Raw genomic sequence first — 228144 nt, 5'->3', positions numbered from 1 at the left:
ACGAAGATCCAGGACAGTCGCTCGCCTACAAGAAAGTCACGCAGCCAAGGCCAGCGCTGCTGGATAGTGAGATCAGTAGGTACGGCCGACACGCTTCAGCCTCGTTCCAGCTGTGCCAGGAATCGTTTGAGCAGGCGCTCTAACTGCAGCATCTCACGCGGCTGCATGTCGCCCGCCTGGCGCGCGAGCAAGGCGCAGACGTCTGGCAGGAAACTCTCGATTAGGTCGAGGCCCTCCTTGGTGAGCGTGAGGGCAACCCTGCGACGATCTTCGTCGCTGGCATGGCGCGCAATCAGGCCCTTGTCGCACAGCTCATTGGTGAGGCGGGTGATGTTGGCCGACTTCTCGCCCGCCGCATCGGCCAGCTCCGTGGGATACAAGGTGTAGCCCTCAGTGCCGTACAACATCATCAGAAGGTTGTATTCCGGGTGATTGATGCCGTAGGGCCGCAACATCGCGTTGGCATCGTCATGCACGCGCTTGTAGATGTGCCGGATCAACCGCACCAGCACGGCAGGCTCCCGCGGAAACGCAGGATGCCGCTGACGAGTGATCGTCAGTCGCTGCTCGGTAGGGAGAAAGCTGCTCATGGCGCGCGGCCCAGATAGTACATATATGTAATATATACATGTAAATTTTATGCTCGGGGCGGCATACATGCAACAGCGTCGACCTGTCGATGTGAAAAGAGCGCCACGGAAACGCCCTCGCACCGGCAATTGCATGGCTGACGCTCACTCGGCCGGCGCCACTCCCACATAAAAAAAGGCGCCACGAGGGCGCCTTTTCTCTGGAACCATCCGCGGGTCAGTTGCTCTTGACCGGATACGTCTCGAATCCGCCAGGCGTGGCCTGCGGGTTGGGCTGATTGGCCGGGTTGGTCGGTGTGGTGGCCGGGCGGTTGGCCGGCGCCAACTGCGCGTTGCCGCACTGGAAGGCACCCCACGGCTGTGAGCCGTCCTTGGGGTCGGCCAGCGGCTTGATGGTGTCGGCATGCATCTTGGCGGCCTCATTGCGCGCCATGACTTCGAGTTCGTCACGCACCTTGATGTCGTTGCGGTTCACGGGGCCGACATGGTCCATCACCGATACCGTGACCTTGCCGAGGTCGCGACAGGACGACACGTCGCCACTCCAGGCCGTGCGGACGTTCTTGCCGGCATCGTCCAGCGTGATGCCGTAGGTGCAGGCGCCGAGCAACGCGATGGGAACGAGCAACAGCAGGGACTTGCGCATGAGTAGCTCCACGACATGGATATGAAAAGGCCGGGCGGCTGTCCACCCGGCCTCCATCGTAGCGCGGGGACGTGAACAGGTCCCCACATAAGTTGTTGTTTATTTCGAGGGCTTCGGCTTGCCGTCGCCGTCGATCACCTCGACCTCGCCCAGCTTGAGTGCGCGCACAGGCTGCTCAATCTTCTTGAGATCACCCACGATCACCCAGGTCAGCGCCTTGGGTTTGATGATTTCCTCGATCGCGCTCTGCGCATCCGGCTGAGTCACTGCTTCGGTGCGGGCCTTGAGGGTCTGCACATAGTCGTCGGGACGGCTGTACTGCACGATCTCGGTCATCGCACCCAGCACTTCCGCAGCGGTTTCAAAGCTGCCCGGCAGACCGCGGATGTTGGAGTCCTTGATCTTGTCCACTTCCTGCTCGGTCAGCGGACGCGGGCCGACCACTTCAGTGGCTTCCTTGAGCACTTCGTTTGCGGACTCGGCGGTCTTATCGGTTTGCACGGGCGCGTACATCAGGAACGGACGCTGGCCGATCGCATCGCGCATGAAGCTGAAAGCACCATAGGCCCAACGCTTGTCTTCGCGCAGGTTCATGTTGAGACGCGAAGTGAAGCTGCCACCGAAGGCGCCGTTGGCCACGTCGATGGCCAGCTCGTTCGGCGCCTTGCTGGACGGCGCCAGCAGGCCAGCAAGGATCAGCGACTGCGGTGCATCCGGCTTGTCGATCAGGAATACACGCGGCTTGCTCTGCGCCGCCACGGTGGCGATGTTCTTCTTCGGCCGCGCGCTAGCGGGTGCCTTCCAGTCGCCGAAGGCGGCATCGAGCTGCGGAATGATCTTTTGCAGCGTGGTGTCGCCGGCCACCAGGATCTTCACGTTGTCCGGGCGCAGCCAATTACTCTGGAACGTAGCGAGGTCGGACGCCTTCATCGCCTTGATGGCTTCTTCGGTACCGGTACCGGTAAACGGAATGCCATAGGCGTGATGCGCACCGTACAACAATGGCGGCAGCGTGCGCAGCGCCAGCGCGCTGGGCTGGGTCTTTTCCTGCGCAATACTGGCCAGCCACTGGCCACGCACGCGCTCGATGTCATCGGCCTTGAAGGCTGGGTTGCGCACGATGTCGGCAAACAACGCCAGCGACGGCTGCAGCTGATCGTTCAACGCATTGAGCGATGCCGAGCACGAGTCCAGGCCGCAACCGACGCGAGTAATCGCCCCCAGACGCTGCTTGCGCTTGGCCACTTCCACCGAGTCGAGATCCTTGGTGCTCTCGTTCATCAGCGTGGTGGTGAAGCTGGCGGTGCCGAGCTTGTGACCCTGATCGGCGGCATAGCCCGCGTCAAACATCAGCTGCACATGTGTTACCGGAACCGTGTGGCGCTGCGCGAGGATCACTTCGATGCCGTTTTTGAGCTTGCCGCGCTCCAGCGGAGGGAAGCTCAGATCGGGGAAGTTATCGACCTTGGGCACACCGGTGCTTCGATCCACCGAGCTTTTGGCCGCCGCGTACTCGTGCTTGGTTGGCAGCTTGGCTACCGGCTTGCCTTCGGCAGCAGGAAGCGCCGCGACCTTGGCGTCTTCCGCCTCAGGATTGAAGTTGTCGCTCGCCGGCAGCACGGTCAGCAGATAGTCGCCATGGCTGAGCCACTTGTTGGCAGCTGCCTTGACGCCCGCCAGGGTGGCGGCATCGGCACGCTCCATATCCTTCTTGTAGGCACCCGGGTCGCCGCGATAGACCTGACCCTCGGCGAGGATCACCGCCTTGCCGCCCATGCCGCCGACCTTTTCCAGTCCGCGCACAAAGCCAGCGCGATTACCGATCTTCGCGCGATCAAGCTCATCTTGCGTCGGACCCTCGGCGAGGAATTTCTTCAGTTCCTCCTGAATCACGGCCTCGACCTTGGCCGGGTCCACACCGTCCTTCACATCGGCCTGAATCTGGAACTGGGTGGCCAACGCAAACGGCGAAATGCTGGCCGACACATCGTCAACCAGCTTGTCCTGATAAACGAGGCGTTGGTACAGGCGCGAGGTCTTGCCGCCGCCGAGCACGGTGGAGGCCAGGTCGAGCATGATCGAGTCATCGGTACCCAGCTGCGGCACCACCCATGTGCGATAGATACGCGGCTGCGCCACGTGATCGTGCTGCACGCCGCGCGTGGATTTGCTCAGCGGCGTGATCCACGGCTGCTGACGCGGCACCGGCGGGCCGGCCGGAATATCACCAAAGTACTTCTCGGCCTTGGCCTTGGCCTCGGCCACCGTGATGTCGCCCGCCAGCACCAGCACCGTGTTGGCAGCGCCGTAGTAGTCGTGGAACCACTGCTTCACGTCGGCCAGCGAGGCCGCATTGAGATCGGTCATCGAGCCGATGGTGTCGTGCTGGTACGGGTGGTTGCCCGGATAGGTGTTGGACAGGATGTTTTGGTCCACGCGGCCATACGGGCGGTTCTCACCCTGGCGCTTTTCGTTCTGCACTACGCCGCGCTGCGTATCCAGTTCCTTCTGGCCGATGGCGCCCAGCAGGTGGCCCATGCGGTCCGACTCCATCCACAACGCCATGTCGAGCGCGGTAGTCGGCACCGTTTCGAAGTAGTTGGTGCGATCAAACCAGGTGGTGCCATTCATGTCGGTGGCACCGGCCAGTTCGAACGGCTGGAAATACGTGCCCTTGTGGTTCTCCGAACCGGAGAACATCAGATGCTCGAACAGGTGCGCAAAGCCCGTTTTGCCCTTGGGCTCGTCAGCGGAGCCGACGTGATACCAGATGCTCACCGCCACCACTGGGGCCTTGTGGTCCTCATGCACCACCACCGTGAGGCCATTGGGCAGCGTGAAGCGGGTGTACGCGATGTCAGGCACAGCCTGCGTGGTCTCGGCAGGGGCCATATCGGGTGCGGCAACGGCGGGGATACCGGCTGACACGCTGAGCAAACCTGCGACGAGCAGGGCGAGGGGCTTTCTTGCCATCACGACACTCCTGATTGTTTCGACTAAAGAGAGCCACCCGAGGCTATCGGCGCCTTGGGACCTTGGCAAATGACCAACGGCATGGGTTTTAGTGCCCGCTGGCGTGTCCGGCGGACTGTCCGGCCACGCCCGGCCGCTGTCCGCGGACAACCTAGCCGGCATCCGGCCTCTAGAGAATTTTCAACAATCACAGTCACTTGGAAGTGAACGGATGGTTGGCACGGGCCTTGCCATATCTACCGTGCAGGACCTACCCCACTTCATCGGAGACATGATCATGAAATTCGAAACCTTGATGCTACGCGGCCTCTTTGTCGCTTGCCTGCTGGTTTGCGGACTCGTGCTGGGTGCCATGGTGAATGCTTCACCGGACGCCATTCGCCTCGCCGCTGCCGGTAGCGCCGGCCAGCTGATGGCCACCCCGATCGCTTGCGCGCTGCCGCCCGACGGCGTGGTGTGCCCGCGCGCTTCCAACGGCTGAGCAAGGACGCTCACCGTCTTGCAGGTCACAGGAGAGACCTGATAATGCTCGGATGCTGCATGTCATTCTTTACCGACCGGAAATACCCCCCAACACTGGCAATGTGATCAGGTTGTGCGCCAACACGGGCGCCACGTTGCACCTGATCAGGCCCCTGGGGTTCGAGCTGGACGATGCCCGCCTGCGCCGCGCAGGCCTGGACTATCACGAATTTGCACAGCTGGCCGTGCACGACGACCTCGCCAGCTGCCTGCAGGGCATCGGCCAGCCACGCGTCTTCGCGTTTTCCACCCGCGGTCGCGTCGCCCACGTGGATGCCCGCTTCGCCCACGGTGATGCCTTGCTGTTCGGCTGCGAAACCGCCGGCCTGCCTGGCGACGTGCTGGACGCCATTCCCGAAGCGCAGCGCCTGCGCCTGCCGATGCGGCCAAATAGCCGCAGCCTCAATCTTTCCAACACCGTTGCAGTGGCGGTGTATGAGGCGTGGCGGCAGCTGGGCTTCGACGGGGCGACTGGTTAGCTCCCCTCGTTCGGATATCGGAACATGTCCGATGGTTGGCGCCAGGATGCCCTCACCGGATGCCGCCGCTGGATGACTCGCTCACCATCAGGGATGCTCGGCCTGTCTTTGCGTCACTATGGCGCTGAATCCCTCCACTGAACACGCAGCACATGGCGCCTCAGCCTTCCGACCGCCTCGACCATGCCGCCTCGCTCCTCTCCCGGGGACAACCGGGGGAGGCGTTGACGATGGTGACCGAGGTGCTTCAACAGCAACCCGGGAATGCCGACGCGCTGAATATTGCAGGGGCCTGCTCTCGTCGGCTGGGGCAACTGGACGCCGCGGAAGATTATTGGCGCCGCGCATTGAAGGAAGAGCCCGACTTTGCCGATGTCCACAGCAACCTGAGCAACCTGCTCCGGGTGGCCGGGCGCTTTCCCGAGGCCGAGGCGGGCTATCGGCGTGCGCTCGCCATCCAGCCCAACCATGCCGAAGCCCGCAACAATCTGGGCGTTCTGCTTCAGGAGGTCGGCCGCCTCCCCGAAGCCGAGGCGACCTACCGGCAAGCCGTCGCAACGCGGCCCGACCACGCCAATGCCCACAACAACCTCGGCAACCTGCTGCGGGTCATGAAGCGTTTTACCGAGGCGGAAACGGCCTACCGGCAAGCGGTGGCGATCCGGCCCGACCACGCCGAGGCCCACAACAACCTTGGCGTCCTGCTGCAGGAGATGGAACGTCTGCCCGAGGCCGAAGCGGCGTACCGGCAAGCCCTGGCGATCCGGCCCGGCTATGTCGAGGCACATAACAACCTCGGCTACCTGTTGCAGGCGGCAAACCGCTTCCAGGAGGCCGAGGCGGCCTATCAGCGCGCGCTGGCGATCCAACCCGACCATGCCGAGGCCCACTTCAATCTGGGCTATCTGCTGCGGAAGGTGAATCGCTTCGACGAGGCAGAGGCCGCCTACCGGCGCGCGCTGGCGATCAAGCCTGACTACGCCGAGGCGCGTTGGAGCCTCGGGCTACTGTTGCTTTACACCGGACGCTGGTCCGAAGGCTGGCCCCTTTACGAAGCCCGCTACGACGGGGCAAACACATCCAAGGGTCACGTGATCAAGCCCTCACTTGCCTATCCGCAATGGCAAGGCGAGTCCCTGCAAGGTCGATCCATCCTGATCCATTGGGAACAGGGGTTGGGCGACCAGATTCAGTTCGTGCGCTACCTGCCCCTGCTGAAGTCGTTGGGCGCCAGCCGGGTTACCCTGATCTGCAGCCCTCGCCTTCGGTCTCTTTTCGAGGACATCGATGGCGCGGACGCCGTGCTCGCCACCGACGACCTCTCGACGGCGCCCGTCCATGATTACTGGGCCTTTCTGCTCAGTCTTCCCTTGCATCTGGCCACCACCGTGGAGACCACCCCGGCCAGCATCCCCTATCTGCGGCCAACCGCGGATCGTTTGCGCGCCTGGGCGCCGCGGCTACCCACCGAAGGGCTGCGTGTTGGCCTGGTGTGGAAGGGCGGTACCGCCTATGCCAACGACAGGAACCGCTCTCTGACAAGTCTGACGTCACTGGCGCCGCTCTGGGACATTCCCGGCGTTCGCTTTGTCAGCCTGCAAAAGGGCCAGGGAGAAGATGAAGGGGCTAGCCCACCGCCGGGACAGCCACTAACGCATCTGGGAAGCGACGTTGGGGGCTTTGCCGACGATGCGGCCATCATTGCCCAGCTCGATCTCGTGATCGCTGTCGACACCGCCATCGCCCACCTTGCCGGCGCACTGGGAAAGCCTTGCTGGATCTTGCTGCCATCCATCGACACCGACTGGCGTTGGCTCGATGAGGGCTCGGATTCGCCGTGGTATCCCGGAGCAGTGCGTCTCTTTCGTCAATCCCACCCCGGCGACTGGGGCCCCACTATTCGCGAGGTAGCAGAGGCATTGCGCGACGTTTGCCAGAACCGCGCGCGACCTGGCTAGCGGTCAACGAGGCAAGCGCGCGTCAACCGCTACAATCACCGGCATGACCGCCGCCTCGCCACTCTCCCTGCTGCCCCGCCCTCTGCGCGCCCTCGCTGGCCGCGCACTGGAAACCGCTCTCAACCACACCCTTTCGCTTGACCCGGAAACGATGACGCGCCTATCCGCCCTCGACGGCCGCAGTGTGCAGCTGCACCTGCGCGGCCCGGAGCTGGCGTTGTCGGTCACCGTGGAAGGCGAACGGCTGAAGGTGGGTCCGGCCCAGGAAGACAACCACCTGCGCGTGGCCGCCACGCCGGGTAGCCTGCTGGCCATGTTGATGAAACGCGATGACGAAGGCGTGGCGCCGGGCAAGGTGGAGATTGCCGGCGACGCCGATCTCGCACGTCGCCTCGAAAAACTCGCCAGCAAGTTCGCTCCTGATTTCGAGGAAGCCTTTGCGCGCACGTTCGGCGATGTGGTGGGCGTGCCATTGGCCAAAGCTGTTCGCAACGGGCTGGCCCATGCGAAGGAAACCGCCAGCCACCTCACTACCGATGCCGCCGATTGGTTGCGCGACGAAGCACGCGTGGCGGCGGCGCCCGGCGAAGTAGAGGGTTTCCTTGACGGCGTCGATGAATTGCGCGAACGCAGCGAGCGCCTGGAAGCACGCCTCGCCCGTCTGGAGCAGCGCATGAAGAAAGGACCCGCCGCGTGAGGACCCCACTGAAGGTCGTACCGCGCGTGATGCGCGTTGCCTCCGTGCTGCTTGCCTACCGACTGGACGAATTGGTCGACGCCGCGCATCTGTTCCGCCCGCTCAAGCTGATTCGCCCCTTTGTAGCGCGGCCGCGCGAAGACGTCCGCGGTTTATCGCGTGGCGCACGCCTGCGTCTGGCGCTCACGGCGCTGGGTCCCATCTTTGTCAAAGCGGGTCAGGTGCTGTCCACGCGCCGCGATCTGGTGCCGGCAGATATCGCCGACGAACTGGCGTTGCTGCAGGATCAGGTACCGCCCTTCCCCGGCAGCCAGGCGCGCGCCATCGTCGAGCAGGAACTGAAAGCCCCCATCGCAACGCACTACGCGAGCTTCGATGAAACGCCACTCGCCTCCGCATCCATTGCGCAGGTGCACGCCGCCACGCTGCATGACGGCAGCGCGGTGGTGGTGAAGGTGTTGCGCCCAGGCATCGACAAGCAGATCGAGCGCGACATTAAGCTGCTGCGTTCGCTGGGAGAGCTGGCCCAGCGCTGGCACCCCAACGCCGACAAGATCCGCCCGCTCGACGTCGTTGCCGAAGTCGAGAAGATGCTGGAAAACGAGCTGGACCTGCAGCGCGAAGGCGCCAGCGCCAGCTTGCTCCGCCGCAACTTCGAAAGCGGCGTGGATATGTATGTGCCTGCCGTGCACTGGGATTTGACCGCCGCCCGCGTGCTCACGCTGGAGCGGGTCTACGGCGTGAGCTGCGATGACATTGCCGCGCTCGATGCGGCAGGCGTGGATCGCAAGGCACTCGCCATCAAGGGCGTGCGCCTGTTCTACGAACAGGTGTTCCGCGACAACTTCTTCCACGCCGATGCGCACCCCGGCAACATCTGGGTGGACACCGCACGTGCTGGCGAGCCGCGCTTCATCGCGCTGGATTTCGGCATCATGGGTTCGCTGCCGGAAGAGGACCAGTACTGGCTGGCGCAGAATTTCATCGCCTTGTTTGAGCGCGACTACGCACGCATTGCGCAGCTGCATGTCGACGCGGGCTGGATGCCTTCGACCGTACGCATCGACGAGCTCACCGCCGCCGTGCGCACGGTCTGCGAGCCCTACTTCACCCGCCCGCTGTCACAGATCTCGCTGGCCGAGCTGGTGGTGAAATTGTTCCAGACGGCGCGCCGCTACGAATTGACCCTGCAGCCGCAACTCATCCTGTTGCAGAAGACGCTGCTGAACATCGAAGGCGTCGGCCGCATGCTTGATCCGCAGATCGACATCTGGGCCGTGGCGCACCCGGTGCTCAAGCGCATTCTGCGCGAGCGTTACAGTCCGCTGCGTACGCTGCGCACGGTGCGTCGCCGCCTGCCCGAATGGCTGCACGCCGCACCGGAGTTTCCGGAGTTGATTCGCGATGCCTTGCGACAAGTGGCGCGCGGTGAGCGGCGCGAAGTGAGTGATCCGCAAGCGCTGGCCCAGCAGCATGAGGAGGCGCAGCGCTCGCGGCGATCACTGGCATTTGGATTGCTGGGCGGCAGCTTGTTGATTGGCAGCGCAGTGCTTTGGACGCAAGCGGCAGAGCAAGGCATGTGGCCTGCGACCGTCGCTGGCGCAGCTGGTCTGCTCGCGTTCTTCGCTGGCTGGCCTCGCCGTTAAAAGTCTGACCAGCGTTTGATTTACCCTCACGGTCATCCCCGCGAAAGCGGGGATCCAGCGACTTTCGTACTTGCCAGACGCCTCAAAGGCACTGGATCCCCGCTTTCGCGGGGATGACGGCTTCGATCGGAAACATCGACAAGTTTGCAGCTCGTAGAACCTCCCATGCTCGACATCCTCTACCAAGACGACGCCCTCATCGCGGTAAACAAGCCCGCCGGCCTCGCCGTGCATCGCTCCAAGATGGTCGGCAACGCCGAAGAATTCCTGATCGACCTGCTGCGCGAACAGGTCGGCGGTATCACCTATCTGGCACACCGCCTCGACCGCGCCACCAGTGGTGTGTTGCTGGTGGCCCGCTCCTCCGAGATCGCCGCCGCGCTCGGCGAGCAGTTCATGGGTCGCGACGTACACAAGCAATATCTCGCCGTGGTGCGCGGCTGGCCCGACCCCGAGCAGGCGGTGATCGACTATCCCTTGCCCGGCTCGCGCGAAACCGGGCCACGCCGCGAAGCGAGCACCAGCTACCAGCGCCTGGCCACGGTGGAGGTACCGATTGCCCTCGGCCGCTACCCGCAGCAGCGCTACGCCCTTGTGCTGGCGGAACCGCATACCGGCCGGTTCCGCCAGATCCGCAAGCACATGGCGCACATTCATCACCCCATCATCGGCGACTGCCAGCACGGCCGCGGCGATCACAATCGCCTGTACAAGCAGTACTTCAGTTGCCATCGCATGCTGCTGCACGCCTGGCGGCTGAGTTTTGCGCATCCGGTCACTGGCGAGCCCATGCGGCTTGAGGCGCCGCTGGATGCCGCCTATCAGGCCCTGCTCGACCGCTTCGGCTGGACGCTACCGACGGGCTGATGCGGCGCCGCGGCGTGGAGCGTGTCACGCGCGCCAGCTAAACTTCGCACCATGCTCACTGTCAGCCGATCCATCACCCTGCCCGAGGCCGAGCTGACCGAGCGCTTCCTGCGTGCCGACGGTCCCGGCGGCCAGCACGTCAACCGCACCGAAAGTGCGGTGGAACTGCGTTTCGATGTGGCGAACTCACCTTCGCTACCCGAGCCGCTGCGTGCACGCCTGTTGGCCCGGCGCGACCGGCGACTCACCGATGACGGCGTGCTGGTGATCCAGGCCCGACGTTTTCGCGACCAGAGTCGCAACCGCGAGGATGCGCGCGAGCGACTGGTCGACATCATCCGCGGCGCCTTGGTGATTCCCAAGGCGCGCGTTGCCACCAAACCCACCCGTGCTTCCAAAGAACGCCGCCTCGCCGGCAAGCAGCAGCGGGGCAAGATCAAACAAACGCGTTCGCGTGACTGGAGTCGTGAATGAGCACGCAGTTGCTCCCCCCTACCCCGCCCGAAGCCCCCAAGCTCAACAGCCGATTCTGGCCGTGGGCGGCGCGCTGCATACTGCGGCTATCCGGCTGGCGCCTGCTCGGTGAATTGCCGAACGTACCCAAGCTGATCCTGATCGGCGCGCCGCATTCCTCCTACTGGGACGGCGTCTGGGGTCTGCTGATGAAGATTGGCCTGGGGGCCGACATCAAGGTCATGATCAAGCGCGAAGTGCTGGATGGCCCTTTGGGCATCATCCTCCGCCCCATCGGCATGATCGGCATCAACCGCAGCGCCGCGCTCAACGTGGTCGGCCAGATGGTGAAGCGCTTCAACGAGAATGACCGCATGTGGCTGGGCATTACGCCCGAAGGCACGCGCAAGAAGGTCAAGCACTGGAAGTCCGGGTTCCTGCGCATCGCGCTGGAAGCCAACGTGCCGATCCTGACCATCTTTATCGACTACCCCACCAAGACCTTCACGTTCGGGCCCGTCGTGTGTGCCACCGAAGATCACGATGCGGACATGGTGAAGATTCGCGAGCTCTTTACGCCGTACCGCGGCAAACACCGTAATGCGTAGTTGGTGCGATCATCCATGATCGCGAAGATCAAAATGCAGCCATCCATGGCTGCACTCTTCACAAAGAGCACGCCATGATCGTGCTTCTCAGGGGGCTTCTGTGATTTCGCTCGGTATCCAGCATTTCGGCGCTTTCCTGCTCGCCTGCATTGCGCTGAACCTGACGCCGGGGCTGGATACGTTCTACATCCTCACGCGCAGCGGCCGCGAAGGTCGCGCGGTGGGCGTCATGGCGGCGCTAGGCATCAATGCCGGTTGCATCGTGCACACACTGGCGGCGGTGCTCGGCATTTCCGCGATCCTGATGACTTCAGCCATCGCATTCAGCGTGCTCAAGTATCTCGGTGCGGCTTATCTGGTGTGGATTGGCCTGCGCATGCTGCTGACTCGCAGTGGTGCGCGCCAGCCCACCGTGACGCAGGGTCGCGGACTCGCAGCCGCTTTTCGCCAGGGCATGTTGACCAATGTGCTCAATCCGAAAGTGGCGTTGTTCTTCCTTGCCTTTCTTCCTCAGTTCGTCTCGATGCAGGCCGAGCATCCGCAACTGGGCCTGATGGTGCTGGGGCTGAGCTTCATCGGCACCGGCACCACGTGGTCGATGGTGCTGGCCTTGTTGGGTGGGCATATTCATCACCAGCTCAACACGCGCCCGCGCTTTGGCCAGTGGATGGATCGCGTGTGCGGCGCGGTGTTGCTTGGCTTTGGCGTGAAGCTCGCACTTCAGCACCAGAACTGACGCTCGTTCTCTTTTGTAGGAGCGCACTTGTGCGCGACCGCGGCGCATCGACGTGCCGCGGTCGCGCACAAGTGCGCTCCTACAACAGACTATTCAACGTTCTGAGTGACCTGAGTCGTCGTAGTCGCGATGCGTCAGCAACCCCGGCTTCACCAGATCCACGAACGCTCTCGCCTCGGCAGTAAGAAACTTCCCCTTGCGCATCACCACGCCATAGCTTCGCTGCGGAAAATACTGCTTCATGTTTCGGACGGCCAAACGCGTGCGGTCGGCCTCGGTGATGCAGATGCCGGTGACGATGGAGATACCCAAGCCCATCGCCACGTATTCCTTGATCACATCCCAGCCACCCACTTCGATGGCCACGCGGTAAGGCACCTGACGCTGCTGGAACACCATATCCACCAGTCGATAAGTGGACAGCCGCTGCGGGGGCAATATCAGCCCATAAGGTGAGAGGTCCTGCAACGTCAGCGTAGCCTCGGCGGCCAGCGGATGATCCAGCGGCATGATCAGCATCGGGTCATAGTGGTACACCGGCGCCCAGGCGATATCGTTGGGCACATCGAGCATCGAACCCACCGCAAAGTCCGCCTCATCGGCACGCAGCAGCGCAAGGCCGTCCTTTCCGGTGACGTTGGCCAGCTGCAGCTGCACGTCGGGAAAGTGGTCGCGGTACTGGCGTACCAGCTCAGGCAACAGGTACTGGATGGTGGAGCTACCCGCGGCGATGGTCAGGCGTCCGCCCTGTAGCCCCTTCACCTTGGCCTGAAAATCCCGGTCCAGGTTCTCCCAGCCCTCGACCAGAGGACGGGCCAGCTCATAAAGCGCCTCGCCTGCATCAGTGAGGTTGATGCGGCGGCGACGGCGCTCGAGCAGGTTGACCCCGAGCTCCCGCTCCAGCGCCTGCAACTGCAGGCTCACCGTTGGCTGAGACAGAAACAGCGCCTCGGCCGCCCGGGTCAGGGTGCCCAACTTTACCGTGTAGACGAACGCCCGCATCTGCTTCTGGCGGTTGCCTTTGTAGTAGAACCGGCCGGTATCGCTTGCGGCCAACCGGTCCCCCTTTCGCCGCTTTGGCGCTTTCGAACGCGCCTTTTTCCGCACCTGCAGCATTTTTTCAGGATCTTTCATGGCTTTCTGCTCAATGAGTTGCCATAACCATTGAGAAAGACAATATCAAAAATTGAAACATTTGCTTTGTCAAAGCAAATCTCGGTGACCTAGTGTCATCCCATCGTCATCACCGAGGTTTGTGCCATGGCTGTCCCCAAGGAACGTGTTGTTCTCACCCCAGCCCAGGTTCACGGTGCGACCACGCCGGAGCATGACGCCATCCTCACTCCCGAGGCTCTGGCCTTTCTGGCCAGCCTGCACCGCCTGTTCGATGCGCGCCGTTGCGAACTGCTGACCGAACGCCACGCCCGCCAGGCCCGCTATGACGCGGGCGTGCTGCCCGACTTCCGCCCGGATACGGCGGCCATCCGCGAGGGTGACTGGACCGTCGCGCCCATTCCCGCCGCCCTGCGCGACCGTCGTGTGGAGATCACTGGCCCGGTCGAGCGCAAGATGATCATCAACGCGCTCAACTCCGGCGCGAAGGTGTTCATGGCGGACTTCGAGGATTCCTCCGCCCCAACGTTCGCCAACCAGATCGATGGCCAGATCAACCTGCGCGACGCGGTGAACGGCTCGATCGAATACACCTCGCCGGAAGGCAAGCACTATCGCGTGAGCGCCAACCCAGCGGTGCTGGTGGTGCGCCCGCGCGGCTGGCATCTGCCGGAACGGCACATCACCGTCGATGGCGAGCCGATGGCCGGTGCGTTAGTGGACTTTGGCCTGTTCGCTTTCCACAACGCACGCACATTGCAGGCACGTGACCGCGGCCCGTACTTCTACCTGCCCAAGCTGCAGGCGATGGAAGAAGCCGCGTTGTGGGACGATGTGATGGCCGCCAGCGAAGCGGCGCTGGATCTGCCGGTGAACTGCATGAAAGCCACCGTGCTGATCGAGACGCTGCCCGCGGTGTTCCAGATGCACGAGATCCTGCATGCACTGCGTGGCCGCGTGGTCGGCCTCAATTGCGGTCGCTGGGATTACATTTTTTCCTACCTCAAAACCTTCCGTGCGCATCGCGACCGCCTGTTGCCGGATCGCGGCCAGGTGCAGATGACGGTGCCGTTCCTCAAGGCTTATTCGGAACTGCTGATCCAGACCTGTCATCGCCGCGGCGCGTTCGCGATGGGTGGCATGGCCGCACAGATTCCCATCAAGGGCGACGAGGCCGCCAACGACGCTGCGCTGGCCAAAGTGCGTGCCGACAAGCTGCGCGAAGTGCAGGCTGGCCATGACGGCACCTGGGTGGCGCATCCCGCGCTGGTTCCGGTGGCACAGGAAGTGTTTGACCAGTACATGCCGTCGGCGAACCAACTCAACGTGGTGCGCGCCGATGTGAACGTCACGCGCAACCAGCTCATCTCGCCGTGCAGCGGCACGATTACCCGCGACGGCTTCAACAACAACGTGGAAGTCGCGTTGCGTTACACCGCATCGTGGCTGGACGGGCAGGGCTGCGTGCCGATCCATCACCTGATGGAAGACGCAGCCACGGCGGAAATTGCACGCGCACAGCTGTGGCAGTGGCTGCATCTGGGGCCGCTTGAATTCACCGATCACGCGCCGATCGACTTTGCGCTATTCGATCACTCGCTGGTCATCCACACGCATCGGCTGCGCGAAAGCAACAGCCCTTACGCCAAGCGCGCCGACGATGCCGCTGCATTGCTCAGGCAACTCACCCATGCCGATGAACTCGGCGATTTCCTCACCCTGGCCGCTTACGCCCAGATCGATTGATAACCCGCTCTTCCCTGTAGGAGCGCACTTGTGCGCGACCCGCCACGCCAGACGGAACAACAACACCGCAACACTGCGGTCGCGCACAAGTGCGCTCCTACACAAAAGCACGCTCGCTACGGAGTCTTGTCATGAAGAACACGCTGCCCACCGCCGAACAGATTGCGCTCGACTGGACCAATAACCCGCGCTGGACTGGTGTCCAGCGTAACTACAGCGCTGAAGACGTTGCCCGCCTGCGCGGCACCGTAGCGGTGGAACACTCGCTTGCGCGCCGCGGTGCAGAGCGCTTGTGGAAGTCACTGCACAAGGACGAGTTCGTCAATGCGCTGGGTGCGCTCACCGGTAATCAGGCGATGCAGCAGGTGAAAGCCGGCCTGCAGGCCATCTATCTCAGTGGTTGGCAGGTAGCGGCGGACGCGAACCTCGCCGGTGAGATGTATCCCGACCAGTCGCTGTACCCGGCCAACTCGGTGCCGCAGGTGGTCAAGCGCATCAACAACACGCTGCTGCGTGCCGACCAGCTGCACCACGCCGAAGGTGCCGACGACATCGACTGGATGGTGCCGATCGTGGCCGACGCCGAGGCGGGATTCGGCGGCGTGCTCAATGCGTTTGAGCTGATGAAGGCGATGATCGAGGCGGGCGCTTCGGCCGTGCATTTTGAAGACCAGCTGGCCTCGGTGAAGAAGTGCGGCCACATGGGCGGCAAGGTGTTGGTGCCGACGCGTGAAGCGGTCGACAAGCTCAATGCCGCGCGCCTCGCCGCCGACGTGCTGGGTGTGCCGACGCTGATCGTGGCGCGCACCGATGCGGATGCGGCGGATCTGCTCACCTCCGACATCGATGAGAACGACAAGCCGTTCGTCACCGGCGAGCGCACGGTGGAAGGATTCTTCCGGGTCCGCCCTGGCCTGGATCAGGCCATCAGCCGCGGCCTCGCTTATGCGCCTTATGCCGATCTCGTGTGGTGCGAGACCAGCAAGCCGAATCTGGAAGAGGCGCGCAAGTTCGCCGAGGCCATCCACGCGAAATACCCGGGCAAGCTGCTGGCCTACAACTGCTCGCCCAGCTTCAACTGGAAGAAGAACCTGGACGACGCCACCATCGCCAAGTTCCAGAAAGAGCTGGGTGCGATGGGCTACAAGTTCCAGTTCATCACACTGGCCGGCTTCCATAGCCTCAATTACGGCATGTTCGACCTCGCTTACGGGTATGCTCGACGCCAGATGAGCGCCTTCGTGGAGTTGCAGGAGAGGGAGTTCGCTGCCGCCGAGCGTGGCTTCACCGCGGTGAAGCACCAGCGCGAAGTGGGTACGGGCTACTTCGATGCCGTGACGCAGGCCATTCAACAAGGCCAGTCATCCACCACCGCGCTCAAGGGTTCCACTGAAGAGGCTCAGTTTCACGCCTCACGCCAGGCCAGCGCCGCCTGACGAAGTGCATCCTGTTGCGTGAGCCGGCACGGACGCCGGCGCGTGCGCGGGGAGCGCGGCCCTGTCCTGCGCTCCCCGCGTGCGCCACGCAGGGAGGTCAATGCGTAGGCTGCATGCTTACGGGCGGCACCAGCGTGATGATCAGCCAGCCCGGCCTCGGCTCCAGTTCGCGCTTCACCGATGCCACGCGCAGCGCGCCTTTTTCTTCCACGCCGAACAGCAACACCGTCATCGAACCATGTTGCTCGATGAAGTTGGGCCAGTCATAGGTGGCCGTCAATCGCGTCGACTTGATGCGCCAGCCTTCAGCCAGACGCTCGGCAAAGCGCTCATGCGTCATCTCGGCATCGAACAGATGCGGCGCCTGCAGCGGCTCACCCAGCTTCGCGCGATCACTGGCCTCGTGGGGTGCCTCGCTAGGCAAGCGATACACCTTGGTGCGACCAAACTCCTGCATGTAGTACACACACGCGAGGGCATTTCGCTCACGACTGAGTGACATGGCCAGCAAGCGACCTATACCGGTGAGGTCGAGATGTCGCTCCGCATAGGCCGTAGCGGGAAACCCGAAGAACGTCGCAAGCCCTTCCATGCGCGCCTGCTGGATGCCATTCCATTGGTCGTCCGCCACAATCACGCGAAAACCCGCATCAGTAAGCGCACGCGCGACCGCGCGCGCCACGCCATCGGAACCGTAGACCAGCACGCCCGTAGCATCGGGTTCCGCCACTTTGAGCCATAGCGCCAGCGGGCGCGCGGTGGCGCTCTGCACCACTACCGTGCTGATGATCAGAATGAACACCAGCGACACCATGTGTTGCGCACCGGGCATACCCAACGCTTCCAGCTTCAACGCAAACAACGCGGAAACGGCTGCCGCCACGATACCGCGCGGCGCTATCCAGGCAATCAACGCACGCTCACGCCAGCTCAAGGTACTGCCCATGCTGGCGATGGCCACGGTCACCGGCCGCACCACCAGCTGCGCGACGATGAAGATGGCAATGCCCGACCACAGCACACCATCGGGCAGCGGCAACTTCAGGCGAGCTGCAAGCAGCATGAACAGCACGGACACCAGCAGCGTCGTGAGGTTTTCCTTGAAGTCGAGAATGTCGTCGATATGCACGCCACGCGTATTGCCCAGCGCAATGCCCATGATCGTCACAGCCAACAGGCCCGACTCATGCGCCATCGTGTTCGATAACGTGAAAGCCGCCAGCACCGCAACCAGCGTGCCGTAGTTCTGCAGATATTCCGGAATCATCTGCCGCCGCAGCAGAAACGCTAGCAGCCAAGCGGCAAGCAGGCCGATGACCACGCCGAAAGCAACAACAGTAAGGAACACGCTGATGGTGCGACCCTGTTGATGCGACACCACCGCCTCGAACACCAGCACGCCAAACAGCGCGCCAAGTGGGTCGATCACGATGCCTTCCCAGCGCAATATATTGGCGATGCGCGCATTCGGTCGTACGGTGCGCAACATCGGTGCGACGACGGTCGGCCCGGTGACACAGGTGAGCGCACCAAACAACCAGGCAACCTCCCAGCTCAAACCCGCCAGGTAGTGCGCCGCCACGCCCAGCATCAGCACGGCAATGACCGCACCGTAGGTCACCAACCCGCGTACCACGTGGCCGATTTCGCGCAATTCGCTGAAGCGCAAGGTGAGACTGCCCTCGAACAGGATCAGCGCCACCGACAGCGACACCACCGGTATCTCGAGCCGCCCGAGCAGTTGGTCGGGCACTAGCCAGCGAGCGACCGGCCCTAAGAGGATGCCCGCCAGCAGCAGGAATAGGATTGCGGGCAACTTCACCCGCCAGGCCAGCCACTGCGCAAGAAAACCGATGCCCAGCATGAGCACCAGCAGCAATCCGATGTCTAGCGTCATGCACGGTCCTTCGGGCGTGGTCGACCGAAGTATCCGAACACGCTCGTGACAATGCCGTCCAGCCGTGGGCGGTCAGCGGGAAGCAAGGGCGAAGCTAGGAGAAAGGCCAAGCCCCGGTATCGGACGGGGGAGGGGGAGGGAGTACCGATACCGGGGTGGCGGGCAGAGTTCATTAGAGAACTCGCGGGTTCAGATAATACGCCTGCGCCAGAGTAAGTCAATACCCGTCAGTTCAAAAATTATTCTGAGGCGATCTTGCGCACCTCATGGATGAGGTCCGGGTCCGTTGGCTTGGCCTGCTTCGGGTCAGAAGCGGATCTTGGGTTGAACGCGGCACGACCCGTTATAAGCCCGTCATCACGACTGATGACGCGACTAGCTAAAAGAGCACCTTCAACCCGAGTGCCTGGGCTTTTCCACGGTCGGTGGCGCTAAACCATTTAAGCGTAGCCGCGTGCGTCCCTGGCAAGGCGTGCCGTGCTTCGAGCGACCTCCTCCGCCTCATGCCTTGTCGCATAAGCGTGAGTCGTCCGATCCTGGGCGATCTGTATGCCTTGATGCAGTATTCGATAACAGCCAACGAACCGACCATCCGGCGCCTCTTCGGACCAGATCGCAACGGAGTCCCGTGACATGCTCAATTCCCCTTACCCCGATGCCGCATCGTGGCTTGATTGAAATGGACGCGCAATCATGCCGATCCGCTTCGCGTCGGAAACGGACGTTGCGGATGTTTGCTAAGGCTCAGAAATCTCGAATTGAATGACAATTCCGGAGCCATCGTCGGCACCGTGATAGCCAACGCGAAACCCTTCATATATCGATGCCCGGAGCCATTGCAGCCCCACGGCCAAATCCACGGGCTCCCATCCCGGGATAACGAAAATGACTTGCTCTCGCCCGCCGATGAGCGCAAGCAGATTCGCCTTCGATTCTTGCCAACGATCCTCTACGCCGCGATCCATGCTCCTCCCCATGCGGTGCGTCGGTGAGCACTCTGAAACTGACATCTTCAGCCTGCACGCGGGCACGCAAGCGATGCTTCTGGCATGGCTACGGACCCGCCTTGTATTGACGGGGTCATCTTTGGCGCTGCGTAACACCGTTGACCCTCCCCGGAAAGAGGGGGCTTCCATGTTGTCCACTCCGGGTCGGAAGCAGACATCGCACACGAAACTGTTTCAATAACGCCTGTACGTAAGCGCTTCGGCGAGATGTGAGCGCTCCAGCAACGCCGCGCCGCCCTCGAGGTCGGCAATGGTGCGCGCCACGCGCAAGGTGCGGTGATAAGCGCGGGCGGACAGGCCAAGACGCTCCAGCGCGGCGTCGAACCAGCGGCGCTCAGCTGGGCCAAGAGCGCAGTCGCGCTCCAGTTCGCGCGTGCTGATTTCCGCGTTGGGCCGCCCTGCACGCATCAGTGCGTGATGACGCGCCTTGACCACGCGGTTGCGCACGGTAGTGGAGTCTTCGTCCTGAGCGTTGCGCGGGGTGCCGAGTTCGCTGAGCGGTACCCGGGGCACTTCAACGCTGAGGTCGATGCGATCCAGCAGCGGGCCTGAGATGCGCGCCCGGTAACGCTGTACCTGATCCGGCGTGCATTGGCAGCGCTGACGAGGATCACCCGCGTAACCGCAGGGGCAGGGATTCATCGCCGCAATCAGCTGGAACTGGGCGGGGAAGGTCGACTGCCGGGCGGCGCGCGAGATCACGATATGCCCGGACTCCATGGGCTCGCGCAGCACATCGAGCACGTGCCGACCGTATTCGGGCAGTTCGTCGAGGAACAACACGCCGTTATGGGCCAAGGAGATTTCACCGGGGCGAGGCACCGCACCGCCGCCCACCAATGCCACCGCGGAACTGGTGTGGTGCGGTGCGCGGAACGGACGTCGCCGCCAATGCGTGGGGTCCACGGCCTGGCCGGCCACCGATAGCACGGCGCAGGTTTCCAGCGCCTCGGATTCGGTCATGGACGGCAAGATGCCGGGCAGGCGTTCGGCCAGCATGGTCTTGCCGGTGCCGGGGGGCCCGACCAGCAACAGGTGATGACCGCCGGTGGCAGCGATTTCCAGCGCGCGCCGCGCCTGGAGTTGCCCGCGCACGTCGGCAAGGTCGGGCCCGGTGTCGTCAAAGGACACACCCGGCGCCTCCGTCGGCAGCCCCAGCTCCTGCGCACCACGCAGCCAACCGCACACCTCGGCCAGGGTATCGGCCACCAGCACATCGGCATCCGATACCAGGGCGGCTTCTGCTGCGTTGGCTCGAGGCACCACCACCCGACGCCCGCGGGCACGGGCGCGCAGCAGCGCCGGCAAAACGCCGGATACGCCGCGCAAGTCACCGGACAGCGCCAGCTCGCCGAGAAATTCGCAGTCGTCCAGTTTCTCGCGCGGCACCTGACCACCGGCAGCGAGGATGCCCAACGCAATGGCCAGATCGAAGCGGCCGCCATCCTTGGGCAGTTCCGCGGGCGCCAGGTTCACCGTGACTTTGCGGTTGGGATATTCAAACGCGGTGTTCTGGATAGCCACGCGCACGCGGTCGCGCGCCTCGCGCACGGCCGCTTCGGGCAAACCGACGATATTGGTGCCGGGCAGGCCACCGGAAAGGTGGACTTCCACCATGACCTGCGGCGCCGCCACGCCTTCCTGGGCACGGCTGAGCGTTACGGCAAGGCTCATGGAGTCGGCGCGGGACGCAATGCCAGGGAGTGGCTGCCAGGTTGGAACACGGAGCGACTCCCACACGCGGCTTACTGAGAAAATAGCCGCCCCCGATCGTTCTCGGGGTGAGGGTGACGGATCGGGGGCGGCTCCCGGGGCATGGGCCCGCGCCCCAATACTTACTTGGCGGCGCCGGCCTCGAGATCTGCGATTCGCTTCTCCAGAGCCTCGACCTTGGCGCGCGTACGCGCCAGCAGCTGACTCTGGACTTCAAACTCTTCGCGGGTGACTAGATCAAGGTGGCGCAGTCCTTGCGCCAAGACATCGCCGAAGTTGGTGCGCAAATCCTGGTGCGCCTGAGCCAATCCTGATGGAACCAACGAAACTAGACGCTGGGCAAGTTGATCGATATCTCGCCTATCCATCATGGACAGCACCTCGAACTCGTCGAAAGAAAGTGTAAATTCATGTCTGCAAGCGCCACTATCAGTTTGCTCCGCTACATTTTGTAGGAATTTTCCTACAGAGTGATCGACCAGGCGACAGCCCCGGTGTACACGGGCAAAATGCCGCCCGGTGGCGCCCCTGCCCACGCTGTGATTTTCGAGGATTACCCATGAAGCTGGTGGTTGCGGTCATCAAGCCGTTCAAGCTGGACGATGTACGCGAGGCGCTTGCCGAGGTGGGCGTGCAGGGCATCACCGTTACCGAGGTCAAGGGCTTTGGCCGCCAGAAGGGCCATACCGAACTGTACCGCGGCGCGGAGTACGTGGTCGATTTCCTGCCCAAGATCAAGCTGGAAGTGGCGGTGGGTGACGACCAGCTGGACCGCGTGGTGGAGGCGATCCAGCAGTCGGCCCGTACCGGCAAGATCGGCGACGGCAAGATCTTCGTCACGCCGCTGGAGCAGGTGATCCGCATCCGCACCGGCGAGCTGGATACCGACGCCCTCTGAGCGGCGTCAGGCTGCAGCCTGCGCCCGCTCGAAACGCCGGTGATGCACCAGCAGGCCGGCGTAATAGCAGATGTAGTAGCCGATCATGAGCCCGAGGATGGCCATGGTCAGCAGGCTGTTGCCAAAGGCCGGCGCCGAGTGCGCCATGGCCGGGTCTTGCATCTGCGGCATCAGCACCAGGAATCGCCACGCCAGTCGGCCGATGAGTACGGCGGTCAACACACCACCGATCCAGGCATTGGGGATGTAGAGATCCGCGCCGCTGGCGTCCCGTTCGAATCGAGTCAGCCGCAGCCCAACGGTGCCCAGTGCCGCGCCAGCCAAGGCGCCGCCCAGCACGCCTTCCACCAGTCGAAGGTTGTGCGTGCCGCCCGCGATGATCAGGGCACCAAGCACGGTGAAGATGGCAATGCGCGCCATCATTTTTTTCCGCTGTATCGGCTGCCGCCCGAAGCTGCGGCGCACGCGTCGCCACACCGCAAAAACCATCACGGGAATCATGATGGCGTACATCATGTTGGGGTTCATGGCGGTCCTTCGCTTGGAGAGGTGGCGGCAGCTTAGCGTCTCCGCGTAACCAAGCGCGATTGACGCCAGCCAGCCATGGCAGGTGACGGCTGTCACCCGCCATGGTCAAACGGCCTTACTTGGCCTTGCCCTGATTGGCCACGGCGGCCATCTTGGCGGCGATGGCGTCGGCGTCGCCCAGGTAGTAGTGGCGGATCGGCTTGAGGTCCGCGTCGAACTCGTACACCAGCGGCACGCCGTTGGGGATGTTGAGCTCGGTAATCTCCTCATCGGAGATGTTGTCCAGGTACTTCACCAGCGCGCGCAGCGAATTGCCGTGCGCGGCCACCACCACACGCTGGCCGGAGCGGATGGCCGGGGCAAGCACGTCGTGCCAGTACGGCAGCACGCGGTCCACGGTGTCCTTCAAGCACTCGGTGTCGGGGATCATCGACGGGTCGAGGTTGGCGTAGCGCGGATCGTTCACCGACTCGTTGCTGGCGCGGTCAAGCGGCGGCGGCGGGATGTCGTAGCTGCGACGCCACACCTTGACCTGGTCTTCGCCGTACTTGGCCGCCGTTTCGGCCTTGTTGAGGCCGGTCAGGCCGCCGTAGTGGCGCTCGTTGAGGCGCCAGTCGGTAACCACGGGCAACCACATCTGATCCACACCATCCAGCACGCCCCACAGGGTGCGCACGGCGCGCTTGAGCACGGAGGTGTGCGCGACATCGAAGCTATAACCCTCGGCCTTGAGCAGGCGACCAGCCTCGGCGGCTTCGGCCTTGCCCTGTTCGGTGAGGTCCACATCGGCCCAGCCGCTGAAGCGGTTGTCGAGGTTCCACTGGGACTGGCCGTGACGGATAAGAACGAGCTTGTACATGGCTGGTATTCGCGGCGGGAAACCTGAAATGGTGAGGCCCGGGCCCGGGCACGTCAAATCGAGCGCCTCCCGTGTCGAAGGTCACGCTAAACCTTCTGGCCTGGCGGTGCATCCTATAGACAATCATCAGCCTCAATCGGAGCACCTTATGCGTTTACATAGCCTCGCCTTCGCCCTGACTCTGGTGCTGCCTTTGGCAGTGCAGGCTGACGACCTCAGCAAGGTCAACGGCACCGTGCGCCTCGAAGCCGGTCAACATGCCGGCAAAGTGAGCACCGTCAACGGCTCGGTGCATATCGGCGACAACGCCGTGGCGGACAAAGCCAGCACGGTCAACGGCTCGGTCGACGTGGGTGATCATGCACAGGTCGGCGCCATCGATAGCACCAACGGTGCCATCACGGTGGGACAGGGCGGCCGCATCTCCGGTGGTGTCGACACCACCAATGGCGCCATTCGCCTGGGCAAGGGCACCGACGTGGCTGGCAAGGCCGGCAACGTCAACGGCAGCATTACGCTTGACGCCGCCCATGTTGGTGGCGGCCTGCGCACCACCAACGGCGATGTCATCGTGGGCGCCAACTCCCGCGTGGAAGGCGGCATCCTGGTCGACAAGCCCGGCGGATTCAGCTGGAACAGTAATAGCCGCCTGCCGCACGTGGTGATCGGGCCGCATGCCGTGGTGCAAGGCCCGCTGGAGTTCCGCCGCGAGGTGGTGCTGCAGGTGAGCGACTCGGCGCAGATCGGCCCAGTGAAGGGCGCGACGCCGGTGAAGTTCAGCGGTGACGCGCCGACGGAATGAGAAGTGAGTGAAGAGGAGTGAGAAGTGAGAGAAAAGCCGGTGTGCTTGTTCTAACTTCTCACTTCTAGTTCTTCACTCCTCGCCTCAAATCCAATCGCGCGGCTTGAGGTAATCCACAAGCCGCGCTTCGGCCGAGTCAGGTTCCGGCTGATAGGCGTATTCGAAACGCACGCGTGGCGGCAGGCTCATCAGGATGGATTCGGTGCGCCCGCCCGACTGCAGGCCGAACAGGGTGCCTCGGTCGTACACGAGGTTGAACTCCACGTAACGACCACGACGGTAGAGCTGGAATTCGCGCTCGCGCTCGCCATAAGGCGTGTCTTTGCGACGCTCGACGATGGGCAGGTAGGCATCGAGGAAGCCCTTGCCGACATCGCGCGTGAACGCGAAACAGCGCTCGAAGCCACCTTCGTTCAGATCGTCGTAGAACAGGCCACCCACGCCGCGTGTTTCGCTGCGGTGCTTGAGGTAGAAGTACTCGTCACACCACTTCTTGTAGCGTGCATAGACGTCGGCGCCGTAGGGTTCGCAAAGGTTGCGTGCCACGGTGTGCCAGTGCACGACATCCTCGTCGTGGGGATAGAACGGCGTCAGGTCGAAGCCGCCACCAAACCACCACACCGGCTCCGCGCCCTCTTTGCTCGCTTCGAAGTAGCGCACGTTGGCATGCGTGGTGGGGATATGCGGGTTGCGCGGATGCAGCACCAGCGACACGCCAGTGGCGACAAAGCTGCCGCCAGCCAGATCGGGGCGATGCGCCGTGGCGCTGGGCGGGAGCTGGTGGCCATAGACACGCGAGAAATTCACGCCGGCCTGCTCGAAGATGGCGCCGTCGCGCAGCACGCGCGTGCGTCCGCCACCACCGGCGGGGCGCGTCCATGCATCCTCTTCGAAACGCGCCTTGCCATCGAGCTGCTCGATGGCATCGCAGATGCGGTCCTGCAGCTCGCGCAGAAAGGATTCGGCTTGATCGGCTTGCTGGCTCATCGCGTCGCTCGTGCTCGTTCGAAATGCCGCAAGCTTACCAAGCGCCGATGCTTGCACCGCTGTGGCGGCACGTCGCGTGCCTGTTTCAATCAGCGCAAACGCACTCAGCTGACGCGGGCGGTGATGCGTCGATGGCCAATCAGCGCGGCCCAGCGCAAACCCACGTCGATCCACATGAGATAACCCGACTCGGCCAGCAGGCGCACCACGTAGCGTCGACTGAGCACCAGCGTGGGCTCGGCGGCTACCGGCACGCTATCAAAACCCAGATGACGCGCCAGCAACTGGCAGCGCGCAAGGTGATAGCGACTCGTCACCAAGGCCACCGGCGGCAACGCGCGCGCCATCGGGCCGTCTTTCTGCAACAAGCTGCGCGCGTGGCGGAGGTTCTCCAGCGAGTCGACCGACGCCTGCTCCAGTTGCAGTATCACGCCCGGCGGTAGCTCGTGGGTCAGGAGCCAGCTCCGCCCGGCCGCCGCCTCGCTGAGTGCACCACCGCTACGACCGCCCAACAGCAGCACATGCTCCGTATGGTTGGTGCGCATCAGGGCGAGGGCGCGTTGCAGGCGCTGCTGGTAATCGGCCTCGGGTTGGTCGTGCACCAAGCGCCGGCCGAACACCAGCACCGTCATGGGGCGCGCCGGCACCAGGGGGCTGCGCGCTGCCATGCGCCATACATGGATCAGGTAGGCCACCCACAGCAGCCCCAGGCTCAACGCCAGTGCGACGATGGTCACCAGTGCCGCGTGCAACACGTCGCGATCGCTCAGATAACGCCAGGGACCGCGTTTTAACGGGGCAGTGATCGGAGGCAAGGCGCGGGCGGGCAGGTGAGGTTGGCTGATATGCCAGTGTGCGCAGGCACCCATGCGGGCGCAATCGGCACTTTGGCGGGCTTTGCCGAAGATGAACGCCACCTCCCGCCCGCGCTGTCCAGACTAGGCAAGGTCACAGGGGGTGGTTACGCTGGCGTGATGCCCCAATCGATTCAACCTCTTGCCGTCAGCGCGTACACGGCTACGTCGGCGCTCGGCCAAGGTCTGGAAAGCCACCTTGCTGCCCTGTCCAGCCACCGCGGCGGCCTACGCGAAAACGACTTCAGCAGCGCCCCGCTGGCGTGCTGGATAGGTCGTGTTGCGGGCGTGGAAGACGCCGCGCTGCCGGCTGCCCATGCCGTTTGGGAATGCCGCAACAATCGCCTGGCCTGGCTGGGCCTGCACCAGGACCAGTTTCTGGACCGGGCACTGGATGCACGCCAACGCTACGGTGCCGCGCGCGTCGCATTGGTGCTGGGTACGTCGACCTCGAGCATCGGCGCCACCGAAGAGGCCTACCGCCATCTCGACAGCGAAGGCCAGATGCCGGCCGAGTTGCGGCGCCCGCTGATTCACACTCCTCATTCGCTGGCCGGCTTTGTCGCCGAGGCGCTGGGTTTGGAAGGCCCCTGCCTCACGGTTTCCACGGCCTGCTCGTCCAGCGCCAAGGTGTTTGCGAACGCCGAGCGCCTGATCCGCCTGGGGCTGGCCGACGCCGCCGTGGTGGGTGGCGTGGATACCTTGTGCGACAGCGTGCTGTTTGGTTTCAACGCGCTGGAACTGGTGTCGCCTGAGCCGTGTCGCCCATTCGACCAGGCGCGCAAGGGCATCTCGATTGGCGAGGCTGCCGGCTTTGCCCTGTTGGAGCGCGCCGACGCGGTGCCGTATGCGCCACGGCTGCTGGGCTATGGCGAGTCGAGCGACGCGCACCACATGTCCTCACCCCATCCCGAAGGCTTGGGTGCCGAACTGGCGCTGCGCGACGCCCTGGCGAGGGCAGGCCTTCGTGCCGAGCAGGTTGACTACATCAACCTGCATGGCACCGCGAGCCTGAAGAACGATGAAGTGGAAGCGACGCTGATCGCCCGCGCCTTCCCTGCCACCACTCGCGCCAGTTCGACCAAGGGGCTCACCGGCCACACGCTGGGTGCTGCCGGCATTCTGGAAGCTGTATTCGCCCTGGAAGCGATCCGCCACGACCTGGTGCCCGGCAATCTCGGCTGCACGACCCCCGATGCCGCGTGCGGCCCCCAATTGGCCCTGCGGAGCGAACAGCAGCGCGTCGACATCGCGCTCAGCAACTCCTTCGGCTTTGGCGGCAACAACGCGTGTCTCGCCTTCGGGAGGGCAGCGGCATGAGCACGCTGCAGGTCCACCTGGAAGGTGTCGGCCTCTGGTCGGCCACGCTTGGCGATTTCGCCGCGTTTCAGGCTCGGGAGCGACGCGAATCTGTTTCGCCACCACCCGCACGGCCATCCGCAACGACGCTGCCTGCCAACGAACGCCGCCGCGCCCCGGAAAGCGTGCTGCTGGCGGTAGAGGTGGCCGCCCAGGCGGTGGCGATGAGTGGCCGCGCCGCGAACGAGCTGCTGTGCGTTTTCAGTTCCGCCTATGGCGACCAGCTGATCTCCGACTACATGTGCTCGACGCTGGCTCTGGCGCCCACCGAGCTCTCGCCCACGCGCTTCCACAATTCCGTGCATAACGCGCCCGCCGGTTACTGGACCATGGCCACCGGTTGCCACGCGGCATCCAGCGCCATCACCGCCGGCGACGCGAGCTTCGGCGCCGGCCTGCTGGAAGCAGCTACACTTTGCGTCGCGGAACAACGCCCGGTTCTGCTGGTCTGCAGTGATATCGCCGGCAGCGGCCCGCTGGGCGAGATGAGCGGCACCCGCGCCTCGTTTGGTTGCGCCCTGGTCCTGTCGCCCCAGCTCGAGGCACGCAGCCTTGGCCGTCTCGAACTTACCGTGATGCCCCATGCGGACAAGTCGCTGCGCCCCGCGCTGACCGGCGACGCCTGGGTCGAAACCAATCCCATTGCCGCATCCGCCTGGCCGCTGATGCAAAATCTTGTACGAGGCCAGGGAACGTGCGTCCTTGCCGCCGCTGAAACCCTGGCTCTGAGTGTTGTCCTGGAGAGGCCTGTTTGAATACGTCCGATGTCCGCTGGTGTGTCTTGATCCCCTGCCTCAATGAGGAAGCGGCGATCGGCGCGATTGTGCAATCCGTGCTTGCGCTGGGCGTGCCCGTGATTGTGGTGGATGACGGCTCGGACGACGGCACGCCCGACATCGTCGGCGCGCTGCCGGTGACCCTGCTTCGTCACCCGACGCGCCGCGGCAAGGGCGAAGGCCTGCGCACCGGCTTCCGTGAAGCGCTGCGACAGGGCTTCGACGCTGTGCTCACCATGGACGGCGACGGCCAGCACCTGGCCAGCGATATCCCGCGCATTGTTGCCGCGGCACAGCGCTATCCCAACCACATCGTGATTGGTGCGCGCCTGCTCGACCGTGAGCAGCAGCCCAAGGGTCGCCGCCGCGCCAACGCGGTGGCGGACTGGGGCATTTCATGGGCTTGTGCCCAACCCGTGGTCGACACGCAGAGCGGACAACGCTGGTATCCGCGCGCGGCGCTGGATCTGGTCGACCTGCCCGCTGAAAATTTTGTGTTCGAGGCCGCCATCCTCATTGCGGCTTCGCGCGAGAAGGGCCTTGGCGTGGTGTCGGTGCCGATTGCTTCGCGTTACCACGGTGAGTTCCGCATCAGCCACTTCAGCCCGGTACGCGATGTCACGCGCATCACGACGTACACCATCGGCCAGGTGTTCCATCACGGGGACGTCTTTGCCAGTTACCGACGGTCGCGCGCTACGCGTCCCGTCGTGTTTGAAGTCGCCATCTGAATCTGTCGCACCATGAAACCCACGTGGTGCCGCAAATGCGGCACCACGTGCCAGCGATTACTCAAGATCGCCGAGCATCGCATCCATCTTCGGCTGCGCCAACCAAGCGGCAATGTCCTTGCCCAATTCTTCGTTGGCGCGATCGAGCACTCCGCAGTTGCCATTGAACGACGCGAATGCACCGCCCATCGTATTGCGGCGAGCTTTGAAGCTGGCGGTCAGTTGACCGTCTTCATAGAGCTTGCCTTTGACCGACATCGATTTGTGATGTCCCATAAAGGCATTGCCGTCGGATACCGCACCGGTAATCTCCATCACCAGTACGCGCTTGGCGCTATCGGGGGAGACTTCAGCGGCGGTCTCGACCTTTCCCGCGCCAGGGTTGGTGAACCGAACCACGTATTCGGAAAGATGCTCTTGCAGCTGGCATTCACGCTTGACCGAAGTCGCGATCTCGGCGTCTTCGTTGAACGGAATCTTCTGCTGAATGGCCACGGCATCTGCCGCATGGGCAGCCTGAAAAAAGCCGAGAGCAGCCACGGCTATGAACAACGCTTTGCGCATCTCTAGTTCCCTGTGTTGAAAATTGCAGTGCTTCCTGCGAACGCATCGAAGAACGCGTCCCCTGCTTCAAGTATGCAGCAAGCTTATTGCGGCGAGTAGATCACCGCCGCGCGCCCGCTCACTAAGAGGTGACCCGCTTGCAGTACCCGAAACGCGTACTGCGCACCACCACCATCGGCGTAAAGACGCTCGGCATAAACATCCAGATGCGCCGACCCTTCGACCACATACTCAACTTCTAATCGCACATCGCGAAGACTGACAAGCTTGCCGTCACGCGCGGTTTCTTCGCCCTTCTGCTGCGCCAACAGCGCGCCATGTACCGCCATAGCCTGCGCACCGTGCTCAGCCAGATGCACCGCATGCAACCTATGCTCATGGCGCAGGGGATTTTCGTCGCGCATGTGACTTTCGCTCACCGCATGAATCATGGTGTCGTCCCACGCCACCACGGTGTCCAGCAGGCACATGGTGCCCTGGTGTGGAATCAGGTGCGCCCAGTCAGTCTTCGCGAGCATGAGGAGCCATCAGTATCGAAAGGCAGAAATGGAAGGCGACGCCCAAGCTCACCGTAAGGCCGATGGCGCGCAGCACTGGAATGGAGCTCCAGGCCAGCATGCCAAAGACCAGCAGGGCGGAGAGCACGCACACCAGGGTGGCGTGCAGCGTGCGTCGCTGCTCAGCGGGGTCACCGGTGTCGCGCTCAAAGAACAACGCATAGTGCAGCCCAAGGCCGGCCGCCAGAATCAAGGCCACCAGATGAAACAGCGACACTTCCACCCCGGCAAAGCGTTGCACCGCCAGCACCAGAAAGGTCGCCAGCGTCATAGGCGCCAGCACGTGCCAGGCGCGGCGCACGCTACGCAGCGCCACGGTGATGGCCACCACCAGCAATAGGGTGGCGACAAGCAAGGCACGCAGGATGCGTGCCCGGTAATCGACCACCAGGGATTCGGCCGCGCCTTTGAGATCAAGCAGGCGTACAGCGCCTCCACTCTGTTGCGCCAGAGACTGCAAGGCCGCCACGTCATGCACGCCACTCAGCGTACCGAGACCGAGCCAATGGCCGTCGCGCTGCACCAGCATCGCAGACAAGCGTTGCCCCAAGGGTGAGGCTGCGAAGCGCTCCGGCGTCAGCAAAGGCAGCGAACGCGCGGTCTGTACATCATCCAGAAAGGGCACAAACACATCGTGCTGAAACGGGAGGTCATGCAGTGCTTCCGCCAAAGCCTTGTTGAGCGCAACAGGTTCCGGCAAGCGCTGTTGTCGCGCGCGCTGAACGGATTCGCTCGGTAGGTAGCGCGAAGGCAGCTCAATGGCATCCACCGCGTGCCTGGCGATCAGCGCAGCTGCGGCAGGCTCCACACGCTCCGACAGTTCCAGCACGCCTTGTTCGCTGGGCGCGTCCAGCACCAGCAGGTAACGCACGTCGGGCGCGCCCAGCGCCTCACGCAGACGCGCGTCGCGCAGCAGCAGATCCGTCGGTATCGGTGTCAATGCAGACAGGTCGTTCTGCCAGAACGAGCCTTGCGCGAAAGCGAGCATCGCCACCGTCGCCACCGCCACCACCAGAGGGATCCAGCGAGGGCGAGGCAGCGCATCCACCCACTGGCGGGTGCGCATCAGCCAAGGCATGTCGGCCACATCGCGTACGCGGGTCGGCAACAGGCAGGGCAAGAGATAGCGTGTGCTGAAACCTGCAACGAGCAAACCCGTTACGGTAAAGACGGCCAATTGCTTCAAGCCATTCACGCCCGAGGCATAAAACGCGAGATAAGCAATGCACGCCGACGCGATGGCAGTGAGCAGCAATGGCCAGAGGTCGCGAACGCTTTGCACGGCATCTTCGCCAGCGCGCCGATGGCTGAGCACGCGAATGGGGTATTCCTGCACGACACCCAGCAAGGTGAAACCGAAGGCGAGCGTGATGCCGTGCACCTGTGGAAACAAGATCACCAACGCAGCCATGCCCGCGAGTGCTGCGCTGGCGATGGGCAGGGCAGAAAGCAGAAAAGACCCGATGCTGCGATAGGCCAACAACATCAACAGCACGAAGCCGACAGTGGAAATGCGGCCGATCCATTCCGCCTGCCCGCGCGTTTGCGCATTCGCCACCACGCTGAAGTAACCCGGCCCACTGAAGGTGAGTGTGGCGCCTTCATGTCCAGGGAGCGCTTCGAATGCCTGCCGAATACCGTTGATCGCCGCGTTTTGTGCATCCGGGTCAAACCCAGGCGCACGCGTCATCACCAGCAGCAACGCCTCATGTTGTGCGGAGAACCACACGCCATCGACCAGCTCTGGCGACCGTGCCGGGGTCCAACGTTCGGCCAGCTTCAGCACCTCCAGCGTGGGGTCGCGCGGCAGCAAGCCTTTCAGCAAACTGGCCGCTGGCGAAGAGAGATCCTCCAGCCGTTGCTGCAATTCATCGCGCAGAAACGGTGCATCCAGGGCTTGGTGATCCAGCGTTGGCGAAAGAAGATAACGGTAAGGCAGCAGCCTGGTATCCAATGCCGTGATGTCGAAGCTGCCGTTGAACACCTGCGTGTAACTGTCGTTCTTGCGTAGCGACACCGCCAGTTGCTGGCTGAGCGACGCCAGCTGTTCGTTCGAGGTGCCGGCGATGGCGAGCAAGAGCAACCGCGAACCGGGGCCTTCACCCACTTGCTCCATCAACAGCCGCTGATCCGGCGTGGTCGGCGCCGGCATGAAGCTGCGCAGATCGGTGCTGACGCGAAGATGCTGGATCACGAAGGCACCGAGCAGTGCCAGCATCACCAACCACAGCACCAGCAGCGTCAGGCGACCGCGGCGTTGCACGTTCAACTGCCCTGGCAGAGCGCCACGAGCGCCTCTCGCGTGGGCGCCGCCGGCATCTTTGCGGCGAGCTCGCCCAAGAGGTCGATGGACAGGTCGCCATCCACCTCCTGCATGCGCATGCATCGAGGCTCATTGCCGCTGCCATCAATCTCGATGCGACTCACCGCATGGGCCAGCTTTGCGTCGCGCGGCGTGAGCGTCAGGGTCCAACGCTTGGTGTCGTTGGTGCTGTGCTGCACAGTGAAGGCTTGCTCAAGTCGCGCGGCGTCGCCGCCCAACAAGGCAACGAAACTGTCCAGCAGTATCTGCAATTGCGGCGCGCGCTTGAGCGAGAAGGTTCGCGGCTCGCGGCCTTCGCGCTGCAGCGTCACTTCGCCATTGGCGATGGTCGACACTTCGCGGTTCGGGTGCTCGACCTGGCGCTGCAAGCGGTCGTCACCGAGCCATGCCAGTTGGCCGGAAACCACCAGCGGTTTGTCCAGCATCTTCATGAAACGCGCTTCGGCAAACGGTGTGCGTGCAGGTGCCGGGCGCCCCAGCGAACTGACCAGAGCGCGTGCGGTGACGGCGTCTTCAGGCGCCGACGCGTTCGCGCACAGCGACAGCATCAGTCCGCCCACGAGCATCCACGTCTTGCTGCCAGAAATCATAGAAATTGAACCAGTTGTAGGGGGCCACGTGAACGTAGTGTTCCATGCGGCGGGCAAAGCGGGCGAGCACGATGTCCAGTGCCTGCGCGCGCTCGTGGCGTGGAATCTCCACGCGATCGGCGAACGACTCGAAAATCAGGCGGTAGCGATTGCCACCCTCGTACAGTCCAAAGCAAAGCATCACCGGCACGCGCAACGAATGCGCCAGCAGCCATGGGCCCACCGGAAAGGGTGCGGGCTCACCCAGGAAGGGCGTGCGGCGAAGCACTTCGTGCTCGCGACCGCGATCGGCCAGCAAGGCAACCATGGCACCTTGTTCGCAAGCCTCGGCCATGGCCAGCGTAATGGACGCACCGCCAAGCGACGAATCGATGACGTTGGCACCAATTTCGGGTGCAAGCGCCTCAAGTAGCTCGGTCATGTCGGGCGTTTTCTGCTTGTCCAGCACGACCCGCAGGGAAATGTCCGGTCGGCGCGAGCTAAGCGCCCGCAAAGCTTCGAAGCTGCCCTGGTGGGAGCCCACCAAGAGCAGACCGCGCCCCTGCGCCAGAGTGGCCTCTAGTTCATCGAGACCCTCGACAGTGAGGTCGAAACCTTTCTCACCATGCGCCAACAGAAAGATGCGGTCGAGCGTGATCGCAGCAAAGGCGTGAAGGTGTTTCATCACCTGCCACGTGGTGACCGGCTTGCCGAGCACGCGTTCCAGAAAATGGCGCGAGGCCGCACGCTCCGGGCCGCGACGCAAGTAGAAGTAGAGCGTGACGGGATAGAGCACCAAGCGGCCCAATGGGCGACCGCCCGCCAGTGCGACGGTGCGAATCAGCCACAACGCAAAACGCCCGCCACCTTCGGGCCGACTTTGCCAATGGCCGCTCATGCCATGCCCTCGACTGTGCCACGCGCGAGCAAGGTGTCGCCGCGGCGGATCTCGAAGCGCACGCGCACACCTGTGTCGGCCAACACCACCTCTGCTTGCTCGTCCGGCAACAGGGGCGCCACGAATTTTGCATCCACGACGCGTACCAGGCGCTCTCCTCGCCACTGGTGAAGGGCAGTTGCCACATGCTCCAGCAACAGAACACCCGGCACCAGAGGCTTACCGGGGAAATGACCGGGCAGGCAGGGGTGATCATTAGCCACCAGAAACGTGTGGTGAAATTCGGTGTGGCTCATGACGATGCGGGATCCTCGCCGCGCACCAGTTGCGGCCAGCGTGCGGCAATGTCCAGCGCCAATGCGTGCAGACGCGGATGCTCGATATGCCGCAGATGCCAGCGGCGAAACACGTGTTCCAGCAGGAACGCCGCGCCGATCAACAGGTAGCCGCCCACGTGCATGTATGACTGCGCCAGCGCCGCTGACACCGGCCAGGGTGAGGAAACACCCAGCGAATGCAGCAAGCCGCCGGGCTCAGCGCAGAGCAGCAGCACCGTGAGCACCAGCGCCTGCGCCGCGGTAAGCATCGTCCAGAACCAGGTGAGCTGGCGGGCATAGCGAGCTACGCCGGGCGTATGCAATCGTTCTGCGCCTTCGACTGCTTCGATGAAACGGGCGATCAACGGTGTCGAACCCGCACGCAGGCTTCGCCCAAACAGCACAGCCAGCAGCACGTTGATAGCGATGGGCACGATTTCGAGCAGCAGACCTACCATGCCATGCAGCCACAGCTCAGCCATCGCTGCCAGGGTGACCGTCCACACCATCCAAGGCAGCGGCCTGCGTGCGGCAAGGCCCGGCGCCATCAGCAGGGTGAACAGCAGCGCGCACGCCGCGAGGGAGAAGCCCTGGCGATGGGTGATCACGCCGGCCATCGCCAGCACCGGATAGGCGAGCATCAGCGGCAACCAGCGCCGCGGCGTCGATCTCGGTGGGGAGACGAATGAAGACGACATGGGTGGTTCAGCCTGCCTGGATTCGAACGGGACGCAACGGAAGTCTGCCGTGTTGGCGCCCCATCATGCCCGATGCCAGTTAAACAGCTCTGTGCCGTTCAACGTGCTCGGACAGCGTGCGCAGGCTGGTGAAGATCTGGCGGTTCTCGGGGTTGTCCGAGCGCAGCTGGAAGCCATAGCGCTTGGAGACGGCCAGCGCGATTTCGAGCGCATCAATGGAATCCAGGCCGAGATCGCCGCCAAACAGCGGGGCATCCGGGTCGATCTGGTCGGCCGTCACTGTTTCCAGATTGAGGCATTCCACGATCAAAGTGGCCAGTTCGTGTTGTGCGGCGCTCTGCTCGACCATGCTGGTCCATACCTGTTGCGTGCGCCTCTCCCCCGGAGGTCGCGGCCGACAAGTGTAACATAGCGCCCCCTACCCCCTCTTTTGATGCCATGGTTCAGGGTTGTGAAAACGTCAGGCTGGCGCCGCGGCGTGCGCCCCAGGTGTCCTACCGACACACTGACCTGGCAACGCTTTGGCATGAACCCGGCACCTTGGCCGTGTTCGGTTTTGGCGCCGGGGCCGCCTCCAGTGACGATCCACGCTGGCTCCGGGTGGACCTGGAAAGCTTCGACGCTCCCGCGACGATGGAGCTGTGGCAGGTCGACGGTCCGGTGACGCATGGAAGGGTCGGCGATCTGCAATGGTCGGCTGGCGATGGCTGGCTGTTTGCTGCCATCACCCTGAATGAACCGGCGTGTGGCGGTCCAAGCAGCACCGCCGCCACGATCTATGCGCAACTGCGTGAATTCCTGGCGACCCGACGCGAGCGCCACGTCCTGCGCATCTGGAATTATCTGGGTGAGATCAATCAGGGCGAAGGCGACGTCGAGCGTTACAAACAGTTCTGCGATGGCCGAGCCATCGGTATGGGCAGCTTCTTTGCCGAAGGCTTCCCGGCGGCCACCGCCATCGGACACCACGCCCCGGAGCCGCGCCTGCAGGTGTATCTGCTGGCCTGCGATGAACCTGGTGTACGCGTCGAGAACCCCCGACAGGTAAGCGCATGGCGCTACCCGCGCCAGTACGGCCGCACGCCGCCCAGCTTCGCACGCGCGATGGCCTTGCCCGGTCTGGATGCCCTGGCTATCTCCGGCACCGCTGCGGTGGTCGGCCACACCTCGGCGCACGATGACGACCTGCTGGCACAGTTGGACGAAACGCTGGTGAACCTCGAAGCGTTGTTGGCCAATGCTGGGATGGCCGCCGGCTTCGACACGCAGTCGCCGCTGAAAGCCTACGTACGGCATCCCACCGACGCCCCCATCGTGCGCGACTTCCTGCAGCGGCGCCTGCCTGGCGTGCCCGTGCTCCTGTTGCACGGCGACATCTGCCGTAAGGAGTTGCTGGTGGAGATCGATGGCTGGCGCTACGCCTGACTATCAGCTCGGCCAACCGTTAGGGGCATGGCAGGCATGAAAAGCCTGCTGGAAGTGGCTGATCAGAAATGACGTCACCGGCGACTGTCGATCCGGCAGCGCTGCATATATCTCAGCGAGCGAAAGGTCGCCTTTGCCTGTATCCAAGGTGGCGATCGGCACACTACTGAGTACGGCGGCGTGCACGGTCATGCCGCCCGTGCGATAGCGAAACAACGCGGTGCAATCATCCGGTCGCGACTGCCAGCTCATCACGGGGTTGGTTTGGCCGAGATCCGCACCAGCGCCGAAAGCATTCGCCGTCATACGCTCACCGGCGCCCGGCAGCAAACCGTTCGCTGCATCCAGAATGCAACCCACACAACCGGGCTCGACGGTGTAGCTGACCCAACCAGCCGAAACACCCTCAGGCGCGGCAAAGGTATAAACGGTGCTGCCATCCCAGCCGATGGCCGCCCGCTGCACATGCCATTCGGTGGGCACAGGCATCCAGCCGACGACATCACCGTAAAACCACTGCACGTGATCATTCACCGCTGCAGGTGGCATAGCGGGTAGCGGTGGAAGCTTGGTGGCATCCGTCTTGGTCCGCTCACCGGGCCACGATGAAACGTCGATGAGTGTCACCGCCACACCAGCGACGGACGCTGTACGTAGCTGATAGTCCGTTCCGGGAGACGACTGCGTCTGCGGTGCGCTCCTGAGTTCCCGCACGACCGTCTCAGCATGCGATGGGGGCGCACAAGCGCCCCACAAGCACGTCACGACAAACACCACCCATAGGTAGTTACTGACCCTGTTTCGCATAACGCCCTCTTCGCCCTGATGACAGGGCGACTGGATGGTCCGTGTCACCCGTTCTTCGAGCTGCCAACTCCAGTGGCATGAATTCAACCTTTGGCATACCCCGGATCCAGACGCCCGAGAAAAGCCTGCACCTGCGCCTTGAGGTAAGGGTTTGCCGTTCCGCCACCATCGGCCGTTTTCTCGTCGTGAAACGACATGGTCTTGAGCAAGCTGCCGGTTGCTGCATCGAAAACCTGGACGGTCGCTTTGTAGCTAACTACCGGCAGACCTGTACCCGTGCCCGTCATGGAATTGCTAAACGTACCCATTTCAGGCGCATAACGCACAGCAAGCCGATAAGGCTGGGACTGATCCTGCGTTCGAGATGGCTGGCCTTGCGAGAATGCAGCATCGTCATGCGACACCGTATGCAAGGTCAGATGACGTCCGTCTGCCCACGAATCGAACGCTCTCTCGACCATGTCGCAATTGACCGTTCTGCTGGCGCAGGAGAGATAGATGTTGAAGCGAGGTTTTGCATCGGCATCAAACAACTGAACCGCACCAGACTTCGTCGCACCCGGATCAGGGGCCGACGCCGTGTTCGCACAACCTTGCAAGAGCAAGATCAACATCACCCATGCACTGAACGTCCATACACGCATAACCAATTCCTTCACGACTAGGTGGGGGATAGGTACGTACGAAACGTCTTGCGTGATCACATGCATCCATGGTCACCGCGCCATGCCTTCACATAGCGCGCGAACCCGAACTACGATTTCTTGATCGGTCGCTGCCATCCATTGAGCGTCATCTGCCGAGCGCGGGCGATGGTGAGCTCGCCTGGAGGTGCATCCTTGCCGATCACCGAGCCTGCAGCAATGGTGGCCTGCGCGCCGATGGTGACGGGCGCGACGAGCGCACTGTTGGAACCAATGAATGCGCCATCGCCAATGGTGGTCAGGTGCTTGTTGGCGCCATCGTAGTTGCAGGTAATGGTGCCGGCGCCGATGTTTACGCCGCTACCGATGACGGTGTCGCCGAGATAGCTCAGATGATTGGCCTTGCTGCCCTTGCCAAGCTGTGCTTTTTTGGTCTCGACGAAATTACCGATGTGCACACCCTCGGCCAGCTCCGTACCAGGACGGAGGCGCGCGAACGGGCCAATGATGCACGGCCCGTGAGTCACCACGCCTTCCAGATCGCAGTGCGGGTGCACGATGGTGCCGGCCGCGAGATGCACATCCTTCAAGCGCGTGAAGGCGCCGATCCGTACGTCATCACCCAGCGTCACCTTGCCGTCAAGGATGACATTGACGTCGATCTCCACATCCATGCCCGCATGGACAGTACCGCGCACATCAATGCGTGAAGGATCGACGATACGCACACCCTCCAGAGCGAGCGCCTTGGCCGCGCGCAGACGGTACTGCGCCTCCAGCTCGGCGAGCTGCCAGGGATTGTTGGCGCCAGCGGCCTCGTATTCGTCCTCGCATTCCACACACGTCGCGGCGCGATTTTCACCTGCGGCCATGGCGAAGATATCGGTGAGGTAATACTCACCCTGCACATTGTTGCGGTCGAGTTTGGACGTCCAACGCTTCAGCGCCTCGGCTTCGGCCGCGACGATGCCGGTGTTGATGAGGTTGATCGCGCGTTGTGCGTCATCCGCGTCCTTCTCCTCCACCACTGCGCGCACGAGACCGTTGCCATCGCGCAGCACGCGCCCATAGCCGAACGGGTTGGGGACGCGCGTCGCCAGCAGACTGACCGTGCCCTCGGCAGACACCAGCCGCTGCAGTGTCTGCGCACGCGTCAACGGTACATCGCCGTAAAGCACCAGCACGGCGGCTTCGTCAGGCACATCGAGCAATGCCTCACGCACCGCATGCCCGGTGCCCAGACGCTGGGATTGCAGCACCCAGTTCAGGTCGGGCTGCCCCTCGAACGCCGCAAGCACCTGGTCGCCACCATGGCCGTAAACCAGATGGATCTTCTGCGGCTGCAGCGTTCGCGCCGCATCCAGCACGTGTGCCAGCAGAGAACGGCCAGCCAAAGGCATCAGCACCTTGGCCTTTTTCGACTTCATGCGCTTACCCTCGCCAGCGGCAAGGACGATCACATGCAAAGGGGCGTTCTTAGTCATAAGCAGACCTATTCAGACTCGCGGCCGAGGATAGCAGCGCCGGGGGTGCGTCGCGGGGAACATCGGACCGAGGGGTTAAGGCTTGGGAACGGGGGACGCGCTGGCTTCGGTCACCGGCTTGCCATCCTCCCACGCAAACCGGAACACATAGTCCCGATGGAAGGGGCGGGCCTGACTACCTGTGTCGTGCGTGTTGCCAATGGCATCGGCAGCCCACTGAGTGACACGCAACGGCTCGAAGCGCCAATGCATCACGGCGGTGCGCACCACGTCGTCGAACTGCCTCCGCTGCGGGCTCGCCTGGTCCTCGCCTTCGATACGCACCTCACTGACCTTGCCTGCCGTATCAACCGCCAGCGTGGCCTTCACCTCTTGCGGAGGCAGACGCGCATCCAGCAGACCCGGCGGATACGGCGGTGCCGTGTGATCGCGAGGCATACCACCCGTGGTGATCTCGCCCAGTGCCAGCGGGTAGTGCTGCATCGCTGGCGAGGGGTGTCCTGCGACGCCGGTGGGCGCGCTGGCGCAGGCCGCCAGCAACACACTGACGACCGCGATGGGAAGGACTCCGTAGAGACTCAGGCGGCGTTGGCGCATCGCGTCCGGGGCTTCGATGACCGGCTTCAGATCAGCATAAACAAAAACGCCGACCCAAAGGCCGGCGTTTCGTGGGGCACCATCGGACGCTGCGCTTAGTGCTTGAGCGTCTTGCGCAGGCGCTCCAGCGCCTGCAGCTGGGTGATGGCCTGGGCCAGCTTGGCCTGTGCCTCGGCGATTTCGACGGCGTCGGTGCGGTTGGCCAAGGCGTCCTCGGCTTCCTGCTTGGCGCGCTGGGCGGCAGCTTCATCCAGGTCGGAAGCGCGCGCGGCGGTGTCCGCCAGCACAGTGACGACCTGCGGCTGCACTTCCAGGATGCCGCCGGACACCCAGAACTGCTGACGCTCGCCACCGACCAGCACCACGTCAACGTGGCCCGGCTTCAGGCGGGTGATCAGCGGGGCATGGCGGGGCGCAATGCCCAGTTCGCCCATCTCGCCGGTGGCGACCACCAGCTGTGCTTCGCCGGAGAAGATCTCGGCTTCGGCGCTGACGATGTCGACACGGAGGGTATGACTCATGACGGTATTCCGGTGCGTTCGGTGAAAAGCAGACGATGCTGTGTGGAGCCAGTGAAGCGCGGCAAGCGCACTTCACCGTAAAGCCTCACACCGATCAGGCCGCCTTTTTGGCGCCCATTTCCTCGGCCTTCTTGATGGCCTCGTCGATGCCGCCGACCATGTAGAACGCCTGCTCCGGCAGGTGGTCCACGTCGCCGTCCACGATCATCTTGAAGCCACGGATGGTGTCCTTCAGCGGCACGTACTTGCCCGGCGAGCCCGTGAACACTTCAGCCACGTGGAACGGCTGAGAACAGAAGCGCTCGATCTTGCGTGCGCGGGCCACGGTCAGCTTGTCTTCTTCCGACAGCTCGTCCATGCCCAGGATCGCGATGATGTCCTTGAGCTCCTTGTACTGCTGCAGCGTGCCCTGCACGCGGCGGGCAATGTCGTAGTGCTCGTTGCCGATCACGTTGGGATCCAGCTGGCGGCTGGTGGAGTCCAGCGGGTCGATGGCCGGGTAGATACCGAGCGAAGCGATGTTACGCGAGAGCACCACGGTCGCGTCCAAATGGGCGAAGGTGGTGGCCGGCGACGGGTCGGTCAGGTCGTCCGCGGGCACGTACACGGCCTGGATCGAGGTGATCGAACCGGTCTTGGTCGAAGTGATGCGCTCCTGCAGCACGCCCATTTCCTCGGCCAGCGTCGGCTGGTAACCCACCGCCGACGGCATGCGGCCGAGCAGTGCGGACACTTCGGTACCGGCCAGCGTGTAGCGGTAGATGTTGTCTACGAACAGCAGCACGTCCTTACCCTTGCCGTGCTCGTCCTTCTCGTCGCGGAAGTACTCGGCCATGGTCAGGCCGGTCAACGCCACGCGCAAACGGTTGCCCGGCGGCTCGTTCATCTGGCCGTACACCATGGCCACCTTGTCGAGCACGTTGGAGTCCTTCATCTCGTGGTAGAAGTCGTTGCCCTCGCGGGTACGCTCGCCCACGCCAGCGAACACGGACAGACCCGCGTGCGCCTTAGCGATGTTGTTGATGAGCTCCATCATGTTCACGGTCTTGCCCACGCCGGCGCCGCCGAACAGGCCGACCTTGCCGCCCTTGGCGAACGGGCAGATCAGATCGATCACCTTGATGCCGGTTTCCAGCAAGCCGCTGGCCGGGGCCTGGTCTTCGTAACTCGGGGCTTCGCGGTGGATTTCCCAGTGGTCCTGGGTGCCGACCGGGCCGGCTTCGTCGATGGGATTGCCCAGCACGTCCATGATGCGGCCCAGAGTGGCCTTGCCGACCGGCACCTTGATGGCTTCGCCGGTGTTGCGCGCCATCAGGCCGCGCTTCAGGCCGTCGGTGGAACCGAGGGCGATGGTGCGGACGACGCCGTCACCGAGCACCTGCTGGACTTCCAGCGTGATGTTGGTGCCGTCGATCTTCAGCGCGTCGTAAACCTGCGGCACCTGATCGCGTGCGAATTCCACGTCGATAACCGCGCCGATGATCTGTACAACTTTGCCCTGGCTCATGGATGTGCTCCGGATGGATCTTTTAGGTTCGTTACAGCGCCGCCTTGGCGTCGCTCTTGTTGAGTAGTGCAACCACGGATGGTTGCCTTTTGAATCTGGCGATCATGGATGATCGCTTTAACCGTTCGCAGCCATGAATGGCCGCTCTTTGATCTTCTCTTGCAGGCAGGGATACCTGCACTTATACAGCCGCGGCGCCGCCCACGATTTCCGAAATTTCCTGGGTAATCGCGGCCTGACGCGCCTTGTTGTAGATCAGCCTCAGTTCGCTGATCACCTTGTTGGCGTTGTCCGACGCGCTCTTCATGGCCACCATGCGCGCTGCATGCTCGCTGGCCAGGTTTTCCAGCACACCCTGATACACCACGGACTCGATGTAGCGACCCAGCACGTACTCCAGCACGGCGGCGGCATCGGGTTCGTAGATGTAGTCCCAGTCGTGCTTCTGCTCGAGCTTGAGGCCCGCCACCGGGTAATCCGGCGAGGCCGGCTGGCCCTCGATCATTTCCCCGGCCACCACGGGCAGCGGAAGCAGCGCATGCACCGCCGGCTTCTGCGTCATCGTGTTGATGAACTCGTTGTGCGCAAGGAACACGCGGTCGAGCTTGCCACCCATGTAGGCGTCGAGCGCGACCTTCATCACGCCGATCAGCGCTTCCAGCTTCGGACGCTCACCGAGGTGGCTGGCCGTGGCGATCAGGTTGACGCCCTTGATGCGGCGGAAGAACTGGATCGCCTTCTGGCCGACCGCGACCACGTCGACTTCCACGCCCTTGTCCTGCCACTCGCGGATGGCCGGGAGCAGGTTGCGGAAGAGGTTGGCATTGAGACCACCGCACAGACCGCGATCAGTGGTGATGACGAGGTAGCCCACGCGTTTGACGGACTCGCGCTCCTGCAGGAACGGATGCTGGAAGTCGGTGTTGGCCTGGGCGATGTGCGCGATCACCTTGCGCATGGAGCGCGCATAGGGCCGCGAGGCCTTCATCAGATCCTGCGCCTTGCGGATCTTCGAGGCCGAGACCATTTCGAGCGCGCGCGTCACCTTGCGCATGTTCTGCGTGCTCTTGATCTTGGTTTTGATTTCGCGTCCGCTTGCCACGTTTGCCTCAACCTTCTGGGTTATTGCGATCCCGGCTGCATTGACCGGAGTGCGGTACGGCCGTATGGACGGCCGTACACCCTGCTACTGCTTACCAGCTGCCGGTCTTCTTGTACTCGTCGAGCGAGGACTTGAAGACGGCTTCGATGTCGTTGTTCCAGTCACCGGTGGCGACGATCTTCTTCATCAGGTCGCCATGGTTCTGGTGCATGAAGGCATGCAGGCCCTTCTCGAACGGCAGCACCTTGTTCTGCGGCAGATCGTCGAGGTAGCCCTTCTCGGCGGCGTACACCGACAGCGCGAGCTCGGCGACCGACAGCGGGGCGTACTGCGACTGCTTCATCAGCTCGGTCACACGGATGCCGCGGTCCAGCTGGGCACGGGTGGCCGGGTCCAGGTCCGAGGCAAACTGCGCGAACGCAGCCAGCTCACGGTACTGAGCCAGGGCCAGCTTCACGCCGCCGGACAGCTTCTTGACGATCTTGACCTGGGCAGCACCGCCCACGCGCGACACCGAGATACCGGCGTTCACGGCCGGGCGGATGCCGGCGTTGAACAGGTCGGTTTCCAGGAAGATCTGGCCGTCGGTGATCGAAATCACGTTGGTCGGCACGAACGCAGACACGTCGCCGGCCTGGGTCTCAATGATCGGCAGCGCGGTCAGCGAACCGGTCTTGCCCTTCACTTCGCCGTTGGTGAACTTCTCGACGTACTCTTCGGACACGCGGGCTGCGCGCTCGAGCAGACGCGAGTGGAGATAGAACACGTCACCCGGATAGGCTTCGCGACCCGGCGGACGCTTCAACAGCAACGAGATCTGGCGGTAAGCCACGGCGTGCTTGGACAGATCGTCATAGATGATCAGCGCGTCTTCGCCGCGGTCGAGGAAGTACTCGCCCATGGCGCAACCGGAGTACGGCGCGATGTACTGCAGCGCGGCCGACTCGGACGCCGAGGCGACCACCACGATGGTGTTGGCCAGCGCACCGTTCTCTTCGAGCTTGCGCACGACGTTGGCAATCGACGAACGCTTCTGGCCGATAGCGACGTAGATGCACTTAATGCCGGAGTCTTTCTGATTGATGATCGCGTCGATGGCCAGCGCGGTCTTGCCGGTCTGACGGTCGCCGATGATCAGCTCGCGCTGGCCACGGCCGATCGGGATCATCGAGTCCACCGACTTGTAGCCGGTCTGCACCGGCTGGTCGACCGACTTACGCCAGATCACGCCCGGCGCGACCTTTTCGATCGGCGAGGTGAGCGGCGCATTGAGCGGGCCCTTGCCATCGATCGGGTTGCCGAGCGAGTCGACCACGCGACCGAGCAGCTGCGGACCGACCGGCACTTCGAGAATGCGGCCGGTGGTCTTGGCGGTGTCGCCTTCGCGCAGGTGCTGGTATTCACCCAGCACCACGGCGCCGACCGAGTCACGCTCGAGGTTCAGCGCGAGCGCGTAGGCGTTGCCCGGCAGTTCAATCATTTCGCCCTGCATCACGTCGGCCAGACCGTGGATGCGCACGATGCCGTCGGACACGCTGATGATCGTGCCTTCGTTGCGGGCTTCTGCGCCGAGCTTGAACTGCTCGATGCGGCTCTTGATCAGTTCACTGATCTCAGACGGGTTCAGGGTGGTGCTGGACATGGGTCGATATCCTGAAATTTAAGCCTTTGGTGAAGAGTCCAGCCATGGATGGTTGGTTTTTGCTCTTCGCGAAATGGACTTCGCTTGAAACTTGTGTTGTCCGGCCACAGATGGCCGGCTTTGCTCTTCGCGAAACGGACTTCGCGTAAAACTTAGACGGTCAGCGCGCGGGTCATGCGCGCCAGACGTCCACGGGCGGAGCCGTCGATCACTTCGTTACCAGTGTCAATCACCACACCGCCAAGCAGCGACGCATCGACCTGGGTCTCCAGTTCGATTTCGCGCTTGAAGCGGCGCTTCAGCGACGCCTTGAGTTGTTCGGCCTGCGCGGCATCCAGCGCGAACGCGCTGGTCACCTTCACCAACAGCTGCGACTCGGATTCGCGCTTGTACTGTTCGTACAGCGCCGCGATTTCCGGCAGCAGCGCCAGGCGACGGTGCTCGGCCAGTTCGCCAAGAAACATTGCGAACGGCGCGTCCGCGGCCATGCCTTGCGGCAAGTGGAGCCCCACCAGCTGCTCCGGCTGCACGCGCGGATCGTTGCCGAAGCCAACCACGCGCGGGTCCTTCGCCACCTCGGCAGCGAAAGCCAGCGCCTGCGACCATGCACCGAGCGAGCCGGCCTCATGGGCCAGCTCGAAAGCTGCACGTGCGTAGGGGCGGGCGAGAGTGATTGCCTGCGCCATGACTTAGATCTCGGCCACAAGCTGGTCGAGCATCGCCTTGTGGGCGTTGGCGTCGACTTCGCGCTGCACGATCTTCTCGGCGCCCTGGACGGCCAGACGGCCCACCCAGCTACGCAGCTCTTCGCGCGCACGCTGCTGCATGCTGACGATTTCTTCGGCGGCGGCAGCCTTCAGGCGGTTTGCCTCGGTCGTGGCTTCGGCGCGGGCCTTGTCCACAATCTGGTTGGCCTGCTGCTGAGCACGCTCGATGATCTCGTTGGCCTGCTGACGGGCCTGCTTGATCTCATTGGCAACCTTGGCGTCGGCATCCTTCAGTTCGGCGCGCGCCTTCTCGGCGGCGGCCAGACCTTCGGCAACCTTCTTCTGACGCTCTTCAATCGCGTGATTGAGCTGCGGCCAGATGAACTTGGTGGTGAACCAGACCAGGATGGCGAAAGAAACCATCTGGCCCAGGAAAGTCAGATTGATATCCATGAGCTTTCCAATTAACTCCGGTAACGCGTTAAACCGCAGATCGCCGCAGCGCGATCACGCTGCGGCGACACTTTTCCGCCAATTAACCGCCGACGGCGGTCTTGAGAGCGGCGATCAGCGGGTTCGAGAACGCGAACAGCAGCGCCACGGCCAGGCCGATAATGAACGCGGCGTCGATCAGGCCGGCGAGCAGGAACATACGGCCCTGCAGCAGCGGGACCAGCTCCGGCTGGCGAGCGGCGGACTCAAGGAACTTGGAACCCATGATGGCGATACCCAAGCAAGCGCCCAGAGCGCCGAGACCGATGATGACGCCGATCGCGATGGCGGTGAGGCCCTGGACGTGAGCGACGAGTTCGACGAGGTTCATGGAATTCTCCTGTGAATCTTTCTAAAAGAGTGATTAAAGCGAAGCGGATTAAAGCGAAACCGGAACGAACAAAACCTCAGTGATGCTCACGTGCCGTGGCGATATACACGATCGTAAGCATCATGAAGATGAAGGCCTGCAGCAGGATGATCAGAATGTGGAAGATCGCCCATGCGGTGTTGAACAGCACACCCGGCAGGAAGCTGATCCAGCCTGCGAACAGGCCAGCAATCAGCATGAACACCAGCTCGCCGCCGTACATGTTGCCGAACAGTCGCATAGCGAGCGACACCGGCTTGGACAGGTATTCGACGACATTGAGCAGGAAATTGAACGGCACCAGGATGGCTACCACGACCGGGTTATGGGCGTGGAACGGGGAGGTCATGAGCTCCTTGCCGAAGCCCAGCGCGCCCTTGGCCTTCATGCCATGGCCCAGCACGATGAAGAACACGGCGAGGGCCAGGCCCACGGTGGTGTTGATATCGGCGGTCGGCACCCAGCGGAAGAAGGTTTCGTGCATCGCATGGACGCCGCCAGCGGTCTTGACCGCAAAGCTCGGGGCGTCCAGGGGCAGCAGGTCCATCGCGTTGAGGAAGGTCACCCACATGAAAATGGACAGCGCCAGCGGGGTCACCGTGCGGCGATCACCGTGGAAGGTGTCCTTTACCTGGGTGTCGACGAACTCGACGATGATCTCTACAAAAGCCTGACCCTTGGACGGCACGCCCGAGGTGGCCTTGCGGGCCTTGAGCCAGAACCACAGACAGAACAGAGCGCCCAGTAGAAAGGCCACCACGATCGAATCGAGATGGATCTGCATGAACGGGCTGTCACCCAGGCTCACCGTGTTGTGGTGCAGGTGATGCTGGATGTATTCAGTTAGTCCGCCCTGCGGCTCGCTTGCCATGTGTTAGCCCTTGAATCTGAATGCCAGCAAATTTATTGCGTAAGCAGCCACCAGCCCCGTGATGGCAGCTAGTGGCGGTAATTTCCATTGACCCAGGATCGCGACCAACCCTCCGAAGATCACGATCCACTTCAAAACCATGCCCGACATCACGCGCCACATGGTCATGCCGCCACCACCTAACCCAGCAAAGGAACGCCACGCCAGAAGCGCCGTACCCAGCGCCACGATCATGGCACCCGCAGCGGCCGCCAATGCATCGCGGAGCCCCAGCGTAAGGAAGGTGAGACCTACGATCACCGCCACGGCCAGCTGCAGCAAGATAATGCGCAGCGCCAGACGACGACCGGAAGCAAGACTGTTAAGCACGTGACGTTCCCGCGCGGTTTCGCTCTTAAGCGGCACCGAACCAGCTACGGGCCACGGTCCAATCCTTAAAAGTATATCAGCGAGGCATTTACAGCGACAAGCCGCACTTGCTGCGACATCTTGTCAAAATGCCGACTCATCCACTCTTCGGGCGTGAGATTTCACGCATAGAAAAAGGGCCGGACAGAGATCCGGCCCTTTGACGCAACAGGGGGAAGAGAGGCGCTGCGTCGGTAAGCGGTATTACTTGGCGCCGGTGGCAGCCTTTTTGACGGCGGCCACCGGAGCGGCGACGGCGTCATTGGCGGCCTGCTGCTGCTCCTGCACCAGGGCGCTCAGCGACTCGGCGGTCTTCTGGCTCACGGCGATGATTTCCTGGGTCACGGCCACGGCGCGCTCAGCGTTTTCGCGGCTGGCGGCGGCACCCTTTTCCCACAGGTTACGCAGACCATCCATGTCGCGGGTTTCGAGGGCGCCGCTGATGAATTCAGCGGTGGATTCCGCCTGCTTCTCAAGCGCCTTGATCTGCAGCTCGGCAATCTTTTCCAGACCCTTCAGGGCCACCGACTGAGCCTTGAAGGCGCTGTCAGCAAGCTGCTTGGCGTAGGCGAAAACCTGGGTATTCAGTTGCTGCGTCATGGCTTGATCCCTCGACGGGAGTAGGGGTAGTGGCGAGCACTCTACCAAGCCATTTTGTGCGCTGCAATATATTTTTCCTGAACAAAGCAGAATGTAACAAAAAATTCAAGATTCTCCGGACATTACGGCAGAACCATGAATTTTTGCGACGCATCAAAAACTGTCACGACTACAACTGGCGCCCGACGTGCAGGTTTCGTGCACGACCACCTTGTCCAGCCCAGGAAGGGCCGACTCGAGGCGACGGAAGATCCAGCGAGCCAGCATTTCGCTGGTTGGGTTCTCCAGACCTTCGATGTCATTGAGGTAGTGGTGATCCAGCTGGTCGAACAGCGGGGCGAAGGCGGCCTTCACGTCGGCGAAATCCATGACCCAGCCCATGGCGGAATCGGGCTCGCCGGCCACGTGGATCTCGATCTTGAAGGAATGCCCGTGCAGGCGCGCGCACTTGTGGCCCGGTGGTACGTTGGGCAGGCGGTGCGCCGCCTCGATATGGAAGACTTTGAAGATATGCATGGCGATATTCTACCGCCTGGATCGGACCGCTTCCCGAAGGCGGCGAATCCCATGGCCCGCACGGCGTGTCGACGAGAGTGCCACCGGCATCGCCCAACACAGCTTTCCTGCCACCATGTCGGCGTCAGGGCATGTACTGCCCGATGATCATGGCGTTGAGCTCGCGCCCCTTCCAGAACATGTGATGTATCCGCTGGCTGAGCTTCTCCAGTGACTTGGAACTGACGTCACCGAAGGTGAGCATCACCGCGGGTCGCGAACCATCCCCCGGAACGTGTTCGATGCCCTCCCATGCCGGGAAGCCGTACTTGGTCAGAAACTCTCCGAGTTCCTCGTCCGAGGTTCCCGGCGCGATGTTGCCCACCAGTAGACGCAGCATGGTCGTTTCTCCTGCCATGCCTCCGAACTGCAGCGCGGTCGGCGGCAGGCGTTTCGATCGTCAGTACTTCTGCGGAATGAAGCGGAAGGGATAGTCCGGCTCGCGGTAGCCACCGCGCTTCTGGCGCTTGGGCAGCTCGATCTTGGGTCGATCCACCTCTTCATAGGGAATGCGGCTGAGCAGGTCAGCGATGATGTTGAGGCGCGCACGCCGCTTGTCGTTGGAGTCCACCACCAGCCATGGCGCGAACTGCGTGTCAGTCGCCTTGAACATGTCGTCGCGGGCACGCGAATAGTCGTACCAGCGGCTGTATGACTTGAGATCCATCGGCGACAGCTTCCATAGCTTTCGCCCGTCGTGAATGCGCCCCTTGAGGCGGCGCGTCTGCTCTTCCTCGCTCACTTCCAGCCAATACTTCAGCAAAATGATGCCGGAGCTCACGATGCTCCGCTCTACCAATGGCGCTACGCGCAGGAAGCTCTCGACCTGGTCTTCGGTGCAGAACTCCATGACACGTTCAACGCCCGCACGGTTGTACCAGCTGCGGTCGAAGATCACGATTTCGCCAGCCGCCGGTAAATGGGGCAGGTAGCGCTGGATGTACATCTGACTTTTTTCTCGGTCGGTGGGTGCCGGCAACGCCATCACGCGGAATACGCGCGGGCTGACGCGCTCAGTGATGGCTTTGATGGCACCACCTTTGCCCGCACCGTCGCGCCCCTCGAAGACGATGCAAATCTTTGCTCCGGTCCTCTGTACCCACAGCTGCAGCTTCACCAGCTCGACATGGAGCTTCTCCAATTCCTTGGTGTACTCCTTGCCCTTCAGCCGGGTTTCCTCGGCAGGAGCCGCCGGCTCTGCCTGCTTCTTATCCTTTGCCATGGCATCGCGCCTCCCACGGTTAGAGAGTTCACCTGCAACGACTCCGGTAAACCACCCGGCGAAAGACCGCGCACAATGGCGACGCCCCGAGCGCGGCGACGCCTCGCCGGCCACGACAGCCGGTCAGCTCATTTCCAAGGGAATCAAGCGTGACAGCAAGGTCATCAAGCCTTCGTCAAACGACGGCCACGATGGGTGAATGTCCCGCGGAGCGCCCAGGCGGCCGCCCGCATCGAGCGGCAGAGCGAACGCCTTTTGATTCGGCAACTGACCCAGAGCGGAGCTCCGGCCGGGACAGAGACGGCCAGAGTCAGACTGAAGGCATCCGGCGGGCCATAGGCGCTTGCGAACCCCGGATTGGGCCGCCGCCATACTGGATGCAGACACGTCGCAGAACTATGATCGGCGTGACTCGGTGGGACAGGATGTGATCGCATCATGCTTTCCGACGAACCCATTTCGCGTGTTGAGCCTGCGGCGGACAGAACGCAGTCCTGGTTGCGCTGGCTGCCGGGCCTGGTAACGCTGCGGAGTTATCAGGCCAGTTGGCTACCCAAAGACGTGGTCGCCGGATTGGTCGTGACGACCATGCTGGTACCTGTCGGCATCGCCTACGCCGAGGCTTCGGGTGTGCCTGGCGTATACGGCCTCTACGCCACCATCGTGCCGCTGTTGGCGTATGCCCTGTTCGGTCCGAGCCGCATTTTGGTGCTTGGTCCAGACTCCGCTCTGGCAGCGCCGATTCTCGCCGTGGTGGTTTCCGTCGCTGCAGGCGATCCCTCGCGCGCCATTGCCGTCGCCGGCATGATGGCGGTCGTGTCAGGCCTGCTCTGCATCATGCTGGGATTGTTTCGGCTGGGCTTCATCACCGAGCTGCTTTCCAAACCGATTCGATACGGCTACATGAATGGCATTGCGCTGACGGTGCTGGTGAGTCAGCTGCCCAAGCTCTTTGCCATTTCCGTCGAAGACCAAGGCCCGCTGCGTGAAATGTGGAGCCTTGGAAGATCGATAGCGGCGGGGAAGGCCAACTGGTACACCTTTGCCGTGGGTGCAGGGACCCTTGTGCTTATCCTGCTCCTCAAGCCCTACAAGCGGCTGCCGGGCATCCTCATAGCCGTGGTCGTGGCAATGCTGTGCGTCGTCGCCTTCAAGCTCCAGAGCTACGGCGTCAAAGTGCTTGGCCAGATTCCGCAGGGCTTGCCGCGGCTTGAGATCCCCTGGGCAAGCGATGTGGATCTGGTGAAGATCCTCCTTGGCGGCTTCGCCGTGGGGTTGATCTCGCTCGCGGACACCAGCGTGTTGTCTCGTACGTTTGCCGCTCGCCTTCATACGCGCGTCGACCCCAATCAGGAGATGGTCGGACTGGGCGTGGCCAATCTCGCGGCCGGATTTTTCCAGGGATTTCCCATCAGCAGCAGCTCCTCGCGCACCCCTGTGGCCGAGACAGCCGGTGCGAAAACCCAGGTGACCGGTGTGGTGGGCGCCGTGGTGGTGGCGCTGTTGCTGATGGTGGCGCCAAACCTGATGCGCAATCTGCCAAACAGTGCACTGGCTGCAGTCGTGATTGCAGCGGCACTCAGCTTGTTCGAATTCGCAGACCTCAAGCGCATCTTCCGTATCCAGCAGTGGGAGTTCTGGCTTTCTATTGCCTGCTTCGTCGGCGTGGCGGTATTCGGCACCATCCCGGGCATCTGCATTGCGGTGGCCATTGCGGTGATCGAGTTCCTGTGGGACGGATGGCGGCCGCACTACGCCGTCCTTGGCCGGGTGGAAGGCCTGCGCGGATACCACGACACCAAACGCTATCCGCACGCTGCGCGAATTACTGGCCTGGTGCTGTTTCGCTGGGATGCGCCGCTCTTTTTCGCCAACGCCGAACTCTTCCAGCAACGCTTGCTCGAAGCTGTCGAATCCTCGCCCACTCCCGTGCAAAGAGTGATCGTGGCGGCCGAGCCCGTCACCAGTATCGATGTCACGTCCGCCGACATGCTGCGCGAGTTGAGCAGCATCCTGCTCGATCGAGGCATCGCCCTTCATTTCGCCGAAATGAAAGATCCCGTACGCGACAAGCTCAGACGCTTCGAACTGACGGACATCATCGGTGACGCGAGCTTCCATCCTACGGTGGGTAGTGCCGTGGATGACTATCTGAAGAAGCCCTGACGACGACCAAAGCCGATGGCGCACAGAAGGAGCGAACACCTCGTGGTGCATAGCGGTAACCCGTACTTAAGTCCCTTGACGCATACCACTGCCACATGAGTAAGATGCGCCGCATCGTGGCGTGCGGAATCAATGACGCCCTGGTCGACCTTCCGTCGCATAGTGCGGATCGATCGACACTGTGCGATGCGTAACGGACTTATTGGCCCCGAAACCGCCATGATGTTGAGCGGCTAATCGGATGTGTCTCTGGGCCGCATCCGTCGATCTATTACCGCTCCACATGGACGTTTTTCTCGATGCTATTTTCCTCCAGCGACTTCCTGTTTCTGTTCCTGCCAGTCGTTGTTGGGATTAGCCTCCTCCTGCGCCGCCCCCTGCTGAATCCATTTCTGCTGCTGGCCAGCGTGGTTTTCTACGCGTGCGGCGGGATCAAGCACGTTCCGCTGCTGTTCTTCCTGATTCTGGTCAACTTTGTCTCCGGCATAGTCATCGACAACTACCGGGAAAAAAAATGGCATCGCGCCAAGGATGCGGTCTACGTCCTGTGTATCGCCATTAACATTCTGAGCCTCATCTACTTCAAGTACGCGGGCTTCATCGTTACCAACCTCAACGCAGCGCTTGCCTTCACCGGCCTGCATATTCACCAGCCAGCGAACCACCAGTTGCCGCTGGGCATTTCGTTCTTCACCTTCCACCTGCTGTCCTACGTCGTCGACATCCATCGCGGCGTGGCGAAAGCGCAGCGCAATCCGCTGGATTTCGGCCTCTACATCTGCTTTTTCCCGCAGCTGATCGCCGGGCCGATCATCCGTTATCACGACGTCGCCAGCCAATTGACCGACCGCAGAGTGACGCTCGAGAAGTTCGCCTCTGGCGTCGAGCGCTTCGTCACCGGCCTGGGCAAGAAGGTTTTGCTGGCCGATACGCTTGCCACGACGGTCGACCCGATTTTCACCCTGTCGGCGACCGAGCTGACGTCGCCGCTGGCATGGATCGGCATTTGCGGCTACGCGCTTCAGCTTTACTTCGACTTCTCCGGCTATTCCGACATGGCGATTGGCCTGGGTCGGATGTTCGGCTTCGAGTTTCTGGAAAACTTCAACTACCCCTACATCTCCAAATCCATCCAGGAATTCTGGCGCCGCTGGCATATCTCGCTGGGCAACTGGTTCCGGGACTATCTCTACATTCCGCTCGGCGGCAATCGGTGTGGCCCTATTCGCACCGCCTTTAACCTTCTGACAGTGTTCCTGCTGTGCGGCTTCTGGCACGGCGCGAGCTGGAACTTCCTGGTCTGGGGCTTGATCCACGGCCTGTTCCTGGCGCTGGAGCGAGGGCCGTTCGGCGGCTGGCTGAAGCGGTTTCCGCGTCCGCTGTCCTGGCTGTACACCATGACCGTGGTCCTGGTCGGCTGGGTGTTCTTCCGCTGCGAGACCTTGCCTGAGGCGCTGGACTATCTGCGGGCGATGTCCGGGTTCGGCAGGGCGGAAAGCGCCGTCAGCGTGAGCGAATTCGTCACTGACGGCCGCCTCATGCTGATTCTGCCGCTGGCCCTGCTAGCGGCAACACCGATCTTCTCGCCGCTGACCCGCGACTGGGCGAGGCGAGCCATCCAGGTATTCGGCGCGCCCGGCAAGACCCCTGAAAAACAGCTCAGTCCCAGGCTCGATAACCTGCTGGCCGGGCTCCGCCCGCCGGTGCTGCTGGCCATCCTGGCGTTGGCCGCTGTCTATGTCGCTGGCAACACTTACAGTCCTTTCCTCTATTTCCGGTTCTAAGGGGCCCACATGAGCCGGTATCGGACATTTTGCAACGCGGCGCTGGCTGGGCTTATCGCCCTGACTGCCATTCCTCTGCTGACCTTCAACCGCGGGCCGGTTGAGCAGGGAAACGAGATGCGTCATCTGGCGACGTGGCCGCATTGGCCGCAGCGGATGAGCCAGATTGGTGAGTTCCTGCGCGACTCACAGGCCTACTTCGCCGACCATTTCGGCTACCGTCAGCAGCTGATTGGCACACGCAACGCCATTGAGTTCAAGCAGTTCGGCAACTCCCCAGCACCGACCGTATTGATCGGCCGCAACGACTGGCTGTTCTTTACCGGCGACCGCAGCGTCGAAGACTACAGGGGCCTTCGCCGGCTGTCGGACGAGGAATTGCGGAACTGGAGCCAGACGCTGCTGCGTCGCCGCGACTGGCTGGCCGAACGAGGAGTGGCCTACGCCTTTTTGGTCGCCCCCAACAAGCAGAGCATCTACCCCGAGAACATGCCACCGGGTATTGCCAGGGGACAAGATCCGATGCTTGTGCAACTGCGGCAGCATCTGCGCACCCAAGGCCTGGACGACCTGATGATCGATCCGGCCCCCGCCATCCTTGCCCAAAAGGGTGGCCTCAACCTCTACCAGCCTCTGGACACCCATTGGAACGCCCTGGGAGCGTATCTCGGTTATCGGGCGGTGCTCGACAAACTGGCTGCCAATCCTCAGGTCAAAGGCGTTTTCCCCATATCGCTACCCCATGGGGACTTTGTGTCGGCCACGCTTCGGACGGGCGATTTGGCGAACATGATGGGCTTTCCCGACTATCCGCGCGAAACGCTAAGTGCGCAGTTTGTCGGTCCGAAGCTGCCCTGCAGCCAGCAGACACCATCGCCGCCACCGCCAGGCCTCACGGGAAAGCCGCAGACCGACTTCTCGACCGACTGTGCGCTCAAAGGCCGCAAAATCCGTGTCCTGATATTCCGGGATTCGATGACGATCGCCCTGGAAGGCTATTTCGCGGCGAGCTTCCGCCACGCTCGCTTCGTCTGGGTCCGGCCAGGCTTCGCCGACTTCCAACGCTATGTCGAGGCCGAGAAGCCGGATCTGGTCATTGAGGAGCGGGTCGAGCGCTACCTCAACCTCACTCCGTCGCCATAACCTGCCTTGCTGTTGAACGCCAGGACGTCGCCGTCAGCGCACAAGGCATCCACGTAGCCGACCTGCGTTTGCGGCACTCGGTTAATGGCCAGGCCTCGTCGTAGCCGCCGGACAGGATCAGCAGCGGCTATACGCTAATCCGGATGAGACCCCTGAAAACAAAAAAGCCCCGCATTTCTGCAGAGCTTTCGGATACGCGCAATGGTGGCTATGGGTGGACTCGAACCACCGACCCCAGCATTATGAGTGCTGTGCTCTAACCGGCTGAGCTACATAGCCTTGGGCGCCGCCTGCCAGGGACGTCGACGTGGTGTCGATCCAGCAGGGCCCGGCAGTTTAGTTGGCTATGCCTTCCGGTTCAAGGGGTCCGGTTGTCCCGACTTCCTGCGCTGTGCTTGAATGGACCCCGAGCCTTGGCGGATCTGTGGTCCGTCGTACCGCCCGGCTCCAGGAGGCAACATGATCGACGTTGATGGCTATCGTCCGAATGTGGGCATCGTGCTGCTTAACGCAGACGGCCGACTGTTCTGGGCGCGCCGCGTCAATCGTGACGGTTGGCAGTTTCCCCAGGGCGGCATGCGCAGCGACGAAACACCGCTGGAAGCGATGTACCGCGAACTGGAAGAGGAAACCGGCCTCGCGCCGCACCACGTCGAAGTGATCGGCGCCACCCGCGGGTGGCTGCGCTATCGCTTGCCCAGCCGCTATGTGCGTCACAACCAACGTCCGACCTGCATCGGCCAGAAACAGGTCTGGTTTCTGTTGCGCCTGGTCAGCACGGAGGATGCGCTGCGCCTCGACGCCAGCGAGAAACCCGAGTTCGATCACTGGCGCTGGGTGGATTTCTGGTATCCGGCCTCGCACGTGGTCAATTTCAAGCGCCAGGTGTACGAGCGGGCGCTACGGCATTTCGCGCCGCTGGTGGAGGCGCTGCTCAGCGTCCAGCTGGGCAATTTGCCCCAGCGTAGTGGGCAGGATCCCGGCGATACCCCGCGCAAGGGCCGCGCCGCCGCCTGAACGGCTCCCCACGCTCAGCCGGCGCCAGCAAGACCGATAGTTGACAATCATTCGCATTTGCGTTCCCATATGCAGCCATGTATATCTGCATGTGCAACGCCGTTACCGACAGCGACATCCGCCGCGCCGTGGCCGAGGGTGTCCATCAGTTCGCCGATCTGCAGGCTCGCACCGGCTGTTCCGACTGCTGTGGCTGCTGCGAAGATGAAGCGCGCGCCACGCTGGACAACGCCGTTGAGCAGGCCTTGGTGAACCTGCCAGTGGTTGCCATAGCCTAAAGCTCCCGAGCTCCGAACCCCTTAGAACGCGCAGCCCAGGCTGCGCGTTTTTGTATGGGCATTCTTAAGTCATTCTCGTTACGTCAAACCGCTCGACTAAGACGTATAGTCGGCTGCTGTAGCGGCAAGGAGACTTCCCATGAAGGGCGACGCCAAGGTCATCGAGTTCCTCAACAAGGTGCTCTACAACGAGCTGACTGCGATCAACCAGTACTGGCTGCATTACCGCATGTATAAGGACTGGGGCTACAACGAGCTAGCCGAGCACGAGCAGAAGGAATCCATCGAGGAGATGAAGCACGCCGATCACCTGATCGAGCGCATTCTGTTCCTCGAGGGCCTGCCCAACCTGCAGCACCTGGGCAAGCTGCGCATCGGTGAAAACCCGGTGGAATGCCTGCAGGGCGATCTGGATCTGGAAATGGCGGCAGTGAAAGATCTACGTGCAGCCATTGCACATAGCGAAAGCATTGCCGACTTCGTCAGCCGGGATCTGTTCAAGACCATCCTCCATGACGAGGAAGGACACATCGACTGGCTCGAAACGCAGTTCAGTCTGATCAAGGATCTCAGCGCCGAGCGCTATCTGCAGTCGAAGATCGACAGCTGATCCTGACCGTCAAGGAGCGGGCGGCGCAAAGCGTGCCCCCGTTCCTTGACGCTCTCGCCATGGCGCGGCTATACCTTGGTTTTCACTGGGAAAAGCACGCATGGCTTCACGCCCACCACCGCGCTTCGTGGTTCGCACGCATGATGCGGCGGGCTCGCGTCGTCGTGCGCTGTGGCTGGGAATTGCCTGGGTTGTCAGCGTGGTGCTCGCTGCGCTGATCGCAGGCGGGCTTGGCCGCCGTTCCACGCCAGCCGCCGTCGAGCAGCGTCAGGTCAAGGCGCTGACCCAGCAGAACAGCGACCTCCAGCAGCAGGTCGCCAATCTGCAACGCGCGAACCAGGTCACCGACATTGCCACGCGCTCGCTCCGCAAGACGCTGGCCGAGCGTGAAGAGGAAATCAGCGGCTTGCGTGCCGACCTCGGCTTCTATTCGCGCCTGACCGGCGGCGACGCCCAGCGTGAGGGCCTGAAGGTGCAGGAAGTGCGCTTGCAGCCGGTGGCCGACTCGCACGCCTGGAACCTCACGCTAAGCCTCACTCAGAACGCCAAGCGCGGCGAAGACGTCTCCGGCAACGCCACCGTCAGTGTGGAAGGTCTGCGGGGCGACAAAGTGGTGCAGCTCGCCTGGGCTGCGCTGGGCGACACCTCACAGAGCGCCGGCATACCTTTCCGCTTCAAGTACTTCCAACAACTGCACAGCACCATCGTGCTGCCTGCCGATTTCCGGCCCACACGCCTGCTGATCAAGGCACAGCCTGCGGGGGACGATGCCATCACTCGCGCTGTGGCCTGGAGCGATGCGCTGTCCGGCCACCTCACACCGACTCAAGGGGAACAAGATGCTCAGCCGTAAGCAGCGCAATGACCGCGCGCCCTCCAGCCATGACACCAGCCTGATTGCGCGTGGCACGGTCATTCAGGGCGACTTGCGGTTCAGTGGCGCGCTGCACCTGGAAGGACGAATCGTGGGTTCGATCCATGCCGCGGAGAAGGGCTCGGTCTTCACGCTTAGCGAGAGCGGTATCGTCGAGGGCGAGATTCGCGTGCCGCACGCGATCATCAACGGCCATGTGCGGGGCGACATCTATGCGATCGAGCGCCTGGAGCTGGCCTCCGAAGCGCGCGTTACCGGAGACGTTCACTACCAGTCGCTGGAGATGGCGGCTGGCGCCCAGGTGAACGGTCGCATGAGCCACCTGGCCCCCGAGGCGCCGCGAGAGCTGCCTTCCCCTTCGATGCTGAACGCAGAGGCCGTTCCCGCCTGATCGCGGTATCCTTGCGTACGAACTGTCGCATCCCCACTTGAGCATCATGGATACCGTCGTCCCCCTCCCCATCGTTCCCGACTACCGCAGCGCCGGCGCGCCGCTGGTGTTCACCGAAGCTGCCGCCCGCAAGGTGCATGAGCTGATCCAGGAGGAAGGCAATCCGTCGCTGAAGCTGCGGGTGTACATCTCTGGCGGCGGCTGCTCGGGCTTCCAGTACGGCTTCACTTTCGATGAAGCTCAGGCAGAAGACGACTTTGCGCTCGACCGCGAAGGCGTCACCCTGCTGGTCGACCCGCTGTCGCTGCAGTACCTCACCGGCGCCGAAATCGATTACTCGGAAAGCCTCAGCGGTTCGCAGTTCGTCATCCGCAACCCCAACGCCAAGACTACCTGCGGCTGCGGCTCCTCCTTCTCTACCTGAGCGCCGTCACGGCATGGAACGCACACCCTTGCCGCGACCCAACACCTTCGCGGGACTGAGCCTGATCCTCGACCGGGTCGCCGAAAAGCGCGACGAGTCGATGTGGGTCAATGAACTGGCCGCCTCCGAGCACGCCCGCTATCTGCTGCTGGACGGGCTGGGCCAAACCTACCTGCTGCCCGGCAGCGACGCGCTGCGCTGGCTCGACACGGGCGAGCGCGAGCAGCTGTTGGGCGAGGTCAAGGCCAGCTTCCTCGGCTTTGCCGGGGAGCGCCCTCATTTCCTGCTGGCGCTGGATGACAGCCAGCGCGCCACCGAACTGGAGCACTCGCTGGGCGCGCGCCGGGCGGGGCTTCGCGATGTCGGTTTGCAGCTTGCCGCCGATGAAGCCGGCCTGTTCGCCTACGCCAAGGGCTTGGCCCACTGGCAGCGCGAAACCCGCTTCTGCGCGTATTGCGGATCGCCGCTGGTGCTGGTGGCCTCGGGCCATCGCGCGCAATGCACCAACGACGCCTGCGGCCGCATGCATTTCCCGCGTACGGACGCAGCAGTCATTGTCATCGTGGAGCACGAAGGCGCGTGTCTGCTGGGTCGCCAGGCGGGCTGGCCCAAAGGTCGCTATTCCACCCTGGCTGGGTTTGTCGAACCTGGCGAAGCGCTGGAAGACGCCGTGCGGCGCGAAGTCGCCGAGGAGTCGGGTGTCATCGTGGGCGACGTGCATTACCACTCATCGCAGCCATGGCCGTTGCCGCAGTCGCTGATGGTCGGCTTCACCGCCACGGCACTGTCACGCACCATCCGCCTGCGTGACCGCGAGCTCGAAGAAGCGCGCTGGTTTACCCCGCAGGACATCGTCCATGGTCTTGCCGACGGCAGTTTCCTGCCCTCGATGCCGCTCTCTGTGTCCTATCGCCTGCTGGAGCATTGGCTGAAGCAACGCGCGGGGATCGAACTCGACGCCCTGGTATCGCAGTCCAAGCGCTGAGCACAGCACTCTTCCGTGTCAGAGCGCACTCTGTGCGCGACGGACGCGCCGAGTGTCATCGCGACCATGGGACATCGTGGTGTGCCGCAAGGCCGGGTCGGGCGCTGGGTGCGCTCCCACATGGGTTCTCGGCGGTCACTGCGGGCCGTCACACCCATGACCTACAATGCCCCCATCGAAGGGAGAATCGCGTCCATGGCTGTCAGTTTGCTCACCGCCCTCATCGCCCTTGGCCTGCTGCACGTGATGCCGCAATTGGCGCATTGGCGTGGCGATGGAGGTTTTCGCCGTTGGGTGGCGCAGCTCGGTGACACCAGCGGGCCCGCCCGCGTGGCAGTGACCTTGGGCGTACCGGTGGTGCTCTGCCTGATCGTGATCTGGCTGATCAGCCTGCTGCCCGGCCATGACCTGTTCCGCCTGATCTTCTCGCTGGTTGTGCTGCTGTACTGCTTCGGCCCGCATGCATTCGAAGCGGATCTGGAAGCCATCATCAAGGCTTCCGACCAGCCCTCCCGCGAAGCCGCCGCGCAAGCACTCTCCGATGATGGCGACGCAGTGGCGTGGAACGCCATTGCGCTCGGCGAAGCCACCGCCTACGCCGCGCTGCGCAGGCGCTTTGGCGTGCTGCTGTGGTTCTTCGTGTTGGGCCCAGCTGGCGCGCTGCTTTATCGCCTGGCGCAGACACTGGGTCGCGATCCCAGCCTGCGTGTGGATCCGAATGCGCGTAACGCTGCCCATGCGTTTGCCAACATCGCCGACTGGCTGCCCGCGCAGTTGATGGTGTTTACGCTGGCGCTGGTCGGCCATTGGGACGCGGTGATCGGCGCCTGGAAGCGCTGGCACCAGCAGCAGTCACCCAACAGCTGGTATGTGGAGGGCCCTGGCTTTCTGGGTGCGGCCGCACGCGCCGACGTGCAAGTGGATATCGAAGCGGGCGACGGCTATGCCGAAGAACGCGTCGACACCCTTGGCGAATTGATCCGTCTCCGCAGCGCGTTGCTGCGCGCCCTGCTTGCCTGGCTCAGCGTGGTGGCCGTGATCGTGCTGGCAGGGTGGATGGCGTAAGCGTCAGGACATGAGCATCGCGCTGTGCGCGATGCTCATGCGAAATCTCCACGCAATTCCCGCACACGCGCTTCCAGCGCTGCCATGCGCGCATCCGTCGGTGCGATCGGTGCACCGGCGACCAATTCCACACGCGCACGAAAGCGTCGCGGTAGACGCGCGCGATGCAGCATCGAGTCACGACGGCTCCACACGCTGCCCCACAAGCCGCGCAATGCGAGAGGCACCACCGGCACCGGGCGACGTTCGAGAATGCGCGCCACACCGGGGCGGAATGGGGCGATATCACCATCACGCGTCAGCCCACCCTCTGGAAAAATGCACACCAGCTCGCCATCAGCGAGCGCGGCATCCACTTCCTCATAGGCGCGTTGAAGTATGGCGGGATCTTCCTTCTGGCCAGCGATGGGGATGGCCTTTGCCGTACGGAACACGAACTTCAACACCGGAATGTTGAAGATCTTGTAGTACATGACGAAGCGCGCGGGCCGACGCAAATTCGCCATCAACACCAACGGGTCCATGAAACTCACGTGGTTGCACACCAGCAGCGCCGGGCCTTCCTGCGGAATCTGCTCCAGCCCATCCACGCGCACGCGATACAAGGTGTTCACCAGCACCCACGTGATGAAGCGCATCAGGAACTCGGGCACCAGCGTGAAGATGTAGGCCGCCACCAGCACGTTGAGCACAGCCGCAGCCAAGAAAATCTGAATCGCCGTGAATCCCAACAAGCTCAGCGCCATGCCGAAACCTGATGCCAGGCAGATAAACAGCGCATTGAGAATATTGTTGCCTGCGATCACGCGCGACAGGCGGTCGCGTGGTGTGCGCGACTGCACGTAGGCAAATAACGGCACCACATAGAAACCGCTGAATACGCCGATCAAGGTGAGATCCATCACCACGCGCCAACTGCCCGCGCTGCGCAGGAAACCATGCCAATCGAGGCCGTGTATCGATGCCAGCGCAGGATGGGCGAAGTACAGGTCGATACCGAAAGCAGTGAGGCCAAACGCACCCAGCGGCACCAGCCCCACTTCCACGCGCCGGCCTGACATGCGCTCGCACAGCAAGGCGCCGACGCCGGTACCGATGGAGAACAAGGTGAGTACCAGCGTATTGACGGTGCCGTCACCGCCCAGGTTCATGCGCGTGTAGTTGGGCAGCTGCGCTACCAGCACGGTGCCAAAGAACCAGAACCACGAAATGCCCAGCACGGCGTTGAAGACCCCTCGATCTTCACGCGTAATGCCAAGCACGCGTGCAGTCTCGGTGATCGGATTCCAATTGAACACAAGATCCGGCGCAGTGGCCGGTGCTGGCGGAATCTGTCGACTGGCGAGATAACCAAGCATGGCTACAGCGATGGTCACCGCAGACGCTGCAAGCGGCCCATAACCCGCAATCAGCATGAGCGAATTGCCGGCGATCATGCCAATCAGCATGGCCAGTTGCGTACCCATCTCCACCATGCCATTACCACCAACAAGCTCCTCCGGCTTCAGCGCCTGCGGGAGGATGGCGTACTTGATCGGCCCGAACGCCGTGGAGTGCATGCCCATGAGAAACAGCACCACCAGCAGCAACGTGGTGTGATGCGTGTAGAAGCCGATCGCCGCGATCGACATGGCCGCGATCTCGAACAGCTTCACATAACGGATGATGCGCGACTTCTCGTACTTTTCCGCCAGCTGTCCCGCTGTGGCCGAGAACAAAAAGTAGGGAAGAATGAACAGCGCCGGCGCAAAGTTGGTGTAGATCGACACCGTCTTGTCGTCCAGCCCCATCTGAAACGCCACCAGCATGACCAGCGCATTGCGAAACGCGTTGTCATTGAACGCACCCAACGCCTGTGTCCAGAAGAACGGGGCAAAGCGGCGGCTTCCTAGCAGGTTGAACTGGCTCATGCGCGTTCTTGATGGGAGGACCGCGCAAGCCTAGCGCGAAAACACCGTTGCCACATGACGGGTGATACCTATGCCACTTGCAGGCCCGTGGCCTCCGTGGAAGCATGCGGCCACCCCCACCCATGCCATCTCACCACGCTCGCTGGAGATCGATGGAATGACCGACGTCAGTGGTTTTCGGCTGTATCTGCTTCGGGCGATGTACCTGCTTATCGCCGTCGGCCTGGCGGTGGAGGTATGGCCGCACATCATTGCGCCACCTGATCTGGTGGCAGGCCCCAAATCCGTCATACGGGCGCTGCTGGGGGCGCTGGCGGTGTTATCCGTGCTGGGGCTGCGATACCCGCTGAAGATGCTTCCGCTGCTGCTGTTCGAGCTGCTGTGGAAGGTTATCTGGGTGGTCGCATCGGCACTACCGATGTGGCGCGGGCCTGGCCTCGACGATTACGCCGCCGACTCGCTGTTCGCGTGCCTGATGGGTGTCGTGCTGGTGCCTATCGTTACCCCCTGGGCTTACGTGTGGAAACACTTCATACGGGCGCCGGGCGACAGCTGGCGAATTCGCCCCGACAAAGCGGCCTGATTCGCTCATGGCTCAATGGACCACCACGAATGGCAACCATGACCACCACTTGCATCGAGTTGAAACAAGTCGCTGACCCGGACATGGTCGCCACGGCCCGCGAGCTGTTCCGCGAATATGCCGAGATGATCGGCACGGATCTTGAGTACCAGGGATTCTCCGCGGAGCTCGATGCGTTGCCGGGACCCTATACGCCACTTCATGGCGCACTGCTGATCGCGCTGGTCGACGGCGAGGTAGCGGGTTGCGTCGCCATGCGGCCGCTCGATGCCCATACGGGTGAGATGAAGCGCTTGTATGTGCGCTCGGCCTATCGAAGCTTCGGCCTGGGCCAGCGATTGGTCGAGTCGGTGATTCAAGCTGCCCGTGCGGCCGGGTACAACGAACTGCGCCTCGACACGCTGCCAAGCATGGCTGCCGCGCAGACGCTCTATCATCGTTTGGGATTCGTCGACATTCCGCCCTACAACACCAGCCATTTGCCGGGCACGCGCTTTTATTCGCTTCAGCTGGTGGCCTGAACTTTCTCCGAAGACGACGATGCGAGGCAGTCATGTCCAAGTTGCGCGTCCAGAGTTTTACGATTTCCCTCGACGGCTTTGGTGCAGGGCCCCATCAGGATCTGCAGAATCCTCTTGGAGTCCGCGGGCCTGAATTAATGGAATGGCTGTTTGCCACTCGTCTGTGGCAGCAGATGTATGGCGGCGATAGGGGAGAAACCGGCGTCGACAACGACATGGCGGTGCAGGGTTTCGCCAACCTTGGCGCCTGGATCATCGGGCGCAACATGTTTGGCCCCATCCGCGGACCATGGCCGGATGAAAACTGGAAAGGTTGGTGGGGCGAAGAGCCTCCGTATCACGTGCCGGTCTTCGTGCTCACGCATCATCCACGACCTTCGCTGACGATGGCTGGCGGCACGGTATTCCACTTCGTCACAGAAGGTATTGACGCTGCACTTGAACAGGCCAGAGCGGCCGCGAATGGTCTCGATGTACGTCTTGGTGGTGGCGTCTCCACGATTCGGCAGTACCTGCGCGAAGGATGGATCGACGAACTGCATCTGGTCATCCGGCCTGTGCTGTTGGGTGCTGGGGAGCACCTGTTTCAAGGCCTGGATTTGCATGCCCTCGGTTATGAGTGCACTCAATGGATACCCGGTGAACGCGCCACGCACGCGCTTCTTCGCAAGCGACCGTGACACCGGCTTGTCGAAATCATGCTCGCTCGTTCGTCGGATGAGGGTGACACATTCACTTTGCGCATGAACTCATCCACTGAGGGCCATATCGTGACCACCAACACCGTCAAGCTGCACCGTGTACTGCGCACCTCGCCCGAAAAGATCTACAAGGCGTTTCTCGACGCCGATGCCTTGGCGCGTTGGCTTCCGCCCAATGGATTCACCGGCAAGGTGCATCAGATGGAAGCCAAGGTCGGTGGCACCTACCGCATGTCGTTCACCAACTTCACCACCGGCCACGGCCATTCGTTCGGCGGCACCTATCTTGAGCTGCAACCGCAGGAACGCATCCGTTACTCGGGCAAGTTCGACGACCCGAACCTGTCGGGCGAGATGCAGACCAGCATCACCCTGAAACAGGTTTTCTGCGGCACAGAAGTCAGCATCGTGCAGGAAGGTATTCCTGCGGTGATTCCCACTGAGGCCTGCTACTTGGGCTGGCAGGAGTCACTGCTTCACCTGGCGCAATTGGTTGAGCCCGATATTCGAGACTGATCCGCAACCAAGGCCAATCACGCTCAGTGCAGTGACAAGGAGAGAACGATTGAACGCTCAGATCGACCCGTTTATCCAGATGCTCGATGCCTACAAAGCCGCCGTGCTTGCGAAAGACGTGGATGCTTTTGTCTCCCTGTACGACGAGGACGTGCATGTGTTCGATCTGTGGAACACATGGTCCATGCGTGGCTTCGAATCATGGCGGCGCATGATCAGCGACTGGTTTTCCTCGCTGGGCACCGAGCAGGTGGTGGTCGACTACAGAGAAGCCACTTCCCTGATCAGTGGAGATCTCGCCGTAGGACACGCCATCCTTGGCTATACGGCAATCTCGCCAGAAGGAAAGCAGCTGCGCTCACTCAACAATCGCCTGACGATGACGTTGAAGCGTGTAGACGGGGCATGGCGGGTGGTACACGAGCACACATCGGCTCCCGTGGATTCGTCCACCTTGAAGGCGGAGACTCGATACAAGAGTGATGAAGGGCGATAGCACTCGCCCCTCACCCCGGCCCATCAAGGGCGAGCCCGTCAGGACCCGCGATGCAGCGCGCGATGAGCGATATCGCGGCGGCAGAAGGCGCCTTCGTAGTGGATCTTGCCGACAGCGCCGTACGCATGTTCACGGGCCGCGGCAATGTCCTTGCCCAGTGCGCAAACGGTGAGCACGCGACCACCTGCGGTAACGACATGGCCCTGCGCATCCAGCTGCGTACCCGCGTGGAACACCTTCACATCGGGGCCGAAATCGCTGTCCAGACCCGTGATCACATCGCCGTTGTGCACCTTGCCCGGGTAACCGCCAGCAGCCATCACCACGCCCAGCGAAGGACGCGCGTCCCAGTGGACGTGGGTGTGGTGCAGCTCGCCATCCAGTGCGGCCTCGATCAGTTCCACCAGATCGGACTTCAGGCGCAGCATGATCGGCTGCGTTTCCGGATCACCGAAACGCACGTTGAACTCGATGACCTTGGGCGCACCGCTCTTGTCGATCATCAGGCCCGCATAGAGGAAACCGATGAAGGGTGCACCTTCCATCGCCATGCCATGCAGCGTGGGTTCGATCACTTCCTTGAGAATGCGCTTCTCCACCTCAGGGGTGACCACTGGCGCGGGCGAATAGGCGCCCATGCCGCCAGTGTTCGGGCCGAGATCGCCTTCGTCACGACGCTTGTGGTCCTGGCTGCTCGCCATCGGCAACGCATGCTGGCCATCGCTCATGACGATGTAGCTCGCTTCCTCGCCATCGAGGAACTCCTCGATCACGACACGCGCCGATGCATCACCAAACTGATGCGCACCCAGCATGTCATGCAAGGCCTGCTCAGCATCCGCCAGCGTCAGCGCCACCACCACGCCCTTGCCCGCCGCCAGACCATCCGCCTTGATGACGATAGGCGCACCGTGCTTGCGCACGTATGCCAGCGCAGGGTTGAGCTCGGTGAACACCGCGTAATGAGCGGTGGGAATGTTGTGGCGGTGCAGGAAATCTTTGGCGAACGCCTTGGAGCCTTCCAGCTGCGCGGCAATAGCGCGGGGACCGAAACAGCGCTGGCCCGCAGCACGGAACTTGTCGACCACGCCGGCCACCAGCGGCACTTCAGGGCCCACGACGGTTAGTTCGATCTTCTCGTCCCTGGCCAGCTTCAGCAGGCCTTCCAGATCGGTCACCGCCAGGTTGACGTTCCGCAGACCCTTTTCGCGCGCCGTACCGGCATTGCCGGGAGCCACTATCACCTCACTCACGCGGGGAGATTGCTTGAGCTTCCACGCCAGCGCGTGCTCGCGTCCGCCGCTGCCGATGACCAGGACTTTCATGGGGACTCCAACTGCCAAAGGAATACGCCAGGGACGGCGCAGCGGACCATTGTAAGGGGCTGGGGCGGGATTTCGCAGCGCAGCATGGTTGGGGGCTTCAGATTAATGGCAGGGAACGTAGGGTCGCCTTGTGCTCGGTAGTCACGATACGGCGATCTGGCTCGCCTGCGACGCAAAGCCAGTCCCCGTGGGACGGCGGGCTTCCGACCTCCTGCCGGAGGCCGGGTCACTTTCTCTTGCTTGCCCAGGTCCCACGGGGATTAGCTTCGCGTCAGAAAGTAACCAAAGAGAAGGGCACCCGCGCTTGGCGCTGGCCGGTGAAGCCGGCCACCCCTCACCGCCGCACAGGGGGCCCGACGATCAAGAGCGCAAAGCCAAGAGCCAACGCCGCCTTGTAGGAGCGCACTGGTGCGCGACCGCAGAGCGATGTCGTTTCCTCACGGGTTGTTTTCGCGAACGCCTGCTGCCTGGCAAGGACGCGACGCTGCGGTCGCGCTCGAGTGCGCTCCTACAGAAAAGCCGACGCGTCGCGTCGCAAGCCCGGCTCTAAGTCCTCTTCGCGATGGCGCGTTGCGGTGTAGCCGTACCGCCTGTCGGGCGATCGTGACGATCTGGGTTTCGCGGCCGCCATGGCTCGTATTCAACACGACGCTAAGAGCTCGTCCTGGCCGTTTTCTTTGGGTTACTTTTCTTTTGGGCCAGCAAAAGAAAAGTGACTCGAGCGCCGGCAGGCGATCGAAACGCTCGCCGCGTAGGCGGCACGCTGGTCGGTTCGCTTAACCAGGGCCATGAGCAAAGTCACTGGATTCCTGCTTTCGCAGGAACGACGACCTGTTGAGGCACTGAGGCAAGAGTGACCCCTCTCCCCAACCCTCTCCCCTAAGGAGAGAGGGAGAAAAGAAGCTCAGAGCAGCGCCAGCATCGCCGCTCGCGGCAACTTACCCGTCTCGTTGCGCGGCAACGCCTCCACCAACTTCAACGGCCGCGGCAAAAACACCGGATCCACCGCCGCCCGCAACCCCTCAAGAATCGCCTGCTCATCCATCCCCGGCGCCACCACCAGCGCCGCAATGCGATTCACGCGCAGACCATCGCCACCATCGAGCTGCAAAACCACGCCATCCTTCACCCCAGGAATGGCCAACAGACGACGCGTGAGGTCACCCAGCGAAGCACGCTTGCCGGCGATCTCCAGCATGTCCGCATGACGCCCACACAAGCGGAAGCGTCGGCCGCCGTCATGCAAGGTGACGATGTCCGCCAGGGTCATCGGCTGATCCAGTTGCGGTGCCTCTACCTGAGTACCGTCGGGCTGGGGATGCAGATGCACGTCGTCATACAACGTCCAAGGTTCATCAGCGGCCGCGCGACGACTGGCAAGTACGCAGGTTTCGGTAGACCCAAACACCTCCAGCAGGGGCGCGCCATAACGCGCCTCGGCGGCCTGCGCCAGCTCCACCGGCATCGGCGCGGTGGCCGAAACCATGGCGGCAATCGGCGGCAGTGCCACACCCGATCCGATCAGTGCGCGCAGGTGCACCGGCGTGGTGACCAGCACACGAGGCGCCGGCACTTCCGCCAGTGCGGTAGCCACGTCGGCAGGAAAGAACGGGCGCCCGGCATGCACGCTCACATTGCCGAGCAGCGGCAGCAGCACCGACATCTCCATGCCGTACATGTGCTGCGGCGGCACGGTGGCAACCACATGGAAGTGACCACCCAGAGCGGCGTGCAGCATGCGCAGGTTGCCCGCGTTGCTGGCGCTAAAGTTGCCCCAGGTTTTGAGGTTGCCCTTGGGCACTCCGGTGGAACCCGAGGTATAGCCAATGGCCACCACCTGATCGGCAGGGATGGCAGGCGCGTCGAACACGGCGCCGGTGGGCGGCGTATCCAGCAGGCTCGGCAGATGCAGGTAGTGGAACGGTGCGTCCAGCGCCAGCTCGCCCACGGCATAGCAACCGGGGTGAGTGGCCATCACTTCGACCACTGCCTGGGGTGCGCGCGACGAAGGCAGCAGGTTCGCCTGACCCCGCAGCGCAATGGCGCAGAAGGCGACCAGGAAAGCGTAGCGGTCTTCGCACAGGTTCACGGCCGTAGTGGTCGGGGGCAGCTGCGCGGCGATCTCCTGCACGTGGGCAAGAAAGCGCGTGGCACTCACCGGTTCGCCATGACGCCACGCCACGGTGCGCTGCGGATGGCCAGCCGCCAGCAACGGCAGACCATCGGCCTCCCGGTTGAGCTGGTAGTTTTCAAAAACGATGGCCAAAGTGTTCTCCAGCAACGGCAATCAGCCTGTCGGTCCAGTTCGCACTGGCCCGGCTTGCGGACGATGAAGAAAGCCCGCGAGGGTCCCCATCCTCGTGGTAGCCACTGAATCGGCCCCTACCGGGACTGAGTGGCGTGTGGAAACTGTTCATCCTGCCCACCCGAGCGGGCAGGGCGTCTAGCCCCTGTCAGGCGCGAATAATAGCGCCCGAGAGGGCGTCGCGTATGACCGTGGGGCGTTGCTGGTCGCCCAGGGGGGCATCGAGCACGCCATCCAGCGCGGTGCCGAAGTAGCTTTCCACCATGGCGGTCGAGCGCGCCGACGGCTCGCCGTGCGGATTGGCGCTGGTGGAAACCAGTGCACCGCCAAAGGCCCGGCATAACGCCGCGGCAGGCTCGTGAGCGGTCACCCGCAAGGCGATGCCGGCGTGCGCGCCGGCTACCCATGCCGGCACCTCGGCGGAGCGCGGGAAGATCCAGGTGTGGGGACCGGGCCAGCTGGCCTGGACCTGCGCCAGCACGTTGGCAGGCACGGCGGCGAGGTCGATGTAACGCTCCACGTGCGCGAACTCTGCGGCGATCAGCAACACCCCTTGCGTGGGTGGGCGCTGCTTGAGCGCGAACAGGCGTTCAAACGCCACGGGGTCATGCGGATCACAACCGAGCCCAAAGACAGCTTCGGTGGGGTAAGCCAACACGCCGCCACGGCGCAAAAGCGCCGCGGCGTCATCAAGCTGGGCCAGCGTGAAGCGTGTGGTCACTGACGATCAGGCCTTGGCCGGCGTCTTCTTGGCGGCCGCCTTCTTGGTGGCGGTTTTAGCCGTGGCTTTCTTCGCGGTGGTTTTCTTGGCCGGCGCCTTCTTGGTGGCGGTCTTTTTCACCGCGGCCTTCTTGGTGGTGGTCTTTGCAGCAGCCTTCTTCGCAGCCGGTGCTTTCTTGGCGGCTGCCTTCTTGAACGCGCCACGACCCTTCTTGACCGGCGCAGCGGCGAGGAGCTCGATGCACTGCGCCTCGGTCAGCTCTTTCGGCTCCTGGTCCTTGGGAATGCGCGCGTTCTTTTCGCCGTCGGTGATGTACGGACCGAAGCGACCGTTGAGCACCTGCACGCCGTTGCCGAAGTCCTGGATGATGCGGTTGGCGATCATCTCCAGCTTTTCCTGCACGATCTGCAGGGCGCGCGGCAGCTCGATGGTGTACGGGTCGTCCTCAGCCTTGAGCGAGGCATAGGTGCTGCCCTGCTTCACGAACGGGCCGAAACGGCCAACGCCCACCGACACTTCGTCACCGTTCTCCGCCTGGCCGAGCTTGCGCGGCAGCTTGAACAGCTCCAGCGCCTCTTCCAGCGTGATGGTGTGCATGCTGGTGCCCGGGCGCAGCGAGGCGAACTGCAGCTTCTCGTCCGTATCCTTGTCGCCGATCTGCGCGTACGGCCCGTAGCGGCCGAGGCGCACCGACACCGGCTTGCCGGTTTTCGGATCGCTGCCCAGCTCGCGCGCGCCGGTGGCTTCGCTGCGGTCGACCGATTCGGTCTTCTCGTCCACCTGTTGCTTGAACGGCTGCCAGAAGCGCTCCATCAGCGGCACCCAGGCTTCCTCGCCGCGGCTTACCGCATCGAGTTCATCCTCGAGCTTGGCGGTGAAGTCGTAGTCGACGTAGCGGGTGAAATGCGAGGTGAGGAACTTGCTCACCGCGCGACCCACGTCGGTCGGCTTGAAGCGGCGGCTGTCGAGGAACACGTACTCGCGGTTCATCAACACCTGGATGATGCTGGCGTAAGTCGAGGGACGGCCGATGCCGTATTCCTCCAGCGTCTTCACCAGGCTCGCTTCGGAATAGCGCGGCGGCGGCTCGGTGAAGTGCTGGTCGGCCTCGATGTCCTGCAGCGCGACGCGCTCGCCCACGTCGAGCCTGGGCAGGCGGCGGCCTTCGTCCTCGTCCTCGGCGGTCTTCTGGTCGCGACCTTCCTCGTACACGGCGAGGAAGCCCGGATCGACCACGGTCGTGCCGGTGGAGCGGAATGCGGCGTCGCCACCCTTCACGTGCGGCACGTTGAAATCCACCGACACGGTGTTCATGGTCGCGTGGATCATCTGGCAGGCCACGGTGCGCTTCCAGATGAGTTCGTAAAGCTTGCGCTGCTCGTCATTGAGGAACGAGGCGACTTCGCGCGGCGTGCGCATGGCCGACGTCGGGCGGACCGCTTCGTGCGCTTCCTGCGCATTCTTGGCCTTGGACTTGTAGACCTGCGCGTGATCCGGCAGCGCCTTGTCGCCGAAGTCGCGCGCAATCAGCTGGCGCAGTTCGCCCACGGCGTCCTCGGAAAGGGCCACCGAGTCGGTACGCATGTAGGTGATCAGGCCGACGTTGCCTTCGGTGCCGAGCGACACGCCCTCATACAGGCCCTGTGCCACCTTCATCGTGCGACTGGTGGAGAAGCCGAGCTTGCGCGCCGCTTCCTGCTGCAGCGTGGAGGTGGTGAACGGTGGGGCCGGACGGCGCTTGCGCTCCTTGCTGCTGACGTCGCTGACGGTGAGGTGGCCGTGCGCGGCCTCCTTCAGCGCGTGGCGAGCGGCCAGCGCATCGTGTTCGTTGGTGAGGTCGAACTGCTCGAACTTCTTGCCATTGAGCTTGGTGAGGCGGGCGCTGAAGTCGCCTTCGGGATGACGCAGCGAGGCCTCGATGGTCCAGTACTCGCGGGCCTTGAACGCTTCGATCTCTTCCTCACGCTCCACGATCATGCGCAACGCAGGCGACTGCACGCGTCCTGCGGAGAGGCCGCGCTGCACCTTGCGCCACAACACCGGCGACAGGTTGAAGCCCACCAGGTAGTCCAGCGCGCGGCGCGCCTGCTGCGCATCGACCATGTCCAGCGACAGCTGGCGCGGGCTGGCCACCGCAGCCTTGATCGCCTTGGGTGTGATCTCGGAGAACACCACGCGGTGCAGCTGCTTGCCCTGGGTGAGCCCACGCTCCTTCAGGATCTCGCTGATGTGCCAGGAGATCGCCTCGCCTTCGCGATCCAAGTCGGTCGCGAGGTAGATGTCGTCGGCTACCTTGGCGGCCTTGGCGATGGCGTCGACATGCTTCTCGTTGCGATCGATGACCTCGTAGGCCATGGCAAAGCCATGGTCGGGGTCCACGGCCCCTTCCTTCGGCTTCAGGTCACGCACGTGACCGTAGGAGGCCAGGACCTGGAAATCCTTGCCGAGGTATTTGTTGATCGTCTTGGCCTTGGCCGGCGACTCGACGATAAGCAGGTTTTTTGCCATGAAACTCGGTATCCGCCATCTTTGGCCAAACCCCTGTGGGCTGGCTTCTTATTTAGTTAAAGGCATGCCCGCTCGACGGCGTCAAGCTGGACCATGTGAAAACGCGCTGCAGGTCAACCCGGCAAACGCTGATAACGGTTGCCCGGCAACACCTCGACCAGACCATCCAGCTCCAGCATCAGCAATGCTGATGTCAGGTCCGAGACAGCCCTCCCGGTACTCGCCGCCAGCTCCTCCAGCGCTATCGGCCCGTGGCCTAGCGCATTGAGCAGCACCTGGCCGTCCGGGTTGATGGCTGGCGCAGTGGTTTCCGGCAGCGGATCCACCCGGCCAAGCCGAATGGCCAGCTCACGACCCATTGAGACGGCGGCGGGCGCCAGTATCTCGACAATCTCGCTCGCTGTCTCAACCAGCCGTGCGCCATCCCGGATCAGCCGGTGGCAGCCTTGGGCGAGCGGATTATGAATGGATCCGGGCAGGGCGAATACCTCGCGTCCTTGCTCCGCAGCCAGCCGAGCGGTAATCAGTGAGCCCGAGTTCAGCCCCGCCTCTACCACCAGCGTTCCCAGGGAGAGGCCCGAGATGATGCGATTGCGGCGGGGAAAGTGATCCGCGCGGGCCGGTGTACCCGGCGGAAATTCGCTCACCAGTACGGCGTGAGACGCCAGCCGGCGCGCCAGCGCGTGATGCTTGCGGGGGTAGACCCGGTCCGGCCCGGTCCCGATCACAGCCACCGTAGGCAGGTTGGCGTCCAGAGCGGCCACATGGGCCGCCCCATCGATACCGTCAGCCATGCCGCTGGTGATGGTGAAGCCGGCCATACCCAAGGCCTGGGCAAAGGCGCGCGCATGGGAGCATCCACTGAGCGTGGCGCCTCGGGCTCCTACGATGGCGACCTGTGGATGCAACAACAGGCTGGCGTCGCCGTTCACAAACAAAGCCGCCGGAGGCTGGGGGATGGTCTCCAGCAGCGTCGGGAAGTCCTCGTCCGTGCAAAGCAACAGCCGATGGCCGGGTTCCGCCAGCCATGCCAGGTCGTCGCCCAGGCGGCGCTGGTCCGGTTGCAGCAGCCAGCGGCGGGCGGGCTCGGGAAATGCCGCAGCGCGGGCCTGAAATGCGGCCAGCACCTTGTCGATGTCCCCCGCATGGGCCGTCAACTGCTCGCGCAGGCCGCCTGGGCCCAGCCCCGGGGTGCGCAACAGGATCAGCCAGGGCCGATAGCCTTCCAGTTCGTTCATGGCCGCCTAGCCTAGAGGCGACCCAAAAAGAAACGGCGCGGTGATCACCGCGCCGTTCTGTCGTCTTCTATCGCTGCGTGCTTATTCCGGCAGCGCGAGCTTGTCGTGCTTATGCACCGGACGCAGGCCATCCATGATCAGGCCATAGCTCACGCGGTCGAAGGTGCGGAACACCATCACGTGACCCACGAACTCGTCCGGCAGGTCCACGGTGCGGCCGGTGCCGCGCCTCCAGCTGTTGCTGGCCACGTCGTCAGGGATGTTTTCGCCCGGCTGGAAGATCGAGTAGGTCTGGCCATTCTCGACGCCATCCTGCGCGCCAATGTTCAGCGCCACCACCTGGTGCGGACCTACCGCGTCAAAAGCGTCAGCAAATGCGATCACGCGAGCATTGCCTGCCACCGACTTCGGCGCATGCGGGAAGTAATAGGGGTCGTATGGCTTATCGTCGATCGGCATGATGCGATCGCCCTTACGGATCTCCAGCGTGGAGTCGAGCAGCAGCAGCGTAGACGGGTCGCCCGTGCGCAGCACCTCGGCCGTACCGATCACGGTGACTTCGGTGCCGATCTCCTTGCCGCGACCGTAGTGGCCGTCAGAACGGAAATCTTCCTTCCACGGCGTGCGTACCATGGAGACGTCACTGTCGAGCGGATGGGCAACCAGGTCCGCGCCGTTGTCGCGACCCTTGCTCTCATTGAAGTTGCGGAAGACCTGAGTGGGACGCACGATCGCGAAGCGCTGGCCCGGCTGGGCATCGAGCTTGCGCACGTACACATTCCGGCCAACCGTACCGCGCAGACCCGCCTCTTCGAAGCCCACCACATAAGGCAGGGCAGAGACCTCGTTGGAATCGAGTACCCGCATTTCCTTCAGGAAGGTATGCAGCTGATCGAGCGGAATCGCGGGAACCGCCTCACCCTCGGCACGCGCGCGCGGCTGCAAGCCCAGGCGCGGACCGTTGATAAAGGAAAGATTGAGCACATCGCCCGGGAAGATGAGGTGCGGATTCTGCACCTGCGGGTTGGCCTGCCAGATCTCAGGCCACAACCAGGGCTTGGAAAGGAAACGTGCGGAAATCGCCCAAAGGGTGTCGCCCTTTTTCACCGTATAGGTGTCGGGATGATCGGCACGCAATTGCGCGCCCGCAGCGTAAACAGCGACCGTGACCAGCATGCCGGCCAGCAGCCCAATGGACTTTCTGATCATAAACGGGATTCCCCCATCCCCCGACGCTCGGGCGAGTGTAACCGAACAACTTGTTCACGCAACCGTGACCAGTTGGCAAAACGGCATGCCAGACACGGGCTTGGCGGCGTACAATAAGGGGCATTCTAGATCGCGCCGCGGATTGGTTTTCACCGACTCGCCCGCACTTTTGGCGCTGAGGTGAAGCCCATGTCCGTGTTGACCATTCTCGAGTTCCCCGACCCCCGCCTGCGCACAAAGGCCGAACCCGTGCGCGTGTTCGATGCCGAACTCAAGCAGTTCGTGGCCGATATGTTCGAGACCATGTATGCCGCCAATGGCGTGGGCCTGGCCGCTACGCAGGTCAACGTGCACCAGCAGCTGCTGGTGGCCGACATGAGTGACGAGCGCAACCAGCCGCTGGTGCTGATCAACGCGCAGATCATCGAGAAGGACGGTGCCCAGGTCTATCAGGAAGGCTGTCTCTCGTTCCCGGGCATCTATGCCGACGTCACCCGAGCCCTCAAGGTCAAGGTGAAGGCGCACGACGTGGACGGTAGTGAAGTCGTTATGGAATTCGAAGGCCCGCTGGCCGTATGCATCCAGCACGAGATGGATCACCTCGCCGGCAAGGTGTTCGTGGACTATCTCTCGCCGCTCAAGCGCACCATGCTGCTCAAGCGCCTGGAAAAGCAGCGCAAGCAGGCGGCCAGCGCTTGAAGCTCCGCGTCGTCTTTGCGGGCACTCCCGACTTTTCCGTTCCTTGCCTTGAAGCGTGCCGCGCCAGCGGCGCCGAGGTGGTAGCCGTATACACCCAGCCCGACCGCCCCGCAGGCCGCGGCCGCAAGCTGACGCCGAGCCCGGTCAAAGAGGCCGCATTGGCAGCCGGCATCCCGGTCGAGCAACCCGAGTCGCTGAAGTCTGAAGAGGCACGCGCCGCGCTGGCGGCCTACGCGCCGGACCTGATGGTGGTGGTGGCGTATGGCCTGATCCTGCCGCGCAAGGTGCTGGCCATTCCGCGACTGGGCTGCTGGAACGTCCACGCGAGCCTGCTGCCGCGCTGGCGCGGCGCGGCACCGATTCAGCGCGCCATTCTTGCTGGCGACACCGAGAGCGGCGTCGACCTGATGCAGATGGAAGCCGGGCTCGACACCGGCCCCGTCCTGCTGGAGCGCAGCACGCCGATCACCCGCGACGACACCGGCGGCTCGCTGCACGATCGCCTTGCCGCCTTGGGTGCCGAGGTGTTGGCCGCCGGCCTGTCGCGCGTCATGGCCGGCGAAACGCTGGTGCCCAAGACGCAGCCGGAAGAGGGCGTCACCTATGCCCACAAGCTGGACAAGGCAGAGGCACGACTGGACTTCACCCGCGCGGCGATGGAACTGGAACGCCAGGTGCGCGCGTTCGATCCGTGGCCCGTGGCCGAGGGTGACATCAACAGCGAAACCTTGCGCATCTGGGCTGCGCGCGCCATCGAAGGCAGCGGCGCACCCGGCACCGTGCTTGGTATGAGCCGCGAAGGCATCGATATCGCCTGCGGTGAGGGAGCGTTGCGTGTCACGGCACTGCAACGTGCCGGCGGCAAGCGCATCACGGCAGCCGATTACGTCAACGCCATGAAGACCCGCAGCGCCTAAGCTTGTCATTCCGGCCCGCGCCGGAATGACGACCGGCGAGCACACGGTCTTTACCCTCGCTTCTCACCCCTCTCCACTATTTTCTAGCCCCATGACCGACACCCGCGCCATCGCCGCCCAGGCCCTCGCCGACGTCGCGCTTCGCGGCGCCTCGCTACGCGACGCCATGGAGCGCCACGCCCCCAAGCTGGGCGACTCACGTGACCGTGCACTGCTGATGGCGCTACTGAGCGATGGTTCACGCTGGTGGCTGCGCTTCGACGCCGCGCTCGATCGCCTGCTGGAGAAGCCGCTACGCCAGAAGGAGCCCGCCGTCCACGCACTGCTGGTGCTTGGCCTGGTACAGCTGGAGATTCTGCAGCTGCCGGACTACGCCGCCGTTGCCGCCACCGTGCAGGCAGCGCGCGCGCTACAGCGTCCTCGTTTGGCAGGCCTGGTGAACGCCGTGCTGCGCCGCTGGCAGCGCGAACGCACCGAGCTGCTGGCCGCCCTCGATGCAAAACCGCAGACCCGACATGCCCATCCTGTCTGGCTAGCCAAGACCATCGCCCGTGACTGGCCCGCGCAGGCCGACGCTGTCATGGCTGCCGACAACGTCGAGCCGCCGCTGATGCTGCGTGCCAATCGTCGGCGCACGGAACGCAACAACCTGATCGAACGCCTGCGTTCGGACGGCTATACGGCGGATGCCCATCCGTGGCTGGCCGACGCCATTGTGCTGCCGCACAGCACCGACGTGACGCGCATGCCCGGCTTTGCCTCTGGCGAGTTTGCCGTGCAGGACGGCGCCGCGCAGATTGCCGCGGATCTTGCCGAAGTGCAGGACGGCCAGCGCGTACTGGATGCCTGTGCCGCCCCCGGCGGCAAAGCCTGTCATCTACTGGAACGTGCGGACGTCGCGCTGACCGCGCTGGAGTTCGATGCCAAACGCGCCCAGCGGATCACGCAGAACCTCGAGCGCCTTGGCCTGCGAGCCGATGTTGTCATAGGTGATGCCGGCGAACCGAGTGCATGGTGGGACGGCAAACCGTTCGACCGCATCCTGATCGATGCACCGTGTTCCGCCACCGGCGTGCTGCGCCGTCGACCCGATGTGCGCCTGCACCGCCGCGACAGTGATATCGCGCCACTCGTCGCGCAGCAACATCGCATCCTTGAAGGGTTGTGGCCGTTGCTCGCGCCCGGCGGCCGCCTGATCTACATCACCTGTTCCATGCTGCGCACGGAGAATGAAGCGGTGGTGGCGGCGTGGTTGGAGCATCATGCCGATGCGCGCGCTGTAGCGATCGACTTGCCGGTCGGCCATGCCGCAGCGGTCGGCTGGCAGGTGCTGCCGGGCGATGGTGATCTGGACGGCATGTACTATGCCGTTCTCGAAAAGGCCTGACGCCTCCCCTGCGGGCACAGCACCACCACGCCGGCCTGACACTCTCGCTTGTACGCGGCCCCCGCCGCGCCGGAATCCACGCATGCTCGCTTCATCCCAAGCCACCCCGCAGGAACGCCGCACTTTCTGGTTACTGCTGCTGATTGCCCTGGTGGTGATCGGCGCCGGCATGGGCCTGCGCGATCCGTGGCCGTCGGACGAGCCGCGCTTTGCGCTGGCCGCGAAGCAGATGGTGGAGAGTGGCGATTGGCTGTTTCCGCACCGCGGGAGCGAGCTGTACTCGGACAAGCCGCCGATGTTGTTCTGGTTGGAGGCTGCCAGCTACACGGTGATCGGCAACTGGCGCATCGCGTTTCTGCTGCCGTCGCTGCTGGCAGCATTGGGTTGTCTGGTACTCGTGTATGACCTCGGGCGGCGGTTGTGGAACCGGCAAACGGGCCTGTACGCCGCTTCCGCACTGCTCATCACCTTCCAGTTCATCTACCAGACCAAGCGCGCGCAGATCGATCCACTGGTGATGTTCTACATCACCGCCGCCAACTGGGGTTTGTTGGTGCATCTGCTGAAAGGACCATGCTGGCGAGCCTTCTGGTTCGGCTGTTTCTGCGCCGGCCTGGGCATCATCACCAAGGGCGTCGGCATTCTTTCGCTGCTGCTGCTGATCCCCTACGCGGTCGCCGTTCGCTGGCAGTGGGACGGAGTGGCCCGCATGGGCAAGGGGGCATGGTGGCGCTGGTTGGTAGGTCTGGTGGCCCTGCTTGCCGCCATGGCGCTGTGGCTCGTGCCGATGCTGCTGGGCGCGAAGGCGCATGCCAATGACCCCGCCTACGCCGCTTACGTCAATGACATCCTGTTTCACCAGACGGCGGGGCGCTATGGCAAGTCGTGGGACCACCATCATTCCGCGCTGTTCTACGTACCCATCGTGCTGTTCACCTGGCTGCCGCTGTCGCTGACCTATCCGGGCACGCTGCCGCGCTGGTGGCGCGCACTGAAGGCAAAGGATGCCCGCATCCTGCTGCCGCTGGCCTGGATCGTGCTGTTGTTGGTGTTCTTCTCGATCCCCAAGGGCAAGCGCGATGTCTACATCATGCCGGCGCTGCCGATGCTGGCACTGGTGACGGCGCCCTATCTTGGCGAGTTGTTGCAGAAGCGCTGGCTGCGGGTGGCGGGCCTGCTGTTTATCGGCGTAATGGGTGCGGCGATGCTGGGGGTTGGCAGTGCGGCCCTGGTCGCCCATCCCAAGTTCGCCAGCGAGTTTGCCACCACCCGCGGCTTCGAAGATGGCGGTCACGCGCTGTGGTGGATGTTCATCACCATCGGCGCGATCCAGCTGCTGTTGATCGTCACGCTGCGCGTGCGCCGTGCCGTCACTGCCGTGGCGGCTGGCATGGCCGCCATGTGGTTGGTGTGGAGCCTGTGGGCCTACCCCATTCTCAACGACTCCAGTTCGGCAGCCGGCCTGATGCAGGAGGTGCGCGAGCGTCTCGCCCCTGGCGACGAACTGGGCATGGTCGCGTGGAAGGAGCAGAACTTGTTGATGCTCGACCGCCCGGCCACCGATTTCGGCTTCACCCAGCCTTGGCACGACCAGTACGCAGCCGCGATCAAGTGGCAGGCGCAGGAGCCGGCCCGTCGCTGGCTGTTCGCGCTGGATCCGGTCATGGGTCAGTGCGTAGACCGCAGCAAGGCCGTGAGCCTGGGTCACGCCAATCGTCGCGAATGGTGGATGTTCAAGGCGGATGCAGTGATACCGGGTTGCGTGCCCGATGAGAGTGTCGACCGCGTGCCCGCCGCCGCTCAGGACGACTGAGCGCCAGGATGACGAGCGTTAGCCTTGCCGCGAATTGAGCAAGCGTTGATAAGCCTCTTCGGTGCGCTCGACAAACAACGGCAGTCCAAACTCGCGCGCCGCCTTGGAGCGCGCCGCCTCGCCCATCGCCGGCAGCACCGCGCGCTGCTCCAGCAGTGTCATCACTTTGGCGGCGATAGCGGATCGATCGCGCACCGGCACCAGCCATCCATTGACGCCAGGCTCGATGTTTTCCGGCAAGCCCGCATAGTCGGTCAGCAGCACCGGCCGCCCCATCGCCATCATTTCGCGGCAGGCGAACGAAATGGTTTCGACGTCGTAGGAAAGCACAAAGCCGGCATCCAACGCGGCCACCATCGGCCGCGGGTCGGACAACACACCCGGAAACACCACCTGTTCGGCCAGACCGAGCGCTGCGACCTTTTCTAAATCGGCCGGCTTTGGCGGCACGCCGGCGATCAGCACTCGCAGGCGTTGGCGTGTATCGACTGGCATCGAGGCCAGCGCCTCCAGCAGATCCATCCAGCCTTTGTAGCTTGCGGTGCCGGCATTGCTCCCCAACAACAGCAGGCTTTCGTCGCCACCGTTCCAGCGCTGCCGCTCGACGGCCACCGCTTCAGCACGCCATGGCACCCAATGCTCCGTGTCGACCCCGTTGGGGATGGTCACCAGCGGGTGGTGCCGGTAAGCGGTGTGCGCCAGTTCACGTCGGGTGTACTCGCATACGGCGATCACCAGGTCGGTGTGCCGCGCGCGCAGCCAGTGACCGATGCCACGAACCGGCTTGGAGTTGTGCTTGGTCCACACCAACGCGGGCCGTACCGCCGGCATCGCCGACAGCACCAGGCGATGATCGGCGGAGCCGTTCACGTGGATGACATCAAATGCCTGTTGCTGCAGGTAGTTAGCCAGTTGTGCACGGGCCCGACGACGCTCACGCCATCGGTTCAAACCGTTGGGAAAAGGCTGATCCAGCACTAACACACCGGGCAGTGCCCGCGCCTCCCGATTGAGCCGGCTGCCCGGAGGGGCGGCGACGTGCACTTCATGGCGCGACGCCAGTGCGGCCGCTAGGGCACGGATGTATGTCGTGTGGCCGCCACCGTCATCGGCGTGGAAATTGGTGAACAAAAGCTTCACGCCCAAACCTCTAAAGGACGACAGCAACCTTTTACGACAGGGTGACGTAGGGATCGGCAGAGCGTGTCTTGTGCAGCAGCGCAAGCCCGATTTTCCCCATAGAATGCCATAGATCGCGCACTGGCACGCCCGGCCAAAGCCATGGGCATCCAATGACAGTGAGCGGTATGCACGCAGAACATGGACCCGTTCTGCGCAGACCGACGACGAAGAGGATTGAATGAAAGCAGTCTCCCCTGACACCTTGGCCACGCGTGCTGTACCGACCGTCGTCACGCTGCTGTTGGCCTTGATGCCGCTCCTTTTCGCCGTATCGTTCCGTGCCAAGGCCGCCATCCCCGGCATCCTGATGGTGTACGGCATTTACCTGTTGGCGTTCAACCGGGAAGCCCGCGCCACCTATGCCGGCGCCAAACCGGTGGTGCTGGTCTTCGCGCTGAGCTTTTTCTACGCAGCAGCGAACATTGCCATGCACCGGCTGCGCTGGAACGAGTTCGACCTGCCATCGCACATTCTCCTATTCCTGCTGATTGCCGCCGTCTTCACCCAGCCGATCCGCATACGTTGGTTTTGGCTTGCGCTTAGTTTCACCACAGCTCTGCTGGGTGTGGTGTGCATCTATCAACATCACGTCGAAGGCGCTGCCCGCTCCCATGGACTGGACGGCGCCGACTGGGGCGTGATCGAGCTGGGCATGTTCATGCTGGTGCTCGCTCTTATCGCCGTGGTGCAACTGTTGCGAGAGGAGCTGCCGCGGATGGAGCGCGTCACGCACAGCGTGTGCGCGGTGCTCGGCATGTATGGTGCGCTTCTGACGCAAAGCCGAGGCCCGTTGCTTGCCTGTGTGCCGGTGTTTCTGCTGGTGATCGGCCTGCATGCGATGCGGACCCGGAAATGGCGCGGTACGTTGCTTGTGCTTGTGGGGGCGGCCGTCCTCGCTCTGGTTTCGATGTTCTTTGCGCGTAGCGAAATTCTCGAACGCTTCAACGCCATCGGCCAGGAAGTGAGTACGTACCATGACGACGATTCGCGGGGCGCCGTACGTGAGCGCCTGGAAATGTGGCGTGTGGCTAGTCATGCCTTCCTGGAACACCCGATGACCGGCGTGGGCATCGACCAGTTCGGCAAGTACACGCAATCCCAGCTGGCGAAGGGCGCGGCCAGCGACACCATCGCCAAGTATCAGCACCCTCACAGCGAGTACTTCGAGGCGGCAGTGGCGGGCGGCGTGCCAGGCTTGCTGATACTGCTGCTTGTGTTCGGCACACCGTTGGTGTTCTTCAGTCGCCGGGTACTCGATGCTGACGACGACATAGCCGTTGCCGCCACCGCCGGCCTGCTCACGGTTGTGATGTACGCGCTGTGCGGGCTGACCGACAACGTGTTCTATCGCGCCATGCCCCATTCGCTGTTCTTTTTCCTGACGCTCGGCCTGGCGGTCTGGGTCAGCCGCCTGCAACGTGAGCAGGCACTGCACCATGCCGCGTCGCGCTGAGTCACACACCGGGCATTTCACGAGCTGACACATGGCCAGCATCAACCTCATTGCCTGGGATAACGGTCGCGGCCTCACCCACGACATTCGCCTGCTTGGCGACGCCTTGCGCCATCTCGGCCATGAGGTAAGCCTGACGCCGGTGGAAGCACCACGGCAACGGCGATGGTGGAAGACGCTGGCATTGCGCTGGCAGCGCCTGCGCCACAGGGCACCTCGCTACGACCTGAACATTACGCTCGAGCACGCCAGTCCCGACCACTTGTGGATGGCGCGCCGCAATGCCTTCGTACCGAATCCCGAATGGTTTTCGCGCCGGGATCACCGCTATATCGATCGATACGATGCCGTGCTGACGAAGACGCACTCGGCCACCGAGCGCTTTGCCGGGCTGGGCGTTCGTGCACTACATATTGGCTTCCAAAGCACCGATTGCTATTTGCCGGAACATTCGCGCCAACCCACCTTTCTGCATTTGGCCGGCGCCAGCCGCATGAAGGGCACCGAACGTTTGCTGGCGGTATGGAAGAAGCATCCCGAGTGGCCCGCGCTGCATGTACTGCAAGCGCCTGGAGCCACGCCGGATACCGGCATGTCCGCACCCAACATCGTGCATCGCCGCGAGTACGTGGCGGACATCGCCGAGATACGCCAGCTGCAGAACACCCACGTGTTCCAGCTCTGTCTCTCGGAAGCGGAAGGCTGGGGCCACTACATTGCCGAAGCCCTGAGTTGCCGCGCAGTGGTGCTGACCTGTGACGCACCGCCGATGAACGAATTGGTGTCCCCGGCACGCGGCATCACCGTCACAGCCACTGCCGACGGCCCGCTGAACCTTGCCACGCGCTACCTGTTCAATGAAGACGCACTGGAGGCGGCGGTGGAGCGCTGCATGCGCATGGAACGCCCGGAATGGGAGCACCTGGGCGAACAGGCGCGCGGCTGGTATATCGACAACCAGCAGGGTTTTGCATCACGCCTGACCGCAGCACTGCAGCAACTGCTTTGAGTTTCCCGGCCCGCAAAACGGGGCCACGCCGCGCATCGATGGTCTTAGCCCAACGACAGGTCCTAAAATTCCCCTATGCCAACTCTGCCCATCACCCTCGTCGTCATCACCTACAACGAGGCGAACAGCATTGCGCGCTGCCTGGACAGCGTACCGTTCGTCGCCGAAAAGCTGGTGATTGACAGCGGCAGCACCGACGACACCGTCGCCATTGCGCAGGCGCACGGCGCCCGCGTGGTGCACCAGCCATGGCTGGGTTTTGGGCCGCAGCGCAACTTCGCCACCACCCAATGTAGCCACGACTGGATTCTTGCGCTGGACGCCGATGAGTACCTCACGCCCGAACTCACCGCCGAGCTGGAGAAACGGCTGCCGCAATTGATGACCAGCAACATCTGCGTGGCTTACTTGCGTCGCGCCACCATTTTCATGGGTGCGCCCATGCGCTGGTACCTGCCGGCGGTGGGCGAGAAGATGGCGCGCCTGTTCCATCGCGATCGTGCGCGCTGGGCCAATGTGCGCGTGCACGAGTCGCTGCGTTTCGACGGCCCTTCGGTGACACTGAAGGCACCGTTCAACCACGAGAACAACCCCAGCCTGGCGCAGAAAGAGATCAAGGTGCTGCGCTATGCGGAGCTGAAGTGCCGCGACTGGCTTGAAAAGGGCAAGCCGACCCGCATGTGGCAAACACCCTTCGTGGTGCTGCTGGCCTTCGTCAAGGACTATTTTTTTCGTTTGGGTTTTCTTGATGGCTGGCGCGGCTTCATCATCGCCCAGACTGCCGCGTCGTACGCGGCCTACAAACGCATGCGTTATTACGAGATGCGCCGCAACCCTGATTCGCTGAAATGTGCAGCTGATGCACTGATACGCCACGGCATTGATCGATGAGTAAACAGCCCGATCCAAAAAAGCATTACCTCCTCTACGGCTCGGAGCGCTACGCGCTAGCCATTCTGCGTCCGGTACAGGAGGCGATTCGCGCACGCGGTGATGAAGCCGCGTGGTTCTTCGATGGTCCGGGTGCGGAAGACCTGGTGGCGGGCGAGCACCTGCTCACGGTGGAGCAAGTGCGCGCCTGGAATCCACGCGCGGTGATTACCTCGAGCAATGCGGTGCCGCACTTCTTTCCCGGCGTGAAAGTGGAGACATTCCACGGTTTCGACGCAGGCAAGCCACGGCACGTTTACGTGCGCGGCTTTTTCGATCTGTACTGCACCACCGGGCCGCTCGACACCGCCAAGTTCAAGGAGATCGCCGACCGCACGGGTCATTTCTCCGTGGCGGAAACCGGCTTTCCCAAGCTTGATCCCTTCATGAAGGAGATCACCGGCCCCGTGCCGCCGGTGCGCCAGCCGCCGGTGATTCTCTACCACTCCACCTTCTCGCCGTCATGGAGCGCCGCCGAGACGCTGTACGAAGAGGTGAAACGCCTGTCGCGAGATGGGCGCTGGCGCTGGATCGTCACCTTCCACCCGAAGATGAACCCGGAAACCACCGCGAAGTACAAGGCACTGCAGAACGAGTACCTGACCTTCGCCGAGAATGACAACATTCTCGAATTGTTCCCGCAGGTGGACATGATGTGCTCGGACACCTCGTCCGCGCTCAACGAATTCCTGCTCACCGGCAAACCGGTGGTGACCTTCAAGAACCGTCGACCAGGCCCGCAGTTGATCGATATCGACCAGGTGTCGCAGTTCGAGCCGGCCATCGAGCGCGCGCTGGCGCGCCCACCGGAGCTGATGCAGGCCATCCGTGAGTACGGTGATGCCATCCACCCCTATCGCGACGGGCTCTCCAGTGAGCGCATCCTCCAGGCCGTGGACGATTTCATCACCGCTGGCGGACGCAACCGCAAGCGCAAGCCTTGGAATTTCTGGCGAAAACTGAAAATTCGCCAGCGCATCGGGTATTGGGGCCCCGCCCGGGTCTGAACCGGTAGCCGGGCTTTCGCTTACGGGCAAGCGTGGAGTATCCCTAGCTCGGGCTAGAATCGTCTCACCGTTACCAAGAAGACTGCCCGTGGCATCCAGCAGCTACAGCCGCTCCGAACACCTGCGCTCCCTCTGGCCCTGGCTGCCGCTATGGGCAGCCGCCGCCTTGCTGGCGATTTTCTCGCACGGTCCGATGCCGCTGTACTCCACGCGGACCCTCGCGGTGGCGTGGGAAATGTGGAATCACCAGCACTGGCTGGTGCCGCATATCAACGGCACACCGTACAGCGAAAAGGTGCCCCTGCTGTTCTGGCTGATCCACGCCGGCTGGTTCGTGTTTGGCGTCAATGACGTCTGGCCGCGCGTGCTCGAAGTGATCTTCGGCGGTACCCAGCTGGTGCTGGTATCGCTGCTGGCGCGGCGTCTTTTCCCCAACCGGGCATGGGTGGCCACTGGCGCGCCCTGGATCTTGCTGGCGCTGGGTTATGCCTTCCTGTTCGGCCTGCAGATCATGTACGAAGTGCTGCTCGCCGTTTGGGTGCTGGCGGCATTGCTGGCCCTGACGCCCAGGGCTAATCGCGCCGAACCGCGCTGGTGGCTGGTCGGCATCTGCATCGGCCTGGGCCTGCTCACCAAGGGGCCGGTGATGTTTCTGCACATCGCCTTCCCGTGGTTGCTGGGCCCGCTGTGGAACGACTGGGCGCGCGACAACCGCGTCCGCTGGTATGGCCGCGGCGTGCTCGCCATGTTGCTGGGCGGCGCCATGCTGCTCGCCTGGGCACTGCCGGCGGGCTTCAGCGGCGGTGAGGCCTACCGCCAGCGCCTGTTCTTTACGCAGACAGCGGGTCGCGTGGTGGATGCGTTCGACCACGCCCGCCCGTTCTGGTGGTACCTGCCGGTCATTCCGGGGTTGCTGTTCCCGTTCAGCGGCTGGCCGCGCGCCTGGGCCGCACTGATTACCTTGCGCCGTCCACTGGATACCGGCCTGCGTTTTGCGCTGTGCTGGCTGATCCCCGTGATGGTGGTGTTCTCCTTCATCAGCGGTAAGCAGCTGTATTACCCGCTGCCCGAATACGCTGGCGCTGCATTGCTGATCGCCGGCGCAGTCGCCGTGCTCCGCGACCAACGTCCGGCGTTGGCCAGCAACCCGTGGCTGGGCACCTGGCCACTGGGCATCGGCGGCATGCTTTTCGGCGTGTTCCTGTTCGTGCTGCCCATGCTGGTGGCGCATAACGAGCTGCATGGCGAATGGTTCGACAACACCCAGCGCTACAGCCGCTTCTTCAGCGTGGTGTTTGTGCTGCTGGGCGCTCTGCTATTGCTGCGCGGGCGCGGTGAGATCCGTCGCCTGGCCTTTGCCGGCATTGTCGGCACGCTTGCGCTCAATACCTTGTTCACCCTGACCATGTGGCAGAACTTCGACCTGCGCCCCTCCGCCCACCTGCTGGGTGCGGCTGACCGTGACGGGCTGGCGATCGGCTACATGGGCAATTACGAAGGCCAGTTCCATTTCGAAGGGCGAATCACCCACCCGATCCAGCGCCTGTCCGAGGGTGACTCTCTACAGCAGTTCGCGCTGGAGCATCCGGACGGCCTGATCGTGGCACGCCCGGAGAAACTGGAACCCACCGACCTGCGCTACCCGTTGCTGGTGCAGCCGTTCCGCTCCACCTGGGTGGTGATCTGGCCGGCCAAATCGCTGGCCGATCTGCGCGCCGGCCGCGTACCTGCCGAGCCGCCGCACCCGACCCGCGTCTACCAGGTCGACGAGTGGCGCTTCCGCGCCCTGCAATGAACGAAGCCCTGATCGCCAACCTGCGTGCGCAATGCGGCGGCCCCCGCGACGGGGCACTGCTGCGGTTTTCGCTGGGTAATGCGCTGCTAACGGCGGGCGACGCGGCAGCGGCAGCGACTGAATTCCGCCAGGCCGTGGCGTTCGACCCCAACTATTCCGCCGCGTGGAAACTGCTGGGCAAAGCGTGTCTTGCGCTCGATGACAAAGCCGGCGCCGCCGACGCCTGGCGCCAGGGCATCACCGTGGCGCAGTCACGCGGCGACAAGCAGGCGGAAAAAGAAATGACAGTGTTTCTGCGGAGAGCGGAAAAGCAGGAGTGAGAAGTGAGAAGTGAGAAGTGAGAGAAAAGCTGGCGACTCCGCGCTTTCTCTCACTTCTCACTCCTCTTCACTCACTTCTCGCTCTTCGCGTCGTACGGGCTGGTCCAGGTGTCCGCCGAAAAGCGCTTGTAGTGCCACTGGTACTGCGTGAAAGCCTGCTCGACGCAGTTCTCGACGCCCTTGTTGAGCGCACGGCACCCCACAGCGATATCGGCATCGGCTAGACCTTCGGGTGCCGGCAGCAGATGGATGCGATACCCCTCGCCCTTGGGCAGGCGCTCTGCGAACGCAAACAACACCGTTGCCCCCGTACGCGCGGCCAGTCGTGGCAGCAGCACCATGGTCAAGGCATCGCGACCGAAGAAGGGTGCGGCCTCTCCCTCGCCTGCGCGCGGCTTCTGGTCAGGCAGGATGCCTACCGTGCCACCGGCCGCCAGCCGCTTGTACAGCGTGCGCACACCGGCGCCTTCGGCACGCACCTGTTCCGGCGCCAGCGCACCACGCACTTTGCGCAGCAGGCCTTCCACCGCGGCAATACGCGGCGGGCGATAGAGGATCGCCATCGGCGTCTTGCGGCACAGCCAGTAGTTGAGCAGCTCCCAACACCCGAGGTGAGGCGCGGCGATGATCACGCCCTTGCCGGAAGCCAGCGCCGCGTCGAACAACGCTTCGCCACGCACCTCTTTCACCAGATCCAGCGCGCGCTCGGCGTCGTTGCCCCAGATCTTGGCGATCTCGGTGGCTGACTTGCCGCTGTCCTCCATCACCTGGCGCAGCAGGGTCGCGTGGGCCGCAGGATCCAACCCCGGTCGGGCGATACTGAGGTTCACTGACGTGTTGTGCGCCGTGCCGCTGCGGCACCACAGCGAGAAGCGGCCAATGCCCGCACCCAAGGCGTGCAGTGTGCGCAAGGGCAGCTTGCCTAGCAGGCGCAGGAAGAAATAGAGAAGGGCAATGTCAGGTCGCATGGGCCACGCAGTGTACCCGTCGGCGTTGCCAGTTCACGGGTAAACGACACATCGCCTGCGACGTTTCTGACTCCAAGGCTACCGACTGGTAGGAGCAGCCCCTAAGCTTCGGCCACCTCTCATCACCCGAGCACCCATGATTGCCCTGATCCAGCGCGTCCAGTCCGCCCGTGTCGAAGTGGAAAACAACGTGGTGGGCTCGATCGGGCCCGGATTGTTGGCGCTGGTAGCCGTACAGCCTGGCGACGACGAGCCGCGTACCAAGCGCATGCTGGAACGCCTGCTCGGTTATCGCGTGTTCGCCGACGACGAAGGCCGCATGAACCGCTCGCTGGCTGATACCAGCGGTGAATTGTTGCTGGTCAGCCAGTTCACCCTGGCCGCCGACACCCGATCCGGCATGCGTCCCAGTTTTACTCGTGCGGCGACGCCCGAGGAGGGCCGGCGCTGGTTCGATCGACTGGTCGAGCTGGCCCGCGCCGCACACCCCAGGGTGGAAATTGGCCGCTTCGGCGCCCATATGCAGGTACATCTGGTGAACGATGGGCCAGTCACCTTCTGGCTGGAGACGCCATGACCGTCATCGGCCCGGAACACTCGCCTTTTCTGCGACAAAACCACCGAAAGATGCCTATTTGGCGCGATTTTTGCGTGTCAGCCATCCCAATTTTCTTCCTTGAAAACTGGTCAAAAAAGCATCACATAGGTATACTGATCGGTTCCTGCATCCGCGGCGGCAAGTATGAATAGCAAAGCTCCTGAGCAACAGTCTGAAATCAAGGCGCTCATCTCCAAGGGTCTGGAGCAGGGCTACCTGACTTACGCCGAGATCAACGACCACCTGCCCGACGACATCGTCGATCCGGAGCAGATCGAAGACATCATGGCGGTGCTCAAGGGCGTCGGCATCGAGGTGCACGACGCCGCCCCGGACTCCGACCCGCTGTCGGACAACGCCCCGGGCGCGTCCACCGACGACGAAGCTGCTGCGGAAGAAGCCGTGGCGCTGCTGTCGGCCGTCGACTCCGAAGTGGGCCGCACCACCGATCCCGTCCGCATGTACATGCGTGAGATGGGCACGGTGGAGCTGCTGACCCGCGAAGGCGAAATCGCCATCGCCAAGCGCATCGAAGAAGGCCTGGGCCAGGTACAGACCGCCCTGGCCAGCTTCCCGCTGACCATCGAGCTGCTGCTCGAGGAATACGACCAGCACCTGGACGGCAAGCGCCGCCTGAGCGAAATCCTGGCCGGCTTCGCCGATCTGGAAGAAGCTGCCGATGCGGCCCAGGCTGCCGCTGCCGACGCCGAGGTTGACGACTCCGACGCCGAAACCGACGAGGACGAAGGCGAAGAAGGCTCTGGCGAAGAAGAAGAAACCGGCCCGACCGGTCCGGATCCGGAAGAGGTCAAGCGCCGCATGGAGCTGCTGCGCGACTACTACAGCAAGTTCCAGAAGTCGGCCCCCAAGGCCACCGACATCAACGATAAGAAGGTCGTGAAGCTGCGTGACCAGATGGCTGAGGAATTCCTCAAGCTCAAGCTGCCGTCCGCGCTGATCGACGGCTTTGTGCGCAAGCTGCGCGACGTGGTCAACGACATCCGTCACCACGAGCGCATCCTGATGGACATCTTCGTCAAGCAGGTGAAGATGCCCAAGGCTGAGTTCCTCAAGGCGTTCCCGAGCAACGAAGGCAACCTCGAGTGGGCCAACGAGCTGGGTCGCAAGCGCCAGAAGTGGTCGCCGAACATCAAGCCGTACAAGGAAGCGATCGACGCCGAGCAGGACAAGCTCGCCTCTATCGAGCGCCAGCTGTTCCTGCCGCTGACCGACATCAAGGAAATCAACCGCACGATGTCGATCGGTGAGGCCAAGGCCCGCCGCGCGAAGAAGGAAATGGTCGAGGCCAACCTGCGTCTCGTCATCTCCATCGCCAAGAAGTACACCAACCGCGGCCTGCAGTTCCTCGACCTCATCCAGGAAGGCAACATCGGCCTGATGAAGGCGGTGGACAAGTTCGAATACCGCCGCGGCTACAAGTTCTCCACGTACGCCACGTGGTGGATCCGCCAGGCCATCACCCGCTCGATTGCCGACCAGGCGCGCACCATCCGTATCCCGGTGCACATGATCGAGACGATCAACAAGTTGAACCGCATTTCCCGCCAGATGCTTCAGCAGTTCGGTCGCGAGCCGACGCCGGAAGAGCTGGCCAAAGAAATGGACATGCCCGAGGACAAGATCCGCAAGGTGCTGAAGATCGCGAAGGAGCCGATCTCGATGGAAACCCCCATCGGCGACGACGAAGATTCGCATCTTGGCGACTTCATCGAGGATTCCAACGCAGCCTCGCCGATCGAGTCCGCCACGGAAACGGGCCTGATGGAAACGGTGCGTGACGTGCTCGCCGGCCTCACCCCGCGCGAAGCCAAGGTGCTGCGCATGCGCTTCGGCATCGACATGAACACGGACCACACGCTGGAAGAAGTCGGCAAGCAGTTCGACGTCACCCGCGAGCGCATCCGTCAGATCGAAGCCAAGGCACTGCGCAAGCTGCGTCACCCGAGCCGCTCGGAGCAGCTGCGTTCGTTCCTCGACATCGACTAAGCGCAACGCAGTCGCAAGCAACAAAAAAAGCCCCGCGAAAGCGGGGCTTTTTATTGGCCGCAATACCACTTGTAGGAGCGCACTTGTGCGCGACAGGAGAACAGCGCGGTGACACTGTGGCCCGCGCGACGACCGATGTGAGGCACTTTGCCAGTTGGCGGTCGCGCACAAGTGCGCTCCTACAACCGGGCTCAGTCCATTAACCGCCCATGTCGTAGAAGAACTGCTCTAGCGCGATCTTGCCGTCCTTCACCTGGTACACACAGATCTCGGTCATGTTGACGCGCCCGTACTCCTTCATGGTCACGTCCATCGTCATCACCACGGTGAACCAGTTGCCAGCAATCAGGGGTTCACTCACCTCCATGCTGTGCATCTGCGTCACATTCGCCTGGAAGCGTTTGCCCTTCTCCAAAATCTCGGCCAAGCCCTTGACGTTGCCCAACGGCCCGTTCGCCGCCGCTTCAGGCTCAATGCTCACGGCATCCTTGGCGTACAGCTCATGCTGGGCTTCTTCGAACTGACCGTGACGGCACATGGCAACAAGACGCTTGGCAATCGCTTCGGTACTCATGAGGCAACTCCGGGTGGGGGATTTTCGAGACTAGCGCTACTCGACGAAGGCCAGCGTGAAGGCGCAGCGAATGCCCGCTGCGCCTCGCACCTTCAGTGCTTGCTGACGTTGTCAGTGTCCTCGATGAAGTGCGCCACGTTGTCATGCAGGCGCTTCAGCGAATCCTGGTGCGCGTAGACCATGTGGCCGGAGGGATACCACGCGTAGGAAATGTTTTTCTGCAGTGCCGCCGGAACCGGCATGTGATGCATCTCGTAGTCGGCCGCGTAATACGGCGTGGCAAGATCGTAGTAACCGCCGTGCAGCGATACCCGCAGGTTCGGGTTGGTCTTCATCGCAGTGGCGAGATCGGGCATCACATTGGTGGATTGCTGCAGCGCTTCCTTGCTGCCCGGTGCCTTGTGCGCGAAATCCCAGTTATCGATATCGGCAAACAATCGATAGGTCTGGCCGTCGCCAAACTTCAGCTGCCGCCGTACGTAATCATTGAATGCGGCCACGTAGGCGGAGCTGATCGCGGACGATTGCGGGTCGTACTCGGAATCCTTGCTGAGCGGATCAAGCGAAGGCCCGGAGAAGCGCGTATCCAGGCGCCCGGTGGTCACGTCACCGTCGGCCTGCAGTTGGTGTTCAAACATGCCGCCGTCCACGCGAAGGTTAGCCTTGAGCAGATACGCCACGGGCAGCCCGGTGTACTCGTGCAACTTCTGGGCTACCGCCTGGCGGCGTGCCTCGTCGAGCTGCGAGCCTTGCATCAATGCTGATGCATACTCGTTGATGGCATAGCGCTCCACTTCGCGCAGGAACGGTTCCAGCGCGGCCGGTTGCTGGGGCAGCCGGTGATGGTAATAAGCAGTGGCCGCGAAGGTGGGCAAGCCGACGATGTACGGCAGATCCACGCCTGGATTGTTGCCGGGACCGTCGATGCTGGTGTCGAAGTTGAGAATCTGCGACAGCAGGATCACACCATTGAGGTCAACGGCGTTCTCGTTCTCCAGGATGTTCGCCACCACGGCCGAACGCGTGGTGCCGTAGCTCTCACCGAAGAGATACTTGGGTGAGTTCCAGCGGTTGTAGGTGGAGAGGAACTGCGTGATGAATTTGGCAAACGCATGGCCGTCACCGTCGACGGAGAAGATCTGCTTCTTGCGCTCCTTCATCAGCTCTTCGCGCTTGCCCTTGTCGGCGTCATCGGCAATCAGACGGCTGAAGCCGGCACCCGGCGCATCGATGAACACCAGGTCGGTCGCATCCAGCAGGCTGTAGTCGTTGTTGACCAGTCCATAGGGCGCGGCAGGCGTGTGCGAGTCATCACTGGTCACCACGCGCTTGGGGCCGAACGCACCCATATGCAGCCACACCGTTGCCGAACCCGGGCCGCCGTTATAGATGAAGGTGATGGGGCGCTTGCCCGGCTCCACGCCTTTCTTGAAGTACGCGGTGTAGAACATGCTGACCTGCGGTTCGGCTTCTTTGTCACCGTCGCCATGCAATACCAGGGTACCGGCGACCGCCTTGTAGTCGATGCTTTTGCCCTCGACTTTCACCGTACCGGAGGTCTCCGAAGTCTGTGGCTTGAGCAGGGCGGCGCTTGGCTTGTCTTCCGGTTTCTGGTCTTTGTCGCTCTTTTCGGCGGCGTAGGTGCTGGTGGCTAGCATCGCGGCGGCAAGGGCGAGGGCCAGGGGGAGCTTGCGCATGGGTGGCGGACCTGTTGGTGGATGAGAGGTCCAGATTAGGTAGCGAGGTGGGTGGGTTTCATACGCCAAAAGTCATTGGGTGAGGTTTTACCTTTTCGGGAGGTTGGGTCGTTTTGGCCTGCTGCCTCATCTGAGTCGTCATCTCTGCGTAAGCGGTACGAGCGCGAAGGGAAAAGGACGCCCGATGGGTGGCCCGAATAGACTTGCCCTCGCGGGAGCGTGTACCCCCCTCACCGTCATCCCCGCGAAGGCGGGAAGCGCTTTTCAACAGCCGAATGGCTGGTCATCCAGTGACTTTGCTCTCGGCTCTCGTCCAGCGTTTCCGCCGGCGTGCCGCCTACGACGCAAAGCTAGTCCCCGTGGGACGCTCGAGTCACTTTTCTTTTGCTGGCCCAAAAGAAAAGTAACCCGAAGAAAACGGCCTCAAGAGCGGGGTACTCGTAGCGTCGTGACTAATACAAGCCTTGGCGCTAACGAAGCTCTGAACTTCACGATCGCCCGACAGGCGGTACGGCTAAACCGCAACGCGCCACAGCGAAGAGGACTTAAAGCGGCCGTTCGCTTCAATGCATGTTCTGGAGTTCGCGCTGCATCACACTTCCCCCTCTCCCCAACGGGGCACGCGGGGAGCGGCCACGGACGGCCGCGGCTTTGAGGAGCGAGGAGAGGGCTGGGGTGAGGGGCCAATCTTGCGACAGCGCTCATCAGGACGGCTCTTTAGCCCCAGGCAATAAGCCCTATTGCCCCGAGCGCCAGCAACAACCCCAACGCATTCACCACACTCAACCGCTCCCGAAACGCGACCGTACCGACCAGCGCACCCAATGCCACCACACCCAGATTCATGCTGGCAAACACCAATGACGGGTGATCGGGCAACGACTGGTGGCCGCGTATGTAGAACACGATGTTGCCGAAGTTGGCCAGGCCTAACAGCAGGCCCGCCACTGCATCGCGCAGGGTGAAGAAGGTGCGGTCATGCCAGCGCCGCCATAGCAGCAGCGCTATCGACACCACCAGCGCCAGTGCAAACGCCGCCTGCAACGATGCGGCAAATGGCGTGCCGGCCTGGGCTACGCGTTTGAACAAAATATCGATGATGCCGAAGCCAGCGAAGACAACCAGGGGCCATAGCCACGGCCGCTCGTTGCTGTCGGCGCCGCGCGGGTCAACGCGCCACACCATGCACAACAGCGCCAGCAGCCCCAATGCCACGCCAGCCCCTTTGAACGCACTCAGGCTTTCACCGAAGAGAATGAACGCGGCGAGCAGGGAAATCAGCAACGATAACCGTTGCGCTGCGTCGGTGCGTACGATGCCGGCGGTGCGTACCGATGCACCAAGCGCCAGGAAGATCAGGGGTAGCAACAATCCAAGGCCGACGAAACCCAGCCAGGGCGCTTGGGCGCTTTGCAGCACGTCCATGGACGGATGAAACACGGCGTAGGTGAGCACGCTGGTCGCAACGTAGTTCCACGCAACGGCCTGTCCGATATCGACGGACAGCCTGCGCGCCAGCTTCAACAGCACCGATACCAGCACGCTGCATGCGACAGCCATCAACACGTAAATCATGAAGCATCCTTATGCAGTGCGGCAGGGCGAGCTCGCGCCCCATGATGACTTGCCGTTTCCATGCCGTGCTCTGGCGGTAGGGCGAGAGTCCAGGGAAACTATGTCGAGTGTGTGAAACGTTCGCGATAACGCGCCGGGCTCAATTGCAGATGGTGCCGAAAATGGTGGCGCAGGGTATCCGCACTGCCGAAACCGCACACCTCCGCAACGCGTTCCACACCCATGTCGCTGCCTTCCAGCAGCTCGCGGGCGCGGCCGAGGCGCTCGCGCGTCAACCATTGCTTGGGTGAACAACCGGTGGCCTCCTCAAACCGCCGCAACAAGGTGCGCTCGCTCATACGGGCACGCTCGGCCAGCTGGGACAACGGCAGTGGCTGGTTAAGGTGTCGGCGCATCCACTCAATCAACTTGCCCAGGGTGGCGCCCTGCTCGGGCAACGGCGACTGGATGAACTGCGCCTGCCCGCCGTCGCGGTGGGCAGGCACTACGGCGCGACGCGCCACGCTGTTGGCGACTTCCGGGCCGTAGTCGCGGCGAATGAGGTGCAACGAAAGATCCAATGCCGCGGCACTGCCAGCCGATGTCAGCAGGTTGCCTTCATCAACGTACAGCACATCGGGCTCGATGCGGATGCGCGGATAGCGTTCCGCCAATGCATCGACGTAACGCCAGTGCGTGGTAGCGCGGCGGCCATCCAGCAGTCCCGCCGCCGCCAGCACGAATACGCCGGAGCAGAACGACAGCAGGCGCGCTCCACGGCCATACGCTCGACGCAGGGCATCCAGAAGGGCATCCGGTGGTTGCGCATCGACGCCTCGCCAACCGGGCACGATCACCGTGCCGGCGTCTTGAAGGCGCTCCAGGCCACCATCAGCCAGCACGCGCATGCCGCCCGCGGCGCGCATCGGCCCATCGTCCACGGCGCACAGGCCAAACTGGTACCAGTCGGCCAGTTCCGGCCGTTGCAGGCCGAACATCTCCACCGCGATACCGAATTCGAACGTGCACAGCCCGTCATACACCAGCACCGCTACCTGGCGGTTGGCGGGCTTGGACGGGCGCCTGGATCGCTTTGGCGGATTTTTCATGGTGAATGGCATTCTTGCCAATGTCGGTGGCGGACGCCAGTGCCGATACTGGCGCCGTCATCCACAACGGAGTCCAACATGAGCAGTGTCGTCCAGCGCTTCCCCGCCGCCGCCAGCACCGATGCCCTTGCGCACTTCCAGGCTCGCCTGGGTTTCGAGACTGACTGCGCGGACATTTTTTACGCGACGAACCACGAGACCAAGGACTTCGTGTTGCTCGACGTGCGCACACCCACGCTCTTTGCCGCTGGCCATGTACCGGGCGCCATCAATCTGCCCACCCGCACGATCAGCGAGCAACGGCTCGCCGATTACCCGGCAGACACCCTATTCGTGGTCTATTGCGCCGGCCCACACTGCAACGGCGCCAACAAGGCTGCAGTGAAGTTGGCGCAGCTCGGCCGCCCGGTGAAGGAGATGATCGGGGGCCTCACCGGCTGGATCGACGAAGGCTTCGGCCTGGAACGCTGACCATCGCCAGCTCGGCGTGAAGAAGAAGGCCAAGTGGCACTGCCTCCTGCCGCTTGAGCTGTCCTGATCTATCATCGCGCCCACCCAAGCCGGAGGCTGCATGCTGGAACTTCGTCCGACCTGCGAGCATTGCAACAAGGCACTGCCGCCCGCCTCGACCGAGGCGATGATCTGTACGTATGAATGCACCTTCTGTCGCGATTGCGTGGCATTGCTGCAGAACGTGTGCCCCAACTGTGGTGGCGGTTTCGCACCGCGGCCGATCCGCCCGGCGCACGCGTGGAAGCAAGGCCTTTCGTTGAGCAGCCACCCCGGGACCCAGCACGTCACGTTCAAGCCAGTAAACCTGGCTGAGCACGCCGCACTTGTGGCACGACTGGAAGGGCTTCCACCGGAACAGCGCTAACTGGTTCATCAAGGCGCCGTCATCACGACGGCGCCTTGACGCGCGCCGTCCTAAAGATGGCGCCTCCCATACCGCTACCGGCCTCAGCGCTCCGAAGCATGGCCACACAAGCTCCACGCCAAACGAGCCGCGAACGACTGCTCCTGCTGGGCGGATCGGCGGCTTTATTCCTGGTGCTTCTTGCCTCGGTTTCCTGTTCGCTGCTGCTGGCGTTGCGCGGTGGTTCCATGGCCTCGATCTGGACCGCCAATGGCATCGCGGCCGGCGTGTTGCTGTCGGTGCCTCGACGCTACTGGCCCACCCTCATCACGGTCACGATTGCGGCCTTGCTGGTCGGGCAGGCGCTCGTGTTCGGAGCACTGTTTGGCAGCCACGTGCTCATGGTGCCGGTGGAGCTGGCGGAGATCCTGGTCGTGGCGGGCATCATCCATCACTACTTTCCGGTCATTACCGGGCAGCAGAGCGGCTACCTCCGGTTCGGCCGCATCGCCATCAGTGCAGCGCTGGCAGGCTGCATCGCGTCCACCTTGCTTGCCGGCGTTGTGCAGAGAACCATTCCGAGCGGCGCCTATCTCGGCACCGCTGATGAGTGGTTCCGCGCCCATCTGCTCGGCATGGTGATCACCGGCATGCTCACGCTGGTGGCGTTTCGCGAACGTGGCCGCATGCTTGGCGTGCGTGGCGAGCGCTGGCACATGCTGCGCGATGTCGTATTGCTGACCGCCATCACCATCGCGGCATTCGCACAAACGCGCTATCCGTTGCTGTTCGTCGTGTTCGCGCCGTTGCTGTACCTGGTATTTCGCTATCGCTTTCCGGGGCTGGTGATCGGCGTGACCCTGATCGCCCTGATAACCAATGTGTGCTCAGCCCTGGGCCAGGGGCCTTTCACGCTTATTCCCACCCAGAACCCAGCAGAGCGTGCATTGATCGCCCAGCTCTATCTGGGCGTGGTGTGCCTGGTCGCGGTACCCGTGGCGTTGGCACTTGCCGACCGGCAACGACTCGCCAGACGCGTCGCCGAGAACGAAAACCTCTATCGACTGCTCGCGGACTATGCGAGCGACATCATTGTGCGCATGGCCAGTGATGGCACCCGACGCTACGTCTCTCCGTCGGTCAAGGAAACACTGGGATGGAGCCCGGAGGAATTCGCCGCCCAAGGCACTGAGCTGATTCACCCGGATGATCGGGAGCACGTCGCGAACGTGGTTGCGCGGCTGCGGGAAACCGGCGAAGCCTCCATGACGCGCTATCGCGTACGCAACCGCGAGGGCGGCTACCTGTGGGTGGAGGCACTCGGCAGGCTGGCACCCAGCCCGGATCACCACGGCGAGACGGAAATTGTCTACTCCGGTCGCGACATAACCGAGAGGGTGCTTGCCGAAGAAGCGCTGGCCGATAGCGAAAAGCGTCTGCGTACGATCGCTGACAACGTGCCGGCCGTGATCGCCCATGTCGACACCGAGCAGCGCTACACCTTCGTCAATGCCTATGCCTCGGAAGTGATTGGCTCCGAGGCGGCATGCAGCATTGGGCGTACCGTCGAGGAGCTGCGAGGTCCCTTGCTCTACGCTTCACTCCGACCCCACATTGAGCAGGCCCTGAGCGGCACCGCCGCCGCCTTCGAGTACGAAGTGCATCGGGGCGACCGCACCCGCTACTTTCAAGCGAACTATGTGCCGGCGATCGCCGCCGATGGAACGTCCACCGGCTTCTATACCCTGACCACCGAGATCACCGCCATCAAGCAGGCGGAACAGCAGCTGGATTTTCTCGCCCACCACGACGCGCTTACCGGCATCGCCAACCGACTTTCATTCCGCGAGGGCATTGGCCTCGCTGTGCAGCATGCGGCTACGACCCATGAGCCATTGCTGCTGATGATGATCGACGTCGACTACTTCAAACACATCAACGACACCTATGGCCATGCTGCGGGTGACATGGCCCTGAGCGAGATTGCCAACCGGCTCAAGGCGAACATCCGCAAGTCCGACCTGCTCGCCCGTGTGGGCGGCGATGAGTTTGTGGTGCTGTGCTACGACATCGATGACATTGCCACCGCCCATCAGCTGGCTCAGAAGATCACGGATGCGATGCTGCTACCAGTATTTATTGGCACCACGGATATCAAAGTGTCACTGAGCATCGGCGCTGCGCTGTGCCGTGATGTCGCCACCGCCGACGCGCTAGCGCAGCGCGCGGACGAGGCGCTCTACCAGGCCAAGGAAGCCGGCCGCGCCTGCTACCGCGTCACCAGCCATGGTGTCTGAACGTTACTCGCGAGCCGCCAGCGCCTTGTTCACACGCAGCGCCACCAGCGTGCACACCACACCCGACAGCAGATAGGCGCTGACTGCCACCAGCCCAAAGCGCGTCGAAAGCCCCAGCGCAACCAGTGGCGCAAAAGCGGCGCCTATCAACCAGGCAAAGTCCGTAGTGAATGCCGCGCCTGCATAGCGCAGCCGCATTTCAAAGTTCGCGGTTACGCTGCCCGCGGCCTGACCGTAAGACAGGCCCAGTCCAGCAAAGCCAAGGATGATGAAAGCGGCCTGGCCGACCCTGCCTCCACCCAGCAACCAGGGCGTGATGAGTGCGAACACGCCGATCAGCGCCGCCATCAAGCCCAAGGTCGTGCGCCGGCCAATGCGGTCCGCCAGCAAACCAGACACGATCATGCCGAGGATGCAGGCGAACGCGCCGATGATCTCGTACACCAACACCTCGGCAACCGAATGTGGAGAGCCCAGCACGATCCACGACAGCGGAAAGATCGTCACCAGATGGAACAGCGCATAGCTGGCCAGCGCGGCGAACGCGCCAATGAAGATGTTGTAGCCCTGGGTGCGCAGCAGCTCGAGGATGCCGATCGGCTCCAGCTCGCGCTCCTCCATCGCCACGGTGTATTCCTCGGTTACCACCAGGCGAAGGCGCGCAAACAGAGCCACCACATTGATAGCGAGCGCGACGAAGAACGGATAGCGCCAGCCCCAATCGATAAAATCTTCCTGATTGAGGTTGGTGTACAGGAACAGAAACAGCGCCGCTGCCACCATGAATCCGATCGGCGCACTCAACTGACCCAGCATCGCGTACCAGCCGCGGCGCTGCGGCGGCGTGTTGAGCGCCAGCAGCGAAGGCAGGCCATCCCAGGAACCACCAAAGGCAATGCCCTGCAGGATGCGGAACAGCACCAGCAGCCCAATCGACCACGTGCCGGCATCCACATAGCTGGGCAGGAAGGCCATGCCCGCCGTGGAGGTCCCGAGCAAAAACAGTGCAATGGTGAGCTTGGTGCCGCGACTCCAGCGCCGCTGGAAGCTCATGAACAGGGCGGTGCCAAACGGGCGCGCGATGAAGGCCAGTGAAAAGATCGTGAAAGAGTAAAGAATGCCATTCAGCAGGCTGGCAAACGGAAACACTTCGGAAGGAAACACCAGCACGCACGAGATGCCGAACACGAAAAAGTCGAAGTATTCGGACATGCGGCCGATGATGACGCCGATGGCGATCTCGCCCGGCGCCACTTTCGCACGGGCATGCAGGCGGCTGATGTGCTCCGGTGTGGTGTTCGTCGCGTCACCACGCTCAGGGTAGGTGCTTGACATAGCCGTTACTCGGAAAGAGGGAGGATGTGCCAGCCGCGCGCCGAACGGCGGAACGTTTTCCATCACACAAAGCGTCGTCGGACACGTCTATGAAGGGTTTCCGCGGACTGCTCATCACAGCCACCGGCCTGCTCGCAGGCTGCCAGACCGTGCTCATGGCGCCTTCGGGCGACCTGGCGCTGCAACAGCGCAACCTCATCATTACATCGACGGTGCTCATGCTGCTCATCATCGTTCCGGTGATCGCGCTGACACTGTTGTTCGCCTGGCACTACCGCGCATCCAACAAGAAAGCCACTTACGATCCCGACTGGGATCATTCCACCGTGCTGGAACTGCTGATCTGGTCCGCTCCGCTGCTGATCATCATCGCACTCGGCGCCGTCACCTGGGTGAGCACGCACAAGCTCGACCCCTATCGCCCACTCGATCGCCTTGCCGTCAATCGTCCGGTGCCCGCTGATGCAAAGCCGCTGACGGTCAACGTGGTGGCGCTCGACTGGAAGTGGTTGTTCATATACCCCGAGCAAGGCATTGCCACCGTGAACGAAATGGCCGCTCCGGTGGATCGGCCCATACGTTTCAAGATTACGGCCACCTCGGTGATGAATTCGTTCTTCATCCCCGCGCTGGCTGGGCAGATCTATGCGATGCCCGGCATGGAAACCCAACTGCAGGCGGTGATCAACGCGCCCGGTGAGTACCGGGGCTTTTCTGCCAACTACAGCGGCAACGGTTTCTCCGGCATGCACTTCCAGTTCCATGGCGTGAGCGAGGACGCGTTCGCGCAATGGGTGCAGAAAGCCAAGGCCAGTGGCAGCGACCTCAGCCGTGATGCCTATGTGAAGCTGGCACAGCCCAGTGAGAACGTGCCGGTGACTTACTTCGCCACGGTGGAACCCGGGCTATATCGCGCCATCCTTACGCGTTGCGTCGACCCGGAAAGCCGTTCATGCATGACGCGCGTGGATCTGAGTCCACATGAATCCAGCAACATGCCTATGAGCAACGGCCAGGCAGGCGTGGCCGATATGTCCAAACCGCAACCCCACTCCGATTGATCTCACACTCCGGTGGTGTCCACGATGCTCGCTCATCCTGACCTTACCAAGCTGATCTTCGGACGCCTGACCCTTGAGTCGCTGCCACTGCATGTGCCCATCGTGCTGGGAACATTCGCCGTGGTGGTTATGGGCGCACTGGTCCTGCTTGGCGCCATCACCTATTTCAAACTTTGGGGCTATCTGTGGCGCGAATGGTTCACCAGCATCGACCATAAAAAGATCGGGATCATGTACATGATCCTTGGCTTCGTGATGCTGCTACGCGGATTTGCCGATGCCCTGATGATGCGTGGCCAGCAGGCAATCGCCTTCGGTGACAACCTCGGTTACTTGCCACCGGAGCACTACGACCAGATTTTTACCGCGCATGGCGTGATCATGATTTTCTTCGTCGCGATGCCGATGGTGACGGGCATGATGAATTTCGTGATGCCGCTGCAGATTGGCGCACGTGACGTCGCATTTCCCTTCCTCAACAACTTCAGCTTCTGGATGACCGTCGCCGGCGCCATGCTAGTGATGGCGTCGCTATTTATCGGCGAGTTCGCTCGCACCGGTTGGCTGGCCTATCCGCCGCTGTCCGATATCGTCTCCAGCCCCGATGCCGGCGTGGACTACTACATCTGGGCATTGCAAATTGCAGGCGTCGGCACCCTCTTATCGGGCATCAATCTACTGGTGACCATCGTCAAGATGCGGGCACCCGGCATGACCCTGATGAAGATGCCGGTGTTCACCTGGACAGCGCTGTGCACCAACGTGCTGATCGTCGCGGCGTTTCCTGTGCTTACCGCGGTACTCGCGCTGTTGGCACTGGACCGCTATGTGGGCACCAACTTCTTCACGACCGAGCTTGGCGGCAACGCCATGATGTACGTGAACCTTATCTGGATCTGGGGCCACCCCGAGGTTTACATCCTGGTGCTGCCGGCCTTTGGCATCTTCTCCGAGGTCACCGCCACGTTTAGCCGCAAGCCATTATTCGGCTACACCTCGATGGTGTACGCCACGGTGGTGATTACCGTGCTGTCCTACCTGGTGTGGCTGCACCACTTTTTCACCATGGGGTCCGGCGCGAGCGTCAACTCGTTCTTCGGCATCACCACCATGATCATCTCGATCCCCACGGGTGCGAAGATCTTCAACTGGCTGTTCACCATGTATCGCGGCCGGGTGGCGTTTGAAGTGCCGATGCTGTGGACGGTGGCGTTCATGATCACCTTTGTCATCGGCGGCATGACGGGTGTGCTGCTGGCGGTTCCACCCGCAGATTTCTCACTTCACAACAGCCTGTTCTTGATCGCGCATTTCCACAACGTGATCATTGGTGGCGTGCTGTTCGGCCTGTTCGCCGGCATCACCTACTGGTTTCCGAAGGCATTCGGTTTCAAGCTCGATCCGTTCTGGGGCAAGTGCTCGTTTTGGTTCTGGGTAGTGGGCTTCTATTTCGCCTTTATGCCGCTGTACATGCTGGGCCTGATGGGCGTGACGCGTCGTCTGAGTCACTTCGATGATCCGTCGCTGCAAATCTGGTTCCAGCTGGCCGCATTTGGTGCTGTGCTGATACTGCTCGGTATTGGCTGCATGATCCTGCAGTTCGTGGTGAGCTTCCGCCGTCGCGAGGCGCTACGCGATGTGACCGGCGATCCGTGGGACGGGCGCACGCTGGAATGGTCCACCTCTTCGCCACCGCCACCGTACAACTTTGCTTTCACGCCGCGCGTGCACGACCACGACGCGTGGTGGATGATGAAAAAGCATCACTATCAGCGGCCGCTGAGTGGTTTCCTGCCCATCCACATGCCGCACAACACGGGCGCGGGCATCATCATGGCCGGCCTGAGCTTCGTCTTCGGCTTCGCCATGATCTGGTACATGTGGCTGCTCGCCGCCGTGTCGTTTGCAGCGCTGCTGCTGGTGGCGATCGTGCACACTTTCGATTATCACCGTGATTACTACATTCCGGCTGACGAAGTGAATCGCGTCGAGACATCCCGCACGGAGCTGATGGCCCGCCATGTCTGATATCGCTGCCACTTTCCCTGCCAACGACGGCCCCTCGCAGGCACTGGTGTTTTACGAGGCCGAAGCTCAGCACCCGGAGAACGGCACGCTGCTGGGCTTCTGGATTTACCTCATGAGCGACTGCCTGGTGTTCGCCTGCCTGTTCGCGGCCTATGGCGTGCTTGGGCGTGAGTTCGCGGGTGGGCCGACCGCGAGGGAAGTGCTCGAGCTCCCCACCGTGGCCCTCAACACCACGCTACTGCTGCTCTCCTCGATCACGTATGGCTTTGCCGTGCTGGAGATGCAGCGCGACCGGCGCAACCCCATGCTGCTGTGGCTGGCTATCACCGGTTTGCTGGGCGCCGGCTTCCTCACCATCGAATTGCGAGAGTTTGCCCACCTCATCTCGATCGGCGCGGGGCCGCAGCGCAGTGCGTTCCTGTCGTCGTTCTTCACCCTGGTGGGCACGCATGGTCTGCATGTGACCTGCGGCATCCTCTGGATGATCGTGCTGATCATCCAGGTACTTAAGAAGGGACTGATTACCGCCAACAAGCGCAGACTGCTGTGCCTGTCGATGTTCTGGCACTTTCTCGACGTGGTGTGGGTGGGCGTGTTCAGCTTCGTCTATCTGATGGGAGTGCTGCCATGAGCGCGCACGACGACCTGGCGCATGGCGGCGGTCCGCATGGCCACGACGATCATGGCCACGAAGACCTGGGCATCCATGCCACCCTCAAGGGCTACCTCACCGGCTTTGTGCTGGCCTCTATCCTCACCATCATTCCGTTCTGGATCGTGATGAGTGGTGGCCTAGCCAAGCCCAGTACCACGGCGGTGGTAGTGCTGGGTCTCGCTGCGGTGCAGATCGTGGTGCACATGATCTACTTCCTGCACATGAACGCGAAGTCCGAGGGCGGCTGGAACATGCTGGCGCTGGTGTTTACCATCGTACTGGTGGTTATCACGCTGAGCGGGTCGATATGGATCATGTATCACCTCAACAGCAACATGATGCCGACCATGATGGATCCGTCGAACTTGCCTTGACGGTCTGCTCGCGACCCCAAACGTGTGTCCCCGATGAAAGCAGTAGATGAAACTGGCCGCCAGCCGCGCGGCCCCGTGGCGTTGACCTTGCTGACGCTGTTTGGCGTGCTGCTGTTTGCCGGTTTTGTGGCGCTGGGTACGTGGCAGGTCTACAGGCTGGCGTGGAAGCGCGACCTGATCGCACGCGTTGACGCACGCGTACATGCTCCGCCTGTGCAAGCGCCTGGGCCGGCGCAATGGAGCGGCGTCGACGCACCGTCGGCGGAGTATCGGCATGTGCAATTGCACGGCACCTTCCTGCATGACCGCCAGACGCTGGTGTGGACTGCCACGGATCTTGGCAGCGGCTACTGGGTGATGACGCCGCTGCAGCAGGACGACGGCTCGGTGGTGCTGGTGAATCGCGGCTTCGCACCCGCCGACTGGTGCGGCGCCAAAGGCGCGTGCGCGCCAGGCCCCACTGGCGAGACGACGTTGACCGGCCTGCTGCGCATGAGCGAGCCCTCGGGCGTCATCCGGCACAACGATCCCTCCCGCAACAGCTGGTACACGCGCGACGTGTCCGCGATGGCCAACGCCCGTGGCCTGAAAGACGTGGCGCCCTACTTCGTCGACGCGGACGCTGCACCGGGTACGCTCGACGCTGGCAAACCGGCATGGCCGCAAGGCGGCCTCACGGTGATCGCATTTGCCAACAACCACCTGAGCTATCTGATCACATGGTATGCATTGGCGCTGATGGTGCTGGGTGCGGGCATCTACGTGGCCCGCGACGAGTATCGCCTGCGCCGCAAAATGTAGGAGCGCGCTTGCGCGCGACCGCAACGTTTAGTCGTCAGCGCTACGCCGGTCGCGCCCAAGGGCGCTCCTACAACAACTCCGCATTACATGTGCAGGAACGACTTGCCCTGCTTGAGCACGGTGTCGCACACCTTGGTGGTGAGCTGGGACTTCAGGTCGCTGGAGCCACCACCGAGCGAGTTGAGGTCCATGTGCTCGCCGTTGCTTCCCTGCAGGATGCCCTTGGCTCCACTGAGGTAAGCCGGGTCGCTGGTGGGATTGCCCGAGCTTGCCGTGCTGCCGGACGACTTCGACTTGCCGCTGCCAGTCAGCTCGCCGAGCATATTGCTCATGCTGGAACCGTGGCTGGTGGCGGCGCTGGTCGGCGCGGCGGAGCCGCCCCCGAGCTTGCTCATCAGCTGGCTCTGGATACCCGAGGCCCCTGAATTGCCGCCGAGGTAGTTGTTTTTCACGCAGTACTCGAGCAGGCCAGCCACATTGCCCATGCTGCCCGATGTCATGGAAGCGCCGCCGGGAATCATGCTGCCGAGCTTGCCCAGGTCCTGTGCACCACTGGTGCCGCAGGCGAGGCTGAGAGCGATGGCCATGCAGGCCGTACCGATGCTGCCGATGCGCTTGTTCATAGGTGTCCCTCCATCTAAGAGCCTGTCTACGATCTTCCTCGTAGTCCGCGCATTGAATACTCCAAATCGTTACGGTTGCGTCATCGAGCCAGGGGTGGTGTACGTTTGCGGTTCAGCTACGCGCCATCGCGGCGTGCCCGATCATCCACCCGACCCATGGAAGCTGTTCGATGAAACGATATGTGGCCCTCGCCGTCCTGGCGACCTTGCTGTCCGGCTGCGCGAGCTCCGGAAGTCTGCGCAACACAAAACCCACCGCCGTCTACGAAGGGCGCGGCAGCGTTGCCAACATTGCCTCCTGCGTAACGGACGCCTGGGCCACCAAGCCCGTGCAGCTCGAGCAGTACGTGCTGTATACCGGCACCACGATCGAGATTCATAAGACCGAGAAAGGCCCGACCGTGGCGCTGGTCGACATCAAGCCGGTCAGCGATCGCACCGTGGCTACCTATTACTCGAACTTTGACGAGGACGACACCTGGTACTTCAGGCAAGTCGAACAGTGCGTGGAGATCTCACCACCCGCGGAGTGACCAGGCGGCGGCTGGTGGCATAACCAGCCGCCTTTCCTGTCAGCCGTCCCGGTGAGAACCGGCATCGTGCGATGAAAATAACCAGGCGACGATCAGCGCAACGCCGCCGCTTCGCGCGCCAACTGTTCGATGCCAGCCCAGTCGCCGTTGCGCAGCTTGTCGGCAGGGGTGAGCCACGAGCCGCCCACGCACACCACGTTGGGCAGCGAGAGAAAATCCGGTGCCGTGGCCAGCGTGATCCCGCCTGTGGGGCAGAACTTCATTTGCGGCAACGGGCTAGCCCAGGCGCCGATCAGCTTGTGGCCACCGGCAGGCACCGCAGGGAAAAACTTCACGTGGTGGTACCCGCGCTCCAGCAGGGTCATCACCTCGCTCGCTGTGGCCGTGCCCGGCAGCAGCGGCAGATCGATGTCGTCAGCCGCATCCAGCAACCCAGGCGATACACCCGGTGATACCGCGAAACGCGCACCCGCCTTGTGAGCTGCACGCAGATCCTTCGCGGAGAGCACCGTGCCGACGCCGACCACGGCGCCTTCCACATCCTCCGCGATGGCCCTGATGGCATCGAGTGCGGCAGGTGTACGCAACGTCACCTCGATTGCCGGAGTGCCGCCGGCCACCAGCGCGCGGGCCATCGGTACCGCAGCGCGGGCGTCCTCGATGATCACCACCGGCACCACCGGCGCCAGGCGCAGGGTGGTTTCAATCAGCTTCTGCTTCTGTTCGATGCTCATGGTGTTCCGTCAACGTTGAAGGTAGAGAACTCGCTCAGAACACGCCCGCGCCGAGGTCGGCGGAGTTGGCGGTGTTGCGGAACAAGCCGAACAGTTCGCGACCCATGCCGAACTGATGGGACGAAAGATCCGCCGTGGCGGGCACACGCGCCGCAAACTCGCCGGCTTCCACCAGCACGTCCAGTCGACCATGCACTGCATCCAGACGCACCATGTCACCATCACGGATGCGCGAGATGGCGCCATTGTCCTGCGCCTCCGGTGTCACGTGGATCGCTGCCGGCACCCGACCGGACGCGCCGGACATACGACCATCGGTGACCAGCGCGATGCGATGGCCGCGATCCTGCAACACCGACAAGGTTGGGGTGAGCTTGTGCAGTTCCGGCATGCCAATGGCCTGCGGACCCTGGAAACGCACCACCGCAATGAAATCGCGGTTGAGTTCGCCGCGCTCGAACGCCTTGCGCACATCATCCTGATCATGGAACACGATGGCCGGCGCTTCGATCACGAGACGATCATCCGGCACCGACGACACCTTGATCACCGCACGCCCCAGATTGCCGCTGAGCATGCGCAGGCCACCATCGGCGCGGAACGGCTCGGCCACACCGCGCAGCACGCCGCGATTGCCGCTTTCCTTCGACACCGGCTTCCACACCAGCGCACCGCTCGCATCCAATTGCGGTACCTGCGTATAGCCATCCATACCGGTGCCAAACACGGTGCGCACGTCGGCATGCAGCAGCCCCTGACTCAACAGCTGGTCGATCAGGAAACCCATGCCACCCGCTTCATGGAACTGGTTCACGTCTGCGTAGCCATTGGGATACACGCGCGCCAGCAGCGGAATCACCGACGACAGCGCGTCGAAATCATCCCAGCGCAGCTCGATGCCAGCGGCGCGCGCAATGGCCACCAAATGCAAGAGGTGATTGGTGGAGCCGCCGGTGGCATGCAAGCCGATCACGCCGTTGACGATGGCGCGTTCGTCGATGATGTGGCCCAGCGGAAGGTGCGCGCTGCCCGGCGCACTCAGTTCAGCCACACGATGCACCGCCTCGCGCGTCAGCGCATCGCGCAGCGCCGTATCCGGTGCGACGAAGCTCGCGCCTGGCAAATGCAGGCCCATGATCTCCATCAGCATCTGATTGGAGTTGGCCGTACCGTAGAACGTGCAGGTGCCCGGCGCGTGATACGACGCGGCCTCGGCTTCCAGCAGCTCCGCCTTGGTGGCCTTGCCCTCGGCATAGGCCTGGCGAACCTTGGACTTCTGTTCGTTGCTGATACCGCTGGGCATCGGGCCGCTGGGCACGAACAAACCCGGCAGATGACCGAAGCTCAGTGCACCGATAAGCAGACCCGGCACGATCTTGTCGCAGATGCCCAGGTAGAGCGCGCCATCGAACATGTCGTGCGACAGCGACACCGCCGTGGCCATCGCAATCACGTCGCGCGAGAACAGCGACAGCTCCATGCCGGCGCGGCCCTGCGTAATGCCATCGCACATCGCCGGCACACCGCCGGCCATCTGCGCGGTGATGCCGGCCTCGCGCGCCACATTGCGGATCAGTTCGGGATAACGCTCATACGGCTGATGTGCCGAGAGCATGTCGTTATAGGCGTTGATGATGCCCAGGTTGGGCGCATGCCCTTCGCGAAGGCGCTGCTTGTCGGTGCTGCCACAGGCGGCAAAACCGTGCGCGAGGTTGCCGCAGGAGAGCCGCTCACGATGCACACCTTTGCCGCTTGCAGCATCAATGCGCCGCAAATAGTTGGTACGCGATTCGTGACTGCGTTCGCGCAGGCGCTCGGTGACTTCGGCAACGACGGGGTGAAGCACGCTCATGTTCGAAACTCCGGAGATTCAGGCGGCGCGCTAGCGAGCGCGCCCTTTAAGCAGGCGATGCCGGCGACTTACGGGCACCAATAGACAGCGACCGGTACGCGCGACTGTGTGAGCACAGCGCGCACCGGGAAACCTGCCGCCTCGCCAAGACCCAGGCGCGCATCGGCCAGCAACTGGCGCTTCGCGTCGCCCTCGATGTGAAGAAACAAGGCGCATGTATCGAGCAGCGCCGACAAAGTAAACGTAATCCGCGGCTCACCCGCGCCGGACGCACGCATCGGCAACACGCGCGCCGTATTGGCCAGGTCCAACGCCTCCGGCAGACGGTCGCCACCAGGGAAGAACGAGGCCGTGTGACCGTCGTTGCCCATGCCAAGCACCACCGCATCGAACGGCAACGGCAACGCCGCCATGCGTGCACGCACCGCGGCCAAGCCGGCTTCGGGCGTCGCAGCATCGGCGTACAGCGGCACGAACCGCGCCGTTGACGCCTCGTGCTGCAACAGCAGTGCTTTCAGCATGCCCGCATTGGAGCGTTCATGGCTTTCCGGCACCCAGCGTTCATCCACCAGGGTGATTTGCACGTTCGACCAATCAAGCTTCTCGCGCGAAAGCCGTTCGAAGAAATGGCGAGGCGTGCTACCACCAGATACGGCCAACAGCGCCGCACCACGTTGGGCGATACCTTCGCGCAATCGCTCCGCCACACGTTCGGACATCGCCGCAGCGAGCGCCTGGCAGTCGGTGAAGCTGTGCGTGGTGACGTTCAGAGTCTCAGGCATGGTCTGACAAGGGCAGGGCGAGGCGGACAACACACGCATCGACGGAAGACGAGTTTAGGTGTGGCTTCGCGATGCACAGGTGAAACGACCGTGCATCGCTTGGCGTGGCGGCGATGAACCGTTTACTCACGGTCCTCATACCAATTGCGGCCATCGCGCTCGATCAACGCCACCGCCGCGCTTGGCCCCCAGGTACCCGAGGTGTACTGGCGCGGCGACTCACCACTGTTGGCCCAGGCGGCGAGGATGGGGTCGGCCCAGCGCCATGCAGCTTCCACTTCGTCGCGGCGCATGAACAGCGTGGGATTACCGCGCACCACATCCAGCAACAGGCGCTCATACGCATCGGGCTGCTGTACGCCGAAGGCCTCGGCGAAACTCATGTCCAGCGATACGTAGCGCAAGCGCAGGCCACCCGGCCCCGGATGCTTGATGGTGACCCACAGCTTGATGTTTTCGTCCGGCTGCAGGCGCAACACCAGACGGTTCTGCGCAAGCGCACCCGCCGATGCATCGAAGATGGAGTGCGGCACTTCCTTGAACACCACCACGATCTCAGACACGCGTTCCGGCAGACGCTTGCCCGTGCGCAGATAGAACGGCACACCAGCCCAGCGCCAGTTGGCGATCTCCGCCTTCAGCGCCACAAAGGTTTCGGTGTCGGACTTGTGATCCTTCAACTCGTCCAGATAACCCGGCACGCCCTGGCCTTCGGCCGCACCGGCACGGTACTGGCCGCGCACGGTGAGCTGCGCCGCGTTATTGCCATCGATGGGCTTGAGCGAACGCAGCACCTTGAGCTTCTCATCGCGCACCGCGTCGGGCGCAAGCGACGAAGGCGGCTCCATCGCCACCATGCAAAGCAGCTGCAGAATATGGTTCTGCACCATGTCGCGCAGGGCGCCTGCATGGTCGTAGTACGCCACGCGCTGGCCCACGCCCAGCGTTTCGGCCACGGTGATCTGCACGTGGTCAATATGCTCGGCGTTCCATAGCGGCTCGAACAACGCATTACCGAAGCGCAAGGCCAGCAGGTTTTGCACCGTTTCCTTGCCGAGGTAATGATCGATGCGGAAGGTCTGCGATTCCTCGAACACACGACCCACCGCATCGTTGATCTGGTTGGCGCTGGCCAGATCGCGGCCGATCGGCTTCTCCAGCACCACGCGAGCCTGACCCTTGTTGAGGCCGTAGGCGCCGAGGCGATTGCAGATGTCGACAAACAGCTCGGGCGAGGTGGAGAGATAGAACACGCGCACGTGATCGGGCTGCTCGCCGATGAAAGCCGCAAACGCATCCCAGCCCTCGTCCTTGCGTGCGTCGAGCGAGCGGTAGCTGACCTGACGCAGGAACACGTCCACCTTGGCGGTATCTGCACCGCTTTCCAACAAGGCCTTGCGGATGATGGTGCGGTAGCCGTCGTCGTTCAGGCCTTCGCGCGCTACGCCGATGATGCGACTGGATTCGGGAATCTGCCCGTCCCCATAACGGTGATACATCGCGGGCAGCAGCTTGCGTACGGCGAGATCGCCGGTTCCGCCAAAAATCACCAGGTCAAAAGGGTCGACCGGCTGGGGAGAAGCAGTCACTTCAGTCACCTCGAGGCGATGCGGGGGAGCGGTACGTGGCATGCATACCACGTGCAATGCCTGTCGATCGTACCAGTGACATACCAGACAACACCAGTTTCTTGTGCGTCAGCTACGAGGCCGCTTCAGGTAATGGTTTCAAGATAAAACTGGTGCTATCGAGAATCCGCGTGGGAAAGCCTTGCGGAGCAACTGGTCTGGTTATTGGTATGGTTTTGAGAGGAGTTACCCCGGAAGCGTGCCGACCTGGAGCCACCGGCAGATTTCATCCGCCGCCCTGCACCGCGGGTGACTCCACGCCCCCAACACTTGGTACCTCGATGACGAAATGGCCGTCGTTGCCACCATTCGGCATCCACTCTTAGCCGCGTGGATGACATGCGCCGCCCGCATTCTTCGCTGTTGATTTCAACATCTCACCGACATTTCTCGATGACGCGACCGCAGTGCGCCGATAACGCTTTGCATTCATGCAGCGATTTGTGGTCGATGCGCTTTTTTTCATGAAAGGGATAACGCTGATTCCACATCCAACATGTCAAGAATCGCGTGGGCGAAGCTCTTTTTCGCGATTCGCGTGATCAGGGTCACTTTCCGCATCATTGGCGCAGAGTGTTTTTCAGAAGATTCCTATATTTCACTCCGTACTCGTGTCCTAGCATCTGGCGACTCAACTTCTCTCGGGAAGTTGCGGTGATAGGTAAGCGCGACAGTTATTCGTAGCTGCCACACACGGAAGTGATCGTGGTCGCTCTACATGTCTTTTGGGCGCAATAACCCCCTCTCGCGCGCCAAATAACTCAACACAACGAAGCAAATGACTGAGCTAGACGTCCAGTCACTGCCGTTGCGCGCCTTGCTGTCACTCCGTCGGCTTTGTCACTGGTCCGGACGACGGTGATGAAGGCATTCGCCGGAGCGCGAATGTCAGTAACACCAACCCTTATCTCAAGGAATGTTCACTATGAAGCACATCAAGCTCGCCTCCGCGATCGCATTCATCATGGGCACCGCTGCCACCGCAGCGTTCGCTGCTCCTGCAGGCAACGGCGGCACGATCACCTTCACCGGCCAGATCAACGACACCACCTGTACCGTTTCCGGCGGCACCGGCACCAACAATGGCACCGGCAACTTCATCGTTGCACTGGAACCGGCTGACGCCAGCCAGCTCGCTACGGCAGGTACCACGGCCAACCAGAAGCAGTTCGACGTGATCATCGGCGGTCCGGATCAGCCGACCTGCACGGACGGCAAGGTCGCCAAAATGTCTTACCTGATCTCCAGCCCGCAGATCGACGGCGGCACCGGCGCTCTCAAGAACGCGCTGGCGGGCCAAGCCACCAATGTGCAGATCCAGCTGTCTGACAGCAACAACGCAGCGATCAACCTGTCCAACCCGGGCCAGAGCTGGTCGACCACCATCGGCGCCGTCACGCCGAACACCGGCAAGCTGACGTTCTTCGCGCAGTACCTGGCTGTCAACGGCGCCGCAACGCCGGGCCAGGTCAGCACCAGCGTCGTGTACTCGGTGGCCTACAACTAATCCGCCCGCGGATCAGTAACGCATCGGCGGTCGCGAGACCGTCGATGTCCCCAGCTTTTTGAGGTGATGTATGACCAACGTATTGCGCTACGCCATGGTGGGCTTGATTGCGATGGCAGGGATCTGCGCCGGCCGCAGCGAAGCCAGCGTGGTGATCGGCGGCACGCGCGTGGTGTATCCCTCGCAGGAGAAAGAAGTCACTGTGAAGCTCACTAACGACAGCGACCGTCCCGCTCTCGTACAAGTGTGGCTCGACGCAGGTGACGAGCGCTCAACGCCCGATACGGCCAAGGTGCCGTTCACCGTGGCTCCGCCCATTTTTCGCATGGAACCAGGCAAGGGCCAGGCATTGCGCGTGATGTACACCAAGGAACCCTTGCCGACGGACAAGGAATCCCTGTTCTGGATCAACGTACTCGAAGTGCCGCCGAAGGCAGAGAACACGGATGGCAAGAATCTTCTGCAGTTCGCTTTCCGTACACGCATCAAGATGCTGTTTCGGCCGGCCGAACTGACCGGCGACGTTTCGACTGCGCCGGACAAACTCCGTTGGAAGCTGATCCCGGGAGAAGCCGGTAAAGGCTTAGCTCTGCAAGTGAGCAACCCGGCGCCCTATTACGTGAATTTTGCACGCGTGGCCATCCAGGCAGGCGGGCACGACAAGGGTAACCAGGGTGGCGGCATGGTGGCCCCTGGCGGCAGCTCGACGTTTCCACTGAAGGACATCGAAAGCCGCCCAAGTGGCGACGTAACAGCAGCGTTCTCCGTTATCAGTGATTACGGCGCCGTCAAGGAAATGACCGCGCCCCTGTCGCCCTGAACATCGCCCATCGTCAATCGTTCGCTGCGCACCTCAGAGGTGAGGCGCCTGATGCCGTGTTGTTTGCTCACAGGAGATGTACCACATGGACCGCCGAGTCACCGGATCACAAGCAAGCCGCGTGGCGCGGTCAGCATTGCGCCTGGCCGTATTGCCGATCGCGGTACTTGGCGGCCTGGCGCAACCGGCGCATGCCTTAGCCGCGGCACCCGCTTCACCCGCCGCACCCAGCGGCGCATCGTCGAGTTTCGACGAGGCTTTTTTCCCGAGCGGCATGGCACCCAAGGTCGACCTTTCCCGTTTTGAAAAGAGCGGTTACATCGCCCCAGGCACGTATCGCGGCGACGTGACATTGAATGGCGAATGGAGGGCACGCGCCGATATCGTTTTTGCGTCCTCTCCCGGCCAAGGCGATCCCCAGCCATGCTTCACCGCAGAGGCGCTGTCCCGTTACGGTGTGGATTGGCGCAAAGTGGCCGCTGACACGCAGCATCCCACGCTGAAGCCGAAACCCGGCGAGCAGTTCTGCGGCCCACTTGGCGACTACATCCCCGGCGCCACGACCAATTTTGATGCCGGCTCGCAGGAGCTGGCTCTGTCTGTGCCGCAGATCTACACCAACCAATCCGCCCGAGGTTACGTTGACCCCTCCCAGTGGGATGCCGGCATCAACGCGGCCACGCTCAACTACAACGCGAATATCTATCGCAGCGAACACAACGGCCAGGAACAGACATCAGGCTATCTGGGCATCAATGCCGCGATCAGCCTCGGCTCATGGCATCTGGCCCAGCTGGGCTCGCTGAGTTGGTCCCATCCCGGCAGATCGCATTATCAGAACACCGCCACCTATCTGCGCCACGACATTCCTTCGTGGCGCGCTCAGCTCACTGTGGGTGACACCTATACGTCGGGTTACATGTTCGACAGCGTCCGCGTGAGAGGCGTCAACCTGTCCAGCGACGACCGCATGTTGCCCCAATCCATGCGGGGCTACGCCCCCATCGTTCGCGGCGTGGCGGAAACCAATGCCAAGGTCACCATTCGCCAGCGCGGCTACATCATCTATGAAACCAGCGTCGCGCCGGGCCCATTCTCCATTGACGATCTTTTTCCCACCGGGTACGGCGGCGACCTCGATGTGCAAGTCACCGAGGCCGATGGGCGCGTCAAGACATTCGCCGTACCGTTCTCTTCGGTGGCGCAGCTGCTTCGTCCTGGTCAGAGCCAGTGGAGCATCGTCGCTGGCAAGGTCAACCAACAAAACCTGCTGGATGAACCCGGCATGGTGCAACTCACTTACCAGCATGGTCTCAGCAATCGCGTCACCGGGTACACCGGTGCGCTTATCGCGACGGGATACGAGTCCATGTTGTTTGGTGCCGCGCTCAACACCGATGCGGGCGCGTTCTCAACGGATGTAACACTGGCGCGTACCCACATACCGCGCCAACCGACCACGGATGGTGCGAGCTTTCGCCTTGGATACAACAAGAACATCGTTGAGACGGGCAGCAACTTCGCCGTTGCGGCCTACCGCTATTCCACACCTGGCTACATGGGCCTGAATGATGTCGTCATCATGCGCGATATCGCGGCGCGGGGTTATGTCAACCATCTCGCCCAGCGCCAGCGTAGTCGCCTCGACCTGAGCGTCAATCAGAATCTCGGCGATCGCTTCGGCTATCTCTACGTCGCCGGCTCAGCGCGCTACTACTGGAACAGCGCCGGGCGCCAGGTCGATTTTTCGGGCGGCTACGGCAACCGCTGGCGCTCCATCAGCTACAGCCTGTCTGTGCAACGCACGCGCGACAGCGTGCAAGCGGTGACGTCGCCCTACCTCTACCATGGCATTCCCGGCGAACCGAGCGGCTACACCGCGGCCATCATGCCCACGCGCCGGGATACCAGCGTTTTCTTGAACATCAGCATGCCGCTGGGACAGTCGGCGCATGCGCCATCGCTCAGCACCTTGTTCAACCACTCCGACACCAGCGGCGATGCGGCCACGGTATCTGTGAGCGGTACGGCAGGTGCCAACAACCGCTTCAGTTACGGCGCTGCGGTAAGTCATTCCAACGGCAGCAACACCTACAACCTCAATGGCCAGTACAACGGCAGCAAGGGCAACGTGGCTGGCGGATACAGCAAGGGCAGCGGCTACCAGCAATGGAGCGCCGGCGCCACGGGTGGCGTTGTGGTGCACGCAGGTGGCATCACCTTCTCGCCGTTGCTCGGCGATACCGTCGGCCTGGTCTACGCGCCCGACGCGGCGGGCGCTCGCATTGCCAACGGGCAGGGTGCCACCGTGAACTCGCGGGGCTATGCCGTCACGCCTTATCTCGCTCCTTACGAACTCAACACCGTCACGCTTGATCCCAAGGGTACTGACGTTGGAGTTGAGTTCAAGGAAATCACGCAAACCGTGGCGCCCCGGGCTAACTCTGTGGTGCTGCTGCGTTATGAGACCACCAGTGGCCGCGCACTGATGGTGGAGACATCGCTTCCTGATGGGCGTCCCGTGCCATTCGGCGCGGATGTGTTCGACGACAAGGGCAACAAGGTGGGTGTCGCTGGTCAGGCGAGCCGCCTGGTTGTCAGCGATATGCCTGACTCCGGCCTGCTCACAGTGAGCTGGGGCGAAGACGCGGGTGAAAGTTGCCACATCCATCTGAAGCTCCCCGCGCAAGACAACGCTCATCGCAACGAGATGCAATGGGCGCAGGGCGTATGCGAATTCGGGCCATCCGGCGTCGGACGAGTACCAGAAACAGTCAGGCCAGCCGAAGACAAGCCAGTCGCCTTCCTATCGGGAGGCATGCAGCCCCACCGTATCAGTGATCTGCCAGGCAGGTATCGGCTTCGCGGGCACGCCGGGAAAGTTCCCGCCAACACCACCATGGCCGCGTCACAGAGCGCAGCACACCAAGCGTGAATGCCTCAGCGGAAACGTAAGGAAGGAAAAGGTTCTCTCGATGATCATCAGCCAGCTCTTTAGCCAGAATCACGCTTGCAGAAGCCGGAAGCTCTTGCTGATTTTGTTGCTTCTTGTCTGCCCGACATTGACCTGGGCGCAGACGAACTACTGTCGTCATCTTCAGCCCACCGGGGACACAGACTACTATGTGCACGCCCCGAGTCCTCTGTCAGTACCGGCCAATGCGACGGTTGGCACCGTACTAGCGCAGTATGACTCGGGTAACGGCTCCAGCTATTGGGGCTGTCAGTCCTACACCACGCCCATCCAGTCGGGTGTTGGCATCAAACCGCTGAGCGGCACCTACGTCAATACCTACACCATCGCAGGCAGGCAAGTACCGGTGTACAGCACCAACGTGCCCGGCGTCGGCTACGCACTCGATTTCATGCTGAACAACTCTGGCTGTGGCGGCCGTGTCAACACGCCCATGCACATTGTTCCCAACGATTACAGCTGGACGGCTTGCACAACCGTCGGCTATGTCGGCGTTTTGGGGGCATATACAACGTTCTACCTGATAAAGACCGGGCCCATTACCCCGGGCACGATACCGGCCACGCGCCTGGGAAAGGCAGCGCCCTATGACAACGGCGTGGTCTATCAAACGGTAGGCGTGTTCTACCTCGTTCTGAACATCCCTGTAGAGATCATCGATGAAGTGAATACGTGTGTGTACACCATGCCTGACATGGATCTTGGTACCTATACCGCGTCGTCATTCACCACACCGGGAAAGACCACACCGTGGTCGAATCCCATCGTCATGCGCGTATCGTCTTGCCCGTCCTCGGTTCAGGACATCTACCTGAAATTCACCGGCGCGCCTGACCCGGACAACAGCAACTACTTCAAGACCATCAGCCAGTCGGGCAACGTGACGAATCTCGCTATCGAGCTTGGCACCTCCTATAGCGCCACCGTTCCGCCAAACACCACGCTGAAGTGGTCGCGCCCCATCCTGGGCGACAGTTACGCCGTGCAGGCGCGCTTTGTGCAAACCCAGCCCAATGTCACGCCGGGTGCGGTCAGGACGCCCATCACGGTCCTCATTTCCTACAACTGAGCATCGCCCGATGAAACGGAATTCTCTCTGCCGTCTGTTCGCCGTCATGCTGCTTGTTGCCGCACCGCTTTCCCATGCGCAATCGGTGACCTTCTACCTTACCGGCAACATCACCCAGGGCACCTGCAGCTTCACGATTCCCGACCGCGACCTCGGTACTTACGCAGCATCGTCGTTTACGGGCAGCACCACGACGGCCTGGTCCAATCCCATTGCCATCCAGGCGGTGAGTTGTACGTCTGATATTCAGAACATCCGCATGACATTCAGCGGCACACCAGATGCCATCAACAGCAACTACTTTGCGCCAATGAGTACATCGGGGAATGTCACGGGCGTGGCTATCCAGCTGGCCTCGCTCTATGAAGCCCCGATCACGCCAGGTGGTTCGCTGAACTGGTCGCTTGGCGCAGTTGGCACCACGTACACCATCAAAGCCCGGTTTGTTCAGACCCAGCCCAGCGTGACGCCAGGTGTGGTGAGTACTCCTATCACCGTCCAGTTCACCTACTACTGATCACCAGCCATCAAGGGACGTGCATTCGATGAAACGCCGCGGCTCACCGCTGTTTGCGCTGCTTGCGCTTGCCGTCATCAGTAACGGTGCACATGCGCAGTCAACGACATTCCATCTGTCAGGCACCATTACGCCAAGCACCTGCCAGTGGTCCGTTGCATCCGATGCGGACCGCACAGTGGCGCTGGATCCGATCCAGGCTTCCGCGTTGCCGGCGAGCGGCGCGACAGGATTCAAGACGTTCAGCCTGACGCTCAATCAATGCAGCCCAGGTCTGACTAGCGCGGAGTTCGCCTTTAGTGGCACCTCTGATCCACGCGACCCCTTGCGGTACCAAAGCTCCGGCACGGCGACGGGCGTGGCGATCGAGTTGCAGTCGGCTGACGGAGCGACCATAGGTGCAAACGGGACCAACAACACGCGCACCACGCCCATCACGGCCGACCAGACCTCGCTCGACTTACGCGCTGGCTACTGGCGATTGAGTGGGGCAGCGGTCAGCGCCGGCACGGTGAAGTCGGTGGCAACCGTGACGATCAGCTACCACTGAAATCTGCCTGCCTTGCCGGCAGCTGGCATGCATACCACGTGCCCGCCTCTTTCACTGAACCACTGAGATACCAGACCACACCAATTTCTTACCTCACCGGCCAGAGCACGGTTCTGTAGCGTCAATAGCCGGTTGAACTGGTAACACCGGAAATTCGTGCGCCCGCGGCCAATTGCCATACTGGTATGGTCATTGGTATCGTGCCGGCATGGAAACCGCTCTCGTCAACGAATACCGCCGGCTCAGCCGCGACCCCGCCACCAGCCAGCCGTTGGCGTACCTGCGCCTGCGTCGTGCCATTCGCAATGTGGTGGAGCACCGCGATATCGAACCGGGCCAGGCCTTGCCCAGCGAACGCGACCTCTCGCGTCTCTTGCAGTTGTCGCGTGTAACGGTGCGCAAGGCGATTGCCGGCCTGGTGGAAGAGGGCTTGCTCAATCAGCGCCATGGCGCCGGCACCTTCGTGGCGGAGCGCATCATCAAACCGATGTCGCGGCTCACCAGCTTTACCGAAGACCTTCGCGCGCGCGGACTGAACCCGCGCTCGGAGTTCTCCGAGCGCATCGTGGGTGAGGTTACGCCCGAAGAATCCATGGCGCTCAACCTGTCGCCCGGCGTACTGGTCGCTCGCCTGCACCGCGTGCGTTATGCCAAGGAAGAGCCACTTGCCATCGAGCGCAGCGTCGTGCCCGCCAGCATCCTGCCCGACCCCACAATCGTGCACGACTCGCTCTATCAAGTGCTCGAAACACTTGGCGCTCGCCCACGCCGCGCCTTGCAGCGCCTGCGCGCCGTATCGCTCGGTGCACAACAAGCACGATTGCTGCACGTGCCCGCCGGCAGCGCCGGCTTGAACATCGAGCGCCGCAGCTTTCTCGACGACGGCCGCGTGGTGGAGTTCACTACCTCGTGGTATCGCGGCGACATCTACGATTTTGTGGCGGAACTGCAAACGGATTGATGCAAGTGGCAACACTCAAGTGTTGCCACTTGCATGGCGCACGGGTGACTTCGCAGTCAGCGTAGCCTTCACATACTGCGCGACGTTTTCGCTGTTGCGCAGGACATGCCGCCCGGCTGCATGGCGTGGAATTCGATGGACACGCCAAGATCGTCCTGCGTGGGCGCCAGAATGGACTCGCCAGACACGCCGCGATAGGTGGCCAGCTTGCTTTCGTAGCCACGCTCGACCCAGCGCTGCGCGCGCTCGAGGTCGGTTACGCCGTAGCTGACCCCCAGAATGCGCGGCCCGTTGGCCATGACGCGTTCGGCGAGGCCTGCACCATCCGGCTGAAGCACCAGCAGCGCGGTCGGACCCACCGGTACGCAGAATCCCTTGGCACCGACGTGTGACAGCTGCACCGGCACCGCGTGGCCGTAGCCCATCTTCTCGAGCTGCCGGCGATCGGCATCGGCATCGCCGGACACCAGCCATATCGACGAGAGCTCGCGCGCGCCATTGGGATGTTCGCGTGTCGCGCGGTAGTCGTCGGCATTGGCAGGATCAAACTGGTCCGGCGCGTAGCCGGCGTTGTAGTCGATGAAGAAGGTGTTGCTCGATAACGGCGCACGGTCGAATGCAAACAGGCGCCAGCCCGGCTTCGCACTATCGGGGCCAGAGAAGAATGGCGTAACCGCGTAGTGCAGCGTCTGCAGCGAGGTGCGGATGGCATCAAGCGATGAGGAGCGGAAGCCAAACGTGCGCGAGCCCGGCCCGCCCTTCAGGGCCTGCTGGTCTTCCTTCATGCCCGGATCGAACGTGGGGTTTGGGCGGGTAACGCCAAGCAGCTCGATGAAACTGCTGTCCGAAAACCGGATATAGCGATTGGCGACGCCCTCGGGATCGCGCCCCGGGCGAACCTGGAAACCCAATTTGACGGCCATCACCGATGTCACCTGGTCGATACCGCGGCCCCACAACAGGATGTGGTCGAGTCGCGTATCGGGGGTCGCTGGTGCAGGCGTTGTTGTGGCGGCCTGGGCAGCGCCGACACACAGCAGGCATACGGAAAAAAACGTGATCAAACGCATGCGAATCCTCGCGTGAAGATGGGTTTCCTTGAGCGGGTCGCCAACCACATGAAGTTCGCGCCCACCGGTACGTCGATGCCGGGCAGTCGGCTGGTCCGCAAACAGGATGCTGGACTGAGACACCCGGTGCGCTTCTTTATCGATGCTCGGGCCGGTACCCGCAAGGACAATTTCCGGACAAAAACGGTCAACGCGGGAACGCCGCGGCAAACGCTGCGACCTTCAGGCGCCGGCACCGCGACGTAATGACTGGGGCGAGGTACCGAAGGCGCGGACAAAGGCACGACGCATGCGGCTCGCATCGCCAAAGCCTGTCGAGGCAGCAATGTGGTCCATATTGAGATGGCTGGTCTCGACAGCCACGCGAGCCGCCTCCAGTCGCAAACCTTCCACGACCTTCGCTGGCGTCGCACCGATCTCCGCCACGAAGGCGCGGGCGAAATGCCGTGGGCTCATGGCGGCGCGCTCCGCCAACCGCTCGACGGTCATCGGCTCGGCAATGCGCCCGCGCATCCAGCGAACCAAGTCGCCGAACCGTCCCGTCTTGCCACCCTGCTCCACCAGCACGGAGTACTGCGACTGCCCCACATGTCGCCGTTGGTGCACGACAAGCTGCTGCGCTGCGCGTCGCGCGATGCCGGGCCCGAGATCGTCCTCGACCAGCGCCAGCGCCAGGTCGATTCCTGCAGAAATGCCTGCCGAGGTCCACACATCCCCATCCCGGATGAACATGCGGTCGGCATCGAGCCGCACCTTGGGGTAGCGCAAGCGGAAGCGCTCGGCGGCAGCCCAGTGCGTGGTGGCGCGTCGATCATCAAGCAGCCCTGCCTCTGCGAGGAAGAACGCTCCGGAACAAACGCCCGCCACACGACGGCACGCCTCGTCGCCTAGCCACGGCACGATGTCGGGCTGGCTTTCTTCGAGCTGGGCAAGATTGCCGCCCGACACGATGACCGTATCGAAACGCCCCGACTCCATCGGTGCGGCAGCAAGGCAAACGCCTGACGAACTGCGTACCACCCCGCCGCCCGGTGCCAGCACGTGAATCGCGTAGCTGTCAGGGCGAAAGCGCTCCGCCATCTCGAATACGGCAACTGGGCCGGCGGCATCCAGCAGTTGAAACCCCGGGAAAACGACGATGGCGATATCGCGTCGCATGGTGGCCGTCGCATGACTTGGTTCAGTGCCCGGAAAGTGGCCTAACAACGATGCGGGCGTCAAGTTGACTGATGGCCTGTTGCGACCGACGCCGGGCCAGTCCTTACGGCCGGCGCACTTTTCTTATCCAAACCAGACATCCCTCATACATGGCCTCAACACACGGCATCGCTCGCCTTTGAATCACGGGTTGCGCCAGGGGTTTGGGACCGCATCGGGTCGGGGTATGTCCCTGGCCTGGCCGCCAGAGAAGACGAAGTTGGCGCGATAGGCCACATCTAAGGCCCAACGGGCAATCGCCCTCGCGCGTGGCTCGGCCAGATCGAACTCAGTCTCGTAGTAGCGGGCAAGGTCTCTTTCCGCGATCGCGTAAGTGCGCTGGATCTCGGCATACATCTGGGCGTATGACACGCCGTTCTCCGACCATTCCCTCAGGCCAAGGTCAACCTGCTCTCTGGAGTTGTAGGCTTGACCGTCAGAAAGTGCCCAGGGACGAAATGCAGCGTTCCTCCAGACATGCTGCGAGAACGCGCGGAGGCTGGCCGTAGGGTGCAAAGTCCCCTCGTTGTTTCCTGGGCCCAGCGTTTGGTCAAGGAGACTAATCAGATGCCTGACGGACTCAGGCAAGGGTAAAGCTTCGGTTGTTCCGTTGGGCCAAAAGGCGATCTCGCACGTTTGCTCGTACTTGCCAGAATCCGCCGTATACACTTCCCATGATCCAGCGATTTCGTAAGTGTCGTTCACGTCAATGAACCACAAGCTATTCGAAGCGTTCGACGAGAACACCAGTGGTGGCCGCCATTCGCCATCTATCAGTGGCTGGTATCGATGACTCCCGCTTTGACTTGCCAGGTCCGCGCGAAATTGATCTGGCGTAATGTCGCTCTTCAGCGCATAGAGCGAGTACATGTCCCCGCGCCAACCGACTGATCCCGCAGTTACAACGAGTCGGCCGCCACTCCCGGCTTTCTTTCCCCAATGTATAGATGCATTTGATACGTCATCGGGTGGTTGTGTTTCTTCGGCAAAATGATCCGGGGTACCGGAGAGTGCATCGCCACCGGAGATATCCAGCTCGGTCGCCCCCAGCGCAAGCGTGCTACCCATGTCGTCGGGCAGAGTCAGGGGTGCATAGAGGTACTCAGCGTCTGACTCATACATGTGCTTCGCCAGTTTCCTGGCATCGACGCACGCGGGATTCAACGTGTCACCCGAAAGGCTCGGCCGTGGCTGTGCCATGGCCGTCGAGAAAATGAATAAGCACGAGAAGATTCCCGATGCTACCGGAATTGATTTGACCATCCTTTCCCCCCGATGCTCCAGAAATTTGTCGGGAATTATGAGCGAGAAGAATGACCGTGTCGGGCTCGGGCCAAGGAAAATATATAGCGGCGCAGTGGCAGTACCGAAAGTGGCGTCTGCTGGGGAGTGGCAAATGCACGTGCCATCGTTGCAGCGGTCGGAAAGGCGGACCAAGAAGAATGTTCGCGCGCAATGCATGGCCATCCTGGGTGCGGCATACCCTTCTTTCTGATGGTGGAGTCCGATTCCGACTTCGAGCTCGGATTGCCCGACCAGCGTCGCGACCCATGACAGCCCCTGCAGCAGCCCGACACGGGAGCCCCGGCGACCGGTCAGGCATCGAACGGGTCGGCGTATGCATCTTCGTCGCGGGGTGTGGGGTAAAGGTACTGGCCTGAACGCATCCAGGGATGGTGGCGGCCGCTCCGATGTCGTGGGTGGTTACTCGGATCGTCTTGCCACGTGTTCAATGACGGCATCCTGCATGGCGCGCCGAAATGCACACGTCGGGGAGCTCGTTAGTGCGTAAGCACGGCATCGTGTTCAACGGAGAATCCTCCATGAATGTTCCGCTTCTTGACCCCACCAGCTGCACATTGATCTTCGTCGACCAACAGGCCGGCCTTGCCTTCGGCGTAGGATCTGAAGATCGCCAGGTGCTGCTCAACAACTCAATCGCGCTGGCAAAAACCGCCATAGTGTTTGCGCTTCCCATCGTGGCATCGACATCGGCGACCAAGGTTTACAGCGGACCGATGATGCCGGCGCTGCAGCGCGCCATTCCCGAGGTTGCCTCAATCGATCGGCGCAACATGAACGCATGGGAGGACGACACCGTACGTGAGACGATCATCCGCACCGGCCGCAAGAAGCTATTGGTGTCCGGCATGCTGACCGAGGCTTGCGTGAGCTTCCTTGCACTATCCGCAGCCAGCGACGGTTACGAAGTATTCGTGGTCGCTGACGCTTGTGGCGGGCTTACCCCCAAAAGCCACGAGCTTGCCTTGCTTCGAATGCAATCGGCGGGTATTCGCATGACAAGCTGGATCCAGGTATTGCTTGAACTACAGCGCGACTGGACGCGCCGCGATACCTATGACGGCGCCCGGGCCATTGTTGAAGAGTTTGCCGGTGGATATGGCATTGGGCTCGCGTACGCGCGTGACATGATCAAGCCTTGAAGGTCTCCGGAGAACACATGCCCGAACCGCAGACGCTGGGAAGTTGGCAGGGGGTATCCCTCGACATCGCTGCCTGGGACGGCGTGGCGGCCGATGTCGATCTCTCCTTCGCCTGCATGTTCACTCACGAGCTGGACGGCGCACCGCACGGTGGGTTGCTCCATTTGAACCATGCGCTATCGGGCATGCTGGTGCGGTTGCGCGATGAGGGCGTATTTCTCGGCGCGCCCATGGAGACGTTGCTTATCAGTCGGCCACCGGCAGCCATTGCGGCACGCGCCGTCATGGTGATCGGCATGGGTGCGCCTTCGCAGTGGACCACGGCATTGACGGCCCAGGCGGTCGCCACAGCAGTTCGTGCTGCCACGCAACTTCGCGTCGCCAGCGCCGCTTTTGCGCCAAGCCTGCTGGACGCGGGGCTTGCACCCAAGGGAACCACGAACACGGCATCGGAAATGATGAAGGCCGTTACGCATACCATTGATGCCCAGGTGAGCCTCGCGACCTACGGCCTGGCTCCGGCACCTTCGTTGCGCCGCTGGATATTTGATGTGGGCGAAGCGGGTTTTGCGACGGCGGCGGAGGCATTCCAGACGACCCTTGCCCAGCTGAAGGCCGGTTGATCCGCAGCACCCGTCAAATCTGTATCGCACGCCATCCGAGTGACTGGATGGCGACGAGTTGGCAAAGCGGACGTCTGAATGAGCGTTGGTCACCCTAGCGGCCTGGCCCCACTGGATTTCCGGCGAGGTCCGCTGCGGCTCTTCAAAAGACCGTGAAGGGCGTCTTCGCGATCGACATCGCTACGAATGGCAATGACGCCATGTGGGCGACTCTGATCCGCCTCGCAAGGATGACCCGGCCTACCTGCGCCAGCTGCTCGACCTGGCTGGCCTCACACGAGCGCAAGCAGCCGATGCCATCGGCATCACGTCCCGCGCGATAGCGTATTGCGTCGCGCTGGATGACACCTCACGCCCGGCACCGCACCTGGTGCACTACGCATTGAAACCGCTTGCCGCGCACGTCACGGAGTAAGCCATGAAAACACGAATCATCGCCATCGCCATCCTATGCGCCTTGATTATCACGGCGATCGGCCTGGGCATCTTTGAGAAGTCCAGACACCCAAGAGTGGCGCCTGAAGCCGGCGCGCCAGCGGCGCCAAGCACGCGCTAGCCCCCCAGTCGGCTCAAGCGAGATGTTCAGCGGTCACTGGGATCAACATTCAACGTGACCGGAATCCGTATTCTTCTTTCGACATGTCGTCCTCCGACCCGAGGCCGACCCCAAGGGCTATGCGAGCAGCCCGGATGAAGCGCAGCAAACATCCGGTGACGGCCTGAAGGTAGCGATGTCGATCGAGTGGAGTCGTCGCTTCACTCACGCGTGGTTCGAGCGGGCTGCGTCAACCCCTGATTCTTTCGTTGGCTTCATCCGGGCCACTTGCGCCCCTGAGCTGCTGATTCGCAGCATTATCCAGCCGGTGCAGGCGTCGACTGATAGAACACATTCGTCCATTCGCCGTGTCGCTTCATCCACAAGGACGATGCGTAACTATTGAGATGGAATGCCTTTCCATGATCACGCCCTGCTGCTTCCACATGATAGGTAAGCAAGATGGCGTCTTCGGCGACAACGTGAACGTCGAAGGCTGAGAGGTCGCATTGGTCGAAGTGGATGCTCGCATCCATGGCGAAATCTTCGCTGTGTGTTTTATCCATCACGCCGGTTCCGGTGAGCGTGAAGTAATCCGGTGCGTGTAGTGCTTTATAAGGGATTGCGTCCCGCTTGATAGCGAGGTCCCAGCTTGCCTTCTCGTCGGCAATCAATCGCTGCGAGATCGCGTCTTGGGACGTGACGGGTGACGGAGCAGGGCTTTGCGATGCGGCATGAACGACGACGGGTGCAGCGATGGCGACGGTCCACGCCAACGACACGAAGGCCAGGGTGATTCGATTCATGTTTGAAATTCGGTTATTTGTCCAGCAGTTAGAATGATATTAGGATGATTAAACCGTCAATCGAATGTATTTCGTCCATATGGCTGCCGAAATAGGTTTTGATCGAACAGACTTCGCCATTCTTGGTCTTTTGATGAAGGATGCCTGGCTGTCCAACAAACAGATCGCGGCGGCTGTGGGCCTTGCGCCTTCGAGTTGCCATGAGCGCATCAAATCACTCAAAGCGCGCGGTGTGCTCCTGGGTGCCCACGCCGAAGTAAATCTCCAGGCGATCGGGTTTCAGCTGGAAGCGGTGCTGTTCGTGCAGTTGGGCAAGCTGGAAGTTCACGTGGTCGACGGGTTCATAGATGCCACCGTCGAGGTTCCGGAAGTGCGCGGCGTGTTTTTGGTATCGGGCCGCTCTGACTTGATCGTCCATGTGGCGGTGCGCGACATGGAACATTTGAAGTTGGTCATTTCGCAGCACTTCAATCGTCATGCGGTGGTGGAGCGCGTCGAAACCTCGGTGGTGTTCAATCACCAGCAACGACATGCCATGCCGCACACGGATAGCGAAGCGCGCGCGGCTGATAGGCGTGGCGACAAACGCTGACGTCAGCTTGTTAGCGTTCGCCTCTGCCAGCTCGCCACGCAGCGTATGACCATCGACGCGGCGGGCTTCGCTCAACGGAGTGAACGGCCATCAGCCACAGCGGCATGCCATGCACGCGCAACACGCTGGGCGAGGGATTAGTCCCAGCGATTGGCGTTCTTGGGAAACCCCGGCCGCTGTATGCGGACGACGCAGAAACGCTGCCCACTAGGTGCCTGCATCACGACCCAGCGCTCGAGGCGATTCACCACTTGCGCACCCAGTTTCTCCAGGCGTGCCACTTCGGCCGGAATGTCATCGGCCTCGATGTCGATATGCACTCGGCTTTCATGCGTGACGCGCTGGATCTGCACGATGGGTTCGTCTTCTGGCGTTTCCAGCATGCGGTAGTTGCCGCGCGTGCCCGGGTGATTCATGTCGATCGGGCGCCCTAAGGCTTCGGCCCAGAAATGGGCGGCCTCGTCGATATCCGGTGTGTTGCAATCAATAAGCAGCGCGCAAAGACGAGAATGATGCATGCCTTTCTCCTTCGGGTGGGGTGGGGCGAAGAAAGCGAAGCCGACCGCGGAAGGCTACCGCAAGCCGGCTGCCGTCCATGAGGCCTGCATGTGAAGGCGCGGATGGTCTGCGCGATTTCGTTTGGGCGTCTGTTTCACTGCTGCGCACGCGCTTTCGTTCGATGTGAGGCTCCACGTCCCTGTGGAGCCTCTTGGTTAATCAACGCTGGTGATCGGCTTCTATGGGCGTGGCGATGAAGCCGTGTCGCTTGCCCGCCGCGTCGAAATATTCCCCGGAGGCCACGCCAAGGTTGTTGATGGTGGTGATAAGCGTGCCCGCTGCGCCCGGCATGTCGAGGGTCTGGAACTGGCCTTGTGATTCGATGAAGGCGTGAATGGGTCCGGTGGTGCCCCAGTAGTAACCGGCGATCTGCCCAACGTCGTTGATGGCGAATGCCACGGTGCTCGCGGCGTTGGGTACGTCCAGCGTGGTGATCTTGCCGTTGGCATCGCGGTAGAAGCCGTGCGGCACGGGCGCCTTCGGGTTGGTATCCCAATAGCCGACGGATTGGCCAAGGTCGTTGATGCCCAGCGGATACGTTTCGGCGGCACCGGCGACATCAAAGGGCGTATCCAGGTTCTTGCCCTGGCGCAGGATGCCGTGGAATGCGCCATCCGCATCCCAGTACACCCCGAGAATCGTGCCGAACTCGTTGATGCCGTCGACGTTGGAATTGAGGTGGCCCGGGAAGTCCTCGGTAACGAAATGGTTGCCGCGCAGCACGAAGCCGTGCTGGATGCCGCTGGCGTCGGCATAAGCCCCATACGTCACGCCCAGGTCATTGGGGCCGCCAGCTGCGCTGAAGTAGGTGCCCAACTTGGCCGGGTCGAGCGGTTCGAAGCGGCCATGGCGATAAACCATGGCGTGCGGTGTGCCGCCCTTGATGGCGAACTGGCCGGCCAGTTCGCCGAAGTCATTGATGCCCCAGAAAATCGTCTCCGACGAGCCGGGGACATCCAGCGTCTGGTAGCTGTAAGTGGGCGCACCGGCAGCGGGGGCGGGAGCGCCTTCACTCGCCATGGCAGCGCCGGTAAGGCTGGCCATCGCCAGCGTCAGAAGACCCGCGGCGCGGGTGAGCCGACCGTACGTAGCACGATGATTCGACATGATTTCTATCCTCTGTTGGATGCGACGGGCGATGGCATTCCCTGGGTCTGCGGCCGTTCTGAACGGCGCCATCTACCTGTACAGCGCAAAAGAGCAGTGGTTACCGACACGATGGCCCCGGCTGACCGATGAGGCTCCACGGCGGGCCTTCCCAGCCAATCGCCTCCGTGGCGTCGCAGAAAAGCCAGTCTTTGAGGGTGGAATACGAGGCCACGTCCCCATTTCTCTCCGCTCAGGCAACAGGTGCCCCTTGCATGCCCCATGGCTTGAACATCCGTTGATCCTCAGCGGCCGCCTGATCGAACTCCGCCCGTTGGAGACGGAGTCGCTGGACGCGCTTTTCCGCGTGGCCTGCGACCCGGAGATCTGGCAGCTGACCTCGGTGGACTACTCGGACCCCGCCATTTTCTATCCCCACTTCGAAGGGGCCTTGAAGGACAGGGCGTTGGGCAAGGCTTACCCGTTCCTGGTGTGCCTGCGCGACAGCGGCCAGATCATCGGCACCACACGGCTGCTCGACCTTCATCCGCACGACAAAAAGGTGGAAATTGGCGTCACCTGGCTGGCACGCGCGTTTTGGGGCAGCGGTGTCAACACGGAATGCAAGCAGCTGTTGCTTACGCACTGTTTTGAGACGCTCGGAGTCAATCGGGTTCAGTTTCGCGCCAAGGCGGACAACGCCAGATCCCGGCGTGCGCTCGAAAAGCTGGGCGCCACCTGCGAGGGCGTGATGCGCAAGGACAAGATCGAACCCAACGGCAACGCCAGAGATACGGCGCTGTACAGCGTCATAAGCGAGGAGTGGCCGCAGGTGAAGGCGCAACTCTTGGAACGGCTGGGTGGGGCCGGCCACGCCTGCGCGCAAACGGCTTGACAAAGGTGGCCGGTGGCCTTCCGTTCGCCCCACCACGCAGTCAGCAGCCACCACCGATTACCGTGTAAAATGGTCGTTTTTTAGCCAGTAGTTATGGTGCAGGCCTCCCAACGGACGACAGTCCGTGGCCCGACGTTCATTCGCTTGCTTGCTCGCCTGACGGACGTTGGTGTTACCCAATCGAATCCATCGCTGTCGGACCGGCTGAGCCAGTGGCTCGACTGGACGCACTCCATTGCGCTTTCCACGGCGCTTGATGGCAGGCCGTCCGCACCCGACGCGTACGGCCAGACCTTCGGCAGCGCCGAAGAGGACGAGTGCGCTCGCATGCGCGAGTCGCTGGCCCACGCCATCAGCAACGATGCCGAACTGGCCACCTTGCGCCAGCGAGCAGCCGAGCAGGCGCTAGCAAGCGAGGGCGCCACCGTCGACTACGCGGCTTTTCGCCAGCGCTATCTCACCTTGCAACGACGCATGCTGGCGGCCACCGGCCACCTGCGTGGGCGACTGCGCGACATGCTCGCCCAACGGTCGGCCGAGATGGCACGGCTGGCGGAGGTAGACGCGGTGATGGAGCGCGCACTGAGCCCGCGCGAGCAAATGCTGCTGGCCGCGGTTCCCACCGTGCTTGGGGACCACTTCGAACGATTGCGCCAGGCCGAACAAAAAACGCTGGCCGAAGCACCAGGCGCGGAGAACGCCGCCGCCTGGCTGGATGTGTTTTGCAGGGACATGCAGAGCGTATTGCTCGCCGAACTGGATGTTCGTTTTCAACCGGTGGAAGGCCTGCTCGCAGCGCTTCGCACCCGCTAACTGGGACGTCATGTCTAGAAATCTTCTCAACTACGCTGTGTTCTTTGTTGGCCTCGCCGCCGTGACCTGGATTGGCGTGGGCTACATCGGCTCGAACCCGCTCGGCGCTGCCGTGGCGATGGTGATTGGCGCGTGCTATCTCGCGGGCGGGCTGGAGCTGTATCGCTACCGGCAAGCCACCACCTCGCTGCAGCGTGCGACGACAGAACTCTCCACCACGCCGCACAGCCTGGGCGACTGGCTTGAGCGCGTGCATCCCAGCTTGCGCAACGCGGTGCGTCTGCGCGTCGAAGGTGAGCGCGTCGCCCTGCCCATGCCTGCGCTGACGCCGTATCTGGTCGGCCTGCTGGTTCTGCTGGGCATGCTGGGCACGCTGCTCGGCATGATGGCCACGCTCCGCGGTACCGGCCTGGCGCTGGAAAGCGCGACGGATCTGCAGGCCATGCGCGGGTCATTGGCCGCGCCGGTCAAAGGCCTCGGCTTTGCATTTGGCACCTCGATCGCCGGCGTTGCCAGTTCGGCCATGCTTGGGCTGCTTTCGGCGCTGTGCCGACGCGAGCGTCAGCAAGCCGTGCAGCAGCTGGATGCGAAGAGTGCGACCACGTTGCGCGTCTACTCCAGGACGCATCAGCGAGAGGAATCCTTCAAGCTTCTGCAGCAGCAGGCTGCGGTGATGCCTGCATTGGTCGACCGGCTGCAAACCATGATGGCGACCATCGAGCAGCAGAGTGTGGCCGCGCATGAGCGACAGCTGGCGGGCCATGAGGCGTTCCATGGCCGCACCGAGGCCATCTACGCGCGCCTGGCCGCATCTGTCGAACAGTCCTTGAAAACCAGCGTTACCGAAAGCGCACGCGCTGCCAGTGCCACGCTGCAACCGGTGGCGGAAGCCACCATGGCGGGTCTTGCACGCGAAACCACGGCACTGCGCGAAACCGTCACGCATGCCGTGCAGCAGCAGTTGGATGGCCTGTCGGCGAGCTTCGAAACCACCACGACTACCGTGGCGGATATCTGGAACAAAGCGCTAAGCACCCAGCAGCAGTCGAACGAAACGCTGACCCGCGATCTGCGCCACTCGCTGGAGCAGTTCACCGGCACCTTCGAGCAACGTTCCGCCAGCATGGTGGACGGCATTTCCGCAAGTATCGATGCAGCGACGCTTGGCGCGACAGGCGCCTGGAATCAAGCACTATCGCAGCAGGCTGCCGCCAACCAAGAAATGGCGGAGCGCCATCAGCAAGCGCTTTCAGCTGCCGCCGCCATGATGAAAGAACACGCCGCGTCGCTGGTTCGCACGGTGCACACTTCGCATGCGGAGCTGCAGACCGCACTCGAGTCGCGCGATCAGGAGCGTCTCGCGACCTGGACGGCATCGTTCAATGCGGTGACCACGGCGCATAGCCAGCAGTGGGAGCAAGCCGGCGAACAGGCGGCGAACCGCCAGCAGCAGATCTGCGACACGCTTGTGCAGACAACCAACGACATCTCGACATCGTTCGGTGCAACGGCTGCGGCACTCGGCCAGCAATGGGAACAGGCCGGCGAACACGCCGCCAACCGCCAGCAGCAGATCTGCGACACGCTTGCGCAGACCACCAGCGACATCTCGGCATCGTTCGGCGCGATGACGACGACGCTCGGCCAGCAGTGGGAACAGGCCGGCGAACACGCCGCCAACCGCCAGCAACAGATCTGCGACACGCTTGCACAGACGGCCAACGACATCACGGCCCAGGCTCAGGCACACGCGCGCGACACCATCGCGGAGATTTCCCGCCTGGTGCAGGCCGCCTCGGAAGCACCCAAGGCCGCTGCCGAAGTGGTTGCCGAGCTGCGTCAGAAGCTTTCCGACAGCATGGTGCGCGACACGGCCATGCTGGAAGAACGCAGCCGCCTGCTGGCCACGCTGGAAACCCTGCTCGACGCCGTCAACCATGCCTCCACCGAGCAGCGCACGGCGGTGGATGCACTGGTCGCCACCTCGGCGGGCCTGCTGGATCGCGTCAGCAAGCAGTTCACCGATCACATCGAAGCCGAAACCGGCAAGCTCGGCGTGGTGGCCGCACAGGTCACCAGCAGTGCCGTCGAAGTCGCCAGCCTTGGCGACGCGTTTGGCGTGGCGGTGCAGCAGTACGGCCAGTCGAACGAGTCGCTGATGGAACGCCTGCAGCATATTGCGGAAGCGTTGGACAAGGCGCTCGCGCGCAGCGACGAACAGCTTGCCTACTACGTGGCTCAAGCCCGTGAAGTGGTGGACCTCAGCGTGCTGTCGCAGAAGCAGATCATCGAAGAGCTGCAGCAGATCGGCGGCCAGAAAACCGCTGCCGAGGCTGAAAGCGCATGACCGACGACATGGAGGTCGAAACGGAGTCGACCGCGCCGATCTGGGCGGCCTTTGGCGACCTGATGTCGGTGCTGCTGGGCGCGTTCGTGCTGATTCTGGTCGGCGTGATCGCCGTGCAGCTGCAGCTCTCGAGTCGACTGGATGAAGAGGTCAAGCAGCGCCAGGCCGAAGAACAGCGTCGCGTGACGCTGGAGCAGGCGCTGGCCGCGCCGCTGGCCTCGGGTCGCGTCACACTGGTGAATGGCCGCATCGGCATTCGCGGCAATGTCCTGTTTGCGCTGAACTCCGATCAACTTCAACCCGAAGGGCGCGAGGTGCTGAAGAGTCTGGCGGAGCCGCTCAAGGAATACCTGAAGTCGCGCAACGAGATCCTGATGGTCAGCGGCTTCACCGACGACCAACAAGTGCGCGACAGCAACCGCCAGTTCGCCGACAACTGGGAGTTGTCGGCCGAGCGCGCGCTGACGGTGACGCGTGCGTTGATTGCCGATGGTGTGCCCGCCTCGTCGGTGTTTGCAGCGGCGTTTGGTGCCGAGCAGCCGGTGGCTGCCAACGACAATGACGAGGGAAGGGCCAGGAATCGCCGCGTGGAGATTGCCCCCATTCCCAAGCCTTCGAACGCGGCCGCGACGCCTCATGAGTGATCGCAAGGCAACGGCCCGGGCACGCCTGGATGCGTGGCGCGAGCAGCGGGCCGATCGCCTCGACCCCATCCGCTTCCATGTGATGGACGCGCTGGAAAGGCGCGCCGCCCACCATGAGGGCGAGGCGCGACGGCTACTGGACGACAGGTTGTCCACGTTGCTGGAAGCGTATGCCGGTGATCTCCAACAAGCGGCCCCCCGCACGAGTGAATCATTGACGCCTGAACCAGCCACGAGCGGCACGCTAGCCGGGCTGGTCGAGCGCATCGCCGAGCATGCGTCGGTGCGCGCGGTTGCCCCCACGGCCGACGAGCCATCGTCTCAGCCCGCGCTCTTTCCCAGGCTGGACGCGCTCGATGACTTCAAGAAGCTCTGGTCCCGGCTTCGCACTGAGAGCCAGTTGCGGCAGTCGCTGGAACAGGTGCCCGCCAACGCCGGCCCGCTCAACTCTGGCGCGCTGGTGCACCGCTCGATCGCCCTGATGCGCGAGCTGTCGCAGGGGTACCTGCAGCACTTCCTGTCGTATGTGGACGACTTGTCGTCGCTGGAGCCGCTGGGCGCATTTGGCGCATCCACCCTGACCGACACGGCCCAGCCCGCCGGCACAGCCAAGCGCACCCGTAGCAGGTCGCGCGCAAAGCGCGATTAATTCCGGCCTTGCCTGGCGCTTGCCGCCAGCGGCAAGCCATGCGGCACGATGTCACGACCGGTTGTGATCGGCTGAATCAGCCACCCGCGCCTCTTGCGCCTGGATCGCCTTCTGCGCGACCATAAACATGTATTCAGCATACATGTTCATATTCTCATGCGACTCAACGTCTTTACCGACTACTGCCTGCGCACCCTCATGTATGTGGGTTTGCGTGAGGGAACGCTGATCACGCGTGGCGATATCGCCGCCGCCTACGATATTTCGGACAACCACCTGATGAAGGTGGTGAACTGGCTTGGGCGCGAAGGCTATATCGAGACGGTTCGCGGCAAGGGCGGCGGCATGCAGCTAGCCCGCGCCCCCAGCGCCATCTCCATCGGCGAGATCGTGCGCGCCTGTGAGGACTCCACGCCGTTGGTCGAGTGCTTCGACCCTGCCACATCGACCTGCCGCATTGCTCCCGCGTGCCGCCTGAAAGGTGTCCTGGGTGAAGCCATGGAGGCCATGTACAAGGTACTCGACGGCTACACCCTTGCTGATCTGCTGACCAAGCCGCGACCACTCGCAGCCTTGCTGCGCATCGCCTAACCCCCACCCATCACTCGCTGGAATCCATCCGCATGGATATCGACTATCACATCCTTATAAGTTTCATTTTATATACATCTTTGTAGCGAACTGACGCAGCATAGGCAGGAGACATTCAATGCAATCGACTCGGAAGCTATGGCGCTGGCTCGCCATCATGTTTTTCGCTTCCTTCGCCGTCCTGGTGTGGTTGGGGCGGGAAATCTACCTGGAGGCGCCGCCGATTCCCCAGCGCGTGGTGGCCACTGACGGCTCGGTGATCTTTACCGGCGAACAGATTCAGCGCGGCCAGCAAGCCTGGCTGCAAGCGGGTGGCCAGCAAATGGGCACCGTTTGGGGTCACGGCAGCTACGTGGCACCCGACTGGTCGGCTGATTGGCTGCACCGCGAAGCCATCGCCCTGCGCGAAGAATGGGCGACACAGCAGTACGGCAAGCCGTTTGATCAACTTGAGCCGGATCAGCAGGGCGCCTTGTCTGCCCGCCTCAAGGCCGCACTGCGCACCAACACCTACGACAGCACCACAGGCACGGTTACCGTGAGTGCGGACCGGGCAAAGGTGATCGCTGCCGTTGCAGATCACTACTCGGGTTTGTTTGGCGACGACCCGGCCCTCGACAAGCTGCGCGAACAGTACGCCATGGTGACGGCATCGCTCACCAACAAGGACGACCTCAAGGCCCTGCCGGCCTTCTTCTTCTGGTCAGCCTGGGCAGCGGCAACGGATCGACCGGGGGAAACGCATCTCTCCTACACCAGCAACTGGCCGCATGAGCCGCTGGTCGACAACGTGCCCACCACCGCCAATGGCATGTGGTCCATCGCCAGCATCATTGGGCTGATCGCCGCGATCGCCGGCATGGTTTGGTATCACGTGTCGCATCATGAGGATTCCGATCCGGTGGCGCCGAAGGCCGACCCGCTGTTCAGCCTGAAGCCCACGCCGTCGATGCGCGCCACCATGAAGTACTTCTACGTGGTGATCGGGCTGATGCTGCTGCAAATCGGCATGGGCGTGATCACGGCGCACTATGCCGTCGAGGGCAACAGCTTCTTTGGCCTTCCATTGGCGACGGTGTTGCCATGGGTTGCCAGCCGCACCATCCATACACAGCTGGCCGTCCTGTGGATCGCCACAGCCTGGTTGGCGACGGGTCTCTACATTGCCCCCGCACTTTCCGGGCACGAGCCGAAGTACCAGCGCCTGGGTGTGAACGTGCTATTCGGCGCGCTGCTCTTCGTGGTGGTGGGTTCGCTGGTGTTCGGCTGGATCGGCACGATGCAGAAGCTGGGTTTCCACTATGCGTTCTGGCTCGGCAACCAGGGCCTGGCTTACACCAGCATGGGCCGCGTGTGGCAGATCCTGCTGTTCATCGGCTTGATGTTCTGGCTGCTGCTGATGGGCCGTGGCTTGTGGCCGGCGCTCAAGCGTCCGTCGGAAAGCCGTGGCCTGATTACGATGGTGTTTGTATCCGCCACCTGCATCGGCTTGTTCTACGCCTCCTCGCTGGCATGGGGTGAGAACACGCATTACTCCATGATCGAATACTGGCGCTGGTGGTTGGTCCACCTGTGGGTGGAAGGCTTCTTCGAGGTGTTTGCCACCGCCGTTATCGCGCTGATCTTCTCGCGACTCGGCCTGATTCGCGCGGCAACGGCCAATACCGCCATTGTTCTGGAAACCATCGTGTTCCTGTTCGGCGGCATTCTCGGCACGCTGCACCACCTGTACTTCACCGGCACACCCACGGCTGTCATTGCATTTGGCGCCATGTTCTCCGCCCTTGAAGTGGTGCCGCTCGCGCTGATCGGTTTCGAGGGCTATCGCAACTACCAGCGCAGCAAGGCCGCTCCGTGGGTGGCGTCGTATCGCTGGACCATCCTGTGCTTCGTCGCCGTGGGCTTCTGGAACACGGTGGGCGCGGGCCTGCTCGGCTTCACCATCAATCCGCCCATCTCGCTGTACTACGTACAGGGCCTCAACCTGACGCCGGCCCATGGCCACGCAGCATTGTTTGGCGTGTACGGCATGCTCGGCATCGGCCTCGCCCTGTTCTGCCTGCGCGGTCTGGCGCCCAATGGCCACTGGCCCGACCACTGGCTGAAGCCCATGTTTTGGCTGCTCAACATCGGTCTGGCGATGATGGTGTTCATCTCGCTGCTGCCCTCGGGCATCTACCAGGCCTGGGCCAGCGTGGAATACGGCCTGTGGTACGCCCGCTCGCCGGAGGTGGTGCATTCCAGCCTGATGCAGATGTTTGTCTGGCTGCGTGTGCCTGGCGATATCGTGTTCACGCTCGGCGTGCTGTGCTTCGCAGCATTCGCGATCAAGCTGATCACCCCTGCACGTCAACGTCTGGCGACGGAAGCCGCCTGATGCCCTGCGCGGCGCGCCCTGCATGGGCGCGCCGCATTTCTTATTAGCCGCTGTGTTTATTTGCGCGGCGCGATGATTTCGCTCAGGTAGTCCGGCGTGCCATCGACGCGCACCAGATGCGGGTACTGCAGGCCATCGTGGTAGTCCACGCGCACGTTGCGAAAGCCACCCTGGTATTTCAGCAGCAGTTCGATCGGCGTCTTGTTGTTCTTGGCAGCCGTGATCGCACCCTTCAGCACATCGCTCGAATAGTCTTCGCCGTTCACCGCCACCACCGTGGCACCCGTGCTGACGCCGGCCTTGAACGCCGGACCGTTCCAGCGCACGTCGTTGATCTGTCCCTTGTCGCCCATGGTGAGGCCGATCGACCACGCGAAGTTGTAAAGGTGGCGGGACGGCTGTTGCCGGCTGTTGTACTGCTTCTCGTAGTCGCTTTCCTGATCGGTATAAACCAACTTCCACCCAGTGGCGGCAAGACCGTTTTGCAACGGCGGCTCCAGCGTATCCACGTGCGCCTTCAGGAAGCTCGCCCAGTCGTAAGGCGCCACGTTGTTGAGAGCCGCCACCACATCGTCGAAGGTGTAGGTCTTGGTGACGAAGCTGCCGTCTTCCATGCCGAAGAAAAGATGCGCAAAGTCATCCAGTGACTTGCCGTCTTTCGTGAGTGCACGCAGCTTGGCGTCCACTTCCAGCCACATCATCTGGCCGCCGCTGTAATACTCCTCACTCATCTGCCAGCTGCGATAGGGCAAGCTCGAGCGGCGCGCGACGGTCGGGTCGTTGGTGGTGTCCGTCAGGGTACGCCACTGAAAACCCGGGCGGTTGCGATCGTAATTGGCGGCAGTCATGGCCAGCGCATCGCGAAATTGCTGCGCTGTCCACAGGCCAGCGCGCGCCGTGAGCACATAGCCCCAGTACTGCGTCTGCCCTTCGTAAACCCATAGCAGAGAGTCGCCCATCGGCACGTTGAAGTTGGGCGTCCACAGATCGGCCGGGCGGCGGAACTTGCCGTTCCACGAATGCACGTACTCATGCGCCAGCAGGTCACGGCCGGGCGCAGCGTCGCTCCATGCGGTGAAGTAGTCGGCGTCGAGGCCGTCTTCACTGGACTGATGATGCTCCGTGCCGTTGCCACCCAACTGGTCCGACAACGAGAACAGGAAGTTGTAATGGCCGTAGTGACGGGAGCCAAACAACTTCACTGCCTGGGTGACCAGATTGCGGTGCACCTTCTCCTGCTCAGCGGTGATTTCGAGAAACTTGGGCGCATCCGCAAACACGTCGAGATGCACGGGCGTCTCGCCTGCCGTGCTGAGTTCGAGACGCTTGAAGTACTGGCCCGCATAGATCGGCGAATCGACCAGCGTGTTGAAGGTCGTCGGCTTGAAGGTCACGGTATTGCCGGACTGCGTAGCGGTTTCCAGCGCGGTACCGAACTTCCAGCCTTGCGGCAGGGTGACGCTGGGCGCGTAAGTGATGCCGCGCGTGTAATAGCCGGCCGGATACAGCGCGACCTTGCTCCACTCCATGTCCATGATGCGATCGGTAATTTCAAAACCCTCGCTTTCGGTGCGACCCGACAGGTACTGGAACTCCACGTTGATGGAGGCGACACCTTGGGGCACGTCGACATGGAAGGCATACACGTTGAACTTGTCGCGCTTCCACGGCAGCGGTTTGCCGTTGGCACTGAGCTTGAGCCCGGCCAGCATGGCGATCGGCCCGGTCGGTGAGTGATCGCCCGGAATCCACTGCGGATACAGCAGGGTCAGCGCGCCCGCCTTGACCGGTATCGTTTGCTTGACGCGAAAGATGCCCTGCAACTTGTCGCTGGCATCGACATGGATGGTCACCGTGCCCGGAAACTTCACGTCCTGCGGCGGCGGCACGGCGTCCGCGCCTGCCTGCTGCGCAATGGCCTGACCGGCGCCCAGCGCCAACCCAACCGCCAGGGCAAGACGTGAAAACGTACGACGCGTGGCAACCGCGCGGACGGCGGCAGGGACACGGGACATGAGGAGCTCCGGCAGGCGAGTGATTGGTGCGGCAACTTAACACCATGGCCGGGTGGGGGCGCCAGAGCGGAGCGCACACCCGTCAAGTCGCTCCGCCGGTTTCACCTTGGTCCTGTCAGGCAACGTGCCCCGACGAGCGGACGCGCGTGAGCACCAGCCAGGCGAACAGCGCCACGCCCAGGCCAGTGAGGACGGTGCCGATGCCGAGCACAGGATCCACTCCGTCCACGCCTTTGAGCATGGCGGCCAGCCCAAGCAACATCATCGGGACGCCGATGTTGTACAGCCAGAACTGCCATGCAGCGATGCGGCCCACGGTGACCGCCGGATAGGCCAGGCCGATAAAGCCAAACAGCGACATGGACACCCAGCCCAGCAGGTTGATGTGCGCATGCACGTCCATCAGCGAGTGGTCACCGGAAGCCCCCATCACGATGCCCAGCGCAACAGCTACAACGAAATAGACAGCAGCCACGCGAAACCAAGCACGGCTACGAGCGTTATCAGTCATCTCGATTCTCCAAGGTTGATGCGTCGTCAAGCGTTGGCGCCTTAAAGGGAGGCGCCGGCACATTCACGGTGCTTTGCAGCGGCAAGAATCTAGCGCTGCCTCTACGCGTGGAGAACATAACTTGCGGCGGTGATCCAATGTCATAGGCCATTCGCCATGGCAGCGGCCGCAAGGCCGCCGTCACACACACCGCAACGAGTCAGCGTGCTTCCCGTGGTTCAGAAGCTGTCGACGTCTATAACTGCCTTGGCAAAGTCCTGCGGTGCCTCCTGCGGCAAGTTGTGGCCGATGCCGCCGGTGACCAGACGATGCTCGTACTTGCCGGTGAACTTCTTGGCGTAAGCGCCAGGCTCCGGATGAGGCGCGCCATTGGCGTCACCCTCCAGCGTTATCGTTGGAACGCCGATAGTGGGCAGGCCAGCCAACTTCTTTTCCAGCGCGTCGTACTGCGCTTCGCCTTCGGCAATGCCAAGACGCCAGCGGTAATTGTGGATGGCTACGGCCACCTGGTCCGGGTTGTCCAACGCGGCGGCGGAACGCGCGAACGTGGCATCGTCGAAGCCCCACTTCGGCGACGCAAGCTCCCAGATCAGGCGGGCGAAGTCGTGCGTGTATTTCGCGTAGCCGGCTTCTCCGCGCTCCGTGGCGAAGTAGTACTGGTACCACCATTGCAGCTCAGCCTTGGGCGGCAACGGCGCGCGGTTGAGCTCCTGGCTGCCGATCAGATAACCGCTTACCGACACCAGCGCCTTCACGCGCTCCGGCCATTCTGCGGCCATGATGTTGGCAGTGCGTGCACCCCAGTCGAAACCGGCGACGATGGCCTTGTCGATCTTCAACGCATCCAGCAATGCCATGGCATCGACCGCGAGTGCCGCCTGCTGACCGTTGCGCTTGGTATCGGTCGAGAGGAAATGCGTGTCGCCATAACCGCGCAGGTACGGGATGATCACGCGATAACCAGCTGCAGCAAGTATCGGCGCCACATCGACAAAGCTGTAAATGTCGTAAGGCCAGCCGTGCAACAGAAGCACCGGTTTGCCGTGGGCCGGACCATCTTCAGCGTAGGCCACATCGAGTACACCGGCCTTCACGTGCTTGATCGACTTGAAGGAAGTATGCCCGCCGCTGGCCGCTCGCTTGCCATCGCTCGATACGGGTTTGGACGTCTGGGCGCTGGCAAGGGAACTGAGCCCCAAAGGAGCCAATGCGAGGCCTAAGGCCGTCGCGCCAAGAAAGCTACGGCGCTTCTGATCGATCTGGTCCGACATGGCTCGTCTCCCGGTGTGTTGTCCGGGTCATAGGAGACCATGGCGATATGTCGCCTTTATGTGGAGATACGGCTGGTTTGCAACGGTGTGTAACACGATGCCGGCCGGATACATTCGGATACAAAGCCCGAGCCGCCACAGCCGGCACCATGGGTTGCCCCACACCGTCGGGACCTAGCTGCCCGTTGTCGATGCCACCGGGGCTAGCCACAGGCGTTCGTGCGCGAGATCCATGGTGATCACCCATTGGCGCAGCACCGGAGCACCGATATTGCCGTCCACCACGAGATCCAGCACCTGCGCACGCCCTTTCATTGGAAGGTGTGAAGCCAGATCCAAAGCTAATGGCTGCGCCTGCCCGGACGAAGGATCGAGGCCGAGAACGTCAGCGACGGCGCGATTGACCATGATGTCCGCATCACTGCCGCAATCGAGTTCGAACCAGAGCCTGCCCTTCGGGGTTTGAATCGCCATCATCGGCGTAAGCGATGCGCCACCGACTTCGCGTGCCAGTCGCATGGGCACCTCAACAGCGTGCGCGGTACGTGCCTTTCCACTTGCCGACGTCTCGACAATGAGTCGATGACTCGACAAATCGAGGGTGATCATCTTGCCGGCAAACGCATCGAGGGCCACCGAACCATCCAGCGGCGGCGCATCCTTGGGAAGCATCTTGGAAAAATCCCAGACGCCGGCTTCGGGAATGGTCAGCGCATGCCCCTCAACCTGCGCAACCACGTTATCGCACCGTGGCAGATCAAGACGATCACCGCGCATGCGCGTTCCGGTCATACGTCCCCAAGGTTCGCACTTGGTTTTGGCCACACCACCGGGCATAAGCACGGTCAGACCACCCGCGGTATCCAGCAGCACGGTGGATGGTTGCCCGCCCAGCTGCACCTCCATCGAGGGGATGGCACCCAGATACGACTTGAGTGGTATCACCAAAGCCGGTGCAGGCGCAGCGGCGTGGCTCGTTGCGACAAGCCCGACAGCAGCAAGGAAACCGATCAACACAGTGCGTACCAGCATACGTCCCCTCCCCAAGTGAGTTGTCTGTCGCTGTACCGCCATCCACGTTCGTTGCCATTCGGCATGGGTCGATAACGAACAGGGAGACGTCCAGAGCGCGAAGCTTCCCATCTCCCTCCTCACGCGCGCGGCGAGGTTACTGTGCGCCTTGGCATCGCCCTGCTCACAGTGCCGAAGCGCACGGTTGCCGAACGCCGACGACGGGGCTGCTTGAAGTACAGGCTCGGAGCCATGCAGCTTTCGTCAGCAACCCGAAAGCAAACGACAAATCTCCGTACGACTGCCTGACAAAACACTGAGGCCGATCAGCCCGTTGAAGCCATCGACCCTCGCAATCGAACGCGCGAAGCCGCGCCTCACCACCGATACGCCAGGCCAAGGTACATGTGCTGACCAGGGGTCACCTGATTCAAGCCGAAGTTGGCGCCAAGATCCAACTGCAGATTCGAGTTCACTGCGTTGAGGAAGGCGGTGTCCGCCGATTCCTGCTTCACGTGCCCCGAGGGGTCCCGGTTGTCCTGGCGCCAGTATTCGACGGCCATCTACGCCGCCTCGATCAAGTCAAAGCGTGGCGATGAAATCATGCAGCGTCTTTTGAAACTTTTCGGGCTGGTCGACCATCACGAAATGTCGTGACGGCGAGATCGACACCACTTTTGCATTCGGCGCACCGGTGAGCAGGCTTTGGTAGTAACCGGCCTTTTCCTGCTCGGTAAATTTCATCGGCGGCGTGCTGAAATCGGGCGCGTAGTACGGCGAGATCTCGAGGATCGGCACGTTGGCGTTCTTCAAACCCGCCCGATAGTCGGCTGCCATGTCTTCGGCCATATATTCGGCGGTGGCGGCGATATCGCTACGAGCATTCAACGGTGCGTAACGTTCCGCCTGATGTGGATCGATGACGCCGATAGTCTTCATGTAGTCGAGCACCTGGACCTTGAACTGGTCCCGCGTTGCCGAGGCCATCTGCTCATGCGTCTGCGCTGCGATGGCCTGACGCTGTTCCGCGCTCACCTGATCCATCCCAGGGATAATCGGCAAGCCATCGACCGCCAACACGCCAGCGATGAGTTGGGAGTGCTCGCTGGCAAGGCGCAAAGCCAGCGTGCCGCCCAGGCTATGGCCAATCAACACCGGCTTGTCGATTTTTTCCTGTTGGATGAGATCCATCAACGAAGCATCCGCACGGTCAAGCAAATGGCTGTTGTCCTTCGGCGCAGGCATGCCATCGAAGCCCGCCAGAGTGACTGCATATACCACGTGATCTTTCTGCAACTGCGCGATGGTCTGCTCCCACACCCAGGGCCCACCTTCCAGACCTGGGATCAGGATCACGGGGCGGCCATGATCGCCGTGGCGTTCGGCCTTGAGCGTGCCGACGTGAATGTCGGTTACCGACGTGTCGGCGGCAAGCGCCCCTTGGCTCAGAGCCAACGCGAGCGACGCGGCGAAAAGTGGATACATCATTCGGCGAAACACAGCGGATCCGTGCATGGTCGTTTCTACCTCGAGGAGGAATGTCAGGTTTGTGTCAGCCCTGTAGCGCCGGCAGACGATCTCCTGGGTGCCGCTTCGTCTTGTCCAGGGTGGATGTCGCTGAAGAGACGGGCAACCAGGTGCGGGCATATTCCGGTGCTTTCGACATGATCCGTACGTAGGCACCGTCACCGATGTTGGCTGACACATGTCACGGCACTTAGCGCGAGCTTCAGGCGCCACGCCTTTTCGATCGGTCTAAAGGCGGAAGAAGAGGTGGGTTGCCCCTGTGTCGAGTGCACTCGAGCAGAAGCCCCCTTGATCCTGCCCATCCGTCCGTGCAGTTATCTTCGGGCTGGCGTCGGACGTCCAAACTTGCAGGCTGACAGGAGCTGTCGCAAGGTATGCGGCGGATGCCGTCCACCTTCGGCGTCATTCCACCCGGTAGCTGCGGTATCTTCCGGGTTCCAAACTTCAGAACATCACTCGTCGGCAAGAGGGAAACGATGAAGATTGAACTTGTCGCCATCCTGCTTTTCTGCGCATGGTTCTTGTCGGAAGGGCTGATTCTTCGGAAGGCTCGTGACCGGAGTGGCGGTGACGTAGACCGCCGATCCATGCTCCTGCTGGCCGGCAGCAACATGATCTGGCCCTGGCTTTCCATAGCGCTCTATGTTCTGGGCATAGGCACGATGACCACGGCGCCATGGCTCAAGATGGCCGGTGTTTGCGTGATGCTCGCGGGATTCAGTATCCGCTGGGCCGGCATGTGGACGCTCCGCGCATTCTTTTCGGCCAACGTAGCGGTGCAGGATGGCCATCGACTGGTGGTCGCCGGGCCATACAAGATCGTTCGTCACCCCGGCTACTTCGGCGGATGGCTTGCGTTCGTCGGCCTTGGCCTCGCACTTGGCAATTGGGTTGCGCTGATTCTGTTGACAGTCCTGACGGTACCCGCATTCCTCTATCGAATCGAAGTCGAGGAGAACGTTCTACGCAGCGCGTTCCCGGACTATCCCGAGTACGCCACACGCGTAAAACGCTTCGTCCCTTTTGTGTGGTGACATCATCAACGCTTGAGTGGAACGCGGCGCGATTACCCAACAGCGCATGCTCTGGCATTTCTTCGTGATCCGCGTCCATCGTGCGAGGCGCCCCTTTGGTTCACATCGCAGATGTTGAACCGCGTGGGTTTGCCCGGGTTCTACCGAACGACTTCGGTGGAGGCATTCATGGGCACGGCCAAGGCGCAAGTGGATCCGCCCGCGCAAGGATTCGACCGCAACAACAATGTTGCGCTGGAACAAGCATCTGCGTTTCTGGCGGGCCGCATGACCGAGCATCTGGGCGTGTTTGCGCAGGCCAGCTATTCGGACAATGGCGGCAAACTGGGCTGGGACCATGCCGAGCTTCGCTACGCGCGCACGCTTCATGCGGATGGCCACGCGGGCATCTGGGGCGTGTCGCTCAACAACCATCCCGGCCTCAGTGGTGTGTTCAACACCACGCCCGCCTTGCTGTATCCCGCGACCGGCCGACCAAACACGAATGGCGGCATCGTGGAGTTCAACTGGAACCCCTTCGGCAAAGCGGACTCGTGGGCGACGCCATTTGCGAATCTTCGCCTTGGCATGCAGTACACGTTCTACACGCGCTTCAGTGGTGCCAGCAGCAACGTTGACGGTGCGGGAGCAAGGCCAGCGACAACAACACGTTGTTCGTCTACACCTGGCTGGCGCTGCGAGCGGTATGCGCTGACGGCCTGGTTTCGGGCATGGTCAACATGACTGGAAGTACCGCCAGGGCGATTACGGCGATCATGGCGCCTGGTACGGCGGGCCATCCTGTCAGCTGGGTAAGTAGCTCGGCAAGGAATGGCGTAAGCCCACCGAAGATGGCCGTGGCCATGGTGACGCCGAGTGCCAACCCGCTCATGCGACCTTCGCCGGGAAATTGCTCTGCCGTGGCGGGCGCACCGACAGCGCTGACGCCGCCCGCCACGCAAGCCAGCACCACGGCACCAAGCATGACCTGCGCGTAAGAGCCGCCTGCCATCAGTGCGAACATGATGAGGGGTAGAACGATGCTCAGCACAGCAAAGGCGGCGAGCACTGGCTTGCGACCCACACGATCGGAGAGAGCGCCCGTCAGCGGTGTCACCAGAATCACGGCAACCGCGGCCACGGTGGACAGGCCCAGTGACTCACCTTCACCAAACGTCCCCGTCGAGTTGAGGAACGCGGGCACATAGGTGATGCCGACGTAGTAAGTGATGGAGCCCAGCGCTGATATGGCGAAGGTGCGCAGCAATGCCGCGCGATGATGGGTGAGGGTATAGCGGGCGGGGGACACTGGTACGGTTCCACGCGCGCGTTGTCTTTCGAAGTCGGGTGACTCCTGTATGGTCGAGCGCGCAATCAGGATGCCGGCCGCGAGCGCGGAGCCGACAAAGAACGGTACGCGCCAGCCCCAGGTGTCGAGTTGCTCTGTACTCAAGAGGCCAACGGTCATCGCGGGCACCACCACGGCCAACAGCGCACCAATTTCGCTGGCGGCCGGTGCCAGTGACGTGATCAAACCGCGTCGCCGAACATCCGCGCCTTCGAGCAAATAGGCCACCACCCCCGTGTATTCGCCGCCAACCGAAAAGGCCATCATGCAGCGTAGCGCCAGCAGCAGTGCCCCGGCGGCGGGTCCGATCTGGCGATAAGTGGGCAAGAAGGCAGTGACGAGCATGGCCAGTGTCATCAACCCCATGGAAAGCAACATGGTGCGACGACGACCGGATCTGTCGCCAATGTGGCCAAACACCAAGGCGCCCAGCGGGCGCATGGCATAGGAAACCGCGAAGCCGGCCAGCGTTTCGAGCAATGAGGTGGCGCCACCGCCGAAAAATACTCGGGACAGCACGGTGGCGAAGTAGAGATACAGCGTGAAGTCGTACCACTCCACGATGGTGGAGAGGGCGGCAATGGTCATCGAGGCGCGCGATATCTCTGTCGCTTGCGGTTGCTCGATGGCCATCTTGGACGGTCCCTCAACGTTGCCAGGTGGCGACGGCTCAATATACCTGCGTTGGGAGTTTGGCTGATGGTCGGATCAAATCAGCTAAGAGGTCCTGCCTATTTTTTTGGGGCTGGCTTTATGGTGCTTGTCGCAGCGGAGCTCATGCGGGAAGACTCCGGAGTCTTTAGCGAACGAGTTGTTCATCCTCACCGTCATCCCCGCGAAAGCGGGAAGAGCTTCACAACAGCGAAGCTGGTCATCCAGCGACTTTCGGTCTTCGCTCGGCGCTTAAAGACACTGGATCCCCGCCTCCGCGGGGATGACGGTGATGGGTCGGGTTGCCCTGAGGAGTTCGCGAGGCACAAAGCCCGGGATAGTTTGAAAGATTTCGAAGCCAAACTAGCGATCTACTTTTGACGCAACGAAGCCCGCCCTGGCTCCACCTCACGAGCTCGTGCACGTGCACGTGCACGTGCATCAATGTTTACCGATGACTGATCCAAACCGATTGCCAAAGAACGCCGCCGCCTCCGCGTAATCGACCGCAGCGATAGCGCAGTAACACCGCCGGCCGAGCTAGCGCCACCCAACCAAAGCAGCGCGGAGCCAATACATAAGGGACACATGACACACCTCCAGGTCAGGAGTGCTTGCAGCAGGCGGGTTTCCTTGCCACCTCCGGCCACTCGCCGATGCCACCGGGCAGCAGATCAAAGAAATGCCACAGCGTGCAGAAGTCATCGCTTGGGCTGAAGCCCGTGTCGGAGACACGCACAATGACATCGCCTTCACGCCTGAACACCGAAACGCCCGGCATCCAGCCACCACTGTCCGACACGTAGCCCATGTCCGCTGCGAAGGTCGAGCCTGCATGACTCACCATGGGAAATTTCCACCCGCGGCTTTCTGCAAATCGCTTTTGCACGCTAGGACGATCGGGGCTTGTCACTGCGAAGCCGGCGCGGGTGACCACGTGTTGATGGATGCCGTTGTAACCGTCCGCCCATAGCGTGCAGTTGGGGCACGAAACACCCATGTTGTGAATGACGATGAGGTCGTCGTGTTCTCCGAACAGCTGGGAGAGACGCACCGAACCCTCGGTATCGGTGAAGTCGTAATCCAGGACCTTCTCCGGCTCCACCGTGGCCAGCGTTTCCCGCATCCGTTCGCGAATCGCCGCGATCTGGCGACGATAGTCCGCGAGCTTTCCGTTGACGTCGGTGTACTTCATGGCTCAATCCTCCTGCGTGTCGCGCTTCAGGTTCCGTAGGCGAAGCGGTGTTTTACCCACGACGCGCGGGGCTGCAAACCTTCTTCGTCCCGCCCTTTGGGCGCGATATCAAGGTAGTGATACGCCGTATTGAGCATGTCCAGGCCACGCGCGTAGGTGGAGTAGGTGTGGAACACCTGGTCGTTGTCCTTGATGAAGGCGCTGATGCCGGGAAGTTCCGGATAGGTGACGGGATCGGAACCGTAGTTATAGAAGCCTTCCTTGCTAGCGATGGTCTCGGGCGAAAAGGAGACGTTGTAGTCGTAGTTGAAGTCGGTGCCGTTGGACGAGACCCATTTGAAGGTCCAACCCTGCTTTCTGGCGTGCTCTTTCAGCTTGGCCAGGGGCGCGCGCGAAATGACCACGAAGGTGACATCGCGCTGGTTGAGGTGCGGAATGATGCCGTTGAAGTTGTCGGCCCAGAAAGAGCAATGGGAGCAGCCGATGTCCCATTCCGGAGCAAACATGAAGTGGTAGACGATGAGCTGGCTGCGGCCGGCGAACAGATCGGCCAGCGTCTCCTGGCCTTTCTCGCTTTCGAACACGTAGGTCTTGTCGACGCGCTCCCAAGGCAGCTCTCGACGTTGGCGGCTGAGCTCATCGCGAAGATGAGTGAACTCCTTTTCTTTCGCCAGAAAGCGTTTGCGCGCGTCGATCCATTGCTCGCGATTCACGATGTGATGACTGACCATGACACCCTCCGTAGGACGTTGTGATACAGACTTCGGAGTAGCGCCGCTGCGCGCGGCGCGGCTCACTTTTTGCGGGGCGCTGGTTTCCCGGCCCGTTTGGCTGGCTTGGCGGGCGCTTGCTTCTGTGCGCGTCGCTCGTCGATGTCCGCCAGTGCGGCGGCCAGCACGTCGAACTGCTGCTGCCAGTACTTGCTGTAGCGGTTCATCCACACCGCCGCATCAAGCATGGGGCCGGCATCCAGGCTGCACCGGCTGATGCGCCCCGTGCGTTCCTGCTGAATAAGCCCGGTTCGCACCAGTACCTGGATATGACGAGACACGGCCTGCAGCGAGATATCGAACGACGCAGCGAGCTCGGACACAAGCAAGGACGGCCCATCGAGCTGCTCCAGAATCTGCCGGCGCACGGGGTCAGACAGGGCAAAGAAGACCTGATCCAGCTGCGCCTGCGCGACATCCGGATCCAACCCGGCCCCATCCACCACTCGCATTGTCGGCCGCTGACTCATCATGGCTTAAAACTATCAACCTTTTGGTTGATTGTCAACCTATATGTTGATTATTTGGAGAGAGAGTTGTGGCCCCTGCAGGCGGCGAAAGTCCTTGGCAACGTCGCCGAGTCCCCGTTTCTGTAGCAGCCAGCTTGACGCGACTATGCTCGGAAGCAGTTGAGGCCTGAGAAGCCGCCATGTCTACGGATACGAAAACGCCGTTGGAACATGTCAACGACACCCTTGCGCAGCTCAAAGAGATGCGCCACTACGCGAAGAACAACGTCGAAGCCCTGACGGCGCAGTGGCTGTTGTTCGATGGTGAGCTGAAGAAGCTCAAGCAAACCGCGTCGATCGAAACGCTGATGACCCACCAAAGCCAGTTGCACGACGCGCTGAATGAGGAGATTGCCGCGTTGGAGAAATTGGCGGCAGCGCTGCAACCGCCGCCTGAAGAGGCTGCGCCGGCAGCGCCGACTCCATCCTCCAACCGCCATGGCAAATAGCGGGGGATGTTTGGCGCGCATGAGTGGTGATGCAAGGGCCGCTTTGGCCGGTATCGATATGAATGAGCAGAAAGCTGGCACGCCTTTCCATAGAACTGCGAACGACCCCGCGCCAACGCCATAGGCAATCCGCTCCTCTTAGCTGACGCATTTGATAGCCAAGCGCATCAACGATGCGTCATGACGGCGTGCAACCGGCCCACTCATCAGGTCGTCACATCGTCGCTCGCCATCGTGGTGACGCCCTGATTGCCCAAGGCCACTAAGGGATCAACCCAAATTGGGTGGCGCGTGCTTCGATATGCGGGTCGAGCGCACGTGCAATGCCAAGATCAAGGTTGCCCGCATCCGTTTCTCCCTCGCGCAATTTCGCCAGGCCAAGACCATAGTGCGACCATGCAGAAGTGGGTCTTTGCGCCAGAGACTGCTGGTAGGCCTTGATCGCCTCGGGGTAGTGAGCAAGCCGAAGCTCGACCAGACCGAGGCTGTCCAGGTAGGCCGGGTTGGCGCCGTCGCGTTTGATCGCCTTGCGGCAGTCCTTCAAGGCATCGTCAAGCATCTGGTTGCTCAGGCCTCGCGCCCAGCAGCGCTGATTGAGCGCAAAGCCGAGCATGGCGTCGTCCTGGTGCAGGCGAATCCAGTCGTCGAGCAGGGGCAACGCGGCGGCGGGCTGATCGAGTTCGATGTAGAGGGAGGCAATCGAGTGTGCCCGTGTCGATCCTGCCGGTGCGATGGCACTTGCCGCCAACGCATCGGATGTCGCGCCCGCGCGGTCGTTCCGCTTCTGGCGAAGTTCCGCACGCATCACCAACGCGTCGGCGTTCCTGTGATCCAGGCTCAGGGATTTGTCCAGATCAGCAAGCGCAGCATCGAACTGCTTGTCCGCCTTATACGCCCCAGCACGGTCCACATAGTAAGCGGCCTGATCCGGCGCCAGTCGGATCGCTTCCCCCAGATCGGCGATGGCTGCCTTCGGCTCGCCGCGAGACAGGTGCGCCTGGCCCGACAAGGCGTAATCACTCGCCGCCCTGGATGACGTACCACTTTCGCTGGCAGCATTGCCCGGTTCGAATTTGTCTCCATCGCCAGGTGCCACCGCGTAAGTAAACACGCGGCCACCGTTGTAGGTGAAGTAAACCTTCTTCTTGCTGTTGGCAATGAACATACGGTGGGCGAGAAGAAAATCCACGCCGAGCAACATGTCGGTTCGGTCACCAATGCTTCCGTCCAATACCAACATCTGACTGTGCTGAATGGTTTCGGAGCCGACCGAGAACGAGTCGATCTTTGCGGACCATGTCTTGATTGACCTCGCACCAACGCCGACGCTGCTGCCAGCATTGCCATCCAACGCTGATAGGTTGATGCCAGCGCGCTCGGCGGCATCACGGCTAAGTATGGTGGCCGAGGCTCCGGAATCGATCAGTGCCCGCACCTTCTTTCCATTGATCGTCACTTTGAGAAACGTTCGGCGGTCGTAGGGGTTGTCGGACGACTCAATATCGGCAACATTGTAGTTGCCATCCTTTACCCAGTACGCCAGCGAAGACTTTTCGCAATCCTCGGCCTTGAATAGCGTCACCTTGCCATGGGCAAGATCGATCTCCAGATCGACGATGTCGAGCAGATTGGCCCCAAGCAGCCCATCGCCTGCGTCAGTACCACCGACGATGAAATCAACGTTCTTCAAGGTCGTGTCGAGGATGCCGAATTCCTTGACGTGCGCTTGATGCGTGTTCGCCTCGCCGCCGATGCCGCTGACACGATATCCAAATGGAGCAGGTTCCAGCTTGAGTCCAAGCGATGAAGCGTTGGCGCCGGACATGATGTTGAAGAAGGCGCCCGTATCGAGAATGAAGCGCGCGTTGTTTCCGTTGATCTTCACCATGGTGGTCGCCTGACTGCCGACCATTTCAACGGGAAGGGTGCCGTAACTCGTCAAATGGCAGCCGTCAGCCCAGGCCCGGCCGGCGAGCATTACGCCTATTCCGATGCAGAAGAATCGCAATATAGCTGGCCCGTCTGCCATGTCCGCAGCATGCCTCTTGCACAAGGCGTGGCGCAACAGTCTGCACGGGACAGTGGGCTACTCCGTGCCAATCGAATATCGAACAAGGCAGAAACCGGTCGATCCGGCGTCGGCAAAACCCTGAAGTGTCTGTGTGCCTTCAAGCACGAAGAGGCGATTGGGAGCCGGCGCGCGACTAGCCCATCGTGGCCCAGCACCGCAAAGCGGTGCGGATGTTAGAGGCCGGATATACGTGTGCAGTCGATACGGACGCCAGAGCACGAGGGGCTTGCAATGGGGAGGAATCCATATACGGGCACTTCGGCTTCACTCGCGCTCAATAGACATTACGAGTATTTCCCCTGGACACCCGGACATGTGCCCGCAACCGCCAAGTCGCTTATCCGGGCCTAGTAGCGATCCGGTAACAACGACCCTTCTCCTATTCCATTGGCGCAAAACCGCCTCGTCCAGCTGAATGCTTCCGGTGCCCGCACTGAGCCAAAGGGCAGAAGCTCCAGATCCATAGTACGAGCCTAGTAGTTCGTCACACTGCTCTGCGACCGGATAGTGTCGAAGGGAAACGTCTTCAAACTCAAAATGCAGAATTCCAAGAACGACAACTAGATTGCCGGCGGCCGTTTCAAGTTGGTCGATCGCTTGGTTTACGGAGATCGAGCCTTCCATACGTTCCCCAGAAACTGCTTTCAGCGGAGTGCCAAGGTCCGCTTAGGGTCGGAAGCAGACATCATTCATAGGCCAAACGCCACTCTTTCGCCGCGGTCTATCACTCAAACCTAAGGGCCAAGGCGCTAATAGCAATTCCAAGGACTAGCAGTCCACCAAAGAACGCGACCATCTTCTTCTGCGTCGACCAACCGTCTGATTTTTGCGCGTAGTTTCCAGGCAGTACAATCATGAGCTGTGGAACAGCTTCGCCCAGAGAAGCTAGCAATTCTCCTGCTGTACCCGGCACAGGCAAATCAAGTTCGTTGTCCGCGCGTCGCGTCATCAAAAGAAGATTTCCGGCGTTGGCCTGAATAAGCGACGGCGGCATATTCCAACCGCTGTAAGAGCTGAATTTGCCGGACTGGAAGACCACCCTGTTAATCTTCTTTCCTTGATCTGGTCGCAGGTCGGTGGGAGCCCACATCATCGTGGCAAACAAGTCGGCAGCACCGACACGAAGACTCTCTTCACCCAGGTCCTTATCGAGCTCGCTGAGAAGGTCTATCGAACCAGTATCCCCCGGATGCCTACGAACGAACTTTTCAGCGCCTCCTCCCACCCGCCAACAGGCTGCAAGCGGCTGGAGCTTTGTATCGAAAACGACAGCGACGGAGGCAAGTACATCTCGAGTCATGCCCACGCCCATGACTTCTGGCTTGCTTACCCAGTCGGATGGGAAATCGATACCTCGGTAGATCTCCGCTACTACTCGAGATGCAACTACCGCTGCCATGCGCCCTTCTTTTTAAGTCACATGCCAAGTTGTCTGCTTCGGGTTCAATAACCGAACCAGGTTGACTTATAGGCAAGGCAAAAACTCAACCTGGTACCGTTATTGAGGCGGCCACTTTAACGACCTTCGCCCCTTTTCCCGGCGAAGGAAGACGCCTCCAACGACAAGGCTTCTTCGCTAGCAACGTCAAGACAAAACCTGACAGGCGAGTGTGCTGGGGTTCTGCTACGTTCGGCAGGTCGCTCGCGCCGTCATTGTTTGGGGCTACGCGAGCGACCATGGCAGCAATGTCATGAGTCGCGGGCCGCAGGTGCTTGAACACCTACGACCCGCTAACCACAACCAACCGACACGAGTTGATCATGGCTAACCGCGATCATACGGCACGCGCTCGCCCGTCAGATCCCCCTGACGGCACCCTCACTGCACCACCCGGCCGCCCGCACCCTGCGGGCACCCAAGGCACTTCACGGTTGTTGGCGTTTCCTGTCGATCCTGCATTGGCGGCGTACGCCTTGATGCGTTTGCGGATCGACATTGCGCGCTATCGGGAGGCCGAGGCATCGGGCCTGCCGGTCAAACCGGTGGCATGGCCGGTTTCTGGTGAATTTATTGCCTACCTCACCACGGCCATTCATTGCCTGGACCACTACGCCGGCATGCTCGGTCCCGAGCCACCAGTGACTGTTTAACCCCGTCCGATGATCGTCCCCGTGGCGCATCGGCTCTCGGGCCGATGCGCCACACCTGGATGATCACGGACGGGCAATTAGGTCATTCCCCTACACGGATTAGCGTAGTCGCGCCTGCGCGGTTTTGCCGTGCCCAACTGGAACGCCGGCCCATGGACCTGATCAAACTCACGCCACGCATCAGCGTGGCACCCTCACTGCCCCTGCGTTGCCCGGGACAAGTGCTGCTGCATGACTATCTGCTACCGCAGAAGTTGAACAACCCGCAGCTCGCCCGCCGCACCGGCATTCCGGTCGCGCACATCAGAGCATTCATTCTGGGCAGCCGCCCGGTGACTGCCAACCACGCGATACGACTGGCGACCGTTCTCGGCACCACCGGGTTCTATTGGCTGGCGCTACAAGCGCGCTACGACCTGGCGCGCGAGTGGGATAAGTGTCGCGCAGCGTCCCCGATGGCGGGCTAGGCAAAGTCGACAACGCATTCGCTTGGGAAAATTTGTCAGCGCGATGCTTGGGCAGGCTTGGCGAGAGCGATGGAGCAAGAAAAGCACTCTGATCCCTTTATTGGGCAGGGGGCAATCCGGGAAAGGGCGATCATTCGATCCGTGGGGTATCCAGCAGGGGCGATGCCACGCAGACCCGGATGTTCCCTCACATTGCCGGCGCCCAAGGGGATCAGCCTTTGTTGCCTCGTGTAGCGATCTGCCAAGTGTTCCCCCAGCCGTCCCTCACCATGGCCCGCCTGTCACCGTAAGGCGTGTCGGTGGGCGCTTCCAGCGACACCGAATTGGCCGCTATCGCCCGCTCGTAGGTCGAACCGGTGTCTTCAACATAGACGTACAGAAAGGCGGGCATCATGTCGCGCTGACCGCCGCCATCACTGATCATCAGCATGGAATCGCCGATGCGCAGTTCGGCCGGTCGTCCCGGATGAAGCTCGCCCTGCGCATTGAAGACCGTCTTGATAAAGGCGACCAGGCCTTCTGCGTCGGAGGTGACGATCCGGGGCGTGACAGTGGGCCATCCATCGGGCTGAAATCGGGCCATGTTCCGCATCCTCATTGAGGCACTGGAATGCATTGTCCTCCGGACGCAGGCTGTCCACAAAGAGTGACTGTGGGCAGCGCCTCCTCCCCGCAAAAGGAAACCAATGCCTACCGTCCACGTTGGGTTGCGGATTCAGCCGGTCGTTGCAACACACTAAAGACTGCGCGAGCAGAAGGAGTGTTGCAACGACCGGCTGAATCCGCAGTCGGAGGCGGACTTTAACTGATCTGCTGAATGGCCTTCCAAACGACTAAAAGAACTACAAATGCGACGAAGGCGGCGGCATTGGCGATGAGCAACTTGCGCGACAGGCTCCCTAGCTCCCGCAAATCAGGCTCAGGTAGCTCCCTGTAGCGCTTCGCTTCCAGGTACTTAACCTTCGACGGGAGGATGGGCCCGTACCTTGCCCCGATCATTGGCGGCGGAAACGTCTCACCTAGCTCTGGGTGCCGAGCGATCAGTCGCTCGAAAAACCGGTCGGAAACGATTTTAGTGGCTACCGTAAGCCCAAATGCGGAGAGGCCCGTGATGATGGCCAGCGACACCATAAGCGCTGATTGCATGGAAAATGGCCTCAATATCGCTGTAGTAAGGTCCGCTTAGGGTCGGAAGCGGACCTAACGGTCGCCTTCTAAATAAGCCCTCTCAATACACAGATCATCACTACCAGCGCAACAATCAGTCCGGCGAACCACAGCAACGAATTGGAGGCCGGTCGTTGCACCTTCGGACTTGCCAACAAGATCAGAGCAAGCCGTGACGAAGCATAGACCGCCGGCACCAGCACAAACGGCCAATGGCTACGAAGCGCGCCAGCCCAACCGAGCGCTAAGAGCAAGGTAAGGACAAGACAACAGTTGGCAAGCAACATAGCCACAGGTCCATACCGAACTAGCTGGCGGCAAGATGGACACGTCCGGGCTTGGATGTCAGCGGAAGCCACAAGGCTGGGCCATGACATATATGCCCGGTGATTACACGACATAGCTCCCCCAAACTTCTCTGGTTCCCGGATTGTTTAATGTGTCCGCTTCGGGTCGGAAGCGGACGTTACCTCAGGCACCTAGCTGCCAGGTCACGACCTGTCCATTGATTACCCAGTGGCCATCGGACTTTTCGAGATAGAAGTATCGCCCCAAGGACTTGCTCTGATCTCGCCAGCTAACGATGCCTACGTAAATGAGTGCGTGAAGTCCGTCTTTAGCGACGGCGGGCCGCGACATGTAGAACGCCATCTCAGGCTGCCCCGATGGCTTTTCAGTTACGCCTTTGCCGTACAGAAACTGGGGCACGCTCACCGGCAGCGCGTGTGTCAAGGTTACAGATGCCTTGCCTTTTTGAAGCAACTTCTTTGAGAGCTCGGATGTTATCGATGGGATGGCGGCCCTAACCTCCTCCATAAACGCATCCGGCGTGATGTCAGCCGATCTCATTCCGCTGCATCCACCAATTGCGAAGCCGTTGTCTACAGGAGGATTGCAATCAAACGTCGCCGTCTGCGTTGCTACCAGTACCGGCTTATTGCTCTCTGCTGGATATTCGGCCTTAAGAACAGCGGCAGCCACTTCGTAATCAACTGGGGATAATTCCGAATCAGTCGACAGCTCCTGCGCCATCAACGAATGCAACGGCAAGGCCAGACAGATCGTGGCCGCCAAGCCAAAAATTAGATTGCGCACTGATTCCCCTTAGGACGTCCAGCACCATTCAAACCTGGCCCTAATCATGCAGAACGATCGGCCAATCGACAATGTCCGCTTCGGGTCGGTAGCGGACCCTTCGCTTCACCATACATATAGCTAGATTCGGTGCTTGATACAGAAAGCTGATGCTCTAGCGTCGGAAGCCACTGCCGAAAACTCACTCGCACCGAGCTGCTTAATTCTCTGAAGTTCTTCCGCACCTCCGACCACAGCGGCCACCTGTATAGCTCGCCTGACGATATCCGGAAGCTGAGACTCAAAAGCTAGATTCACGATGGATCGAACGCGCTCCTCAAAGCCGGGGGTGGTTTCGATGAGTTCTCCAATGATTCGATGGAGATGATCAATCCCAATATATCCGGCAGGCTCCTTCTTTGTTTGACTCCATGTGAACCTTGCCCCATGCGGACCTCTTGTTACCAACCAAGTCCAGACTTCATCGGAAGGGTCTCCACCTAGTCTCGAGATCTCGTTGAATATGACTCTATCCATTGCGGAGGTCGTTCCTACCTCGGTGGTTAAGACCTAAGCCTAAGGTCCGCTCTGGGTCGGAAGCGGACATTAGGTTCCGTCTATGTTTCGACCAAAACCGGCGAGCTTGAGTATGGCGGCGACATCGCCCAAGGGCTGCTCTCGCTCCACGGCTTCCCAGGATGGTAGGGGTCCGTCCGGCTCCTGCACCCAGATCAAGATGCCTGCACCGTGCCGTTTCCAATCCAAATGGTGGCCCTCCGCCAGACATCCGGTTATCTGCGCCTCGATTTCGTCAACAGGGACATTGAGTGCACCAATGACGTCTATCCCGCAGTAGTGAACAAGACGGCAGCAGGTAGGCTTCTCGTCTGCTATAAAACGCCGGTAGGCCTCCAAGGTCGAAGCTAGCTTGATCTGGAATTCCGCCGCCCAACGAGCAATTTCAGTTTCACCGGTCATGGAATCTCCGCCTCGCATCGACTGAATACCGCCACGTCAAAAGCGTCATCTTTGGGTCGGAAGCGGACATCCTTCTCAACACTCGAAACCCTTATTTTCGCTCGACGCCAGCAGGCCATGGCTTCTGGTCTACTTTTGATGGCGGGCCATATAGCTCGGTCTCCCAGGCCTCGAATGGTGGAGTTACTTCATAGGCTGGGTCGCACCACCGCCGAATGCACTGTGCAGCTCTGAATTCGGCGTACTTGGCATTGATAGGAACACCGCCCTCATCGAACTCCAAGACGTTCGCATAGATGGCGTAGACCTCCTCCATGAGACTCGGCGACTCTTTGAGGTCATCCCAGTATTCAATGCCTTCCAACAACGGCAAACCCACAGATCCGTTAGCCATCCAAAAGCTGAAAGTTCTGAGAGCGCCCGAGAATTCATGGCTCAGTTTCGCGGGATGCTTCATGCCTGTATCAGTCCCCATGCCTAAGAATTGACCGTCGTAGCGATGTCCGCTTCGGGTCGGAAGCGGACATTGCTGGCTAGCCACTGCGCTACAAATCGTCTTCGCCGAGAAACCATTTGCGATACCAGCTGGGGATCTTGCGTCCGCGGCGACGCAGCCAGAGCATCCACAAAAGCAGCATCGCAGCCGCGATCCGAAGACCAAGAAAGACTAAGGCACTGATGTTATCGAGGCTGCGGGAATGAAAGGAAATCAGCAACCCAAGAAGGCTACAGAAGAGAACAAAGCCAATGAGCCCACTTAGGCTAAATTGACTTCTTCCAAAACGGTGGTCTTTCATCTCATTCCCCCAGCCGTGCCAAAGCCCGTCGAACGTCTTCGCGCCATCGTGGATATGTCCGCTTCGGGTCGGGAGCGGACATAAGAAACTCATCATCCCCTCGGCTTCCAGAGCACTCTCGGCACATAGGGAACCCGCCCCGTCCCATCATTGACGGTGATGACCTTGTGACCGAAACACTCTAAGAAGGCCACCATGCAGCCGGTGCCGCCAAACGGATAACTCAGCGGATTGAACAACAGATGATGGCTGCCTCCGCGATCCTCGATTGCCATAAGTATGTATTCGCCATCGGCAATTGAATCGAGCACAGCTCCGAGATCCCACTGAGGCCCTGGAAGCAGATGACGTTCAGTGGGCGGTGTACCGAACCACATTGCCGCCCACTCGGCCCGCTCATCTTCCGATGGGCTCCAAAAGAACGACTTCTCTGCATCAGTTAACTGTGCGGAAAACACTGCGTCGTCCAGCGTCGCCCCTTCCAGTTTCGCGGCCTGGATTTGTTCGAACAGCGCCCTTGTACGGGTCAGCGTGGCGAAGTCGATTGGCACGAACTCGACCGAACAGCAGTCCATTCTCTCCCCCTGTTAGGTCCGCTCTGGGTCGGAAGCGGACCTAACGATACGCGAAGAAATGACTACGTTTCCATGCAAGCTTTGAACGAACTCGACACAAATGTGTGGCCCGCCAAATCCCTAAACTGAACCTTGAAGCGCTTGGCGTAGTCTGCAGGTGTTAAACCGTATAGCGAACCCACTACTTCGGCAGAATCGCCGGGGCCGATAGCCAATGTGGACGGCGGCATCGGCCCATGCCCGCTTGGGCCATGCTCCCAATCTGTCTTGCCACCTTCGCCGAGGATTTGGTAGCTGAGCCAACTCAGGGCATACGGAGGCTGGTGCAACGCGGGGTCAATCCAAACCTCCAACTTTCCCTGACTATCGTTGCGCACGCTTATGCGGACAGGAACCTCTCGGTCGGAAGTGCCGCAAATCTGGGTAATCGGCTCGACGCCAAGCTTGACCCGAGCTGGATCGACAGCATCGCAGCCAGTCATGGAGATGGCGCCCCATACGAGAAGAAACCAGCGCATCGCTCCTCCTGAAATTGCGCCGAAATAGGTCCGCTTCGGGTCGGAAGCGAACCTTGGCTGACACTGAAAGATGCCAATCTACCAGCGTCAATCCTCGAAATATCGCTCCCCAGCATCGGGAAATAAGCACTCATATCGGCACCGGGCGGGGAAAACGGACCAATCAGTCGACAACAATATCGAAATCCGCCCGGCATCCTCGATCGACCCAGACACCGTGGCGTGACCATCCCCAACTGCGGCCGTACTCGCATGCGGATACCGACTGGCGCTCCCGCAGGCGCACTCTTAGCACGCGCCCATCCGCATCGCATTGGCGATAAGCGTTCTCGTTACTTGCGCAGGACAGTGTCCGTACTTCGCCAGCACCGCGCTCATGCCTGCCGTCGTGCCACTGCGGGTCGGCGGCGCAGCCGGCAAACAGGATGACCCCGAGCAGGGAGACGTAAAGGAGACTTCGAAGAAGCAAGGGGTACATGGCCGTCGCTCCTCTTCTCAGAACCGGTAATCAACGGAAGCGCTGGCCAGGTAGCCCGTCTTCTTCTGCACGATCGGACTCTCGGCGACATCCTTGAGGTATCGCACGCCGCTGGCGCTCAAACGAGTCATCCAGTGTTGGCCGAAGAGATGCGTCCAGGCGACGCCTGCAGAGGCGGCATTCAAACCAGCGCCCGGAGCGAACCTTTGAAAACCTGTGTTCGCGGCTTGTGCGGCGGTCACGCCGAAGTAGGTCTGGTTGTACTTGTCGTTGCCGTAATGCAGGGCGGCGTCGATGTCGATGCTGTCGCGCGCACCGCTCCAGGCCTGCATGTGCCCCGCAAGGTGATAGCTCATGCCGTAATCCGCATGGTTCACCGGCTTGCTGGCGCTAAGCCCAATATCTGCGCGTTGGCCAAGCTTGACCCCGAAGCCTACGCTGGCCAGCACAGAGGTCTTGATATCGCCCATACCCTTCAAGACATCGGATCCGGGGCGGGCAACATCATCCTGGTCCTTTCGACCTGGATCCAGGCCTGCAGACGTTGTCACGAAGAAGTGATCAGTAAGCCGAAAGCGAAAGCCAGCGCCTCGCGCACCGTCAACAAAGAAGCCATTGCGGAAGGTGAAGGAGGCATCAACCAATGGAGCTACCCGATACTCCTTGCTGCCAGCGTAGCGAGGCAGGTAGGCGACTCCGCCGCCAACGTAGGAAGCAACGCTGTTCGCGTCCTGGGCATGGACGATCGGCGTGAAGAGAGGCAGCGCGAGCACAAGGTACGAGAAGCGGAACAGTTTCAAGGGAGGCACTCCTGGCCATGGGGACGGGCCAGGATCGTAGGTACCTGTCGGGGCGAAGTATGTGGGCGCTTTGTGGGACAAATGTGCCTATCTGTAACCACCCGCTACAAATAAACACAATTTCGAAGCCGTTATCGATTGTTGCTGCGCCTGAAGCGATGTTACGTTGGCATGATTCAAGCTCGTGATGCCATGCATAAATTACTTCTCATCGAGGACGATCACCGCCTCGCGTCCCTTGTGGCGGAATTTCTTTCCCGATACGAGTTCGACGTCTCCATCTGTCCGCGTGGCGACATCGCTGTGGCTGCGTTCCATGATGTTTCGCCAGCTGTGGTTGTACTGGACCTCATGCTCCCTGGCATGGACGGTGTAGAGGTTTGCAGGCGGCTTCGACAACTGGGTGAAACGCCCATCGTGATGCTAACCGCACGCAGCGATACGATGGACCAGATCGCAGGATTGGAGATCGGAGCGGACGACTACGTACTGAAGCCTGTGGAGCCGAGGCTCTTGCTCGCGCGCTTGCGCGCGGTGATGCGCCGGCATGTCATGCCTGAGCGCACAGAGGATGCATCGCGCGAGCACGTGATGGTCTTCGGTGGCCTTCGCATCGACGATCTATCACGCGAGGTCACGTGGAAGGGCGCGGCTGTAGAACTCAAGACCACCGAATACAACCTGCTGCTGGCCTTTGCGAGGACACCGGGTCGCGTACTGAGTCGCGACGAGCTGATGAAACAGCTACGCGGCATCGAGTTCGACGGGCTCGACAGGACCATAGACGCCGGCGTTTCACGCTTGCGCAAGCGTTTCGATGATCTGGCTCAGGAGCCACAAAAACTGAAGACCGTCTGGGGCAAGGGCTATCTGTTCAACCCGTACGCGTGGGAGGACTGACCGGCCATGCTGCGTACGTTCTACAAGCTCTATCTCACACTCATCGCCAGTGTCCTCCTGGCCGTGGTTGTCGTTGTTCCTGCCATGCAGTACATGCTGGTGCCAAGGTTGACGCCATCAGATGCTGTTGACGTACGCTCGACCATGTACATCCTTCGTGACATGTTGTCGGCCCAGGATGAAGCCAGGCGAAAGCAGACCCTTGACGAGGTACAGCCGACGCTCTCCATGGTTCACTTCGACCTTATCGATCGATCGTCCGTTACGCTGTCGGACGACCAACGGCGGCGCCTCGATATCGGCTATGCGGTCGACACGGACTCTCCCGGGACCCTCCTTCTCGCTATCCCTCCTTCTCACCAGCTACTCCGTACACGCGAGATGCAGGCGCCGGGTTCCGGCTCCCTGTTCCGCGTCGCCGCGTGGACCGTGGTGGTCGCCATGCTGCTTGGCGGCCTGTTCCTTTGGCTGCGCTCTCATTGGCGTGATCTCGAGATCCTTCGCGAGGCGGCTCAACGCTTCGGCGATGGGCAACTGCATGTGCGATCGGGCTTGCCGGCGCGGTCCAGCGTGGCACCTCTCGCAACGCGCTTCGATAGCATGGCGAGTCGCATTCAAACTCTCGTTTCAACCCAGAGCGAGATGATCAACGCGATATCGCATGAGCTTCGAACACCTATCGCCCGTTTCGGATTCGCGCTGGCGTTGCTGAAATCGGCCCAGGACGAGGCGGAAAGGAATCGCCAGATCGATGCCATGTCGAACGATGTTGGTGAGCTGGACCAATTGGTCAGTGAACTGCTGTCGTACGGGGCCCTGGGGCAACCAGGTCGCGACCCGGAGTACTACGAAATCAATATCGCGGAGTTCATCGACAGCGTGACCGGCAGCCTGTCGTTGGAGATGGAGGCGCGCGATATTCACTGTCGTGTAGTGATTGAGCCGAACCTGACGGTGGCGCGTATCGATCCGAAGCTTTCGGCTCGTGCCCTGATCAACCTCGTCCGTAACGCGATGCGTTATGGGCGGATGAACATTGATATCACCGTGACGAAAGCTGACGACACGCTGGTGATCCATATCGACGACGACGGTATCGGTGTTCCCGAGGCTGAGAGGAAGTCCATATTCGAACCTTTCCATCGACTCGACCGCAGCCGTGATCGAAGCACCGGCGGTTTCGGTCTCGGGCTGGCAATTGTCAGGCGCGCGATCACGTCGCAGAAAGGCAGTGTCACAGTTGACGATTCACCCACTGGCGGGGCCCGTTTCACCATGCGATTGCCAATCGCTACGAACGCCAGATACCCGGCGAGTGCTGCATAGGAGCGGTGGTTTCCCTGGGGCGCACTAGTGGAAGATGTCTCGCTTTCCGTGGATGTCCGCTTCGGGTTGCAGATTCAGCCAATTGCCGGCCATGCGTGCACCTCCGGCGGCCAGCCGGGAGCCAACTGTATTGGTACCATGCGGCCACTAGTCGCCAAGGAAGCTGCGCATGTACTTCAAAGTACGAATTAACGGGACCGAGTTTGGAGTCTTCGGTCACCCCAACGTCCTGAACATGCATCTTTCAGTGCAATGGGTTCGCCTGGATGGCAGCGAAGGAGCTGAGCTATTTGCCAGCGCGGTGTGCGTAGAGAATGGCAAAAAATACTTCTACGACTGGGTGCAGCACCCTCTTTCATCCACAGATGTCGTTGAAATCGGGCCAACGGACGACACGCGCGTTCCGGAGCCACGAATCAAATACGAGATGAAATCTCGGGCGGACGACGAGTGACGGGAACGTCCGCTTCGGGTTGCGACTTCAGCCGGTCAACGCAACACACCATAGACGCGCAAGCGGAAGGAGTGTTGCGTTGACTGGCTGAAGTCGCGGCCGAAACCGGACCTTAGAGAAATCGGCTAACGGACGTCCAACACCGGTCCATCAGCGTTAATGGCTTCCTCGAAGCAATGTATTCCGTGCGCTGAAAGGCGCCACGCCCTCGTCGCGCACATCTGCCCACTTGATCGTTCGCAATAATTTGCGAACTCAATACCTTGAATTGCCATTGAGAATCATTGTCATTTAGTATCGCGCCACATTTGATTCCAGGGGCTCCCTCATGTCACGTCTCCCTACTCGCCATTCGCGAGGCGGTCTGCTCACGCTTGCGTTGCTTGCCGCTCTCGGCCTGCCCGCATCTGCCGCCCACGCTAGCGAGGAGGAGCTCAAGGTGTTGATCGCGCAGCTGCAGAAGCAGGTGACAGAGCAGGCATCGCAATTGAAGTCGCAAGCCGCCGAAATTAAGCAACTGCACCAGCAAACGGATCAACTGGCTGCGCAGCAGACCAAAGCAGCGCCAGTGGCTGAGGCCACGCCAACGTCTGTCGCGTCGACGGCGCCTGCTGCATCCGCGCTTCCGGCAACGGTTACCGCGTCATCCTCAGTCGGTGCACCTGCTAGCGGCGCGGCATCCACTGCTGCTCCGGCGGCCCCATCCGTGGCGAGCGCAGGTTCCTCGACCAGCTTTGGTGGTTATGGCGAAATCAATTACAACAACTACGTACATGACGGCAGCCGCACAAGGGCTGATCTACGGCGCTTCGTGATTCTGCTGAATCATCAATTCTCTGATCGACTGAGCTTTAACAGCGAAGTGGAGTGGGAGCACGCGGTAACCAGCTCAAGCGATCAGGGTGAAAGCGAGATCGAGCAGGCGTTCTTGAACTACCAGATTGCTTCAGGCGTAAACCTCAAGACCGGTCTGTTCCTCATGCCGTTCGGGTTCCTGAATCAGGCGCATGAGCCGCCCATGTTCTATGGTGTTGAGCGAAACGAGGTGGAAACGCGCATCATCCCTTCAACCTGGCGCGAAGGCGGCATCGGGTTGTACGGCAGCACCAACGCGGGCCTGGCATGGGATGTGGGCGTGACCACCGGTTTCGACATCGCCAAGTTTGACGACCCGAGCATGCCGCTGGCCTCTGTCCATCAGGAATTGCAGCTCGCCAAAGCGCATGATCTCTCCGTCTACGGTGCGCTCAATTATCAGGGCATACCAGGCTGGGTGATTGGCGGTGGTGTGTTCACCGGAAACAGCACGCACGACAACGCCGATTACAAAGCCAACGCCGGTGGCCCGGATTTATCGGGCATCAAGGGACGCGTGACACTTTGGGATATCCACACGCGTTGGCAGCGCCATGGGTGGGATCTTGAAGCGTTGTACACGCGCGGCACCATTGGCGAGGCGGCGAAAATCAATGCCTCGATTGAGTCATTCAACATAGCCAATCAGGCGACGCGGCCTTATGTTCCCAGTGCATTCTACGGTTGGCTGTTGCAGGCGGCTTATACCGTTTGGGAGCATGGCAACATGTCGCTCACGCCCTACGCGCGTTACGAGCGATACAACACTCAGTCGCACATGCCGCCAGGTTTCGTCGCGGACCCCGCCAATGCGGATCACGTCGCCACGGTTGGCTTGTCATTCAGTCCTTACCCGCAGGTCGTTTGCAAGGCGGATTATCAGAAGTACGTGGACAACCACAAAAACGATCGCTTCAATCTCGGCATTGGCTACATGTTCTGAACCATATAAGGGGCAGGGCGCTTTTGTCAGATGTGCTTGATCGAAACGTACCCTGCCACCTGTTTTGCATCAGAAGAAGCGGCGCTAGCCATGGCCGCTTTGGGCTGATGCGGCTAGCGGCCTTGGGCGCCAGCATATAGGCGCCGGTTCGTACAGGCACCCGGAGTGAGGGTTGCAAAGAGCTCTGCTCACCGAAAAGCACGTTCCGTCTCACACTAATCGCCGCATTGACCCACAGAGGCCATCGACGCGGCGACGAGCGCGAACCGCCTCAGATATCGAACTGCACTGACAGCGATACCGTGCGCGGAATGCCGGGCCAGACGGAGCCGTAATTGGCGGCCGCCCAGTAGCGCCGATCAGCCAGGTTCTGTACGCCGGCACGCCATACCGTTCGGTGACCGCCCATGCTGGTCTGATAGGCCGCTCCGGCATCAACGCGTGTATATCCCGGCAAGGTAGCGCTGTTCTGTGCATCCAGCGGTCGGCTGCCGACGTAGTAGATGCCGGCGTTGACGCCAAGGCCGGGCACCGCCGCGATGCGATAGTCGAGGAAGGTGTTAGCCTGGAAGCATGGCACGTTCGCGGCGCGCTTGCCGTTGGTGCTTACGTCACCGGTATGAAGCAGCTCGGTATTCAACCACGCGGCCCCAGCAATCAACGACAAGTTGCGCGTCAGTCGACCGTTTGCCGTGAACTCGACGCCGGTGTGGCGCTGTGTGCCACCTTGCACGAAGTAGTTGGCGTTATTGACGTACTGCAATGCCTTCTCGATGCGGAACACTGCGGCGTTGAGCGAAAGTGCGTTGGACACGTCTGCCTTCACGCCCGTTTCGTACTGCTTGCTCTTGACCGGCTGCAGGTACTGCCCCGCGTTGAGTGTGTTGTAGGGCGCGACACCGCCTTGCTCAAAGCCTTCGGCATAGCTCACATAGGCCGACAACGTGGCGAGCGGCTTATAGACCACGCCTGCCGATGGCATGTTGGTGTCGGTGCGATAGCTTGAGCTGCCACCGCGCGCCGGATACGAGTCGCTGGTGTAGTGCACATGGCGAAGGCCCAGCATGGCGGTCCAGTGTTCGCCCATATCGATCAAGTCGCTGACGAAAGCACTCGGCTGCTTGTTGCGCGTTTCATTCTTCGCAGGCGCCGGAATTGACAGCTCGGGGGAATACACCGGATGGAAGATGTTGCCCACCGTGACATCGGCCACGCCAAAGCCACCTTCATGCGAGTGGTAGTCGCGCGTTGATACGCCAGCCACCAGCTGATGCGCCATGGTTCCCGTATCGAAGTGCCCTGTGACGAAGGTGTTGGTGGACAAGACGCGGAAGCTCTGGTTCGGCGAGAGATAGATATCGCCACTCAGGATGTCGCCATTGGCCGCCACCGAATAGACGTCCGGAAAGGCCGCATCGCGGCTGTTGTACGACTGCGCCACCTGCGTGGTCAGGCTCCATCGGTCGCTGAGTTGCCAATCGAGGCGGCTTCCTAGGTTGTAGGTGCTTGTGCGGTACTGCAGCCAGGGCTGGCCCAGCAGTGTGCGTGGATCAAACGTCGGCGGCAGCGATCCATCTGGCTGTGTGCCGATCACGGGCTGTGCCGCGAGGCGCTTGCGCTGGTAGTCCAGGTCGAAGCGAAGCAACACACCAGGGGCAATCGACCAATCAAAGGCTGCACTGGCCATGCCGCGCTTGAGATCGCCTGCATGGCCGAAGTCGCCCACCTTTTCGCCAGCAACATTGATGCGATAGCCAAACGATTGGCCGACCGGTCCACCGGCATCTAGCGCGCCGTAGTACCCGTCATAGCTGCGGACCTCACCGGTCACCGTGGTGAAGGTGTCCTGCGTGGGCCGCTTGATCACATAGTTGACTGTGCCCCCCGGAGAGTTCATGCCGTACAGGAAGCCCGAAGGCCCCTTGAGCACATCGACACGCTCGATATTTTCCAGTGGCAAGTCGTAGTAGGGCGCAACCGGCATACCGTCGCGACGCATCGTATTGGTCCAATCGACGGGAAAGCCTCGGATACTGATGTTGTCCATCGCACCGCCGACCGCTGTGTTCTGCACGGAGGGGTCGTTCTTCAGAACATCAATGAGTGTGCGGGCGCCCTGCGCCTCGATCAGCGGGGACGCATACGACTCCACCGACAGCGGCAGCTCCTTTGGATCCTTGGCTCCGAGCGCGCCGACGTTGACGTCAGGCACCGCATAGAGTGAAGGACGAATACCTTGCACCGATACGGCATCCAGCGTCTGGACATTGGCAGGCGCGGAGCTGTTGTTCGCATCCTGAGCGAACGCGACGGCGCCAGGACATGCAAGAGCGCCAGCAATCAGCCAAGCCAGAGCGCGGGCGGCAAGGTACTCACCACGGTGCTGGTGGTCTTTCATCGTTAACCCCTTTTCTCAAAAACGTGTGTTGGATGCCGACGCGTGCTCATCTGGCCCGTGCACTGCCAGTGCACAGGGGATGGATGGCGCGTTCGAATGGGGCTCTCACCCAGGCACGGGTGATGGCGTAAGAAATTATTGATAGAGAATGCGAGTCATTCCCATTTGTTGTCAAGGGACTTTGCGACGGAGGCGGCGTTTAGGCTCATTTGCCGCAATACGCAGCGTTACGAGCGATGGTCTCCCCACCGACGAGAGCCAAGGCATGCGGCCTCTATGTAAGCTTTAACGAATCGCAGGCGACTACCATGTAAGCTTCGCGCAAGTTGTGACGCATCACCCATCAGCGTCCTGACCCGACGCGGATGCGATCACCTCGGTTGGCGCTCGCAATGGCGCACAGGTTCCCATTTGACGGCCTCGCAACGACTGGGGCGAGGGCGCCCGAGTTGGACTGGCACTGCCTCAGGCATGGCCAGCACGTGAATTCGATGGGCGAACCGCAGATTTGCGGCCCCAAGACGACCACACCATGCATAAGGTCCGTTTTCGAGCCAAAACAGACCTAAGTGAGAGCGACCATCCAGCCGGGGGGATCTATGGTCACTTCAATACTCGATGCCATTTGGCAATTCGCCAATCACACCGTCGCTCTTTCCATGGTGTCAGTAGCCATCGGCGCGATCATTGGAGCGTCGATTCCTCGATGCTTTGCACGACAACCCCGTGCTGATCTAGGGGATGAAGCAAAGCGGCTACGGCAGCAAGTGAACTCGCTGACGACGATGCTGGAGCACGTAAGCCAGAGCTTCCAGTTGCCGGTCCCAAGAAATGAGAAGGGTGAGCCCGTAAGTTGGGTATCGGTCGAAACCGAGCTCGAGGCGTTTTCATCACGCTTCAGATCAGTCGTAGACGCTGCCTATGACGCCATCGTAACGACGAATCAACAGCATCGCATCACGTTGTTCAATAGGGCGGCGGAAAACCTCTTCGGCTATCCAGCTGACGAAATATTGGGCCAACCACTTGAGGTGCTGCTGCCCGAAACATTCAGGGATCACCACCGCAAGTACGTGCAGCAGTTTGCCCGATCGCCCGCGCGAGCGAGGCAGATGAATGAACGCAATCGCCTTTATGGCCGGCATCGCGATGGCACGTTGCTTCCCGTTGAGGTTGCGATATCGAAGATCAACGTTAATGGCCTGATCGAATTCACTGCAGTAATTCGTGATATCGCCGATCGCGTACGCCTGATGGAACTGCTACAGAAACAGGCCGGCACTGACGAACTGACAGGGCTCCCCAATCGACGCGAATTTCTCGAGGTCATCGAAAGCATCCTGGCAACCAATGAGGATCTGTCAATCCTTCTGCTTGACGTGGACCATTTCAAAAAGATCAACGATTGCTATGGCCACGATGTTGGTGATGAGGTGTTGCGCTCTTTATCCGAGGTGGCAAAGACATCCACTCGGTCTGAAGATATCTTTGCCCGCTGGGGCGGTGAGGAGTTCATCGCTGCACTACCAGGTGTAACCATTGAGCAAGCTCAGGCCTTTGCAGAGGCACTCCGGGCGCGCATTGAGTCCCAGGTCTTTCAGCAGCAGTGGCGAAGCGGCAAGCCAGTGCCGGTCACGGTGAGCATTGGCGTAGCACGGCGAACGAATAAGGAACGAGACATTCACAAGCTGGTAAAGCGTGCAGACCGGGCGCTGTACAGGGCTAAACAAACGGGTCGAAACCGGGTTGAGTTAGACCATCCTAGTGAGCGGTGAAGAGTCCGTACGACTACGGGCCGCCTCTGGTGAGCTCACTTCTGCATGGTCAACACGCTCCGAGTTCACCAGGTTCTGCATCGCAGATGCATCGCGCCCGAGAATGCATGTTCATATCTCCTGAAAAATGCCTTATCGCGACTTGCGACACTGGGGCGGACTCGCCGCGGTAATCAACGTCCGCTGTCGGGCGTCACGCCAAGTCCACCGCCTAGGATATTCGCCGGCTGGCCTCACCCAGCCTTGAAGCGTCCGCCTCCGGCCAGGGCGTTCCAGCATCCATACATAGGTGACCAGTATCGAGGGATAGAACGTATGTCGAGCACGGCCGCTTTCCCCAAGCGAGGGGCGGTGAACTAAGAAAAAGGGGTTTGCGTCGCCGCAAGCCCGATAAAAGACCGTGGTGGGGCTCAACGCTTCTGGTATGGGTGGAAGATGTGATCCTTAGCAGCCACTTTGACGTGGCAAGCGTGGCCACAATCGGATACACCAGTGGGGTCGGCGCTGTACGTATCCGTTTTTGCGTCATAGTCGAACAGCGCGTAACCCCAGCCGCCGCTCTTCGAGAACTTGTTACTGTCCTTTTCAATGACGAACGCCTGCGAGAAGACATCCGGCACGTCAACAACAAACGGCGCCTCGGTACTCTTCTTGAACTTCCATTGCAGTTTCGCAATCTTCGAGCCCTCCGGAAATGGCTTGCCATTTCCAGGGATACCCGACTTGTACGCCTGAATCATGATTGGATTGGCAACGATGACCTTGAGCACTTCGTCCGTTCGGGCCGTCGAAACGACCGACCAGTCTTCATAACCCCTGAAGTCGGCAAACGAAATGCCACTGGGCGACACAAGAGAATACTTGTCGTTCGAACTTTGCCTGTTTGCAATCTTGTCTTGCGCGTAAAGCGCCGTGCCGCCAGCTACAACGAACAATGCGACAGCCGTCGTAATGATGAGCTTGCTTTGGCGTTTCATGGCTGATCCTACGTTAGGGTGGACGAGCTCCCTCTCGTGGGGCTGGAAGCCGGGGCTATGCGCTACCAGGTCACTGCTCTCCGGGATGATCACCTCCATAGCAGGGATTTCCCCGCCTATGCGGAATATAGGTCGTTCGCCGGATGGAAGGACGGGCTCCTTAAAGGTGAAGCCCGGTGATTCGAGCGCGACTCACCAGGCCTTGTACCTGCTGTCGATCCAGGAAGCACCGTCTCATCGGATTCATCCAGATAACCGTGCCTCTTCTTCCTAGAAGACTATGCGCGCTATCTGAGCCAATCAGGCGAGATGAGTCTTCGCGAATGAAAGTGACTTCTTGGCCGGGTTTTGATCCCGCGCCAACCAAATCTCAGAAACGCCATGCTTTGCATGGCTAATGCACGAACCTGAAGCCGACATCTGGGCCGTTTTGTAGCGACCAACTTAGCTGGATGTTCAAGAACGCTAACGACTCAAGGCTTCGGGCATTCTTGAGTGGGCCTGCATCAACGGGATCGAACCCGATTGCACTTGCGAGCTCAAGCACAGTCTTGCGAGCCTCGTCATGGTCACTGGCTGCGAAGGCCGTCAGTTGTTCGCCATTCGCAACGCCAGTGCTCATGTGCTGAGCGAAAACGGTGTTGAATGCTTTGACAACGTGGGCATGGGGCAGGAGTTTCTGTAGCTCTTCGGCACCGCTCGTCGTGAAACCCATGGCTAGCTGAAAATCCGGAGTGAGCGAATGGGTCACGTCGATGACGGTCTTCCCGTCGGCCACAGTGTTCAGTGCCCATGCCACCTCCCGGACTGCGCCGAACGGCATGGCCAGGATGATGATGTCTGCCCACAAGGCGATCTCAGCGACCTGTTCCCTCGTCGCAAAACGAACGTGGTGGCCTGCGCGGGAAAGGCCAGTCTGCAGCGCCGTGCCGGCCTTACCTGCCCCGATAATGGCGATTTTGCGTTTCATAGTGACTCCAGCCGGACGGCTTCGACAGATCCATTCCTGAGGATTGTCTGCAGCTCCTGTTTACTCTGCCGCCTCCGCGGCCTTTTCAATCAGGGCTGCGACCTCCTTTGGATGCGATAGAAATATCGCGTGGCTTCCTGTTAGTTCGATCGTCTGAGACTTTGCTCGGTGGCTCATGAATCGCTCGAGCTCTGGATTGATCATTCGGTCTTCTGTCGCGACAACGGCATAGCTCGGTTTGATCGACCACGCCGTGGTCTTGACCGAGGCGCCAAATGACGCGGCCGCGATCGGCACCTGCGAAATAGCCGCAAAATGTACTGCTTGCGCCGGCAAATCGGCGGCGACGTCGCGATGAAATGATTCCGCATTGACCTGCACAAAACCGCCACCGACCGGTACGACGCTCTGAGCTGCCGGTGGTGCCTTGCTCTGCAGCGCACCGGCGCTTTCGCCTACGTCCGGTTCGAAAGCCGCCACGTAGACCAGGCTCCGAGCCGCTGGATGCGTGCCTGCTTCGGTGATGATCATGCCACCCCAACTATGGCCGACGAGCACGCTTGGTCCCGATCGATCGAGGACGAGACGTGTGGCTGCGACGTCCGCTTCCAGCGATGTGAGTGGCTCCTGCACGACAGACACGCTATAGCCGTCGTGTTCAAGAATTTCTGTAACTGGTCTCCATCCGGAGCCATCGACAAACGCGCCATGAACGAGAACTACACTTTTGACGGCAGCGTGTGCCATGGACACAAGGGCGCTGCTGCTGAGTGCACCGAGCGCAAGAATGGCTTTTTTCATTTTGGCGCCTCAATGATTGAGTGTTGGTGAGTGACTTTGGATTGCAGGTCGTTGGTTGTGCGTAAGGTCACGCGGCACTTGCCGTGCCCTATCGAGTAGCCGGATTGTCGCGACCGAAATGCGGCGACCATGCTTTGCGCGCATTCCCAGTCGGCTTGATCGAGCAGCGACGGACTGGTGACAAAATCGCCCTATGCAGGGCCATCCAGATGGCGTATCAACCCTTTCCTTGGCAGACATCAAGATGGACGCTGACAGGCACCGTCATCAGACAGTTCATGCTTCAGTGAATGCGAGGACACCGGCAGGAGCCGATTTATTCCGCCCTACACGCCGTGAAGCCATTTCGATGCGGCCGATGAACCATCGTGCTGGTACTTGAGCAAGCGCTCGTGATCAACGCCGTGTCGCGATGAGTCGTGTTCACTTGCAACTCCATTGTTCCGGTGCCGTGTCGGGCCTGGGAGAAAATCTAGTAACTCCCGATGCCGGCGTAAATGTCAGATATGCAACCTTTTAGGACATCCAGCGTTTCCGCCGTGGTCTGGTGTCGGATGGGTTGTGCAGCCTGAATCTCACGCGTTGAGCTTGGCCTGCATCTAGAGGTGCTGAGGGGGCGTGGAGGGCGGGCGATGTCCGCTTCCGACCCGCATCGGACGTTGCGGAATTCTCGTTTTGAGCGTCAGAAGTTGTCTCTGGCACCTTTTTCCAGGGCAGCTACGCATTCGTTTCAGCACGGGGCTGCGGTTCCCTCGCACCTTTGATCAGGAGCCAGAGCATGGCGGCAAGCTCGGCCAGAAACACCGGCTGGAGGTAGAGGAAGAGATCGTCCTGGTAATCCGGAGCGAGGAACCAAGTCACACTCAAGGCCACCCAAGCGACACCGTCGAGCAGGAGCCAGTATCCGAGCCAACGCGGCAAAAAGCGTGAGCTCACGACCAACGATCCAAAAGGCAACAGCCACAATCCCCAGAACATTTGGTTGATGCCATTCGCTTGCCCATGCATCCGGATCAGAAGCATCCCGATAGCCGCGCGCGCGTGGTCGTCGAAGGCAGCGAAAGAATCGCCACCGCGAAATACGAGGAGCGCGGCCGCATTGCAGAGCACCGCCGCCAGGCCAAGGGAGGACGAAACGAGTACCAGAGCAACCAGTTGTCGTGCGCGGTGGCGGTCCACACGTTCGAAAAGGCGATAGAGCGCCAAGCTCAGTCCGACGAAAATGACCGCGCCCACTGTCTCGGCGAGCATGCCCCAGCGGAACAACATCTCGTGGCTGAGGACACGGGCCGCCGTAGCAGTAGCGTCATTGCGCACGACCGTCCGCGACGGGACATAGAGTAGGTAGAACGGCCCCAAGGTGAAGCCCAGATACCATAGCCCGGCGATACGGGCCATCCTCTTCAGAGTCATGATGCGAACCTCCAACATGAGGGGCGGGTACGCGATATGGCCTACAGAAGTCTGGGCAAAATTATGGCCAAACCACCCCGCCGGTTCCAGCGGCACCGTTGAGCCACGTGCGGCGCGTGCGGCCCTGGGCTTCGTGGCGATACCATTTTTGCTAAACGTCGTGACTGCGATATCAAGCTTGCGAGATGGAAATGTGCAGTAGCAAGGCTAACGTCTGCTTCCGACCCGATATAGGTATTCCGCCCAGTTCTCAGTGACGATGTCACGGCCGCCAGGTAGCTGGCCGCGAGGGCGGGACTTGCACCGGCAAGCTACGAACATTCCGGTCCAAACTTGCGATATTCACCGCTTCGATTTCGAGCTCGCCGGTGCGCTTGAGCTCCTCAACGAATACTCAGGGAACGCCGCTAGTTCGGCTCTCTATATCGACTTTGCCGAGCTCGGGCACGCACGTCTCGACAGCTGACGCACGCGGCGAGGTGACGCATGAGCACAATTCGAAATGAGGATTTCACGGCCTTCGTTGGGCTCGACTGGGGACGCCAAGCATGATTTCTGTTTGCAGCCGAGCGGCACCGATGCGCGAGAATTCGGCACGTTCGCGCATCAGCCCGAGGCCATCGAGGCCTGGGTGCGTGGGTTGCATCAGCGCTTCAGCGGACGCATCGCCATCGCGCTGGAGTTGACCAAGGGCCCGGAGGTGACTGCAGTCTTCGCTGTTGGGGCGGGCCTGCACGCCGCCACATACCTGGTCAAATGAAGCGCGATGGAGAAATTGTGGGTGGTGTGCTTCCTGCATGACTTCCATCGCCAGTACGACCAAAAATTGCACGTTGAGAAGCTATGCCTGCTTTCGACTGCGGACACCTATAGATCGAATTACAAAAGCCCGGTCAGATTCGGATCAACTGGCATGCAATTTCTTGCCTGGCCGCAGCCAAAGGCCAAGGGCCACCACCGCGAGCACCAGTACGAAGACCCCCAGGAAGATCTCGCCCAACAAGGCCATCGTGCCGCGGGAATGTTCGCCATGCTCGAGGCGAAAAACATCATCATTGAAGTTCGGTGCCGAGACTTCAGGATGACCAGCTTCGTAGGCGATTGGGATCTGCTTATTTGAGCGTGCGTAGGTAACACGTGGGTCGTTGGGACGATCGCCAAGATTTGCGTAGCCACGTATGGACTTCGATGCAACGTTCGTTTCAGTTGACGGCGTAAACACGTATTCCACGTAGATGCTGCAAGATCGTCTACCGCAACCTCCACTATAGGTGCGAACGACGTCTGCCATGGACCGCAGGCCATTACGCTGGATCCTGGCCTCAGTACGTGCTTCGTTATGCCCTGACATGGCGATAGCGAAAAACAATAGCGCAAGAACCAGCCCGAAGAATATGGTGGCAAATGCAAATACGGACTTGGGGTCATTGGAGTCGACCCCAGCACTCATACGCCTGCCGACAACAACTACTGCCATCAGTGCGAAAAGGATAAGGCATACCAACCCAGCGTCACTGTGCAGAAGAATGACGGATGCTGACGATGGATCGGCAAGTATGGGTATACCCAGGGAAAAAAAGAGCGCAAAAAGAGTTCCGATGAGCAGCCCGTACTTATTAAGAGCTGTCTCTTTCGGCTCCTTCTCGTACGAAGGTCCTCCGTGCAGCCGGTTGACTGACCTTGAGGAAGGGTTATCCGAGTAGATCACGAGCGGACTGGGCGATTCATGCAGGGTCTTCGCATACGCCTTGCCACAAGAGGGGCATTCCCAATCGGGTGCCTGATCGGATGGCTTCCTTTGATAACCACAAGCCTGACATACGGTTTCCATGCCCGATCTCTGTATGGGTTGATCCGATGGAGTGATTTATTTTGCCTGCGGGTCAGAAATGTCTGCCCAGGGGTGGGAAGCGGACACCCGCCGCTCATGATCAAGATTTGCGAGGAGGATGTACATCGGCAGGCGTGCCTGCGTACTTTGTCCCGCCCAACCTCTCGCTAGTACAGCCATAGCCTGAGCAGATCACCGAAGCCCCCAGGCGGCTGGGCCAACGCTTGCACCACCCGCATGCCGGGCCCGTTAGCCCATGCTGCGGCACCGCTTGACACCGGTGTCAATGTCGTTACAGGCTGATAGCAGGCCCAGTGCGCGGGGAGCGCAGTGGGCGGGCAATGAACCATTCGGATCGACTGGCGGGGAGACCGACGATGCCGTTTCTGGCGGCCGATATCGGCGGCACGCACGCGCGTGTCGCACTGATGCATGCCTCGCGGGATGAAGCCCGCGAGGTCGAAATGCTCGCCTGTCGCGTCTTTGTGTGCGCGGAGTTTTCGACGCCGTCGGAACTGCTGCAAGCCTTTGTCGACGCCGAGGTGAAAGCCCCGGTGAAGCGCTGCGTACTCGCTTGCGCGGGCCAGATCATGGGCGACGAAGTGGTGAACGATAACCTCGCCTGGCCCATCCACCTGACGCAGCTGCGTGATGCGCTGGGCCTGGATGAGGTTGCCGTACTCAACGATTTTGAAGCGCTGGCATACGCGCTGGATGGCTCGCTGGCCAACAGCGGCCGTCACCTGTGCGGGCCAGACGCGCACGGCGGTGGCCCAACCCTGGTGATTGGACCGGGCACGGGTCTTGGCGCGGCGGTGCAGTTTCCCGGGGATGCCGGCGGCTTGGTGCTGGCGACGGAAGCGGGCCAAATGGATTTCGCGCCGAACTCGGTGCGCGAGCGCGCGGTTCTCGCGCAGCTTGCGCCACATGGCGGCTACGTGGCGTTTGAACACATCGTGTCGGGCCCCGGCCTGCTGAACCTCTACATCGCGCTGTGTGCGCTGGACGGAGAAACACCGACACTGGCGACGCCGGAAGCCGTCACCAAGGCAGCCGTTGCCCACGGCGATGCACTCGCGGTGGAAGCCGTGGACATCTTCTTTGCGTCGCTGGGGAGCTTTGCCGGCAACCTCGCGATGACCTTCATGGCCACGGGCGGTGTTTACCTGGCGGGTGGATTCCTGTCGTCCCTCTTCGAGCAGCTACGGCACAGCGCCTTCGAGGAACGCTTCCTGCACGGACGCAGTGCGCGCGCGTTGCTATCGCAAATATCGGTACGTGTCACCGAGCACGGCCTTCACGGCGTGCGCGGTGCGGCCCAGTGGTACCTAAGGCATGGCATGTCGGAAGCGCTGCCGCACGCGCTTGTGAGTGGAGCAGGCGCATGAGCCGCATCGCGACATCGGCATGTCTCCGTTGCGTGGTCATCGTGTGGTTGGCGACCACCAGTGTGGCGGTTGCAGCGCCCGCCGTGCCCCGCTGGTCGCTACTGCCACAGCCGGCGAAGGCAAGCCCTGCGGAGTCGGGCGCAGCCCAGTTGACGAATGGCGGCGTGGTCTCTGTGCGTGGCGCGGATCAGCAAGAAGTGCGGTCCATCGCCGAGCGGTTTGTGCAACGCGTCGCGGACACCCAAGGATTGCGCCTGCGCATCGAGGCAAAGGACGCTGCGCGTCCCGCGATCACCTTCGATGTGAATCCAGACGCTGATATTGCGGATGACGCCGGCTATCGCATCATGGTGGATGGCAGCGGCATCCTGCTCACGGCTCGCACACCGCGCGGTGCGTTCTACGGCAGCGTCACCCTTTGGCAGTTGCTGACGCCGCCCGGCTGGACGCGCGGTGCACCGGTCCAAGTGGCTTACGGAACGATTGACGATCATCCGCGTTTCGCATGGCGCGCACTGCTGCTCGATTCAGGACGCCACTTCCAGAGCGTGGCCGACATCAAGAAGCTGATCGACTGGATGTCGCTCAGCAAACTGAATGTGCTGCTCTGGCATGTGACCGAAGACCAAGGCTGGCGCCTCGACATTCCCAAGTACCCCGAGCTCACCAGGATCGGCGCATGCCGCAAGGCGGTGGGTCTCGACAGCGAATTGACCGGCGCGGCCAATCAACCCTATTGCGGCTTTTACACAGAAGCTGATGTACGCGACATCGTGCGTTATGCCACCGAGCGCTTTGTGGACGTGGTGCCGGAAGTTGACCTGCCCGGACATTCGCAGGCCGCCATAGCTGCTTATCCCTGGCTTGGCGTCACCGGCCAGCGTCCGCCGGTGTGGACGGACTGGGGCGTCAGCCCGTGGCTACTCAAGCCGAATGAAAAGACGTTGCAGTTTGTCGACGACGTGCTCGATGAGGTGATGCGGCTGTTCCCCTCGCGATACATCTCGATTGGCGGTGACGAGGCCGACAAGCAGCAGTGGAATGCGTCGCCGGAAGTACGTGCGCAGATGCAGAAGCTTGGCCTGACAAACATGGATCAGCTGCAAGGCTGGTTCATGAGTCAGGTCGCGGATCATCTCATCAAGCACGGGCGCAGGCCGGTGGGCTGGGATGACGAACTGGTGGCCGGTGCGACGCTTCCCACATCGCAAGTGGTGATGTCGTGGCATGGCGACGACAACGAGCGTGTCGCGCTCACCGCCCTCCGGCAGGGCCACGACGTGGTGATGACACCGCAGGAATCGTTGTACTTCGACCACTTTCAGTCGGACCTGCCGGATGAATGGCCGGGGCCGCCGCCCGGGGCGATGTTGCGGCAGGCCTACGACACGGTAGTGATTCCGAACGGCGCGAGCGCGACCGAGGCGAAGCGCATCATCGGTGTGCAGGCGGGTCTCTGGACCGAGCAGATGCCGACCTTTGCGCACGACCAGCATGCCGTGTTCCCGCGTCTTGCAGCGCTGTCGGAGCTGGGCTGGTCGCCGGCGAACGCACACGAATGGCACGGTTTCCTGCAACGCATGCCGGCCGAACTGGCTCGCTACCGCGCGCTCGGCATCGGCTATGCCGACAGTGCGTTTGCACCGGCGTTCCATGTGACCAGAGCGACGAACGGCGCGTTCCGCGTGGAGCTGTCCAATCAGGTGGGCTTTGGCGCAATTCGCTATACGACGGATGGTTCCGCACCGACCAGGCAGTCCGCAACGTACACCAAGCCCCTGACGCTGCCAGGCAACGCGACTCTGCAAGCCGCAACGTTTGCATCGGATGGTTTTGAACTTGCCGCGGCACGCACGCAGGTGCTGGATGGCACCACCTTGCTGAGCCGCGATGGCAGCGCGCTTGCCACATGCTCCAACCAACCCGGTACGCGACTGCATGGCGGCCGGCCGGAGCAGGGGCCGGTACCGGGTTACTCCGTGGATATCGGCAACACCTGCTGGCTGTGGTCGCAGGCGCCGCTGGAAGGCATCAAGCACGTCACGATGACGGTCGAACGCATGACATGGCGTTTTGGCGACGAGGCCAAGGATGCGGTGGTGCGCCCCAAGGCCAGCACTGCCGGCGAGTTCGAGATCCACACCGATTCGTGCACAGGGCCGCTGCTTGCCAGCTTGCCGCTGGAGCACGCGGTGCAAGAGAAAGGGCAATCCCGTCTTGAAGCGCAGATGGCCATGCCGGTGGGGACCGGCGTGCGCAACCTGTGCATCGTCGCTACCGGCGACCCACGCGAGGGTCAGTGGGCGTTGGCGCGGATGACGTTTTCCAAATAAGCGGTACGCGGGGCGTATGCCCTGCGCAGTAATGCCAAGCAGTGACTTTGGCTCACGTAGCCAAGGTGGGGACAACAAGACATTGCAGTACGACGGCGTGCGAACCCGAAGGCATCGCCGGGCTAGTCGCGTTTTTGAATTTCCAACGGAGCAACTGAGGTTCGACTGGCACCACCAACGAGGTTACAGCCCATGTCCACCGTACATCGCAAGCATCCATTGTCGTTTGCCATCACCATGTCACTGTTGGCCGTCGTGTCGACGTCGGCTGCAGCGTCGACATTCGCCGATATTCAGGCGGACGGCGCGGCGCCGCAGACCACGACGACGCAAACCACGCCGGCGCCAGCACCCGCACCGGACGCCAAGAAGGCTGATGGCAGCACCAACAGCACCGACGCGGAGAAGAACGCGACCACGCTGTCGACCGTCAGTGTTTCCGGCGTGCGTGCGTCGCAGATACGCGCCATCGACCTCAAACGCGAGGCGCCGAACATCCAGGACAGCATCACCGCCGAGAACATCGGCGCGCTGCCCGACACGACCATTACCGACTCGCTGCAGCGCGTTACCGGTGTGCAGATCAACCGCGACGCCGGCGTCGGCACCTCAGTGGATGTGCGCGGCCTGCCGCAGGTCGGCACCATGTTGAACGGCGAAGTGTTCATCACGGCAGACCAGATCGATTCGCAGCAGCCCGACTTCACCATGCTGCCATCCACGCTGTTCCACGGCGTGGACGTGATCAAGTCGACCACGGCCAGCACCACCGACGGCGGCATCAGCGGTGCCATCGACCTGCATACCTACCGTCCGTGGGATCTTCCCAACGGATTCACCTACAGCTATTCGGCCAATGGCGAGCGGGGCAGCACCACTGATCACTGGGGGCCCGAGGCCAACGGCCTGATCTCGTACAACGGCGGCCGTTGGGGTTTGTTGGTGTCCGCCGATTACTCCGACACGCGTCGATTCAACTCCAACGAGGGTCTCGATCAGTACGGCGTTGTGTTGAATGGTGAGAACGCAACCAGTGCGGCGAGCTACAACGGCTTCCTGAGTGCGTGGAATGGTGCGCCCATTCCGTCTCAGATCGTGCAGAACGCTGATGGCAGCGTGGACGTGAATGGCGATGGCAAGTCCAACGGTGTCTTCATGGGCAGCCAGAACATCGAGCTCAATGACATCATCACCCAGCGCAAGCGCAAGTCCGCCAATGCCTCGTTCCAGTACGACATGGGCAGTGGCTTCACCATGACCAGCGACTTCTTCTACTCGCAGCAGCGGCAGTACGATCGCAATTACGGCATCCAGTTCAACTCCACCAACTGGCAGGGTGCGACCTACATACCGCTGCAATCGCGCAATACCGGCAGCCCCGCCCTTGGCCAGTACGGCACGCCCCAGCCGGGCTGGGAAGGCTCGCAGATGTACGCCACGCAGGTGTACCAGAAGTGGCCTGGCGACGTGGAGTCGTACTCGCAGATCATCCAGAAGTACTCGACGGCGAAGAACTTCAACCTGCAGTTTGATTACGACGATGGTGGCCCATTCACCGGAAGCGTGCGCGGTGTGCATGACACGGCATCCCAGTCGAACCAGGAAACCGACGTCAACATTTCCAATTCCGACGGCGCGCTGTGGCCCAATGTGTTGAACGATGGCGTCAACGTGCCGCCCGGCACCATGGTTTATCCGGCAGAGCTGGGTGGTAACCGTGTGTTCAATGCCAATGGCATGCCCCAGAATACGGTGCCGATCGTTGCAAACTTCGGTGGTCGCAACCTGACGATCAGCATGCCTCCCTCAATGGCCGCCCAGTTCGCCGACCCCAACGGCTGGACGATGAAGACGCTGGAATCGTCCGGCGACTACGACCGCAAGGTGGCGCTAAACGCGCTGCGCTTTGACGGCAAGTACGCCTTCACGGACGGCTTCCAGCTTACCTTCGGCGTCCGCAACAGCATCCGCAACGCCAGCAACGACGGCTGGACGCTGGAAACACCGGTCTATGCCGGGATGGGGGCAAGCGATCCGGGTGGATGCCTGGTGCGCTATGTCGGTGCGGACGTGGTGCTGAACAGCGGCTCGTGTACCGCTGGCAACGACCAGGGCTATTTCCGCGCGGGGCCGCTCTCCGCGATATCGATGCCCAGTACCGCCGCGCCGCTCGCGAACAACTTCAAGCAGTACACCAACCTGCTTGGCTCGGGCATCAACTATTGGGCGATCGATCCCAACGCGATGGTCAACCCGATTTCGTACTGGAAGTCGCTCTACCCCAATACCGTGCAGGTGGGTGAGCCGGGCACGACATGGGCAGTGCGGTTGAAGGAGTTGTCGGGCTATCTGCAGGGCAACTTCAACGGCACCATCGGCAACATGACGTACAGCGGCAACATCGGCGTGCGCCTGATTCACACCAATCTCGACGTGACCCAGCACTTGAGCGGCGCGCCGGGTTCGTACGGCGACGAACCCGCCGACATTGGCACGGCCGTCACCAAGCGCAGTTATCAGGACACCCTGCCCTCGGCCAACTTCTCGCTGGATATCACCGACAGCCTGAAGTGGCGACTGGCTTATTCGAAGAACATGATGCCGCTGGACCTCAGCACCTGGGCCGGTGGTCTGACACTGAACTACTCGCTGATGGAGACGCCGCAAGGACCGATTTTCCGCGTCTCGAATGGCACGTCCACGGGTAACCCGAACCTCAACCCGTGGCGCTCCACCAACTACGGCACGTCGCTGGAGTACTACATCAACCCCACCAGCATGCTCAGCCTCGCGCTGTTCCGCATCAACGTGGATAGCTTCATCAAGAACGGTAGCGTGACCAACTGCACCCTGCCGGACGAGGACGGCGTGGTGCGCAATCACTGCATCGTGATCAACCAGCCGGTGCAGGGTACCGGCAACAGCATCCACGGCGCTGAATTCGATTACCGCCAGGGCTTCACCTTCCTGCCGAGCTTCCTGTCCAAGACGGGCATGGAGTTGAACGCCACGTATGCACCCAGCAACTCGGGCGAGAGGGACCTGTCTGGAAGCAAGATTCCCTTCCAGGACAACTCCACCAAGTCCGGCAACTTCATCCTGTGGTACCAGGACGACCACTTCCAGGCTCGCGTCGCGTACAACTACCGTTCGCGTCGCGCGGTGATGGACAGCGTGGGCGGCATCACCGGCATGGAGATGTACGAGGCGCCGCAGCACTACGTGGATGCATCGGTCTCGTACAAATTCAACAAGTATGCCGAAGTGTTCCTGGACGGTACCAACCTCACCAACGAGTATCAGAAGTACTACCTCGTGTGGCCCGACCAACCTGCGCACTCGACTTTCTCCGAACGCATGTTCATGTTGGGCGTACGCGGCCAGTGGTAACCGGAGTGGCTCCCTCACCACTTCGGGCCTGAGGCTGACCCCATTCCCGCTGCGGCGGGAATGGAGTCACCGCAGCGCGGGCTGAGCCCGTGGCCACAGCATCGCTCCAGGGGCAGTGTCATCGACGATCCGTTCGCAACCCACCACGACAAGACCAGCATGCCTGACTCCAGCGCGCACCCGCCCGTTCGCGAGAACACCTTCCATCGCTCCATCGGACTGTTCTCGGGAACCGCGATCAACATGACGCAGATGTGCGGCATCGGGCCGTTCATCACCATACCCATCATGGTCGCCGCGATGGGCGGGCCACAGGCGGTGATCGGCTGGATTGCCGGCGCCATCCTGGCCATGGCCGATGGCCTGGTGTGGGCCGAACTCGGAGCAGCCATGCCAGGCTCGGGCGGCACTTATGTCTACCTGCGCGAGGCGTTCCAGTACCGCACCGGCAAGCTGATGCCGTTTCTGTTTATCTGGACCATGCTGCTTGCCATTCCCTTGCTGATGTCCACGGGCATCATCGGCATGGTGGAGTATCTGCAGTTCTTCTTCCCCCAACTTGGCTGGTGGCCGGTGCACCTCATCGGCCTCGCGTCGACCGCTCTCGTCATCTGGATGCTTTACCGCCGCATCGAGTCGGTTCGCGCGATCACCATCGCGTTGTGGATCATCATGCTGGTATCCGTCATCGGCGTGTCGGCGGCGGGCTTCTCGCACTTCCATGCCGGCTACGCCTTTGCCTACCCCAGCGACATGTTTGGTGGTCACTTCTTCGTGGGGCTTGGTGCGGGCTTGATCATCGGCATCTACGACTACCTCGGCTACAACACCACCGCGTACATCGGCGATGAGTTGCGCAACCCGGGCCGGACCATGCCGGGCTCCATCATCGTTTCGGTAATCGCGATGATGTTTGTCTACCTGCTACTCAACATTAGCGTGCTTGGCGTGGCGCCGTGGCAGGAAATTGCCCAGTCCAAATCGGTCGCGTCGCTGGTGGTGGAGCGTAGCTGGGGACATATGGCCGCCGCCGTCATGACCATGCTCATCATCGTCACCGCGTTTGCGTCGGTATTTACCGGCCTGCTCGGTGGCTCGCGCGTGCCCTTCCAGGCGGCGCAGGACAAGGTGTTCCTCTCCGTATTCGGACACCTGCATGCCAAGCATGGCTTTCCACATGTGGCGCTGCTGGTGATGGGTGTGGTGACGGCCATCGGCACGTTCTTTGACCTGACCGAGGTCATCAACATGCTGCTGGCTGCGACCATCATCGTGCAGTCGATTGCGCAGATCGCCGCGTTGATCGTGCTGCGCAAGCGCCAGCCGAATCTGGAGCGACCGTACAAGCAATGGCTTTACCCGGTGCCGTGCGTTATCGCGCTGCTGGGTTGGATCTATGTGTACGTGTCTGCCTCGACGATGTCGCTGATCCTGTCCGGCCTGTGGATACTCGCTGGACTCGTGGTATTTGCGATCTGGGCGAGACTCAACCAGTCCTGGCCATTCGCGCCGGTCGAAGTACGCGAAACCTATCTCGAGAAGCATTGACGCCATGCCCATTTCCGCAAAGCACGCGCTCCCGATGATGATCGCGATGGCGATTTCTGCCACACCGGCCGCCATCGCGCAGACGACTTACAAGCCCACCCAGGTGCCTGCCGACGCTGGCACCGTCACTGCCATTGGCCACTGGCTGATTCAGGACACGGCGAAGGCGCAGCAGGACGGTGCCCAGGTTTCCACCATCGGCTTCGCCACCAAGGAGTGGTACCCGGTGAGCGGTCACGCCACGGTCATGGCTGGGCTGCTGGAGAATGGCGTACCGGAAAAAGGCTTACAGGAACGGGGCACATCCAGGACCGACGTGTTCTACAGCGACAACCTGCGTGCCGTGCAGGTGCCGGAGGCCAGCGGCAATCTCTTCGTGGTTCCCTGGTGGTATCGCACCGAGTTCTCGCTGCCGAAAGCCGGTGCCGGGCGGCATACGCTGTTGCGCACTAACGGCATGATCGCCAGCGCGGACCTGTGGGTAAACGGCCACCAGGTCGCCGATCACGCCAAGCTTGCCGGCGCATACCCGGTGAACGAGTTCGATGTCACCAGCTTGGTACACGCGGGCGCCAATGCCCTCGCCATGCGTGTGCATCCGGGCGATCCGCGCAAGGCGCTGTCGATTGGCTGGGTGGACTGGAACCCCACGCCACCGGACAACAACATGGGCCCGTGGCGTGGCGTGGATATCGTGCAGACCGGTCCGGTCGAGCTGAGTTATCCCCACGTTGTTTCTACGCTGCCGCTGCCCGATCTCTCGCATGCCGCGCTGGATGTGAAGGTGGAAGCGAAGAACCTCGATGCCGTGGCGCATGACGCGACCATCAGCGGCACCGTGGCCGGTGTTGCAGTCAAGCAGACGGTTCACCTCGCACCTGGCCAGACGCAAGTCGTTTCGTTCTCACCCAAGACAACGCCAGGCCTTGCGCTGGATCACCCGAAGATCTGGTGGCCATTGGGCATGGGCGATCATCCACTGTACCCGCTTGAGTTGACGGCTGCGGTCGATGGCGTCACCTCCGACCGGGCCGCCTCGACCTTTGGCGTTCGCAGCGTTACCTCCAACCTGACCAAGCAGGGCTATCGCCAGTTCTTCATCAACGGGAAGCCGGTGCTGATCCGTGGCGGCGGCTGGGCGCCCGACATGTTTCTGCGTGACGATCCCGCACGCATGGATGCCGAGTTCAGCTACGTCGTCAATCTCGGACTCAACACCATCCGCAGCGAGGGGAAGCTGGAGAATCAGCGCTTCTACGATCTCGCCGACCGCAACGGCATCATGATCCTGGCGGGTTGGGAGTGCTGCGACAAATGGGAGTCCGCCGCGAAAACGGGCGGCGAACCCTGGAGCGCCGCCGATATGAAAGTGGCTGAGGAGTCGATGGCCAGCGAAGCACGCCTGCTTCGCAACCATCCCTCCGTGATCGGTTTCTTTATCGGCAGCGACAATGCACCGCCGCCGCCCATCGCGAAGTTGTATGTCGATACGCTGCGCGCCGCGGACTGGAACTTGCCCATCATCTCGGCCGCCGTCCCCCAGGCGACCGCCGACGCCGGCCCTTCCGGCATGAAGATGGACGGGCCGTACGACTGGATACCGCCCGCTTATTGGTACACCGACAAGCTGGGCGGTGCCTATGGTTTCGATTCCGAAGTCAGCGCGGGCGCCGACATCCCACGACTGGAAGACGTCAAGCGCATGCTGTCGCCGCAGGAACAGGAGGCGCTGTGGAAGTACCCGGACGCGAGGCAGTACCACGCCTCCGCGGACTGGTCGACCTTCGCCGTGCTGACCCCCTTCGACAACGCATTGGCCAAGCGCTACGGCGCACCCAAGGATCTTGCCGACTATGTCGCCAAGGCCCAGCTCGATAACTACGACAACGTGCGCGCGCAGTTTGAGGCATTCAACGCACACATGGATGCGCCCAAGCCGGCCACGGGTGTCATCTACTGGATGCTCAACAACGCCTGGCCCTCATTGCACTGGCATCTGTACGACTACTACATGAATCCTGCTGGCGCGTATTTCGGCGCCAAGAAAGCCAACGAGCCGCTGCATATCCAGTATGCGTACGACGCCAACGGCGTCGTGCTGGTGAACCACACGCTGGATGATGCCCACGGTCTGCAAGCAAACATCCGCGTCCGCAACCTGGACGGCAGCGTGCGGTTCGAGAAGCACCTGCAGGGCATCGACCTTGCGGGAAATCGCACGCTGGCATTGGCCACGCTGCCGGCCATCGCCGACCTGTCCACCACCTACTTTGTCGAGCTTGACCTCGCTTCTGCTGATGGCAAGCCGGTGAGCCGCAACGTCTATTGGCTATCCACCAAAGCGGACAAACTCGACTGGCCAAAGTCGAACTGGTACCTGACCCCGCTGACGCAGTACGGCGACCTGACGGCGCTGCAGTCCTTGCCGGCTGCGACTAGCCAGGTGCGTGCAAGCACGCGGCGCGATGGCAATGACGACGTCACCACCGTCACGCTGACGGTACCTGAGTCATCCAAGGCCGCAGCGCTGTTTCAGCACGTCTCCATCAAGCGCGGCGCCAAGGGCGACCTTGCGCTGCCGATACGCTGGAATGACAATGACGTAACGCTGTGGCCGGGAGAGTCGATCACCCTGACCGCGCGTTATGCATCACAGGGGAAGGCTGTACCTGTCGTCGAAGTGAGTGGTTGGAACGTTCCAACCCAAAGCGCTCCGGCCGCAGCCACGCAGGGTACCGATCAGTGAAGACGCAAAGGCTTCCATGTCACGCGTGACCATCAACGATGTCGCCCGTGCATCGGACACCTCAAAGAAAACCGTATCGCGCGTGCTCAACAACGAGCCCAACGTGCGCGACGAGGTGCGGCAGCGCGTGCTGGCAGCCGTTGCTAAGCTCAACTACCGGCCGCTTACTTCGGCGCGCAGCCTGGCGGCAAACCGCTCTTTCATGGTCGGCCTGCTCTACGACAACCTGTCGCCGAGCTACATCATGGAAGTACAAGCCGGTGTACTGGAAGCGTGTGAGGCGCAGCAGTACAGCATGATGGTGCAGCCACTGGTGTCGACGGCACCGGATTTCGTTGAGCGCGTCGAAAGCATCCTCTCGCGTCACCAGCCCGATGGACTGATTCTGACGCCGCCCATCACTGACCACGCGAAGCTGCTCAATCATCTGCGCAAGATTGAACTACCGTTCGCCTCGATTGCTCCACGCCAACCCAAGGGTTGCATCGGTGTGATGCTCAGCGAGCGCGAAGCCGCCGCGGCCATGGTGGATCACCTGGTGTCGCTGGGACATCGTCGCATCGCCCACATCATTGGCGACCCCAAGCACGGCGCGGGCATCTGGCGCCTCGCCGGTTTCCGCGACGGCTTGCAGCGAGCGGGTTTGAAGGAGAATCCTGCGTACATGGTGCAGGGCCAGTTCTCCTTCGAGTCTGGCGTGGCTGCGGCCCGACGTTTGCTCGCACTGAAGAACCGCCCCACCGCCATATTCGCGGCGGACGACGACATGGCGGTCGGTGCGATCTGGGCAGCGGCAGAGGCTGGGGTGTCGGTTCCCGGCGAAATCTCCATCTGCGGCTTCGACGACACCACCATCGCCACGCAGGTGTGGCCCCTGCTGACCACCGTGCACCAACCGGTGCGCGACATGGGTAAGCGCGCCACTGAAGAACTGCTGCTACGCGTGCTGGGCAAGGGAGAAGCCAGCATGGTAGAAGTCGGCTACGACATGCGCATGCGCGCATCGACGGCCGCCGCACCCTGAACCAAGCCCCTTCTTGCAGCCCACGCCACTGATCGACCGGAGCACATGCATGCCTGTCACGCCGAACGCCAGCAACCCGTCACCGAAGTTCCACTTCATTTCCGGGCTGCCTCGCTCCGGCACCACGCTGCTTGCTGCCATCCTCAACCAGAACCCACGCTTCCGCGCCGGCATGACCAGTCCGCTCGCCGACATCATGGGCGTGGTGATCGCGGAAGCGAGCAGCAAGAACGATTTTTCGTTTGATGTTTCCGACGAGCAACGCGTGGCGGTGCTGCGCGGCCTGGTCGAAAACTTCTACTCGGTGCAGAACGGTGCGGGCGCGGTGTTCGACACCAGCCGGCTGTGGTGCAGTCGCATGCAGTTGCTCAACACGCTGTTTCCCGGGGTGAAGGTCATTGCGTGCGTGCGCCAGTTGGCCTGGGTGCTGGACAGCATGGAGCGCTTGGTTCAGAAGCAACCGGTAAGCGTCAGCAAGGTGTTCCGCTTCGACACCAACACCACGGTGTACTCACGCGTCGAAGCATTGACCGATCCACGTGGCATGGTGGGATTCGCCTACCAGGCCACCAAAGAGGCGTTCTACGGCCAGTACGCGCAAGACCACCTGCTGATGCTGACCTACGAAAGCCTGGTGCACGATCCGGCCGCGGCCATACGCGCGGTCTACCATTTTCTTGGCGAACCTTGGTTCGAGCACGACTTCGATAACATCGAATACCACGCCGATGAGTTCGACGCTCGCGTCGGCATGCCCGGCCTGCACTCTGTTCGACCGAAAGTCGAGGCCGTCGAACGCCAGCCGATCCTTCCGCGCGATATCTTCGGCCGCTTCGCGAACGAGGCGTTCTGGATGGATCCCAAGAACAACGTCAATCAGGTGCCTATCGTGTAAGGGGCATGTTGCTGCTACAGAGAACGAAGGCCGCTTACGCGGCCTTTGTCTCATCCGCTAGACGTCCATCCATGCAGCGGGTGGCGCCTGGCTGAACTGAACGCGTCAGCTATCGCGATGCGCCAGCGCGTAATCGATCGAGGCGCGTATCGCCGCCACCTGGGCGTCGTTGCATTGCTGCGGCGTGGCACGCGGGCTGTCCGGGTAGACCTCGGTGGTGGTGGCGTAGCGGGCGTTGGTAATGCCAGCGCACAGGCTCCACTGCTTGACAGGGAATTTGATGACGCCGGGTATCAGCAGGGGCGCGCCGATGATTTCGCCGCGGCCGTCGGCTTCAGCGATATGGGTCACGTTGGCCACCGCTTCGATCACGGCCTGCTGAAACGCGGGCTGCGGATGGTCGGCGTCATCCACCAGATAGAAGCCGTCCGGGATCTCGCCGGGCGCGTGCGGTTTGCCGTCGCGGGCGGCGAGGGCGGGGCGGAATTCTGATTCGTCCGAATCGGTGGTTTCGTGCAGGTCGATGTGCATAAGCACGCGCTCACGCAGCGGTTCCAGCAGGTTCACCAGCGCAGCGGATTCGCCTGACGGGCTGTCCTTGACGAAGTTGCGATTGGGATCGATCGCATCGGGATTCCAGCGGTGATTGCGCTCGTAGGCCCACGGGCTGACGCAGGGCACCACCAGCAGGTTGGCGCGACCCGCATAGTCGTGGCCATGTTGCTGCAGGAACTGCAGCGCGCCATGCACGCCGCTGGTTTCGTAGCCGTGCACGCCACCGGTCACCAGCAGCACGGGCAGATCTTCGCGCCAATGACGGCTGCGAACAGCGATCAAGGGGAAGTGTTCGGTGCCATAGTTCAGCGCGCCGTACTCAGTCACGTCGAAATCAGCGCGCAGTCGCTCGATGATGCTGAGCACATCATCGGCATAGCTGCGTTGCTTGACTTGCGTGGCGCGCCACGCGGCACGCTCCGCGTCACCCCAGGGTTGACCCGGTGTACCTATGGGATAGAAAGCCTGACTGCTCATGATGACGCCGTGGTGGTGAAGTGGCCGTACTCTACCACTGCGTCATGGGCAAGCCGCCACAGGCGGCACGAAGAGCTGCGCAGTCATTCGTGGGATCTTTTAGACACCCGCTCTTGCGTTGGCGCGAATCTGTGAGAGGGCATTGGAACCTATTTCGAAATACGAAGCTGCCAATAGAACCGAGCGTCATTCCCGCTTTCGCGGGAATGACGGGTAATAGGCGATGTCTGAAATTTGAGACAGGTTCTATCCGTCTCCAGCCTAACCTACGCGTGGGCTTCCTATCGGGCTATCACTGCTGTCTGTTCAAGCAAGGCTGTCACCGCATTCGCGACGGCCTGAGGCTGATCCAATGGCACGTCATGCGACGAGTGATCAACCACGATGCGCCGACCATGCGTGGTGGTGGCGAGTATCTGCGCCTGTGTCTTGTCTCTGGCCGCTTCCAGCATCTTGCGCATATCTGCTGGCGCGTCGGCATACGTATCCGATGCAGTGAGCATGATCATCGGTGTGGAGCCGTGCGTTTCCTTGCTGGACACGGGCTGGCCGAACACCACCATGTTGTCCTGGAGCTCGGACTGCATCGCGCGCCAGAACGCTGGCATGTATTTGTAGGCCGCGATGGCCGCATTCACTTTGGCGCTGGCCAGCGGGTTGCCGCTGGCCACGCAGTTGGCCAGCGCAGGCGGTGGCGACGCCAGTTGTTGTTTTTCCGCGCCGGCTTCGCACTGACGAATGAACGCGAAGCGTTGCTCACTCATCTGCTTCTCTTCCTGCGCCCAGTCCGGTGCAACAGAGACAACGTCTTGCGCGGGTGGATCCACCAGGACCATGCCGCTGACATCAGCCGGGTACCTGGTCGCGTATTGGCGAACGATGCTGCTGCCTCGGGAATGCCCTACCAGGATCAAGGGGGTTTTCAGGCCCGCGTGCTGAATCAGCGCATGCAAGTCTGCCGCTTCCGTGTCGAGGTTTCTCGGCAACGGGCCTTCGTCACTGAAGCCGAAGCCGGCGGGGTCGTAGGAGCACACTTTGGTCGATGTCGCCAACAGGGGTTGCACCCGGAACCAGGTGGTGGTGTCCGCGCGTGTGCCACCCTCGAGCAATACGGTTTGTGCGCCGCTACCTTCGCAACGGAGATTCAATTTGCGATCAGGCGCATTGCTGACGAGCGTGCCCGCCTGCGCGTAGCTTTCCGGAATACGTTGTAGAACATCGACCTGGGCTGTGCCCGTCGCGTGTGCACCCCCACCAGCAGCATCCCCAGTACTGCACTGCCTGCCTTCCATCGTTTCCCTTCCAAGGCTATCCCCTCAATGAGCCGCAGCTCGGCGAGCCGCCAGGCATGCGGTCTGATCGACTCGGGGTCGGCGCAAAAGTTCGCGGTGCTCGCAAGAAGACTCCCGCCTCGATGCGTCAAGGTTTACGGGACCACGCATCGATCGCCTTCACTTGTCGGCATCGAGAAAGCCGCCTTCCGGTGCGCGATGAGGCAAGGACCAGCCGAAATAGACCTCGGCTTCGTGAATCTGGTTGCCGCGAATCGTCAGCCGCTCGGCATTGCGGAACCGGTGACCGGCGCCTTCGGTGGCCTCGTAGACCACGAACACGTGCTCACCATGCTGCACCACCTCGATAAAGTCGAAGCCCGTCAGGTGCTCGCTATTGGGCCAACACCGATTCAAGTACGTGACCCGATTCAAGCGGTTGTCGCGTGGACTGGTGAAGTGAAAGTCCTCGGCAAGCAGCGCCTCGATGGCTGCCCGGTCCTTGTTCACATAGGCGAGGTAACAGGCGCGTGCAATGTCTTCGGGTTTGTTCGGCATGACCACTCTCCCAGGCTGCGCCCACGATGCGTGACAGGTGGGCCTTATGGTGACGACGAACCGTACGCGACCGGATCGACAGGGCAGCGAAGAGCTTGCGCGAACCTAACGCCGTGCACGTGACTTCAGGCACGTCCTGCCGTTCAACAAGCGGCGGGAGAATGCGCCACCGAGTAGCACCCGCCGTTTTTCCAACCCGGAGAAGGATCGGCCCATGACGTGGATGACGACTACGCGCCTTGCTGCGGCGTGCGCGGTTTTGCTGGGTGTTTCGCTTGCTGCTTCCGCCACTGACTCACCTGCTCCTGAGGTGTTTGCACCCGGCGTGGTGTCCGGGGCGGCCAATGAAGATTCCGCCGCATTCACGCCCGATGGCGCGACGGTGTTTTTCGACCGCATCAATTGGCCCAATGCGGTGATCCTGGAATCACACAAGGTCAATGGCACCTGGACCGCACCCACCATCGCGCCGTTCTCGGGGCAATGGCTGGATCACGACCCGGCGATGGCGCCGGATGGTTCATTCATCGTGTTCACCTCCAATCGCCCTGATGTGGAAGGTGGCAAAGCGTTAGATGCCGTGATGGCCAACGGCAAGGTGTCTCCAGGTTCGGGCGGCCATTTGTGGCGCGTGGATCGCAAGGGCAAAGGCTGGGGCCAACCGGTGCGCTTGCCGGATGAAGTGAACACCAGCACGCGCACTTATGCGCCGAGTGTGGCCGCCGATGGCAGCGTGTATTTCCAGAAGCCCGGCGATGATGACGACTTCCGTCTGTTTCGTACGCAGTATCGCGATGGTCATTACATGCCACCCGAGCCAGTGCTGCTAGGCGACGCCGCTGCGCACAAGCTGGACCCGGCCATTGCGCCGGACGAATCGTTCATCGTGTTCGATGCCAATTATTCCGGCAAGGACGATCCCGATCGCCTCTACATCGCGTTTCGCGAAGGCGACCATTGGGGCAAGCCGGTGGACCTCGGCGGCACCATCAATGTGAAAGGCCCCTGGGGCTCGCATCTGGGGCCGGATCACCGCACGCTGTATTTCAGCAGCATACGCTCGGTGCACGTCAGTTATCCACGCACGCGCGAGCAGGCTGCGCAAGACATTCAGCGCATGCAGAGCTGGGACAACGGCAGCGACAACATCTGGTCCGTGTCGTTGGCGCCCTGGATCGATGCACATCAGGCCTCGGCGCGCTGATCCCGGTGGGGAGGCGCGTGCATGCGTTGCCGCCGCCTCCGCTCGCCGTTAGAATTTCGTTCGTTCGGGTGTCCCGGGAAGTGTCTTTCCCGGGATGAAACGGGAAGCCGGTGCGTTGCTTGAAGCAATCAGTCCGGCGCTGCCCCCGCAACGGTAAGTGAGCGACTTCACCTAAGGACGAGATGCCACTGCGTTTAACGCGGGAAGGTGTCCTATGGTGCATGCGACAGGGCATGCCGCTCACAAGCCCGGAGACCGGCCCGACACGTTACGCGCGGCTCGCGGTGGGCGAGGCCGGACGTCGTGTTTGGCCGTGCCGCCTACCGCCGTTCTTCTTCCCACTGCTCTGCTGCGTCCCTTGAATCGTGGGTTGCGCGAGGGTGCGCGCCCAAAGGAACACGCATGAAGAAGACTCTGCTGGCAGCGTCGCTGCTCGCCGCCACCATGGCCGCCCAGGCCGCCGAATCGGATCAGACGCCGTCGCTGTCCACGGTGATCGTCACCGCCACGCGCACGTCCATCACTACTGACGAGGCACTGTCCTCGGTGACCGTGATCACCCGCGCCGACATCGATCGCCTGCAGCCAGCCTCGGTGCGCGACCTGCTGGTGGGCTTGCCGGGCGTGTCGTTTGCGCAATCTGGCGGACTGGGTCAGCAGAGCTCGCTGTTCCTGCGCGGCACCAATTCGACGCACGTGCTGGTGCTGATCGATGGCGTGCGCATTGGCGCGGTGGGCGCTGGCCTGCCGGCGTTCGAACAGATTCCGGTGGACCAGATTGAGCGCATCGAAATCGTGCGCGGCCCACGCTCCAGCCTGTATGGCGCCGACGCCATCGGTGGCGTGATCCAGATCTTTACCCGCCACGGCGCGCAGGACGGCAAGCTGGATCCGTCGCTCAGTCTCTCTGCCGGCAACCGCAGCTATGTGGATGGTCACGCCGGTCTTTCCGGTGGCGACTCGCACGCTTGGTTCAACGTAGGCCTGGGTGGTCAGTACACCAGCGGCATCCCTGCCTGCCGCGTGGGCGCCGCCGAGCTGGGCGTGGCCTGCTTTGTGGATCAGCCGGACAACGACGCCTACCGCAACTGGAACGGCATGGCCAATGGCGGCTACCGCTGGGACAACGGCACGGAGCTTTCCGCCACCTGGCTGCGCAGCAAGAACTTCGTGGAATTCGCCGGCAGCCCGTATGGCGGCAACCAGGCGGTGAACCAGCAGGAAGTGGCGGGCGCCAAGCTTGCCTTTACCCCGCTCGACGCGTGGAAGGTGACGCTCAACGCCGGCCAGAGCCGCGATGACTCCACGACGTACTTCCAGGGCGTCTACAACGACCCGTTCGCTCTCACGGAAACCTACTACCCGAAGACGAAGGTGGGCTACGCCAATTCGCGCCGCAATCAGGCCTCGTGGCAGAACGACGTGACGCTGGCCACCAACCAGCTGCTGACGGTGGGTGTGGACTACCAGCAGGAACACATCGACAGCGACACCGGCTATCTCAAAAGCACGCGTGAAGACACCGGCGTGTACGCGCAGTACATGGGCACGTTTGGTCGCAACGAAGTGCAGCTGTCCGCACGTCATGACCACAACGACCAGTTCGGCAACCACAACACCGGCGCGGTGGCGTGGGGTTATGCATTCGACTACGGCCTGCGCCTGTCGGCGAGCTACGGTACGGCGTTCCACGCGCCGACCTTCAACGACATCTACTACCCCTTCGGGCTGGGCAACCCCAACCTGAAGCCGGAGAAGTCGCGTTCGGGTGAGCTGGGCCTGAGCCAGAAGCAGGATTGGTGGAACTGGGCGGTGAACGTGTACCAGACCACCATCAGCGACCTGATCGTGCTGGACAGCAACTTCATTCCGCAGAACATCAGCCAGGCACGCATTCGCGGTTTGGAAGGCCAGCTCGGCGCCAACCTCGCCGGATGGCAGGTGCAGAGCTACTTCACCCTGATGCAGCCGAAGAACCGCGAAGGCGTGTACGACGGCAATCTGCTGCCGCGTCGCCCGGAGCAAACGGCCCGCGTGGATGTGGACCGTCGCTTCAATGCCTTTGGCGTGGGTGCGACGCTCTTCGCCTCAGGCAAGGCGTATGACGACCTTGCCAACGTGCATCGTCTTGGCGGTTACACCACAACGGATCTGCGCGCCAGCTACGACTTCATGCCCCACTGGAGCCTGGAGGCCAAGCTGGCCAACGTGTTCGACCGCAACTACGAGACGGCGTACTACTACAACCAGCCGGGTCGTACCTGGTACCTGACGGTGCGGTACAGCCCGTCGGTGCGTTGATCACCGTTCTAGTTCGCAGTGCTTAACGCTCGTCATCCCCGCGAAGGCGGGGATCCAGTGCCTTCGAAGCGCCAGAAAAAGTCACTGGACCCCCGCCTTCGCGGGGGTGACGAGCATGTGATGCTCCGTCTTACACCAACGGCTCGTTCGCGCCGAGCGTTTAGCCGCCTAAACGCCGTCCAATTATCTTGCACCAAGGCGCTCACTCAACCTCGCAGCGTCATCGCCAACTTAAGCCTTCTTAAGAAAGCAGACCTTCAGCACCAGACCCTTGATCTTGTCGGAGTTGCCTTCGATGTGTTCGGCATCTCCCTCGACCAGGCGAATATTGCGGATCACCGTGCCCTGCTTGAGCGGAATCGAGGAGCCCTTGACCTTCAGGTCCTTGATAACCGTGACCGTATCGCCGCTGTTGAGCACATTGCCGTTGACATCGCGCACCTGCAAGGCGGCGTCTTCCGACGCGGCAGCCACCTGCGGCCACTCGTGGGAGCAGTCGGGGCAAATGTAGTTGTCGCCGTCGGGGTAGGTGTTTTCCATGCCGCAGACGGGGCACGCGGGGATATCAGACATTGCGAAATCCAGCTCGGTGAAAACGCAATTATACGGCCTGTGGCGTAAGCACCAGGCAAGGCTGGCCTGCGGCCCTGTGTCGCCGGCCGCCCTCGGTCAGTTATGGCTCGCCGTGGCACGCAAAGCTCGCAAGAATGATGAACGCGTGAAGCCCACTCACCCACTTACGGCACATTCGCCGTTCACTGTTTAGGCGCATAAAGAGCGCCGAAGTGGGCCACTGCAACGTGTCTCCCATGCAGGCGCGACTGCAGCGCGTCCGCACCAACGGTCAGGGAACCCGTGAACCTGTTTGCGCCATTGATACGTCGACCGATCGGCACGTCGGTGCTGGCGATGGGGCTCGCGCTTGCGGGCCTGTGGGCTTATTTGCTGTTGGGTGTGGCGGCGCTGCCTTCGCTCGAGTTTCCGGGCATGGTGGTGTACGTGGAGGTGCCGGGTGCGAATGCGCAGACCATGGCCGCCACCGTCGCCGCACCGCTGGAACGCCACATAGGGCGTATCCCGGGCATCAAGGAGATGCACTCGGAGAGCAACGACGGCGCGACGTCGATCCGCGTGTTGTTCAACTTTGGCAACAACACCGACAAGCGCGCACGCGATGTGCAGGCGGCGATCAACGCGAGCATGGCCGACCTTCCGGCGAACATGCCGGTACCGCCGCGCTACTACAAGTTCAACACGGCGAATATTCCGGTGCTGTTGCTTTCGCTGACGTCCAAGACGCAGCCGCCCGACAAGCTGTTTGACCTGGCGGATACGCTGATCAATCCCACGCTGGCGCAAATACCAGGTGTGGCGCAGGTGCGCGTGATTGGTGGTAGACCTCGTGCGGTGCGGGTGGAACTTAATACAGCAGCGCTCGCCTCCAAGGGCCTCACGGCGAACGATGTGGCCAATGCGCTGCGCGCAGCGAACGTAACGTCGCCTCAGGGCGTACTGAGCGACGGCCGTACGCAAATGACGGTGACGGCGAATGACTCGCTGCGCAACCCGGAGGAATTTGCCAACCTGTTGATCGCCACGCACAACGGCGCGCCGGTGCGGCTCTCCGACGTGGCGCATGTGGTGAACGGGCAACAGGACGAGTATCAGGCCGCCTGGTTCAATGACCAGCGCGCGGTGGCGATACGCATCAGCAAGCGCCCGGAGGCGAATGCGGTGGCAACGGCCGATGCCATTCGCGCGAAGCTGCCGATCATGCGTGCGTGGTTGCCGGCGGATTTGCAGATTACGCCCATCTTTGACCTGACCCAGACCACCAAGTCCGCACTGCATGAGGTGCAGATAGCCCTGATGCTCAGCGTGGTGATGGTGGCGGCGGTGATGCTGGTGTTTCTGCGCCGCATTGGCCCCACGCTGATTGCCATGCTGAGCGTTCCGTTGTCGCTGGCGGGCGCGTTTACGGTGATGTGGTCGCTGGGTTACACGCTCAATACGCTGTCGCTGGTGGCATTGGTGCTGTGCATTGGCTTTGTGGTGGACGATGCGATTGTGGTGATCGAGAACATCGTGCGCCACATGGAGAACGGTACGCCACCACTGGAAGCCTCGCTAGTGGGTGTGAAGGAAATTGGTTTCACGGTGGTGTCGATCACGCTGTCGTTGATTGCGGTGTTTGCGCCGCTGTTGTTTGGCAACAACCAGTTCACCACCTTGCTTCGCGAGTTCTCGGTGACGCTGGCATCGGCGGTGGTGATCTCTGCGATTATTTCGCTGTCGCTAACGCCCGCGCTTTGTGGACGCTACCTGACCCTGGAGAACACAGGCGATCGCGCGCCGAACCGAATGGAACAAGCGCTAGCGCGCTTTGATCGTGGCCTGCACCACGTTTACGAACGCGCGCTGGACTGGGCCATGCGTCACCGCCGCCTGATGCGTTGGCAGCCAGTGATTCTGCTGGCGTTGACGTTTGGCATGGCGACACTGGTGGTGAAGCTGTTCGGCTTCAATTTCATGCCGGCGGAAGATATCGGCATGATTCAGGGCGATGTACGCGCGGATGCCAATATCTCTCCCACGCTGATGGCCCAGCGAGCGCAGCGTGCCGCCGCCATCATGCGGTCCGACCCCGCTGTGTTGGATGTCACCACGTTTCTTGGCAGCGACAACCTGGGTGGTGCGGTGGGCAATCAGGCAACCATGTTTGTGGACCTGAAGCCGAAAGGTCACGGGCCCGGCGAACGCCCTGATTCCATCAAGGATGTGGTCGAGCGGCTCAACAAGAGCTACCAGAAGCTGCCGGAATTGCGGGTAGCGCTCAGTTCCATTGGCTTCTTCAACGACAACGAGGACAGCAATCGCGGCAGCCAGAGCTTTCAGCTGATCAGCAGCGACAATATCGACCTGCAGCCCTGGGCGCTGAAAGTGACCTCCATGATGCGCAAGCACAAGGAGTTTCACGACGTCAGCAGCGACTACGACGATATCGACAAGCAACAGATGATGGTGGTGGACCGCGCGGCAGCAAGCCGCCTGCACCTGAACATGGGGTTGGTGGATACGGCGCTGTATAACGCGTTTGGCCAGCGCCAGGTGTCGATCATCTACTCGGACATCAACCAGTACTGGGTGGTGATCAGCTCGTCGGCGGAGCGGTCGCTGAGCCCAGCCACCCTGCTGAACACCTACGTGCGCAGCGACCAGGGCAGCATGGTGCCGCTTTCGGCGGTGGCGCATATCTCGCCCAGCGTGACACCGTCGTTCGTGATCCACACCAATCAGCTGGAAGCAGCACAGATCTACTACAACATCGACCACGACTTTCCGCAGGACAAAGCCATGGCGCTGATCGAGCAGATCGTGGCCGAAGCCCGCCTGCCGGCGGGTGTGCAGCTGGGTTATTCAGGCAATGCGAAGGATCTGGAGGAAACGCGGTCCAACGCGAATGTGCTGATGATTGGCTCGATCCTGGCGATGTATATCGTGCTGGGCATTCTCTACGAGAGTCTTGGCCACCCGCTGACCATTCTTTCTACCTTGCCGGCGGCGGGTGCCGGGGCGTTCCTGGCGATGCTGGCAACAGGCATGTCGATGTCGCTCATGGCGATCATCGCGATCTTGATGTTGATCGGCATTGTGAAGAAGAACGCGATTCTGATGGTCGACTTTGCGTTGGTGGCGCAGCGAGAGCGCGGGTTGTCGCCGCCCGATGCGATCCGGGAGGCGGCACTGGTGCGCTTCCGCCCGATCACCATGACGACGTTGGTGGCCATGGGCGCAGCCTTGCCGTTGGCGGTTGGCTTTGGCATTGGCTCCGAGTTGCGACAGCCCTTGGGTGTGGCGATTGTGGGTGGGTTGCTGGTGTCGCAGTTACTGACGTTGTTGAGTACGCCGGCGATTTATTTGTGGAATTACGACCGGAAGGTGCGCAAGGAAGCGCGGCGAGCGAAGAGGGCGGCGAAGCGGGGGTTGAAGGAGCAGCCGGCGGTGGGGTGATCGCTTGTTTGAGACGATGGTGCAAGGTTGACCCCTCACCCCAACCCTCTCCCCGGAGGGGAGAGGGAGCAAAAGCGCACAGCGCTCTGCTTTAAGTCCTCCGTTCAACTGCGCTCGCTGGGTAGCCGCTGTGTTCGAGGTGGATCGCACAATAGCAATCTAGCCTCGGTTGGTAGGCTCGTGTCCAACACCATGCTGCCAGCTCTCAAGGCCGTTTTCTTTGGGTTACTTTTGACGCGAAGCTAATCCCCGTGGGACTTTGACTCCGGGCATCCTGCCCTCCGCCCTTCGGGCCGGCTTCGCCGTTCGCACGCGCTCCTGCGCGTGCGTGGGCCAGCAAAAGTCCCACGGGGATTAGCTTCGCGTCAAAAGTGACTCGAGCGCCGGCAGGGGATCGAAACGCCCGCCGCATCCCACGGGGACTAGCTTCGCGTCGTAGGCGGCACGCTGGCGGGAACACCCAGCTAGAACCGAGAGCAAAGTCGCTGGATGACCAGCTTCGCTGTTGTGAAGCGCTTCCCGCCTTCGCGGGGATGACGGTGAGGGAAACACACGTTCTCGCGAGCACCCACCCCTCACCCCAGCCCTCTCCCCGAAGGGGAGAGGGAGAAAGCCGTTGCCCCCGTGCCTTTCGGCACGGACCGACTTCAGGCACATTCTCGTATCCCGTCCCGCGGGCAAAATTAGTGGTATGTCCGCGCCTTGCGCCTGCCTTGCATGTAAACGCGCGCCCCTGCCGATGATCAGTGCGGGGGCGGGCGCTTGCGGCCCCTGACCGGTATGGAAACCTGAGTGAATATCTTTGCCCCCCTGATCCGCCGGCCCGTGGGCACGTCATTGCTGGCACTTGGCCTGCTGCTGGCGGGCACGTTTGCCTATCGCTTGCTGGGTGTGGCGGCGCTGCCGTCGCTGGAATTCCCTGGCGTGTACATCGTGGCGTCGATGCCGGGCGCCAGTGCGCAGACCATGGCGTCCACCGTGCTCGCCCCGCTGGAGCGTCATATCGGCCGCATCCCGGGCATCGACGATATGTACGGCAATGCCTTCGAGGGCAGCGCGGCGATCCAGGTGCGTTTCAGCTTCTCCCGTACCGCTGACAGTGCGGCGCGCGACGTGCAGGCAGCTATCAATGCCGCGCAGGCGGATCTGCCGGTGCTGCCCTCGCCGCCCCAATACTTCAAATTCGATACCTCGCAGTTCCCCATCCTGCTGGTCTCGCTGACCTCTACCGGCTTGCCGCAGGACAAACTCTACGATCTCACAGACACGCTGCTGAAGCCTGCCGTGGCGCAGATTCCCGGCGTTGCACAGGTGCAGGTGTTCGGCGGTACGCCGCATGCGGTGCGCGTGGAGCTGGACATCAATGCGCTGGCGGCCAAGGGGCTGACCGCCAATGACGTGCGCAACGCGCTGATTGCGGCCAATGTCACCTCGCCGCAGGGCGTCCTCACCGACGGCAAGACGCAGATGACGGTGACGGCCAACGATGGCCTGCGCGAAGCGCCCGATTTCGCCAATCTGCTGATCGCCAACCACAACGGGGCACAGGTGCGCCTGTCGGACGTGGCCAAGGTGACCAGCGCCCAGCAGGATATTTACCAGGGCGCCTGGTTCAACGGGCAGAGCACGGTAGCGATGCAGATCAGCAAGCGCTCCGAAGCGAACGCCGTGCAGACGGTGGATGAGATTCGCAAGCGACTGCCGGAACTGCGTACGTGGATGCCGGCGGACGTGACGATCACGCCGATCTTCGACCTGACCCAGACCACCAAGTCGGCGCTGCATGAAGTGCAGGTGGCGCTGCTGATCAGTATCGTGATGGTGGTGCTGGTGATGCTGGTGTTTCTGCGCCGCCTGCGCCCCACGTTGATCGCGTCGTTGAGCGTGCCGCTGTCGCTGGCGGGAGCGTTTGTGGTGATGCTGGCGCTGGGTTACACGCTGAACACGCTGTCGCTGGTGGCGCTGGTGCTGTGCATCGGCTTTGTGGTGGACGATGCGATTGTGGTGATCGAGAACATCGTGCGTCACATGGAACAGGGCGCATCGCCGCTGGAGGCGGCACTGGTTGGCGTGCGCGAGATCGGCTTTACGGTGGTGTCCATCACGTTGTCGCTGGTGGCGGTGTTTGCGCCGCTGTTGTTCGGCAACAACATGCTGATCATGCTGTTGCGCGAGTTCTCGGTGACGCTGGTGGTGGCGGTGGTGATCTCGGCCATCGTTTCGCTGACGCTGACGCCCGCGCTGTGCGGCAAGCTTCTCAAGCACGAAGAGCCGGGCGAGCGCACGCCGGGCCGTATGGAGCTGGCGCTGGAACGCCTCGACAAGGGCTTCCAACGCCGCTACGAGCGCGCACTGGACTGGGCCATGCACCACCGGCGCCTGATGCGCTGGCAGCCGATCCTTCTGCTGCTGGCGACGTTTGCACTCGGCGCGTTGGTCGTGGCAACGGCGGGTGGCAACTTCATGCCGGAGGAAGACGTTGGCATGATCCAGGCCGACATTCGCGCCGACGCCAACATCTCGCCCACCATGATGGCCACCCAGGTGCAGCAGGTGGGCAAGATCATGAAGGATGACCCTGCGACGGCAGACGTTCTCACCATTCTTGGTGGTGACGATGGCAGCGGCGCCGTGGGTAACAAGGGCACCATGTACGTGGACCTGAAGACGCGTGGCAGCGGCCCGCATGATCGCCATGACAACATCAAGACGGTGGTGGATCGATTATCCAAGCAGTACGACGTCATGCCGGGCGTGCGCGTAACGCTTAGTCCGATGCAGTTCCTCGGTGGCGGCGGCAGCGGCGACAAGGGTGGCCAGTACGAATTCCAGCTGGTCGGGACCAATGGCGAGAACCTGCAGCCGTGGACGCTGAAGCTGGTGCAGCAATTGCGCAAGACGAAGGAGCTGCGCGACGTCGGCAGCAACTTTGACCTGGTGGGCAAGCAGCAGATGCTGAAGGTGGATCGCGAAGCCGCCAGCCGCCTGCTCGTCTCCATGGGCGACGTGGATACAGCGCTGCTCAATTCGTTTGGTCAACGCCAGGTATCGATCATCTACTCGGACATCAACCAGTACTGGGTGGTGCTGACTTCCAGTTCGGCCACTTCAGTGAGCCCTGAGGCCCTGCTCAACGTGCGCGTGCGCAATGGCAGGGGCCAGATGATCCCACTGTCGGCGTTGGCTCATATCGAACCGAACATGACGCCGATGCGCATACGCCACCACAACCAGCTGGAGGCTTCGACCATCACCTACAACCTTGCCAAGGATGTGACGCAGGATATCGGCGTGAAGCTGGTGGAGAACGCGGCCATTGCGGTTGGCCTGCCCGCCGGCGTGCACGTGGAATGGACGGGCCAGAACCAGCGCATGCAACAGACGAAGTCCAACGGCATGGTACTGTTGCTCGCCGCCATCGTGGCGATGTACATCGTGCTGGGGATTCTCTATGAAAGTCTTGGTCACCCGCTGACCATTCTTTCCACCCTGCCCGCAGCAGGCATGGGTGCGTTCCTGGCGATGCTGGTGACGCAGACCCAGCTGACGCTGATGGCGATCATCGCGATCTTGATGTTGATTGGCATCGTCAAAAAGAACGCGATCCTGATGGTGGACTTTGCGCTGGTGGCGCAACGCGAACGCGGCTTGTCACCCCCGGATGCGATCAGGGAGGCGGCGCTGGTGCGCTTCCGTCCGATCACCATGACCACATTGGTGGCGATGGGTGCCGCGCTGCCGCTGGCGATTGGCTTTGGCGTGGGTTCGGAGATGCGCCAGCCGTTGGGCGTGGCAATTGTGGGCGGCTTGCTGGTGTCGCAGCTGCTGACGTTGTTGAGTACGCCGGCGATTTATCTGTGGAACTTCGATCGCCTCGATCGCCTCGCTCGTGGGCTCATGCCCGGCCGCCTTCAGTGGACCTCGGGCTTGAGCATCTTCTTCGGCACAGTACTTGGCGTGGTTGCGCTGGTTTATGCCATCAAGCCCGACCTGTTCGCCGACAAGGGCATCAATGGTGCTGTTGCCATACTCATGGCGCTGTTTGGTATGGCGCTGATCACCTTCGCCATCCTCACACTGCGGAAGAAGGCTTGGGCGCGTTTCGTCATGTTCGGCATGGTGGCATTGATGTTCGGCGTGCCGGCATTGGGCATGCTGGCGTCGTCGCTCGCTCCGCACCCTGACAACGCGCAAGGTGGTAGCCCGGTTACTGCATTGATGCCTGCGGCCATGGCGGTGTATGCGGGGTGGGCGGTGTTTAGTAAGCGCACTCGCGAGTATTTCGTGCAGCGTCGGCAGGGGGCGTTGACGCCCGCATTGATGGGGGTTTGAGGGGTCGTTGGTGGTGGCCCGGCAGTTAGGCAATGGGGGTCGACGGAGATTTGCCCGCGCTGAAGTGGCGGCTCTTTTAAGCGGAGAGGCAAGATTGGCCCCTCACCCCAGCCCTCTCCCCCGAGGGGAGAGGGAGCAGCAACATTCAGACGCTTTAAGTCCTCTTCGCTATGGCGCGTTGCGGGGTAGCCGTACCGCGTATCGGATGGATCGTGCGGTGCCGATTACGGAGACCTTCTAGGCTTGTATTCAGCACGACGCTGCGAGAGCCCTAAAGGCCATTTTCTTTGGGTTACTTTTCTTTTGGGCCAGCAAAAGAAAAGTGACTCGGCCTTCGGCAGAAGGTCGAAACGCCCGCCGCGCAGGCGGCACGCTGGCGGGATCGCCACATTCAGAGCCAAGAGCAAAGTCACTGGATCCCCGCTTTCGCGGGGATGTCGGTGAGGGGAGCATGCGTTACCGCAAGCCCCCACCCCTCACCCCAGCCCTCTCCCCAGAGGGGAGAGGGAGAAGTGCAGCACACACACAAACCACCCCGCGTCAGGAAGCCGCTATCACCCGCGTCGAAATTCCGACATGGCCTCCATTTCCGCCACCACATCAACACCCAATCACCCCACAAACCCACCAACCACGCGCCCTCCGCACCCCCAGCAAACCCGTGGCACGCAAATTGCTCAAACCACCCCGCGGCCCCCGTCGCAGGAGTGAGTGATGAGTTTGATCAACGACAACCCGTTCGGTTTGCACACCCAGGCACTCGACCTGTGGCAACGCCGTAGCGAAGTGCTGGCCAGCAATCTGGCGAACGCAGATACGCCTGGCTACCTCGCGCGCGATGTCGATTTCAAAAAGGCGCTATCCAACGCCAGCGGCCAAAGCGACAGCTTGCCGATGGCGATGACGCACACGGGGCAAATCAATCCAAACGCGCAAGCCGCTGATCAGCTCGCCTATCGCATGCCGGGCTTGCCGACGATGGATGGCAATACCGTCGATACGCAGGTGGAGCAGGCGAATTTCGCCGCCAACGGCGTGCATTACCAGGCGAGCCTTTCCTTCATCACGGCGCAGATTCACATGCTGCGTACCGCCATCACCGGAGGCCAGGGCTGATGTCGATGTTCAAGATTTTCGATGTAGCCGGTTCGGGCATGGCGGCGCAGTCGCTGCGCCTGAATACCGTCGCCAGCAATCTCGCCAACGCCGACAGCGTGTCGAGCACGCCGCAAGGTGCGTATCGCGCCAAGGAACCGTTGTTCGCCGCGGTACAGCGCGCGCTCGGCAGCGCCAAGAGTGCCGAAGGTGATAGCGCGGTGGGTGTGCAGGTGAAGGGCGTTACCGAAAGCCAGGCCGATGTGCAGGCGCGCTATGAACCGGGCAACCCGATGGCGGATGGCACGGGCTACGTCTATGGCAGCAACGTCAACCCCATCGATGAGCTGGTGAACATGATTTCCGCGTCGCGTTCGTACCAGAACAACGTCGAAGCGATGAACACCACCAAGCAGCTGATGCTCAAGACCCTCGACCTCGGCAAGTAAGCCGGGAGGTAATCACGTGTCCACTATTCCCAGTACCAACAATACGAGCAGCGGCAGCAACACGGGCACGACGAGCACGAACTCGGCGCTGTCCAACACCATGACGCAGGCCGACTTTCTCAAATTGATGACGGCCCAGCTCAAGGCGCAGGACCCCACCAATCCGGTCGACAACTCGCAGTTCGTGTCGCAGATGGCGCAGTTCAGCCAGTTGTCGGCCACGCAGCAGTTGGATACCGATCTGCAGGGCCTGAGCAGCAACGTCAATACAGCCATGCAGACCTCGCAGGTGCTGAGTTCGTCGAATCTGGTCAACCGCCAGGTCATGGTGCCTTCGAGCACGATGAGTTTCGACGGCAGCAACGGCATGCGCGGCGCGGTCAATGTACCCACTGCCACCAGCGTCACCGTGCAGGTGCTCGACGGTAACGGCAATGTCGTGCGCACCATGCCGCTTGGCGCGCAGAGCGCGGGGTTGGCCCAGTTCAGCTGGGACGGCAAAGACGACAACGGCAATCTCGCGTCGGGTGGCAATTACACGCTGAAGGCCACCAGCGGCAAGACGTCGCTGGATACGTATGTGGCCGGCACAGTCACCGGCGTCGGTTATGGCGGCAGTTCGTTGGGAACTTACCTGCAGGTTGCGGGTGTGGGCGGCGTGCCGCTCAACCAGGTGGCACAAATTCTGTAAACGCTCTGCGCGTTCACTTTCTTCGAGGAATCGAACATGGCACTTAATACAGCGCTCAGCGGCATCAACGCCGCTCAGTCCGATCTCAATGTCATCGCCAACAACATCGCCAACGCCAACACCACCGGCTTCAAGGGTTCGCGTGCGGAGTTTGCCGATATCTTTGCGGTGACCGGCCTCAACCTCAATTCCACAGCAGTGGGCAGCGGCGTGCGCCTGCAGCAGGTGGCGCAGCAGTTCTCGCAGGGTGATATCCAGACCACCAATAACAGCCTGGATCTGGCCATCAGCGGCAATGGCTTCTTCGCGGTGAACAACGGCAGCGGCGTGACGTATACGCGCGCCGGCGATTTCATCAAGGACAAGTCAGGCTACGTGACCACACCCGATGGCTCGCGTTTGCAGATCTACCCGCCGAACGGCATTGGCGGCTTCGATACCAGCACGCTGAAGGACCTGAATCTGGTGACGGCGCAGAGCAACGCCACCGCGACCTCGCTGGTCACCATGACGTCGAACCTGCCGGCCAGCGCCACCGTGCCGACCAACGCGTTCAGCACCAGCGACTCCACCAGCTACAACGCTGCCTCGCCGGTGACCGTGTATGACTCACAGGGTGGCTCGCACCAGGCCACGATTTATTACGTGAAGACCGGCACCAATACCTGGAACGCGAATCTCTTCGTTGATGGCCAGAACGCCGGCTCGCAGGCAATGACGTTCGACGCTAACGGCAATCTCGCCACGCCGGCGAACGGCGCGCTGAATTACGGTGCTGTGAACCTCAATAACGGTTCGTCGCCGTTGACGTTGTCGCTCAACGTCACCAACACCACGCAGTTCGGTACCGCGTATTCGGCAGGCACGATTGTGCAGAACGGTTTCGAGGCCGGCACGTTGTCGAACATCGACATCGACAGCAAGGGCGTGGTGACGGCGTATTACTCCAACAACCAGAGCACGCAGATCGGTCAGGTGGCGATTGCCAACTTCGCCAATGCGCAGGGCCTGCGCCAGATGGGCAACACCACCTGGGCTGCCAGCACGGATTCCGGCTCGGCGGTGATGGGTACGGCCAGCACGGGGCAGTTCGGCACGCTGCAGTCCGGCGCGCTGGAAAGCTCCAACACCGCCGATACCACCGCGCAGCTGGTGAACATGATCCAGGCGCAGCGCGACTACCAGGCCAATGCGCAGGTGCTGTCGACGGACAACACGCTGGCAACGGCATTGTTCAACGCCGTGTCGCGCTGATAAGCCGCCATGGATCGTTCCGTATACGTAGCGATGACTGGGGCGACGCAGATCATGCGCGCCCAGGAAGCGGTGAGCCACAACCTGGCCAACGCTTCCACGGTCGGCTTCAAGAGCGAGCTTTCCGCGTTCCAGAGCGTGCCGGTGCAAGGCGATGGCCGGCCGGCGCGCGTCAACGCGGTGGCGCAGGGCATCGGCCAGGGCAGTGGGCAGGGTTCGCCGATCAACACCGGGCGTTCGCTCGATGTGTCGGTGCGCGGCGCCGGCTGGATCGCGGTGCAGGCGCCCGACGGTTCGGAAGCCTATACACGAGCGGGCGATCTTCAGTTGACCGCCGATGGCGGTCTTACCGATTCGCGCGGCAATCCGGTGATGGGTGGCTCTGGCCCCATCACCATTCCGCCGGCATCGGAAATCAGCGTAGGCGCGGACGGCACCATCTCCAGCGTACCGCTGGGGCAAGGGCCCAACTCGGTGTCCACGCTCGATCGCATCAAGTTGGTGAACCCTGATAGCGCGCAGATGACGCAGGGTGCCGACGGCTTGATGCACATGACCGATGGCAGTACGGCCGGCCTAGACGACAAGGTGACGATTGCTTCGGGTGTGCTCGAAGGCAGCAACGTCAACCCGTCTGCCGAGCTGGTGAAGATGATTGCGCTGTCGCGCCAGTACGACATGCAGGTGAAGTCCATCAAGACCTCCGAGGACAACGCCGATGCTTCTCTCAAGCTGATGCAGGGCAACTAAGCCAGCACCTCTCTCACGGAGTGACCGATGTTTTCTTCCTTGTGGATTGCCAAGACCGGCCTTGACGCGCAGCAGACGCGCATGGACGTGATCTCCAACAACCTGGCCAACGCCAATACCACCGCGTTCAAGAGTTCGCGTGCGGCGTTCCAGGACCTGATGTACCAGAACAAGGGCCAGCCCGGTGGCCAGACCACCGAGCAGACGCTGTCGCCGTCGGGCCTGATGCTGGGCACCGGTGTGCGCGTGGTGGGCAACGAGAAACTGTTTACCGAAGGCAATATCACCCAGACCGGCAACTCGCTGGATGTAGCCATCCAGGGCCGCGGCTTTCTGCAGGTGAGCATGCCGGATGGCACCGTGGCGTATACGCGTGACGGTTCACTGCATACCGATGCCAACGGCCAGCTGGTGACCTCGGACGGCTATCCGCTGGAGCCTGCCGTCACCGTGCCGCCGAACGTGCAGAGCCTGACTATCGGTAGTGACGGCACGATCAGCGCCACCACCACGGCGTCGGCCACGCCGGCCACGCTCGGCACCTTGCAGCTGGCCGACTTCATCAACCCTGCCGGCCTGCAGCCGGTGGGCCAGAACATGTACGTGGAAACCGCCTCCAGCGGCGCACCGCAGACCGGACAGCCGGCACTCAATGGCATGGGTTCGCTGCTGCAGGGTTCGCTGGAGTCCTCCAACGTCAATGTGGTGGCCGAGATGGTCAACATGATCGAGACGCAGCGCACCTACGAAATGAACTCCAAGGCAATCAGCAGCACCGACCAGATGCTGCAAGCCCTGACCGACAAGATGTGAGTACTGCCATGCTGTCTTTCCGCATCCTTCCTCGAATCGCTGTGGTGCTCGCGGTCGCATCGCTGGCGGGTTGCGTCATGCCAGCGCCACGTGACGACCATCAGTGGGCGGCCACCATGCCGCAGGAACAAGCATCGGCGCCGCCGACGGATGGCTCGATCTATCACGCCGATCAGGGCATGGAGTTGTTCAACGATGCGCGCGCGCATCGCGTGGGCGACATCCTGACGATTTCGCTGGTGGAGAGCACGCAGGCATCCAAGAAGGCCAGCACAAGCACGAGCAAGAAAGACGCTACCAATATCGCTGCGCCGACGATTCTTGGTCAGGGGCTGACGCTCAACGGCAAGACGGCCAACATCACCACCAACGGCAATCGCAGTTTTGATGGCACGGGTGACAGCACCCAGAGCAACCAGCTGAATGGTTCGATCACCGTCACCGTGGCGCAGCGACTTTCCAACGGCAATCTGTTGGTGCGCGGCGAGAAGATGCTCGCGATCAATCAGGGTCAGGAAATGATCCGCATCTCCGGCATCGTGCGTCCGCAGGACATTCTGCAGGACAACAGCGTGCCTTCGACACGCGTCGCCGATGCGCGGATTGCCTATACCGGCAAGGGTACGCTGGCGGATGCGAATACGCAGGGCTGGCTGTCGCGCTTCTTCAGTTCCAAATGGATGCCTTACTGATGAACGTCCGGAACCTGCAGCGCATGCTCGCGTGCAAGCTCGGCGGTCTGTTGCTGGCCATCATGTCGCTGGCCATGGCCACGCTGCCTGCGCCGGTGCATGCCGACAAGATCCGCGACCTGGCCCAGGTGGGCGGTGTGCGCAGCAATCAGTTGATCGGCTACGGTCTGGTGGTGGGTCTGGATGGCAGCGGTGACCAGACCACGCAGGCGCCGTTCACCACGCAGAGCCTGGAGAACATGCTGGTGCAGTTCGGCATCACGGTGCCGGCCAACGTACGCCCGCAGCTCAAGAACGCCGCCGCGGTGACGGTGACGGCGCAGCTGCCGCCGTTCGCCAAGCCGGGCCAGACCATCGACATCACCGTGGCTTCCATCGGCAACGCCAAGAGCATTCGCGGTGGCGAGCTGCTGATGACACCGCTGCGCGGTGCGGATGGCAACGTCTACGCCATGGCGCAGGGCAGTGTGGTGGTGGGCGGCATCAGCGCGTCGGGCAAGAGCGGCTCCAGCGTGCAGATCAATATTTCCGCGAGCGGTCGCGTGCCCAACGGTGCGACGGTCGAACGCGCGGTTGCTTCGTCGTTCTCCAACGGCGGCGACCTCATGCTCAATCTCAACACCGCCGACTTCACCACGGCCACGCGCATCGCGGAGGCGGTGAATCGCACCTATGGCGCCGGCACGGCCAGCGCTGTTGACGGTGGTTCGGTGAGCGTGCGTGGGCCGGTTGATCCCAGTCAGCGCGTGGCGTGGCTGGGGGCGATCCAGGGCATTGAAGTCACGCCGGGTGACGCACCGGCACGCGTGGTGGTCAATTCGCGCACCGGCACGGTGGTCATTGGTTCGGAAGTGCGCGTGACACCGGCAGCGGTGGCGCACGGTTCCATCCAGGTCACCATCTCCGAGACGCCACAGGTCAGCCAGCCCCAGCCGTTCGGTCGTGGCCAGACGGTGGTGGTGCCGCAGAGCGACGTGCAGGTCAGCGAAGACGGCGCCCACATGTTCAAGTTCGGCCCGGGCACCAACCTCGACACCATCGTGCGCGCGGTGAACCGGGTAGGCGCGTCGCCCACTGATCTCATTTCCATCCTGCAGGCGCTCAAGCAAGCTGGCGCGCTGCATGCGGAGCTGGTGGTCATCTGATGGCGATCACCGGCGATGCCGCCAATAGCCTGAACACCTGGACCGATCTGTCCGGGTTTCAGTCGTTGCGGCAAAGCGCGCAAAGCGACGCCAAGGCAGCCTTGCCCGCCGTGGCCAAGCAGTTCGAGTCGATCTTCACGCAGATGATGCTGAAGTCGATGCGCGAGGCGAGCGCCGGCGATGGTCTGTTCGACAGCGAAGCCGGCAATGCCTGGCGCGACATGTTCGACCAGCAGCTGTCGATCCAGTTGTCGCAGCATGGCAACGGCATCGGCATTGCTCAGATGCTGGTGCGTCAGCTGGGCGGTGCTCTGACCAACGGCGCGGACAAGGCGAGCGCGGCCAGCGTTGATGACAACTGGCAGCAGCGCCTTCGCTCCCTGGCCGGTACGGCCCGTTCGGCCGGTGAAAAAGTGCTCAAGTGGTTGCCGGACGATGCGCAGGATTTCGTGCGCCAGCTGGCGCCGTACGCCCAACAGGCAGCCGACAAGCTCGGCGTGTCGGTACGCGCCGTGCTTGCTCAGGCCGCGCTGGAAACGAATTGGGGCCAGCACATGCCTACCCATGGCAACGGCAACACCAGCAACAACCTGTTCGGCATGAAGGCCGGTAGCAGCTGGGGTGGTGACAAGGTCAGCGTGCCTACGCTCGAGTTTGAGGACGGCGTGCCGGTTCGCCGTCGCGCCCAGTTCCGCTCGTATGACAACCCGGGCCAGTCGTTTGACGACTATGCCCAGCTCATTGCAGACAACCCCCGTTATGCCAGGGCGCTGAACCACGGCGAAGACGTGGTGGGCTTTGCGCGCGGGCTGGTCAATGGCGGTTACGCCACCGACCCCGCGTATGCGCAAAAGATCGTGGCGATTGCCAACAGCCCTGCGATGCGTGACGCACTCGACGCCATCGGGCAGGACGCCCTCAAGAAAGTTGGCCGCAAGCCGAATCCCTGATGGAAATCTCGAGGAACCACAACGTAGCTCGTCATCCCCGCGAAGGCGGGGATCCAGTGCCTTCGCTTTTGGCGGCGTGGAGGACACTGGATTCCCGCCTTCGCGGGAATGACGATCTACTCGAGGCCCCTTAATGTCACGCTCCGGAATGACTAATGTCTAACCTTCTCAATATCGGTGCCTCAGGACTCAACGCCGCGCAAGTGGCGCTGTCGACCGTCGGCAACAACATCAGCAACGTCAATACGCCCGGCTACAGCCGGCAGACGGTGCTGCAGACCGAGAACATCTCGCCCTCCGGCGGCAACTACACCATCGGCAGCGGTGTGAACGTGCAGGCGGTGCAGCGCGCCTATAGCGACTTCCTCACCACTGCGTTGTGGAACAGCAATTCGGGCGTACAGCGCGCGACCACCTACAACAGCCTGGCGACGACGCTCAACAGCATGCTCAGCGCCAGCGGCAACCTGCAGAGCGCGCTGGACAGCTTCTACGGCGCCTTCAACACCGTGGCCAACACGCCGGGCGTGGCGTCGAGCCGTCAGTCGCTGCTGGGCAGCGCCAGCTCGATGGTCACTGTGTTCAATACGCTGGGCCAGCAGCTGCAGGCTCAGCAAGGACAGGTGAACAGCCAGATCGGCAGCACCGTCAACAGCATCAACAGCGTGACCAGCAGCATCGCCGACCTCAACGCCAAGATCCGCCAGGCCGGCAACAACCCGCCAAACGATCTGCTCGACCAGCGCGACAACATGGTGCAGACGCTGTCGGGCTACCTGGGCGTTTCCACTAATGCGCAGCCCGACGGCACCCTCAGCATCTACGCCACCAGTGGCCAGGCCCTGGTCAGCGGCGACAAGTCGTATGCCTTGTCCACCGGCAAGAACGCCTACGACGCATCGCGCACCGAAGTGCTCGACAGCACCGGCACCGTGATCAGCTCGAAGGTGAGCGGCGGCAAGCTCGGCGCGCTGCTTGATTACCGCAGCAACGTGCTCGACAACGTGCAGAACCAGCTTGGCCAGGCGGCCGTGGGTCTGGCCAGTAGCGTCAACCAGCAGCAGTCGAAGGGCCTGGACCTCAACGGCAAGCAGGGCGGGCCGATGTTCAGCGTGCCGTCGCCGGCGGTGCTTCCGAGCAGCGCCAATAAGGGCAGCGCCGGCGTAACCGCGAGCATCAGCGATGCTTCGCAACTCACCACCTCGGACTATCTGCTGAGCTACAACGGCTCCAGCTGGAGCCTGCAGACCACCAGCGGCCAGAACGTGGCGATGACGGCGAACGCCAACGGCACGTATTCTGCCGACGGAATGACGTTCAGCCTGTCCGGCACCGCACAGGCGGGCGACAGCTTCCAGATCCAGCCCACGCGCCAGGCGTCCACTGGCCTGGCGCTGACCATGACCGATCCCAACGGCATCGCCGCCGCTGCCGCGCTCACCTCGTCAGCGCCCGGCACCAACACCGGCACCGGCAGCATCGGCTCGGTGACCGTGCAGGATCCGACCAACGCCGCGTTGTTGAACAACGCCAAGCTGAGCTTCCCCACGACCGGCACCTATCAGGTGACCGATACGGCCGGCAATGTGCTTTCCAGCGGCGCTTATGCGCCGGGGCAAACCATCAGCGCGAACGGCTGGAGCGTGACGCCTTCGGGCACGCCGGCGGCAAACGATAGCTTCACCATCGGCATCAATAGCAACGGCCTCAACGACACCAGCAATGCACTGTCGTTGGCGGGTCTGTCCAACAAGGGTGTGGTCAACGGTGGCACGCAGTCGATCATCGGTGCGTACGGCACGCTTACCACCACCATCGGCACCGTAGGCAGCCAGGCGCAGACCACCCTCACTACGCAAACCGCGCTCTACAACCAGGCGATGTCAGCCCAGCAGAGCGTGGCTGGCGTGAACCTCGATGAAGAGGCGGCCAGCATGGTGCGTTACCAGCAGGCCTATCAGGCGTCTGCACAGATCATTTCCACGTCGCAGACGATCTTCAGCAGTCTGCTCTCCGCGATCCACGGGTAAAACACCATGCGTCTTTCCACCAGCTGGATGTATCAGCAGTCGCTCAGCACCATGCTGAACCAGCAGAGCGCGCTGGCCAGTTCACAGAATCAGGTGACTACCGGCTTGCGTATCAACGTGGCGTCGGATGACCCGGCGGGTGCGGGGCAGGTGGTGAGCCTCAATCACGTCATTGCGGCCAACACGCAGTACACGAGCAATATCAACAGCGCGACCACACGCCTCAATACCGAGGTGAGTACGCTGAGCTCGATGAACAGTGTGCTCGACACTGCGCGCACGTTGGCGCTGCAGGCCGTGAACGGCACGCTGTCCGACAGTGATCGTGCCAGCATCGCCAGCCAGCTCAGCCAGATTCGCGACCAGCTGGTGCAGCAGGCGAACACTACGGACAGCAACGGCAATGCACTGTTTGCCGGCACCAGCACTACCACCATGCCCTTCCAGGTGGGGCCGAACGGTGTGGTCAGCTATTTGGGCAACAACAACCAGCAGCATGCGGCGGTGGGTTCGGGGTTGCAGATTGCTACCAGCGATTCGGGTGGCAACCTGTTCATGAATATCCCTGCTGGTAATGGCTCCTTCACTGCGAGCGCCAGCAATGGGAATACGGGCACGCTGCTGGTCGGCAGCAACAGCGTGACCGATCTTTCCACCTGGAACAGCACCAAGGCGGCCAGTGGTGGTGGCTACACCATCACCTTCGGTAACAGTGGCGCCTGGGCAGCGACAGATGCCAAGGGCAATCCGGTGCTCGACGGCAGCGGCAACCCGGTGACGGGTACCTATCAGGATGGCGGCGCCATCAGCTTCAACGGCATGACCATCAACATGAGCGGCACGCCCGCCGCCGGCGATACGGTGTCGGTGAGCACTGGCGGTCAGCAGGACATGTTCAGCACGCTGAGCAACATGATCAACGCGCTGCAGAGCGGTGTGAGCAACACGCAGCTGACCAACACGATGAGCCGGCAGATCGAGTCGATCGACCGGACGCAGGCGGCCATCAGCTCCACCCAGGTTTCCATTGGCGGTCGACTGAACACGCTACAGCAGCAACAGGGTGCGTATCAGGATCTCAACGTGACCTATCAGTCGGCGCTGTCGGATGTGCAAAGCGTCGATGCCTATACCGCGATCAGCAACCTGTCGTTGCAACAGTCGGCGCTGCAGGCCTCGCAGCAGATCTTTGCGCAGGTGAAGTCGATGAGCTTGTTCAACTATTTGAAGTAAGTGGAGTCCCAAGGGCTTGTCATTCCCGCGGAGGCGGGAATCCAGTGCCTTCCTCGCCACGAGAGCAAAGTCGCTGGTTCCCCGCCTTCGCGGGGATGACGAACTTGCAAGGGTCCCGTAAGTGAATTAAGTGCCGCGCTTTGGACGCAAACTACGCGCGGCTTTGTGGCAAGGCGTCAAGACAAAGGAGGTCTGCGCTGTGGTGGTTTTTGTGTGAAGGCGAGGCGCGGCAGTGTCGGGTCAGGTGTGCAAAGCGCGCCCTAGCACGAATTGCAGCGAGTGGCTCAAGTAATCGAAACAAGCGCCGAAAAACTCTCTGAGGCGGATGGCATCCCACGAAGGACCTGACGCCGGCACGAACAACGCCAATCGAACCGGCCACCGGTTTACGCAGGAGCAATCCATGTCTCTCGTTATCAATACCAACATCTCGTCGCTGACCGCGCAGAACAACCTGACCAAGTCGCAGAGCGCCCTGTCCCAGGCAACGCAGCGTCTGTCCTCGGGTCTGAAGATCAACAGCGCGGCCGACAACGCCGCCGGCTTCGCGATCTCGCAGCGCTACACCACGCAGATCGGTGGCCTGAAGCAGGCTAGCGCCAACGCCAGCGACGCCATCAACCTGGCGCAGACCGCCGGTTCGGCCCTGGACCAGGTGACCGCCAACCTGCAGGCCGTCCGCGACCTGGCCGTGCAGTCGGCCAACGGCACCTACACCGCCAGCGACCGTGCGTCGATGGACCAGGAAGTGCAGCAGCGCCTGGCTGAAATCACCCGTATCGCCAACCAGACCACCTTCAACGGCAAGAACGTGTTGGACGGTTCGCTGAAGACCCAGTCGTTCCAGATCGGTTCGGACGTGGGCCAGACCATCAGCGTGAGCCTGGGCCAGAGCGTGAAGGCCCACGACATGGGCGCCATCGGCGAGCTGAACACCGGTGACCTCTCCGGCGCGTTCACCAACAAGACCGCTGGCGGCGCTGCGCAGACGCTCGACCTGAGCAAGATCAGCATCACCGACTCCGCTGGCACCGCTCACGCGCTGTCCGGTACGGCATCGAGCGTGCAGGACCTGGCTGACGCCGTGAACGCGGCTGGCATCACGGGCTTCAGCGCGGCGGTGGATGGCAATGGCGGCGTGAGCTTCTATTCCAGCGGCTCGTTCACGGTGACGGACACCGGTTCGATCAACGCTGCCTCCACGCTCGGCGGCCAGGCCACCCCGCAGACCAGCATCGCCGGTAACTCTTCGGCCAACGGTACTGCAGCGGCCAACAACGACGCCAAGGCTGTGGCCACCGGCGGTGGCCTGGATACCGGCAACGTGCTGAGCGTGGATCACGCCAACGCGCTGATCTCGCGCGTCGACGTGGCGCTGAAGTCGGTTGCCGACTTCGCTGCCCAGCTGGGTGCGGTGCAGAACCGCTTCCAGTCCACCATCTCCACGGTGGCAGCGCAGACGACCAACCTGCAGGCTTCGCAGTCGACCATCCAGGACGCGGACTTCGCAGCCGAGACGGCCAACCTGAGCAAGGCCAACGTGCTGCAGCAGGCAGGTATCTCGGTGCTGGCGCAGGCCAACTCCAACCCGCAGCAGGTGCTGAAGCTGTTGCAGTAACGGACGCAGGCCAGGACGCGACTCTCCCGGGTCGCGTCCGCAGGCGGCCGGTTTTACCGCCCGGCGGGTTGCCCTCGCAGCCCGCCGAGCGTTTCGGGAGCCGCCGGCAAAGCCTTTGCGTGCGAAGGTTTTGCCGGAGGCTCGACATCCTCCGCTTAAAGGCGGAATACGTTCGGGACAAGGAAAGACCACATCATGACGACGACCAGCGGTGCCACCTCGGGCAACAGCCTGAGTTCCATGCTCAACCAGCTTGGTTCGAGTACGAATACCGGTAGCGGTTCGTCTGGCACCTCCTCCACTGGCGGCACGTCGTCGAGCGGCAGCTCCGGCACGTCAGGCACCTCGAGCAATTCCGGCAGTTCGGACACCAGTTCCGGCAATGCCACCATCAGCTCGATCGGCCTCGGCTCGGGCCTGAATGTCAACGCGATCGTCACCGCGCTGGTGAATGCACGCAAAGCGGCCTCGCAGCAGCAGATCACCACGCGCACCACGCAGACCACCAATCTGCTGACCGGCCTTTCGTCACTCAATTCCGCGCTCAGCGGCATTCAGAGTGCGCTGGCCACGCTAAATGCGGTCGGCACGTTCAGCAGCTACAACGCCACGCTGACACCGATGGGGGGCAGTACCAGCATTGGCACGGCCAGCACGCTGGCCAGTGCGCGCCCTGGCAACTACACGTTATCGGTAAGTCAGCTGGCGACGGCGCAGAAGCGCGCCAGCAGCGCCGTTGCCTCGGGCGCCGCCGTGGGCAACGGCACGCTGGGCATTACGGTGGGTTCCAACACCATGAACGTGGCGGTGTCCGGCACCAACACGTTGTCGGATATCGCCAGCGCAATCAACGGCTCGTCGTCCAACCCGGGTGTGACCGCCACCATCGTCAATGGTGTGAACGGTCAGCAGCTGATGCTGAGCTCCAGCAAGACCGGTGTGGCCAACGGCTTTTCGGTGAGCGCCAATGCCACCAGCAGCGCCGGCCTCACGTCGCTCGCGACCACGCTCAATACGGCGGGCAGTAACGAAGCGCAGGATGCGAAGCTGACTATCGACGGCATCGCCGTGAGCAGTGCATCCAACACCGTGAGCGGCATGATGGACGGTGTCACGCTCAACCTCACCGGCACCGGCACCAACACGCTGACTGTGGCGCAGGACAACACCGCCGCCACCAACGCCATCCAGGGTTTCGTCACCGCCTACAACAGCTACGCCAGCACGGTTGCGCAGCTCGCCAGCTTCGATTCGAGCACCGGCAACGCTGGCGTGCTGCTGGGCGACACCACGCTGTCGTCGTTGCAACGGCAGATGGCGTCGGTGATGAGCAGTGCGGTCCCGGGCAGCAGCATTGGCACGCTGGCCAATCTTGGCATTACCCGCAACTCCGACGGCACGCTGAACCTGGATAACAAAAAGTTGGCTGCGGCGTTTCAGTCCAACAGCAACGACGTGAAGGCGCTCTTCACTGGCACCAATGGCTATGCCACGACGCTGAACACCGCGCTCAACTCCTATACCTCCGCGAACGGCATCATCTCCACGCGGATGAATAGCCTCAACAATACGTTGACGCAGCTCAGCCAGCAGCAGAAGGCGCTGGACAAGCGCATGGCGACGTACCAAAACCAGCTGCAGCAGCAGTACACCGCGCTGGACACCTTGATGTCATCGCTCAACAACACCAGTAGCTACCTGACGACGGCGCTGGCGCAGCTGAACAACTCCAACAATTCGAAGAACTAAGGTCATGACCTACGGCTACATGCGCAACGGAAGTGCGATGTATCAGGACACCAGCGCACGCGGCAGCGTCGAGGGTGCCGACCGCCATCAGCTGACCAACATGTTGTTCGACGGCCTGATCGATCGCATCAACCAGGCGCGTGGCGCCGTGCGTCGCGGTGATGTGCCGGCCAAAGGGCTGCACTTCGGCAAGGCCCAGGCCATTCTCGGTGAACTGCGCGGCAGTCTCGACCATGCCGCCGGTGGCGCGTTGGCTGTTCGGCTCGATGCGCTTTACGACTATGTGAGCCGTCGCTTGCTGCACGCCCAGCTCAACGACGACGAGCAGGCCATCGATGAAGCGGTGGATTTGCTTACGCCGGTGCGTGAAGCCTGGCGCCAGATTCGCGAGTCGTATCTGGCAGGGCAGGGCAGCGCGCCCGGCGCCGCCTGAGGCCATCCGCATGACCCATGAAACCCTGCTCGATATCAGCGCTCGCATGCTTTCGGCCGCTCGTGACAGCGAGTGGGATAGGGTCGCGACACTGGAAGCGGAGCGTGGCGCCTTGCTGGCCTCAGTCTCCATTACCGATCCTGCGTCACTGCCGGTTCTCAAGACGTTGCTGGCGCATACCGAAGAAGTGCGTCAATTGGCTGGCCAGCAGCGCGAACATCTGAATGAGGCGCTGGGCCAGCATCAGCATCGCCATCGCGCGCTGAGTGCCTATCTGCACGCCGGTCACGACTAAGCGCCGTTTCGCACCAACGCGCGCATAATCCTCACGCCCTTTCAGCGACTGCGCCACGCGCGGTCAGGAACGATCGAGGAATTCCATGCAAGACCCTAACTGGCTGGCCTTTTCTGAGCGCGTCGCCTATGACGATGGTCTTCACGTCAGCTGGGCGGCGTTGCCGCAACCGCTGAGTGATCTGCAGCGGGCGACGCTGCGCGAGCGCAATCTCAGTGTGCTGGGCACGCTGGCCGTATTCAGCGAGCGACGCAGCGAACCGGTCGATGACGAAAGCCCGATGGCCCAGGACTTGTTGCGCCTGGACAGCAAGCTCAACGTGATGATGGCCATGCTCGATCAATTGCTTCAGCGAGATACCCCGTTGCCACCGCGCTACGCATTGCAGTTCAACGCCGTGGGCGCCGTGCTGCCCTCGGTGATCTGGCCCGCAGGCGAGGCCAGCGGTTTGTTGCGGCTTCACTTCGACGGTTGCCTGGCTTTGCCACTGGAGCTTGCGGCACGATACGTGCTCGAGCGTGATGCAGATCACGTTTTCGTGACCTTCGAATCGCTCGATGATGCGACGTGTGACGCACTTGAGCGCCTCGTGTTCCGCCATCACCGACGCAAAGTGGCAGAAAAGCGCCAGACGATTTCGTAGAACTCTGGAACGGGTCCCGTCGACTATGTGACTCGCATCACGTTACGAGAGCCTGACGCGAAAGATCTTTGACGCAGGTCTCGCTTGGGTGTCGCTCAGGGTCACTTTCCTGTGGCGCCTCTTTCGCGGTTTTTCCCTTGTGGATTCAGTCACCTGTCAGCCGCCTTCACATAACCGTCGAAGGATCTCGCATACAGGTGACGCTCCCCGGCAGTCGACGCTGACAGGCAGTGTCGGAATTTCGTGCCGGGCTGGCCTTCTTCTTGCTGAACCTACGGAGCAGATGACGACGGACCGTCGTCGCACAGGCAGTGCAATCCAGGTTTACAGGGGTCAGCAATGAAGCAGCACGCACGAGAGACGCAGAAGGGCAAGTACGACGTACTGGTGATCGAGTCGGATCACCGCAGGGCCGAATCGATCATGTCGGCGCTCGAGTTTCTCGGGTATCACCCCCAGCACGGGGACGAAGGCGACACTGTGGACGAAATCACCCACGCATGGCGTGCCGTCTATGTAGGTAGCGTGCAGAACGATGCCGACGCCGAGCGTCAGTTTGCCCAGCTCGGCGCTGCGGCGGCGGACGCGAAGGTGCTGCTGGCTGCTGACTCCGAATGGATGTCACGACTGGGCAACGATGCCGGTCGTGTGGGCATCGTGGAGTTTCCGCTGCGCTACGAGCAGCTGGCTGAGAGTCTGCGCGGTCCGCAGGCGCCGTCCGGTGCGCGCCGTTCCGAGCTGCGCCTGGTCGGCAGTTCCGGGCCGATGGCGCGCGTGAATGCGCTGGTGCGCCAGGTGGCGCCGTTCGATTCCAGCGTGCTGGTGCTAGGCGAGTCGGGTACCGGCAAGGAAATGGTCGCGCGCAGCATTCATGAGTGTTCGTCGCGCCGCGACAAGCCGTTCGTCGCCATCAACTGCGGCGCGATCCCCGCCGAGTTACTGGAAAGCGAGCTGTTCGGCCACGAAAAGGGCGCGTTCACCGGCGCCATCAGTGCGCGCAAGGGCCGTTTCGAGATGGCCGAGGGTGGCACGCTGTTCCTCGACGAAATCGGCGACATGAGTCTGCCGATGCAGGTGAAGCTGCTGCGCGTGCTGCAGGAGCGAGTGTTTGAGCGCGTGGGCAGCAACCGCACGCAGCGTTGCGATGTGCGCATCATTGCCGCCACGCACCGCAACCTGGAGGCCGCGATTGCCGACGGCCAGTTCCGCGAAGATCTGTACTACCGCCTTAGCGTGTTCCCGCTTGAGATGCCCTCGCTGCGCGAGCATCTGGACGACCTGCCCGAGCTGGTGGCGGAGTTCAACCAGCGCCTGGCACGCCGCGGCCTGGGTGGTGTGCGTTTCAGTGCCGGTGCCTTGCATGCGCTGCACGGCTATACATGGCCGGGCAATGTGCGCGAGCTATACAACCTGGTCGAGCGCCTTTCCATTCTCTATCCGCACAGCGAAGTGCGGGTGAGCGATCTGCCGGAAAAATATCGCGGCCAGCTGGTGATCGAGGAAGTGCGCGGCGCGGCCTTGCTGACGCTGATGACCGGCCAAGCCAGTGTCATGAGCGAGCCGATGACCGTGGTGCCGACCGACTCGCTGGTGATGCTGCCGGAAGGTGGCCTGGATCTGAAGGACCACCTGGCCGACATCGAGGTGGGGTTGATCCGTCAAGCGCTTGACGTTACCGGTGGTGTGGTGGCGCATGCGGCGAAGCTGTTGCGCATGCAGCGCACGACGCTGGTGGAAAAGCTGCGCAAGTATGGATTGCAGCCGAGTTTGCAGGCGTAAGAGCACGACGGTTTCCCCACGCCGCCATTCAGACCCCTCACCGTCATTCTCGCCTCACCGTCAGCAAAACTCCTCACCGTCATTCCGGCGAAGGCCGGAATCCAGTGCCTTTCGCGCTTGGGCTGGGTAGCTCGCAAAGCGAAGAGCAAAGTCACTGGATTCCGGCCTTCGCCGGAATGACGGTGAGGGAACACAAGTCTTTTTGCGCCACCAAACCGATGGCACGCGTTGTGCTTCTACACATCAGAACATCGTCACGCGTTGGATTTCCGTCATGAGCCAGATCGAAGTCAGCAACCTGTTGTCGCAGATGCGACAGCTCTCCTCACAGGCAAAGTTTCCCGAGCAGTCGTTCACCGCGGCGACGCCGGTGAAAACCGATTTCTCCAATCTTTTGAAGCAATCCATCTCGTCGGTGGCCGATGCGCAGACCAACGCTGGCCAACTCGCTGCGGGTTTCGAGCGTGGCGATGCCGGTGCGGATCTCGGCCGCACTATGGTCGCCATCAACAAGGCCGATCTTTCGTTGAACACCCTGACCCAGGTGCGCAACAAGTTGGTCGATGCTTATAACAACGTCATGAATATGCCGGTTTGACCGGTGTTTTGATGAAACCCTCGCGTCCCCCGAGCACGAGCTTTTCCCATGGCCGATAACGCCCTCGCGACCACCGACGACAAGGCCGGTACTCGCCTGGACCTCAAGCAACTTGCGCGCACGCCAGCCACACGGCAGCTGTTGCTGTTGGTGGGCGTGGCCGCCGCGGTGGCGCTTGGCGTTGCCGTCGTGCTGTGGTCGCGTGGACCCAACTACGGCCTGCTGTATGCAGGCCTCGAACAAAAGGATGCGGCGGCGGTTACGCAAGCGCTGCAGGCATCCAATACGCCGTACACGCTGGGTCCGGACGGCAGCTCGATCATGGTGCCGGCTTCCGATCTGGCGGCCATTCGCCTCAAGCTGGCGTCACAGGGCTTGCCGCAAGGCAGCGTGGCGACCACCGCCGCCCCCGGCAGCGATTCGCCGTTCGGCATGAGCGATCTCGCCGAGCGCACGCGTTACCAGCAGATGCTGGAATCCGATCTTGGCAACACCATTGCGGGCTTGCAGTCGGTGCGTGCTGCCCGTGTGCACCTGGCGTTGCCGAAGCCGTCGGCATTCATTCGCGACAACAAGGAAGCGAGCGCGTCGGTGCTGGTGACGCTTTATCCCGGTCGCCAGCTCGATGCGAGCCAGGTGGCGGCGATCGTGCATCTGGTCGCGTCCAGTGTGCCCAACCTCGACCCCAAGCAGGTTTCTGTGGTGGATCAGCAGGGGCAACTGCTCACCACCACCGATCCTGGCAGCGCAAGCGCGATTGGCGATACGCGACTTCGCCTCGCTACGCGTATCGAGAACACCTACGCCCAACGCATCGAAGAGCTGCTGACCCCGCTGGTCGGTCCCGGCAAGGTGCGCGCGCAGGTCTATGCGGATCTCGACTTCAGCGAAACCGAAAAGGCGACCGAAACCTACGGTCACGAACATCCGGCGCTGCGCAGCGAACAGACCAGCAGCGAGCAGCGTACGGGAGCAGCCAGCGACGCCGGCGTGCCAGGTGCACTGAGCAACCAACCGCCGAATACCGTGGCGCAACCGACGGCGGCAAACCCGAACGCAGGCAAGGGTGCCAACGGCAAGGGCGCGACCACCGCCACGGCGCAATCCAATGGGCCGGGCGAGACCACCAGCAGCGCAACGCGCAACTACGAGCTGGATCGCACCGTGAGTCACGTGAGCGACCCGGCGGGCCGCCTCGCGCGCCTGACGGTGGCGGTGCTGGTGGACAACAAGGCAGTCGCGGGCGAGAAGGGCCCCAAGAGCGTGCCATTCACGCCGCAGGAACTGGAGCACCTCACCACGCTGGCGCGCAATGCCGTGGGCTACAACGAAGCGCGCGGCGACAGCGTCAGCGTGATCAATCAACCTTTCCATCAAGACCCCAACGGCGATGCGCAGCCGGCCTCCCAGCCGTTCTGGGAGCGCCCGGGCATGCTGGACCTGATCAAGCAAGGCGTGGGCATTCTGGTCGCGTTGCTGGTGGCGTTTGGCTTGTTGCGGCCGCTGCTGCGCGGGCTTGGCCGTGCACCCGCACCGGGTACCGGTCTTGCGGTAGCCACGCCGAATGGCGCGCCGATACCGACCGTTTCGGTGCGCGTGGATGACGAGGAAGAAGATGGGGACGAACTGGTTCGCCTCAGCGGCGCGTCGCAGCAGCTTGCCTATGAGCAACGCATCGGCATCGCGCGTCGCATGGTGAGCGAAAACCCCAAGCAGGTCGCACAGGTGGTTCGAAGCTGGGTGGGCGAGGATGGTGGCTGATTCTCTCCACGTGCCCGGCACGGGCGATCGCCTTCGGATTCTTACCAGAGGGCCGATAAGCCAAGGACATCTCGTGGGCCGAGTAGTGGCGCACGCACCGAATACGGCAACGCAGGTCAGCAGGCCCTAACATGAAAGCAGAAATGCAAATCGGCGGCGCGCAGCGCGCGGCCATCCTGCTGCTCACCCTGGGTGAGCAGGACGCTGCCGAGGTGCTCAAGCATCTCAGTGCGCGTGACGTGCAGGCCGTGGGCACCGCCATGGCCAGCCTCACCAATGTGTCGCGTGATCAGGTGGAGCTAGTGCTGGCCCGCCTCAATGAAGATATGGGCCGCCACACCTCGCTGGGTGTGGGCACCGAGGATTACATCCGCAAGATCCTGGTCAATGCGTTGGGCGAGAGCAAGGCGGGCGGTTTGATCGACCGTATCCTGCTCGGCCGCACCAGCAAGGGCCTGGAATCGCTCAAGTGGATGGAAAGTCGCGCGATCGCGGAGATGATCAGCCAGGAACATCCGCAGATCATCGCATTGGTGCTGGCCCACCTTGAGCCGGACCAGGCTGCCGAAGTCATTGGTTACTTGCCGCCGCGCACACGCAGCGACGCGGTGATGCGCATCGCCACGCTCGATGGCGTGCAGCCGCACGCGCTCAACGAGCTGGACGAGATCATGGAACGCCAGTTCTCGGGCAACACCAAGAAGCTCAAATCCGCAAGCGTGGGTGGCCTCAAGGCGGCCGCCAACATTCTCAACGCGATGGACACCAGTCGCGAGAATGAGCTGATGACGGCCATCCGCACCCATGATGCGGGCTTGGGTGGTCGCATCGAAGAACTCATGTTCGTGTTCGAGGATCTTGCCGAACTGGACGACCGCAGCATGCAGACCTTGCTGCGCGAAGTACCCACGGCGCGCCTCGTCACAGCACTCAAGGGCGCCGAGCCTGGCGTGCGCGAGAAGATCTTCGGCAATATGTCCAAGCGTGCAGCCGACATGTTGCGCGACGACCTGGAAGTATCCGGCCCCGTCCGCCTCAGCGAGGTCGATTCAGCACAGAAGGAAGTGCTGGCCATCGCGCGCAAGCTGGCCGACTCGGGGGCGATCAATCTCTCCGGCACTGGTGATGAGCTGGTGGCATGAGCGCCGTTCTTAACCGCGACAAGCTGCTGGCCTTCGAGCGCTGGGCACTGCCGGAAGTGGGCGAACCCGTGGCGCCGGAACCGCTGCCGGAACCTTCTGAGACGATCGCGCAGCCAACGGTGCGCGATCTCGAGGCTCTGGAACAACAGGCCCGCGACGAAGGTTATGCGGCCGGTCATGCCGAAGGCATGGCGGCGGCGCGCGACCTGATCAACGGGCGTGTATCCCGGCTGGATGAATTGCTGGAATCCACCGCCCGCCCGCTGCGCACGATGGATGAGCTGGTGGAACTCGAACTGGCGCGTCTGGCCATGACTGTGGCGCGCCAGGTCATCGCTCACGAATTGCGTGTTACGCCGGATCTGGTGGTGGAGGCCGTGCGTCAGGCGGCATTGGCACTGCCCTCGGCGACCGGCAGCCTGCGCGTACGCCTGCATCCGGACGACTTGGCGCTGCTGCGCACCCTTGGCGCGGCCGAATCACATTGGCAGCTGTTTCCCGATGCCACCTTGCGACATGGCGACTGTGTATTGGAAAGCGAGCGTTCGCGTCTCGACGCACGCGTGGAAACACGCCTTGCTGCCGTGGTCGATGCCGTGCTTGGCGACGAGGCGGAAAGCATGGATAACGAAGCGGACGAGGTGCGCGGGTGAACGCGCCTTCCAGCCATTCGCGCACCGCGCTGTGGCAGGAACGGCTGGCGCGTCGGCGCCAGCGCGCCACTAGCGTGCGCACGCTCACTGTGGAAGGCCGCCTGCGTCGCGTAGTCGGCCTCACCCTTGAAGCCGAAGGCTGCGAAGCGCCGTTGGGCGCTCGCTGCATGGTGAGCACCGCCGACGGCAACGAACTGGATACCGAAGTGGTCGGCTTTGCCGACGAGCGCCTGCTCTTGATGCCGGTGACGGAAATGCACGGCGTGCTGCCCAATGCACGTGTGCGGCCGTGCGCACATATCAGCGGCTTGCCGGTGGGTATGGCCTTGCTGGGCCGGGTAATCGGCGCCGACGGTGTGCCGCTCGACGGCATGGGGCCGCTCGACGTCGACGAACATGCACAGCTCAAGCGCGAACCGATCAACCCGATGGCGCGCAAGCCGATCGACACGCCGCTCGACACGGGTGTGCGTGCCATCAATGCGCTGCTCAGCGTCGGACGAGGTCAGCGCCTTGGCCTCTTCGCCGGTTCCGGCGTCGGCAAATCGACTTTGCTCGGCATGATGACCCGTTACACCGACGCCGACGTGGTGGTGGTCGGACTGATCGGCGAACGTGGCCGCGAAGTAAAAGAATTTGTGGAACACACCCTTGGTCCTGAGGGGCGTGCCCGCGCTGTGATCGTGGCCGCACCGGCCGACGCACCACCGCTCAAGCGCCTGCGCGGTGCGCAATACGCCACCGCCATTGCCGAGTGGTTTCGCGATCGCGGTCAACGCGTGCTGCTGCTGATGGACTCCATCACCCGCTATGCGCAGGCGCAGCGCGAGATCGCCCTGGCCATTGGCGAGCCGCCGGCCACCAAGGGCTATCCACCGTCGGTATTCGCCATGCTGCCGGCCCTGGTGGAGCGCGCCGGTAACGATGCCGAGGGCCGTGGTTCCATCACCGCGTTCTATACTGTGCTGACCGAAGGTGACGACTACCGCCACGATCCCATCGCGGATGCGTCGCGCGCCATTCTCGACGGCCACATCGTGCTGTCGCGCGACCTTGCTGAGGCCGGTCACTATCCCGCCATCGACATTGAAGCTTCGATCAGCCGCGTGATGCCCGCCGTGGTCACGCGCGATCACCTGCGCGCCGCGCAGCGTTTCCGACAGGTGTACTCGGCGTATCGCCAGCAGCGCGACCTGATTGCGGTGGGTGCCTACCAGAAGGGCTCCGACCCCCAGGTGGACCACGCCATCGCCATGTGGCCGCGACTGCGCGATTTCCTGCAGCAGGAAGTGGACGCGCCGACTGCGCTGGGTGATGCCATCGGTGCTCTCGAAGCGCTCACTAGTGGAGGCGCGCCGTGACGTCCCGTGCCAACCGTTTGCAACCGGCGGTCGACCTGGCGCACGAGCGTCAGGAATCCGCCATGCAGCGGCTCGCTGAACAACAACAGCGACTCGCCAAGGCCGAGCAGCAGCTGACCGAGCTGCGCCGCTATCGAGACGAGTATGCGGACACGCAGGGCGGGGTGAGCGTGAGCGTGCTGCTCAACCGTCGCCAGTTCGTCGAACGCATCGATCAGGTGATTGCTCAGCAGATCAACGAAGTGACGCGACAGCAGCGTCAACTCGAACACGTGCGTGGCCAGTGGCGAGACGCCCATGCGCGCGAGCAGGCGCTAGGTAGCGTGATCGACCGCTACCGCGAACAGGAACGCAAGAGCGAAGAACGCCGCGAGCAGGCGGAAATCGACGAACGCATGCAATACCGGCGGCCCATGCGAGGCCTTTCGTGACGATGCCAACGAATGACGTAAGCCAGGAGATCAACCCATGAGTGCTCCCGTTGCATTGCCTGTGAACGCCGCGCCCGCGAGTGCGCAGGCTAGTAACCAGGGCACAAATGGCGCCGCCACCGGCCCGCGCGCCGACTTCAAACAGCCGTGGCAGCAGGCCCGCCAACAGCTCGCCCAGCAGTCGACGCCCAAGGCGTCCGCACCGTCCACCACTGCGCAGCCCGGCAGCCAAGGCAGTGCGCAAGCCACGGACAGTGGGAAGGGTGGCAACGATAAGCCGGCACAGGCCGAAGCCGCCGGCGCCGCTGCGGCAGCCATGCTCACCTTGCTGGGGCAGAGCGTACCCGCGACTGCTGCGCCATCAGATGTACCCGCAGCTGCGCAAGGTGACACGGCAGATGCATCCTCCGCGGCCATTAGCGCGACGACCATGGCGGCTACCGCTACGGCTCTGCCAACGGTGTCCGCCACGCCTATCGCATCGGCCGATGTTGCCTCGCTGACGGGCGCGCAGAATGGCGCACAGGCGTCGCTGTCGTCTGCAAAAGATTTCTCCAAGACCTTCGACGGCCTCAAGGACAAGACGCTTTCGTTGTCGTCGCAGGGTGATGACGATAGCGATGCCGTCGATGCCGCGACCACGCCGGGCACGCACGCTACGTTCACCGACGCCTCTGCGAAGGATGCGGTGCAGGCGCTGACCGACTCAAACCGGAACGACCGCAGCGACCCGCTCGATGCGCTGCAATCTGTCGCGGCGCCTGTTGTACAACCACCGACTACTGGCATCGCTCAGGCGACGCCGGCGCCTCACGTGCTGACCATGCAATCCACCGTTGGTACGCCGGCGTTCGGACAGGAGCTGGGGCAGCAGGTGGCGTGGTTGGGTGGACAGGACATCAAGGAAGCGCGCGTCCGCCTGCACCCTGAAGACTTGGGCGAACTCAACGTCAAGGTGAGCGTGAAGCAGGATCACGTGGACGTAAGTTTCATCGCGCAACATCCGCAGGCGGTGCATGCCGTGCAGCAGACCCTGAGCCAGCTGGATTCGATGTTGGCTCACCATGGGCTTTCGTTGGGGCAGGCGCAGGTGGGGCAGGGGCATGGTGGTGATGGGTCTGCGCAAGCTGGCGCTTCCGGTGCTTCTTCTCAGGGTGAGGGTGGATTGGAGGAAGGTGTCGGTGAGGTGGTGTCTGCTATCGCGCCGGTGGTGAAGGCGGTGGGGTTGGTGGATATGTTTGCGTAATGGGGTGAGGCCGCGATGTTTTGGGCTTGCCTGATGCACCACGCTCTTTGCTCCCTCTCCCATCCGGGGCGCGCGGGGAGCGGCCGTGGATGGCCGCGGCTTTGAGGAGTGAGGAGAGGGTTGTGGCATTGCCGCCTTTACGGTGGTGAGGGGTCAATCTAGCCTCACGGTTTCATTTGTGCCGTCATCCCCGCGAAGGCGGGAAGCGCTTTACAACAGCGAAGCTGGCCATCTTGTGACTTTGCTCTTTCGCTCTGATGTGAGGCTTCCGCGACCTGGCTCGCCTGCAGCGGGCTTCCGCTGTCCTGCCGGCCAGCGGGTCACTTTTCTCTGAGTGGCCAGAGAAAAGTAACCAAAAGTGAGGCCACCCCGATGGCGCGCCCTTCGGGTTCGCGGACGGGTTCCGGGGTTTTTCGACAGGACATCCCTGTCCTGTCGAAAAACTGGCCGGCATCCATGCCGGCCACCCTTCGGGCTATTCCTCCACCCGCCCGCCGCGCCATAGGGGCCCGCAAGTCCAAAGCGAAAAGCCAAAAGCCAAAAGCCAAAAGCCAAAAGCGAAAAGCGAAAAGCGAAAAGCGAAAAGCGAAAAGCGAAAAGCGAAAAGCGAAAAGCGAAAAGCGAAAAGCGAAAAGCG

216 protein-coding genes, 1 tRNA gene and 1 riboswitch (1 of these 218 only partly in view) are annotated in these 228144 nt (G+C 62.0%); of the genes, 120 read left to right on the top strand and 97 right to left on the bottom strand.

Annotation, left to right across the window (positions count from 1 at the left end; translation table 11 throughout):
* From AC0GUR_RS16160 to AC0GUR_RS16145, 4 genes are all read right to left on the bottom strand, one after another.
* On the bottom strand, positions 1 to 92 hold the start of the coding sequence (locus tag AC0GUR_RS16160) for an FUSC family protein (protein ID WP_472878521.1). The gene continues 2050 nt to the left of window position 1, outside the view; 92 of the gene's 2142 nt are visible here — the first part of the coding sequence; it begins with the start codon at positions 90 to 92; its stop codon lies beyond the left edge, outside the window.
* A 3-nt stretch (positions 93 to 95) separates the two neighbouring features.
* Complete coding sequence (locus AC0GUR_RS16155; RefSeq protein ID WP_472878520.1) at positions 96 to 590, bottom strand: MarR family transcriptional regulator; 495 nt, start codon at positions 588 to 590, stop codon at positions 96 to 98.
* A 217-nt stretch (positions 591 to 807) separates the two neighbouring features.
* Positions 808 to 1236, bottom strand: a complete 429-nt coding sequence (locus AC0GUR_RS16150; protein WP_472878519.1) for a DUF4156 domain-containing protein — start codon at positions 1234 to 1236, stop codon at positions 808 to 810.
* Positions 1237 to 1335: 99 nt separating this feature from the next.
* On the bottom strand, positions 1336 to 4209 hold the full coding sequence (locus tag AC0GUR_RS16145) for a M16 family metallopeptidase (protein ID WP_472878518.1): 2874 nt from the start codon (positions 4207 to 4209) through the stop codon (positions 1336 to 1338).
* A gap of 277 nt (positions 4210 to 4486) precedes the next feature.
* Here AC0GUR_RS16145 and AC0GUR_RS16140 point away from each other — a divergent pair, with 277 nt between their 5' ends.
* The 9 genes from AC0GUR_RS16140 to AC0GUR_RS16100 all read left to right on the top strand — a co-directional run bounded on the left by AC0GUR_RS16140 (position 4487) and on the right by AC0GUR_RS16100 (position 12175).
* Positions 4487 to 4690, top strand: coding sequence for a hypothetical protein (locus tag AC0GUR_RS16140; protein WP_472878517.1), 204 nt, complete (start codon positions 4487 to 4489; stop codon positions 4688 to 4690).
* 52 nt (positions 4691 to 4742) lie between these two features.
* Positions 4743 to 5210, top strand: a complete 468-nt coding sequence (gene trmL / locus AC0GUR_RS16135; RefSeq protein ID WP_472878516.1) for a tRNA (uridine(34)/cytosine(34)/5-carboxymethylaminomethyluridine(34)-2'-O)-methyltransferase TrmL — start codon at positions 4743 to 4745, stop codon at positions 5208 to 5210.
* 152 nt (positions 5211 to 5362) lie between these two features.
* The gene (locus AC0GUR_RS16130; RefSeq protein ID WP_472878515.1) at positions 5363 to 7168 is read left to right on the top strand and encodes a tetratricopeptide repeat protein; all 1806 of its coding nucleotides are present in this window, start codon (positions 5363 to 5365) and stop codon (positions 7166 to 7168) included.
* Between the two features lie 43 nt (positions 7169 to 7211).
* Entirely contained in the window at positions 7212 to 7865 is a 654-nt protein-coding gene (locus AC0GUR_RS16125; protein ID WP_472878514.1) for a ubiquinone biosynthesis accessory factor UbiJ, read from the top strand.
* Between the two features lie 29 nt (positions 7866 to 7894).
* Positions 7895 to 9511 carry a ubiquinone biosynthesis regulatory protein kinase UbiB gene (ubiB, locus tag AC0GUR_RS16120; RefSeq protein ID WP_472878541.1) on the top strand — a complete coding sequence of 539 codons (1617 nt, stop codon included), beginning with the start codon at positions 7895 to 7897 and terminating at the stop codon, positions 9509 to 9511.
* A gap of 165 nt (positions 9512 to 9676) precedes the next feature.
* Positions 9677 to 10378: a pseudouridine synthase gene (locus AC0GUR_RS16115; protein WP_472878513.1), complete on the top strand. Its 702-nt coding sequence runs from the start codon at positions 9677 to 9679 to the stop codon at positions 10376 to 10378.
* A 51-nt stretch (positions 10379 to 10429) separates the two neighbouring features.
* Positions 10430 to 10852, top strand: coding sequence for an alternative ribosome rescue aminoacyl-tRNA hydrolase ArfB (gene arfB, locus AC0GUR_RS16110; RefSeq protein WP_472878512.1), 423 nt, complete (start codon positions 10430 to 10432; stop codon positions 10850 to 10852).
* A complete protein-coding gene (locus tag AC0GUR_RS16105; protein WP_472878511.1) occupies positions 10849 to 11439 on the top strand; it encodes a 1-acyl-sn-glycerol-3-phosphate acyltransferase in 591 nt (196 codons plus the stop codon). Before arfB ends, AC0GUR_RS16105 begins: the two co-directional genes overlap by 4 nt.
* 100 nt (positions 11440 to 11539) lie before the next feature.
* Entirely contained in the window at positions 11540 to 12175 is a 636-nt protein-coding gene (locus AC0GUR_RS16100; RefSeq protein WP_472878510.1) for a LysE family translocator, read from the top strand.
* A 93-nt stretch (positions 12176 to 12268) separates the two neighbouring features.
* On the opposite strand, the gene AC0GUR_RS16095 is transcribed toward AC0GUR_RS16100, so the two are convergent.
* A complete protein-coding gene (locus AC0GUR_RS16095) occupies positions 12269 to 13291 on the bottom strand; it encodes a LysR family transcriptional regulator (protein ID WP_472878540.1) in 1023 nt (340 codons plus the stop codon).
* Positions 13292 to 13435: 144 nt separating this feature from the next.
* Between AC0GUR_RS16095 and aceB the strand changes: the two genes are divergently transcribed.
* Together aceB and aceA are read left to right on the top strand one after the other, a co-directional pair.
* Complete coding sequence (aceB, locus tag AC0GUR_RS16090; RefSeq protein ID WP_472878509.1) at positions 13436 to 15034, top strand: malate synthase A; 1599 nt, start codon at positions 13436 to 13438, stop codon at positions 15032 to 15034.
* Between the two features lie 131 nt (positions 15035 to 15165).
* A complete protein-coding gene (gene aceA, locus AC0GUR_RS16085) occupies positions 15166 to 16470 on the top strand; it encodes an isocitrate lyase (protein ID WP_472878508.1) in 1305 nt (434 codons plus the stop codon).
* Between the two features lie 97 nt (positions 16471 to 16567).
* Here aceA and AC0GUR_RS16080 read toward each other — a convergent pair whose 3' ends face one another.
* The 4 genes from AC0GUR_RS16080 to AC0GUR_RS16065 form a co-directional block, all read right to left on the bottom strand.
* Positions 16568 to 18367 (bottom strand): cation:proton antiporter, encoded by a 1800-nt coding sequence (locus AC0GUR_RS16080; protein ID WP_472878507.1) that lies wholly within the window; start codon positions 18365 to 18367, stop codon positions 16568 to 16570.
* A gap of 737 nt (positions 18368 to 19104) precedes the next feature.
* Positions 19105 to 19332 carry a hypothetical protein gene (locus AC0GUR_RS16075; protein ID WP_472878506.1) on the bottom strand — a complete coding sequence of 76 codons (228 nt, stop codon included), beginning with the start codon at positions 19330 to 19332 and terminating at the stop codon, positions 19105 to 19107.
* Between the two features lie 216 nt (positions 19333 to 19548).
* Complete coding sequence (locus AC0GUR_RS16070; RefSeq protein WP_472878505.1) at positions 19549 to 21048, bottom strand: YifB family Mg chelatase-like AAA ATPase; 1500 nt, start codon at positions 21046 to 21048, stop codon at positions 19549 to 19551.
* Positions 21049 to 21209: 161 nt separating this feature from the next.
* Positions 21210 to 21458, bottom strand: a complete 249-nt coding sequence (locus AC0GUR_RS16065) for an accessory factor UbiK family protein (RefSeq protein ID WP_472878539.1) — start codon at positions 21456 to 21458, stop codon at positions 21210 to 21212.
* A 188-nt stretch (positions 21459 to 21646) separates the two neighbouring features.
* Here AC0GUR_RS16065 and glnK point away from each other — a divergent pair, with 188 nt between their 5' ends.
* On the top strand, positions 21647 to 21985 hold the full coding sequence (gene glnK / locus AC0GUR_RS16060) for a P-II family nitrogen regulator (protein WP_472878504.1): 339 nt from the start codon (positions 21647 to 21649) through the stop codon (positions 21983 to 21985).
* Positions 21986 to 21991: 6 nt separating this feature from the next.
* Here glnK and AC0GUR_RS16055 read toward each other — a convergent pair whose 3' ends face one another.
* Both AC0GUR_RS16055 and gpmA read right to left on the bottom strand, forming a co-directional pair.
* Positions 21992 to 22513 (bottom strand): CcdC protein domain-containing protein, encoded by a 522-nt coding sequence (locus AC0GUR_RS16055; protein WP_472878503.1) that lies wholly within the window; start codon positions 22511 to 22513, stop codon positions 21992 to 21994.
* A 115-nt stretch (positions 22514 to 22628) separates the two neighbouring features.
* A complete protein-coding gene (gpmA, locus tag AC0GUR_RS16050) occupies positions 22629 to 23372 on the bottom strand; it encodes a 2,3-diphosphoglycerate-dependent phosphoglycerate mutase (RefSeq protein ID WP_472878502.1) in 744 nt (247 codons plus the stop codon).
* Positions 23373 to 23520: 148 nt separating this feature from the next.
* Between gpmA and AC0GUR_RS16045 the strand changes: the two genes are divergently transcribed.
* Positions 23521 to 24174, top strand: a complete 654-nt coding sequence (locus AC0GUR_RS16045; protein WP_472878501.1) for a DUF4097 family beta strand repeat-containing protein — start codon at positions 23521 to 23523, stop codon at positions 24172 to 24174.
* Positions 24175 to 24258: 84 nt separating this feature from the next.
* Here the strand turns inward: AC0GUR_RS16045 and hemF are convergent, their stop codons facing one another.
* Both hemF and AC0GUR_RS16035 read right to left on the bottom strand, forming a co-directional pair.
* Entirely contained in the window at positions 24259 to 25161 is a 903-nt protein-coding gene (hemF, locus tag AC0GUR_RS16040) for an oxygen-dependent coproporphyrinogen oxidase (RefSeq protein ID WP_472878500.1), read from the bottom strand.
* A 104-nt stretch (positions 25162 to 25265) separates the two neighbouring features.
* A complete protein-coding gene (locus AC0GUR_RS16035) occupies positions 25266 to 26030 on the bottom strand; it encodes an ElyC/SanA/YdcF family protein (RefSeq protein ID WP_472878499.1) in 765 nt (254 codons plus the stop codon).
* Positions 26031 to 26135: 105 nt separating this feature from the next.
* On the opposite strand from AC0GUR_RS16035, the gene AC0GUR_RS16030 reads away from it, so the two are divergent.
* Genes AC0GUR_RS16030 through AC0GUR_RS16020 form a run of 3 tightly spaced genes read left to right on the top strand, consistent with a single transcriptional unit; the run spans position 26136 to position 28881 of the window.
* The gene (locus tag AC0GUR_RS16030) at positions 26136 to 27335 is read left to right on the top strand and encodes a beta-ketoacyl-[acyl-carrier-protein] synthase family protein (RefSeq protein WP_472878538.1); all 1200 of its coding nucleotides are present in this window, start codon (positions 26136 to 26138) and stop codon (positions 27333 to 27335) included.
* Positions 27332 to 28129, top strand: coding sequence for a beta-ketoacyl synthase chain length factor (locus AC0GUR_RS16025; protein WP_472878498.1), 798 nt, complete (start codon positions 27332 to 27334; stop codon positions 28127 to 28129). The genes AC0GUR_RS16030 and AC0GUR_RS16025 overlap by 4 nt, the downstream gene beginning before the upstream one ends.
* On the top strand, positions 28126 to 28881 hold the full coding sequence (locus tag AC0GUR_RS16020; protein WP_472878497.1) for a glycosyltransferase family 2 protein: 756 nt from the start codon (positions 28126 to 28128) through the stop codon (positions 28879 to 28881). The genes AC0GUR_RS16025 and AC0GUR_RS16020 overlap by 4 nt, the downstream gene beginning before the upstream one ends.
* Before the next feature lie 57 nt (positions 28882 to 28938).
* Here the strand turns inward: AC0GUR_RS16020 and AC0GUR_RS16015 are convergent, their stop codons facing one another.
* The 8 genes from AC0GUR_RS16015 to AC0GUR_RS15980 all read right to left on the bottom strand — a co-directional run bounded on the left by AC0GUR_RS16015 (position 28939) and on the right by AC0GUR_RS15980 (position 35156).
* The gene (locus AC0GUR_RS16015) at positions 28939 to 29445 is read right to left on the bottom strand and encodes a hypothetical protein (RefSeq protein ID WP_472878496.1); all 507 of its coding nucleotides are present in this window, start codon (positions 29443 to 29445) and stop codon (positions 28939 to 28941) included.
* An 83-nt stretch (positions 29446 to 29528) separates the two neighbouring features.
* Positions 29529 to 29963, bottom strand: a complete 435-nt coding sequence (locus AC0GUR_RS16010) for a hotdog family protein (RefSeq protein ID WP_472878495.1) — start codon at positions 29961 to 29963, stop codon at positions 29529 to 29531.
* Positions 29947 to 32220: an MMPL family transporter gene (locus tag AC0GUR_RS16005; RefSeq protein ID WP_472878537.1), complete on the bottom strand. Its 2274-nt coding sequence runs from the start codon at positions 32218 to 32220 to the stop codon at positions 29947 to 29949. Before AC0GUR_RS16005 ends, AC0GUR_RS16010 begins: the two co-directional genes overlap by 17 nt.
* 47 nt (positions 32221 to 32267) lie before the next feature.
* Complete coding sequence (locus tag AC0GUR_RS16000; protein ID WP_472878494.1) at positions 32268 to 32891, bottom strand: LolA-related protein; 624 nt, start codon at positions 32889 to 32891, stop codon at positions 32268 to 32270.
* Positions 32839 to 33792 carry an LpxL/LpxP family acyltransferase gene (locus tag AC0GUR_RS15995; RefSeq protein ID WP_472878493.1) on the bottom strand — a complete coding sequence of 318 codons (954 nt, stop codon included), beginning with the start codon at positions 33790 to 33792 and terminating at the stop codon, positions 32839 to 32841. The genes AC0GUR_RS16000 and AC0GUR_RS15995 overlap by 53 nt, the downstream gene beginning before the upstream one ends.
* Positions 33789 to 34088, bottom strand: coding sequence for an ApeI family dehydratase (locus tag AC0GUR_RS15990; RefSeq protein ID WP_472878492.1), 300 nt, complete (start codon positions 34086 to 34088; stop codon positions 33789 to 33791). Before AC0GUR_RS15990 ends, AC0GUR_RS15995 begins: the two co-directional genes overlap by 4 nt.
* Positions 34085 to 34807: a COG4648 family protein gene (locus AC0GUR_RS15985; protein ID WP_472878491.1), complete on the bottom strand. Its 723-nt coding sequence runs from the start codon at positions 34805 to 34807 to the stop codon at positions 34085 to 34087. Before AC0GUR_RS15985 ends, AC0GUR_RS15990 begins: the two co-directional genes overlap by 4 nt.
* 79 nt (positions 34808 to 34886) lie before the next feature.
* The gene (locus AC0GUR_RS15980) at positions 34887 to 35156 is read right to left on the bottom strand and encodes a phosphopantetheine-binding protein (RefSeq protein ID WP_472878490.1); all 270 of its coding nucleotides are present in this window, start codon (positions 35154 to 35156) and stop codon (positions 34887 to 34889) included.
* A gap of 89 nt (positions 35157 to 35245) precedes the next feature.
* Between AC0GUR_RS15980 and AC0GUR_RS15975 the strand changes: the two genes are divergently transcribed.
* The gene (locus AC0GUR_RS15975) at positions 35246 to 36232 is read left to right on the top strand and encodes a chorismate transformation FkbO/Hyg5 family protein (RefSeq protein WP_472878489.1); all 987 of its coding nucleotides are present in this window, start codon (positions 35246 to 35248) and stop codon (positions 36230 to 36232) included.
* Between the two features lie 3 nt (positions 36233 to 36235).
* Here AC0GUR_RS15975 and AC0GUR_RS15970 read toward each other — a convergent pair whose 3' ends face one another.
* The 17 genes from AC0GUR_RS15970 to ppk2 form a co-directional block, all read right to left on the bottom strand.
* Positions 36236 to 36946: a DUF4850 domain-containing protein gene (locus AC0GUR_RS15970; protein WP_472878488.1), complete on the bottom strand. Its 711-nt coding sequence runs from the start codon at positions 36944 to 36946 to the stop codon at positions 36236 to 36238.
* Positions 36947 to 37122: 176 nt separating this feature from the next.
* A complete protein-coding gene (locus tag AC0GUR_RS15965) occupies positions 37123 to 37683 on the bottom strand; it encodes a hypothetical protein (protein WP_472878487.1) in 561 nt (186 codons plus the stop codon).
* 110 nt (positions 37684 to 37793) lie between these two features.
* Positions 37794 to 39167 (bottom strand): bifunctional UDP-N-acetylglucosamine diphosphorylase/glucosamine-1-phosphate N-acetyltransferase GlmU, encoded by a 1374-nt coding sequence (gene glmU, locus AC0GUR_RS15960; RefSeq protein WP_472878486.1) that lies wholly within the window; start codon positions 39165 to 39167, stop codon positions 37794 to 37796.
* Between the two features lie 75 nt (positions 39168 to 39242).
* Positions 39243 to 39764 carry an energy transducer TonB gene (locus AC0GUR_RS15955; RefSeq protein ID WP_472878485.1) on the bottom strand — a complete coding sequence of 174 codons (522 nt, stop codon included), beginning with the start codon at positions 39762 to 39764 and terminating at the stop codon, positions 39243 to 39245.
* Positions 39765 to 39859: 95 nt separating this feature from the next.
* Positions 39860 to 40285: a F0F1 ATP synthase subunit epsilon gene (locus tag AC0GUR_RS15950; RefSeq protein WP_472878484.1), complete on the bottom strand. Its 426-nt coding sequence runs from the start codon at positions 40283 to 40285 to the stop codon at positions 39860 to 39862.
* Between the two features lie 94 nt (positions 40286 to 40379).
* The gene (gene atpD, locus AC0GUR_RS15945) at positions 40380 to 41792 is read right to left on the bottom strand and encodes a F0F1 ATP synthase subunit beta (RefSeq protein ID WP_472878483.1); all 1413 of its coding nucleotides are present in this window, start codon (positions 41790 to 41792) and stop codon (positions 40380 to 40382) included.
* Between the two features lie 181 nt (positions 41793 to 41973).
* Positions 41974 to 42894, bottom strand: a complete 921-nt coding sequence (gene atpG / locus AC0GUR_RS15940) for a F0F1 ATP synthase subunit gamma (RefSeq protein WP_472878482.1) — start codon at positions 42892 to 42894, stop codon at positions 41974 to 41976.
* A gap of 91 nt (positions 42895 to 42985) precedes the next feature.
* Positions 42986 to 44536 (bottom strand): F0F1 ATP synthase subunit alpha, encoded by a 1551-nt coding sequence (atpA, locus tag AC0GUR_RS15935; protein ID WP_472878481.1) that lies wholly within the window; start codon positions 44534 to 44536, stop codon positions 42986 to 42988.
* A gap of 152 nt (positions 44537 to 44688) precedes the next feature.
* Positions 44689 to 45222, bottom strand: coding sequence for a F0F1 ATP synthase subunit delta (locus tag AC0GUR_RS15930; RefSeq protein ID WP_472878480.1), 534 nt, complete (start codon positions 45220 to 45222; stop codon positions 44689 to 44691).
* A gap of 3 nt (positions 45223 to 45225) precedes the next feature.
* Positions 45226 to 45696, bottom strand: coding sequence for a F0F1 ATP synthase subunit B (locus tag AC0GUR_RS15925; protein ID WP_472878479.1), 471 nt, complete (start codon positions 45694 to 45696; stop codon positions 45226 to 45228).
* Positions 45697 to 45778: 82 nt separating this feature from the next.
* Positions 45779 to 46066 (bottom strand): F0F1 ATP synthase subunit C, encoded by a 288-nt coding sequence (atpE, locus tag AC0GUR_RS15920; RefSeq protein ID WP_038622390.1) that lies wholly within the window; start codon positions 46064 to 46066, stop codon positions 45779 to 45781.
* A gap of 76 nt (positions 46067 to 46142) precedes the next feature.
* Positions 46143 to 46976: a F0F1 ATP synthase subunit A gene (atpB, locus tag AC0GUR_RS15915; protein ID WP_472878478.1), complete on the bottom strand. Its 834-nt coding sequence runs from the start codon at positions 46974 to 46976 to the stop codon at positions 46143 to 46145.
* Between the two features lie 3 nt (positions 46977 to 46979).
* A complete protein-coding gene (locus AC0GUR_RS15910; protein ID WP_472878477.1) occupies positions 46980 to 47345 on the bottom strand; it encodes a hypothetical protein in 366 nt (121 codons plus the stop codon).
* A gap of 243 nt (positions 47346 to 47588) precedes the next feature.
* Entirely contained in the window at positions 47589 to 47984 is a 396-nt protein-coding gene (locus AC0GUR_RS15905) for a phasin family protein (protein ID WP_472878476.1), read from the bottom strand.
* A gap of 153 nt (positions 47985 to 48137) precedes the next feature.
* Positions 48138 to 48500, bottom strand: a complete 363-nt coding sequence (queD, locus tag AC0GUR_RS15900) for a 6-carboxytetrahydropterin synthase QueD (RefSeq protein ID WP_472878475.1) — start codon at positions 48498 to 48500, stop codon at positions 48138 to 48140.
* A 124-nt stretch (positions 48501 to 48624) separates the two neighbouring features.
* On the bottom strand, positions 48625 to 48879 hold the full coding sequence (locus AC0GUR_RS15895) for an RNA recognition motif domain-containing protein (protein WP_472878474.1): 255 nt from the start codon (positions 48877 to 48879) through the stop codon (positions 48625 to 48627).
* A 60-nt stretch (positions 48880 to 48939) separates the two neighbouring features.
* Entirely contained in the window at positions 48940 to 49761 is an 822-nt protein-coding gene (gene ppk2, locus AC0GUR_RS15890) for a polyphosphate kinase 2 (protein ID WP_472878473.1), read from the bottom strand.
* A 438-nt stretch (positions 49762 to 50199) separates the two neighbouring features.
* Here ppk2 and AC0GUR_RS15885 point away from each other — a divergent pair, with 438 nt between their 5' ends.
* The 3 genes from AC0GUR_RS15885 (at position 50200) to AC0GUR_RS15875 (ending at position 54854) form a co-directional block, all read left to right on the top strand.
* The gene (locus AC0GUR_RS15885) at positions 50200 to 51927 is read left to right on the top strand and encodes a SulP family inorganic anion transporter (RefSeq protein WP_472878472.1); all 1728 of its coding nucleotides are present in this window, start codon (positions 50200 to 50202) and stop codon (positions 51925 to 51927) included.
* Positions 51928 to 52226: 299 nt separating this feature from the next.
* Entirely contained in the window at positions 52227 to 53711 is a 1485-nt protein-coding gene (locus AC0GUR_RS15880; protein ID WP_472878471.1) for an MBOAT family O-acyltransferase, read from the top strand.
* A 9-nt stretch (positions 53712 to 53720) separates the two neighbouring features.
* Complete coding sequence (locus AC0GUR_RS15875) at positions 53721 to 54854, top strand: alginate O-acetyltransferase AlgX-related protein (RefSeq protein WP_472878470.1); 1134 nt, start codon at positions 53721 to 53723, stop codon at positions 54852 to 54854.
* 202 nt (positions 54855 to 55056) lie between these two features.
* Here AC0GUR_RS15875 and AC0GUR_RS15870 read toward each other — a convergent pair.
* Positions 55057 to 55133: transfer RNA gene (locus AC0GUR_RS15870), tRNA-Met, on the bottom strand.
* A 180-nt stretch (positions 55134 to 55313) separates the two neighbouring features.
* On the opposite strand from AC0GUR_RS15870, the gene AC0GUR_RS15865 reads away from it, so the two are divergent.
* The 8 genes from AC0GUR_RS15865 to AC0GUR_RS15830 all read left to right on the top strand — a co-directional run bounded on the left by AC0GUR_RS15865 (position 55314) and on the right by AC0GUR_RS15830 (position 60498).
* The gene (locus AC0GUR_RS15865) at positions 55314 to 55871 is read left to right on the top strand and encodes an RNA pyrophosphohydrolase (RefSeq protein ID WP_472878469.1); all 558 of its coding nucleotides are present in this window, start codon (positions 55314 to 55316) and stop codon (positions 55869 to 55871) included.
* A 77-nt stretch (positions 55872 to 55948) separates the two neighbouring features.
* Positions 55949 to 56149: a (2Fe-2S)-binding protein gene (locus AC0GUR_RS15860; protein ID WP_472878468.1), complete on the top strand. Its 201-nt coding sequence runs from the start codon at positions 55949 to 55951 to the stop codon at positions 56147 to 56149.
* A 139-nt stretch (positions 56150 to 56288) separates the two neighbouring features.
* Entirely contained in the window at positions 56289 to 56759 is a 471-nt protein-coding gene (gene bfr, locus AC0GUR_RS15855; protein ID WP_267225442.1) for a bacterioferritin, read from the top strand.
* Between the two features lie 100 nt (positions 56760 to 56859).
* Positions 56860 to 57612: a DUF6776 family protein gene (locus AC0GUR_RS15850; RefSeq protein WP_472878467.1), complete on the top strand. Its 753-nt coding sequence runs from the start codon at positions 56860 to 56862 to the stop codon at positions 57610 to 57612.
* Complete coding sequence (locus AC0GUR_RS15845) at positions 57599 to 58024, top strand: bactofilin family protein (protein ID WP_472878466.1); 426 nt, start codon at positions 57599 to 57601, stop codon at positions 58022 to 58024. The genes AC0GUR_RS15850 and AC0GUR_RS15845 overlap by 14 nt, the downstream gene beginning before the upstream one ends.
* Positions 58025 to 58070: 46 nt before the next feature.
* A complete protein-coding gene (erpA, locus tag AC0GUR_RS15840; RefSeq protein WP_472878465.1) occupies positions 58071 to 58448 on the top strand; it encodes an iron-sulfur cluster insertion protein ErpA in 378 nt (125 codons plus the stop codon).
* A 13-nt stretch (positions 58449 to 58461) separates the two neighbouring features.
* Positions 58462 to 59433, top strand: coding sequence for an NAD(+) diphosphatase (gene nudC, locus AC0GUR_RS15835; RefSeq protein ID WP_472878464.1), 972 nt, complete (start codon positions 58462 to 58464; stop codon positions 59431 to 59433).
* Between the two features lie 195 nt (positions 59434 to 59628).
* Positions 59629 to 60498 (top strand): cobalamin biosynthesis protein, encoded by an 870-nt coding sequence (locus AC0GUR_RS15830; protein ID WP_472878463.1) that lies wholly within the window; start codon positions 59629 to 59631, stop codon positions 60496 to 60498.
* Between the two features lie 35 nt (positions 60499 to 60533).
* On the opposite strand, the gene AC0GUR_RS15825 is transcribed toward AC0GUR_RS15830, so the two are convergent.
* Complete coding sequence (locus tag AC0GUR_RS15825) at positions 60534 to 62408, bottom strand: MFS transporter (protein WP_472878462.1); 1875 nt, start codon at positions 62406 to 62408, stop codon at positions 60534 to 60536.
* A 157-nt stretch (positions 62409 to 62565) separates the two neighbouring features.
* Between AC0GUR_RS15825 and AC0GUR_RS15820 the strand changes: the two genes are divergently transcribed.
* The 5 genes from AC0GUR_RS15820 (at position 62566) to AC0GUR_RS15800 (ending at position 65225) form a co-directional block, all read left to right on the top strand.
* Positions 62566 to 62991: a hypothetical protein gene (locus AC0GUR_RS15820; protein WP_472878461.1), complete on the top strand. Its 426-nt coding sequence runs from the start codon at positions 62566 to 62568 to the stop codon at positions 62989 to 62991.
* A 38-nt stretch (positions 62992 to 63029) separates the two neighbouring features.
* Positions 63030 to 63512: a GNAT family N-acetyltransferase gene (locus AC0GUR_RS15815; protein ID WP_472878460.1), complete on the top strand. Its 483-nt coding sequence runs from the start codon at positions 63030 to 63032 to the stop codon at positions 63510 to 63512.
* A gap of 32 nt (positions 63513 to 63544) precedes the next feature.
* Positions 63545 to 64192 carry a dihydrofolate reductase family protein gene (locus AC0GUR_RS15810; RefSeq protein WP_472878459.1) on the top strand — a complete coding sequence of 216 codons (648 nt, stop codon included), beginning with the start codon at positions 63545 to 63547 and terminating at the stop codon, positions 64190 to 64192.
* A 90-nt stretch (positions 64193 to 64282) separates the two neighbouring features.
* The gene (locus AC0GUR_RS15805) at positions 64283 to 64729 is read left to right on the top strand and encodes an SRPBCC family protein (RefSeq protein WP_472878536.1); all 447 of its coding nucleotides are present in this window, start codon (positions 64283 to 64285) and stop codon (positions 64727 to 64729) included.
* Between the two features lie 49 nt (positions 64730 to 64778).
* A complete protein-coding gene (locus AC0GUR_RS15800; protein WP_472878458.1) occupies positions 64779 to 65225 on the top strand; it encodes a YybH family protein in 447 nt (148 codons plus the stop codon).
* Positions 65226 to 65263: 38 nt separating this feature from the next.
* On the opposite strand, the gene purD is transcribed toward AC0GUR_RS15800, so the two are convergent.
* The 6 genes from purD to AC0GUR_RS15770 all read right to left on the bottom strand — a co-directional run bounded on the left by purD (position 65264) and on the right by AC0GUR_RS15770 (position 74531).
* On the bottom strand, positions 65264 to 66550 hold the full coding sequence (gene purD, locus AC0GUR_RS15795; RefSeq protein ID WP_472878457.1) for a phosphoribosylamine--glycine ligase: 1287 nt from the start codon (positions 66548 to 66550) through the stop codon (positions 65264 to 65266).
* A 904-nt stretch (positions 66551 to 67454) separates the two neighbouring features.
* On the bottom strand, positions 67455 to 68816 hold the full coding sequence (locus AC0GUR_RS15790; RefSeq protein ID WP_472878456.1) for an AMP-binding protein: 1362 nt from the start codon (positions 68814 to 68816) through the stop codon (positions 67455 to 67457).
* Between the two features lie 187 nt (positions 68817 to 69003).
* Positions 69004 to 69576: an L-threonylcarbamoyladenylate synthase type 1 TsaC gene (tsaC, locus tag AC0GUR_RS15785; RefSeq protein ID WP_472878455.1), complete on the bottom strand. Its 573-nt coding sequence runs from the start codon at positions 69574 to 69576 to the stop codon at positions 69004 to 69006.
* Positions 69577 to 69582: 6 nt separating this feature from the next.
* Positions 69583 to 72084 carry a DNA topoisomerase I gene (locus AC0GUR_RS15780; protein ID WP_472878454.1) on the bottom strand — a complete coding sequence of 834 codons (2502 nt, stop codon included), beginning with the start codon at positions 72082 to 72084 and terminating at the stop codon, positions 69583 to 69585.
* Positions 72085 to 72197: 113 nt separating this feature from the next.
* Positions 72198 to 73322 (bottom strand): DNA-processing protein DprA, encoded by a 1125-nt coding sequence (gene dprA / locus AC0GUR_RS15775; protein WP_472878453.1) that lies wholly within the window; start codon positions 73320 to 73322, stop codon positions 72198 to 72200.
* 81 nt (positions 73323 to 73403) lie between these two features.
* Positions 73404 to 74531 carry a LysM peptidoglycan-binding domain-containing protein gene (locus AC0GUR_RS15770; protein ID WP_472878452.1) on the bottom strand — a complete coding sequence of 376 codons (1128 nt, stop codon included), beginning with the start codon at positions 74529 to 74531 and terminating at the stop codon, positions 73404 to 73406.
* 189 nt (positions 74532 to 74720) lie between these two features.
* Here AC0GUR_RS15770 and def point away from each other — a divergent pair, with 189 nt between their 5' ends.
* The 4 genes from def (at position 74721) to AC0GUR_RS15750 (ending at position 79347) form a co-directional block, all read left to right on the top strand.
* The gene (gene def, locus AC0GUR_RS15765; RefSeq protein WP_472878451.1) at positions 74721 to 75230 is read left to right on the top strand and encodes a peptide deformylase; all 510 of its coding nucleotides are present in this window, start codon (positions 74721 to 74723) and stop codon (positions 75228 to 75230) included.
* Entirely contained in the window at positions 75227 to 76147 is a 921-nt protein-coding gene (fmt, locus tag AC0GUR_RS15760; protein ID WP_472878450.1) for a methionyl-tRNA formyltransferase, read from the top strand. The genes def and fmt overlap by 4 nt, the downstream gene beginning before the upstream one ends.
* A 91-nt stretch (positions 76148 to 76238) precedes the next feature.
* The gene (rsmB, locus tag AC0GUR_RS15755) at positions 76239 to 77534 is read left to right on the top strand and encodes a 16S rRNA (cytosine(967)-C(5))-methyltransferase RsmB (protein WP_472878449.1); all 1296 of its coding nucleotides are present in this window, start codon (positions 76239 to 76241) and stop codon (positions 77532 to 77534) included.
* 82 nt (positions 77535 to 77616) lie between these two features.
* Complete coding sequence (locus AC0GUR_RS15750; protein ID WP_472878448.1) at positions 77617 to 79347, top strand: ArnT family glycosyltransferase; 1731 nt, start codon at positions 77617 to 77619, stop codon at positions 79345 to 79347.
* Positions 79348 to 79365: 18 nt separating this feature from the next.
* On the opposite strand, the gene AC0GUR_RS15745 is transcribed toward AC0GUR_RS15750, so the two are convergent.
* Entirely contained in the window at positions 79366 to 80487 is a 1122-nt protein-coding gene (locus AC0GUR_RS15745) for a glycosyltransferase family 4 protein (RefSeq protein ID WP_472878447.1), read from the bottom strand.
* A 220-nt stretch (positions 80488 to 80707) separates the two neighbouring features.
* On the opposite strand from AC0GUR_RS15745, the gene AC0GUR_RS15740 reads away from it, so the two are divergent.
* The 6 genes from AC0GUR_RS15740 to AC0GUR_RS15715 all read left to right on the top strand — a co-directional run bounded on the left by AC0GUR_RS15740 (position 80708) and on the right by AC0GUR_RS15715 (position 87043).
* The gene (locus tag AC0GUR_RS15740; protein WP_472878446.1) at positions 80708 to 81982 is read left to right on the top strand and encodes an O-antigen ligase family protein; all 1275 of its coding nucleotides are present in this window, start codon (positions 80708 to 80710) and stop codon (positions 81980 to 81982) included.
* Between the two features lie 31 nt (positions 81983 to 82013).
* The gene (locus tag AC0GUR_RS15735; RefSeq protein ID WP_472878445.1) at positions 82014 to 82991 is read left to right on the top strand and encodes a glycosyltransferase family protein; all 978 of its coding nucleotides are present in this window, start codon (positions 82014 to 82016) and stop codon (positions 82989 to 82991) included.
* A gap of 75 nt (positions 82992 to 83066) precedes the next feature.
* Positions 83067 to 83882 (top strand): glycosyltransferase family 2 protein, encoded by an 816-nt coding sequence (locus AC0GUR_RS15730; protein ID WP_472878444.1) that lies wholly within the window; start codon positions 83067 to 83069, stop codon positions 83880 to 83882.
* A complete protein-coding gene (locus tag AC0GUR_RS15725; protein WP_472878443.1) occupies positions 83879 to 84928 on the top strand; it encodes a CDP-glycerol glycerophosphotransferase family protein in 1050 nt (349 codons plus the stop codon). The genes AC0GUR_RS15730 and AC0GUR_RS15725 overlap by 4 nt, the downstream gene beginning before the upstream one ends.
* Positions 84929 to 85016: 88 nt before the next feature.
* Positions 85017 to 86723, top strand: coding sequence for an ArnT family glycosyltransferase (locus AC0GUR_RS15720; RefSeq protein ID WP_472878442.1), 1707 nt, complete (start codon positions 85017 to 85019; stop codon positions 86721 to 86723).
* The gene (locus AC0GUR_RS15715) at positions 86720 to 87043 is read left to right on the top strand and encodes a tetratricopeptide repeat protein (RefSeq protein ID WP_472878441.1); all 324 of its coding nucleotides are present in this window, start codon (positions 86720 to 86722) and stop codon (positions 87041 to 87043) included. Before AC0GUR_RS15720 ends, AC0GUR_RS15715 begins: the two co-directional genes overlap by 4 nt.
* 71 nt (positions 87044 to 87114) lie before the next feature.
* On the opposite strand, the gene AC0GUR_RS15710 is transcribed toward AC0GUR_RS15715, so the two are convergent.
* Positions 87115 to 88011, bottom strand: a complete 897-nt coding sequence (locus AC0GUR_RS15710; RefSeq protein WP_472878440.1) for an LpxL/LpxP family acyltransferase — start codon at positions 88009 to 88011, stop codon at positions 87115 to 87117.
* A 136-nt stretch (positions 88012 to 88147) separates the two neighbouring features.
* Here AC0GUR_RS15710 and dtd point away from each other — a divergent pair, with 136 nt between their 5' ends.
* Genes dtd through rpoD form a run of 3 tightly spaced genes read left to right on the top strand, consistent with a single transcriptional unit; the run spans position 88148 to position 90616 of the window.
* Positions 88148 to 88588 carry a D-aminoacyl-tRNA deacylase gene (gene dtd / locus AC0GUR_RS15705; RefSeq protein ID WP_472878439.1) on the top strand — a complete coding sequence of 147 codons (441 nt, stop codon included), beginning with the start codon at positions 88148 to 88150 and terminating at the stop codon, positions 88586 to 88588.
* On the top strand, positions 88585 to 88761 hold the full coding sequence (locus AC0GUR_RS15700) for a hypothetical protein (RefSeq protein ID WP_472878438.1): 177 nt from the start codon (positions 88585 to 88587) through the stop codon (positions 88759 to 88761). Before dtd ends, AC0GUR_RS15700 begins: the two co-directional genes overlap by 4 nt.
* The gene (rpoD, locus tag AC0GUR_RS15695; protein ID WP_472878437.1) at positions 88754 to 90616 is read left to right on the top strand and encodes an RNA polymerase sigma factor RpoD; all 1863 of its coding nucleotides are present in this window, start codon (positions 88754 to 88756) and stop codon (positions 90614 to 90616) included. The genes AC0GUR_RS15700 and rpoD overlap by 8 nt, the downstream gene beginning before the upstream one ends.
* 199 nt (positions 90617 to 90815) lie before the next feature.
* Here the strand turns inward: rpoD and AC0GUR_RS15690 are convergent, their stop codons facing one another.
* From AC0GUR_RS15690 to ftrA, 4 genes are all read right to left on the bottom strand, one after another.
* A complete protein-coding gene (locus tag AC0GUR_RS15690; RefSeq protein ID WP_472878436.1) occupies positions 90816 to 91190 on the bottom strand; it encodes a SnoaL-like domain-containing protein in 375 nt (124 codons plus the stop codon).
* 92 nt (positions 91191 to 91282) lie between these two features.
* Positions 91283 to 92887 carry a S10 family peptidase gene (locus AC0GUR_RS15685; protein WP_472878435.1) on the bottom strand — a complete coding sequence of 535 codons (1605 nt, stop codon included), beginning with the start codon at positions 92885 to 92887 and terminating at the stop codon, positions 91283 to 91285.
* A gap of 717 nt (positions 92888 to 93604) precedes the next feature.
* Positions 93605 to 94462: an EamA/RhaT family transporter gene (locus tag AC0GUR_RS15680; protein ID WP_472878434.1), complete on the bottom strand. Its 858-nt coding sequence runs from the start codon at positions 94460 to 94462 to the stop codon at positions 93605 to 93607.
* A 98-nt stretch (positions 94463 to 94560) separates the two neighbouring features.
* The gene (ftrA, locus tag AC0GUR_RS15675; RefSeq protein ID WP_472878433.1) at positions 94561 to 95550 is read right to left on the bottom strand and encodes a transcriptional regulator FtrA; all 990 of its coding nucleotides are present in this window, start codon (positions 95548 to 95550) and stop codon (positions 94561 to 94563) included.
* A 78-nt stretch (positions 95551 to 95628) separates the two neighbouring features.
* Between ftrA and AC0GUR_RS15670 the strand changes: the two genes are divergently transcribed.
* From AC0GUR_RS15670 to AC0GUR_RS15660, 3 genes are all read left to right on the top strand, one after another.
* Entirely contained in the window at positions 95629 to 96021 is a 393-nt protein-coding gene (locus AC0GUR_RS15670; protein WP_472878432.1) for a rhodanese-like domain-containing protein, read from the top strand.
* Between the two features lie 100 nt (positions 96022 to 96121).
* Positions 96122 to 96427, top strand: a complete 306-nt coding sequence (locus AC0GUR_RS15665; protein WP_472878431.1) for a DUF1272 domain-containing protein — start codon at positions 96122 to 96124, stop codon at positions 96425 to 96427.
* Positions 96428 to 96525: 98 nt separating this feature from the next.
* Positions 96526 to 98703 (top strand): sensor domain-containing diguanylate cyclase, encoded by a 2178-nt coding sequence (locus tag AC0GUR_RS15660; RefSeq protein ID WP_472878430.1) that lies wholly within the window; start codon positions 96526 to 96528, stop codon positions 98701 to 98703.
* 3 nt (positions 98704 to 98706) lie between these two features.
* On the opposite strand, the gene AC0GUR_RS15655 is transcribed toward AC0GUR_RS15660, so the two are convergent.
* The gene (locus AC0GUR_RS15655; protein WP_472878429.1) at positions 98707 to 100038 is read right to left on the bottom strand and encodes an MFS transporter; all 1332 of its coding nucleotides are present in this window, start codon (positions 100036 to 100038) and stop codon (positions 98707 to 98709) included.
* Positions 100039 to 100127: 89 nt separating this feature from the next.
* Here AC0GUR_RS15655 and cyoA point away from each other — a divergent pair, with 89 nt between their 5' ends.
* The 5 genes from cyoA to AC0GUR_RS15630 are packed head-to-tail and all read left to right on the top strand — an operon-like array spanning position 100128 to position 104957.
* Complete coding sequence (gene cyoA, locus AC0GUR_RS15650; protein WP_472878428.1) at positions 100128 to 101099, top strand: ubiquinol oxidase subunit II; 972 nt, start codon at positions 100128 to 100130, stop codon at positions 101097 to 101099.
* Between the two features lie 54 nt (positions 101100 to 101153).
* Complete coding sequence (gene cyoB, locus AC0GUR_RS15645; protein ID WP_472878535.1) at positions 101154 to 103127, top strand: cytochrome o ubiquinol oxidase subunit I; 1974 nt, start codon at positions 101154 to 101156, stop codon at positions 103125 to 103127.
* Positions 103120 to 103758, top strand: a complete 639-nt coding sequence (gene cyoC, locus AC0GUR_RS15640; RefSeq protein ID WP_472878427.1) for a cytochrome o ubiquinol oxidase subunit III — start codon at positions 103120 to 103122, stop codon at positions 103756 to 103758. The genes cyoB and cyoC overlap by 8 nt, the downstream gene beginning before the upstream one ends.
* Positions 103755 to 104156 (top strand): cytochrome o ubiquinol oxidase subunit IV, encoded by a 402-nt coding sequence (gene cyoD / locus AC0GUR_RS15635; RefSeq protein ID WP_472878426.1) that lies wholly within the window; start codon positions 103755 to 103757, stop codon positions 104154 to 104156. The genes cyoC and cyoD overlap by 4 nt, the downstream gene beginning before the upstream one ends.
* Positions 104157 to 104189: 33 nt before the next feature.
* A complete protein-coding gene (locus tag AC0GUR_RS15630) occupies positions 104190 to 104957 on the top strand; it encodes an SURF1 family protein (protein WP_472878425.1) in 768 nt (255 codons plus the stop codon).
* Positions 104958 to 105040: 83 nt separating this feature from the next.
* Here the strand turns inward: AC0GUR_RS15630 and AC0GUR_RS15625 are convergent, their stop codons facing one another.
* Entirely contained in the window at positions 105041 to 105580 is a 540-nt protein-coding gene (locus AC0GUR_RS15625) for a DUF2501 domain-containing protein (protein ID WP_472878424.1), read from the bottom strand.
* Between the two features lie 170 nt (positions 105581 to 105750).
* Between AC0GUR_RS15625 and AC0GUR_RS15620 the strand changes: the two genes are divergently transcribed.
* Entirely contained in the window at positions 105751 to 106113 is a 363-nt protein-coding gene (locus AC0GUR_RS15620; protein WP_472878423.1) for a hypothetical protein, read from the top strand.
* Positions 106114 to 106205: 92 nt separating this feature from the next.
* On the opposite strand, the gene eda is transcribed toward AC0GUR_RS15620, so the two are convergent.
* From eda to zwf, 4 genes are all read right to left on the bottom strand, one after another.
* Positions 106206 to 106847 carry a bifunctional 4-hydroxy-2-oxoglutarate aldolase/2-dehydro-3-deoxy-phosphogluconate aldolase gene (gene eda, locus AC0GUR_RS15615; RefSeq protein ID WP_472878422.1) on the bottom strand — a complete coding sequence of 214 codons (642 nt, stop codon included), beginning with the start codon at positions 106845 to 106847 and terminating at the stop codon, positions 106206 to 106208.
* A 34-nt stretch (positions 106848 to 106881) separates the two neighbouring features.
* Positions 106882 to 108699: a phosphogluconate dehydratase gene (gene edd, locus AC0GUR_RS15610; RefSeq protein ID WP_472878421.1), complete on the bottom strand. Its 1818-nt coding sequence runs from the start codon at positions 108697 to 108699 to the stop codon at positions 106882 to 106884.
* Between the two features lie 68 nt (positions 108700 to 108767).
* The gene (pgl, locus tag AC0GUR_RS15605; protein WP_472878420.1) at positions 108768 to 109481 is read right to left on the bottom strand and encodes a 6-phosphogluconolactonase; all 714 of its coding nucleotides are present in this window, start codon (positions 109479 to 109481) and stop codon (positions 108768 to 108770) included.
* 122 nt (positions 109482 to 109603) lie between these two features.
* Positions 109604 to 111070 (bottom strand): glucose-6-phosphate dehydrogenase, encoded by a 1467-nt coding sequence (gene zwf, locus AC0GUR_RS15600; protein ID WP_472878419.1) that lies wholly within the window; start codon positions 111068 to 111070, stop codon positions 109604 to 109606.
* Positions 111071 to 112034: 964 nt separating this feature from the next.
* Here zwf and AC0GUR_RS15595 point away from each other — a divergent pair.
* The 7 genes from AC0GUR_RS15595 to AC0GUR_RS15565 all read left to right on the top strand — a co-directional run bounded on the left by AC0GUR_RS15595 (position 112035) and on the right by AC0GUR_RS15565 (position 119507).
* Positions 112035 to 112616: a fimbrial protein gene (locus AC0GUR_RS15595; protein WP_472878418.1), complete on the top strand. Its 582-nt coding sequence runs from the start codon at positions 112035 to 112037 to the stop codon at positions 112614 to 112616.
* 70 nt (positions 112617 to 112686) lie between these two features.
* Positions 112687 to 113436: a fimbrial biogenesis chaperone gene (locus AC0GUR_RS15590; RefSeq protein WP_472878417.1), complete on the top strand. Its 750-nt coding sequence runs from the start codon at positions 112687 to 112689 to the stop codon at positions 113434 to 113436.
* A gap of 85 nt (positions 113437 to 113521) precedes the next feature.
* Positions 113522 to 116371, top strand: a complete 2850-nt coding sequence (locus tag AC0GUR_RS15585) for a fimbria/pilus outer membrane usher protein (RefSeq protein ID WP_472878416.1) — start codon at positions 113522 to 113524, stop codon at positions 116369 to 116371.
* A gap of 190 nt (positions 116372 to 116561) precedes the next feature.
* Positions 116562 to 117479, top strand: a complete 918-nt coding sequence (locus AC0GUR_RS15580) for a fimbrial protein (protein ID WP_472878415.1) — start codon at positions 116562 to 116564, stop codon at positions 117477 to 117479.
* Between the two features lie 10 nt (positions 117480 to 117489).
* A complete protein-coding gene (locus AC0GUR_RS15575; RefSeq protein ID WP_472878414.1) occupies positions 117490 to 117996 on the top strand; it encodes a fimbrial protein in 507 nt (168 codons plus the stop codon).
* 28 nt (positions 117997 to 118024) lie between these two features.
* Entirely contained in the window at positions 118025 to 118546 is a 522-nt protein-coding gene (locus AC0GUR_RS15570; RefSeq protein WP_472878413.1) for a fimbrial protein, read from the top strand.
* 208 nt (positions 118547 to 118754) lie between these two features.
* Positions 118755 to 119507 carry a GntR family transcriptional regulator gene (locus AC0GUR_RS15565; protein WP_267225496.1) on the top strand — a complete coding sequence of 251 codons (753 nt, stop codon included), beginning with the start codon at positions 118755 to 118757 and terminating at the stop codon, positions 119505 to 119507.
* 68 nt (positions 119508 to 119575) lie between these two features.
* Here the strand turns inward: AC0GUR_RS15565 and AC0GUR_RS15560 are convergent, their stop codons facing one another.
* Entirely contained in the window at positions 119576 to 120577 is a 1002-nt protein-coding gene (locus tag AC0GUR_RS15560) for a VOC family protein (RefSeq protein WP_472878412.1), read from the bottom strand.
* A gap of 12 nt (positions 120578 to 120589) precedes the next feature.
* Between AC0GUR_RS15560 and AC0GUR_RS15555 the strand changes: the two genes are divergently transcribed.
* Entirely contained in the window at positions 120590 to 120823 is a 234-nt protein-coding gene (locus AC0GUR_RS15555; protein ID WP_472878411.1) for a hypothetical protein, read from the top strand.
* On the opposite strand, the gene AC0GUR_RS15550 is transcribed toward AC0GUR_RS15555, so the two are convergent.
* Positions 120800 to 121735 (bottom strand): GlxA family transcriptional regulator, encoded by a 936-nt coding sequence (locus AC0GUR_RS15550; protein WP_472878410.1) that lies wholly within the window; start codon positions 121733 to 121735, stop codon positions 120800 to 120802. The two genes, AC0GUR_RS15555 and AC0GUR_RS15550, sit on opposite strands and share 24 nt — an antisense overlap.
* 183 nt (positions 121736 to 121918) lie before the next feature.
* Positions 121919 to 123037, bottom strand: coding sequence for a hypothetical protein (locus AC0GUR_RS15545; protein ID WP_472878409.1), 1119 nt, complete (start codon positions 123035 to 123037; stop codon positions 121919 to 121921).
* A gap of 521 nt (positions 123038 to 123558) precedes the next feature.
* Here AC0GUR_RS15545 and AC0GUR_RS15540 point away from each other — a divergent pair.
* The 3 genes from AC0GUR_RS15540 to AC0GUR_RS15530 all read left to right on the top strand — a co-directional run bounded on the left by AC0GUR_RS15540 (position 123559) and on the right by AC0GUR_RS15530 (position 125256).
* Positions 123559 to 124218 (top strand): hydrolase, encoded by a 660-nt coding sequence (locus AC0GUR_RS15540; protein ID WP_472878408.1) that lies wholly within the window; start codon positions 123559 to 123561, stop codon positions 124216 to 124218.
* A gap of 17 nt (positions 124219 to 124235) precedes the next feature.
* On the top strand, positions 124236 to 124841 hold the full coding sequence (locus tag AC0GUR_RS15535; RefSeq protein WP_472878407.1) for a M17 family peptidase N-terminal domain-containing protein: 606 nt from the start codon (positions 124236 to 124238) through the stop codon (positions 124839 to 124841).
* A 202-nt stretch (positions 124842 to 125043) separates the two neighbouring features.
* Positions 125044 to 125256 carry a helix-turn-helix domain-containing protein gene (locus AC0GUR_RS15530; RefSeq protein WP_472878406.1) on the top strand — a complete coding sequence of 71 codons (213 nt, stop codon included), beginning with the start codon at positions 125044 to 125046 and terminating at the stop codon, positions 125254 to 125256.
* A 437-nt stretch (positions 125257 to 125693) separates the two neighbouring features.
* On the opposite strand, the gene AC0GUR_RS15525 is transcribed toward AC0GUR_RS15530, so the two are convergent.
* The gene (locus tag AC0GUR_RS15525) at positions 125694 to 126182 is read right to left on the bottom strand and encodes a nuclear transport factor 2 family protein (protein ID WP_472878405.1); all 489 of its coding nucleotides are present in this window, start codon (positions 126180 to 126182) and stop codon (positions 125694 to 125696) included.
* Between the two features lie 79 nt (positions 126183 to 126261).
* Between AC0GUR_RS15525 and AC0GUR_RS15520 the strand changes: the two genes are divergently transcribed.
* A complete protein-coding gene (locus AC0GUR_RS15520; protein ID WP_472878404.1) occupies positions 126262 to 126774 on the top strand; it encodes an Lrp/AsnC family transcriptional regulator in 513 nt (170 codons plus the stop codon).
* 137 nt (positions 126775 to 126911) lie between these two features.
* Here the strand turns inward: AC0GUR_RS15520 and AC0GUR_RS15515 are convergent, their stop codons facing one another.
* Both AC0GUR_RS15515 and AC0GUR_RS15510 read right to left on the bottom strand, forming a co-directional pair.
* Positions 126912 to 127292 carry a VOC family protein gene (locus tag AC0GUR_RS15515; RefSeq protein ID WP_472878403.1) on the bottom strand — a complete coding sequence of 127 codons (381 nt, stop codon included), beginning with the start codon at positions 127290 to 127292 and terminating at the stop codon, positions 126912 to 126914.
* A gap of 199 nt (positions 127293 to 127491) precedes the next feature.
* Entirely contained in the window at positions 127492 to 128439 is a 948-nt protein-coding gene (locus AC0GUR_RS15510; RefSeq protein ID WP_472878402.1) for a hypothetical protein, read from the bottom strand.
* A 250-nt stretch (positions 128440 to 128689) separates the two neighbouring features.
* On the opposite strand from AC0GUR_RS15510, the gene AC0GUR_RS15505 reads away from it, so the two are divergent.
* The 7 genes from AC0GUR_RS15505 to AC0GUR_RS15475 all read left to right on the top strand — a co-directional run bounded on the left by AC0GUR_RS15505 (position 128690) and on the right by AC0GUR_RS15475 (position 136734).
* Positions 128690 to 129313 (top strand): GNAT family N-acetyltransferase, encoded by a 624-nt coding sequence (locus tag AC0GUR_RS15505; RefSeq protein ID WP_472878401.1) that lies wholly within the window; start codon positions 128690 to 128692, stop codon positions 129311 to 129313.
* 93 nt (positions 129314 to 129406) lie between these two features.
* Positions 129407 to 130126 carry a DUF3348 domain-containing protein gene (locus AC0GUR_RS15500; RefSeq protein ID WP_472878400.1) on the top strand — a complete coding sequence of 240 codons (720 nt, stop codon included), beginning with the start codon at positions 129407 to 129409 and terminating at the stop codon, positions 130124 to 130126.
* Positions 130127 to 130136: 10 nt separating this feature from the next.
* Positions 130137 to 132473: a DUF802 domain-containing protein gene (locus tag AC0GUR_RS15495; RefSeq protein WP_472878399.1), complete on the top strand. Its 2337-nt coding sequence runs from the start codon at positions 130137 to 130139 to the stop codon at positions 132471 to 132473.
* Complete coding sequence (locus tag AC0GUR_RS15490) at positions 132470 to 133117, top strand: OmpA family protein (protein ID WP_472878398.1); 648 nt, start codon at positions 132470 to 132472, stop codon at positions 133115 to 133117. The genes AC0GUR_RS15495 and AC0GUR_RS15490 overlap by 4 nt, the downstream gene beginning before the upstream one ends.
* A complete protein-coding gene (locus tag AC0GUR_RS15485; protein ID WP_472878397.1) occupies positions 133110 to 133766 on the top strand; it encodes a DUF2894 domain-containing protein in 657 nt (218 codons plus the stop codon). The genes AC0GUR_RS15490 and AC0GUR_RS15485 overlap by 8 nt, the downstream gene beginning before the upstream one ends.
* A gap of 156 nt (positions 133767 to 133922) precedes the next feature.
* Positions 133923 to 134357, top strand: a complete 435-nt coding sequence (locus AC0GUR_RS15480) for an RrF2 family transcriptional regulator (protein WP_472878396.1) — start codon at positions 133923 to 133925, stop codon at positions 134355 to 134357.
* Between the two features lie 118 nt (positions 134358 to 134475).
* Positions 134476 to 136734: a nitric-oxide reductase large subunit gene (locus AC0GUR_RS15475; RefSeq protein WP_472878395.1), complete on the top strand. Its 2259-nt coding sequence runs from the start codon at positions 134476 to 134478 to the stop codon at positions 136732 to 136734.
* 56 nt (positions 136735 to 136790) lie between these two features.
* Here AC0GUR_RS15475 and AC0GUR_RS15470 read toward each other — a convergent pair whose 3' ends face one another.
* From AC0GUR_RS15470 to AC0GUR_RS15445, 6 genes are all read right to left on the bottom strand, one after another.
* Complete coding sequence (locus tag AC0GUR_RS15470; RefSeq protein ID WP_472878394.1) at positions 136791 to 138749, bottom strand: M61 family metallopeptidase; 1959 nt, start codon at positions 138747 to 138749, stop codon at positions 136791 to 136793.
* Between the two features lie 115 nt (positions 138750 to 138864).
* Positions 138865 to 139260: a hypothetical protein gene (locus tag AC0GUR_RS15465; RefSeq protein WP_472878393.1), complete on the bottom strand. Its 396-nt coding sequence runs from the start codon at positions 139258 to 139260 to the stop codon at positions 138865 to 138867.
* Between the two features lie 218 nt (positions 139261 to 139478).
* Positions 139479 to 140531, bottom strand: a complete 1053-nt coding sequence (locus AC0GUR_RS15460; protein ID WP_472878392.1) for an alpha/beta fold hydrolase — start codon at positions 140529 to 140531, stop codon at positions 139479 to 139481.
* A gap of 174 nt (positions 140532 to 140705) precedes the next feature.
* Complete coding sequence (locus AC0GUR_RS15455; protein WP_472878391.1) at positions 140706 to 141563, bottom strand: hypothetical protein; 858 nt, start codon at positions 141561 to 141563, stop codon at positions 140706 to 140708.
* Positions 141564 to 141919: 356 nt separating this feature from the next.
* Positions 141920 to 142105 (bottom strand): hypothetical protein, encoded by a 186-nt coding sequence (locus AC0GUR_RS15450; protein WP_472878390.1) that lies wholly within the window; start codon positions 142103 to 142105, stop codon positions 141920 to 141922.
* A 19-nt stretch (positions 142106 to 142124) separates the two neighbouring features.
* On the bottom strand, positions 142125 to 143057 hold the full coding sequence (locus AC0GUR_RS15445) for an alpha/beta fold hydrolase (RefSeq protein WP_472878389.1): 933 nt from the start codon (positions 143055 to 143057) through the stop codon (positions 142125 to 142127).
* A gap of 395 nt (positions 143058 to 143452) precedes the next feature.
* Between AC0GUR_RS15445 and AC0GUR_RS15440 the strand changes: the two genes are divergently transcribed.
* The gene (locus tag AC0GUR_RS15440; protein WP_472878388.1) at positions 143453 to 144103 is read left to right on the top strand and encodes a methyltransferase family protein; all 651 of its coding nucleotides are present in this window, start codon (positions 143453 to 143455) and stop codon (positions 144101 to 144103) included.
* Between the two features lie 168 nt (positions 144104 to 144271).
* On the top strand, positions 144272 to 144826 hold the full coding sequence (locus AC0GUR_RS15435) for a hypothetical protein (RefSeq protein ID WP_472878387.1): 555 nt from the start codon (positions 144272 to 144274) through the stop codon (positions 144824 to 144826).
* Here the strand turns inward: AC0GUR_RS15435 and AC0GUR_RS15430 are convergent.
* From AC0GUR_RS15430 to AC0GUR_RS15415, 4 genes are all read right to left on the bottom strand, one after another.
* The gene (locus AC0GUR_RS15430; RefSeq protein ID WP_472878386.1) at positions 144762 to 146063 is read right to left on the bottom strand and encodes an MFS transporter; all 1302 of its coding nucleotides are present in this window, start codon (positions 146061 to 146063) and stop codon (positions 144762 to 144764) included. The two genes, AC0GUR_RS15435 and AC0GUR_RS15430, sit on opposite strands and share 65 nt — an antisense overlap.
* Before the next feature lie 622 nt (positions 146064 to 146685).
* Positions 146686 to 147276, bottom strand: a complete 591-nt coding sequence (locus tag AC0GUR_RS15425) for a DUF899 family protein (RefSeq protein WP_472878385.1) — start codon at positions 147274 to 147276, stop codon at positions 146686 to 146688.
* A 26-nt stretch (positions 147277 to 147302) separates the two neighbouring features.
* The gene (locus AC0GUR_RS15420) at positions 147303 to 148007 is read right to left on the bottom strand and encodes a DUF899 domain-containing protein (protein ID WP_472878384.1); all 705 of its coding nucleotides are present in this window, start codon (positions 148005 to 148007) and stop codon (positions 147303 to 147305) included.
* Between the two features lie 62 nt (positions 148008 to 148069).
* On the bottom strand, positions 148070 to 148519 hold the full coding sequence (locus tag AC0GUR_RS15415; RefSeq protein ID WP_472878383.1) for an ArsR/SmtB family transcription factor: 450 nt from the start codon (positions 148517 to 148519) through the stop codon (positions 148070 to 148072).
* Between the two features lie 176 nt (positions 148520 to 148695).
* On the opposite strand from AC0GUR_RS15415, the gene AC0GUR_RS15410 reads away from it, so the two are divergent.
* Complete coding sequence (locus tag AC0GUR_RS15410; protein WP_472878382.1) at positions 148696 to 149004, top strand: hypothetical protein; 309 nt, start codon at positions 148696 to 148698, stop codon at positions 149002 to 149004.
* A 262-nt stretch (positions 149005 to 149266) separates the two neighbouring features.
* Here AC0GUR_RS15410 and AC0GUR_RS15405 read toward each other — a convergent pair whose 3' ends face one another.
* Positions 149267 to 150982 (bottom strand): aspartyl protease family protein, encoded by a 1716-nt coding sequence (locus tag AC0GUR_RS15405; protein WP_472878381.1) that lies wholly within the window; start codon positions 150980 to 150982, stop codon positions 149267 to 149269.
* An 817-nt stretch (positions 150983 to 151799) separates the two neighbouring features.
* Positions 151800 to 152474, bottom strand: a complete 675-nt coding sequence (locus AC0GUR_RS15400; RefSeq protein ID WP_472878380.1) for a hypothetical protein — start codon at positions 152472 to 152474, stop codon at positions 151800 to 151802.
* A gap of 362 nt (positions 152475 to 152836) precedes the next feature.
* Between AC0GUR_RS15400 and AC0GUR_RS15395 the strand changes: the two genes are divergently transcribed.
* Positions 152837 to 153166: a hypothetical protein gene (locus tag AC0GUR_RS15395; RefSeq protein ID WP_472878379.1), complete on the top strand. Its 330-nt coding sequence runs from the start codon at positions 152837 to 152839 to the stop codon at positions 153164 to 153166.
* A 152-nt stretch (positions 153167 to 153318) separates the two neighbouring features.
* Complete coding sequence (locus tag AC0GUR_RS15390; RefSeq protein ID WP_472878378.1) at positions 153319 to 153633, top strand: HigA family addiction module antitoxin; 315 nt, start codon at positions 153319 to 153321, stop codon at positions 153631 to 153633.
* Positions 153634 to 153844: 211 nt separating this feature from the next.
* Here the strand turns inward: AC0GUR_RS15390 and AC0GUR_RS15385 are convergent, their stop codons facing one another.
* The 10 genes from AC0GUR_RS15385 to AC0GUR_RS15340 all read right to left on the bottom strand — a co-directional run bounded on the left by AC0GUR_RS15385 (position 153845) and on the right by AC0GUR_RS15340 (position 160020).
* Entirely contained in the window at positions 153845 to 154216 is a 372-nt protein-coding gene (locus AC0GUR_RS15385) for a VOC family protein (RefSeq protein WP_472878125.1), read from the bottom strand.
* 218 nt (positions 154217 to 154434) lie between these two features.
* On the bottom strand, positions 154435 to 154779 hold the full coding sequence (locus AC0GUR_RS15380) for a hypothetical protein (RefSeq protein ID WP_472878377.1): 345 nt from the start codon (positions 154777 to 154779) through the stop codon (positions 154435 to 154437).
* A gap of 492 nt (positions 154780 to 155271) precedes the next feature.
* Positions 155272 to 155895 carry a hypothetical protein gene (locus AC0GUR_RS15375; protein WP_472878376.1) on the bottom strand — a complete coding sequence of 208 codons (624 nt, stop codon included), beginning with the start codon at positions 155893 to 155895 and terminating at the stop codon, positions 155272 to 155274.
* 585 nt (positions 155896 to 156480) lie between these two features.
* Positions 156481 to 156852, bottom strand: a complete 372-nt coding sequence (locus AC0GUR_RS15370) for a hypothetical protein (protein WP_472878375.1) — start codon at positions 156850 to 156852, stop codon at positions 156481 to 156483.
* A 91-nt stretch (positions 156853 to 156943) separates the two neighbouring features.
* Positions 156944 to 157309 carry a DUF7677 family protein gene (locus AC0GUR_RS15365; protein ID WP_472878374.1) on the bottom strand — a complete coding sequence of 122 codons (366 nt, stop codon included), beginning with the start codon at positions 157307 to 157309 and terminating at the stop codon, positions 156944 to 156946.
* 88 nt (positions 157310 to 157397) lie between these two features.
* Entirely contained in the window at positions 157398 to 157649 is a 252-nt protein-coding gene (locus AC0GUR_RS15360) for a hypothetical protein (RefSeq protein WP_472878373.1), read from the bottom strand.
* A gap of 92 nt (positions 157650 to 157741) precedes the next feature.
* The gene (locus AC0GUR_RS15355; protein WP_472878372.1) at positions 157742 to 158224 is read right to left on the bottom strand and encodes a hypothetical protein; all 483 of its coding nucleotides are present in this window, start codon (positions 158222 to 158224) and stop codon (positions 157742 to 157744) included.
* Between the two features lie 62 nt (positions 158225 to 158286).
* On the bottom strand, positions 158287 to 158742 hold the full coding sequence (locus AC0GUR_RS15350; RefSeq protein WP_472878371.1) for a hypothetical protein: 456 nt from the start codon (positions 158740 to 158742) through the stop codon (positions 158287 to 158289).
* 163 nt (positions 158743 to 158905) lie between these two features.
* On the bottom strand, positions 158906 to 159220 hold the full coding sequence (locus AC0GUR_RS15345; RefSeq protein ID WP_472878370.1) for a DUF3011 domain-containing protein: 315 nt from the start codon (positions 159218 to 159220) through the stop codon (positions 158906 to 158908).
* A gap of 17 nt (positions 159221 to 159237) precedes the next feature.
* On the bottom strand, positions 159238 to 160020 hold the full coding sequence (locus AC0GUR_RS15340) for a MipA/OmpV family protein (protein ID WP_472878369.1): 783 nt from the start codon (positions 160018 to 160020) through the stop codon (positions 159238 to 159240).
* 138 nt (positions 160021 to 160158) lie between these two features.
* Between AC0GUR_RS15340 and AC0GUR_RS15335 the strand changes: the two genes are divergently transcribed.
* The 4 genes from AC0GUR_RS15335 to AC0GUR_RS15320 all read left to right on the top strand — a co-directional run bounded on the left by AC0GUR_RS15335 (position 160159) and on the right by AC0GUR_RS15320 (position 164498).
* The gene (locus tag AC0GUR_RS15335) at positions 160159 to 160920 is read left to right on the top strand and encodes a response regulator (protein ID WP_472878368.1); all 762 of its coding nucleotides are present in this window, start codon (positions 160159 to 160161) and stop codon (positions 160918 to 160920) included.
* 6 nt (positions 160921 to 160926) lie between these two features.
* Positions 160927 to 162246, top strand: a complete 1320-nt coding sequence (locus AC0GUR_RS15330) for an ATP-binding protein (protein WP_472878367.1) — start codon at positions 160927 to 160929, stop codon at positions 162244 to 162246.
* Between the two features lie 169 nt (positions 162247 to 162415).
* Positions 162416 to 162700: a hypothetical protein gene (locus AC0GUR_RS15325; RefSeq protein WP_472878366.1), complete on the top strand. Its 285-nt coding sequence runs from the start codon at positions 162416 to 162418 to the stop codon at positions 162698 to 162700.
* Positions 162701 to 163028: 328 nt separating this feature from the next.
* Entirely contained in the window at positions 163029 to 164498 is a 1470-nt protein-coding gene (locus AC0GUR_RS15320) for a hypothetical protein (protein WP_472878365.1), read from the top strand.
* A 271-nt stretch (positions 164499 to 164769) separates the two neighbouring features.
* Here AC0GUR_RS15320 and AC0GUR_RS15315 read toward each other — a convergent pair whose 3' ends face one another.
* Entirely contained in the window at positions 164770 to 166896 is a 2127-nt protein-coding gene (locus AC0GUR_RS15315) for a TonB-dependent siderophore receptor (RefSeq protein WP_472878364.1), read from the bottom strand.
* A gap of 599 nt (positions 166897 to 167495) precedes the next feature.
* Here AC0GUR_RS15315 and AC0GUR_RS15310 point away from each other — a divergent pair.
* Positions 167496 to 168671 carry a GGDEF domain-containing protein gene (locus AC0GUR_RS15310; protein ID WP_472878363.1) on the top strand — a complete coding sequence of 392 codons (1176 nt, stop codon included), beginning with the start codon at positions 167496 to 167498 and terminating at the stop codon, positions 168669 to 168671.
* 410 nt (positions 168672 to 169081) lie between these two features.
* Here the strand turns inward: AC0GUR_RS15310 and AC0GUR_RS15305 are convergent, their stop codons facing one another.
* From AC0GUR_RS15305 to AC0GUR_RS15290, 4 genes are all read right to left on the bottom strand, one after another.
* Positions 169082 to 169648, bottom strand: a complete 567-nt coding sequence (locus tag AC0GUR_RS15305) for a cytochrome P460 family protein (RefSeq protein WP_472878362.1) — start codon at positions 169646 to 169648, stop codon at positions 169082 to 169084.
* A 394-nt stretch (positions 169649 to 170042) separates the two neighbouring features.
* Entirely contained in the window at positions 170043 to 170618 is a 576-nt protein-coding gene (locus AC0GUR_RS15300) for an NADPH-dependent F420 reductase (RefSeq protein ID WP_472878361.1), read from the bottom strand.
* A 60-nt stretch (positions 170619 to 170678) separates the two neighbouring features.
* A complete protein-coding gene (locus AC0GUR_RS15295) occupies positions 170679 to 171419 on the bottom strand; it encodes an alpha/beta fold hydrolase (RefSeq protein ID WP_472878360.1) in 741 nt (246 codons plus the stop codon).
* Between the two features lie 717 nt (positions 171420 to 172136).
* Complete coding sequence (locus AC0GUR_RS15290; RefSeq protein ID WP_472878359.1) at positions 172137 to 172832, bottom strand: DUF4386 domain-containing protein; 696 nt, start codon at positions 172830 to 172832, stop codon at positions 172137 to 172139.
* A gap of 502 nt (positions 172833 to 173334) precedes the next feature.
* On the opposite strand from AC0GUR_RS15290, the gene AC0GUR_RS15285 reads away from it, so the two are divergent.
* Positions 173335 to 173592, top strand: a complete 258-nt coding sequence (locus tag AC0GUR_RS15285; protein ID WP_472878358.1) for a hypothetical protein — start codon at positions 173335 to 173337, stop codon at positions 173590 to 173592.
* Between the two features lie 144 nt (positions 173593 to 173736).
* Here AC0GUR_RS15285 and AC0GUR_RS15280 read toward each other — a convergent pair whose 3' ends face one another.
* Complete coding sequence (locus AC0GUR_RS15280) at positions 173737 to 174663, bottom strand: hypothetical protein (protein WP_472878357.1); 927 nt, start codon at positions 174661 to 174663, stop codon at positions 173737 to 173739.
* 377 nt (positions 174664 to 175040) lie between these two features.
* On the opposite strand from AC0GUR_RS15280, the gene AC0GUR_RS15275 reads away from it, so the two are divergent.
* The 7 genes from AC0GUR_RS15275 (at position 175041) to AC0GUR_RS15245 (ending at position 187987) form a co-directional block, all read left to right on the top strand.
* The gene (locus tag AC0GUR_RS15275) at positions 175041 to 176051 is read left to right on the top strand and encodes a glucokinase (protein ID WP_472878356.1); all 1011 of its coding nucleotides are present in this window, start codon (positions 175041 to 175043) and stop codon (positions 176049 to 176051) included.
* On the top strand, positions 176048 to 178384 hold the full coding sequence (locus tag AC0GUR_RS15270) for a family 20 glycosylhydrolase (protein ID WP_472878355.1): 2337 nt from the start codon (positions 176048 to 176050) through the stop codon (positions 178382 to 178384). The genes AC0GUR_RS15275 and AC0GUR_RS15270 overlap by 4 nt, the downstream gene beginning before the upstream one ends.
* A 192-nt stretch (positions 178385 to 178576) precedes the next feature.
* Positions 178577 to 181774 (top strand): TonB-dependent receptor, encoded by a 3198-nt coding sequence (locus AC0GUR_RS15265; protein ID WP_472878354.1) that lies wholly within the window; start codon positions 178577 to 178579, stop codon positions 181772 to 181774.
* A gap of 159 nt (positions 181775 to 181933) precedes the next feature.
* Positions 181934 to 183322, top strand: coding sequence for an APC family permease (locus tag AC0GUR_RS15260; RefSeq protein ID WP_472878353.1), 1389 nt, complete (start codon positions 181934 to 181936; stop codon positions 183320 to 183322).
* Between the two features lie 4 nt (positions 183323 to 183326).
* The gene (locus AC0GUR_RS15255) at positions 183327 to 186068 is read left to right on the top strand and encodes a glycoside hydrolase family 2 protein (RefSeq protein ID WP_472878352.1); all 2742 of its coding nucleotides are present in this window, start codon (positions 183327 to 183329) and stop codon (positions 186066 to 186068) included.
* A 16-nt stretch (positions 186069 to 186084) separates the two neighbouring features.
* Positions 186085 to 187092: a LacI family DNA-binding transcriptional regulator gene (locus AC0GUR_RS15250; protein ID WP_472878351.1), complete on the top strand. Its 1008-nt coding sequence runs from the start codon at positions 186085 to 186087 to the stop codon at positions 187090 to 187092.
* 49 nt (positions 187093 to 187141) lie between these two features.
* Complete coding sequence (locus AC0GUR_RS15245) at positions 187142 to 187987, top strand: sulfotransferase family protein (protein WP_472878350.1); 846 nt, start codon at positions 187142 to 187144, stop codon at positions 187985 to 187987.
* A gap of 105 nt (positions 187988 to 188092) precedes the next feature.
* Here the strand turns inward: AC0GUR_RS15245 and AC0GUR_RS15240 are convergent, their stop codons facing one another.
* The 3 genes from AC0GUR_RS15240 to AC0GUR_RS15230 all read right to left on the bottom strand — a co-directional run bounded on the left by AC0GUR_RS15240 (position 188093) and on the right by AC0GUR_RS15230 (position 190848).
* A complete protein-coding gene (locus AC0GUR_RS15240) occupies positions 188093 to 189019 on the bottom strand; it encodes a M14 family metallopeptidase (RefSeq protein ID WP_472878349.1) in 927 nt (308 codons plus the stop codon).
* 281 nt (positions 189020 to 189300) lie between these two features.
* Positions 189301 to 190311 carry an alpha/beta fold hydrolase gene (locus AC0GUR_RS15235; protein ID WP_472878348.1) on the bottom strand — a complete coding sequence of 337 codons (1011 nt, stop codon included), beginning with the start codon at positions 190309 to 190311 and terminating at the stop codon, positions 189301 to 189303.
* A gap of 159 nt (positions 190312 to 190470) precedes the next feature.
* Positions 190471 to 190848 (bottom strand): nuclear transport factor 2 family protein, encoded by a 378-nt coding sequence (locus AC0GUR_RS15230; RefSeq protein WP_472878347.1) that lies wholly within the window; start codon positions 190846 to 190848, stop codon positions 190471 to 190473.
* A 214-nt stretch (positions 190849 to 191062) separates the two neighbouring features.
* On the opposite strand from AC0GUR_RS15230, the gene AC0GUR_RS15225 reads away from it, so the two are divergent.
* Positions 191063 to 192052 (top strand): TolB family protein, encoded by a 990-nt coding sequence (locus tag AC0GUR_RS15225; protein ID WP_472878346.1) that lies wholly within the window; start codon positions 191063 to 191065, stop codon positions 192050 to 192052.
* 49 nt (positions 192053 to 192101) lie between these two features.
* Positions 192102 to 192330: riboswitch (cobalamin riboswitch) on the top strand.
* 124 nt (positions 192331 to 192454) lie between these two features.
* Positions 192455 to 194353 carry a TonB-dependent vitamin B12 receptor gene (btuB, locus tag AC0GUR_RS15220; RefSeq protein ID WP_472878345.1) on the top strand — a complete coding sequence of 633 codons (1899 nt, stop codon included), beginning with the start codon at positions 192455 to 192457 and terminating at the stop codon, positions 194351 to 194353.
* Between the two features lie 231 nt (positions 194354 to 194584).
* Here btuB and AC0GUR_RS15215 read toward each other — a convergent pair whose 3' ends face one another.
* The gene (locus AC0GUR_RS15215) at positions 194585 to 194926 is read right to left on the bottom strand and encodes a zinc ribbon domain-containing protein YjdM (RefSeq protein WP_472878344.1); all 342 of its coding nucleotides are present in this window, start codon (positions 194924 to 194926) and stop codon (positions 194585 to 194587) included.
* A 282-nt stretch (positions 194927 to 195208) separates the two neighbouring features.
* Here AC0GUR_RS15215 and AC0GUR_RS15210 point away from each other — a divergent pair, with 282 nt between their 5' ends.
* The 26 genes from AC0GUR_RS15210 (at position 195209) to AC0GUR_RS15085 (ending at position 227507) form a co-directional block, all read left to right on the top strand.
* Positions 195209 to 198364, top strand: coding sequence for an efflux RND transporter permease subunit (locus AC0GUR_RS15210; RefSeq protein ID WP_472878343.1), 3156 nt, complete (start codon positions 195209 to 195211; stop codon positions 198362 to 198364).
* Between the two features lie 792 nt (positions 198365 to 199156).
* The gene (locus AC0GUR_RS15205; protein WP_472878342.1) at positions 199157 to 202696 is read left to right on the top strand and encodes an efflux RND transporter permease subunit; all 3540 of its coding nucleotides are present in this window, start codon (positions 199157 to 199159) and stop codon (positions 202694 to 202696) included.
* Between the two features lie 714 nt (positions 202697 to 203410).
* Entirely contained in the window at positions 203411 to 203812 is a 402-nt protein-coding gene (gene flgB / locus AC0GUR_RS15200) for a flagellar basal body rod protein FlgB (RefSeq protein WP_472878341.1), read from the top strand.
* Positions 203812 to 204240, top strand: coding sequence for a flagellar basal body rod protein FlgC (gene flgC, locus AC0GUR_RS15195; protein WP_472878340.1), 429 nt, complete (start codon positions 203812 to 203814; stop codon positions 204238 to 204240). Before flgB ends, flgC begins: the two co-directional genes overlap by 1 nt.
* A 16-nt stretch (positions 204241 to 204256) precedes the next feature.
* Entirely contained in the window at positions 204257 to 204931 is a 675-nt protein-coding gene (locus tag AC0GUR_RS15190) for a flagellar hook assembly protein FlgD (protein ID WP_472878339.1), read from the top strand.
* 36 nt (positions 204932 to 204967) lie between these two features.
* A complete protein-coding gene (flgE, locus tag AC0GUR_RS15185) occupies positions 204968 to 206185 on the top strand; it encodes a flagellar hook protein FlgE (RefSeq protein WP_472878338.1) in 1218 nt (405 codons plus the stop codon).
* Between the two features lie 9 nt (positions 206186 to 206194).
* Entirely contained in the window at positions 206195 to 206935 is a 741-nt protein-coding gene (gene flgF / locus AC0GUR_RS15180; protein ID WP_472878337.1) for a flagellar basal-body rod protein FlgF, read from the top strand.
* A 27-nt stretch (positions 206936 to 206962) separates the two neighbouring features.
* On the top strand, positions 206963 to 207748 hold the full coding sequence (flgG, locus tag AC0GUR_RS15175) for a flagellar basal-body rod protein FlgG (protein ID WP_472878336.1): 786 nt from the start codon (positions 206963 to 206965) through the stop codon (positions 207746 to 207748).
* Between the two features lie 8 nt (positions 207749 to 207756).
* The gene (flgH, locus tag AC0GUR_RS15170; protein WP_472878335.1) at positions 207757 to 208440 is read left to right on the top strand and encodes a flagellar basal body L-ring protein FlgH; all 684 of its coding nucleotides are present in this window, start codon (positions 207757 to 207759) and stop codon (positions 208438 to 208440) included.
* Positions 208441 to 208502: 62 nt separating this feature from the next.
* Entirely contained in the window at positions 208503 to 209585 is a 1083-nt protein-coding gene (locus AC0GUR_RS15165; RefSeq protein ID WP_472878534.1) for a flagellar basal body P-ring protein FlgI, read from the top strand.
* Positions 209585 to 210535 (top strand): flagellar assembly peptidoglycan hydrolase FlgJ, encoded by a 951-nt coding sequence (gene flgJ, locus AC0GUR_RS15160; RefSeq protein ID WP_472878334.1) that lies wholly within the window; start codon positions 209585 to 209587, stop codon positions 210533 to 210535. Before AC0GUR_RS15165 ends, flgJ begins: the two co-directional genes overlap by 1 nt.
* Positions 210536 to 210690: 155 nt before the next feature.
* Positions 210691 to 212565: a flagellar hook-associated protein FlgK gene (flgK, locus tag AC0GUR_RS15155; protein ID WP_472878333.1), complete on the top strand. Its 1875-nt coding sequence runs from the start codon at positions 210691 to 210693 to the stop codon at positions 212563 to 212565.
* 6 nt (positions 212566 to 212571) lie between these two features.
* Positions 212572 to 213798, top strand: coding sequence for a flagellar hook-associated protein FlgL (gene flgL / locus AC0GUR_RS15150; RefSeq protein ID WP_472878332.1), 1227 nt, complete (start codon positions 212572 to 212574; stop codon positions 213796 to 213798).
* Positions 213799 to 214201: 403 nt separating this feature from the next.
* On the top strand, positions 214202 to 215416 hold the full coding sequence (locus tag AC0GUR_RS15145) for a flagellin N-terminal helical domain-containing protein (protein WP_472878331.1): 1215 nt from the start codon (positions 214202 to 214204) through the stop codon (positions 215414 to 215416).
* A 195-nt stretch (positions 215417 to 215611) separates the two neighbouring features.
* On the top strand, positions 215612 to 217165 hold the full coding sequence (gene fliD, locus AC0GUR_RS15140; protein WP_472878330.1) for a flagellar filament capping protein FliD: 1554 nt from the start codon (positions 215612 to 215614) through the stop codon (positions 217163 to 217165).
* Positions 217166 to 217169: 4 nt separating this feature from the next.
* Positions 217170 to 217598 carry a flagellar export chaperone FliS gene (gene fliS / locus AC0GUR_RS15135; RefSeq protein WP_472878329.1) on the top strand — a complete coding sequence of 143 codons (429 nt, stop codon included), beginning with the start codon at positions 217170 to 217172 and terminating at the stop codon, positions 217596 to 217598.
* 10 nt (positions 217599 to 217608) lie between these two features.
* A complete protein-coding gene (locus tag AC0GUR_RS15130) occupies positions 217609 to 217893 on the top strand; it encodes a flagellar protein FliT (protein ID WP_472878328.1) in 285 nt (94 codons plus the stop codon).
* A gap of 85 nt (positions 217894 to 217978) precedes the next feature.
* Positions 217979 to 218536 carry a PilZ domain-containing protein gene (locus tag AC0GUR_RS15125; RefSeq protein ID WP_472878327.1) on the top strand — a complete coding sequence of 186 codons (558 nt, stop codon included), beginning with the start codon at positions 217979 to 217981 and terminating at the stop codon, positions 218534 to 218536.
* Positions 218537 to 218875: 339 nt separating this feature from the next.
* Positions 218876 to 220315: a sigma-54 dependent transcriptional regulator gene (locus AC0GUR_RS15120; protein WP_472878326.1), complete on the top strand. Its 1440-nt coding sequence runs from the start codon at positions 218876 to 218878 to the stop codon at positions 220313 to 220315.
* 274 nt (positions 220316 to 220589) lie between these two features.
* Positions 220590 to 220913, top strand: a complete 324-nt coding sequence (fliE, locus tag AC0GUR_RS15115) for a flagellar hook-basal body complex protein FliE (protein ID WP_472878325.1) — start codon at positions 220590 to 220592, stop codon at positions 220911 to 220913.
* Between the two features lie 48 nt (positions 220914 to 220961).
* Complete coding sequence (gene fliF / locus AC0GUR_RS15110) at positions 220962 to 222674, top strand: flagellar basal-body MS-ring/collar protein FliF (protein WP_472878324.1); 1713 nt, start codon at positions 220962 to 220964, stop codon at positions 222672 to 222674.
* 149 nt (positions 222675 to 222823) lie between these two features.
* Entirely contained in the window at positions 222824 to 223816 is a 993-nt protein-coding gene (gene fliG, locus AC0GUR_RS15105) for a flagellar motor switch protein FliG (protein WP_472878533.1), read from the top strand.
* The gene (locus AC0GUR_RS15100) at positions 223813 to 224469 is read left to right on the top strand and encodes a flagellar assembly protein FliH (protein ID WP_472878323.1); all 657 of its coding nucleotides are present in this window, start codon (positions 223813 to 223815) and stop codon (positions 224467 to 224469) included. The genes fliG and AC0GUR_RS15100 overlap by 4 nt, the downstream gene beginning before the upstream one ends.
* A complete protein-coding gene (gene fliI / locus AC0GUR_RS15095) occupies positions 224466 to 225830 on the top strand; it encodes a flagellar protein export ATPase FliI (RefSeq protein WP_472878322.1) in 1365 nt (454 codons plus the stop codon). The genes AC0GUR_RS15100 and fliI overlap by 4 nt, the downstream gene beginning before the upstream one ends.
* Positions 225827 to 226261, top strand: a complete 435-nt coding sequence (fliJ, locus tag AC0GUR_RS15090; protein WP_472878321.1) for a flagellar export protein FliJ — start codon at positions 225827 to 225829, stop codon at positions 226259 to 226261. The genes fliI and fliJ overlap by 4 nt, the downstream gene beginning before the upstream one ends.
* A gap of 37 nt (positions 226262 to 226298) precedes the next feature.
* Positions 226299 to 227507: a flagellar hook-length control protein FliK gene (locus AC0GUR_RS15085; protein WP_472878320.1), complete on the top strand. Its 1209-nt coding sequence runs from the start codon at positions 226299 to 226301 to the stop codon at positions 227505 to 227507.
* 320 nt (positions 227508 to 227827) lie between these two features.
* Here AC0GUR_RS15085 and AC0GUR_RS15080 read toward each other — a convergent pair.
* The coding region (locus AC0GUR_RS15080; protein ID WP_472878319.1) for a hypothetical protein at positions 227828 to 228144 on the bottom strand (317 nt) is incomplete at its 5' end.

The organism is Dyella sp. PARNA 12/25 (genome assembly GCF_055702865.1).
This window is presented reverse-complemented; position numbering and strand designations above follow the sequence as displayed.

What these genes read in the sequence shown, in the direction of transcription:
- AC0GUR_RS15260 (WP_472878353.1), top strand. Translation starts at nt 181,934, where the DNA reads ATGCCTGACTCCAGCGCGCACCCGCCCGTTCGCGAGAACACCTTCCAT.
- AC0GUR_RS15100 (WP_472878323.1), top strand. Translation starts at nt 223,813, where the DNA reads ATGAGCGCCGTTCTTAACCGCGACAAGCTGCTGGCCTTCGAGCGCTGG.
- flgJ (WP_472878334.1), top strand. Translation starts at nt 209,585, where the DNA reads ATGGCGATCACCGGCGATGCCGCCAATAGCCTGAACACCTGGACCGAT.
- AC0GUR_RS15990 (WP_472878492.1), bottom strand. Translation starts at nt 34,088, where the DNA reads ATGAGCCACACCGAATTTCACCACACGTTTCTGGTGGCTAATGATCAC.
- AC0GUR_RS15400 (WP_472878380.1), bottom strand. Translation starts at nt 152,474, where the DNA reads ATGGCAGCGGTAGTTGCATCTCGAGTAGTAGCGGAGATCTACCGAGGT.
- fliD (WP_472878330.1), top strand. Translation starts at nt 215,612, where the DNA reads ATGACGACGACCAGCGGTGCCACCTCGGGCAACAGCCTGAGTTCCATG.
- AC0GUR_RS16065 (WP_472878539.1), bottom strand. Translation starts at nt 21,458, where the DNA reads ATGATGGATAGGCGAGATATCGATCAACTTGCCCAGCGTCTAGTTTCG.
- AC0GUR_RS15390 (WP_472878378.1), top strand. Translation starts at nt 153,319, where the DNA reads ATGGACCTGATCAAACTCACGCCACGCATCAGCGTGGCACCCTCACTG.
- AC0GUR_RS15975 (WP_472878489.1), top strand. Translation starts at nt 35,246, where the DNA reads ATGGTTCAGGGTTGTGAAAACGTCAGGCTGGCGCCGCGGCGTGCGCCC.
- AC0GUR_RS15725 (WP_472878443.1), top strand. Translation starts at nt 83,879, where the DNA reads ATGAGTAAACAGCCCGATCCAAAAAAGCATTACCTCCTCTACGGCTCG.
- AC0GUR_RS16080 (WP_472878507.1), bottom strand. Translation starts at nt 18,367, where the DNA reads ATGACGCTAGACATCGGATTGCTGCTGGTGCTCATGCTGGGCATCGGT.
- AC0GUR_RS15690 (WP_472878436.1), bottom strand. Translation starts at nt 91,190, where the DNA reads ATGAGTACCGAAGCGATTGCCAAGCGTCTTGTTGCCATGTGCCGTCAC.
- AC0GUR_RS15315 (WP_472878364.1), bottom strand. Translation starts at nt 166,896, where the DNA reads ATGAAAGACCACCAGCACCGTGGTGAGTACCTTGCCGCCCGCGCTCTG.
- AC0GUR_RS16055 (WP_472878503.1), bottom strand. Translation starts at nt 22,513, where the DNA reads ATGAACCCCAACATGATGTACGCCATCATGATTCCCGTGATGGTTTTT.
- atpA (WP_472878481.1), bottom strand. Translation starts at nt 44,536, where the DNA reads ATGTCCAGCACCACCCTGAACCCGTCTGAGATCAGTGAACTGATCAAG.
- AC0GUR_RS15270 (WP_472878355.1), top strand. Translation starts at nt 176,048, where the DNA reads ATGAGCCGCATCGCGACATCGGCATGTCTCCGTTGCGTGGTCATCGTG.
- AC0GUR_RS15415 (WP_472878383.1), bottom strand. Translation starts at nt 148,519, where the DNA reads ATGATGAGTCAGCGGCCGACAATGCGAGTGGTGGATGGGGCCGGGTTG.
- pgl (WP_472878420.1), bottom strand. Translation starts at nt 109,481, where the DNA reads ATGCCTGAGACTCTGAACGTCACCACGCACAGCTTCACCGACTGCCAG.
- eda (WP_472878422.1), bottom strand. Translation starts at nt 106,847, where the DNA reads ATGAGCATCGAACAGAAGCAGAAGCTGATTGAAACCACCCTGCGCCTG.
- AC0GUR_RS15130 (WP_472878328.1), top strand. Translation starts at nt 217,609, where the DNA reads ATGACCCATGAAACCCTGCTCGATATCAGCGCTCGCATGCTTTCGGCC.
- AC0GUR_RS15995 (WP_472878493.1), bottom strand. Translation starts at nt 33,792, where the DNA reads ATGAGCGGCCATTGGCAAAGTCGGCCCGAAGGTGGCGGGCGTTTTGCG.
- AC0GUR_RS15350 (WP_472878371.1), bottom strand. Translation starts at nt 158,742, where the DNA reads ATGCGCTGGTTTCTTCTCGTATGGGGCGCCATCTCCATGACTGGCTGC.
- AC0GUR_RS15850 (WP_472878467.1), top strand. Translation starts at nt 56,860, where the DNA reads ATGGCTTCACGCCCACCACCGCGCTTCGTGGTTCGCACGCATGATGCG.
- AC0GUR_RS15465 (WP_472878393.1), bottom strand. Translation starts at nt 139,260, where the DNA reads ATGACTGATAACGCTCGTAGCCGTGCTTGGTTTCGCGTGGCTGCTGTC.
- AC0GUR_RS16150 (WP_472878519.1), bottom strand. Translation starts at nt 1,236, where the DNA reads ATGCGCAAGTCCCTGCTGTTGCTCGTTCCCATCGCGTTGCTCGGCGCC.
- AC0GUR_RS15405 (WP_472878381.1), bottom strand. Translation starts at nt 150,982, where the DNA reads ATGCTCGCCGGCCGGGCCTGGGCTGACGGCTGCCATTTGACGAGTTAC.
- AC0GUR_RS15325 (WP_472878366.1), top strand. Translation starts at nt 162,416, where the DNA reads ATGTACTTCAAAGTACGAATTAACGGGACCGAGTTTGGAGTCTTCGGT.
- AC0GUR_RS15595 (WP_472878418.1), top strand. Translation starts at nt 112,035, where the DNA reads ATGAAGCACATCAAGCTCGCCTCCGCGATCGCATTCATCATGGGCACC.
- dtd (WP_472878439.1), top strand. Translation starts at nt 88,148, where the DNA reads ATGATTGCCCTGATCCAGCGCGTCCAGTCCGCCCGTGTCGAAGTGGAA.
- AC0GUR_RS15145 (WP_472878331.1), top strand. Translation starts at nt 214,202, where the DNA reads ATGTCTCTCGTTATCAATACCAACATCTCGTCGCTGACCGCGCAGAAC.
- AC0GUR_RS15570 (WP_472878413.1), top strand. Translation starts at nt 118,025, where the DNA reads ATGAAACGCCGCGGCTCACCGCTGTTTGCGCTGCTTGCGCTTGCCGTC.
- aceA (WP_472878508.1), top strand. Translation starts at nt 15,166, where the DNA reads ATGAAGAACACGCTGCCCACCGCCGAACAGATTGCGCTCGACTGGACC.
- AC0GUR_RS15630 (WP_472878425.1), top strand. Translation starts at nt 104,190, where the DNA reads ATGAAAGCAGTAGATGAAACTGGCCGCCAGCCGCGCGGCCCCGTGGCG.
- AC0GUR_RS16025 (WP_472878498.1), top strand. Translation starts at nt 27,332, where the DNA reads ATGAGCACGCTGCAGGTCCACCTGGAAGGTGTCGGCCTCTGGTCGGCC.
- AC0GUR_RS15905 (WP_472878476.1), bottom strand. Translation starts at nt 47,984, where the DNA reads ATGACGCAGCAACTGAATACCCAGGTTTTCGCCTACGCCAAGCAGCTT.
- AC0GUR_RS15875 (WP_472878470.1), top strand. Translation starts at nt 53,721, where the DNA reads ATGAGCCGGTATCGGACATTTTGCAACGCGGCGCTGGCTGGGCTTATC.
- AC0GUR_RS15085 (WP_472878320.1), top strand. Translation starts at nt 226,299, where the DNA reads ATGAGTGCTCCCGTTGCATTGCCTGTGAACGCCGCGCCCGCGAGTGCG.
- AC0GUR_RS15255 (WP_472878352.1), top strand. Translation starts at nt 183,327, where the DNA reads ATGCCCATTTCCGCAAAGCACGCGCTCCCGATGATGATCGCGATGGCG.
- AC0GUR_RS15515 (WP_472878403.1), bottom strand. Translation starts at nt 127,292, where the DNA reads ATGCATCATTCTCGTCTTTGCGCGCTGCTTATTGATTGCAACACACCG.
- AC0GUR_RS16125 (WP_472878514.1), top strand. Translation starts at nt 7,212, where the DNA reads ATGACCGCCGCCTCGCCACTCTCCCTGCTGCCCCGCCCTCTGCGCGCC.
- nudC (WP_472878464.1), top strand. Translation starts at nt 58,462, where the DNA reads ATGGAACGCACACCCTTGCCGCGACCCAACACCTTCGCGGGACTGAGC.
- AC0GUR_RS15980 (WP_472878490.1), bottom strand. Translation starts at nt 35,156, where the DNA reads ATGGTCGAGCAGAGCGCCGCACAACACGAACTGGCCACTTTGATCGTG.
- aceB (WP_472878509.1), top strand. Translation starts at nt 13,436, where the DNA reads ATGGCTGTCCCCAAGGAACGTGTTGTTCTCACCCCAGCCCAGGTTCAC.
- AC0GUR_RS15495 (WP_472878399.1), top strand. Translation starts at nt 130,137, where the DNA reads ATGTCTAGAAATCTTCTCAACTACGCTGTGTTCTTTGTTGGCCTCGCC.
- atpE (WP_038622390.1), bottom strand. Translation starts at nt 46,066, where the DNA reads ATGAACCTCGTCGAACTCGTCGCTCACGTCCAGGGCCTCACCGCCATC.
- AC0GUR_RS15310 (WP_472878363.1), top strand. Translation starts at nt 167,496, where the DNA reads ATGGTCACTTCAATACTCGATGCCATTTGGCAATTCGCCAATCACACC.
- AC0GUR_RS16145 (WP_472878518.1), bottom strand. Translation starts at nt 4,209, where the DNA reads ATGGCAAGAAAGCCCCTCGCCCTGCTCGTCGCAGGTTTGCTCAGCGTG.
- AC0GUR_RS15550 (WP_472878410.1), bottom strand. Translation starts at nt 121,735, where the DNA reads ATGCGACGCGATATCGCCATCGTCGTTTTCCCGGGGTTTCAACTGCTG.
- AC0GUR_RS15565 (WP_267225496.1), top strand. Translation starts at nt 118,755, where the DNA reads ATGGAAACCGCTCTCGTCAACGAATACCGCCGGCTCAGCCGCGACCCC.
- AC0GUR_RS15655 (WP_472878429.1), bottom strand. Translation starts at nt 100,038, where the DNA reads ATGTCAAGCACCTACCCTGAGCGTGGTGACGCGACGAACACCACACCG.
- flgF (WP_472878337.1), top strand. Translation starts at nt 206,195, where the DNA reads ATGGATCGTTCCGTATACGTAGCGATGACTGGGGCGACGCAGATCATG.
- def (WP_472878451.1), top strand. Translation starts at nt 74,721, where the DNA reads ATGTCCGTGTTGACCATTCTCGAGTTCCCCGACCCCCGCCTGCGCACA.
- AC0GUR_RS15750 (WP_472878448.1), top strand. Translation starts at nt 77,617, where the DNA reads ATGCTCGCTTCATCCCAAGCCACCCCGCAGGAACGCCGCACTTTCTGG.
- purD (WP_472878457.1), bottom strand. Translation starts at nt 66,550, where the DNA reads ATGAAAGTCCTGGTCATCGGCAGCGGCGGACGCGAGCACGCGCTGGCG.
- glnK (WP_472878504.1), top strand. Translation starts at nt 21,647, where the DNA reads ATGAAGCTGGTGGTTGCGGTCATCAAGCCGTTCAAGCTGGACGATGTA.
- flgL (WP_472878332.1), top strand. Translation starts at nt 212,572, where the DNA reads ATGCGTCTTTCCACCAGCTGGATGTATCAGCAGTCGCTCAGCACCATG.
- flgC (WP_472878340.1), top strand. Translation starts at nt 203,812, where the DNA reads ATGTCGATGTTCAAGATTTTCGATGTAGCCGGTTCGGGCATGGCGGCG.
- AC0GUR_RS15490 (WP_472878398.1), top strand. Translation starts at nt 132,470, where the DNA reads ATGACCGACGACATGGAGGTCGAAACGGAGTCGACCGCGCCGATCTGG.
- AC0GUR_RS15955 (WP_472878485.1), bottom strand. Translation starts at nt 39,764, where the DNA reads ATGCGCCAACGCCGCCTGAGTCTCTACGGAGTCCTTCCCATCGCGGTC.
- AC0GUR_RS15985 (WP_472878491.1), bottom strand. Translation starts at nt 34,807, where the DNA reads ATGTCGTCTTCATTCGTCTCCCCACCGAGATCGACGCCGCGGCGCTGG.
- AC0GUR_RS15625 (WP_472878424.1), bottom strand. Translation starts at nt 105,580, where the DNA reads ATGAACAAGCGCATCGGCAGCATCGGTACGGCCTGCATGGCCATCGCT.
- erpA (WP_472878465.1), top strand. Translation starts at nt 58,071, where the DNA reads ATGGATACCGTCGTCCCCCTCCCCATCGTTCCCGACTACCGCAGCGCC.
- AC0GUR_RS15770 (WP_472878452.1), bottom strand. Translation starts at nt 74,531, where the DNA reads ATGATCAGAAAGTCCATTGGGCTGCTGGCCGGCATGCTGGTCACGGTC.
- AC0GUR_RS15685 (WP_472878435.1), bottom strand. Translation starts at nt 92,887, where the DNA reads ATGCGCAAGCTCCCCCTGGCCCTCGCCCTTGCCGCCGCGATGCTAGCC.
- ubiB (WP_472878541.1), top strand. Translation starts at nt 7,895, where the DNA reads ATGCGCGTTGCCTCCGTGCTGCTTGCCTACCGACTGGACGAATTGGTC.
- AC0GUR_RS15440 (WP_472878388.1), top strand. Translation starts at nt 143,453, where the DNA reads ATGCCGTCCACCTTCGGCGTCATTCCACCCGGTAGCTGCGGTATCTTC.
- AC0GUR_RS16045 (WP_472878501.1), top strand. Translation starts at nt 23,521, where the DNA reads ATGCGTTTACATAGCCTCGCCTTCGCCCTGACTCTGGTGCTGCCTTTG.
- AC0GUR_RS15545 (WP_472878409.1), bottom strand. Translation starts at nt 123,037, where the DNA reads ATGGTCAAATCAATTCCGGTAGCATCGGGAATCTTCTCGTGCTTATTC.
- AC0GUR_RS15780 (WP_472878454.1), bottom strand. Translation starts at nt 72,084, where the DNA reads ATGGCAAAAAACCTGCTTATCGTCGAGTCGCCGGCCAAGGCCAAGACG.
- atpB (WP_472878478.1), bottom strand. Translation starts at nt 46,976, where the DNA reads ATGGCAAGCGAGCCGCAGGGCGGACTAACTGAATACATCCAGCATCAC.
- flgG (WP_472878336.1), top strand. Translation starts at nt 206,963, where the DNA reads ATGTTTTCTTCCTTGTGGATTGCCAAGACCGGCCTTGACGCGCAGCAG.
- AC0GUR_RS16000 (WP_472878494.1), bottom strand. Translation starts at nt 32,891, where the DNA reads ATGCTCGTGGGCGGACTGATGCTGTCGCTGTGCGCGAACGCGTCGGCG.
- fliE (WP_472878325.1), top strand. Translation starts at nt 220,590, where the DNA reads ATGAGCCAGATCGAAGTCAGCAACCTGTTGTCGCAGATGCGACAGCTC.
- AC0GUR_RS15300 (WP_472878361.1), bottom strand. Translation starts at nt 170,618, where the DNA reads ATGAAACGCAAAATCGCCATTATCGGGGCAGGTAAGGCCGGCACGGCG.
- AC0GUR_RS15265 (WP_472878354.1), top strand. Translation starts at nt 178,577, where the DNA reads ATGTCCACCGTACATCGCAAGCATCCATTGTCGTTTGCCATCACCATG.
- AC0GUR_RS15230 (WP_472878347.1), bottom strand. Translation starts at nt 190,848, where the DNA reads ATGCCGAACAAACCCGAAGACATTGCACGCGCCTGTTACCTCGCCTAT.
- AC0GUR_RS15710 (WP_472878440.1), bottom strand. Translation starts at nt 88,011, where the DNA reads ATGCGACCTGACATTGCCCTTCTCTATTTCTTCCTGCGCCTGCTAGGC.
- AC0GUR_RS15125 (WP_472878327.1), top strand. Translation starts at nt 217,979, where the DNA reads ATGCAAGACCCTAACTGGCTGGCCTTTTCTGAGCGCGTCGCCTATGAC.
- AC0GUR_RS15345 (WP_472878370.1), bottom strand. Translation starts at nt 159,220, where the DNA reads ATGTACCCCTTGCTTCTTCGAAGTCTCCTTTACGTCTCCCTGCTCGGG.
- AC0GUR_RS15510 (WP_472878402.1), bottom strand. Translation starts at nt 128,439, where the DNA reads ATGTCGAATCATCGTGCTACGTACGGTCGGCTCACCCGCGCCGCGGGT.
- AC0GUR_RS15500 (WP_472878400.1), top strand. Translation starts at nt 129,407, where the DNA reads ATGGTGCAGGCCTCCCAACGGACGACAGTCCGTGGCCCGACGTTCATT.
- AC0GUR_RS15735 (WP_472878445.1), top strand. Translation starts at nt 82,014, where the DNA reads ATGGCCAGCATCAACCTCATTGCCTGGGATAACGGTCGCGGCCTCACC.
- AC0GUR_RS15880 (WP_472878471.1), top strand. Translation starts at nt 52,227, where the DNA reads ATGCTATTTTCCTCCAGCGACTTCCTGTTTCTGTTCCTGCCAGTCGTT.
- AC0GUR_RS15295 (WP_472878360.1), bottom strand. Translation starts at nt 171,419, where the DNA reads ATGAAAAAAGCCATTCTTGCGCTCGGTGCACTCAGCAGCAGCGCCCTT.
- AC0GUR_RS15280 (WP_472878357.1), bottom strand. Translation starts at nt 174,663, where the DNA reads ATGGAAACCGTATGTCAGGCTTGTGGTTATCAAAGGAAGCCATCCGAT.
- AC0GUR_RS15305 (WP_472878362.1), bottom strand. Translation starts at nt 169,648, where the DNA reads ATGAAACGCCAAAGCAAGCTCATCATTACGACGGCTGTCGCATTGTTC.
- gpmA (WP_472878502.1), bottom strand. Translation starts at nt 23,372, where the DNA reads ATGTACAAGCTCGTTCTTATCCGTCACGGCCAGTCCCAGTGGAACCTC.
- rsmB (WP_472878449.1), top strand. Translation starts at nt 76,239, where the DNA reads ATGACCGACACCCGCGCCATCGCCGCCCAGGCCCTCGCCGACGTCGCG.
- AC0GUR_RS15700 (WP_472878438.1), top strand. Translation starts at nt 88,585, where the DNA reads ATGACCGTCATCGGCCCGGAACACTCGCCTTTTCTGCGACAAAACCAC.
- AC0GUR_RS16140 (WP_472878517.1), top strand. Translation starts at nt 4,487, where the DNA reads ATGAAATTCGAAACCTTGATGCTACGCGGCCTCTTTGTCGCTTGCCTG.
- AC0GUR_RS16070 (WP_472878505.1), bottom strand. Translation starts at nt 21,048, where the DNA reads ATGAGCCTTGCCGTAACGCTCAGCCGTGCCCAGGAAGGCGTGGCGGCG.
- AC0GUR_RS15285 (WP_472878358.1), top strand. Translation starts at nt 173,335, where the DNA reads ATGAGGATTTCACGGCCTTCGTTGGGCTCGACTGGGGACGCCAAGCAT.
- AC0GUR_RS15680 (WP_472878434.1), bottom strand. Translation starts at nt 94,462, where the DNA reads ATGATTTACGTGTTGATGGCTGTCGCATGCAGCGTGCTGGTATCGGTG.
- AC0GUR_RS16130 (WP_472878515.1), top strand. Translation starts at nt 5,363, where the DNA reads ATGGCGCCTCAGCCTTCCGACCGCCTCGACCATGCCGCCTCGCTCCTC.
- AC0GUR_RS16035 (WP_472878499.1), bottom strand. Translation starts at nt 26,030, where the DNA reads ATGGGTGCCTGCGCACACTGGCATATCAGCCAACCTCACCTGCCCGCC.
- AC0GUR_RS15470 (WP_472878394.1), bottom strand. Translation starts at nt 138,749, where the DNA reads ATGTCCCGTGTCCCTGCCGCCGTCCGCGCGGTTGCCACGCGTCGTACG.
- AC0GUR_RS15885 (WP_472878472.1), top strand. Translation starts at nt 50,200, where the DNA reads ATGCTTTCCGACGAACCCATTTCGCGTGTTGAGCCTGCGGCGGACAGA.
- AC0GUR_RS15520 (WP_472878404.1), top strand. Translation starts at nt 126,262, where the DNA reads ATGGCTGCCGAAATAGGTTTTGATCGAACAGACTTCGCCATTCTTGGT.
- AC0GUR_RS15445 (WP_472878389.1), bottom strand. Translation starts at nt 143,057, where the DNA reads ATGCACGGATCCGCTGTGTTTCGCCGAATGATGTATCCACTTTTCGCC.
- AC0GUR_RS15455 (WP_472878391.1), bottom strand. Translation starts at nt 141,563, where the DNA reads ATGCTGGTACGCACTGTGTTGATCGGTTTCCTTGCTGCTGTCGGGCTT.
- AC0GUR_RS15370 (WP_472878375.1), bottom strand. Translation starts at nt 156,852, where the DNA reads ATGACCGGTGAAACTGAAATTGCTCGTTGGGCGGCGGAATTCCAGATC.
- bfr (WP_267225442.1), top strand. Translation starts at nt 56,289, where the DNA reads ATGAAGGGCGACGCCAAGGTCATCGAGTTCCTCAACAAGGTGCTCTAC.
- AC0GUR_RS15730 (WP_472878444.1), top strand. Translation starts at nt 83,067, where the DNA reads ATGCCAACTCTGCCCATCACCCTCGTCGTCATCACCTACAACGAGGCG.
- AC0GUR_RS15485 (WP_472878397.1), top strand. Translation starts at nt 133,110, where the DNA reads ATGAGTGATCGCAAGGCAACGGCCCGGGCACGCCTGGATGCGTGGCGC.
- fliS (WP_472878329.1), top strand. Translation starts at nt 217,170, where the DNA reads ATGACCTACGGCTACATGCGCAACGGAAGTGCGATGTATCAGGACACC.
- edd (WP_472878421.1), bottom strand. Translation starts at nt 108,699, where the DNA reads ATGAGCGTGCTTCACCCCGTCGTTGCCGAAGTCACCGAGCGCCTGCGC.
- AC0GUR_RS15715 (WP_472878441.1), top strand. Translation starts at nt 86,720, where the DNA reads ATGAACGAAGCCCTGATCGCCAACCTGCGTGCGCAATGCGGCGGCCCC.
- flgH (WP_472878335.1), top strand. Translation starts at nt 207,757, where the DNA reads ATGCTGTCTTTCCGCATCCTTCCTCGAATCGCTGTGGTGCTCGCGGTC.
- AC0GUR_RS15825 (WP_472878462.1), bottom strand. Translation starts at nt 62,408, where the DNA reads ATGAGCCAGTTCAACCTGCTAGGAAGCCGCCGCTTTGCCCCGTTCTTC.
- AC0GUR_RS16105 (WP_472878511.1), top strand. Translation starts at nt 10,849, where the DNA reads ATGAGCACGCAGTTGCTCCCCCCTACCCCGCCCGAAGCCCCCAAGCTC.
- AC0GUR_RS16155 (WP_472878520.1), bottom strand. Translation starts at nt 590, where the DNA reads ATGAGCAGCTTTCTCCCTACCGAGCAGCGACTGACGATCACTCGTCAG.
- trmL (WP_472878516.1), top strand. Translation starts at nt 4,743, where the DNA reads ATGCTGCATGTCATTCTTTACCGACCGGAAATACCCCCCAACACTGGC.
- AC0GUR_RS16030 (WP_472878538.1), top strand. Translation starts at nt 26,136, where the DNA reads ATGCCCCAATCGATTCAACCTCTTGCCGTCAGCGCGTACACGGCTACG.
- AC0GUR_RS15845 (WP_472878466.1), top strand. Translation starts at nt 57,599, where the DNA reads ATGCTCAGCCGTAAGCAGCGCAATGACCGCGCGCCCTCCAGCCATGAC.
- AC0GUR_RS15860 (WP_472878468.1), top strand. Translation starts at nt 55,949, where the DNA reads ATGTATATCTGCATGTGCAACGCCGTTACCGACAGCGACATCCGCCGC.
- AC0GUR_RS16115 (WP_472878513.1), top strand. Translation starts at nt 9,677, where the DNA reads ATGCTCGACATCCTCTACCAAGACGACGCCCTCATCGCGGTAAACAAG.
- AC0GUR_RS15460 (WP_472878392.1), bottom strand. Translation starts at nt 140,531, where the DNA reads ATGTCGGACCAGATCGATCAGAAGCGCCGTAGCTTTCTTGGCGCGACG.
- AC0GUR_RS15395 (WP_472878379.1), top strand. Translation starts at nt 152,837, where the DNA reads ATGGCTAACCGCGATCATACGGCACGCGCTCGCCCGTCAGATCCCCCT.
- AC0GUR_RS15590 (WP_472878417.1), top strand. Translation starts at nt 112,687, where the DNA reads ATGACCAACGTATTGCGCTACGCCATGGTGGGCTTGATTGCGATGGCA.
- btuB (WP_472878345.1), top strand. Translation starts at nt 192,455, where the DNA reads ATGAAGAAGACTCTGCTGGCAGCGTCGCTGCTCGCCGCCACCATGGCC.
- AC0GUR_RS15535 (WP_472878407.1), top strand. Translation starts at nt 124,236, where the DNA reads ATGCCCGAACCGCAGACGCTGGGAAGTTGGCAGGGGGTATCCCTCGAC.
- AC0GUR_RS15430 (WP_472878386.1), bottom strand. Translation starts at nt 146,063, where the DNA reads ATGGCCATCGAGCAACCGCAAGCGACAGAGATATCGCGCGCCTCGATG.
- AC0GUR_RS15560 (WP_472878412.1), bottom strand. Translation starts at nt 120,577, where the DNA reads ATGCGTTTGATCACGTTTTTTTCCGTATGCCTGCTGTGTGTCGGCGCT.
- AC0GUR_RS15235 (WP_472878348.1), bottom strand. Translation starts at nt 190,311, where the DNA reads ATGGAAGGCAGGCAGTGCAGTACTGGGGATGCTGCTGGTGGGGGTGCA.
- AC0GUR_RS15740 (WP_472878446.1), top strand. Translation starts at nt 80,708, where the DNA reads ATGAAAGCAGTCTCCCCTGACACCTTGGCCACGCGTGCTGTACCGACC.
- AC0GUR_RS16075 (WP_472878506.1), bottom strand. Translation starts at nt 19,332, where the DNA reads ATGGATCGCGGCGTAGAGGATCGTTGGCAAGAATCGAAGGCGAATCTG.
- AC0GUR_RS16095 (WP_472878540.1), bottom strand. Translation starts at nt 13,291, where the DNA reads ATGCTGCAGGTGCGGAAAAAGGCGCGTTCGAAAGCGCCAAAGCGGCGA.
- AC0GUR_RS15810 (WP_472878459.1), top strand. Translation starts at nt 63,545, where the DNA reads ATGTCCAAGTTGCGCGTCCAGAGTTTTACGATTTCCCTCGACGGCTTT.
- AC0GUR_RS15820 (WP_472878461.1), top strand. Translation starts at nt 62,566, where the DNA reads ATGACCGACGTCAGTGGTTTTCGGCTGTATCTGCTTCGGGCGATGTAC.
- flgB (WP_472878341.1), top strand. Translation starts at nt 203,411, where the DNA reads ATGAGTTTGATCAACGACAACCCGTTCGGTTTGCACACCCAGGCACTC.
- AC0GUR_RS15950 (WP_472878484.1), bottom strand. Translation starts at nt 40,285, where the DNA reads ATGAGTCATACCCTCCGTGTCGACATCGTCAGCGCCGAAGCCGAGATC.
- flgE (WP_472878338.1), top strand. Translation starts at nt 204,968, where the DNA reads ATGGCACTTAATACAGCGCTCAGCGGCATCAACGCCGCTCAGTCCGAT.
- AC0GUR_RS15865 (WP_472878469.1), top strand. Translation starts at nt 55,314, where the DNA reads ATGATCGACGTTGATGGCTATCGTCCGAATGTGGGCATCGTGCTGCTT.
- AC0GUR_RS15450 (WP_472878390.1), bottom strand. Translation starts at nt 142,105, where the DNA reads ATGGCCGTCGAATACTGGCGCCAGGACAACCGGGACCCCTCGGGGCAC.
- AC0GUR_RS15435 (WP_472878387.1), top strand. Translation starts at nt 144,272, where the DNA reads ATGGGCACGGCCAAGGCGCAAGTGGATCCGCCCGCGCAAGGATTCGAC.
- AC0GUR_RS15215 (WP_472878344.1), bottom strand. Translation starts at nt 194,926, where the DNA reads ATGTCTGATATCCCCGCGTGCCCCGTCTGCGGCATGGAAAACACCTAC.
- AC0GUR_RS15380 (WP_472878377.1), bottom strand. Translation starts at nt 154,779, where the DNA reads ATGCAATCAGCGCTTATGGTGTCGCTGGCCATCATCACGGGCCTCTCC.
- AC0GUR_RS15330 (WP_472878367.1), top strand. Translation starts at nt 160,927, where the DNA reads ATGCTGCGTACGTTCTACAAGCTCTATCTCACACTCATCGCCAGTGTC.
- cyoA (WP_472878428.1), top strand. Translation starts at nt 100,128, where the DNA reads ATGAAGGGTTTCCGCGGACTGCTCATCACAGCCACCGGCCTGCTCGCA.
- dprA (WP_472878453.1), bottom strand. Translation starts at nt 73,322, where the DNA reads ATGAACGAACTGGAAGGCTATCGGCCCTGGCTGATCCTGTTGCGCACC.
- queD (WP_472878475.1), bottom strand. Translation starts at nt 48,500, where the DNA reads ATGCATATCTTCAAAGTCTTCCATATCGAGGCGGCGCACCGCCTGCCC.
- AC0GUR_RS15250 (WP_472878351.1), top strand. Translation starts at nt 186,085, where the DNA reads ATGTCACGCGTGACCATCAACGATGTCGCCCGTGCATCGGACACCTCA.
- ppk2 (WP_472878473.1), bottom strand. Translation starts at nt 49,761, where the DNA reads ATGGCAAAGGATAAGAAGCAGGCAGAGCCGGCGGCTCCTGCCGAGGAA.
- AC0GUR_RS15475 (WP_472878395.1), top strand. Translation starts at nt 134,476, where the DNA reads ATGCAATCGACTCGGAAGCTATGGCGCTGGCTCGCCATCATGTTTTTC.
- flgK (WP_472878333.1), top strand. Translation starts at nt 210,691, where the DNA reads ATGTCTAACCTTCTCAATATCGGTGCCTCAGGACTCAACGCCGCGCAA.
- AC0GUR_RS15355 (WP_472878372.1), bottom strand. Translation starts at nt 158,224, where the DNA reads ATGGACTGCTGTTCGGTCGAGTTCGTGCCAATCGACTTCGCCACGCTG.
- AC0GUR_RS16010 (WP_472878495.1), bottom strand. Translation starts at nt 29,963, where the DNA reads ATGCTCGCGAAGACTGACTGGGCGCACCTGATTCCACACCAGGGCACC.
- ftrA (WP_472878433.1), bottom strand. Translation starts at nt 95,550, where the DNA reads ATGAAAAATCCGCCAAAGCGATCCAGGCGCCCGTCCAAGCCCGCCAAC.
- AC0GUR_RS15665 (WP_472878431.1), top strand. Translation starts at nt 96,122, where the DNA reads ATGCTGGAACTTCGTCCGACCTGCGAGCATTGCAACAAGGCACTGCCG.
- AC0GUR_RS15620 (WP_472878423.1), top strand. Translation starts at nt 105,751, where the DNA reads ATGAAACGATATGTGGCCCTCGCCGTCCTGGCGACCTTGCTGTCCGGC.
- AC0GUR_RS15830 (WP_472878463.1), top strand. Translation starts at nt 59,629, where the DNA reads ATGGCTGTCAGTTTGCTCACCGCCCTCATCGCCCTTGGCCTGCTGCAC.
- AC0GUR_RS15965 (WP_472878487.1), bottom strand. Translation starts at nt 37,683, where the DNA reads ATGCGTGTATGGACGTTCAGTGCATGGGTGATGTTGATCTTGCTCTTG.
- hemF (WP_472878500.1), bottom strand. Translation starts at nt 25,161, where the DNA reads ATGAGCCAGCAAGCCGATCAAGCCGAATCCTTTCTGCGCGAGCTGCAG.
- AC0GUR_RS15120 (WP_472878326.1), top strand. Translation starts at nt 218,876, where the DNA reads ATGAAGCAGCACGCACGAGAGACGCAGAAGGGCAAGTACGACGTACTG.
- cyoD (WP_472878426.1), top strand. Translation starts at nt 103,755, where the DNA reads ATGAGCGCGCACGACGACCTGGCGCATGGCGGCGGTCCGCATGGCCAC.
- AC0GUR_RS15290 (WP_472878359.1), bottom strand. Translation starts at nt 172,832, where the DNA reads ATGACTCTGAAGAGGATGGCCCGTATCGCCGGGCTATGGTATCTGGGC.
- cyoC (WP_472878427.1), top strand. Translation starts at nt 103,120, where the DNA reads ATGTCTGATATCGCTGCCACTTTCCCTGCCAACGACGGCCCCTCGCAG.
- AC0GUR_RS15385 (WP_472878125.1), bottom strand. Translation starts at nt 154,216, where the DNA reads ATGGCCCGATTTCAGCCCGATGGATGGCCCACTGTCACGCCCCGGATC.
- AC0GUR_RS15410 (WP_472878382.1), top strand. Translation starts at nt 148,696, where the DNA reads ATGTCTACGGATACGAAAACGCCGTTGGAACATGTCAACGACACCCTT.
- rpoD (WP_472878437.1), top strand. Translation starts at nt 88,754, where the DNA reads ATGAATAGCAAAGCTCCTGAGCAACAGTCTGAAATCAAGGCGCTCATC.
- AC0GUR_RS15275 (WP_472878356.1), top strand. Translation starts at nt 175,041, where the DNA reads ATGCCGTTTCTGGCGGCCGATATCGGCGGCACGCACGCGCGTGTCGCA.
- AC0GUR_RS15585 (WP_472878416.1), top strand. Translation starts at nt 113,522, where the DNA reads ATGGACCGCCGAGTCACCGGATCACAAGCAAGCCGCGTGGCGCGGTCA.
- AC0GUR_RS15320 (WP_472878365.1), top strand. Translation starts at nt 163,029, where the DNA reads ATGTCACGTCTCCCTACTCGCCATTCGCGAGGCGGTCTGCTCACGCTT.
- fliF (WP_472878324.1), top strand. Translation starts at nt 220,962, where the DNA reads ATGGCCGATAACGCCCTCGCGACCACCGACGACAAGGCCGGTACTCGC.
- AC0GUR_RS16015 (WP_472878496.1), bottom strand. Translation starts at nt 29,445, where the DNA reads ATGCGCAAAGCGTTGTTCATAGCCGTGGCTGCTCTCGGCTTTTTTCAG.
- AC0GUR_RS15815 (WP_472878460.1), top strand. Translation starts at nt 63,030, where the DNA reads ATGACCACCACTTGCATCGAGTTGAAACAAGTCGCTGACCCGGACATG.
- AC0GUR_RS15365 (WP_472878374.1), bottom strand. Translation starts at nt 157,309, where the DNA reads ATGAAGCATCCCGCGAAACTGAGCCATGAATTCTCGGGCGCTCTCAGA.
- AC0GUR_RS15245 (WP_472878350.1), top strand. Translation starts at nt 187,142, where the DNA reads ATGCCTGTCACGCCGAACGCCAGCAACCCGTCACCGAAGTTCCACTTC.
- AC0GUR_RS15240 (WP_472878349.1), bottom strand. Translation starts at nt 189,019, where the DNA reads ATGAGCAGTCAGGCTTTCTATCCCATAGGTACACCGGGTCAACCCTGG.
- AC0GUR_RS15420 (WP_472878384.1), bottom strand. Translation starts at nt 148,007, where the DNA reads ATGGTCAGTCATCACATCGTGAATCGCGAGCAATGGATCGACGCGCGC.
- AC0GUR_RS15660 (WP_472878430.1), top strand. Translation starts at nt 96,526, where the DNA reads ATGGCCACACAAGCTCCACGCCAAACGAGCCGCGAACGACTGCTCCTG.
- AC0GUR_RS15670 (WP_472878432.1), top strand. Translation starts at nt 95,629, where the DNA reads ATGAGCAGTGTCGTCCAGCGCTTCCCCGCCGCCGCCAGCACCGATGCC.
- AC0GUR_RS15575 (WP_472878414.1), top strand. Translation starts at nt 117,490, where the DNA reads ATGAAACGGAATTCTCTCTGCCGTCTGTTCGCCGTCATGCTGCTTGTT.
- AC0GUR_RS15425 (WP_472878385.1), bottom strand. Translation starts at nt 147,276, where the DNA reads ATGAAGTACACCGACGTCAACGGAAAGCTCGCGGACTATCGTCGCCAG.
- AC0GUR_RS15925 (WP_472878479.1), bottom strand. Translation starts at nt 45,696, where the DNA reads ATGGATATCAATCTGACTTTCCTGGGCCAGATGGTTTCTTTCGCCATC.
- arfB (WP_472878512.1), top strand. Translation starts at nt 10,430, where the DNA reads ATGCTCACTGTCAGCCGATCCATCACCCTGCCCGAGGCCGAGCTGACC.
- AC0GUR_RS15895 (WP_472878474.1), bottom strand. Translation starts at nt 48,879, where the DNA reads ATGCTGCGTCTACTGGTGGGCAACATCGCGCCGGGAACCTCGGACGAG.
- AC0GUR_RS15225 (WP_472878346.1), top strand. Translation starts at nt 191,063, where the DNA reads ATGACGTGGATGACGACTACGCGCCTTGCTGCGGCGTGCGCGGTTTTG.
- AC0GUR_RS15930 (WP_472878480.1), bottom strand. Translation starts at nt 45,222, where the DNA reads ATGGCGCAGGCAATCACTCTCGCCCGCCCCTACGCACGTGCAGCTTTC.
- AC0GUR_RS15480 (WP_472878396.1), top strand. Translation starts at nt 133,923, where the DNA reads ATGCGACTCAACGTCTTTACCGACTACTGCCTGCGCACCCTCATGTAT.
- AC0GUR_RS16005 (WP_472878537.1), bottom strand. Translation starts at nt 32,220, where the DNA reads ATGCTGGCACTGCTCGGTGCCTTCGTGATCCAGCATCTTCGCGTCAGC.
- AC0GUR_RS15525 (WP_472878405.1), bottom strand. Translation starts at nt 126,182, where the DNA reads ATGAATCGAATCACCCTGGCCTTCGTGTCGTTGGCGTGGACCGTCGCC.
- AC0GUR_RS15360 (WP_472878373.1), bottom strand. Translation starts at nt 157,649, where the DNA reads ATGAAAGACCACCGTTTTGGAAGAAGTCAATTTAGCCTAAGTGGGCTC.
- atpD (WP_472878483.1), bottom strand. Translation starts at nt 41,792, where the DNA reads ATGAGCCAGGGCAAAGTTGTACAGATCATCGGCGCGGTTATCGACGTG.
- AC0GUR_RS15165 (WP_472878534.1), top strand. Translation starts at nt 208,503, where the DNA reads ATGTCGCTGGCCATGGCCACGCTGCCTGCGCCGGTGCATGCCGACAAG.
- glmU (WP_472878486.1), bottom strand. Translation starts at nt 39,167, where the DNA reads ATGACTAAGAACGCCCCTTTGCATGTGATCGTCCTTGCCGCTGGCGAG.